228 protein-coding genes, 6 tRNA genes and 1 pseudogene (1 of these 235 running past the window's edge) are annotated in these 230,686 nt (G+C 49.0%); 77 read left to right on the plus strand and 158 right to left on the minus strand.

Annotation, left to right across the window (positions count from 1 at the left end):
- Positions 1 to 227: 227 nt before the first annotated feature.
- Entirely contained in the window at positions 228 to 2,510 is a 2,283-nt protein-coding gene (gene nrdA / locus AYJ59_RS10905; protein WP_127120105.1) for a class 1a ribonucleoside-diphosphate reductase subunit alpha, read from the plus strand.
- A gap of 266 nt (positions 2,511 to 2,776) precedes the next feature.
- Here the strand turns inward: nrdA and rpsI are convergent, their stop codons facing one another.
- The 3 genes from rpsI to AYJ59_RS10920 form a co-directional block, all read right to left on the minus strand.
- Positions 2,777 to 3,169, minus strand: a complete 393-nt coding sequence (gene rpsI, locus AYJ59_RS10910; RefSeq protein ID WP_029939745.1) for a 30S ribosomal protein S9 — start codon at positions 3,167 to 3,169, stop codon at positions 2,777 to 2,779.
- A 13-nt stretch (positions 3,170 to 3,182) separates the two neighbouring features.
- Positions 3,183 to 3,611 (minus strand): 50S ribosomal protein L13, encoded by a 429-nt coding sequence (gene rplM, locus AYJ59_RS10915; protein WP_029939744.1) that lies wholly within the window; start codon positions 3,609 to 3,611, stop codon positions 3,183 to 3,185.
- 230 nt (positions 3,612 to 3,841) lie between these two features.
- Complete coding sequence (locus AYJ59_RS10920; RefSeq protein ID WP_127120106.1) at positions 3,842 to 4,237, minus strand: winged helix-turn-helix domain-containing protein; 396 nt, start codon at positions 4,235 to 4,237, stop codon at positions 3,842 to 3,844.
- 111 nt (positions 4,238 to 4,348) lie between these two features.
- Here AYJ59_RS10920 and AYJ59_RS10925 point away from each other — a divergent pair, with 111 nt between their 5' ends.
- Positions 4,349 to 4,546 (plus strand): YgaP family membrane protein, encoded by a 198-nt coding sequence (locus AYJ59_RS10925; RefSeq protein WP_029939742.1) that lies wholly within the window; start codon positions 4,349 to 4,351, stop codon positions 4,544 to 4,546.
- 79 nt (positions 4,547 to 4,625) lie between these two features.
- On the opposite strand, the gene AYJ59_RS10930 is transcribed toward AYJ59_RS10925, so the two are convergent.
- On the minus strand, positions 4,626 to 5,183 hold the full coding sequence (locus AYJ59_RS10930) for a hypothetical protein (RefSeq protein ID WP_029939741.1): 558 nt from the start codon (positions 5,181 to 5,183) through the stop codon (positions 4,626 to 4,628).
- Between the two features lie 243 nt (positions 5,184 to 5,426).
- On the opposite strand from AYJ59_RS10930, the gene AYJ59_RS10935 reads away from it, so the two are divergent.
- Together AYJ59_RS10935 and AYJ59_RS10940 are read left to right on the plus strand one after the other, a co-directional pair.
- Positions 5,427 to 6,476 carry a GGDEF domain-containing protein gene (locus tag AYJ59_RS10935; protein ID WP_127120107.1) on the plus strand — a complete coding sequence of 350 codons (1,050 nt, stop codon included), beginning with the start codon at positions 5,427 to 5,429 and terminating at the stop codon, positions 6,474 to 6,476.
- Positions 6,477 to 6,484: 8 nt separating this feature from the next.
- A complete protein-coding gene (locus AYJ59_RS10940) occupies positions 6,485 to 7,552 on the plus strand; it encodes a CobW family GTP-binding protein (protein ID WP_127120108.1) in 1,068 nt (355 codons plus the stop codon).
- A 95-nt stretch (positions 7,553 to 7,647) separates the two neighbouring features.
- Here the strand turns inward: AYJ59_RS10940 and AYJ59_RS10945 are convergent, their stop codons facing one another.
- From AYJ59_RS10945 to AYJ59_RS10960, 4 genes are all read right to left on the minus strand, one after another.
- Positions 7,648 to 10,968, minus strand: coding sequence for an efflux RND transporter permease subunit (locus tag AYJ59_RS10945; protein ID WP_127120109.1), 3,321 nt, complete (start codon positions 10,966 to 10,968; stop codon positions 7,648 to 7,650).
- On the minus strand, positions 10,968 to 12,089 hold the full coding sequence (locus tag AYJ59_RS10950) for an efflux RND transporter periplasmic adaptor subunit (RefSeq protein WP_127120110.1): 1,122 nt from the start codon (positions 12,087 to 12,089) through the stop codon (positions 10,968 to 10,970). The genes AYJ59_RS10945 and AYJ59_RS10950 overlap by 1 nt, the downstream gene beginning before the upstream one ends.
- 54 nt (positions 12,090 to 12,143) lie before the next feature.
- Positions 12,144 to 13,535 (minus strand): TolC family protein, encoded by a 1,392-nt coding sequence (locus tag AYJ59_RS10955; protein ID WP_127120111.1) that lies wholly within the window; start codon positions 13,533 to 13,535, stop codon positions 12,144 to 12,146.
- A 338-nt stretch (positions 13,536 to 13,873) separates the two neighbouring features.
- Positions 13,874 to 14,506 carry an alpha/beta hydrolase gene (locus AYJ59_RS10960; RefSeq protein ID WP_127120112.1) on the minus strand — a complete coding sequence of 211 codons (633 nt, stop codon included), beginning with the start codon at positions 14,504 to 14,506 and terminating at the stop codon, positions 13,874 to 13,876.
- A gap of 182 nt (positions 14,507 to 14,688) precedes the next feature.
- On the opposite strand from AYJ59_RS10960, the gene AYJ59_RS10965 reads away from it, so the two are divergent.
- The 4 genes from AYJ59_RS10965 to AYJ59_RS10980 all read left to right on the plus strand — a co-directional run bounded on the left by AYJ59_RS10965 (position 14,689) and on the right by AYJ59_RS10980 (position 19,464).
- Positions 14,689 to 15,816 (plus strand): 4-phosphoerythronate dehydrogenase, encoded by a 1,128-nt coding sequence (locus AYJ59_RS10965; protein ID WP_127120113.1) that lies wholly within the window; start codon positions 14,689 to 14,691, stop codon positions 15,814 to 15,816.
- A gap of 253 nt (positions 15,817 to 16,069) precedes the next feature.
- A complete protein-coding gene (locus AYJ59_RS10970) occupies positions 16,070 to 16,639 on the plus strand; it encodes a DUF302 domain-containing protein (RefSeq protein WP_127120114.1) in 570 nt (189 codons plus the stop codon).
- A 613-nt stretch (positions 16,640 to 17,252) separates the two neighbouring features.
- Positions 17,253 to 18,476: an OmpP1/FadL family transporter gene (locus tag AYJ59_RS10975; protein WP_127120115.1), complete on the plus strand. Its 1,224-nt coding sequence runs from the start codon at positions 17,253 to 17,255 to the stop codon at positions 18,474 to 18,476.
- A gap of 157 nt (positions 18,477 to 18,633) precedes the next feature.
- A complete protein-coding gene (locus AYJ59_RS10980; RefSeq protein WP_127120116.1) occupies positions 18,634 to 19,464 on the plus strand; it encodes an SDR family oxidoreductase in 831 nt (276 codons plus the stop codon).
- Between the two features lie 88 nt (positions 19,465 to 19,552).
- Here AYJ59_RS10980 and AYJ59_RS10985 read toward each other — a convergent pair whose 3' ends face one another.
- Positions 19,553 to 20,083, minus strand: a complete 531-nt coding sequence (locus AYJ59_RS10985) for an FxsA family protein (RefSeq protein WP_127120117.1) — start codon at positions 20,081 to 20,083, stop codon at positions 19,553 to 19,555.
- Between the two features lie 169 nt (positions 20,084 to 20,252).
- Here AYJ59_RS10985 and dsbD point away from each other — a divergent pair, with 169 nt between their 5' ends.
- From dsbD to AYJ59_RS11035, 10 genes are all read left to right on the plus strand, one after another.
- The gene (gene dsbD / locus AYJ59_RS10990) at positions 20,253 to 22,457 is read left to right on the plus strand and encodes a protein-disulfide reductase DsbD (protein WP_127120118.1); all 2,205 of its coding nucleotides are present in this window, start codon (positions 20,253 to 20,255) and stop codon (positions 22,455 to 22,457) included.
- Positions 22,458 to 22,751: 294 nt separating this feature from the next.
- Complete coding sequence (gene aroQ / locus AYJ59_RS10995) at positions 22,752 to 23,186, plus strand: type II 3-dehydroquinate dehydratase (protein WP_029939728.1); 435 nt, start codon at positions 22,752 to 22,754, stop codon at positions 23,184 to 23,186.
- 206 nt (positions 23,187 to 23,392) lie between these two features.
- Positions 23,393 to 23,860 (plus strand): acetyl-CoA carboxylase biotin carboxyl carrier protein, encoded by a 468-nt coding sequence (gene accB, locus AYJ59_RS11000; RefSeq protein ID WP_127120119.1) that lies wholly within the window; start codon positions 23,393 to 23,395, stop codon positions 23,858 to 23,860.
- 12 nt (positions 23,861 to 23,872) lie between these two features.
- Positions 23,873 to 25,222, plus strand: a complete 1,350-nt coding sequence (gene accC / locus AYJ59_RS11005) for an acetyl-CoA carboxylase biotin carboxylase subunit (protein WP_029939726.1) — start codon at positions 23,873 to 23,875, stop codon at positions 25,220 to 25,222.
- A gap of 108 nt (positions 25,223 to 25,330) precedes the next feature.
- Positions 25,331 to 26,209, plus strand: coding sequence for a 50S ribosomal protein L11 methyltransferase (prmA, locus tag AYJ59_RS11010; protein WP_127120120.1), 879 nt, complete (start codon positions 25,331 to 25,333; stop codon positions 26,207 to 26,209).
- Between the two features lie 33 nt (positions 26,210 to 26,242).
- Positions 26,243 to 27,208, plus strand: coding sequence for a tRNA dihydrouridine synthase DusB (gene dusB / locus AYJ59_RS11015; protein ID WP_127120121.1), 966 nt, complete (start codon positions 26,243 to 26,245; stop codon positions 27,206 to 27,208).
- Between the two features lie 19 nt (positions 27,209 to 27,227).
- Positions 27,228 to 27,491: a helix-turn-helix domain-containing protein gene (locus tag AYJ59_RS13135; protein ID WP_029939723.1), complete on the plus strand. Its 264-nt coding sequence runs from the start codon at positions 27,228 to 27,230 to the stop codon at positions 27,489 to 27,491.
- Positions 27,492 to 27,577: 86 nt separating this feature from the next.
- Positions 27,578 to 29,140, plus strand: a complete 1,563-nt coding sequence (gene purH / locus AYJ59_RS11025; RefSeq protein WP_127120122.1) for a bifunctional phosphoribosylaminoimidazolecarboxamide formyltransferase/IMP cyclohydrolase — start codon at positions 27,578 to 27,580, stop codon at positions 29,138 to 29,140.
- A 216-nt stretch (positions 29,141 to 29,356) separates the two neighbouring features.
- A complete protein-coding gene (gene purD, locus AYJ59_RS11030; RefSeq protein ID WP_029939721.1) occupies positions 29,357 to 30,649 on the plus strand; it encodes a phosphoribosylamine--glycine ligase in 1,293 nt (430 codons plus the stop codon).
- A gap of 130 nt (positions 30,650 to 30,779) precedes the next feature.
- Positions 30,780 to 31,076, plus strand: a complete 297-nt coding sequence (locus AYJ59_RS11035; RefSeq protein ID WP_225972376.1) for a late competence development ComFB family protein — start codon at positions 30,780 to 30,782, stop codon at positions 31,074 to 31,076.
- Between the two features lie 6 nt (positions 31,077 to 31,082).
- On the opposite strand, the gene AYJ59_RS11040 is transcribed toward AYJ59_RS11035, so the two are convergent.
- From AYJ59_RS11040 to AYJ59_RS11060, 5 genes are all read right to left on the minus strand, one after another.
- Positions 31,083 to 31,613, minus strand: a complete 531-nt coding sequence (locus AYJ59_RS11040; protein ID WP_029939719.1) for a hypothetical protein — start codon at positions 31,611 to 31,613, stop codon at positions 31,083 to 31,085.
- A gap of 19 nt (positions 31,614 to 31,632) precedes the next feature.
- On the minus strand, positions 31,633 to 33,966 hold the full coding sequence (locus AYJ59_RS11045) for a nitric oxide reductase activation protein NorD (RefSeq protein ID WP_029939718.1): 2,334 nt from the start codon (positions 33,964 to 33,966) through the stop codon (positions 31,633 to 31,635).
- A 93-nt stretch (positions 33,967 to 34,059) separates the two neighbouring features.
- Positions 34,060 to 34,878: a CbbQ/NirQ/NorQ/GpvN family protein gene (locus AYJ59_RS11050; RefSeq protein ID WP_029939717.1), complete on the minus strand. Its 819-nt coding sequence runs from the start codon at positions 34,876 to 34,878 to the stop codon at positions 34,060 to 34,062.
- Between the two features lie 563 nt (positions 34,879 to 35,441).
- Entirely contained in the window at positions 35,442 to 35,795 is a 354-nt protein-coding gene (locus tag AYJ59_RS11055) for a ribulose bisphosphate carboxylase small subunit (protein ID WP_029939716.1), read from the minus strand.
- A 27-nt stretch (positions 35,796 to 35,822) separates the two neighbouring features.
- Positions 35,823 to 37,241, minus strand: coding sequence for a form I ribulose bisphosphate carboxylase large subunit (locus tag AYJ59_RS11060; protein ID WP_029939715.1), 1,419 nt, complete (start codon positions 37,239 to 37,241; stop codon positions 35,823 to 35,825).
- A 222-nt stretch (positions 37,242 to 37,463) separates the two neighbouring features.
- Here AYJ59_RS11060 and AYJ59_RS11065 point away from each other — a divergent pair, with 222 nt between their 5' ends.
- From AYJ59_RS11065 to AYJ59_RS11100, 8 genes are all read left to right on the plus strand, one after another.
- Entirely contained in the window at positions 37,464 to 38,390 is a 927-nt protein-coding gene (locus AYJ59_RS11065) for a LysR family transcriptional regulator (protein ID WP_029939714.1), read from the plus strand.
- Between the two features lie 54 nt (positions 38,391 to 38,444).
- Positions 38,445 to 39,389: a LysR substrate-binding domain-containing protein gene (locus AYJ59_RS11070; RefSeq protein WP_029939713.1), complete on the plus strand. Its 945-nt coding sequence runs from the start codon at positions 38,445 to 38,447 to the stop codon at positions 39,387 to 39,389.
- A gap of 252 nt (positions 39,390 to 39,641) precedes the next feature.
- Positions 39,642 to 41,042 (plus strand): ribulose-bisphosphate carboxylase, encoded by a 1,401-nt coding sequence (locus tag AYJ59_RS11075; protein ID WP_029939712.1) that lies wholly within the window; start codon positions 39,642 to 39,644, stop codon positions 41,040 to 41,042.
- A 273-nt stretch (positions 41,043 to 41,315) separates the two neighbouring features.
- Positions 41,316 to 42,116: a CbbQ/NirQ/NorQ/GpvN family protein gene (locus AYJ59_RS11080; protein WP_029939711.1), complete on the plus strand. Its 801-nt coding sequence runs from the start codon at positions 41,316 to 41,318 to the stop codon at positions 42,114 to 42,116.
- A gap of 167 nt (positions 42,117 to 42,283) precedes the next feature.
- On the plus strand, positions 42,284 to 44,548 hold the full coding sequence (locus AYJ59_RS11085; RefSeq protein ID WP_127120123.1) for a nitric oxide reductase activation protein NorD: 2,265 nt from the start codon (positions 42,284 to 42,286) through the stop codon (positions 44,546 to 44,548).
- An 18-nt stretch (positions 44,549 to 44,566) separates the two neighbouring features.
- On the plus strand, positions 44,567 to 44,998 hold the full coding sequence (locus tag AYJ59_RS11090) for a hypothetical protein (protein ID WP_127120124.1): 432 nt from the start codon (positions 44,567 to 44,569) through the stop codon (positions 44,996 to 44,998).
- Positions 44,999 to 45,125: 127 nt separating this feature from the next.
- The gene (locus tag AYJ59_RS11095; RefSeq protein ID WP_029939708.1) at positions 45,126 to 45,782 is read left to right on the plus strand and encodes a carbonic anhydrase; all 657 of its coding nucleotides are present in this window, start codon (positions 45,126 to 45,128) and stop codon (positions 45,780 to 45,782) included.
- 293 nt (positions 45,783 to 46,075) lie between these two features.
- Positions 46,076 to 47,233 carry a YeeE/YedE family protein gene (locus AYJ59_RS11100; RefSeq protein WP_127120125.1) on the plus strand — a complete coding sequence of 386 codons (1,158 nt, stop codon included), beginning with the start codon at positions 46,076 to 46,078 and terminating at the stop codon, positions 47,231 to 47,233.
- Here the strand turns inward: AYJ59_RS11100 and AYJ59_RS11105 are convergent.
- Complete coding sequence (locus AYJ59_RS11105) at positions 47,223 to 47,495, minus strand: hypothetical protein (RefSeq protein ID WP_127120126.1); 273 nt, start codon at positions 47,493 to 47,495, stop codon at positions 47,223 to 47,225. The genes AYJ59_RS11100 and AYJ59_RS11105 overlap by 11 nt on opposite strands.
- A 275-nt stretch (positions 47,496 to 47,770) precedes the next feature.
- The gene (gene clpB / locus AYJ59_RS11110) at positions 47,771 to 50,335 is read right to left on the minus strand and encodes an ATP-dependent chaperone ClpB (protein ID WP_127120127.1); all 2,565 of its coding nucleotides are present in this window, start codon (positions 50,333 to 50,335) and stop codon (positions 47,771 to 47,773) included.
- 273 nt (positions 50,336 to 50,608) lie between these two features.
- Here clpB and AYJ59_RS11115 point away from each other — a divergent pair, with 273 nt between their 5' ends.
- The 3 genes from AYJ59_RS11115 to AYJ59_RS11125 are packed head-to-tail and all read left to right on the plus strand — an operon-like array spanning position 50,609 to position 53,341.
- The gene (locus tag AYJ59_RS11115) at positions 50,609 to 51,895 is read left to right on the plus strand and encodes a sensor domain-containing diguanylate cyclase (protein ID WP_127120128.1); all 1,287 of its coding nucleotides are present in this window, start codon (positions 50,609 to 50,611) and stop codon (positions 51,893 to 51,895) included.
- A gap of 3 nt (positions 51,896 to 51,898) precedes the next feature.
- A complete protein-coding gene (locus AYJ59_RS11120) occupies positions 51,899 to 52,729 on the plus strand; it encodes a YdcF family protein (protein ID WP_127120129.1) in 831 nt (276 codons plus the stop codon).
- A 9-nt stretch (positions 52,730 to 52,738) separates the two neighbouring features.
- Positions 52,739 to 53,341, plus strand: coding sequence for a flavin reductase family protein (locus tag AYJ59_RS11125; protein WP_127120130.1), 603 nt, complete (start codon positions 52,739 to 52,741; stop codon positions 53,339 to 53,341).
- 100 nt (positions 53,342 to 53,441) lie between these two features.
- On the opposite strand, the gene AYJ59_RS11130 is transcribed toward AYJ59_RS11125, so the two are convergent.
- The 4 genes from AYJ59_RS11130 to AYJ59_RS11145 form a co-directional block, all read right to left on the minus strand.
- Positions 53,442 to 54,017 (minus strand): YqhA family protein, encoded by a 576-nt coding sequence (locus AYJ59_RS11130; RefSeq protein WP_082672032.1) that lies wholly within the window; start codon positions 54,015 to 54,017, stop codon positions 53,442 to 53,444.
- A gap of 3 nt (positions 54,018 to 54,020) precedes the next feature.
- A complete protein-coding gene (gene hslV / locus AYJ59_RS11135; protein ID WP_029939691.1) occupies positions 54,021 to 54,572 on the minus strand; it encodes an ATP-dependent protease subunit HslV in 552 nt (183 codons plus the stop codon).
- Between the two features lie 57 nt (positions 54,573 to 54,629).
- Positions 54,630 to 55,583, minus strand: a complete 954-nt coding sequence (locus tag AYJ59_RS11140) for a tyrosine recombinase XerC (protein WP_127120131.1) — start codon at positions 55,581 to 55,583, stop codon at positions 54,630 to 54,632.
- A gap of 70 nt (positions 55,584 to 55,653) precedes the next feature.
- Complete coding sequence (locus tag AYJ59_RS11145) at positions 55,654 to 56,466, minus strand: GGDEF domain-containing protein (RefSeq protein WP_051673543.1); 813 nt, start codon at positions 56,464 to 56,466, stop codon at positions 55,654 to 55,656.
- A 146-nt stretch (positions 56,467 to 56,612) separates the two neighbouring features.
- On the opposite strand from AYJ59_RS11145, the gene AYJ59_RS11150 reads away from it, so the two are divergent.
- Positions 56,613 to 56,876, plus strand: coding sequence for a helix-turn-helix domain-containing protein (locus AYJ59_RS11150; protein ID WP_081836889.1), 264 nt, complete (start codon positions 56,613 to 56,615; stop codon positions 56,874 to 56,876).
- A gap of 49 nt (positions 56,877 to 56,925) precedes the next feature.
- On the plus strand, positions 56,926 to 57,549 hold the full coding sequence (locus AYJ59_RS11155; RefSeq protein WP_029939687.1) for a MarC family protein: 624 nt from the start codon (positions 56,926 to 56,928) through the stop codon (positions 57,547 to 57,549).
- 21 nt (positions 57,550 to 57,570) lie between these two features.
- Here AYJ59_RS11155 and AYJ59_RS11160 read toward each other — a convergent pair whose 3' ends face one another.
- On the minus strand, positions 57,571 to 58,419 hold the full coding sequence (locus AYJ59_RS11160; protein ID WP_051673542.1) for a GGDEF domain-containing protein: 849 nt from the start codon (positions 58,417 to 58,419) through the stop codon (positions 57,571 to 57,573).
- Between the two features lie 290 nt (positions 58,420 to 58,709).
- On the opposite strand from AYJ59_RS11160, the gene AYJ59_RS11165 reads away from it, so the two are divergent.
- Positions 58,710 to 59,177, plus strand: a complete 468-nt coding sequence (locus tag AYJ59_RS11165) for a helix-turn-helix domain-containing protein (protein WP_164730770.1) — start codon at positions 58,710 to 58,712, stop codon at positions 59,175 to 59,177.
- 71 nt (positions 59,178 to 59,248) lie between these two features.
- On the opposite strand, the gene AYJ59_RS11170 is transcribed toward AYJ59_RS11165, so the two are convergent.
- Together AYJ59_RS11170 and dapF are read right to left on the minus strand one after the other, a co-directional pair.
- A complete protein-coding gene (locus AYJ59_RS11170; protein WP_127120133.1) occupies positions 59,249 to 59,920 on the minus strand; it encodes a DUF484 family protein in 672 nt (223 codons plus the stop codon).
- 258 nt (positions 59,921 to 60,178) lie between these two features.
- Positions 60,179 to 61,036, minus strand: a complete 858-nt coding sequence (gene dapF / locus AYJ59_RS11175; protein ID WP_127120134.1) for a diaminopimelate epimerase — start codon at positions 61,034 to 61,036, stop codon at positions 60,179 to 60,181.
- A 135-nt stretch (positions 61,037 to 61,171) separates the two neighbouring features.
- On the opposite strand from dapF, the gene hslU reads away from it, so the two are divergent.
- The 6 genes from hslU to AYJ59_RS11205 are packed head-to-tail and all read left to right on the plus strand — an operon-like array spanning position 61,172 to position 67,372.
- A complete protein-coding gene (gene hslU, locus AYJ59_RS11180; RefSeq protein WP_127120135.1) occupies positions 61,172 to 62,491 on the plus strand; it encodes an ATP-dependent protease ATPase subunit HslU in 1,320 nt (439 codons plus the stop codon).
- Positions 62,492 to 62,531: 40 nt separating this feature from the next.
- Complete coding sequence (locus tag AYJ59_RS11185; protein ID WP_029939681.1) at positions 62,532 to 62,915, plus strand: gamma-butyrobetaine hydroxylase-like domain-containing protein; 384 nt, start codon at positions 62,532 to 62,534, stop codon at positions 62,913 to 62,915.
- A 50-nt stretch (positions 62,916 to 62,965) separates the two neighbouring features.
- Complete coding sequence (gene ubiE, locus AYJ59_RS11190; RefSeq protein WP_443080235.1) at positions 62,966 to 63,724, plus strand: bifunctional demethylmenaquinone methyltransferase/2-methoxy-6-polyprenyl-1,4-benzoquinol methylase UbiE; 759 nt, start codon at positions 62,966 to 62,968, stop codon at positions 63,722 to 63,724.
- A 22-nt stretch (positions 63,725 to 63,746) separates the two neighbouring features.
- The gene (locus AYJ59_RS11195; RefSeq protein WP_127120137.1) at positions 63,747 to 64,388 is read left to right on the plus strand and encodes a ubiquinone biosynthesis accessory factor UbiJ; all 642 of its coding nucleotides are present in this window, start codon (positions 63,747 to 63,749) and stop codon (positions 64,386 to 64,388) included.
- Positions 64,385 to 66,034, plus strand: coding sequence for a ubiquinone biosynthesis regulatory protein kinase UbiB (gene ubiB, locus AYJ59_RS11200; protein WP_127120138.1), 1,650 nt, complete (start codon positions 64,385 to 64,387; stop codon positions 66,032 to 66,034). The genes AYJ59_RS11195 and ubiB overlap by 4 nt, the downstream gene beginning before the upstream one ends.
- A 51-nt stretch (positions 66,035 to 66,085) precedes the next feature.
- Positions 66,086 to 67,372, plus strand: a complete 1,287-nt coding sequence (locus tag AYJ59_RS11205) for an NCS2 family permease (protein WP_127120139.1) — start codon at positions 66,086 to 66,088, stop codon at positions 67,370 to 67,372.
- A 43-nt stretch (positions 67,373 to 67,415) separates the two neighbouring features.
- Here the strand turns inward: AYJ59_RS11205 and AYJ59_RS11210 are convergent, their stop codons facing one another.
- The 5 genes from AYJ59_RS11210 to AYJ59_RS11230 are packed head-to-tail and all read right to left on the minus strand — an operon-like array spanning position 67,416 to position 71,484.
- The gene (locus AYJ59_RS11210) at positions 67,416 to 68,015 is read right to left on the minus strand and encodes a hypothetical protein (RefSeq protein WP_127120140.1); all 600 of its coding nucleotides are present in this window, start codon (positions 68,013 to 68,015) and stop codon (positions 67,416 to 67,418) included.
- Positions 68,012 to 68,614, minus strand: a complete 603-nt coding sequence (locus AYJ59_RS11215) for a hypothetical protein (protein WP_127120141.1) — start codon at positions 68,612 to 68,614, stop codon at positions 68,012 to 68,014. Before AYJ59_RS11215 ends, AYJ59_RS11210 begins: the two co-directional genes overlap by 4 nt.
- The gene (locus AYJ59_RS11220; RefSeq protein ID WP_127120142.1) at positions 68,611 to 69,369 is read right to left on the minus strand and encodes an ABC transporter ATP-binding protein; all 759 of its coding nucleotides are present in this window, start codon (positions 69,367 to 69,369) and stop codon (positions 68,611 to 68,613) included. Before AYJ59_RS11220 ends, AYJ59_RS11215 begins: the two co-directional genes overlap by 4 nt.
- A complete protein-coding gene (locus tag AYJ59_RS11225) occupies positions 69,362 to 70,396 on the minus strand; it encodes a FecCD family ABC transporter permease (protein ID WP_127120143.1) in 1,035 nt (344 codons plus the stop codon). Before AYJ59_RS11225 ends, AYJ59_RS11220 begins: the two co-directional genes overlap by 8 nt.
- A complete protein-coding gene (locus AYJ59_RS11230) occupies positions 70,393 to 71,484 on the minus strand; it encodes an ABC transporter substrate-binding protein (RefSeq protein WP_127120144.1) in 1,092 nt (363 codons plus the stop codon). Before AYJ59_RS11230 ends, AYJ59_RS11225 begins: the two co-directional genes overlap by 4 nt.
- Positions 71,485 to 71,577: 93 nt before the next feature.
- Here AYJ59_RS11230 and AYJ59_RS11235 point away from each other — a divergent pair, with 93 nt between their 5' ends.
- Positions 71,578 to 73,716 (plus strand): TonB-dependent receptor plug domain-containing protein, encoded by a 2,139-nt coding sequence (locus AYJ59_RS11235; protein WP_127120145.1) that lies wholly within the window; start codon positions 71,578 to 71,580, stop codon positions 73,714 to 73,716.
- A gap of 52 nt (positions 73,717 to 73,768) precedes the next feature.
- Positions 73,769 to 74,287, plus strand: a complete 519-nt coding sequence (locus tag AYJ59_RS11240; RefSeq protein ID WP_127120146.1) for a hypothetical protein — start codon at positions 73,769 to 73,771, stop codon at positions 74,285 to 74,287.
- A gap of 37 nt (positions 74,288 to 74,324) precedes the next feature.
- Here the strand turns inward: AYJ59_RS11240 and AYJ59_RS11245 are convergent, their stop codons facing one another.
- The 23 genes from AYJ59_RS11245 to AYJ59_RS11355 form a co-directional block, all read right to left on the minus strand.
- Positions 74,325 to 74,864 carry a hypothetical protein gene (locus AYJ59_RS11245; protein WP_127120147.1) on the minus strand — a complete coding sequence of 180 codons (540 nt, stop codon included), beginning with the start codon at positions 74,862 to 74,864 and terminating at the stop codon, positions 74,325 to 74,327.
- A gap of 251 nt (positions 74,865 to 75,115) precedes the next feature.
- A complete protein-coding gene (locus tag AYJ59_RS11250) occupies positions 75,116 to 75,760 on the minus strand; it encodes a hypothetical protein (RefSeq protein WP_029939662.1) in 645 nt (214 codons plus the stop codon).
- On the minus strand, positions 75,760 to 77,046 hold the full coding sequence (locus tag AYJ59_RS11255) for a HipA domain-containing protein (RefSeq protein ID WP_127120148.1): 1,287 nt from the start codon (positions 77,044 to 77,046) through the stop codon (positions 75,760 to 75,762). The genes AYJ59_RS11250 and AYJ59_RS11255 overlap by 1 nt, the downstream gene beginning before the upstream one ends.
- 198 nt (positions 77,047 to 77,244) lie before the next feature.
- Positions 77,245 to 77,895 (minus strand): hypothetical protein, encoded by a 651-nt coding sequence (locus AYJ59_RS11260; protein ID WP_029939660.1) that lies wholly within the window; start codon positions 77,893 to 77,895, stop codon positions 77,245 to 77,247.
- 59 nt (positions 77,896 to 77,954) lie between these two features.
- The gene (locus AYJ59_RS11265) at positions 77,955 to 80,972 is read right to left on the minus strand and encodes a type I restriction endonuclease subunit R (protein ID WP_029939659.1); all 3,018 of its coding nucleotides are present in this window, start codon (positions 80,970 to 80,972) and stop codon (positions 77,955 to 77,957) included.
- Between the two features lie 12 nt (positions 80,973 to 80,984).
- On the minus strand, positions 80,985 to 81,992 hold the full coding sequence (locus AYJ59_RS11270) for an Abi family protein (RefSeq protein ID WP_029939658.1): 1,008 nt from the start codon (positions 81,990 to 81,992) through the stop codon (positions 80,985 to 80,987).
- Positions 81,993 to 82,191: 199 nt separating this feature from the next.
- A complete protein-coding gene (locus AYJ59_RS11275; protein WP_029939657.1) occupies positions 82,192 to 82,608 on the minus strand; it encodes a hypothetical protein in 417 nt (138 codons plus the stop codon).
- Complete coding sequence (locus tag AYJ59_RS11280) at positions 82,605 to 83,915, minus strand: restriction endonuclease subunit S (protein ID WP_029939656.1); 1,311 nt, start codon at positions 83,913 to 83,915, stop codon at positions 82,605 to 82,607. Before AYJ59_RS11280 ends, AYJ59_RS11275 begins: the two co-directional genes overlap by 4 nt.
- A complete protein-coding gene (locus AYJ59_RS11285) occupies positions 83,916 to 86,300 on the minus strand; it encodes a type I restriction-modification system subunit M (RefSeq protein WP_029939655.1) in 2,385 nt (794 codons plus the stop codon). It lies immediately after the preceding gene.
- 50 nt (positions 86,301 to 86,350) lie between these two features.
- The gene (locus AYJ59_RS11290; RefSeq protein ID WP_038151854.1) at positions 86,351 to 86,938 is read right to left on the minus strand and encodes a recombinase family protein; all 588 of its coding nucleotides are present in this window, start codon (positions 86,936 to 86,938) and stop codon (positions 86,351 to 86,353) included.
- A 193-nt stretch (positions 86,939 to 87,131) separates the two neighbouring features.
- Entirely contained in the window at positions 87,132 to 87,572 is a 441-nt protein-coding gene (gene mobI, locus AYJ59_RS11295; protein WP_029939653.1) for a conjugative transfer protein MobI(A/C), read from the minus strand.
- Positions 87,573 to 88,209: 637 nt separating this feature from the next.
- A complete protein-coding gene (locus AYJ59_RS11300; protein ID WP_029939652.1) occupies positions 88,210 to 88,440 on the minus strand; it encodes a hypothetical protein in 231 nt (76 codons plus the stop codon).
- A 49-nt stretch (positions 88,441 to 88,489) separates the two neighbouring features.
- A complete protein-coding gene (locus AYJ59_RS11305; RefSeq protein WP_029939651.1) occupies positions 88,490 to 88,927 on the minus strand; it encodes a hypothetical protein in 438 nt (145 codons plus the stop codon).
- A gap of 410 nt (positions 88,928 to 89,337) precedes the next feature.
- Entirely contained in the window at positions 89,338 to 89,751 is a 414-nt protein-coding gene (locus AYJ59_RS11310) for a hypothetical protein (RefSeq protein ID WP_051673537.1), read from the minus strand.
- A gap of 6 nt (positions 89,752 to 89,757) precedes the next feature.
- Complete coding sequence (locus AYJ59_RS11315; RefSeq protein WP_029939649.1) at positions 89,758 to 89,964, minus strand: helix-turn-helix transcriptional regulator; 207 nt, start codon at positions 89,962 to 89,964, stop codon at positions 89,758 to 89,760.
- Positions 89,965 to 90,174: 210 nt separating this feature from the next.
- The gene (locus tag AYJ59_RS11320) at positions 90,175 to 91,425 is read right to left on the minus strand and encodes a tyrosine-type recombinase/integrase (RefSeq protein WP_029939648.1); all 1,251 of its coding nucleotides are present in this window, start codon (positions 91,423 to 91,425) and stop codon (positions 90,175 to 90,177) included.
- A gap of 181 nt (positions 91,426 to 91,606) precedes the next feature.
- Positions 91,607 to 91,683 (minus strand) — tRNA-Met (locus tag AYJ59_RS11325).
- Between the two features lie 97 nt (positions 91,684 to 91,780).
- On the minus strand, positions 91,781 to 92,872 hold the full coding sequence (gene ychF / locus AYJ59_RS11330) for a redox-regulated ATPase YchF (RefSeq protein ID WP_029939647.1): 1,092 nt from the start codon (positions 92,870 to 92,872) through the stop codon (positions 91,781 to 91,783).
- A gap of 63 nt (positions 92,873 to 92,935) precedes the next feature.
- On the minus strand, positions 92,936 to 93,514 hold the full coding sequence (pth, locus tag AYJ59_RS11335) for an aminoacyl-tRNA hydrolase (protein WP_127120149.1): 579 nt from the start codon (positions 93,512 to 93,514) through the stop codon (positions 92,936 to 92,938).
- A 31-nt stretch (positions 93,515 to 93,545) separates the two neighbouring features.
- Positions 93,546 to 94,124: a 50S ribosomal protein L25/general stress protein Ctc gene (locus AYJ59_RS11340; protein ID WP_029939645.1), complete on the minus strand. Its 579-nt coding sequence runs from the start codon at positions 94,122 to 94,124 to the stop codon at positions 93,546 to 93,548.
- 185 nt (positions 94,125 to 94,309) lie between these two features.
- Positions 94,310 to 95,275 carry a ribose-phosphate pyrophosphokinase gene (locus tag AYJ59_RS11345; RefSeq protein ID WP_029939644.1) on the minus strand — a complete coding sequence of 322 codons (966 nt, stop codon included), beginning with the start codon at positions 95,273 to 95,275 and terminating at the stop codon, positions 94,310 to 94,312.
- 65 nt (positions 95,276 to 95,340) lie between these two features.
- Positions 95,341 to 95,415, minus strand: a tRNA-Gln gene (locus AYJ59_RS11350).
- 132 nt (positions 95,416 to 95,547) lie between these two features.
- Complete coding sequence (locus AYJ59_RS11355; RefSeq protein ID WP_127120150.1) at positions 95,548 to 97,383, minus strand: tetratricopeptide repeat protein; 1,836 nt, start codon at positions 97,381 to 97,383, stop codon at positions 95,548 to 95,550.
- Between the two features lie 211 nt (positions 97,384 to 97,594).
- Here AYJ59_RS11355 and hemA point away from each other — a divergent pair, with 211 nt between their 5' ends.
- Genes hemA through AYJ59_RS11375 form a run of 4 tightly spaced genes read left to right on the plus strand, consistent with a single transcriptional unit; the run spans position 97,595 to position 101,723 of the window.
- Positions 97,595 to 98,881 (plus strand): glutamyl-tRNA reductase, encoded by a 1,287-nt coding sequence (hemA, locus tag AYJ59_RS11360; protein WP_127120151.1) that lies wholly within the window; start codon positions 97,595 to 97,597, stop codon positions 98,879 to 98,881.
- Positions 98,882 to 98,937: 56 nt separating this feature from the next.
- A complete protein-coding gene (gene prfA, locus AYJ59_RS11365) occupies positions 98,938 to 100,026 on the plus strand; it encodes a peptide chain release factor 1 (protein ID WP_029939641.1) in 1,089 nt (362 codons plus the stop codon).
- An 18-nt stretch (positions 100,027 to 100,044) separates the two neighbouring features.
- Positions 100,045 to 100,929, plus strand: a complete 885-nt coding sequence (prmC, locus tag AYJ59_RS11370) for a peptide chain release factor N(5)-glutamine methyltransferase (protein WP_127120152.1) — start codon at positions 100,045 to 100,047, stop codon at positions 100,927 to 100,929.
- A gap of 32 nt (positions 100,930 to 100,961) precedes the next feature.
- A complete protein-coding gene (locus AYJ59_RS11375; protein ID WP_127120153.1) occupies positions 100,962 to 101,723 on the plus strand; it encodes a HesA/MoeB/ThiF family protein in 762 nt (253 codons plus the stop codon).
- A 7-nt stretch (positions 101,724 to 101,730) separates the two neighbouring features.
- Here AYJ59_RS11375 and AYJ59_RS11380 read toward each other — a convergent pair whose 3' ends face one another.
- The 4 genes from AYJ59_RS11380 to AYJ59_RS11395 form a co-directional block, all read right to left on the minus strand.
- Positions 101,731 to 102,465: an OmpA/MotB family protein gene (locus AYJ59_RS11380; RefSeq protein WP_029939638.1), complete on the minus strand. Its 735-nt coding sequence runs from the start codon at positions 102,463 to 102,465 to the stop codon at positions 101,731 to 101,733.
- A 5-nt stretch (positions 102,466 to 102,470) separates the two neighbouring features.
- Entirely contained in the window at positions 102,471 to 103,307 is an 837-nt protein-coding gene (locus tag AYJ59_RS11385; protein ID WP_029939637.1) for a motility-associated protein, read from the minus strand.
- A 74-nt stretch (positions 103,308 to 103,381) separates the two neighbouring features.
- Positions 103,382 to 105,610, minus strand: coding sequence for a DNA topoisomerase IV subunit A (gene parC / locus AYJ59_RS11390; RefSeq protein ID WP_127120154.1), 2,229 nt, complete (start codon positions 105,608 to 105,610; stop codon positions 103,382 to 103,384).
- A 64-nt stretch (positions 105,611 to 105,674) separates the two neighbouring features.
- Positions 105,675 to 105,956 carry a heavy-metal-associated domain-containing protein gene (locus tag AYJ59_RS11395; protein ID WP_029939635.1) on the minus strand — a complete coding sequence of 94 codons (282 nt, stop codon included), beginning with the start codon at positions 105,954 to 105,956 and terminating at the stop codon, positions 105,675 to 105,677.
- Between the two features lie 100 nt (positions 105,957 to 106,056).
- On the opposite strand from AYJ59_RS11395, the gene AYJ59_RS11400 reads away from it, so the two are divergent.
- Complete coding sequence (locus AYJ59_RS11400) at positions 106,057 to 106,398, plus strand: PilZ domain-containing protein (RefSeq protein ID WP_081836885.1); 342 nt, start codon at positions 106,057 to 106,059, stop codon at positions 106,396 to 106,398.
- 15 nt (positions 106,399 to 106,413) lie between these two features.
- Positions 106,414 to 106,776: a PilZ domain-containing protein gene (locus AYJ59_RS11405; protein ID WP_029939633.1), complete on the plus strand. Its 363-nt coding sequence runs from the start codon at positions 106,414 to 106,416 to the stop codon at positions 106,774 to 106,776.
- A gap of 3 nt (positions 106,777 to 106,779) precedes the next feature.
- Here the strand turns inward: AYJ59_RS11405 and AYJ59_RS11410 are convergent, their stop codons facing one another.
- From AYJ59_RS11410 to parE, 3 genes are all read right to left on the minus strand, one after another.
- The gene (locus tag AYJ59_RS11410; protein WP_029939632.1) at positions 106,780 to 107,352 is read right to left on the minus strand and encodes a mechanosensitive ion channel family protein; all 573 of its coding nucleotides are present in this window, start codon (positions 107,350 to 107,352) and stop codon (positions 106,780 to 106,782) included.
- Between the two features lie 64 nt (positions 107,353 to 107,416).
- Positions 107,417 to 109,036 carry a diguanylate cyclase gene (locus tag AYJ59_RS11415; RefSeq protein ID WP_127120155.1) on the minus strand — a complete coding sequence of 540 codons (1,620 nt, stop codon included), beginning with the start codon at positions 109,034 to 109,036 and terminating at the stop codon, positions 107,417 to 107,419.
- Between the two features lie 91 nt (positions 109,037 to 109,127).
- Entirely contained in the window at positions 109,128 to 111,014 is a 1,887-nt protein-coding gene (gene parE, locus AYJ59_RS11420; protein WP_127120156.1) for a DNA topoisomerase IV subunit B, read from the minus strand.
- A 97-nt stretch (positions 111,015 to 111,111) separates the two neighbouring features.
- Here parE and pdxH point away from each other — a divergent pair, with 97 nt between their 5' ends.
- Positions 111,112 to 111,762 (plus strand): pyridoxamine 5'-phosphate oxidase, encoded by a 651-nt coding sequence (gene pdxH, locus AYJ59_RS11425; protein WP_029939629.1) that lies wholly within the window; start codon positions 111,112 to 111,114, stop codon positions 111,760 to 111,762.
- 60 nt (positions 111,763 to 111,822) lie between these two features.
- Complete coding sequence (gene ung / locus AYJ59_RS11430; RefSeq protein WP_127120157.1) at positions 111,823 to 112,518, plus strand: uracil-DNA glycosylase; 696 nt, start codon at positions 111,823 to 111,825, stop codon at positions 112,516 to 112,518.
- Positions 112,519 to 112,531: 13 nt separating this feature from the next.
- On the opposite strand, the gene AYJ59_RS11435 is transcribed toward ung, so the two are convergent.
- The 7 genes from AYJ59_RS11435 to glyQ all read right to left on the minus strand — a co-directional run bounded on the left by AYJ59_RS11435 (position 112,532) and on the right by glyQ (position 119,224).
- Positions 112,532 to 113,215: an OmpA/MotB family protein gene (locus AYJ59_RS11435; protein ID WP_127120158.1), complete on the minus strand. Its 684-nt coding sequence runs from the start codon at positions 113,213 to 113,215 to the stop codon at positions 112,532 to 112,534.
- The gene (locus AYJ59_RS11440) at positions 113,212 to 113,937 is read right to left on the minus strand and encodes an OmpA/MotB family protein (RefSeq protein WP_127120159.1); all 726 of its coding nucleotides are present in this window, start codon (positions 113,935 to 113,937) and stop codon (positions 113,212 to 113,214) included. Before AYJ59_RS11440 ends, AYJ59_RS11435 begins: the two co-directional genes overlap by 4 nt.
- A 12-nt stretch (positions 113,938 to 113,949) precedes the next feature.
- On the minus strand, positions 113,950 to 114,777 hold the full coding sequence (locus AYJ59_RS11445) for a motility protein A (RefSeq protein ID WP_029939625.1): 828 nt from the start codon (positions 114,775 to 114,777) through the stop codon (positions 113,950 to 113,952).
- 13 nt (positions 114,778 to 114,790) lie between these two features.
- Positions 114,791 to 115,561 (minus strand): lysophospholipid acyltransferase family protein, encoded by a 771-nt coding sequence (locus AYJ59_RS11450; protein ID WP_127120160.1) that lies wholly within the window; start codon positions 115,559 to 115,561, stop codon positions 114,791 to 114,793.
- Entirely contained in the window at positions 115,558 to 116,091 is a 534-nt protein-coding gene (gene gmhB / locus AYJ59_RS11455; RefSeq protein ID WP_127120161.1) for a D-glycero-beta-D-manno-heptose 1,7-bisphosphate 7-phosphatase, read from the minus strand. Before gmhB ends, AYJ59_RS11450 begins: the two co-directional genes overlap by 4 nt.
- A 135-nt stretch (positions 116,092 to 116,226) precedes the next feature.
- Positions 116,227 to 118,299 (minus strand): glycine--tRNA ligase subunit beta, encoded by a 2,073-nt coding sequence (gene glyS / locus AYJ59_RS11460; RefSeq protein ID WP_127120440.1) that lies wholly within the window; start codon positions 118,297 to 118,299, stop codon positions 116,227 to 116,229.
- A gap of 7 nt (positions 118,300 to 118,306) precedes the next feature.
- Complete coding sequence (gene glyQ / locus AYJ59_RS11465) at positions 118,307 to 119,224, minus strand: glycine--tRNA ligase subunit alpha (protein WP_068650118.1); 918 nt, start codon at positions 119,222 to 119,224, stop codon at positions 118,307 to 118,309.
- 158 nt (positions 119,225 to 119,382) lie between these two features.
- Here glyQ and AYJ59_RS11470 point away from each other — a divergent pair, with 158 nt between their 5' ends.
- From AYJ59_RS11470 to AYJ59_RS11480, 3 genes are all read left to right on the plus strand, one after another.
- Positions 119,383 to 119,610, plus strand: coding sequence for a sulfurtransferase TusA family protein (locus tag AYJ59_RS11470; RefSeq protein ID WP_127120162.1), 228 nt, complete (start codon positions 119,383 to 119,385; stop codon positions 119,608 to 119,610).
- A 160-nt stretch (positions 119,611 to 119,770) separates the two neighbouring features.
- Complete coding sequence (locus AYJ59_RS11475; protein ID WP_237260330.1) at positions 119,771 to 121,045, plus strand: M23 family metallopeptidase; 1,275 nt, start codon at positions 119,771 to 119,773, stop codon at positions 121,043 to 121,045.
- A complete protein-coding gene (locus tag AYJ59_RS11480) occupies positions 121,038 to 122,156 on the plus strand; it encodes an anhydro-N-acetylmuramic acid kinase (protein ID WP_237260331.1) in 1,119 nt (372 codons plus the stop codon). Before AYJ59_RS11475 ends, AYJ59_RS11480 begins: the two co-directional genes overlap by 8 nt.
- 103 nt (positions 122,157 to 122,259) lie before the next feature.
- On the opposite strand, the gene AYJ59_RS11485 is transcribed toward AYJ59_RS11480, so the two are convergent.
- From AYJ59_RS11485 to rplU, 9 genes are all read right to left on the minus strand, one after another.
- Positions 122,260 to 123,444 carry a citrate synthase gene (locus AYJ59_RS11485; protein WP_038151844.1) on the minus strand — a complete coding sequence of 395 codons (1,185 nt, stop codon included), beginning with the start codon at positions 123,442 to 123,444 and terminating at the stop codon, positions 122,260 to 122,262.
- An 89-nt stretch (positions 123,445 to 123,533) separates the two neighbouring features.
- Positions 123,534 to 123,875 (minus strand): iron-sulfur cluster insertion protein ErpA, encoded by a 342-nt coding sequence (erpA, locus tag AYJ59_RS11490; RefSeq protein WP_029939616.1) that lies wholly within the window; start codon positions 123,873 to 123,875, stop codon positions 123,534 to 123,536.
- Positions 123,876 to 123,962: 87 nt separating this feature from the next.
- On the minus strand, positions 123,963 to 125,012 hold the full coding sequence (gene argC, locus AYJ59_RS11495) for an N-acetyl-gamma-glutamyl-phosphate reductase (protein ID WP_127120163.1): 1,050 nt from the start codon (positions 125,010 to 125,012) through the stop codon (positions 123,963 to 123,965).
- 431 nt (positions 125,013 to 125,443) lie between these two features.
- Positions 125,444 to 127,084, minus strand: coding sequence for a chaperonin GroEL (gene groL / locus AYJ59_RS11500; protein WP_127120164.1), 1,641 nt, complete (start codon positions 127,082 to 127,084; stop codon positions 125,444 to 125,446).
- A 41-nt stretch (positions 127,085 to 127,125) separates the two neighbouring features.
- Positions 127,126 to 127,416: a co-chaperone GroES gene (locus tag AYJ59_RS11505; protein WP_029939613.1), complete on the minus strand. Its 291-nt coding sequence runs from the start codon at positions 127,414 to 127,416 to the stop codon at positions 127,126 to 127,128.
- Between the two features lie 237 nt (positions 127,417 to 127,653).
- Positions 127,654 to 128,784 (minus strand): glutamate 5-kinase, encoded by a 1,131-nt coding sequence (proB, locus tag AYJ59_RS11510; protein ID WP_029939612.1) that lies wholly within the window; start codon positions 128,782 to 128,784, stop codon positions 127,654 to 127,656.
- A 3-nt stretch (positions 128,785 to 128,787) separates the two neighbouring features.
- A complete protein-coding gene (cgtA, locus tag AYJ59_RS11515; protein WP_029939611.1) occupies positions 128,788 to 129,831 on the minus strand; it encodes an Obg family GTPase CgtA in 1,044 nt (347 codons plus the stop codon).
- Positions 129,832 to 129,973: 142 nt separating this feature from the next.
- Entirely contained in the window at positions 129,974 to 130,231 is a 258-nt protein-coding gene (gene rpmA, locus AYJ59_RS11520) for a 50S ribosomal protein L27 (RefSeq protein ID WP_029939610.1), read from the minus strand.
- A gap of 91 nt (positions 130,232 to 130,322) precedes the next feature.
- Positions 130,323 to 130,637: a 50S ribosomal protein L21 gene (gene rplU / locus AYJ59_RS11525; RefSeq protein WP_029939609.1), complete on the minus strand. Its 315-nt coding sequence runs from the start codon at positions 130,635 to 130,637 to the stop codon at positions 130,323 to 130,325.
- 262 nt (positions 130,638 to 130,899) lie between these two features.
- On the opposite strand from rplU, the gene ispB reads away from it, so the two are divergent.
- The gene (gene ispB, locus AYJ59_RS11530; protein ID WP_127120165.1) at positions 130,900 to 131,865 is read left to right on the plus strand and encodes an octaprenyl diphosphate synthase; all 966 of its coding nucleotides are present in this window, start codon (positions 130,900 to 130,902) and stop codon (positions 131,863 to 131,865) included.
- Between the two features lies 1 nt (position 131,866).
- On the opposite strand, the gene AYJ59_RS11535 is transcribed toward ispB, so the two are convergent.
- The 4 genes from AYJ59_RS11535 to AYJ59_RS11550 form a co-directional block, all read right to left on the minus strand.
- Entirely contained in the window at positions 131,867 to 132,481 is a 615-nt protein-coding gene (locus AYJ59_RS11535; RefSeq protein WP_225972372.1) for a hypothetical protein, read from the minus strand.
- Positions 132,482 to 133,855: 1,374 nt separating this feature from the next.
- The gene (locus AYJ59_RS11540; RefSeq protein WP_127120166.1) at positions 133,856 to 135,010 is read right to left on the minus strand and encodes a phosphorylase family protein; all 1,155 of its coding nucleotides are present in this window, start codon (positions 135,008 to 135,010) and stop codon (positions 133,856 to 133,858) included.
- Position 135,011: 1 nt separating this feature from the next.
- Positions 135,012 to 135,458: a response regulator gene (locus tag AYJ59_RS11545; RefSeq protein ID WP_127120167.1), complete on the minus strand. Its 447-nt coding sequence runs from the start codon at positions 135,456 to 135,458 to the stop codon at positions 135,012 to 135,014.
- Positions 135,455 to 138,352 (minus strand): hypothetical protein, encoded by a 2,898-nt coding sequence (locus AYJ59_RS11550; protein ID WP_127120168.1) that lies wholly within the window; start codon positions 138,350 to 138,352, stop codon positions 135,455 to 135,457. Before AYJ59_RS11550 ends, AYJ59_RS11545 begins: the two co-directional genes overlap by 4 nt.
- A gap of 274 nt (positions 138,353 to 138,626) precedes the next feature.
- Here AYJ59_RS11550 and AYJ59_RS13095 point away from each other — a divergent pair.
- A pseudogene (locus tag AYJ59_RS13095) lies at positions 138,627 to 138,998 on the plus strand (IS3 family transposase); the annotation flags it as partial.
- A gap of 465 nt (positions 138,999 to 139,463) precedes the next feature.
- Here the strand turns inward: AYJ59_RS13095 and AYJ59_RS11555 are convergent.
- From AYJ59_RS11555 to AYJ59_RS11580, 6 genes are all read right to left on the minus strand, one after another.
- Entirely contained in the window at positions 139,464 to 139,877 is a 414-nt protein-coding gene (locus AYJ59_RS11555) for a hypothetical protein (protein ID WP_237260332.1), read from the minus strand.
- Complete coding sequence (locus AYJ59_RS11560; protein WP_127120170.1) at positions 139,864 to 141,894, minus strand: integrase; 2,031 nt, start codon at positions 141,892 to 141,894, stop codon at positions 139,864 to 139,866. The genes AYJ59_RS11555 and AYJ59_RS11560 overlap by 14 nt, the downstream gene beginning before the upstream one ends.
- Entirely contained in the window at positions 141,887 to 143,437 is a 1,551-nt protein-coding gene (locus AYJ59_RS11565; protein WP_127120171.1) for a site-specific integrase, read from the minus strand. The genes AYJ59_RS11560 and AYJ59_RS11565 overlap by 8 nt, the downstream gene beginning before the upstream one ends.
- Positions 143,438 to 144,643 (minus strand): tyrosine-type recombinase/integrase, encoded by a 1,206-nt coding sequence (locus AYJ59_RS11570; protein WP_206197879.1) that lies wholly within the window; start codon positions 144,641 to 144,643, stop codon positions 143,438 to 143,440. It abuts the gene before it with no gap.
- Between the two features lie 148 nt (positions 144,644 to 144,791).
- Entirely contained in the window at positions 144,792 to 145,391 is a 600-nt protein-coding gene (gene ssb, locus AYJ59_RS11575; protein WP_127120172.1) for a single-stranded DNA-binding protein, read from the minus strand.
- Positions 145,392 to 145,463: 72 nt separating this feature from the next.
- A complete protein-coding gene (locus tag AYJ59_RS11580) occupies positions 145,464 to 146,852 on the minus strand; it encodes an MFS transporter (RefSeq protein ID WP_029939605.1) in 1,389 nt (462 codons plus the stop codon).
- A 113-nt stretch (positions 146,853 to 146,965) separates the two neighbouring features.
- Between AYJ59_RS11580 and AYJ59_RS11585 the strand changes: the two genes are divergently transcribed.
- The 3 genes from AYJ59_RS11585 to AYJ59_RS11595 all read left to right on the plus strand — a co-directional run bounded on the left by AYJ59_RS11585 (position 146,966) and on the right by AYJ59_RS11595 (position 151,442).
- Positions 146,966 to 147,676, plus strand: coding sequence for an SIMPL domain-containing protein (locus AYJ59_RS11585; protein ID WP_164730771.1), 711 nt, complete (start codon positions 146,966 to 146,968; stop codon positions 147,674 to 147,676).
- A gap of 91 nt (positions 147,677 to 147,767) precedes the next feature.
- Positions 147,768 to 150,599 carry an excinuclease ABC subunit UvrA gene (gene uvrA / locus AYJ59_RS11590; RefSeq protein ID WP_127120174.1) on the plus strand — a complete coding sequence of 944 codons (2,832 nt, stop codon included), beginning with the start codon at positions 147,768 to 147,770 and terminating at the stop codon, positions 150,597 to 150,599.
- A 48-nt stretch (positions 150,600 to 150,647) separates the two neighbouring features.
- Positions 150,648 to 151,442, plus strand: coding sequence for a DUF2927 domain-containing protein (locus AYJ59_RS11595; protein WP_038151841.1), 795 nt, complete (start codon positions 150,648 to 150,650; stop codon positions 151,440 to 151,442).
- On the opposite strand, the gene AYJ59_RS11600 is transcribed toward AYJ59_RS11595, so the two are convergent.
- The 48 genes from AYJ59_RS11600 to AYJ59_RS11835 form a co-directional block, all read right to left on the minus strand.
- On the minus strand, positions 151,439 to 152,152 hold the full coding sequence (locus AYJ59_RS11600; protein WP_127120175.1) for a tRNA threonylcarbamoyladenosine dehydratase: 714 nt from the start codon (positions 152,150 to 152,152) through the stop codon (positions 151,439 to 151,441). The genes AYJ59_RS11595 and AYJ59_RS11600 overlap by 4 nt on opposite strands.
- On the minus strand, positions 152,136 to 152,927 hold the full coding sequence (locus AYJ59_RS11605) for a TatD family hydrolase (RefSeq protein WP_127120176.1): 792 nt from the start codon (positions 152,925 to 152,927) through the stop codon (positions 152,136 to 152,138). Before AYJ59_RS11605 ends, AYJ59_RS11600 begins: the two co-directional genes overlap by 17 nt.
- A gap of 29 nt (positions 152,928 to 152,956) precedes the next feature.
- On the minus strand, positions 152,957 to 153,346 hold the full coding sequence (rplQ, locus tag AYJ59_RS11610; RefSeq protein WP_029939599.1) for a 50S ribosomal protein L17: 390 nt from the start codon (positions 153,344 to 153,346) through the stop codon (positions 152,957 to 152,959).
- Positions 153,347 to 153,363: 17 nt separating this feature from the next.
- Positions 153,364 to 154,353, minus strand: a complete 990-nt coding sequence (locus AYJ59_RS11615; RefSeq protein WP_029939598.1) for a DNA-directed RNA polymerase subunit alpha — start codon at positions 154,351 to 154,353, stop codon at positions 153,364 to 153,366.
- 25 nt (positions 154,354 to 154,378) lie between these two features.
- Positions 154,379 to 154,999 carry a 30S ribosomal protein S4 gene (gene rpsD, locus AYJ59_RS11620; protein WP_029939597.1) on the minus strand — a complete coding sequence of 207 codons (621 nt, stop codon included), beginning with the start codon at positions 154,997 to 154,999 and terminating at the stop codon, positions 154,379 to 154,381.
- 16 nt (positions 155,000 to 155,015) lie between these two features.
- Positions 155,016 to 155,405, minus strand: a complete 390-nt coding sequence (gene rpsK, locus AYJ59_RS11625) for a 30S ribosomal protein S11 (RefSeq protein ID WP_011369738.1) — start codon at positions 155,403 to 155,405, stop codon at positions 155,016 to 155,018.
- Between the two features lie 21 nt (positions 155,406 to 155,426).
- The gene (gene rpsM, locus AYJ59_RS11630) at positions 155,427 to 155,783 is read right to left on the minus strand and encodes a 30S ribosomal protein S13 (RefSeq protein ID WP_029939596.1); all 357 of its coding nucleotides are present in this window, start codon (positions 155,781 to 155,783) and stop codon (positions 155,427 to 155,429) included.
- A 98-nt stretch (positions 155,784 to 155,881) separates the two neighbouring features.
- Complete coding sequence (gene secY, locus AYJ59_RS11635) at positions 155,882 to 157,195, minus strand: preprotein translocase subunit SecY (protein WP_029939595.1); 1,314 nt, start codon at positions 157,193 to 157,195, stop codon at positions 155,882 to 155,884.
- Positions 157,196 to 157,197: 2 nt separating this feature from the next.
- On the minus strand, positions 157,198 to 157,632 hold the full coding sequence (gene rplO / locus AYJ59_RS11640) for a 50S ribosomal protein L15 (protein WP_029939594.1): 435 nt from the start codon (positions 157,630 to 157,632) through the stop codon (positions 157,198 to 157,200).
- A gap of 1 nt (position 157,633) precedes the next feature.
- Positions 157,634 to 157,822 carry a 50S ribosomal protein L30 gene (gene rpmD / locus AYJ59_RS11645; protein ID WP_029939593.1) on the minus strand — a complete coding sequence of 63 codons (189 nt, stop codon included), beginning with the start codon at positions 157,820 to 157,822 and terminating at the stop codon, positions 157,634 to 157,636.
- 1 nt (position 157,823) lies between these two features.
- Positions 157,824 to 158,333, minus strand: coding sequence for a 30S ribosomal protein S5 (gene rpsE / locus AYJ59_RS11650; protein WP_029939592.1), 510 nt, complete (start codon positions 158,331 to 158,333; stop codon positions 157,824 to 157,826).
- A 14-nt stretch (positions 158,334 to 158,347) separates the two neighbouring features.
- Positions 158,348 to 158,701: a 50S ribosomal protein L18 gene (gene rplR, locus AYJ59_RS11655; RefSeq protein ID WP_029939591.1), complete on the minus strand. Its 354-nt coding sequence runs from the start codon at positions 158,699 to 158,701 to the stop codon at positions 158,348 to 158,350.
- A 15-nt stretch (positions 158,702 to 158,716) separates the two neighbouring features.
- Positions 158,717 to 159,250 carry a 50S ribosomal protein L6 gene (gene rplF / locus AYJ59_RS11660; protein WP_029939590.1) on the minus strand — a complete coding sequence of 178 codons (534 nt, stop codon included), beginning with the start codon at positions 159,248 to 159,250 and terminating at the stop codon, positions 158,717 to 158,719.
- Between the two features lie 12 nt (positions 159,251 to 159,262).
- The gene (rpsH, locus tag AYJ59_RS11665) at positions 159,263 to 159,658 is read right to left on the minus strand and encodes a 30S ribosomal protein S8 (protein ID WP_029939589.1); all 396 of its coding nucleotides are present in this window, start codon (positions 159,656 to 159,658) and stop codon (positions 159,263 to 159,265) included.
- Positions 159,659 to 159,670: 12 nt separating this feature from the next.
- On the minus strand, positions 159,671 to 159,976 hold the full coding sequence (rpsN, locus tag AYJ59_RS11670; RefSeq protein ID WP_029939588.1) for a 30S ribosomal protein S14: 306 nt from the start codon (positions 159,974 to 159,976) through the stop codon (positions 159,671 to 159,673).
- A 14-nt stretch (positions 159,977 to 159,990) separates the two neighbouring features.
- A complete protein-coding gene (rplE, locus tag AYJ59_RS11675; RefSeq protein ID WP_029939587.1) occupies positions 159,991 to 160,530 on the minus strand; it encodes a 50S ribosomal protein L5 in 540 nt (179 codons plus the stop codon).
- A 12-nt stretch (positions 160,531 to 160,542) separates the two neighbouring features.
- On the minus strand, positions 160,543 to 160,857 hold the full coding sequence (gene rplX / locus AYJ59_RS11680; protein ID WP_029939586.1) for a 50S ribosomal protein L24: 315 nt from the start codon (positions 160,855 to 160,857) through the stop codon (positions 160,543 to 160,545).
- Positions 160,858 to 160,867: 10 nt separating this feature from the next.
- The gene (gene rplN, locus AYJ59_RS11685) at positions 160,868 to 161,236 is read right to left on the minus strand and encodes a 50S ribosomal protein L14 (RefSeq protein ID WP_029939585.1); all 369 of its coding nucleotides are present in this window, start codon (positions 161,234 to 161,236) and stop codon (positions 160,868 to 160,870) included.
- A gap of 134 nt (positions 161,237 to 161,370) precedes the next feature.
- Positions 161,371 to 161,634 (minus strand): 30S ribosomal protein S17, encoded by a 264-nt coding sequence (rpsQ, locus tag AYJ59_RS11690; protein WP_081836882.1) that lies wholly within the window; start codon positions 161,632 to 161,634, stop codon positions 161,371 to 161,373.
- A 2-nt stretch (positions 161,635 to 161,636) separates the two neighbouring features.
- On the minus strand, positions 161,637 to 161,825 hold the full coding sequence (rpmC, locus tag AYJ59_RS11695; RefSeq protein WP_127120177.1) for a 50S ribosomal protein L29: 189 nt from the start codon (positions 161,823 to 161,825) through the stop codon (positions 161,637 to 161,639).
- Positions 161,826 to 161,827: 2 nt separating this feature from the next.
- Complete coding sequence (gene rplP / locus AYJ59_RS11700) at positions 161,828 to 162,241, minus strand: 50S ribosomal protein L16 (protein WP_029939582.1); 414 nt, start codon at positions 162,239 to 162,241, stop codon at positions 161,828 to 161,830.
- Positions 162,242 to 162,255: 14 nt separating this feature from the next.
- Positions 162,256 to 162,942, minus strand: a complete 687-nt coding sequence (rpsC, locus tag AYJ59_RS11705) for a 30S ribosomal protein S3 (RefSeq protein WP_029939581.1) — start codon at positions 162,940 to 162,942, stop codon at positions 162,256 to 162,258.
- Between the two features lie 11 nt (positions 162,943 to 162,953).
- Positions 162,954 to 163,286, minus strand: a complete 333-nt coding sequence (gene rplV, locus AYJ59_RS11710; protein WP_029939580.1) for a 50S ribosomal protein L22 — start codon at positions 163,284 to 163,286, stop codon at positions 162,954 to 162,956.
- 11 nt (positions 163,287 to 163,297) lie between these two features.
- Positions 163,298 to 163,570 (minus strand): 30S ribosomal protein S19, encoded by a 273-nt coding sequence (rpsS, locus tag AYJ59_RS11715; protein WP_029939579.1) that lies wholly within the window; start codon positions 163,568 to 163,570, stop codon positions 163,298 to 163,300.
- Between the two features lie 11 nt (positions 163,571 to 163,581).
- Positions 163,582 to 164,409 (minus strand): 50S ribosomal protein L2, encoded by an 828-nt coding sequence (gene rplB, locus AYJ59_RS11720; protein WP_029939578.1) that lies wholly within the window; start codon positions 164,407 to 164,409, stop codon positions 163,582 to 163,584.
- A gap of 11 nt (positions 164,410 to 164,420) precedes the next feature.
- Entirely contained in the window at positions 164,421 to 164,717 is a 297-nt protein-coding gene (gene rplW / locus AYJ59_RS11725; protein WP_029939577.1) for a 50S ribosomal protein L23, read from the minus strand.
- Positions 164,714 to 165,334 carry a 50S ribosomal protein L4 gene (gene rplD / locus AYJ59_RS11730; RefSeq protein WP_029939576.1) on the minus strand — a complete coding sequence of 207 codons (621 nt, stop codon included), beginning with the start codon at positions 165,332 to 165,334 and terminating at the stop codon, positions 164,714 to 164,716. Before rplD ends, rplW begins: the two co-directional genes overlap by 4 nt.
- Positions 165,335 to 165,344: 10 nt before the next feature.
- The gene (gene rplC / locus AYJ59_RS11735) at positions 165,345 to 165,983 is read right to left on the minus strand and encodes a 50S ribosomal protein L3 (protein ID WP_029939575.1); all 639 of its coding nucleotides are present in this window, start codon (positions 165,981 to 165,983) and stop codon (positions 165,345 to 165,347) included.
- Positions 165,984 to 166,052: 69 nt separating this feature from the next.
- Positions 166,053 to 166,364 (minus strand): 30S ribosomal protein S10, encoded by a 312-nt coding sequence (rpsJ, locus tag AYJ59_RS11740; RefSeq protein WP_029939574.1) that lies wholly within the window; start codon positions 166,362 to 166,364, stop codon positions 166,053 to 166,055.
- Positions 166,365 to 166,499: 135 nt separating this feature from the next.
- Positions 166,500 to 167,690 carry an elongation factor Tu gene (tuf, locus tag AYJ59_RS11745; RefSeq protein WP_029939562.1) on the minus strand — a complete coding sequence of 397 codons (1,191 nt, stop codon included), beginning with the start codon at positions 167,688 to 167,690 and terminating at the stop codon, positions 166,500 to 166,502.
- 32 nt (positions 167,691 to 167,722) lie between these two features.
- Complete coding sequence (gene fusA / locus AYJ59_RS11750; RefSeq protein WP_029939573.1) at positions 167,723 to 169,825, minus strand: elongation factor G; 2,103 nt, start codon at positions 169,823 to 169,825, stop codon at positions 167,723 to 167,725.
- Positions 169,826 to 169,885: 60 nt separating this feature from the next.
- Positions 169,886 to 170,359, minus strand: coding sequence for a 30S ribosomal protein S7 (gene rpsG / locus AYJ59_RS11755; protein WP_029939572.1), 474 nt, complete (start codon positions 170,357 to 170,359; stop codon positions 169,886 to 169,888).
- A gap of 57 nt (positions 170,360 to 170,416) precedes the next feature.
- Positions 170,417 to 170,791, minus strand: a complete 375-nt coding sequence (rpsL, locus tag AYJ59_RS11760; RefSeq protein ID WP_029939571.1) for a 30S ribosomal protein S12 — start codon at positions 170,789 to 170,791, stop codon at positions 170,417 to 170,419.
- Positions 170,792 to 170,944: 153 nt separating this feature from the next.
- Complete coding sequence (rpoC, locus tag AYJ59_RS11765; protein WP_029939570.1) at positions 170,945 to 175,159, minus strand: DNA-directed RNA polymerase subunit beta'; 4,215 nt, start codon at positions 175,157 to 175,159, stop codon at positions 170,945 to 170,947.
- Complete coding sequence (rpoB, locus tag AYJ59_RS11770; protein WP_029939569.1) at positions 175,159 to 179,217, minus strand: DNA-directed RNA polymerase subunit beta; 4,059 nt, start codon at positions 179,215 to 179,217, stop codon at positions 175,159 to 175,161. Before rpoB ends, rpoC begins: the two co-directional genes overlap by 1 nt.
- Positions 179,218 to 179,402: 185 nt before the next feature.
- Positions 179,403 to 179,774, minus strand: a complete 372-nt coding sequence (gene rplL, locus AYJ59_RS11775) for a 50S ribosomal protein L7/L12 (RefSeq protein ID WP_029939568.1) — start codon at positions 179,772 to 179,774, stop codon at positions 179,403 to 179,405.
- Between the two features lie 37 nt (positions 179,775 to 179,811).
- Positions 179,812 to 180,309, minus strand: coding sequence for a 50S ribosomal protein L10 (gene rplJ, locus AYJ59_RS11780; protein WP_029939567.1), 498 nt, complete (start codon positions 180,307 to 180,309; stop codon positions 179,812 to 179,814).
- Positions 180,310 to 180,464: 155 nt separating this feature from the next.
- Positions 180,465 to 181,154, minus strand: coding sequence for a 50S ribosomal protein L1 (gene rplA / locus AYJ59_RS11785; RefSeq protein ID WP_029939566.1), 690 nt, complete (start codon positions 181,152 to 181,154; stop codon positions 180,465 to 180,467).
- A gap of 6 nt (positions 181,155 to 181,160) precedes the next feature.
- A complete protein-coding gene (rplK, locus tag AYJ59_RS11790) occupies positions 181,161 to 181,589 on the minus strand; it encodes a 50S ribosomal protein L11 (RefSeq protein ID WP_029939565.1) in 429 nt (142 codons plus the stop codon).
- 74 nt (positions 181,590 to 181,663) lie between these two features.
- Positions 181,664 to 182,197 (minus strand): transcription termination/antitermination protein NusG, encoded by a 534-nt coding sequence (gene nusG / locus AYJ59_RS11795; RefSeq protein WP_029939564.1) that lies wholly within the window; start codon positions 182,195 to 182,197, stop codon positions 181,664 to 181,666.
- A 1-nt stretch (position 182,198) separates the two neighbouring features.
- Complete coding sequence (gene secE / locus AYJ59_RS11800) at positions 182,199 to 182,582, minus strand: preprotein translocase subunit SecE (RefSeq protein WP_029939563.1); 384 nt, start codon at positions 182,580 to 182,582, stop codon at positions 182,199 to 182,201.
- A gap of 60 nt (positions 182,583 to 182,642) precedes the next feature.
- Positions 182,643 to 182,719, minus strand: a tRNA-Trp gene (locus AYJ59_RS11805).
- An 84-nt stretch (positions 182,720 to 182,803) separates the two neighbouring features.
- On the minus strand, positions 182,804 to 183,994 hold the full coding sequence (gene tuf, locus AYJ59_RS11810; protein WP_029939562.1) for an elongation factor Tu: 1,191 nt from the start codon (positions 183,992 to 183,994) through the stop codon (positions 182,804 to 182,806).
- A gap of 66 nt (positions 183,995 to 184,060) precedes the next feature.
- Positions 184,061 to 184,136: transfer RNA gene (locus tag AYJ59_RS11815), tRNA-Thr, on the minus strand.
- A 64-nt stretch (positions 184,137 to 184,200) separates the two neighbouring features.
- Positions 184,201 to 184,275: transfer RNA gene (locus tag AYJ59_RS11820), tRNA-Gly, on the minus strand.
- A 23-nt stretch (positions 184,276 to 184,298) separates the two neighbouring features.
- Positions 184,299 to 184,383 (minus strand) — tRNA-Tyr (locus AYJ59_RS11825).
- Positions 184,384 to 184,610: 227 nt separating this feature from the next.
- The gene (locus AYJ59_RS11830; protein ID WP_127120178.1) at positions 184,611 to 185,027 is read right to left on the minus strand and encodes a DUF302 domain-containing protein; all 417 of its coding nucleotides are present in this window, start codon (positions 185,025 to 185,027) and stop codon (positions 184,611 to 184,613) included.
- A 52-nt stretch (positions 185,028 to 185,079) separates the two neighbouring features.
- A complete protein-coding gene (locus AYJ59_RS11835; protein ID WP_237260333.1) occupies positions 185,080 to 185,592 on the minus strand; it encodes a GlcG/HbpS family heme-binding protein in 513 nt (170 codons plus the stop codon).
- A 95-nt stretch (positions 185,593 to 185,687) separates the two neighbouring features.
- Here AYJ59_RS11835 and AYJ59_RS11840 point away from each other — a divergent pair, with 95 nt between their 5' ends.
- The 3 genes from AYJ59_RS11840 to AYJ59_RS11850 all read left to right on the plus strand — a co-directional run bounded on the left by AYJ59_RS11840 (position 185,688) and on the right by AYJ59_RS11850 (position 189,075).
- A complete protein-coding gene (locus tag AYJ59_RS11840; protein WP_237260334.1) occupies positions 185,688 to 186,467 on the plus strand; it encodes a pseudouridine synthase in 780 nt (259 codons plus the stop codon).
- Between the two features lie 119 nt (positions 186,468 to 186,586).
- Complete coding sequence (locus AYJ59_RS11845) at positions 186,587 to 187,894, plus strand: adenosylmethionine--8-amino-7-oxononanoate transaminase (protein WP_127120179.1); 1,308 nt, start codon at positions 186,587 to 186,589, stop codon at positions 187,892 to 187,894.
- Between the two features lie 125 nt (positions 187,895 to 188,019).
- Positions 188,020 to 189,075, plus strand: coding sequence for a peptidase M42 (locus AYJ59_RS11850; protein WP_127120180.1), 1,056 nt, complete (start codon positions 188,020 to 188,022; stop codon positions 189,073 to 189,075).
- Between the two features lie 98 nt (positions 189,076 to 189,173).
- Here the strand turns inward: AYJ59_RS11850 and AYJ59_RS11855 are convergent, their stop codons facing one another.
- The 10 genes from AYJ59_RS11855 to rpe all read right to left on the minus strand — a co-directional run bounded on the left by AYJ59_RS11855 (position 189,174) and on the right by rpe (position 198,328).
- A complete protein-coding gene (locus AYJ59_RS11855) occupies positions 189,174 to 189,590 on the minus strand; it encodes an OsmC family protein (RefSeq protein ID WP_127120181.1) in 417 nt (138 codons plus the stop codon).
- Positions 189,591 to 189,607: 17 nt separating this feature from the next.
- Complete coding sequence (locus tag AYJ59_RS11860) at positions 189,608 to 190,807, minus strand: type III PLP-dependent enzyme (RefSeq protein WP_081836881.1); 1,200 nt, start codon at positions 190,805 to 190,807, stop codon at positions 189,608 to 189,610.
- Between the two features lie 58 nt (positions 190,808 to 190,865).
- Positions 190,866 to 191,723 carry a polyamine aminopropyltransferase gene (speE, locus tag AYJ59_RS11865; protein ID WP_127120182.1) on the minus strand — a complete coding sequence of 286 codons (858 nt, stop codon included), beginning with the start codon at positions 191,721 to 191,723 and terminating at the stop codon, positions 190,866 to 190,868.
- Positions 191,716 to 192,210, minus strand: a complete 495-nt coding sequence (gene speD / locus AYJ59_RS11870) for an adenosylmethionine decarboxylase (RefSeq protein ID WP_127120183.1) — start codon at positions 192,208 to 192,210, stop codon at positions 191,716 to 191,718. Before speD ends, speE begins: the two co-directional genes overlap by 8 nt.
- A 304-nt stretch (positions 192,211 to 192,514) precedes the next feature.
- On the minus strand, positions 192,515 to 193,318 hold the full coding sequence (gene trpC, locus AYJ59_RS11875; RefSeq protein WP_068647216.1) for an indole-3-glycerol phosphate synthase TrpC: 804 nt from the start codon (positions 193,316 to 193,318) through the stop codon (positions 192,515 to 192,517).
- Between the two features lie 127 nt (positions 193,319 to 193,445).
- Positions 193,446 to 194,468, minus strand: coding sequence for an anthranilate phosphoribosyltransferase (trpD, locus tag AYJ59_RS11880; RefSeq protein ID WP_127120184.1), 1,023 nt, complete (start codon positions 194,466 to 194,468; stop codon positions 193,446 to 193,448).
- A 24-nt stretch (positions 194,469 to 194,492) separates the two neighbouring features.
- Positions 194,493 to 195,089, minus strand: a complete 597-nt coding sequence (locus tag AYJ59_RS11885) for an anthranilate synthase component II (protein WP_127120185.1) — start codon at positions 195,087 to 195,089, stop codon at positions 194,493 to 194,495.
- 20 nt (positions 195,090 to 195,109) lie between these two features.
- A complete protein-coding gene (gene trpE, locus AYJ59_RS11890) occupies positions 195,110 to 196,615 on the minus strand; it encodes an anthranilate synthase component I (protein ID WP_127120186.1) in 1,506 nt (501 codons plus the stop codon).
- 182 nt (positions 196,616 to 196,797) lie between these two features.
- On the minus strand, positions 196,798 to 197,481 hold the full coding sequence (locus AYJ59_RS11895) for a phosphoglycolate phosphatase (RefSeq protein ID WP_029939548.1): 684 nt from the start codon (positions 197,479 to 197,481) through the stop codon (positions 196,798 to 196,800).
- A gap of 142 nt (positions 197,482 to 197,623) precedes the next feature.
- The gene (gene rpe / locus AYJ59_RS11900; protein ID WP_029939547.1) at positions 197,624 to 198,328 is read right to left on the minus strand and encodes a ribulose-phosphate 3-epimerase; all 705 of its coding nucleotides are present in this window, start codon (positions 198,326 to 198,328) and stop codon (positions 197,624 to 197,626) included.
- Positions 198,329 to 198,588: 260 nt separating this feature from the next.
- On the opposite strand from rpe, the gene AYJ59_RS11905 reads away from it, so the two are divergent.
- From AYJ59_RS11905 to bioD, 3 genes are read left to right on the plus strand one after another with little or no spacing between them, the layout of a single operon-like run.
- Positions 198,589 to 199,011, plus strand: coding sequence for a phosphate-starvation-inducible PsiE family protein (locus AYJ59_RS11905; protein ID WP_127120187.1), 423 nt, complete (start codon positions 198,589 to 198,591; stop codon positions 199,009 to 199,011).
- Between the two features lie 15 nt (positions 199,012 to 199,026).
- Entirely contained in the window at positions 199,027 to 199,914 is an 888-nt protein-coding gene (locus AYJ59_RS11910; protein WP_127120188.1) for a phosphoribosylaminoimidazolesuccinocarboxamide synthase, read from the plus strand.
- A 16-nt stretch (positions 199,915 to 199,930) separates the two neighbouring features.
- Positions 199,931 to 200,623 (plus strand): dethiobiotin synthase, encoded by a 693-nt coding sequence (gene bioD, locus AYJ59_RS11915; protein WP_127120189.1) that lies wholly within the window; start codon positions 199,931 to 199,933, stop codon positions 200,621 to 200,623.
- Here bioD and AYJ59_RS11920 read toward each other — a convergent pair.
- From AYJ59_RS11920 to tkt, 6 genes are all read right to left on the minus strand, one after another.
- Positions 200,620 to 200,850, minus strand: a complete 231-nt coding sequence (locus AYJ59_RS11920; RefSeq protein ID WP_127120190.1) for a hypothetical protein — start codon at positions 200,848 to 200,850, stop codon at positions 200,620 to 200,622. The two genes, bioD and AYJ59_RS11920, sit on opposite strands and share 4 nt — an antisense overlap.
- An 84-nt stretch (positions 200,851 to 200,934) precedes the next feature.
- Positions 200,935 to 201,999 (minus strand): class II fructose-bisphosphate aldolase, encoded by a 1,065-nt coding sequence (gene fba, locus AYJ59_RS11925; protein WP_127120191.1) that lies wholly within the window; start codon positions 201,997 to 201,999, stop codon positions 200,935 to 200,937.
- A gap of 112 nt (positions 202,000 to 202,111) precedes the next feature.
- Positions 202,112 to 203,554 (minus strand): pyruvate kinase, encoded by a 1,443-nt coding sequence (gene pyk, locus AYJ59_RS11930; RefSeq protein ID WP_029939541.1) that lies wholly within the window; start codon positions 203,552 to 203,554, stop codon positions 202,112 to 202,114.
- Positions 203,555 to 203,767: 213 nt separating this feature from the next.
- The gene (locus AYJ59_RS11935) at positions 203,768 to 204,949 is read right to left on the minus strand and encodes a phosphoglycerate kinase (protein WP_029939540.1); all 1,182 of its coding nucleotides are present in this window, start codon (positions 204,947 to 204,949) and stop codon (positions 203,768 to 203,770) included.
- Between the two features lie 161 nt (positions 204,950 to 205,110).
- Positions 205,111 to 206,112 carry a type I glyceraldehyde-3-phosphate dehydrogenase gene (gene gap / locus AYJ59_RS11940; protein WP_029939539.1) on the minus strand — a complete coding sequence of 334 codons (1,002 nt, stop codon included), beginning with the start codon at positions 206,110 to 206,112 and terminating at the stop codon, positions 205,111 to 205,113.
- Between the two features lie 70 nt (positions 206,113 to 206,182).
- Positions 206,183 to 208,171, minus strand: coding sequence for a transketolase (gene tkt / locus AYJ59_RS11945; protein WP_127120192.1), 1,989 nt, complete (start codon positions 208,169 to 208,171; stop codon positions 206,183 to 206,185).
- 372 nt (positions 208,172 to 208,543) lie between these two features.
- Between tkt and AYJ59_RS11950 the strand changes: the two genes are divergently transcribed.
- On the plus strand, positions 208,544 to 208,984 hold the full coding sequence (locus AYJ59_RS11950) for a rhodanese-like domain-containing protein (RefSeq protein ID WP_127120193.1): 441 nt from the start codon (positions 208,544 to 208,546) through the stop codon (positions 208,982 to 208,984).
- 23 nt (positions 208,985 to 209,007) lie between these two features.
- Here the strand turns inward: AYJ59_RS11950 and AYJ59_RS11955 are convergent, their stop codons facing one another.
- Positions 209,008 to 212,178, minus strand: coding sequence for an efflux RND transporter permease subunit (locus tag AYJ59_RS11955; protein WP_127120194.1), 3,171 nt, complete (start codon positions 212,176 to 212,178; stop codon positions 209,008 to 209,010).
- On the minus strand, positions 212,179 to 213,423 hold the full coding sequence (locus tag AYJ59_RS11960) for an efflux RND transporter periplasmic adaptor subunit (protein ID WP_127120195.1): 1,245 nt from the start codon (positions 213,421 to 213,423) through the stop codon (positions 212,179 to 212,181).
- Positions 213,424 to 213,677: 254 nt separating this feature from the next.
- Between AYJ59_RS11960 and AYJ59_RS11965 the strand changes: the two genes are divergently transcribed.
- Complete coding sequence (locus AYJ59_RS11965) at positions 213,678 to 214,235, plus strand: Tll0287-like domain-containing protein (protein ID WP_127120196.1); 558 nt, start codon at positions 213,678 to 213,680, stop codon at positions 214,233 to 214,235.
- A gap of 54 nt (positions 214,236 to 214,289) precedes the next feature.
- Here the strand turns inward: AYJ59_RS11965 and AYJ59_RS11970 are convergent, their stop codons facing one another.
- The 3 genes from AYJ59_RS11970 to AYJ59_RS11980 form a co-directional block, all read right to left on the minus strand.
- Complete coding sequence (locus AYJ59_RS11970; RefSeq protein ID WP_127120197.1) at positions 214,290 to 215,192, minus strand: cation diffusion facilitator family transporter; 903 nt, start codon at positions 215,190 to 215,192, stop codon at positions 214,290 to 214,292.
- A gap of 115 nt (positions 215,193 to 215,307) precedes the next feature.
- Positions 215,308 to 216,561 (minus strand): multifunctional CCA addition/repair protein, encoded by a 1,254-nt coding sequence (locus tag AYJ59_RS11975; protein ID WP_127120198.1) that lies wholly within the window; start codon positions 216,559 to 216,561, stop codon positions 215,308 to 215,310.
- Positions 216,562 to 216,649: 88 nt separating this feature from the next.
- A complete protein-coding gene (locus AYJ59_RS11980) occupies positions 216,650 to 217,621 on the minus strand; it encodes an NAD(P)H-binding protein (RefSeq protein WP_127120199.1) in 972 nt (323 codons plus the stop codon).
- A 431-nt stretch (positions 217,622 to 218,052) separates the two neighbouring features.
- On the opposite strand from AYJ59_RS11980, the gene AYJ59_RS11985 reads away from it, so the two are divergent.
- Both AYJ59_RS11985 and AYJ59_RS11990 read left to right on the plus strand, forming a co-directional pair.
- Positions 218,053 to 218,346, plus strand: coding sequence for a YcgL domain-containing protein (locus AYJ59_RS11985; protein ID WP_127120200.1), 294 nt, complete (start codon positions 218,053 to 218,055; stop codon positions 218,344 to 218,346).
- Between the two features lie 208 nt (positions 218,347 to 218,554).
- Positions 218,555 to 219,166, plus strand: a complete 612-nt coding sequence (locus tag AYJ59_RS11990; protein ID WP_127120201.1) for a superoxide dismutase — start codon at positions 218,555 to 218,557, stop codon at positions 219,164 to 219,166.
- 93 nt (positions 219,167 to 219,259) lie between these two features.
- Here the strand turns inward: AYJ59_RS11990 and AYJ59_RS13140 are convergent, their stop codons facing one another.
- Positions 219,260 to 220,393: a methyl-accepting chemotaxis protein gene (locus tag AYJ59_RS13140; protein ID WP_127120202.1), complete on the minus strand. Its 1,134-nt coding sequence runs from the start codon at positions 220,391 to 220,393 to the stop codon at positions 219,260 to 219,262.
- 204 nt (positions 220,394 to 220,597) lie between these two features.
- Positions 220,598 to 221,026: a rhodanese-like domain-containing protein gene (locus tag AYJ59_RS12000; RefSeq protein WP_206197880.1), complete on the minus strand. Its 429-nt coding sequence runs from the start codon at positions 221,024 to 221,026 to the stop codon at positions 220,598 to 220,600.
- Positions 221,027 to 221,203: 177 nt separating this feature from the next.
- Between AYJ59_RS12000 and AYJ59_RS12005 the strand changes: the two genes are divergently transcribed.
- The 3 genes from AYJ59_RS12005 to AYJ59_RS12015 all read left to right on the plus strand — a co-directional run bounded on the left by AYJ59_RS12005 (position 221,204) and on the right by AYJ59_RS12015 (position 222,976).
- The gene (locus tag AYJ59_RS12005; RefSeq protein WP_127120203.1) at positions 221,204 to 221,761 is read left to right on the plus strand and encodes a thioredoxin family protein; all 558 of its coding nucleotides are present in this window, start codon (positions 221,204 to 221,206) and stop codon (positions 221,759 to 221,761) included.
- A gap of 27 nt (positions 221,762 to 221,788) precedes the next feature.
- Positions 221,789 to 222,502 carry a helix-turn-helix domain-containing protein gene (locus AYJ59_RS12010; RefSeq protein WP_127120204.1) on the plus strand — a complete coding sequence of 238 codons (714 nt, stop codon included), beginning with the start codon at positions 221,789 to 221,791 and terminating at the stop codon, positions 222,500 to 222,502.
- Between the two features lie 81 nt (positions 222,503 to 222,583).
- A complete protein-coding gene (locus AYJ59_RS12015; protein WP_127120205.1) occupies positions 222,584 to 222,976 on the plus strand; it encodes a VOC family protein in 393 nt (130 codons plus the stop codon).
- Positions 222,977 to 223,020: 44 nt separating this feature from the next.
- Here the strand turns inward: AYJ59_RS12015 and AYJ59_RS12020 are convergent, their stop codons facing one another.
- On the minus strand, positions 223,021 to 223,488 hold the full coding sequence (locus AYJ59_RS12020; RefSeq protein ID WP_127120206.1) for a methylated-DNA--[protein]-cysteine S-methyltransferase: 468 nt from the start codon (positions 223,486 to 223,488) through the stop codon (positions 223,021 to 223,023).
- A gap of 129 nt (positions 223,489 to 223,617) precedes the next feature.
- On the opposite strand from AYJ59_RS12020, the gene AYJ59_RS12025 reads away from it, so the two are divergent.
- From AYJ59_RS12025 to AYJ59_RS12050, 6 genes are all read left to right on the plus strand, one after another.
- Positions 223,618 to 224,223: a Crp/Fnr family transcriptional regulator gene (locus tag AYJ59_RS12025; RefSeq protein WP_206197881.1), complete on the plus strand. Its 606-nt coding sequence runs from the start codon at positions 223,618 to 223,620 to the stop codon at positions 224,221 to 224,223.
- Between the two features lie 60 nt (positions 224,224 to 224,283).
- Complete coding sequence (locus tag AYJ59_RS12030; RefSeq protein WP_029939520.1) at positions 224,284 to 224,727, plus strand: DMT family transporter; 444 nt, start codon at positions 224,284 to 224,286, stop codon at positions 224,725 to 224,727.
- 3 nt (positions 224,728 to 224,730) lie between these two features.
- Complete coding sequence (locus AYJ59_RS12035; RefSeq protein ID WP_127120207.1) at positions 224,731 to 225,474, plus strand: GNAT family N-acetyltransferase; 744 nt, start codon at positions 224,731 to 224,733, stop codon at positions 225,472 to 225,474.
- A gap of 1 nt (position 225,475) precedes the next feature.
- On the plus strand, positions 225,476 to 225,910 hold the full coding sequence (locus tag AYJ59_RS12040) for a methyltransferase (RefSeq protein WP_127120208.1): 435 nt from the start codon (positions 225,476 to 225,478) through the stop codon (positions 225,908 to 225,910).
- Between the two features lie 107 nt (positions 225,911 to 226,017).
- Positions 226,018 to 227,133 carry a PQQ-dependent sugar dehydrogenase gene (locus AYJ59_RS12045; RefSeq protein ID WP_127120209.1) on the plus strand — a complete coding sequence of 372 codons (1,116 nt, stop codon included), beginning with the start codon at positions 226,018 to 226,020 and terminating at the stop codon, positions 227,131 to 227,133.
- Positions 227,134 to 227,149: 16 nt separating this feature from the next.
- Entirely contained in the window at positions 227,150 to 227,581 is a 432-nt protein-coding gene (locus tag AYJ59_RS12050; protein ID WP_127120210.1) for a YqaA family protein, read from the plus strand.
- On the opposite strand, the gene AYJ59_RS12990 is transcribed toward AYJ59_RS12050, so the two are convergent.
- The gene (locus AYJ59_RS12990) at positions 227,536 to 227,712 is read right to left on the minus strand and encodes a hypothetical protein (protein ID WP_164730772.1); all 177 of its coding nucleotides are present in this window, start codon (positions 227,710 to 227,712) and stop codon (positions 227,536 to 227,538) included. The genes AYJ59_RS12050 and AYJ59_RS12990 overlap by 46 nt on opposite strands.
- 161 nt (positions 227,713 to 227,873) lie before the next feature.
- The gene (locus tag AYJ59_RS12055) at positions 227,874 to 228,980 is read right to left on the minus strand and encodes an MBL fold metallo-hydrolase (protein WP_127120211.1); all 1,107 of its coding nucleotides are present in this window, start codon (positions 228,978 to 228,980) and stop codon (positions 227,874 to 227,876) included.
- Positions 228,981 to 229,275: 295 nt separating this feature from the next.
- On the opposite strand from AYJ59_RS12055, the gene AYJ59_RS12060 reads away from it, so the two are divergent.
- Together AYJ59_RS12060 and AYJ59_RS12065 are read left to right on the plus strand one after the other, a co-directional pair.
- Positions 229,276 to 230,532 (plus strand): DUF3419 family protein, encoded by a 1,257-nt coding sequence (locus tag AYJ59_RS12060; protein WP_127120212.1) that lies wholly within the window; start codon positions 229,276 to 229,278, stop codon positions 230,530 to 230,532.
- Positions 230,532 to 230,686, plus strand: the 5' portion of a protein-coding gene (locus AYJ59_RS12065; protein WP_127120213.1) for a GNAT family N-acetyltransferase. 1,009 nt of this gene lie beyond the right edge of the window; only the first 155 of its 1,164 coding nucleotides appear in the window; it begins with the start codon at positions 230,532 to 230,534; its stop codon lies beyond the right edge, outside the window. The genes AYJ59_RS12060 and AYJ59_RS12065 overlap by 1 nt, the downstream gene beginning before the upstream one ends.

Genomic DNA, 230,686 nt, shown 5'->3' on the forward strand with positions numbered 1-230,686 from the left:
CTTTATCGAGTTTTATCAAAACCATCTAGCAGATTTTTTATCAAAATTGGTCATTTTTTGCGCTTGATTTCCAAAATTGTTTGCACTATATTTTGTTAAGGATTTAGATTGTTTAACTATATATAGTGTAAAACTCAAAATATAAGCACTAGGTTACTCTTCCCTTTTTAAGTCCCATTACACGATACTCATCTAAACAACTGAAAACATTAAAAAGATTGCGAGCTATGTCTAAAGAAACCATGAATGTCACCAAACGCAACGGCAAAACCGAGCCGATCGATTTAGAAAAAATCCACCGCGTCATCACCTGGGCGTCGGAAGGATTGGAAAACGTCTCCGTCTCCGAAGTGGAACTCCGGTCTCATATTCAATTTTACGACGGCATGAAAACCGCCGACATCCATGAAACCATTATCAAATCCGCTGCCGATTTGATTTCCGAATCCGCACCGGATTACCAACACCTGGCAGCACGCCTGGCAATTTTTCACCTTCGTAAAAAAGCGTTTGACCGCTTTACACCGCCAACGCTGTTTGAGCATGTCAATAAAATGGTTCGCAATCACCTATATGACACTCAGCTATTGGACGACTATACAAAAGCGGAATTCGACGAACTGGATAACTACATTAAGCACGAACGCGACATGAACTTCAGTTACGCCGCCGTGAAGCAGCTGGAAGGCAAATACCTGGTTCAAAACCGCGTCACCGGCAAAATTTACGAAAGCCCACAGTTTATTTACATGCTCATTCCAATGAGCCTATTCGCTCATTATCCAAATGAAGCGGAAGAAGGTAAAACACGCCTGGATTATATTAAACGCTTCTACGATGCAGCTTCGAACTTCAAACTCTCCTTGCCGACACCAATTATGTCCGGCGTCCGTACTCCGACGCGCCAATTCAGTTCCTGCGTCTTGATTGAATGCGGGGACTCGCTGGATTCCATCAATGCCACCTCGTCATCCATTGTGAAATACGTTTCGCAGCGTGCTGGCATCGGTATCAACGTCGGTCGCATTCGTGCCCTCGGCAGTGAAATTCGTCACGGAGAAGCCTATCACACTGGGATGATTCCATTTATCAAGCACTTCCAAACCGCGGTCAAATCCTGCTCACAAGGTGGCGTTCGCGGCGGAGCCGCCACACTGTTCTACCCGATCTGGCACTTGGAAGTCGAATCCCTAGTGGTTTTGAAAAACAACCGAGGCGTAGAAGAAAACCGCGCCCGCCACCTGGACTATGGCGTGCAAGTCAATAAACTGATGTATCAACGCATGATTGAAGGCGGCAACATCACATTATTCAGCCCATCGGACGTGCCCGGACTTTATGAAGCCTTCTTCGACGACCAGGATGAATTCGAACGCCTTTACAGCATTTACGAAGCGGATGACAGCATCCGCAAGAAAACCGTCAAAGCACTGGACCTTTTCACGCAAGTGGCGCAAGAACGTGCTCAAACCGGTCGTATTTACATTCAAAACGTCGACCACTCGAATACGCACAGCTCGTTTGATCCGAAAAAGGCACCGATTCATCAATCCAACTTATGTTTGGAAATCACGCTTCCGACTCACTCACTGGATTCAGTCGACGACCCTAACGGTGAAATTGCACTGTGTACACTTTCCGCATTTAATCTGGGCGCCTTGGAAAACCTGGACGAGTTGGCTGAATTGTCAGACTTGATCGTCCGCGCATTGGACAGCCTTCTGGATTATCAGGACTATCCCGTCGAGGCCGCACGTCGCGCCAGCATGGGTCGCCGCACCTTAGGGATTGGCGTGACCAACTTGGCCTATTACCTGGCCAAAAACCATGCGAAATATTCCGACGGTTCCGGCAATGGCTTGGTGCACCGCACTTTCGAAGCCATTCAGTATCACCTGCTGTCTGCCTCTTTGAATCTGGCGAAGGAAATGGGCAAATGCGAATGGTTTGAAGACACAAAATACGCGCAAGGCATCCTGCCGATTGACACCTACAAAGCCGACTTAAACGAAGTCTGCGACGAGCCATTGCATTTGGATTGGGAGACTCTACGCGAGGAAATCCAACAGCACGGCCTGCGCAACTCCACCATGACAGCATTGATGCCTTGCGAAACCTCTTCGCAAATCACCAACTCCACCAACGGCATTGAGCCGCCACGTGGCTACGTTTCGGTTAAAGCGTCTAAGGACGGCATTTTGAAACAAGTCGTTCCCGGCTTTAAAGAGCACAAGGACGATTATGAATTGCTCTGGCAAATTCCGAACAATAAAGGCTACTTGCAGCTGGTGGGGATTATGCAGAAATTTGTCGACCAGGCGATTTCCGCCAACACCAACTACGACCCGGCGACGTTTGACGAAGGGCGCGTTCCGATCAAACTGATTTTGCAAGATCTGTTATACGCTTACAAAATGGGCTTAAAAACTCTGTATTATCACAACACGCGTGATGGAGCCGACGACGCTCATGAAGACGATGGTTGTGCCGGTGGTGCCTGTAAGCTTTAAACCACAGCATAAAACACAACCCAATAAAAAAGGCGTTCTTAGGAACGCCTTTTTTATTTCGGGTGAAACACAATTCATATCTCATTAACGCATTACAAGCGTTAATCACATCCAACCCATCCCTCTCAACAATCCGTCAGCCCTTATAAAACCCTGTTAGCCATAAAACATACAGGCCCCATATTCACACAGCCCACATTTCTTTCAGACATAAAAAAACCGCCAGGCCTGGCGGTTTTTCGTGTTCCGTAAAACGGTAAAGCGAATTAACGTTTCGAGAACTGTGGACGACGACGTGCTTTGCGAAGCCCCACTTTTTTACGTTCAACCTGACGCGCATCACGAGTCAATAGACCACGCTGACGCAGAGCAGAACGGTTTTCATCGTTGAATGCCAACAATGCACGAGAGATACCGTGACGAACCGCACCGGCCTGACCGGTTGTTCCACCACCTTTTACCGTGACAGTGACATCAAACTTTTCAACATTTTCAGTCGCTTCCAGTGGCTGGTTAATCACCATCAAATCGGTTTCACGCGCGAAATATTCTTTCACGTCACGACCGTTGACAGTCATTTTGCCAGATCCCGCTTTCAAGAAAACGCGAGCCACTGAGTTTTTACGACGACCTGTTCCGTAATATTGTTCTGTTGCCATTCTCAATTCCCTCTTACAAGTCTAGTTCTTTAGGTTGTTGTGCAGTATGTGGGTGCTCGGCACCGGCATACACTTTCAGTTTTTTCAACATTGCACGGCCTAGAGGACCACGAGGCAACATTCCTTTAACGGCAAACTCAACCGGACGAGTCGGCTTGTTACCAACCAGAGTTTCAAAGTTTGTTGATTTCAAATTACCAACATACCCTGTTACGTGGTGATACATTTTGTCAGTACGCTTATTACCGGTAACGGCCACTTTATCCGCATTGATAACCACGATGTAGTCACCACAATCAACGTGCGGCGTGTATTCTGGCTTATGCTTACCGCGCAAACGGGCTGCGATTTCAGCCGCCATACGACCTAAAGTTTTACCGTCAGCGTCAACGATGTACCAGTCACGTTTTACTTCAGCTGGCTTTGCAACAAATGTTTTCATAACTTTGTCCTAAAAATAAATAGCTAATCCATTCCAACTATCCGGCGAACCGAATAATCACTTACTGTTTAACGGGCAATAAGAAGGGGTAAGGATTAAAGAGTGGGATTTTAGAGACTTTCTCTCTAAAGTCAAGCGTTTACCGGAATAAAATACAATATTCATTTTTTACCAGGCCTGGCGAAAAACGGAACCGAGAAAGACAGCGCCAAAAGCGCCCGAAAACGTCGTTAAAACCCTAAATTGTCGGATGCTTCCTGCAAAAAGGCTTTTAGCTTCTGTTCAACACGGCGAAACTCCTTCACCACTAAGTGCCCCTTATCGGTTAACTGGGTGCCACCACCGGCTTTGCCGCCGTGCTCTTTCAGCACCAAAGGCTCGTCGAACATCTGATTCAGTTCATCGATCAATTTCCAGGCCTTTTTGTAGGACATGCTCATTTCCTTGGCCGCCTGATTGATGGAACCGAGCTTGTCGATTTTTTCCAGCAACGTAATGCGCCCGATGCCGACATAGGCTTCGTCCTTGCCCATCAGCCAAAAACGCGCGCGGATGTTTTCGGCGTAAGCATCGCCCGGCAATTTGGTTTTCAATTTGCTTTTCGCCGTTTTTGTCTCGTCAGTCATAAAAGCCTATTGATTTTTGCTCAGAGAGCGTTAACAATTGAACGGTAAAGTCGGATTCAAACAATACAAGACCTGTATTTTACATACTTAACAGACTATGGGAGAAGATAAATGAACATTGGAACACTGGACAGATGGCTTCGAATCATTATCGGCGCAGTACTGATTGTTTTGGCGGCCACCGACGTTTTAGGGCTTTGGGCTTATATCGGCATCATTCCGCTGGCCACCGGCATCATCCGTTGGTGCCCGATCTACACCTTGCTGGGCATTCAAACCTGCCCATTGCATGATACGGTCAAACGCTAACAACAACGGCTGTCTGACAGCATAAAAAAAGCCCGGCATTGCCGGGCTTTTTACGTTTAAACGATTAACCGGAAATCGTTTATTTTTGGATGCCGTGGAAAGTGTTGAATTTCTTCATGGCTTCCACCGGCTTTTGCTTACTGGTTTTCTTAGTCAATACGTACACAACCGTTTCACCGTTTGGACCTGCACCGATGTCAGAATAACGGAAGTTATCCACGTGCAGCTTCACAAACTCGTCAAACGTCGCCCAAGAAGTGAAAACATAAATACGGTTATGTTCTTTTTCAACCACTTCAGCATAAAAATCTTCTGCCGGCGCCATTTTGCCAGACATCATTTCTTCCGCCGGGTTGGTGGTTTTCTTTTTGTCGTCTTTGGTCAAACCATACACAACCGTTTCACCGTTCGGACCCGCACCGATGAAGGTACGACGATAAGGTGTTTCACCATGTTCCATATACTTTTTGTAAAGATCGCCGTCATAGAAAACGTTCATACGCTCATCCATCACGATGTACAAATCATCGTTTACGGCTTGTGAGGCTTCTGTCGTGGTATCGGCTTTCTTCTCAGGGGCTGTCGAACAGGCCGATAGGAAACCGGCCGCCATCATCGCGATAAATAGTTTTTTCATGGTTTAACTCTCTTAAAGTTTATAAAAATTACCCGCTCATTCTAAAAGCGCTACATAACAGCCATGTGAATGAAAGATGACAAAAAAATGAAACCCGCTTCATCCCAGACCAAATCGCCGATAAGCAATCTTCACCTTCATTGGCCCCTCCGCCGATTTTCCCTAAAAAAACTCCGCCTTTAAATTGGAGACGCTTTCATAAAGGGTTTATAATATTAGAAAAATAACGAATGCACTTTTTTCATGGAACCCTCTAAGATACTGCAAAACGACTGCCGATACACCCTCCCGAACCCAGACGCTCAGGAAGTTTCCCTGCGGGTGCTCGATAAGCTAAAAGACCTGGACATCAACGCCAACCCGATTCACTTCACACTGTTCTATGAATTGTTGACCAAAATCAACCCGGACATTGCCGAACAAATCGAACATGCTTTACAGTTTAACGCTTACGACGAAAGTTCCGCCCGTGTTATTTTCAACACCCTCTGGTCGGAAGTCATTAGCCACAGCATGCACTCGGAAGAGTTCTCCACCATCATCAATGAACTCATTCTGTACATCGAAAGCTGGGTAAACGAAGCCAAAAGCAAGCATGACGAACTGGACAGCCACATGCAGGCCATTGACGGGCTCAAAAACCCCGATGAAATCGTCAGTCGCTTGAAAACACAGGTTCTGCCCACCATCAAACATTATCAAAGCGAAACCAATGCTCTGCAAACGCAAATTGCCGAAACCAGCGATGAAATCAAACGATTGAAAAAAGAACTCGACAAAGCCACCGCCATCGCCAAAACCGACGATTTGACGAACATTCCGAACCGTCGCGGTTTCAACGAAATCATAGAAGGCGTCATGCAAGAGGCCAACGACACACAAAACAGCTTTGCGTTACTGGTACTGGATCTCGATTTCTTCAAACAGATTAACGATAATTATGGCCACCTGGTCGGCGACAGCATTTTGCGTTATCTGGCGAAAAGCCTGCATAACGAAACCAAAGGCAAAGACTTCATCGCCCGCATCGGCGGTGAAGAGTTTGTGGCCATCCTGCCACATACCAGTTACGATTCGGCCCTAAAAGTCGCCAATACCATTCGTCAGAAAATCGCTTCCAGACCGTTACAAGTACGGGGCGACAAAAAGCCGATCAACCTCACGCTTTCCGTCGGCGTCGCCATGTACCAACTGAACGAAACCATTGAATCGCTTTTCGACCGTGCCGATAAAAGTCTTTACATAGCCAAGACCACCGGTCGCAATAAAGTGTGCGGCGAAGCCGATTTATAAAGACTGTCATGCGTAAACGCTGTGCGTTGAATATCATTTCCGGCCAGCTCGGCGCCGGAAAAACCACATTACTGAAACATTTGTTGCAGCAAAAACCGGATAACGAACACTGGATGTTGCTGGTCAATGAATTCGGCGCCGTCGGCATTGACGGTCCGATTCTGGAAAGCGCCTCCCAAACCAGCGTTACCCAAATTCCCGGCGGCTGCATTTGCTGCACCGCCAAGTCCGAACTCGAAACCACCGCCCTGCAATTGTTGGACGAGCAACAACCCGACCGCCTGCTCATCGAACCAACCGGACTCGGCGAGCCGGACAGTTTGGTGGACTTATTCACCTCCGGCCAACTCGCCGGACGTTTCGATGTCCAAACCCTGTTTTCCGTGTTCGATTTACAACAAGCCGACTTGGAAGAGTTTGATCGCCTGTCGATTTTACAAAGCCTCTTCAATATGGCGGACGTGATCGTACTGAATAAAAAAGATGCCGTATCGGAAGACTGTATCCGCCAAGTCCAAGCTTATTGCGAGCAACTTTACCCGCCCAAACAAGCCATTTACATAACCCAACAGGCGCAAGTGCCATTGAATGAAATCCGGCACCCTCACTTTCATCACGACACCTACCAGCCCACTGCGCAACCCTTCAGCCCGTTTGCGTCTTTACACACGGCACACAACCCCCATGCCGAGCACACCCAAAGCACACTGCCTTACACGCCCGTAGCCCTGCCCAACTTATTAGAACGCGTTTATCAAACACAATTGGACACTCAAGCCATTGGGTGGGTTTTCGATAACGACATCACCTTTGACTGGGCCAAGCTGTTCCAGTTATTGGAAAGCTTGGGGCAAAACCGTTTTCAAGATTCGCTGAGCTCGGTGAAACGCGCCAAAGGCATTTTCCGGGTCGGCTCAACACCGAGAATGTTGTTTCAGTGGGTCAACGGCCAAGCCACGCGTGAATTCATTGCCTACCGTAAAGACAGCCGTCTGGAACTTCTGCTCGACACCTCACCGTTTGACTTCCCGGCCTTTGAAAAAGCCTTACAGGGCTGCATCAAAACCGAGGCCTAACATCACCTTTCTAACGCCACCTTTTCAATTTAATTCTTCACAGACATAAAAAAACCGCCAGGCCTGGCGGTTTTTATATTGAACCTTCTCTGCGTTTACGCCGGTTTGGTCTGTCCACCCTCGGTGTATTTCACACCGGAATGCCATTGCCAGATAAAGTACAGCAATGGAATGACCAACAACGTCAAGACCGTCGACGACAAGGTTCCGAAAATCAAGGAAACTGCGAGACCACCGAATACCGGATCGGTAATCATGATCATCGAACCGAACATAATGGCCAGAGCCGTCAACAGAATCGGACGGAAACGCACCTTACCGGCTTCAATCACCGAGTCTTTCAGCGTCTTACCTTCGGCACGGTATTCCAGGATAAAGTCAATCAACAACAGCGAATTCCGCACCACAATACCGGCCAGAGCGATGACACCAATCATCGAGGTGGCGGTAAAGGCTTGCCCGGTCAACCAGTGACCTGGGAAAACCCCGATCATGGTCAATGGAATCGCACCCATGACAATAACCGGCATCATAAAGGAGCGATAGTAACCGACCAAAATCAGGTAGATGAAGACCAGCGCCACAATAAACGCGCTCCCCATATCACGGAACACATCCAGGGTCAGGCGCATTTCACCCCCCCACAACAGTGAGTAGTTCATGACATCATCCGGTTGCGCTTCCACAAATCCAAGGTTCGCCGTGTGGAAAGTCACGCCGGATTCCGGCAGTTTCACACCGTCCAACATTTTGTCCATCGACAACACCGCATACACCGGGCTGGAACGAAGCAATTCGCCCCCGACCATTACCATTTGATGCTGGTCACGCCCCATAATCGGTTTGGCTTGAACCACTTCCTTAATCGAAGCGAAGGCCGAAATCGGTACGGAAGTTCCAGAGCGGGATTGCACATTCAACGACAGCAATTGCTCCGGAACGGTTCGCTCAGAACGCGGCAAACGCACAATGATATTGACCGGTTCACGGACATTATCCAAGTGCATATAGCCCAGTTCATAACCGTTGATGTAATCACGCAACATCTTCGCCACTTCCGCCGGTACAATGCCCAGCAGGTTGGCTTGAGTACGGTCGATATTGATTTGGTAGCTTTCGGTATTCGCCGTCACCGTATCGTCGATATTGACCAGACCGTAAATGTCGTGCATCTTGGCATTGATTTCACGCGCCGCAGCACGCAATTTATCATAATCCGGCCCATACAGTTCCGCCATGATTTGCACCGTCACCGGTGGGCCAGGCGGGGTTTCATATAATTTAATATTGGCATTCGGGAAGACCTTACGCACCGACGCCAATTTATCGTTCAACATCTGCACGATTTCATGCGACGACAAATCCCGATCATGCTTATTGACGAGGTTGACGCGAATCTGCGCAAAGTTCGAACCTTCTTTAATCAGGTCCCCACGCACCAGAGCGGCGAAATCGATCGGCGCATGATCGCCCAGATACACACTGTAATCGGTCACAAACGGCGTATTGGCGATAATGTCATTGACTCGACGCACCACGATATCCGTCGCTTCCAGCGCAGTGCCTTCCGGCATATCCACCTGAACTAGGAAGGTACTGGTATTGTCATACGGTAACATTTTCACCTCCACCCCGGCGGCATGCAACGGGTTGTTCATACCGTCACCACGCAAAAACTGCAACGCCGGTTGCGTCATGGCCGCAAACAGGGAAATCAACACCGCAAACAAAAAGACGTTTCGCTTGGTGCGACTTTCCAATAACGGCACGATAGACTTTTCATACAAACGCTGCATCCAGTCCGGTTCATTGGCATGATGGGTTTCAGTACTGATACGATTTTGCATTTCCTGAATGGCTTTTTTCCCCAGGAAACGATAGGACGCATACGGTACCAGAATATAAGCAATGACCAACGATGCAATCATCGCCACAGGTACATTGAATGGAATCGGCGCCATAAACGGTCCCATCATGCCGGTGACGAATAGCATCGGAATAAACGCCAAGATAACCGCGAAGGTCGCGACATTGGTCGGATTACCGATTTCATTGGTCGCCTTGATCAACACTTCATCGAATTTCTCCGGATCGAAGCCTTCATGAATGTGCCGGTGAATATTCTCGATGACGACAATGGCGGCATCCACCAGCAAGCCCAATGACAGAATCAACGCAAACAACGTGATACGGTTAATGGTTTGCCCGGAAATATACCCCACAAACAACACCACAAACAAAATCAGCGGCACCGTCAAGGTAACGATACCGGCTTCACGCCACCCGAGGAACAGGATCAATACCACAATGACCGAGGCCACCGCGATGGCCAAATGTTCCATCAACAAATTCACCGCCGCATTGGCTTTTTCGCCATCGTTACGGGTCACGGTAATATCCACATTGGACGGCAAAACGCTCAGTTTCAATTCGTCCAATTTTTCCAGAACGGCATCCGCCACCGTGACCGCATTCGTACCCGGCTTTTTGGCCAATGAAATGGTGACGGCGGGCAATTCGCTACGCGAACTCTTCGTGCTGGACGGACCATAACCAATTCGGGTATCCGTGTCGGTTTCCATCGGCCCGTCTTCAATCCGCGCAATGTCTTTCAGGTAAATCGGGCGACCATTCTCGGTTCCGATAATGATTTCACCCACTTCCTCGGCATTGCCCAAAAAGCCGTTGACCCGAATTGGTTCCTGCTTGTTGTTGCTGACCAAAGCGCCAACCGGCAAAGAAACATTACTGCCTTTCAACATGTCACTGATTTGCCCGAGAGACATACCGGTCAAAGCGATTTTCTGCGCGTCCAACCACACATTGACGGCACGGCGCTTTCCACCCACCACTTCGGTGAAAGAAACCCCGGGAATGTTCCGTAGGTTTTCCACCAGTTTTAACGACACATCTCGCAAGTCGTAGCCGGACAATTCATCCGAGGTCACCGCCAACGTCATAATCGGGACATCGTCCACGTTAATCGGCTTAATGAGCGGTTGCTGAGTGTCTGGCGGCATCTTGTCCATATTCTGCATCAGCTGGTTATACAGCTTGACCAGACTATCGACTTGGTTTTCCCCCACATCAAACTGCACCGTGACAATACCGAAATCATTGGAGGCATACCCGAAAGTATGCTTCACGCCCGGTAAGGCTCCCATAATGGTTTCCAACGGTTTGACCACCATGTTTTGCACTTCGCTGGGCGTTGCCCCGCCTTTCGGAACAATGATATTCGCGGCCGGCACAACGATTTGTGGGTTGTATTCACGCGGCGTCACCAAATAGGCCAGAACACCCGCCAAGGTCACCGCGATCATAATCATCATGGTGATTTTGGAGTGGATGAAAATCTTGGCGAGCTTCCCCGCGATGTTTAAATCCGTTGATGATTTCTGTTCGGCCGTCGACATTATTCAGCCCCTTCCTTTTCCGCAGGTTCCAACACGGTATCCACATCAAGCACTTCGATGTTATCGCCATTCAACAGACTGATATTATTGTCCACCACGATGGTGTCGCCCAAGTTCAAACCGGCCTTAATTTCGACTTTATCGCCAATTTCTTCTCCCAAGCGCACCATATGGAAATTGGCTTTACCATCCTCCAAAACGAAAACGCCTTCTACACCGGAACGATTCAAAACAGCTGATTTCGGCACCATCATGGTTTGACGCTCACCGCGTTTAAAGCCGACACGAGCGAAAGTTCCGCTGTTGACGTTCACCAAAGACGGAAGACTGAGCTTAACCGTATGGGTACGTGTTTTCGGATCGGCGGCGCTGACCAGCGTATAAATAGTGCCGGTTAAGGGTTTCGACTGACCATCGATAATCACTTCCGCCTCATCCCCCGGGCGAAGCACTGCAAACAAATCTTCCGCTACCTGGGTTCTGACACTCAGCGACTTCAAGTTCTCCAACACCAAAACAGGATTACCCGGTGCCGCCAAATCACCGGCCACAGCCATTTTATCAACCACCACACCATCAAACGGTGCTTTTACATTAGCGTAATTCAACTGTGATTTCGCTTGATTCAAGGCCGTTTTAGCCGACACTAAATTCTCTTGTGCCACTTTATATTGCAAATTAATCTTGTCGAACTGCTGTTTGGACACCGAATCTTCTTTATAGAGTTTGGAAAATCGGTCATAGTCCAGCTTGGCATCTTTTAGAGCCGCTTCCGCTTGCTGGTAAGCCGACTTCGCCTGCAAAATCTGGCTATTGACATCACTGGAGTCGATGGAGAAAAGCAATTCACCTTTCTTCACTTGTTGGCCGACTTTCACATCCAGGTTTTTAATGTATCCCATCAGACGCGAGGCAATTTGCGCCTTTTGATCTGGCACCACAGCACCCGGCACAACCGCTTTCAGCGGAATGGTGCCCAAACTCACGGTTTCCACCGGTGCTTTGATGGTTTGAACGGCTTTATCGGTGTTATCGGTCTCTGTTGCCTCTTTGCCGCAACCGGAAAGGCCAATAGCCGCAACCAGGCTGCTTGACAGTATCAATTTTGCAATGGTTTTCATTCGTCTACCCTTTAAAAAACTTTAAAATTTTGAAATTCGATTCTATGGTTAAGGTTACAGTTGCTCGACACTCATGGTGCCGGTTTCAAGGCGCAACGTGGCTTTTTGTATATTTTTCTCGAAAACGGCATTGACCAAATTCGCTCGTGCCTTATCGAGCTGTGCTTGGCTTGCCAGAACCTCGGTCATGGTGGCAATACCACCTTTATAACGTTTCATAATCAAACGCTGAGCTTCTTCGGCTTGCTTGACCGCCAATTGATTCGATGTGACTTGTTTTTCCGCCACTTGCAACGTCCGCCAGGCTTTCAACACCGCCAGACGGGTTTGGTTTTCCTGAGAGCGAAGTGCCGCCTGTTTCTCACTGGCTAAAGCACGTGCGCGGTCCACTTTATTGGCCGTCACCCCAAAATCGGTGATTTTCCAGGAAACCACCCCCGCGACCGTATAGGATTGGCTGTCAAAACCAAGGTTTTCATCATAAGTATCGCCACGAACCATAATATTAAAATTGGGATACTGATCGGCTTTGCTGGCATCGATGGCAGCCCGCTTAGATAAAGACTCTTCTCGGGTAGCTTCCAATCTCGGGTTGGTGCTGGTCGCCATATTGGTCAACTCCGGCAGAGAATCGGACGGCAATGAAATATCGATACGCGGCCCGACATCCAATGGTGCATTTTGATCCAACGCCATCAGGGTTCTTAGGTTATCCAGAGCAATCTGTTCTTGTGTTTGCGCTTGTTCCAAAGCGGTTTTGGCTTCCGACAAGTGTACATTGGCACTCAACAACTCGGAGCGAACCACAACCCCCTGTTCCACCAGATTTTTCGTGGTTCGAACATAGGATTCCGAAGCTTTAACGGCTTGTTCTGCGACGGAGACGAAAGCGCGCGCGGTGTGCACGCCTTCATAGGCTTGATAGACATTGTAGGTCAAGTGCTGTTGCACGGCCTTGTCGCCGTGCTGTGCTGCTTTAATCATCGCCTTGGCTTGGTTTTGATAACTCGAAACCTTGCCGCCATTCCAGACTGGAATCATCACTTCCAGACGGGTATTGAAGTCCGTATAACTCCCCGGTTCATTCAAATCGCCAGGAACATAATCTACCCCTTTATTCATATCGGCAAAACCAAAATCACGGAAACTCGCATCCCGCTGGTTTAATTTCATACCAAACACATTCAGAGCGTTATTCGAGTTGGTGCCCGTCATGGAGGCGGTGATTTGCGGCATCCGGTTAGCATCGGCTTCCGCCAAAGCGTATTTGGCTTGTTGCAGACGATACTGACTGACTTCCATTTCCGGGTTTTGGCCCAAAGCGGTTTCCACGCAGGACTTGAAATCCAACTGTGCCGCCGCCGCGGAAGTCGCCAGGCCTGAAATCAAAATGGAGATTAAAGGTAAAGAGACGGGTTTGAATACCCTTAATACATTTGGCTTCATAAAATTAGTTCCCAACAGACTTAAAATTCGGTCTTTATTACCGCTAACATCAACAGGACTCAACAAGCTTTTAAAAGCTTCGGAATCAAGCACCTATCCGTCCGGCAAGCCGTTTTCGTCACTGAAAACAACATTACCGCTCCCAACGCGATAACTCAAACGCATTAGAATATTAGTAATTACTTATATTAAAGAAATTGAATTATATATAAGAATTTTCTTATATGCCAGTATTCAGCAAAAAAGATTCCCGACAAAGCCGTTAATGATTGAGAATGGCAAAACGCCTTAAACTTAAACAGAGACTTAACCGCTTTTAAAGACGTCTGTACAAAGACTCAATAGACCGCCGTCACGACATTTTTCAACCAAACCAACTGACGATGAAAAAAATGACTGGCTTGCGCACGCCAGAAGATATCCGGTACCGATTCTCTACTCATCGCCCACTGCAAGACTTCGTGGCTATCAATGACTTCATCCTGCCCACCTTGAATCAGCACCCAAGGCATCGTCGGGGACAAACCGGTAAAATCATACATCGACACCGGCGGAGCCACCGTACACAAAGCATCGGCTTGCAAGGCTTCCGCCTGTTGCAAAGCGATATAGCTGCCGAACGAAAACCCCGCCAACACCAGCTCATTGACGTCTTCCTGATCGCGCAACCAATTCACAACGGCCACCAGGTCCATTTGTTCACCTTCACCGCCATCGTATTCGCCCTCCGACGCCCCAACCCCACGGAAGTTATAGGCCAAAGTGCCATAGCCAAGACTTTGAAAGGCCTTTTCAAGCGTTGCTACCACCTTATTATCCATGGTGCCACCAAACTGCGGATGCGGATGACTTAAAACCACCCAGCGGCGCGCCGTATTTTCAGATGACGATAAATCACCAGGCCTGGTCAATCTGACCTCCAGCTCGCCAACTGCGCCCGAAATGCGATCGGTGAATTTTGATGATTTCATAATGTTTCTAACTCTTTATTTTTTATGGGCTGAATTGAAAGCCTTGCCCGATTGTATCGGATTCCACCCCGCCGTCCAATCTTGACGGAAGTACTTGGCTTCCGGCTATCTGGAAACCAAACCTCTTGCTACAATAGACAATCAGGAAACGAACCACTTTCACTCAATCGCGGAAGACACTTATGACACTCGACAAAACCCTCGTCATCGATGATGCCGTCCCCTATGCCCAGGAAATTTTTTCACATCTCGGTCACGTCATTACGCTACCGGGTAAGGAAATCACCCGTGACAGCTTAAAAAAAGCCGATGCATTAATCGTGCGCTCCCGAACTCAGGTCAATCAAGCCTTACTGGACACAACGCCAGTGGAATTTGTCGGCAGTACCGTCGTCGGTTTAGACCATATCGACCAAGCGTATCTGAAACAACGAGGGATCAAATTTTATTCCGCTCAAGGTTGCAATGCCAATTCCGTGGCCGAATACGTCATCACCAACATTATTAATCTGGCCGTTTCAAAAGGCTTCAAACTCGCCGACTCACGCCTCGCCATTATCGGTGTCGGCCATGTCGGCAAACGCGTAGCCGACAAAGCTGCGGCATTGGGCATGACACTCTTATTAAATGACCCACCGCGAGTGGAACAAGAAAACCTGACCGGCTTTGTGGACCTGGATACCGCCTTGTCGGCCGACATCATTACCGTTCATACACCACTGAACTATGATGGGCCACACCCGACCCATAACTTATTGTCAGCCGCCAAACTGAGTCGAATTCAGCCTCATCAAATCATCATTAACGCCGCGCGTGGCGGCATTATCGACGAGCAGGCCTGGGCAAAAACGCCAACCAAAGCCAACATCATCGACTGTTGGGAAAACGAACCGAATATCGACGAAACGCTTTATCAAACCGCGCTGATTGCCACGCCGCACATCGCGGGTCATGCCCTGGATGCCAAAATTGCCGGCAGCCAAATGGTTTTTTCTGCACTGTGCGACTACTGGGAAACACAACCAAAGATCGACTGGCCACACATTCTGCCCGCGCCACCAGCACTAATTACTCCCGAAGTCTCAGGAAATCTCGAAATCGACCTGAAAGCCTTGCTGGCACAGTGTTACCGGCCAGAAGAAGACGATTTAGCCATTAGAACAAAGAATATAATAGAGACCCATAAAAAATATGAATATTACCGTAGACATTACCCCGTACACCGCGAATGGCATCAGCACCCGGTCAAAAAAACCGGCCACCAAAAATTCGATAAGACACTGTATTCTTTAGGATTTCAGCTTATCTGATTTTTACGTATTTCATCATTTAATAAAAAAATTATATTAGGAACTGGTTATTTTCATAAAAGAAAATTATCTCTACACAAAAAAATTAATTTTTATTTTAAAAATAACAAGAGTAACCTTGGTTGCTGAAAATTGATTCAAATCAAGCAAATAAAAAATGCGTCAAAAATGCCGAACGACTTAAACGCTTAAGCCCAAGCACTTTTGACCACAATCAAGCCCCCTTGATTACAAAGCAACGGAGAAAGACTCAATGAAACTAGTAAACTTTTTTAAAGCCGCCTTTATCGCCGGTGCCATTGCAACACTAAGTGGTTGTGGAACCGTGAACGCCATCAACAACCTAAACGATGGTGCAGGCGAAACTTTCATGCAAATCTGGGATAAGTGGGTTGCCGCAGACGGTGATATCGCTGATGCCACCATGTGGGAAGTCAAGGTGGAAGACGGTGTTGAGTTGCAGGACGTGATCGATGCCATCAACAATGTCGGCATCAACCGCAACATCAAAAACGTCGGTGAACTACCACTATCTGAAGAATTGAAAGCACGTGGCATCGAGTCCAAAACCATTCACGTCATGTCTTTCTGTAACCCGGAAACGGCTCGTAAAATGGTTGACTTCTCACCTGCCATGGGCGGCTTCCTGCCTTGCCGCGTGAACATCATCGAAGAAGAAGATGGTTTACACATCTACACAATGAACATGGACATGGCCATTAAAATGGGTAAAAAAATGCCTCCTGAATTGCAGGAAGCGACCATGCAAGTACGTGACACCATGTGGGAAATGCTGCAAAAAGGTAAGTCCGGCGCTTTCTAAGCCACTTCGCTTAGCTCGTCAGAAACAAGCCCGCTTAATGCGGGTTTTTTTATGCCTGACCGCTTTTCAGCTGCGCCCTTCTCCCCAGCCCCACTTGACGATCACCCACCAATCTTTCAAACACCTCACCCACCTTTCACCCCATTCACTCGAATAACCACCACCATTCAAGTACCAAGCCCTTTGACACGATACCAGCTCTCTAGGCGTCACTTTCTGCGACCTTTTCCCTGGAAACAAAGCAATTAAAATCATTTTTTAATAATATTAGAAAGTCATAATAAAAAATTCATGCTCTCTCATAAAATTATTTTCATTTCAATACGTTAAGGCATAAACATAAGAAAATAATTATATTATTAAATACTTCTATTCTTTTATATCAACAACTTAGATTAAAAAAAAACTGAATCACGCCTCTAAAGATCAAAACCAAACTATACGAATTAATCCCACCTAATCCCAGATAAATTTTTTTGATTATTAAATGACTTTTCTCTTCGGCATATTAGTTTCTGACCAAAAACAGCGTGCCGTTCCTCCTTAGGTAAGCAACGAAACAATAGGAAGAGACACGCATCAACTTATTTGATAACGAAAAGAGAGAAACTCAATGAAAAAAACAAGACTCGCTTTAGCAATTGCCGCCACCGCAATGGCGTCTACTCCTGTTCTTGCTACCAACGGTGATAACCTAATCGGCCTCGGTGCCCAATCTCGTGCACTTGGTGGAACCGGGACAGCCGCATTCTTTGGTTCTGAAAACGCCCTAACCAACCCAGCGTTGTTGGGTAAGTCACAAGGGACTGAATTCGCCATCGGCGGCACTCTATTCAAGCCAGACGTTAAAGCAACTTCAAACGTTGCCAACCCGGCCGTTGAAGCGTCACAAACCAGTGATAACGACACAAACATTATTCCAGAGGTTTCACTCTCCACACGTATCAATGAAAATTGGACTTTTGGCCTAGGCATCTTTGGCTCAGCTGGCATGGGGGTGGATTATAGAGACAATGATGGTCTATTCAATGGTTACAGCAACCTTCAATTAATGAAGTTCGCACCTACATTATCCTATAACGATAAACGTTTTGGCATTGGTTTAGCACCGGTAATTCAATACGGTGCCCTAGACATCAATTACAAAAATGCATCGGGTACTATTGGCAACGGTATGTCATCCGATATTGCTTATGGCTATAATCTTGGCGGTTATTTTGATATTACTTCTGACTTGACCGTCGCTTTATCCTATCAATCCGCCATTGATATGAAATATAAAGACCAAATTACAACTGCCGCAGCGGGTTTTGGCCTAACAGGATTCACTGATCACCTAGAACAGCCTGCTGAAATCAAAGCAGGGGTTGCTTACACGATGGGTAGCTTTATGCTGACGGCGGACGCCAAACAAATCAAGTGGGGCGACGCCAAAGGTTATAAAGACTTTAACTGGAAAGACCAAAACGTTTTCGGCGTTGGAGCGAAATACACCGGAAACGGTTACTGGGCTGGCATTGGGTATAATTATGGTGAAGACCCAATTGATAAACTAGATGAATCCAACACAAACCCTAGTGCATATGCTAATCAAGCAACGAATATGTTTAACAACCATTTCTTCCCAGGAATCGTTGAATCTCACTTCACATTCGGTGGCGGTTATAGCTTAACCAAAAACCTTGCACTGGATGGTGCGATTGTTTATGCTCCAGAAGTAAGCAAAACCATAAATACCACAGCTGTTACAGCAGGGCTTGGTGGTTCAGGAGCTTCCGAACACGAAGTCAAACACTCTCAAATGGGTTACACCTTGTCTCTTCGCATGAACTTCTAATTCTGCGCCGAAACAAAACTGCTTAAAAGCCGCTCCCCGAGCGGCTTTTTTTATGCCTGCCAACTTAATTTTCGATGTCATACATTTGTTATATTCCCTTTTCGCTTTTTTGTGATACTATGCGACCAAAAGCGGTCATAAAGGAAAGGTAAAAGCGATGGCGCGAGTTCTTATTGCTGGGTGTGGTGATCTAGGGTGTCGCCTAGGTGTCAGTCTGTCGGAAAAAGGCCACGAAGTCTTCGGTATTCGACGCGATGCCTCACAGATTACACCGCCCATTCACCCGATTGAAGCCGACCTGTTCAGCCAGTTGCCGGAGCTACCAGAGAGACTGGACTATATCTTTTACATTGTCTCGGCTCCGAGCTATAACGATGTGTCCTATTACAAAGCTTATGTCATGGGTCTCAAGCATCTAATCGATGCCTTGAAAGGCCAATCGCCCAAACGTCTTTTCTTCATTTCCAGTTCCTCCGTCTTCGCACAATCCGAAGGGGAGAAAGTCACCGAAGACAGTCCAGCGGAAGGCAAAAACTTTTCCAGCCGTCGCTTACTGGAAGGTGAAGAATTGGCCTTAAACGCTCCCTTCCCCGGCACGGTGATCCGTTTCGGCGGTATTTACGGCCCGGGCCGCACTTATTTGATTGATATGGTGCTACAAGGCAAAGCCCACTGCATGGAAGACGTTTACAGCAACCGCATTCACTCGGAAGATTGCGTCGGGTTACTCGAACACTTGATGGAAAAACCGGACTTGGATCCTTTATACATTGGCGTTGACGATGAACCGACTCTGACGTGCGACGTCTATGAATGGCTGGCGGAACAACTGTCGGTATCGAACATTGAACATCGTGAACCGACCGAAAACAGCCGCGCACAGCGCAGTAACAAACGACTTTCCAACGCCAAAGTCAAAGCCACCGGCTATCAATTCAAATACCCAAGCTACCGCGAAGGCTATTCCGAATTACTGGAATCACTTTAAAAGGCGGTCTTCTAGGCCACTTCCAATACAAAAAACGCCCAGGCCTGGGCGTTTTCTTTATATCAGACAATCGAACAAAATTTGAGAGCTACTTTGCCCCCGGCTTTTTATCCGAACCGGAATCGTCATCCAACACTTCGCCCTCAATCACATCCGGCTCCGCTTTCGGCGAACCGGACTGAATCACGCGCACATGACGAATACCGTCTTCAGTCTGCTCGGTCCATTCGGCTTCATACACCTGACCTTTATAGCGTGCGTATTCCGCTTGGCGCTGTGCGATGATTTTATTCGCCAAGGCATGACGAATTGGCGGGATCAACAACAAAAAGCCCAAGGCGTCGGTAATCAAACCGGGAATCAACAGAAACAAACCGCCGAGGAAAATCAACATACCTTCCATCATCTCGGTCGCCGGCACCTGCCCTTGCGCCAAGCTGTTCTGAGCCTTTTGCAAAGTGGCGACGCCTTGATGGCGCATTAAGGCCGCACCGACAATCGCGGTCAATATCGTCAACAAAATGGTCGGCAGCGCACCGATTTCACTGCCCACTTCAATCAGCACATACAACTCGATCAAGGGCACCAACAAAAACAACAGGAAGAAAACTTTAAACATACGGGTCTCTTTAGACGTGGTTAAAAACAGGGTGTGCAAACTGGGGTTTACCCCTATTTACACAAAGTTTGCACAACATATAATGAGGATTCTACGTTAAAATCACAACTCACTTATACGCTTACAGTATACATAAGTCTTTAAATCGTTTTTTCAAGGTGACCGTAAAATGAAAAAAACAGCGCTGTTGACAAATTTTCTGGCCTTCTTCTTGTTTCTTTGGGGTCATCACACCTTAGCCTCGGATGAGCTGTTGGACGTCGACCAAGCTTTTGCCCTACAACCGGCCAAAGTGGAAAGTGGCGATATCCAATTGAAATGGAAAATCGCCGACGGCTATTATCTGTACCAAAAGCGCATTGCGGTTGAAACGTCTTCGAAAGACATCCAACTCGACCCGTTGGTTTTCCCAACCCCGATCACCAAAGACGATCCGCTTTTCGGCAAAACCCAAGTTTTCAAGCATGACTTAACGATTTCACAGCCCTATTCCGGCACCGCACAACAGGCCACCTTGACCGTCAAATACCAAGGCTGTGCTGAAGAACTGGGGGTATGTTATCCGCCCCAAAGCAAAACCGTCACCGTGGATTTGCCGTCTGCACAAACAAAAACCTCTGAAAATGCTCTAAGCGCCTTGAACGATTTGATTGTCGACAGCGCGGAAGTGGAACTGCTTCCGGCCGACGAAGCCTTCCAGTTCAGTGCCGAACCGGACGGGCAAGGCCACTTGGTTCTGAACTTTAAAGTCGCCGAAGGCTATCACCTCTATAAAGACAAGATCAAAACCCAGCTGACACAGGGCAAGGCCGACTTAGGCGCCCTGCAACTGCCACCCGCCACCCCGGCTAATGACCCGGTCTTTGGCGATGTGGAAGTCTACCATGGCGACTTCCAAGCCCTGCTGCCGGTGCAAAATTTGGCCGATACGGCCGAAGTGGAAATATCTTACCAAGGCTGTTCCGCCGAATCCGGTGTATGCTATCCACCGGCCCATCAAACCGCTATCTTGAAAGCGGCGGATTTCACTGTGGCCCCCGCAGCATCCGGCACAGCGTCCTCGGCCAACACTCAGGAAGCCCTGTCGGAAACCGACCAAATCACCAGCACCTTGCAAAACAGCTCCGTCTGGATCGTCATCGGCACCTTCTTCCTGTTCGGCCTATTGCTGTCCCTAACGCCGTGCGTTTTCCCGATGATTCCGATTCTGTCGAGCATCATCGTCGGTCAGGGCGACCAACTCACCACACGCAAAGCCTTCACCATGTCGCTGGTGTATGTGCTGGCCATGTCCATCACTTACACCCTGGCTGGCGTCTTGGCTGGCCTGTTTGGCGAAAACTTGCAAGCCATGTTCCAAAACCCATGGATTATCGGCACCTTTGCGCTGATTTTCGTGGCCCTGGCCTTCTCCATGTTCGGTTTCTATGAATTGCAACTACCGAGCAGCGTGCAATCCAAAATCACCAACCTGTCCAACAAACAGGAAGGCGGCACCTTAACCGGCGTGGCCGTCATGGGCTTCCTGTCGGCCTTGATTGTCGGGCCTTGTGTCGCCCCGCCACTGGCCGGAGCGTTAATTTACATCGGCCAAACCGGCGATGCGTTACTGGGCGGCACCGCGCTCTTTGCCATGAGTCTCGGCATGGGCGTTCCGTTATTATTATTGGGCACCTCGGCCGGCAAGCTGTTACCGAGAGCCGGCGCATGGATGGACAACGTCAAAGCCATCTTCGGTGTGCTGATGCTGGGGGTCGCCATCTGGATGGCCGAACGGATTCTGCCGGGCTGGATGATTCTGTTCGCCTGGGCGGCGTTGCTGATTGGCTCCGGCGTTTACCTTGGCGCCTTGGAAGCCATTGGCGATAAATCCGGCTGGCACAAACTGGCCAAAACCATCGGGGTGATTTTCCTGGTGTACGGTGTCATTATGCTCATCGGCTTAGCCGGCGGCAGCCAAAACGTCATGCAGCCGCTAAAAGGGCTCCAGAGCACTGGCGGTTCCATGTCGCAGCCTCAAGCCCATTTGAACTTCAAAAAAATCAGCACGCTGGATGAGTTGAATACCGAAATCGCGAAAGGCCAGCCCATTATGCTCGACTTTTACGCCGACTGGTGTGTCAGTTGCAAGGAAATGGAAGCCTACACCTTTTCCGATCCGGCCGTTCAGCAGGCCTTATCAAACGTCACCTTGCTGAAAGCCGACGTCACCGCCAACAATGCCAACGACAAAGAACTGATGAAAGCGTTCGGCATTATCGGCCCGCCGGCCATTCTGTTCTTTGACAAGGAGCAAGAGCAGAAAGCCCAACGCGTCGTCGGCTTTAAAAAGCCGGACACCTTTATGCAACACATCCACAATTCATTTCAATAACCTAACTCTTATTCAGTGAAATCACACTGCTTAAGCTTCAAAACCGGCCAGGCCTGGCCGGTTTCAACACTAGGTAACATTCGGTAAAACCCCACAAAACCCACACCATTTCACCCAAAACGTGACCAAACCTTACCATTTTTAAACTTCACCACCACTTCACAGCATTTCACGAACTTTCACGTCTTTTTTTGTGCTTTTGTATATCGTCAAACCGAACTTTCAGGTATAATTTTCAACAATTTAATCTTCAAACCCCGTTTGAGACGGCTGAAACAGCCTTAGGAAAGATGCATGGCGAACATACTGGTAATCAACGGTCCGAATCTCAATATGCTCGGTAAGCGCGAGCCGGAACACTACGGCCGCCAAACGCTCGGTGACATTATCGAAGAACTCGAAAACCTGGCGGACGATTACGAAGTACGACTTTACAATTTCCAAAGCAATGCCGAACACGAAATCGTGGAACGCATTCAAGCCGCTTTAAACGAAATCGATTTCATCATCATCAACCCCGCCGCTTTCACACACACCAGTGTGGCCATTCGGGATGCGCTCGCCACGGTAAAAATTCCGTTCATCGAAGTGCATTTATCCAACATCCATAAACGGGAAGCCTTCCGCACCCATTCCTACTTTTCCGACCTCGCTGAAGGCGTGATTGCCGGACTGGGTCCGATTGGCTACCAACTGGCTCTGGCGGCCGCGGTTGAAAAATTGAAATAAACCGATTAAATGAGAGCTTTGCATGAGATGAAAGCACGACTAAAAAAGGCTAAAATTTGCCCGATTTGCGTTGAAAAATTTGCCAATAGCTGGCTATTGGCTGCATTTTCCGTCTTAATCGAACAAATTTTTTCTCTTTTTTCCTTCGTGCCCCACTCGTGCAAAGCTCTCAAATCAAAAGACTATCTTTAAGAGGAATAGAGAACATGGATATTCGTTCAATTCGCAAATTGATTGAAATTGTTGAACAATCTGACATCGCCGAGATCGAAATCAAGGAAGGCGAGCACAACATCCGCATTACCCGCAGCAAAGAACCGGTCATGGTTTCCGCACCGGCCGCCACTTACCAAGCGGCGCCAATGGCCCCAGCGGCGGCTCCGGCTTCCGCTCCAGCGGCATCCGAATCGACTTCCGAAGCCCCTGCGGCGGAGGTCAGCGGTCACAACGTGACTTCACCAATGGTCGGCACCTTCTATTCCTCACCGTCCCCGGACGCCGACGCTTTCGTCAGCGTGGGTGACCAAGTCTCCGCCGGTGACACCCTTTGCATCATTGAAGCCATGAAAATCATGAACCCGATCGAAGCCGACGTTTCCGGAACCGTGAAAAAGATTCTGGTCCAAAACGCCGAGCCGGTTGAATTCGGTCAAGCCTTGTTCATCATCGAATAATAGGGAAGTTGCATGATTGAAAAAATCCTGATTGCCAACCGCGGAGAGATCGCCCTACGGGTATTAAGAGCCTGTAAAGAAATGGGCATCAAAACCGTTGCGGTTCATTCCACGGCGGATGCCAACCTTAAACACGTTTTGCTGGCGGACGAATCCGTTTGCATCGGCCCGGCACCGTCCTCTGAAAGTTATTTGAACATTCCGGCCATTATCGCCGCGGCGGAAATCACCGACGCGGAAGCCATCCACCCGGGTTATGGCTTTTTGTCCGAAAACGCCGACTTTGCCGAACGCGTCGAAGAAAGCGGTTTTGCTTTCATCGGTCCGAAAGCGGAAACCATTCGCATTATGGGCGACAAAGTCTCCGCCATCAAAGCCATGAAAGCCGCCGGCGTCCCGACGGTTCCCGGTTCCGGCGGCCCTTTGGGCGACAACGATGAAGAAAACAAGCGCCTTGCCAAAGAAATCGGCTACCCGATTATCATCAAGGCCTCCGGTGGCGGCGGCGGACGCGGCATGCGTGTGGTGCACACCGAATCCAACCTGGTGAAGTCCATCCAACTGACCAAATCCGAAGCCGGCAGCTTTTTCGGCAACCCGGAAGTCTATATGGAAAAATTCCTGGAAACGCCACGCCACATTGAAATCCAAGTCTTGGCCGACGGCCAAGGCAATGCCATCCACCTGGGCGAGCGTGATTGTTCCATGCAACGTCGCCACCAAAAAGTGGTGGAAGAAGCGCCGGCACCGGGCATTACCGAAGAACAACGTAATAAAATCGGCCAGGCCTGCGTCAACGCCTGTATCGAAATCGGTTACCGCGGAGCCGGGACCTTTGAGTTCCTGTATGAAAAAGGCGAGTTCTATTTCATTGAAATGAACACTCGTCTGCAAGTGGAGCACCCGGTCACCGAACAGGTCACCGGCATCGATTTGGTCAAAGCACAAATCGAAATCGCCATGGGCAACCCGCTTACCATCAAACAGGAAGACGTGGTACTGACGGGGCACGCCATCGAGTGTCGTATCAATGCCGAAAACCCATCGAAAAACTTCATTCCGTCACCGGGACGAATCGATCGTCTGCACTTGGCGGGCGGCATTGGAGTTCGCTGGGATTCACACATCTATACCGGCTATCCGGTGCCACCGAACTACGATTCCATGATCGGCAAATTGATTTGCTTCGGTCCGAACCGTGAATCGGCGATTGCACGCATGGATACGGCGTTGGATGAATTGATTATTCAAGGCATCGATACCAACATTCGCATGCAACGCGAGATCATGAATGATCTGGGCTTCTGCGAAGGCGAGCAAAACATTCACTATCTGGAACATCGTTTGGAACACTTGGTTTAACCCGTTTCCAACACGCGCATCCATCAAACCACGAAAGTACCGCTTTCGTGGTTTTTTGTTTCATGACAACCCCAAACAGCGAACACAACACGCTTAAAGGAACCCACCATGGCCTGGATTCAAATCAATGCCACTGTCGAAGAAGCTCTTGCGGAACCGCTTTCCGATGCCTTTATGGAAGTCGGCGCCTGTTCCGTCACCTTTGAAGACGCCAAAGACCAACCCATTTTTGAACCGGAACTCGGCACCACGCCGATTTGGCAACACACCCGCGCGGTGGGTCTATTCGATGCCGAAACCGATACGCAAGCCATTGTGTCCAGCCTGGAAAACCTCCTACCCGACATTGCGGCCAAGCAATACAAAATCGAAGCATTGGAAGACAAAGATTGGGTGCGCGCTTGGATGGACCAGTTCGAGCCGATGCGTTTCGGGCAACGATTGTGGATTGTACCGAGCTGGCACACACCACCGGAACCGGATGCCGTCAACCTGATGCTGGACCCCGGCATGGCATTCGGCACCGGTACTCACCCAACCACCTCTTTGTGCTTAACCTGGCTGGACCAGCACGCACCAACCGACCTGAACGTCATCGACTACGGTTGCGGTTCCGGCGTTCTGGCCTTGGCGGCGCAAAAATTGGGCGCGGCCGACGTCCGCGGCACCGACATCGACCCGCAAGCCATTATCGCCAGCGAACAAAATGCCGAACGCAACCAGGCCGACATCGACTTTAAACTGGTCAAGGATTTCCAAGCCGCCCCGGCGGATTTACTGGTGGCCAATATTCTCGCCGGCCCGCTCAAAGAACTGGCGCCGGAATTCATCCGTTTACTGAAACCGGGGGGCACCTTGGTGCTTTCAGGCCTGTTGACCAACCAAGCGCCGGAACTCATCGCCTTCTATGACCAGCAGGGCTTTGCCCTACTGGAACAGCAAGATCTGGACGACTGGTCCCTGCTGTGTTTCCAAAAGAACGCTTAATCCCGAACGGTTTGACTCAAACGGTTTAATCCAATGACGCTACCCTTTGAACACCCAACCCTTCCCAGCCTGGCCCTGGCACCGATGGCGGGTGTCACCGACCGGGTGTTTCGCGACATTTGCCGCGAAAACGGCGCGGACTATGCGGTGTCGGAAATGGTCGCGTCCAAAAAGCAACTGTGGCAATCCGCCAAGTCATCCACTCGCCATGCGGATCAAACGGAACAGGCACCGCGCATCGTTCAACTGCTCGGCACCGAACCGGATGAACTGGTGGAAGCCGCCTTATGGCAACAATCCCAAGGCGCCGACGTCATTGATTTGAATATGGGCTGCCCCGCCAAAAAAGTGTGTGACGTGGCCGCCGGTTCCGCCCTGTTGGGTCAACCGGACCGGGTTGAAGCGATTTTCCAAGCCATGACGGCGGCACTCGACATTCCCGTCACGGTCAAAATCCGTACCGGCGTCAACACCGACAACATCAATGCGGTGGACATCGCACAGATCGCCGAACACTATGGCTTAAAAGCCGTCACTATCCATGGCCGCACCCGGGCAGACAAATTTCAAGGGCAAGCCGAATACGACACCATTAAAGCCGTCAAACAACAGGTTGCGCTGCCCGTGATTGCCAACGGTGATATTTGTCACCCAAAAGACGCGCAATTTGTATTAAAATACACAGGCTCAAATGGCCTCATGGTGGGTCGAGGTGCACAGGGTTATCCTTGGATTTTCAGGGAGATACGTCATTTTCTCACCCACGGCACCTTGCTAGCACCGCCCACCATGAACGAATTCCATGAGGTGATGATTCGGCACCTTTCCGAACTGGAAACATTGTACGGAGCCGCGCTGGGTTACAAAATCGCCCGCAAGCATTTGGGCTGGTACAGTCAGTCCCTGCCGGCGGGTACGGCACTGCGAAAAGAATTTAACCGGCTTGAAAACACCCAAGCGCAACTCGACTTAATCAATCGTTATTTTGAGACTCTATGACCTAAGCTGACATAAGCACATGACATCAAAAAAAACACAAACACCCGCGGACCATGCTCTTTGCACCCACGTCACCAATACGTTGACGAATTACTTCGAGACATTACAGGACGAAGTGCCGAGTGATGTCTACCAAATGGTCATCAGCCAAGTCGAACGCCCGATGATCGAATTCGTCCTCCATAAGACCGAGTTCAACCAGACCCGCTCGGCGGAAATTTTAGGCATCAACCGCAATACCCTGAGAAAAAAGATACAACAATACAAAATCACCCAGGCCTGACGAAAAGCCAAAAGCACCAGGCCTGGGCAAAACAGTCATTAACCATTAAAAACATTTAAAACTAACTTTCTGGAGATTTCCATTTTATGAAACCTGTTCGTCGCGCCCTCATTAGCGTTTCAGACAAAACCGGCATTCTTGAGTTTGCCAAAGCCCTCACCGACATGAACGTCGCCATCCTGTCCACCGGTGGAACCTACAAAGCGCTGTCCGAAGCCGGTTTACCGGTGACGGAAGTCTCTCAATACACCGGGTTTCCGGAAATGATGGACGGCCGCGTCAAAACCCTGCACCCGAAAATCCATGGCGGGCTATTGGGGCGTCGCGGCACGGACGACGCGGTGATGGCTGAACACGGTATCGACCCGATCGATATGGTGGTGGTGAATCTCTATCCGTTTGAAGCCACCGTGGCCAAGCCGGATTGCAGCTTGGAAGATGCCATTGAAAACATCGACATCGGCGGCCCGACCATGTTGCGTTCCGCCGCGAAGAACCACAAAGACGTCGCCGTCGTCACCGACCCGGCCGACTACGACCGCATCTTGTCCGAAATGCAAGCCAACAACGGTCAACTGGCGCACGCCACCCGTTTCGATTTGGCCATCAAAACCTTCGAACAAACCGCGCGCTACGACGGTGCCATTTCAAATTACTTCGGCAAAATGTTCAGTGAAGACGAAGCCGATACCTTCCCACGTACTTACAACACCCAGTATGTGAAAAAACAATCCATGCGCTACGGCGAAAACCCGCACCAATCGGCGGCGTTCTACACCGAGCGCAACGCCAGCGAAGCGTCGGTTTCCACAGCGGAACAATTGCAAGGTAAGGCGTTGTCCTTCAACAACATCGCCGATACCGACGCGGCACTGGAATTGGTCAAAACCTTCGACGACACCGCTTGCGTCATCGTGAAACACGCCAATCCATGCGGTGTTTCCATCGGTAACAGCGTATTCGAAGCTTATGACCGCGCTTACAAAACCGACCCGACGTCCGCTTTCGGCGGCATCATCGCCTTTAACCGCGAATTGGACGCCGAGACGGCTCAAGCGATTGTCGACCGTCAATTCGTGGAAGTCATTATCGCGCCAAGCGTGTCCGACGAAGCCAAACAAGCGGTTTCCAGCAAACAAAACGTTCGCCTCCTGGTGTGTGGTGAATTAGGCGATCAGCAACCGGCTTACGATTACAAACGCGTCACCGGCGGCTTGCTGGTACAAGACCGCGATTTGGGCACGGTCGCCGAAAGCGATTTGAAAGTCGTCACCAAACGCGCGCCGACTGAAAAAGAAATGGCCGATTTGCAGTTCGCCTGGAAAGTCGCGAAATACGTGAAATCCAATGCCATCGTCTATGTAAAAGACGGCATGACCATTGGGGTGGGTGCGGGCCAAATGAGCCGTGTTTACTCCGCTAAAATCGCCGGCATCAAAGCCGCCGACGAAGGATTGGAAGTCCCGGGCTCCGTCATGGCCTCCGATGCGTTCTTCCCGTTCCGCGATGGCATCGACGCGGCCGCCGAAGCCGGTATCACCGCAGTGATTCACCCGGGCGGTTCCATGCGCGACCAAGAGGTCATTGATGCGGCGGACGAACACGGTATTGCGATGGTGTTCACCGGTATGCGCCACTTTAAACATTGATGTAAACCGTAATGGCTTATTTGCTCAATTTCGGCGTTGAGAAAATGCTTCCGATGCTCACCTACTTTATATAGGCTGCGCTTCGGGTCATTTTCCCGCCTTGAACTTGAGCAAAGCGCTCATTACTCTTACAGACTAAACTTAATTTTCCTTTAGGGTTAATCAAAAACTTCGTGACTTTATGTCTTCGTGGTTAAACAAAGAGAAACAAGACAAATGAATGTATTAGTGATTGGAAGCGGCGGTCGTGAGCATGCTTTGGCATGGAAAACGGCTCAGTCGGAAAACGTCGAAACCGTTTTCGTCGCGCCGGGCAATGCCGGAACCGCTCTGGAACCGAAACTGAAAAACGTTGCGATTGCAGTGGAAGATTTACCAGGCCTGGTCGATTTTGCCCAAAACAACCAAGTCGAACTCACCATCGTCGGCCCGGAAGTCCCGCTGGTGCTTGGCGTGGTCGATGCCTTTGAAGCCGCCGGCTTGAAGTGTTTTGGCCCATCCAAAGGTGCCGCTCAGTTGGAAGGTTCCAAAGCCTTCTCGAAAGACTTCCTGGCCAAGCACCAAATTCCGACCGCGGCTTATGAAGTCTTTACCGAAATACCGCCCGCCGTCGCCTACATTGAAAAAATGGGCGCACCGATTGTGGTGAAAGCCGACGGTTTGGCGGCCGGTAAAGGGGTCATCTTGGCCGACACCGAAGCCGAAGCAATCGCGGCGGTCGAAGACATGCTGGCCGGCAATAAATTCGGCGACGCCGGTGCCCGCGTGGTCATCGAAGAATTTCTGGAAGGCGAAGAAGCCAGCTTCATCGTCATGGCCGACGGCGAACACATCCTGCCGATGGCGACCTCTCAGGACCACAAGGCACGCGACAATGGCGACACCGGTCCGAACACCGGCGGCATGGGCGCTTACACACCGGCGCCGGTCGTGACCCGTAAAATCCATGACCGCATTATGGCCGACGTCATCCGCCCGACCATCGAAGGCATGGCGAAAGACGGTTTGCCTTACACCGGCTTCCTATATGCCGGCGTGATGGTCACCGCCGACGGTACTCCGAAAGTCCTGGAATTCAACTGCCGTTTCGGCGATCCGGAAACCCAACCGATTATGATGCGTTTGCAATCGAACTTGGAAGAACTGTGCCTGGCCGCCTTGGATAAAAAGCTGGACACCGTATCCGCCAAATGGGATTCTCGCGCGGCCTTAGGTGTGGTGTTAGCCGCCGGAGGCTACCCGGACAGCTACCGTAAAGGCGACGTCATTAAAGGCATCGACGAGGCCAACGGCGTTGACACCAAAGTGTTCCATGCCGGCACCGCCACCAACGACCAAGGCGAAGTGGTCACCTCCGGTGGGCGCGTGCTTTGCGTCACCGCATTGGGTGAAAACGTTACCGAAGCGCAGCAAAAAGCCTATGAAGCCGTGACCAAAATCAAATGGCAGGACGAATACCATCGTACCGACATCGGTCACCGTGCCATCAAACGCGAAGCGATTAGCTGATAGCCTCCTTTGCGAATTGAGGTGATGGGAAAGCACTCTGCGGAGTGCTTTTTTTATGCCTGGAATTTCGGTATAGTTAAAGCCGATGGCGGCAAAGTTCCGCTTTAAGATCCGCTCATGAAGGAGAGTGATGATGTCTGCTTTAGAAACCGTTCATAACTACTACGAAAGACCGGTGTTCAACTTTATTCAAGAAAACTACCGTAATTCCGGCCTGACGGATAACCAGCTGGCTGACATGGCCTGCATTGCCCTGAACCGTATCGCTCCCCGTTACATTCGTCACGATATCGATATGTCGTTTTACATGTCCGGACAGGAACACTTGGAAATTCAAGCCCGCATCGAAAAAGCGGTCAAAAAGGCCTTCAAAAAAGTGAAGAAATTGGACGGCATCGAAGATGATGCCGACCAGGATGTGGATTAACGAAACTTAAAATGCGCTGAAACGGCACACATTGACACTGATGTAGTCGCCGTAAGCGGAACCGGATTGCAACCAGTTTTTAACTTTGTTGCTCACGGCCACCGCCGGCATGGCTTCATCCAATCGTAAATACAAACCGTATTTGAAGCGTGGACTTTCCTGCCCTTCACATACCAGTTCGCCCTGTTCGACAAACACGGCTTTTTCCGGCAAGTTATTCGGTTGTGCCGCGAATGCCGCTTCGCCATGCTCAAGCATCAACTCGCGCAAGCGTGCCTGAAAGAACTCTTTGCTAATCGGGTTGAACTGATAATAATCCCGCAACAAATCTTCGACGTTATCGATCAGGTATTGTTTCAGCGACGCTACCGTATCGAACGGATCTTCACCCAATTCATAAATCACGAAGGCATCATCGGTTTTACCAAGACGCAACTCCCGATCCTGAACGACGACTAAAGTCGAGCCATTAAGAACTTTCTGAAATTCGTCATCCGACAACGCCGACACGGCGGTTAAAAATTGTTGAGCGTCCATGACAGCCCCTTTTCTTTTATTATGTGGTTAGGTTGGCGAACAGTGTCGGCAATTTTTCCGGCAAACGCAAGACGTTATCGACAATCGCATAGCGGTTCTGACCGAAAATCTGCTGCACATATTTGTCGGCAAACTGATCGATGGTCAAACAATAAGAGTACACCCCTTTGGTTTGCAACTCTTCAACCGCCTTTTTCGCGTCCTGCTTCAAATACTGACTGTCTTTTTCGTCGATGTCGGCCGGTTCACCGTCGGTAATCACCAACAACAATTTTTGTTTACTGGATTGTCTTTCCAGATACGCCCCGGCGTGACGCATCGCGGCGCCCATACGGGTTGACAAACCGCCTTGCATACCGGCCAGTTTGGCGTGTACATCGGCATCAAACGGCTCTTCGAACTGTTTGAAACGTGTGTACTGAACATCATGACGCCCGTCGGACGAGAAGCCGTGGACCGCAAACTGGTCACCGATACCATTAATGGCGTGGGACACCAAAATCGCGGCTTCCTGCGTCACTTCCAGTACCGTTTTGTCTTCACCGGTGACATATTCATTGGTGGATTCGGATAAATCCAGCAGAATCACCACCGACACTTCCCGGCTGCGAATCACGTTTTTCATGGTGATGCGCGGATCCGGTTCCTGTCCCATGCGCAAGGCAGTAATCGCTTCCACACAGGCGTTCAAATCCAGTTCATCCCCATCTTCGATTCGGCGGATACGCTGCAAACCAACGGCTTGCAATTTATCGACGATTTGCTTGATGCGATGTGCGATGCCTTTGTTCTGTTCCAGAATTCGGTCATACAATTCCGGATCGCCCTTCTTGGCACGGTGTTCGTACAAGGTGACCCAATTCGGGCGATTCAACTGCACCCGGTAATCCCATTCATGGTAATGAACCGGGTCGGACACCGGATCGACACCTTCCATATCGTTAAAGGAAACGCCGTTGTCTTCATACGGGAAGAATTCTGAATTCAACACCCAAACTTCATCATGGTCAACGTCTTGCAGTTCGGAATCGATTTCATTGACCATTTCCATGACCGACACGTGCTTGCGTACGGTTTCTTGGTGCCCTGCACCGGTGCCATCCATTTCGCCCCATTCGTCGGACGCCCACACCAAACGGTTGTCGTCACGATACGGGAAGCGCATCCGGCTGATGTCGGTCAAGGATTCCCATTTGCTCATGGCTTGGTTCAGGACGTTATACAAAGTCATCCCCAAATCCCAAGACCATTTTTCGTTTTCCAGGTTGTCTTCGACCTGATCGTGGAACTGGTCCACCACCATCGTCAACGGCTCATCGTCAAACGGGTATTCTTTATCCATCAACGCAAAAGCCAACTGTTCCAAGCGATACGCCGTGGTATTTTCCGGCAGTTCCGCCGCTTCCATTCCGGCTTTGGCCACTTTCATCCACAGTTTTTTCAAGCCCGGGAACTGTTTGATGGCATTGTATTCAACGCGCGCGTCCTCAATCAGTTCGATGAAGAACATCTGTTGCGGGTTTAACTGTTCCATCGAAATCGCGGCCGAGGTGTACATCAAATGCGACGCCATATGCGCGGCCATGGCACGATACAATTCCGCCCCTTTGATGTCGCCCAAATCGTTCAAGGCATCCGGCAAGTGCATGGCCATGTTTTCATAGAACGGTTTGAAATCATCGAAATCCGACGCCGCCGGGCGAATGAAGAAATCGCGCGCCCAAAACGCTCGCAAATAGAAGTTGATCGGACGATGAAAATCGATGAACAGCGAGCCTTTACGCTGCTGCTGGAACACCGCTTTGGAATCTTCCGATTGCAAACCGAAATAATCCATCTGCGCCTGGAAATTACGGGCGTGTGCTTGCGCCCCCCATTGCGCCCAGCGTCGCAAGCCGGAGACGGTCAGCTTCGACATCAAATCGTCGATGATGCCCAGCATCGGTCTCAAACCACGCGGGGTTTTGGAGCCCAATTGGTAAATCAGCGCCAAGTATTGTCTCAGCAGGTCGATATCGCCGGTTCTTTCCGCGACCAACGGCAACGAATCCAATGTCAAAGCCACCACTTCACCGGATGTCACCGACGACAATTTCATCACCGTTTCCAGAACGTCATCCAGGATTTCATCTTCGACCTGCGACACAACTTGCGGCACGGCTTCCAGATAACTGATGACAATCTGTTGCCCTTTACCGAGGTACGCAATCCCCTGGGCATTTTGCAACCAGGTCTGACGCGACGCCTCCGACATGTGGTGTGAAGCCTCTTGAATCAATGAATCCAGCATTTCCTCTAATTGAGGAACGCTTTCAATCAAGGATTCCTTGACTTCCTGCATATCAAAACTCATATCGATTCTCTCTTGTTATTCCGTCGTTTAGACCTTTCTCCCAGGCCTGGTCAAAACACCCAGGCCTGGCCACTTTTGATTTATTCAAAGGGTTTATTCAAAGAAAGTATCGACTGTGGTCAAGAGGGTATCCAAAATGTCATCGTCGTCGGTCAATGGCGTAATCAAAGCCATCGTACAGGCTTTCTTCGGATCAACACCCTTGTTAATTAACTGCGCGGCGTACACCAATAGACGGGTGGAAATCCCTTCATCCAGACCGTGCCCTTTCAGGTTACGGGAACGTTGCGCGATTTGAACCAGCTTCTCGGCCGTGGCTTGATCAATGCCCGCTTCTTTGGCAACGATGTCGGCTTCCACCGCTTCTTCCGGATAGTCGAACTTGAACCCACCGAAACGCTGCTTGGTGGATTGTTTCAAGTCTTTCATCATCGACTGATAACCCGGGTTATAGGAAATCACCAATTGGAAATCCGGGTGGGCTTCGACCAGCTCACCTTTTTTGTCCAATGGCAGCACACGACGATGGTCCGTCAAGGGGTGAATCACAACCGTGGTGTCCTGACGGGCTTCAACCACCTCATCCAGATAGCAGATGGCGCCGATACGTGCGGCGACAGTCAAAGGACCATCCTGCCATTTGGTCCCGTTGATATCGATCAGGTAACGCCCGACCAAATCGGAGGCGGTCATGTCTTCGTTACACGCCACCGTGATTAACGGCTTACCGAGCTTGTGCGCCATATATTCCACAAAACGCGACTTACCGCACCCCGTCGGACCTTTCAACATAATTGGCATTCGGGAGGCATATCCGGACTCGAACAATTCGATTTCATCCGATACCGGACGGTAAAACGGTTCGTCTTTAATCATGTATTGGCTAGGATCTAAGGCATTAATTTCCGACATGTTATTTCTCCGTTGGCAAGTCATCATTCAAAATGAGAGCTTTGCATGAGTGGGGCGCGATAGAAAAATGAGATAAAATTTTTCTGAATTAGGCGGAAAACGCAGCGAATAGCGAGCTATTCGCCAGTTTTTCAACGACATTCAGGGAAATTTTAGCCATTTTTATTCGTGCATCCATCTCGTGCAAAGCTCTCAAAATATTTAGGTGTGGTCACTTGTTGAAATGAGCACAACTAAATAAATTGAAAACCAGCTAGTTTCGGGGCTAGCTGGCCGTTACCCGAACAGTGAGGTATGAGACTGCCCGGGTAAACAAGGTTGGCGGCTGCAAAACGAAGCTTGCAACCACCGGAATTCGATAGCCGCCTCCCGTCGCTTTTGGCTAAGGGAAACGGACGCGATTCAAACAAAAATCTAAACCGCGATTTTATGGCAGTAAATTTACCGCTCAGATTGCCCCATAAAGTTTTCAGGTCAAGGCAGGAAATGTGAGCCTACGAACAGTAGGTGACCATTTCCCAACGCAGAGCTGGAAGCTTTAGGGAGCGAGCTGCGCGTATAAATTACATGTCACCACGCTTAACTAGCATGTTGGCACCTTGAGACTGCGCATAGTTGTCATAACCAATCAAACGAACGTGGTTGTTTGGGTTGGCTTTGATACACGCGTTTACTTCTTCCAAAACGGCATCCGCAGAGGTTTCACCGAACATTGGAAGCTTCCACATATACCAGAAGTAAGAGAAAGCGTTTTCTGGCTCAGTGTGCTCAACAGCCGGGTTCCAACCCTTGCTGATGATGTACTCTACTTGCGATCTGATTTGCTCATCAGACATCTTCGGCAGGTATGAAAAGGTTTCTGCCTTACGCGATGCTGGATCAGAAAGACGTGAAGGATAATCTTGTACTGTACTCATGTTTTTTCTCCTGAATTTAACAATCGATTACTTGTGAGAAACGTCTAGTTTGTCAACAGTATCGAATTCGAACTTAATTTCTTTCCATGTTTCCATCGCGATTTTAAGTTCTGGGCTGTGCTTAGCCGCTTCAGTAAGGATTTCCTTACCGACTTTCTCGACTTCCTTACCTTCGTTACGTGCTTGAACACACGCTTCAAGAGCCACACGGTTTGCGGCCGCACCCGCTGCGTTACCCCATGGGTGACCCAAAGTACCACCACCGAACTGAAGAACGGAGTCATCACCGAAGATGGAAACCAAGGCCGGCATGTGCCATACGTGGATACCACCGGAAGCAACCGGAAGAACACCAGGCATTGCACCGAAGTCCTGGTCGAACATGATGCCGCGTGAACGATCTTCTTCAATGTAGCTGTCACGCATAAGATCGATCCAACCAAGAGTCGCTTCACGGTCACCTTCCAATTTACCAACAACGGTACCGGAGTGAAGATGGTCACCACCGGATAGACGAAGTGCTTTCGCCAACACACGGAAGTGGATACCGTGGTGAGGGTTACGGTCGATTACACCGTGCATTGCGCGGTGAATGTGAAGCAATACGCCGTTATCACGACACCAGTTCGCCAAACCTGTGTTCGCTGTGAAACCACCGGTTAGGTAATCGTGCATGATGATCGGAGAACCGATTTCTTTTGCGAATTCCGCACGCTTATACATTTCTTCAGGTGTTGGAGCGGTAACGTTCAGGTAGTGACCTTTACGCTCACCGGTTTCCGCTTCTGACTTTTCAATCGCTTCTTGACAGAACAAGAAACGGTCACGCCAGCGCATGAACGGTTGAGAGTTGATGTTCTCGTCATCTTTCGTGAAGTCAAGACCACCACGCAAACATTCATATACGGCACGGCCATAGTTTTTCGCAGACAAACCAAGCTTAGGCTTGATGGTACAACCCAACATCGGGCGACCGTATTTATCCATCTTGTCACGCTCAACTTGGATACCGTGTGGTGGTCCACCACAAGTCATCACGTATGCAAGCGGAACACGAACGTCTTCCAAGCGCAAAGCACGCAGTGCTTTAAAGCCGAATACGTTACCAACCAAAGATGTGAATACGTTTACAACAGACCCTTCTTCGAACAAGTCGATTGGGTAAGCGATGAACGCGTAGAAAGCAGAATCGTCACCTGGGACGTCTTCAATTTTGTAAGCACGACCTTTGTAGTGATCCAAATCGGTCAACAAGTCAGTCCATACAGTGGTCCAAGTCCCTGTTGAAGATTCCGCGGCTACCGCAGCGGCCACTTCTTCACGTGGTACACCATCTTGTGGGACTACTTTAAAACATGCTAGAAAATCTGAGTCTTTCGGCTCATAATCAGGCATCCAATACGTTTCGCGGTATTCTTTTACACCGGCGTTATAAGTCTTAGCCATCTTTTACCTCTTTGTTATAAAAGTTAGTTGTGAAAAGAGTCTGAAAAAACGCTTCATGTTGCTACGTGGTTAGACGCTTGCGTTTCCAGTGGTTCGTATCTTATCCAAATTACTCTGGCCTAAAACTCAGTCTTTGTTATACAATCTATAAACAAAGGGTTATGATTGAACAAAAAATTCTTTTCTTTCAATAGCTTATTTTTTCACCTTCCGAGAAATAAAATGCATAATCTCCATATCACCGCCCAACAAATCCGAATTTTCGAAGCGGTTTCCCGGCATTTAAGCTATACCAAAGCGGCTGAAGAACTCAACTTGTCACAGCCGGCCGTTTCGGTACAGGTTAAACGTTTGGAAGAAAACAACGATGTCAAACTCATCGAGGTCATCGGCAAAAAACTTTACCTGACATCTGCCGGCGAACACATGTTCAAAACCTGCACCAACATACTCGGCGAACTGAAGGATCTCACGGCTTACATTCGTAATGAACAAGACAGCATAGAAGGTGAACTCAAGCTGGCGGTTGTCACCCCGGCCAAGTATTTCATCCCTTATGTGCTAAAAGCGTTTTTGAATAAATATCCGGACGTCACGCCATCCATCACCGTCGTCAATCGACGCCGGATTTTGGACGAACTGAAACAGAACCAATACCATTTAACGGTCATGGGGCGTGTTCCGGCGGAATTGAAAATGGAAGCCTTCCCGTTCTTCAAAAACGAACTGGTCATGGTGGCCCCGCCCAACCATCCGCTGGCAAAACACAAGCAAATTCCATTAAGCGAAATCGTCAACGAGAAATTCCTGATGCGCGAAAGCGGTTCCGGCATTCGCATTGCATTGGAAGAGCGCTTAGCACAGGAAAACTATGTGATCCAACCTTATATGGAGCTGGGCAGCACCGAATCGATCAAACAGGGCGTCATGGCAGGCCTGGGGATTTCTGTTATTCCCCGCCATGCGGTTCGCATTGAAGCCAAATACGGTCATTTAACAGTCTTAGATGTGCAAGGCTTCCCGCTCAGCCGGGATTGGTACATCGCCAAGATGCAAGATAAGGTTCTGATGCCACCGGCCGTGGCGTTTTTGGACTTCCTGAAATCCGTGGACATCAATAAACTACTGGTCATGTCCGACACCCGTTAAAGCAAATCATAACGAATTGTATATAACGGTATAGACTGAACATAAAGGAGTGTCATGCCTGAAAAAATTTCGCTGTTGGCGCGCAATGCCACGCTCCGTCAACTGCAGGTATTTGAAAGCATCGCGCGGCACAACAGCTTTTCCAAAGCGGCGGAAGAGTTGCACCTGACGCAGCCGACCGTTTCCATGCAGGTCAAAAAACTCTCCGACATCCTTGAAGCGCCATTATTCGAACAAATCGGGCGCAAAGTACACTTGACGGAAGCCGGCCAAGCCTTGTACGAAGCGGCGAACAACATCCTGCAACAACTTTCCATCGCCGAGCAGAAAATCAATCACCTGAAAGGTTTTTCCGGCGGCAGCGTCAAGCTGACGGTCATTTCCACTGCCCAGTATTTTGTACCGAAAGTCATTCACGAATTCACCCAAGCTTACCCGGACGTCACCGTCATTATGCGCGTGGGAAACAAAGAGAGTCTGCTGGAACGTATCAATCAGAACAAGGATGACTTTTACCTGCTCGGCCAACCGCCGGAGGACCTCAATGTCGAATCCTCGCAGCTGTCCGTCAACCCCTTGGCTTTCGTCGCGAACAGCAACCATCCTCTGGTCGGTAAACAGCTTTCCATTCAGGATCTGGTGGACGAACCGTTTTTAATGCGGGAAACCGGTTCCGGCATTCGCGCGCAAATCGAAAAAGTTTTCGAAGACTTCGACTTTCAACCCAATATCAAAATGGTACTGGGGGGCAATGAACCGATTCGCTTGGGCTTGTTGCAAAACCTCGGCATTACCGTCGCATCCGTGCCGACCCTGATGGAAGAAATCAACCAGGGCAAAATCGCCATCCTGAATGTCAAAGGGTTTCCGATCAACCGTCACTGGTATCTCGCTTACCCCAAAGGTAAGGTTCTGTCGATTGCGGCCGAAAAGCTGATTGAACTGCTGAAAAAAGAAGGCGAAAAACTCAGCGAACTGGCCTTTAATAAATTCCGCTAGCCGTTCACTCAATTAAAACCCATTGATTGCAAGCCGATCAAATAGCCAAACTATTGCTTTACGTCTTGGCAAAACATCATTTTGCATAGTCTTATATCTATACTTTTAATCAAAATTATTGATTTGAAGTTATCCATCCATTCTCTATAATGACCCTTCAAGTTTTCGGGGTTGGATTGTTTAACTAAATGATTCAACAAAAATTAAGGGGAGGCCGCCTTTGAGGTTCGCCCCAAAAAAGAGGTAAAAACAATGGATCAGTCGAATCGTTACGCTGACTTAACTCTATCTGAAGAAAAATTGATTGCTGACGGTAATCACCTTCTCGTTGCATACCGTCTAAAACCTGCCGCTGGTTATGGTTTCCTAGAAGTTGCTGCTCACGTTGCTGCTGAGTCTTCAACCGGTACTAACGTTGAAGTCTCTACTACTGATGACTTCACTCGTGGTGTTGATGCTTTAGTATATGAAGTTGACGAAGCGGCCTTTGGTGACAAAGGTGGTCTGATGAAGATCGCTTACCCAGTCGATCTATTCGATCCAAACCTAATCGATGGTCACTACAACGTATCTCACATGTGGTCTTTGATCCTAGGGAACAACCAAGGCATGGGTGACCACGAAGGTCTTCGTATGTTGGACTTCTTGGTGCCAGAGCAAATGGTTAAGAAATTCGACGGCCCGGCCACTGACATTTCCGACCTATGGAAAGTACTCGGTCGCCCAGAAGTTGACGGTGGTTACATCGCAGGTACCATCATCAAGCCTAAACTAGGTCTACGTCCTGAGCCATTCGCTAAGGCGTGTTATGACTTCTGGTTGGGTGGTGACTTCATCAAAAACGATGAACCACAAGCTAACCAACCTTTCTGCCCAATGGAAACGGTTATTCCGATGGTTGCGGAGACAATGGATCGTGCACAACAAGAAACAGGTGAAGCGAAGCTTTTCTCTGCAAACGTAACGGCTGACTTCCACGAAGAAATGATCAAGCGTGGTGAGTACATCCTAGGTGAATTCGCCAAGTACGGTAACGAAAAACACGTTGCTTTCCTGGTTGACGGTTTCGTAACCGGTCCAGCGGGTGTCACCACGGCTCGTCGTAACTTCCCAGATACATACCTACACTTCCACCGCGCTGGTCACGGTGCCTTGACTTCTTATAAGTCTCCTATGGGTATGGATCCACTATGCTACATGAAGTTAGCTCGCCTAATGGGTGCTTCTGGTATCCACACAGGCACGATGGGTTACGGTAAAATGGAAGGTCACGGTGATGAGCGCGTATTGGCTTACATGCTTGAGCGTGACGAGTGTCAAGGTCACTACTTCTATCAGAAGTGGTACGGCATGAAGCCGACTACACCAATCATCTCTGGTGGTATGAACGCACTACGTCTACCTGGTTTCTTCGAAAACCTAGGTCACGGTAACGTCATCAACACTTGTGGTGGTGGTTCCTTCGGTCACATCGATTCTCCTGCTGCTGGTGGTACGTCACTGGGTCAAGCATACGAGTGCTGGAAAACGGGTGCAGACCCAATCGAATACGCTAAAGAGCATCCAGAATTTGCTCGTGCATTCGAATCTTTCCCAAGCGATGCAGACAAAATCTTCCCAGGCTGGAGAGAAAAATTGGGTGTCCACAAGTAATTGATGTTAAAGCCGCTTGAGGTACTGTGTGTGCTTCAAGCAACTTTACCCATCAATTTGAATGGATACTTAAAAACCTCAGCTTTAGGCTGAGGTTTTTTTACCCAATCACTCAAATTCAAATCCTTTTCGTTTAGCGTTTTACTTTCATAGACATTAAACCAAAATGATTTTATCAACACTTAAATTCGCTTAAAAACCACCAGGCCTGGTGGTTTATCAAGCTCAAATAACTTCTTTTTTATTATCAATCAAAGTTTTCGGGGAACTCAGATGGATATTTCACAGTACAAAATCGACAACGAACCTTTTTACGATGCGCAGTCAAACGAGATTGAACTTTATGAAGCCGCTTATGCAGCGCGCTTGCCAGTCATGGTCAAAGGCCCAACCGGCTGTGGTAAATCTCGCTTTGTTGAACACATGGCTTGGAAACTGGGGAAACCCATCATTACCGTTTCCTGTAACGAAGACATTACTGCAGCGGACTTGGTTGGTCGTTACCTGTTAGACGCTGAAGGCACTCGCTGGGTCGATGGTCCACTCACCATGGCCGCACGCTACGGCGCCATCTGCTACCTGGATGAAATTGTCGAAGCCCGTCAAGATACCATGGTGGTCATCCACGCCTTGACTGACCATCGCCGTGAACTGTCTTTGGATAAAAAAGGCGAGCTGATTAAAGCCCACCCGGATTTCCAATTGGTCATTTCCTACAACCCGGGTTATCAATCGTTGATGAAAGACCTGAAACAATCGACCAAACAACGTTTCTGTGCCATGGACTTTGATTATGCCGCGCCAGACGTCGAAGCACACATTCTGCAAAAAGAAGGTGGCGTTGACGAGGCCACCGCGAAGAAGCTGGTTCAAATCGGTGAAACAGCGCGTAACCTGAAAGGTCATGGTCTGGACGAAGGGATTTCTACCCGTTTGATGGTCTATGCGGCCACCCTGATCAACCAAGGCATTACCCCTGTCGAAGCGTGTAAAATGGCGTTGGTACGTCCGATTACCGATGATACAGACATTCGCCAAACGCTGGATAACGCAATTGAAATGATTTTCGGCTAATCATAAATTGTTTCATCCGAATTTTCGCGCTGCGCTTCGTTAGAAACGGTCGTGTATGACTTATACACTCCCTTATTCTCGCCTTGCTCAGCACGAAAATTCGGCGAACCAAACTTATGATTTCTCTTTTTAGAAGAGATACTTTCAACTGAACGAGATGTTTATGTATGAATGAAGAATTATTTGCTGAATATCAGGACAAATTTACCTGTAAATTTCCGAAAGCGGTCGAGCTGTTCCCCGATTTATTAAACGATGCCGTGTCCAAATTATCGCCACAAGGGGTCGAGGCCTATTTAGAAGGAGCGAACTTCCTCTGTAAAATCGGCCAAGGCGTTGAACCGGTGTTGGTGTTTATGGAAGTGATGCCGGACATCGCCTCTCACTTTGGTCAGGGCACCAATAAAATGGTGGCCGATTACAGCTATCTGCTGGCACGAAGCCCCAATAAAAAGGCCTTGATTCCGTTTTTATCAACGCTTGGGCATGTTTGCCGACGCATCGACCGCATTGAAGACTTAGAGCTGTATCTACAAATCATTGACGAGTATGTCGAAAAAACTCAAACCGTGATTCATGGGCACCATTCACTTTATGAAAGTCCCGGCATGGTTCCGCTTTTAGAGTCCATGCCACAACTGATTTCCAAACTGTGTCTAAACGGTATCCGTAACTTCATCGATTACGGGGCGCGCAATTACCTGAATGCGCCGGAAGAACAGATTGCTTACTTTAAATTGGAGTCGCATGACGCCAAAAGCATTATTACCCGAGAACGCAAAGGCACCACGTTCAAAGACGTTGAACGTCATATGGACATGTTGAAAGAATGCATGTGGGACTGCGATTTGCCTTTCCAAACTTTTGCGACGGCTTTTGACCAATTACGTAAACCGGTACCTTATCTGGATGATGACATCATTGCGGTACCGGATGTTTATGACGAAGAAAATGGCGTGTCGGGTACCGACCGCTATCGAGCCACGGTGGCACATATGATGGCGCATAAAAAGTGGTCCGGACAACTGATGGCGGATAACTATGCCCCCCATATGCAATTATTTATCTCGGTGTTTGAAGACTGTCGCGTCGAACACTTGGCGATTCAGCGTTACCCAGGTCTGAAAAAATTGTTTTTATCCTTGCACCCTTACCCTGAAAAAGGTGCGTGCGACGACCAGAAAATGTCGTGTCTGCGCTATCGTGCAACGCGTATGTCTCGCGCCTTGTTGGATGAGAACTTTGACCCTCAGAATGAATTGTTGGAAAGTTTCCGTGAGCGTTTCCATACAATCATGGCTGAAAAAGGTGAAGAGTCGACCACTGCCGATATGGCCGATTTGGGTATCGACTTCTATGTCAAAACCCGTAAGCAGTCTTCGGACAGCCAACCAACGGTATTCTTTGACGATACCGAAGTGTCTTACCGTGACGATAACCGTTATATCTGGTTCTACTACGAAGAGTATGATGAGTCAGACGAAATCATGCCGAACGAGTATGAGAACGAAGAGCCGAAAATCGACAATGAAGGTGGGCTTCCACCGCGTCATTACGATGAATGGGATTATATCTCCGAAGGCTATCGCCCCGACTGGACCACCGTTTACGAGCGTCTGCATCCATCCGGGCAAGCCAGTAAAATCGATCGCTTAATGGAAAAACACAGCGACTTGGCCAATCGTCTGAAAAAAATGATTGAAATGCTTAAGCCGCAAAACAAAAAGCGTATTCGTTTTCAAGAAGAAGGCGAAGAGTTGGATCTGGACGTGGCGATTCGCTCCATCATCGATTTCAAAAGCGGGTCCGCTCCCGATCCACGCATCAACTACAGCCATACCACCGACAGTCGCAATATTGCGGTCATGCTTTTGGTGGATACCTCTCAATCGTTGAATGAACGTAATCCGGAAACGGGCCAGACGTTGTTGGAACTTTCCGAGGAAGCTTTGGCGATTACCGCCTGGACCGTTGAGCAGTTAGGCGATAAATTTGCAATTGCCGGTTTCTGTTCCGATACCCGTCATGAAGTCCGTTACCAACACATCAAAGGCTATTCGGAAGGCTATACCGATGACGTGAAAGCACGGATTGCCGGATTGGAAGCGTCCTTTTCGACCCGAATGGGCGCGGCCATGCGTCATGCCGCACATTATCTTGAAGCGCAAAAAGCGGAGAAAAAATTAATGCTGGTGTTAACCGATGGGGAACCGGCGGACATTGATTCAAAAGACCCGCAAACATTGATTCAGGATACCCATAAGGCGGTTGAAGAATTGCAGGGACAAGGCATTTATTCCTACTGCATCACGCTTGACCCGAATGCAGATGAATATGTCTCGGACATCTTCGGCAATCAATATACGGTGATTGACCATGTGGATAAACTACCGGAGCAATTACCGCAAGTCTTTATGAAGCTGACAAACTAAAAGCACTCGGAAATTTCTATGAAATCAACCATGAAAGTGCGTTCGACATTTGATTTTCGGGGCGAAACCTTCTGCTATGAATCAGATGTCGATTTACCCCCTTATATTGATGATATCGACCTGTTTTTACAACAGCTCCCCAGTCGAATCGCCCAACAGAATCAACTGGACGTCATCTCTTATAAATTTGAGATGCTGGAGTCGAGCGAGGTCGAAGTCATTCATTTCGACTCTCGTATTGATTCCGCTGAAATAGAGCTGCCCATGCCGGTTGAAACCTTTCTTGAACGCTACCAGCAAATCGGATCGGATGCGTATCTACAGGAAATCGCCCAAAAGCACCAGCTTGACTGGGATACCAACACCGCCAATGCACTGAAAGCCGCCTATTTACTCGGAAGATCACAAAGCTCGAAAGCGTCCCCACCAAGTAACCATCCTTGGTTTTGACGGTTCTCCCGCGATAAATTCACATCAGTTTTTATCCGTTACCGGATATTATCGGTATAATTCTATTTTTTGAAGAAGCTTGATATTGTCTTAACCACGACCAAAGACTTCTCCAAAAAGGATAATTATGTGCAATGAATGTCAATGTAACAGCCCGATTGAACAACTGTTACAAAACAACCTCGAATGGGTGGACGAAGTGAATGCCGAACGCCCTCATTTCTTCGAAACCCTCTCCCACCAACAAAAACCCGAATATTTGTGGATTGGCTGCTCCGATAGCCGCGTGCCCGCCAACCAACTGGTCAAAATGGACCCCGGCACGATTTTCGTACACCGCAACATCGCCAATCTGGTGAACTCCAGTGACATGAATGTGCTGTCGGTCATCCAATACGCCGTCGAAATCCTGAAGGTCAAACACATTATCGTCAATGGTCATTACGGCTGCGGCGGGGTCATCGCCTCGATGGAAGAAGGCAACCCCAGCTTGATTGACCATTGGGTGCGCCCGATTCGAAAATACTACCAACGCAAGCAAACCGAGCTGGATGCGTTGCCTTATGAAGAGCGTGTCAATCGTTTGTGTGAAATCAATGTCGCGGAGCAGGTGCGTAATATCTGCCATGTTCCGGCGGTACGGAAAGCCTGGAAAAAAGGTCATTCGCTAGCGGTGCACGGTTTTATCTACAACATCAAAGACGGGCGCTTGAAGAACCTGGACATCAGCGTCGACAATCTGGACGCGGCCGAACAAGCCGTTGTCCGCGCAACGGCCGGTTAAAACTTAAACGCCAGCCTCCTCTTTGCCGACAAGGAAGTCCTGCATCAACCCTTGATGCAGTTTCAACTCCATTCAATTCAATGTACCGAACGTTGCTTAAGCAATTTGGACAATTTGGTCAAGTCGCGCAAGGGACTGTGCGGCCAACCACTCCACAGCGCATATTAGCACATCAGCATATTAGCAATATTTTTCATAACCAAACGCAATGCCAACATATAAAAGAATGATTTTTTTACCGCCTCCTCCGCCTCTATAATGCCTTCTAAAATCACGATTTAGAAGACAAATACATGCTACGCACACTTGCCCTCACGCCATTACCCAAAGCTGCCGTCTGGTGGTTATTACTGCCTTTACTGGCGGTCAGCCTCTGGTTATCGGAAAACCACTTATCTTTATTCCTGGTTGGTGCCCTGCTGGGTGCCAGTTTGAACTATTTCCAATTCGGCTTCCGCACCTGTTCGCATCAACTGTTAACACAAGGGCGCACCCTCGGCGTTCGCGCGGTATTATGGATGCTGGCGTTCACCAGTGTGTTGTTTTTTCTGCTTTTGAGCCTGGGGGAATTTAACGGGCTAGCGTTACAAGGGTTCGTACAGCCATTAAGCCTTTCCGTAGTCGCCGGTGCCTTCCTATTCGGCATCGGCATGCAGCTGGCCAACGGCTGCACCTCCGGCACCTTCAACAAAATGGGGCAATTACAACCGTTATCGCTGACCAGTTTTTTCTTTCTGCTGGTCGGCGGTACGCTGGCCGCTTACCACAGTGAATTCTGGCGCGCCGTACCGGCACTGCAACCGGTTTCGATGCTGCAATCCTTCGGTTTAATACAAGGCTTGATATTGCAACTGGGCTTTATCGGTGTGCTGTACTGGCTGGCGATCTTAAAGGAAAAGAATCATTTTGATGAACTGTCACGTCTCAATACCTCGGCTTTTTGGAAAATCACCGATTGGCATCCTTGGCTGAAAGCCGGTTTGGTTTTGGCGCTGCTGAATGCGTTTTTACTCATCCTCAGCGGCCAACCTTGGTCGATTGCCAATGTCTTTCCTTATTGGGGGTTGAAAATCAGCGACGCACTGCAATTACCGCTGGACTGGTCGTTTTGGTCTTACGGCATCACCCATTTCAGCCGACAGGAAGCGCCGTTATTGGAAGACACCGTCAGTCTGACCACGCTGGGATTGATTAGTGGCGCATTGCTGGTCACCTTACTGGCGCGCTCGGCTCGTCAAGAAGCGACCCAGTTCACGCTCAAACCGCACCTGATGGCGATTATCGGCGGGTTTATTATGGGGTACGGTTCGGTCATCGCATTTGGCTGCAACATCGGCGCTTTTTTCAGCGGCATTGGTTCCGGCAGTTTACATGGCTGGTTATGGGCGCTGGCGGCTCTGGCCGGCAACAGCGCTGGCATTTATCTCAAGGCACGGTTGTTTAAAGATTGAACGGATGCGTGGTCACCACCTGTTTGCCCATCGACTGACCCGATGAGCAGGCTTCCACGCCACACAGATCACTCATGTCGCAACCGGTACAGACTTTCTGCACACAGCTTTTCAAACAGGCTTGCTGAATCAACGCCTTGGATTCCGGGTCGGACACATGAATGTCCGCACCGCACAAGGCACCACTCTGCATCAATTCCAATAATTTGTCCCAATCCAAGTCGATGGAGACCCGTGCATTCGGTTCAACGGTTCGGTTCATTGTCTCACTCCCCAAAAAAGTTAATGATAACAATTATCATTTTATTTATTGCGCGCTAAAAGTCAATTTAATCACACTCGCCATTCATATCAGCCGCCAAAGACCATGCAAACGCAGGGCTTCAAAATACTCAAAAACCGCCAGGCCTGGCGGTTTTCAAGGAAATTCGGACATAAAAAAACCGCCGGAAAAATTCTTTTCCGGCGGCCACATAAGGTGCCTTCCTCACCTCAACAAGGCACTCATCGGCTTACCCGTCACGGGTCGGGCTTCGATTAATGAAAATCGATTTCACCATCCGTCAATCCGACATGAACGGTGTCGCCCGCGGCGAACTCGCCTTTCAACAAACGTTGCGCCAACGGGTTTTCCACCAATTGTTGCACCGCTCGTTTCAAAGGTCGCGCGCCATAGACCGGATCGAAACCGGCTTCGCCGATTTTATCCAGTACACTGCCGGCGATTTCCAATTGCAACTCGTTGTCCGCCAAACGCGCACGCAAGTGGTTCAACTGAATATCGGCAATCGCACGAATTTGCGCCTGATCCAATGGGTGGAACACGACAATGTCATCGATCCGGTTAATGAATTCCGGACGGAAATGGCTGCCGACCACTTCCATGACATCCTGCTTCATTTCATCGTAGGTTGCGGTGGCGGCTTTTTCCTGAATGATGTGCGACCCCAAGTTGGACGTCATCACAATCACTGTGTTTTTGAAATCCACCGTACGCCCTTGTCCATCGGTCAAACGACCATCGTCCAACACTTGCAGCAGGATATTGAACACATCCGGGTGCGCTTTTTCCACCTCATCCAGCAAAATAACCGAATAAGGTTTGCGGCGCACCGCTTCGGTCAAATAACCGCCCTGTTCATAACCAACATACCCCGGAGGCGCCCCAATCAAGCGGGCCACGGAGTGCTTCTCCATAAACTCCGACATGTCCAAACGCACAATGGCGTCTTGGGTGTCGAACAGGAAATCGGCCAAGGCTTTGGTCAACTCGGTTTTCCCGACCCCGGTCGGCCCCAGGAACAGGAAAGAACCGTTCGGACGGTTCGGATCCGACAAACCGGCGCGGGAACGGCGAATAGCATCCGACACGGCCGACACGGCTTCCTGTTGCCCGATGACTTTCGCGCCCAGCGCTTCTTCCATACGCAGCAACTTATCACGCTCGCCTTCCAGCATTCTGGAAATCGGAATGCCGGTCCAACGCGCCACCACTTCGGCAATTTCTTCCTCAGAGACTTTATTGCGCAATAGATGCACCTGACCTTCCGCTTCGTTTTCCGCTTCTTCCGCCGCTTTGATTTTGGCTTCCAAATCCGGAATCACGCCGTATTGCAACTCGGACATGCGGCCCAGGTTCCCTTCACGGTGCGCGGCCTCCATTTCGATACGGGCTTTATCAAGTTCTTCTTTATACTGCTTGGCGCCTTGCAAGGCGGCCTTGTCTTTTTTCCAGATTTCTTCGAGATCAGCGTATTCTTTTTCCATCTCGTCGATGGATTCCTGCAAGACAGTCAAGCGTTTTTTAGACGCTTCGTCTTTTTCTTTTTTCAGGGCTTCACGTTCGATTTTCAACTGAATCAAGCGACGGTCGAGTTTATCCATCTCTTCCGGCTTAGAGTCGATTTCCATACGGATGCGCGACGCGGCTTCATCAATCAAGTCGATGGCCTTATCCGGCAATTGTCGGTCGGTGATGTAACGTTGCGACAAATGCGCCGCGGCGATAATCGCCGGGTCGGTAATCGCCACGCCGTGATGCACTTCGTAACGCTCTTTCAGACCACGTAAAATCGCAATGGTGTCTTCTTCGCTCGGTTCATCCACAATCACTTTTTGAAAACGACGTTCCAGCGCGGCGTCTTTTTCGATATTTTCACGGTATTCGTCCAGAGTGGTGGCGCCGATACAGTGTAATTCCCCACGGGCCAGCGCCGGTTTCAACATGTTTCCGGCGTCCATCGACCCTTCGGTTTTCCCGGCACCGACCATGGTATGGATTTCGTCGATAAACAGAATGACGGAGCCTTCCTGTTTTTCCAGATCCTTCAACAAAGCTTTCAGGCGTTCTTCGAACTCACCGCGATATTTGGCACCCGCCAGCAAACCGGCCAAGTCCAACGACAGCAGTTTTTTATTTTTCAGACCTTCCGGGACTTCACCGTTCACAATCCGTTGTGCCAAGCCTTCCACAATGGCGGTTTTACCAACCCCCGGCTCCCCGATTAACACCGGGTTGTTTTTGGTACGGCGTTGCAACACCTGAACGGCACGACGAATCTCGTCATCCCGACCGATTACCGGGTCCAGCTTACCGCTGCGCGCACGCTCGGTTAAATCCAAAGTGTATTTATCCAATGCTTGTCTGTTTTCTTCCGCATTCGGGTCCTGCACGGTTTCGCCTCCTCTTACTTGGTCAATGGCCGCTTCGATATTCTGTTCCGTGGCACCGGCCTGCTTCAGCAAATCCTTAATCGAGTCATTGGACTGCAAAGCGGCTAAATAAAATAATTCACTGGCAATGTAAGCATCACCACGCTTTTGCGCCAACTGATCCATCAAGTTCAACACACGTCCGCTGTTTTGCGACAATTGCACATCGCCACCGTGTCCGGACACTTTCGGCAGGCCTGGCAGTTTTTCATCCACCGAGGCTTTTAGCTTCGCCACATCCGCACCGGCCAGCTGCAACAATGACGTTTGCTCCGCCAGGAGCGCAGAGAGAATATGCACCGGTTCGATGAACTGGTTACCCAACCCCAGAGCAATGGATTGTGCTTGTCCCAGGATGGACTGAAATTGAGAAGTAAACTTATCCATCATTCTTAAAAATCTCCTTAAACTAACCTTGCCTAAGCCATTCACCTGCAAGGATTATTAAACTAATTTAAAGATATGGACAAAAAAAGTCTTTTCAAGAGAAAAGGGGAAATATTACGGTTCATGTTCGATTCATATCGTATATCATATTGATATATAAAAATAATAATCCTAAATAAAATTACGCAACCCTGACAACAAGGAACTTCTTCTGACGTTTATCGATGCGCACCGCATTCAAACGAACAAGGAGTGGACATTTATAGGCCACAATAAATGACAACCCTGAAGAACCAACCGGATCTCGACGTACTGTTCAACAACATGGCCGATGGCGTTTATCTGCTTGAGCCGGAAACGTCCAATATTCTCTGGTGCAATCGCGCCGCTTATGAAGACCTCGGTTTCGAAAAAGAGGAAGTGCTCAACCACTCGGTCCTTTCGTTACAAAAAGACGTCGTCGGCCAATCACAATGGGATGAAATCGCCCAGGTCATCCAAGCCCACAAAACCTATACCTTCGTCGGTCGCCATCTTCATAAAAACGGCGGCGAAATTGCGGTCGAAATCAACACCACCCACTTCGAACACCAAGGCCAAACCTATTTTCTATCCATCGCGCGCGACGTCAATAAACGCCTGGCGTTGGAAAAAGACCTGCAAACCAAAGAGAACAGCATCTGGTTTGCGCTCAATGAAGCGTCGGACGGCCTCTGGGAATGGGAAGTCGATACCGGCCATGTATTTTTCGGTCCTCAACTGAAAAAAATGCTCGGCTACGGCCCGAACGAAATGGACCCCGTGATTGAGACCTGGACCCGCAATGTCCACCCGGACGACCTGCAAATGGTCATGCAGGTCATGCAGGATTATCACCAAGGCTTGCGCGGTGTTTACGAAGTGGAATACCGCCTCCGCAACCGAAACGGTCACTATCTGTGGGTGCATGATCGCGGTAAAGTCTGCCAACGCGATGATGACGGCAAACCACTCCGCATGGTGGGCATGGTGCAGAACATCACCGAACGCAAACAACTTCAGTTCCAGCTGGAAGCGTTGGCGGCCAATGACTTCCTCACCCAGTTGCCGAACCGGCGAGAAGGCGAAAATCAGGCACAACGCCACTTGGCGCTGTCCAAACGCAACAAAACGCCAATGAGCCTCGCCGTTGTGGATTTCGACGACTTCAAAAACATCAATGACATGCACGGCCACCAAAAAGGCGACGAAGCCATCGTCTTCGGCAGCCAGCTTCTTCAGCAAGCCATTCGCAGCACCGATTACATCTATCGCTGGGGCGGCGAAGAGTTCGTCATCATTTTCCCCAACACCGAATTGGAAGGCACCGAAGTCATCGCCGAAAAACTGCACCAGGCATTTGAAACCGCGGATTGGTCCAGCATCGGCATTCTGCCCTTCACTTTGAGCATCGGCCTGGCCGGTTACCCGGACAACGGTGAGCGTTTCGAAGACATCATTGCCCAAGCCGACAAAGCGGTGTATGCCGCCAAAGAAAACGGGCGCAACCAAACCATTTTAGCCAACGAACTGCCGCAAGCTTAAACCATGGATCACATTTTTTTCGTTCTCTCCAAAATCGCCTGGGCACTTCTCAGTCCAAGCAACCTGATGATCATTTTGATGATTATCGGCACCCTTTTCCTGCTGTTCAATCAAATCCGAACCGCCAAAAAAATCCTATTGCCCACCGGCCTGATCGCATTGATTATTTTAGCCTTCCCAGTCGGCGACCTATTAATTCAGCCACTGGAAAAACGCTTCACCATCCCCAACCCCATGCCGGCCAAAATCGACGGCATTCTGGTCCTGGGCGGCGGCGAAGACTTAAAACGCAGTTTAAGCTGGCAAACCCCGGAACTCGGTTTGGGCGGCGATCGCTACATCGCCACCAAAAAACTCGCCACCCGTTATCCGGAAGCTCCCGTCATTTTCACCGGCGGCAGCGGTTCGCTCCAACTGCAAAACCAATCGGAAAAAGAAGGTGGGCTGGCTCGCCAGTTACTCACGGCGCTGGATATTGCGCCGGGTCGAATCATTATCGAATCCGACTCGCGCAACACCTATGAGAACTTTCGCAATGTCCACCCGTTGCTACCGAATCCAGACGGGCACTACCTGCTGATTACCTCCGCCTTTCACATGCCCCGCGCCGTCGGCATTGCCAACAAACAGGGCATCAACGTCATCGCTTATCCGGTCGATTTCCGCTCCAACAGCGACGAATACCGAAAAATCGACTTGGACTTCTTCGACCATTTGAAATCATTGGAACCGGCTTGGAAAGAATGGATTGGCCTGACGGCCTACTACTGGACAGGGAAAAGTTCGGACTGGTTCCCCAAACCCAAAGCGCCCGAACCCAACGCATCAGAATAAGGAACACACATGCATCACGACATCGCCCAACTGGAACCATTGCAAATCTATAAAATGCTGGTCGGCGGCATTATCCCGCGCCCAATCGCCTGGATTAGCACGCTCAGCGCGCAAGGCATCGATAACATCGCCCCTTATTCATTTTTCAGCGTCGCCAGCGTCAATCCGCCGGTGCTCACCATCACCCACGTGATGCCGCACACCCAACAAGAAAAAGACACGCTACGAAACCTGAAAGAAACCGGCGAAGCGGTGGTCAATATCGTCAGCGCTGAGATGGCCGACAAAATGAATGCCTCCTGCGCCGCCCTGCCACCGGAAACCAGTGAATTCACCGCCGCCGGCATTCCGGCTTGCAACAGCGAAAAAGTCCGCGCCAAAAGCGTCGCCAACGCGCCGGTGCGCTACGAATGCAAGCTGCGCGAACTGCTGCCGATTTCCGACAAACCCACCGGCGGCACGCTGATCCTGCTCGACGTGGTCAATATTTTCATCGACGACGCCATTGTTCAAGACGGCATGATACAAGCCGACCAACTCGATGCCATCGGCAAACTCGGCGGCGACCTCTACTCCACCACACGAGATAGGTTTGCATTAGCTCGCCCCTGAGCTCAAACCAGCCCTTTCAAATACAAAAAAACCGCCAGGCCTGGCGGTTTTTGAATTATGTTTTTTTGTTGATGCCAATTAAGGCTAATGCGGTCGTGATTTAATGCGCATAGGCTTTATGCGAGAGGTACAATGCCAAGGCCACCAACATAATCGCCAATGAGTAATACAGTAACTCCAGCGGGGCCGTCGGTTTTAAGAACAGAGCCTGTTCAAAGAACATGACAATCAGAATCAACAAAATGACTTTCGCCAGTTTGTCTTTCAAGTCGTCCAACGACTTGATCATCAAAATCTTGCTGGCACTTTTGGCGCCTTCGGCTTCGTCGATTTTGGAGATGAAGAGCTCATACAAGCCCAACGAGAAGATCAACATAATCGCTCCCAGCAGGAAGCCGTCCACCGAACCGACCACATGAGCGACGGTTTGCGATTTCAGCTCGGCGCGTTCCATATCGGTCAATTCATGATAATGCGTCAAATGCGCCAAGGTGTAGTAGACATCAATCGAGGTCATGTAAAAAATACCGAACGCCATCAACAAACTGGCGATGACCGCGAACAGCACCACAAACCGGCTATTCCATAGAAAACTTTCAAAGTATTTTTCGCTTTTTCCCTGCGTTTCCGGCGGGCAGGCCTGGGCGTTTTCCGATGTTTCAGGCGTAACACTCATGGTTCAATCCTCTTTTTCCAAGGTTTCAATCGTGAGATTGTGATTGGTGTAAATACATAAATCGGCCGCGATGTTGAGGGATTTCTCCACCACGTCACGCGCTGACAATTCGGTGTTTTGCATCAAGGCCTGAGCCGCGGAATGCGCATAGTTACCGCCGGAACCGATGGCGATGAAGTCGTGCGCTGGTTCGATGACATCACCGGTACCGGAAATCAACAGCATGTTATCGGCATCCGCCACCAGCATCATGGCTTCCAACTTGCGCAACGCGCGGTCGGTGCGCCAGTCTTTGGCCATTTCCACGGCAGCGCGCATCAACTGGCCGTTGTGCGTCTGCAACTTGCCTTCAAAGCGTTCGAACAAGGTGAACGCATCGGCCGTCGCGCCGGCAAAACCGGACAGGATTTTACCGTTGTACAGGCGGCGCACTTTGCGGGCATTGCCTTTCATCACAACGTGCCCCAGTGTCACTTGGCCGTCGCCGCCAATGACCATCTGGCCATCGCGTTTGGCGCATAAAATCGTGGTTCCGTGAAAAGTCTGTTCACTCATCGTCTTCTTTCCATTCGCTTGACTGAATTTGGCTGCTGTTCAGAGCGCCAAAACCGTTTAAGGTTTCTTTTTCGCTCTCGGATGCGCTTGGTCGTAAACCGTCGCCAGATGCTGCAAATCCAGTTTGGTGTAAATCTGTGTGGTGGATAAATTGGCATGGCCGAGCATTTCCTGCACCGCCCGTAAATCCCCGCTAGATTCTAACACATGCGTCGCACAGGCGTGCCGTAATCTATGCGGCGACATCTTGGTCGGCAGGCCCGCTTTCAAGGTGCGTTCGTCCAGTTGTTTTTGAATGGAGCGCACCCCCAAACGTTTGCCGAAACGGTTCACGAAAACCGCTTTTTCGTCGGGTTTGGCATAATCCGCTCGAATCGACAACCAGTGTTGAATGGCTTTTTGCGCTTGCGCGCCCACCGGAGCATCCCGTTCTTTTTGCCCTTTACCCAGCACGCGCACCCAACCGTCGTGCAAATTGTCCAGGCCTGGCGACAAATCCAGCTCCACCAGTTCGGAGACCCGCAAGCCGCCGGAATACAACAGTTCAAAAACGGCTTGATCGCGTACATCCTGCCAAGTCTCCAGCGGCTGCTCCAATAACTGACGGGTTAAATCCACATCTAAGCTTTTCGGCAGAGGCTTGGGTTGCTTCGGCGCTTTGACCCCCTTGGCCGGATTATGACCGACGCGACCTTCTTCCAGCAGGAAATCATAGAACGAGCGCACCGCCGACAACTGACGCGCCAACGTTCGGGCGGCAATGCCTTGCTCCATGCGAAACGCCACAAACGCCTGAATCGCTTCGGTCGAAATATCGCGCCAGTCGTTAAATGCTTCCAGAAACGCCCAGGCCTGGTCATTTTTCAAGGTGTGTTCATCCAACGGTTCCTGCAAAAAATCCCCGCGATAAAACACCAACAACCCCATCAAGTCGCGTTGATAATTGCTCACCGTGTGCGCGGATTTATTCAATCGCTGCAGATGTTTGATGAATTGCTTAAAATCACTCAAAATTTTTGGCTCTTTTAGAATAAATTGCCTTTATTTTAACGCTTTCCACACTCAACTCATCAACAAATATTCATAGGGATGAAAGTACCGCCACTCGGTTTCGACCTCCTTTTTTAGCCACATACAAAGCTTTATCCACGCCAGCAATCGTTTGCTCAAAAGAGTTGTTTTGCACCTCAGCCAAACCGAAAGAGCAGGTAATTGGAAACGCCGTTAAGGGCGATGAAACCGCTACCTCGTGACGCAGTTTTTCAAAAACAATTTCCGCATCGTCCAAGGTTATATCCGGCAAATAAAATAGAAATTCCTCCCCGCCATACCGAGCCACCACATCCCCTTTTCGCACCGCTTTTCGAAAAGTTTGGCCTAAAAAAGACAGGACATCATCCCCTGCCGGGTGACCGAACCCATCATTAATACGTTTAAACCGATCAATGTCCGCCATCGCCAGAACGCCGTTTAAACGACGTTTATCCATCATCATTTCAAAAAGTTTACGATTCGGTAGCTGGGTTAAATAATCACTTAAATTAAGCACCAAATGGATATTCGAATGAAAGCGCTGCAAAATGTCGTAAAACTCTTGATGCAGCGTCAGAAATCGTTCATGGGGAACCGTACACGGATGGGCAACAAACGTTTCGTTTGCAAGTAGGTCACGCAAACTCTCTAAACGCATGAATTCCTGATAATCGGAAAAACCATGTTGCCGTAAATCGTCCGCCCAGCATTCATAATCCCGGTTTAGGAAACATGCTTTTAAACGCTCGGTCGAAGCGATACTCTCACTTAAACAACCTACATGAAACGTCATGACTTGTTGTATAAGATCTGCCTGCTTTTGTAAATCTTCATATAGCAATTGCCCAATCCGATAAATCATTACCATACTCTTTATTCTTTTTATAAGTCTATTTACGAACCAACCCTATTAAACCATATTTTCGCCAATTGTGACTATAGTCTGTCGACTATTGTCATCATTTTTCCATACTAGTTCTCTATGACCCACAAACGAGACTTCACCACATGACCTTAATCGACGCTTTTGCCCACACGCTCAAGCAAATTCGCATGGAAAAGAACGTCTCTCAGCAAAAGTTGGCTTTGGATGCCAATCTGGACCGAACCTATATTTCACTCCTAGAACGAGGATTGAGACAACCAACCATTACCACGTTATTCCAACTGGCGGAAGCTCTTGAAATACCTGTTGAAGAGCTGATTCAAGGAACCCGTCAATGCTGTTCATTCTCAGCCGACTCACGAACCAATAACACTTCAAAACAGTAATGAAAATTCAGTACAATACAGAAAACTTTTAACCTACGGGACTGCGTTAATGGAACACTTAATCACCTTTGCCATCACCATGCTCACCGTGACGAACCCGGCAGGCAACCTGGCGATTTTCGCCGGACTGACCGCCAACCGCACCGAAGCCGAAAAACAAGCCATAGCACGACAAACCGCAATTGCCATTACCGTCATTATGCTGGTTGTCACCTGGGTCGGCAGTTTACTGTTAAAAGCCTTCGGCGTCACCCCGCCGGGACTGGAAGTGGCGGGCGGTGTCATCATCGCCCTGCTGGGGCTGTCGATGCTGCGCAGCAAAACCGACGCCATGACCCACTCGCCGGAAGAACATGAGGAAGCGCAAACAAAAGACTCTATTGCAGTGGTGCCAATGGCCATTCCGATTATCGCCGGTCCCGGAGCCATTACCACCCTGATTCTGGCGACGCAAAAATTCCCGACCTTCGAAGACCGTTTCATCATTTCTCTGGTCGCCGTGGGCATCGGCTTACTGTTCTGGCTGGTGCTTTACTTTGCCGGCCCCATCAGTCGAAAGTTGGGCGTGACAGGGATGAACATCGTGTCGAAAATCATGGGGATGGTGTTAACGGCGATTGCGTTCCAAATGCTGGCGAACGGCCTTAAAGAATTATTGCCAGGTCTGGCTTAAATTGGGATAGGAAAGGTAACGTTAAACCGGACGATTCCCCCACTCGACTTCATACACCACCGTGCGGTTGCGCCCGGTGTTTTTGGCGTGATACAAGGCCTTGTCGGCGCGACACAAAGCCTGCTTATAAGGCACGCACTCACCATCGACCTGGCTGATGCCGAATGAACAGGTTTGACGACAATCCCCGAAATCGAGTGTCTGAACCCCTTCCCGAATGCGTTCGATTTTATCCTGAGCGCAATCCGGCGCCATGGCCGGAAAGTAAAAAATGAATTCCTCGCCGCCATAGCGTGCAATGACTTCACCCGACTTCAATTCGTTCAAGAAAAAACGACTGATCTGTTCCAGCACCTGATCACCCATGTCATGACCGTGCTGATCATTAATACGTTTAAAGTGATCCACGTCCGCCATAACCAACGCGCCCTTCATATGTCCTTTATCAACCATCAGGTCAAACAATTTTCGGTTCGGCAAATGCGTCAGGTAATCGTACATATTGAACACCATATGAAAGTTCTGACAGAATTCGGTGAGCAAATCGAAAAAATGCTGGTGAAGCAAAAAGAAACGTTGGTGCCACTGCCCGTCCTGAACCGCACTTTCCAGCTCGGCATGGTGTCGCATCATACGGTCCCGCAACTCACCCAACTTGCGGTATTCTTCGGTTCGTGACAATCCCAGATGCGCCAACGAATCGTACCACTCGTCAAACGGTACATGGGTCGAATAGGTTCGCAATTCATCGGGGTTTAAACAGACCGAGCGTGACGCCAACCAATTGACATGCGACGCCACCACATTGCGCGCCGCTTCCACTTGCCCGGCTAGACTGTCATAGTGCAACCGGCTGATATGGTGAATCATAGCTTGCCCTTTTTTGAGACACGCACACACCTCCAGAAAACTGGTTTAAAAACAAAAACCTACGTTCATTAGGGTTAAGAAGCTTTATTTAATAAAGCTTCATGGTAAAATTCCTATACGGTGTTGTGTTATTTTAAAGCCTTGTTCGTAATTATTCTTATTCCAAAGTGTATATTACGCGCAAAAAAACGGATATGCAACTCAAAAAAACGCATTTGTTCTTTAAAACTGGACACGACGCCGAAAAACACTTTTCGACTCGATAGGTTACGCGACTAATGGATGGCCACGTGCAGACCATAGGCCATTATTCAGGCCTGAAAAACATAGCCAGGGATTTTGCTTTGCGTTTAAAAGAGTTGATTGCCTTCCAGAGCGTGCGTTCATTTGCACGCAGTTGTCAATTATCGGAAACGGCGTTGCGAAAATACCTCAATGGCGAATCCACTCCCAACTTGGAACGTTTGATTGCCATCGCCAATCAATCCGGTGTCACGGTGGAATGGCTCGCCACCGGAAAAGGCGAAAAATACCCGCCGCAAAATGTCGCTGAACCAGAGGGAGGCTATAAAACATCCCCGCAACTGCACGAAATCGAACGCATCGTCCTCAACAAGCTCATCGCCAACACCGAAAAACGCCTCAGCAACATTCAAGAACTCGCCTCCCACAGCCAAAGCCCGGCCATCTGGGAAGCCAGCATTCAAATGGAACAAAACACCCTTTCCGACCTCAAAGCCGAACTCGGGCGTCTTTAAACAGCAGGTTGAAACAAAAAACGCCCAGGCCTGGGCGTTTTGAAAAGAAAGCGAAGTGGCTCAAAAGCGTATTAAAACAAACGTTGCAAACGCGCCGTCACCATCTGCCCCATGACTTTCAGGAAATACGTTCCCAAATCCGGACTGAAACGGTCGGTGGTGGCTCCCAGCGCCAGCGCCCCCCAAACACGGTCCCGACCCAGCGGAATCACGCACACCGACTGCATCGGCTGGTCGGTATGAAACAAACCGCGTTGCCAGGTATCTTCCAATAATCCGCACACCGGCTTATTGGGCTGCAAAGTCTCTTTCAACGAATTCGACCAGGCCTGGGAGAACCCGAGTTGATGCAAGCCGTTGACGATTTGCTTGGGCACATCCCAGGAAATCATCGTGACTTCTTCCACCTCGAACAACTCGTGCATAACGCGATACACTTCGTCCACCGCCGCCTGCTCGGTTTCCGTCGCCATCAGCGCATAGGAAAAATCGTACACTTTATGCAGCAACACGCCGTTTTCACCGGCGATGTCCTTAAGAGTGTCCACCTCCACTTGCAACGAATCGCGCTGTTCCCGCAACTGAAATACCTGACGTTCCAACAGCGACACTTCCTGTCCGTTCTTGGGGTGCGGAATGCTCAACTCATTCAGCAGATTGGGAAAAACATGAAAGAACTCTCGGTTACGGTTCAGATAATTTGCAACATCTTCCGCATGAATGTCGTTTAACAGACTCGACACAAGTGTAATGTCCTAAATAAAATGATCATTTCAGAAGCTCCTCAAATTTTTCAAGTCAAGGCGCAGTTTGCAGGCAATGGCGTTCCCTTGTCAAGAACTGCAACGCAGAATTGGGAAATTTGAGGGCTTCCCTTCGGGCGAGCCAAGAAAACGCCCTCTGCGTTGTTACCTCCCTTGCAAAGGGCGGGCCATTTACAGCGGGATGTGCCTAGCAGACGACATTTTCTTGACTCGCTGATAGGCATTTTATTTAGGGCATTACACTCGCCCTGGCACCCCTCTTTCGATTTCACCTTCAAACACAAACACCGCCGGTCCGGTCATCCACACCGGACTCTCCGGGTTGCCATCCCATTCCACCAGCAAGTCGCCACCCGGTAATGAAATCGTCACCGCATCGCCGACTTCCTCCAGGCGGCGCAACACCACCATGGCCGCACAAGCGCCGGTGCCGCAGGCCAACGTTTCCGCCGCGCCGCGTTCGTACACCCGCAATTTGATGTGTGCATCGTCCACCCGCTCGGCAAAACCGACATTGACGCGTTCTGGAAACAAGGGATGCGATTCGATTTTCTCGCCCAACACCGCCACCGGCGCGGACACCACATCAGTCACTCGCAAGACGGCGTGCGGATTGCCCATCGACACCGCGCCGATTTCAAACCGTTCACCGTCCACTTCCAATTCATATTGTTCCGATTCCACCGGAATGTCGAACGGCAAGGTTTCCGGCAAGAAGCTCGGCGCGCCCATATTGACCCGCACCCCACCGTCGTCGGTGATGTACAACACGATTAGGCCGGATGCGGTTTCCACTTGAATTTCGGTTTTGTCCGTCAACCCTTTGTCGTACACAAAACGCGCGAAACAACGCGCGCCATTACCGCACTGCTGCACCTCCGAACCGTCGGCATTGAAAATACGGTAACGGAAATCCACCCCCGGCGTCGTGGCTGGTTCCACCATCAACAACTGGTCAAACCCCACGCCGAAATGCCGGTTGGCCCAAAAACGGATTTCGTCGGTCGTCAGCTCGATTTTGTCGCGTGTCGCATCAATGACCATAAAGTCATTGCCCAAACCGTGCATTTTGGAAAATCGTAAGGAATTAGTCATGGTGTTTGGTCGTGTCCGGCCTCATTCGTTTATCAATCGGTCCATCAATTCCTTTATAATAAACGAATTCCATGAACATCAGCAATTCGGAATCGCTTCCGAATGCAAAACAGAACCGAAGGAAACCCGCTAAAGATGATGACACCTAAGGAAATTGTCCACGCACTCGATCACCACATTGTCGGCCAATCCGAAGCCAAAAAATCGGTGGCCATCGCCCTGCGAAATCGCTGGCGCCGCGCGCAATTGCCCGAAGAATTGCGTCAGGAAGTCACGCCGAAAAACATTCTGATGATCGGACCGACCGGGGTGGGGAAAACCGAAATCGCCCGCCGCTTGGCCAAATTGGCGAATGCGCCCTTCATCAAAGTCGAAGCCACCAAATACACCGAAGTGGGTTACGTGGGGCGCGAAGTCGATTCCATCATCAAGGATCTGGCGGAAAACGCCATCAAGCTGCATCGTGAACAAGCGATGAAAGACGTGCAACGCAAAGCCGAAGACCTGGCCGAAGAACGCATCCTCGATATTTTGTTGCCACCGGCACGCGGTCACGAAGATGAAAGTTACGGCAATATGTCCGAAACGCGCCAGAAATTCCGCAAACGTCTGCGCGAAGGCGACTTAGATGACAAAGAAATTGAAATCGACCTGAACGCCGCGCCGGCGCATGTCGAAATCATGGGCGCGCCCGGCATGGAAGAAATGACCAATCAGCTTCAGGAAATGTTCCAGGGGCTGAACCAAGGCAAAAAACAAAAACGCAAACTGCCGATCAAACAAGCGATGAAGTTGCTGACCGAAGAAGAAGCCCAGCGTCTGATTGACCAGGACGACATGAAGGCCAAAGCCATCGAAAACGTGGAACAGAACGGTATCGTGTTCATCGACGAAATCGACAAGGTCGCCAAACGTCAGGAAGCTTCCGGCGGCGACGTATCTCGTGAAGGCGTGCAGCGTGACCTGCTTCCGTTGATTGAAGGTTCCACCGTTTCCACCAAATACGGCATGATTAAAACCGACCACATTCTGTTCATCGCCTCCGGTGCCTTCCACTTATCGAAGCCGTCGGATTTGATTCCGGAGCTGCAAGGCCGCTTGCCGATTCGCGTCGAGCTGAAATCCCTGAAAGTGGAGGATTTTATCCGCATTCTGACCGAACCGAAAGCTGCCCTGACCACCCAGGCCATCGCCCTATTGCAAACCGAAGGGGTCAATATCGAATTCACCGATGACGGCATCCAACGTCTGGCGGAAATCGCTTACCACGTCAACGAAAGCACCGAAAACATCGGCGCGCGTCGTCTGCACACGGTGATGGAACACCTGCTGGAAGAAGTGTCTTTCAGCGCACCGGACAACGATGGACAAAAAATCGTCATCGACCAGGCCTTCGTCAACGAACGCCTCGGCGATCTGTCACAAGACCAAGACTTGTCGCAATACATTTTGTAAGATTAAGGAATCTGACAACTCGAAACGACGAGAGAAGCCTATGGCCATCCCAACGGACATCAAACTGCAACAAAAATCACGGCAACTGGTGGTGACGTTCGACACCGGCGAGGTGTTCGAACTGCCCTGCGAATACCTGCGGGTCTATTCGCAGTCGGCCGAAGTCACTGGCCATGCCCCCGGGCAGGAAGTGTTGCAGGTCGGCAAACGCAACGTCAATATCGAAGGCATTACCCCCGTGGGCAACTATGGTGTTAAACTGCACTTCGACGACGGTCATGACACTGGCATCTACACCTGGGAACGCTTGTACGAACTCGGGCGCCATTACGACGACTACTGGCAGGATTACCTGCAACGTCTACAGAAAGCCGGCCACAAACATCCGGACATGCCACCGACCGATTTAAACCAATTACTGTAACGAAACCGGCAACGAACCAAACACCATCAAGACAGCACTAGGATAGGATGATGAGCACACACACCGAGAAAAAAACCATCGATTTCGGCTTCACTGAAGTGCCGTTGGACGAGAAGGTCAAAAAAGTCAAAGGCGTGTTCGATTCCGTCGCCGGTAACTACGACATCATGAACGACGTCATGTCGCTCGGCATCCACCGCCTGTGGAAACGCCACACCATCGAGCTCAGCGGCATCCGCCCGGGTCAAGCGGTGTTGGACCTGGCCGGCGGCACCGGCGATTTGACCAAAGCCTTTGCCAAGCGCGTCGGCAAAACCGGCCGCGTGGTGCTGGCCGACATCAACGAAAGCATGGTCCGTGTCGGGCGTGACCGCCTGACCAACGACGGCATTATCGGCAATGTCGATTACACCATCACCAATGCTGAGGCCTTGACCTACCCGGACAACACCTTCGACCTGGTCACCATCTCCTTCGGCCTACGCAACGTCACCAACAAGGACAAAGCCCTGGCGGAAATCTGCCGCGTGCTGAAACCCGGCGGCCAATTGATGGTGTTGGAATTCTCCAAGGTCACCCAACCGATGCTGGCGAAGGCCTATGATTTCTATTCCTTCAACATCCTGCCGAAAATGGGTAAATTCATCGCCGACGACGAAGCCAGCTATCAATACCTGGCCGAATCCATCCGCATGCATCCGGATCAGGAAACCCTCAAACAAATGATGCTGGACACCGGATTCGACAAGGTGGAATATCTGAACATGTCGAACGGCATTGTCGCCCTACACCGCGGCTGGAAATACTGAACGCGCCAGAACAGGAAAACGCATGGAAATGGACAACCGACACGACGAAGCAACCACTGAAAAATCGCCAGGCCTGGTCAAAACCGCGCTTTCCAAGCTGTTTGAAACCCTATTGAATCAAGCGGTTCAGCTCGATGACATGCAAGGCCAAGCCCTTGCGCCTTGCGATGAAAAGGTCGTTCAACTCACTTTCACCGACCTGGGCCAGACCTTTTTCCTGATTTACCAAATTGATGGCGATAACCTAGGCGCTTTCTCGGTGCAAAACCACCTGATGGGTGCGCCGGACGCGCACATTCAGCTCACCAGCCTCGACTGGATTGGCCGCCAACCGAACTACGAGGCCAGCGGTGACGAAGCCCTGGCCGCCGATTTCATCCGAGGCGTACAGTCGCTGAATATCGACTGGGAAGAACAACTCTCGAAAATCACCGGCGACCTGGTGGCGTTCAAAATCGGCAGCACCGTTCGAGAAGGCCGTAAAAGTGTTGAAAGCGCCAAACGCAAAGCCGGCGACACCCTGCGGGAGTATTTGCAATTCGAAATCGAACTCCTGCCGACCGCGCCGCAAATTCAACGCTTCAAACGCGATGTACAACACACAACCCAGGCCGTTGACGCCCTCGAAAAACGCCTTCAAGCTTTGAGTGACACCCTTTCATGAATTTCTTCCAACGCCCGTTGCGCCAAGTGGCGCGTTTGATTCGCATCAACCGAGTATTGACCCATTACCAAATCGACAAAATGGTGCTCAGCCACAGCAAATACGCTTGGCTATTGCTCCTGAATAAACTCCTGCCGTGGAACTGGCGACCTTCGTCGAAAGGCTCTCGCGGCGAGCGCATCCGTTTGGCGCTGGAGGAACTCGGTCCGATTTTCATCAAACTGGGGCAGGCTCTGTCCACTCGAAAGGATTTACTGCCGGAAGACATCGGTGCCGAACTGCGTAAATTGCAAGACGATTGCCCGCCTTTCGACGAACAGCACTCCATCGCCATCATCGAACGCGGCTTGAAACGCTCCATTGAAGACGCTTACGCCAGTTTCGATCCCAAACCCATGGCCTCGGCTTCCATCGCGCAGGTGCATGCAGCCAGCCTCTACGACGGTACCGAAGTGGTCGTCAAGGTCGTCCGTCCGGACATCAAACCCGTCATCGAACAAGACGTCGCCATTATGAAATCCCTCGCCGGTTTGCTGGAAGCGGCGGTCAAGGAAACCAAGCGTCTGCACCCGGTGGAAGTGGTGGAAGAGTTCGAGAAAACCATTCTCGACGAACTGGACATGATGCGCGAAGCCTCCAATGCCTCGCAACTGCGCCGTAACTTCGAAAATTCCGACCTCCTCTATGTCCCCGAGGTTTACTGGTCGCACACCAACGACAACGTCATGACCATGGAACGCATCCGCGGCATCCGCATTTCCGAAGTCGACCAGTTGATTGAAGCCGGAATCGACCTGACCGACTTATCCGCCAAAGGCGTCACCATCTTTTTCACCCAGGTGTTCAAGCACAACTTCTTCCACGCCGACATGCACCCCGGCAATATTTTCGTCTTGCCGGACGGCCGTTATGCCGCCATCGACTTCGGTATTATGGGCACCCTAAACCCGGAAGACCAGCGTTATCTGGCCGAAAACTTCCTCGCGTTCTTCAACCGCGATTACTTGCGGGTGTCGGAACTGCACATCGAGTCGGAATGGGTACCCGCAGACACCCGCGTCAACGAATTGGAGTCGGCGATTCGGTCGGTCTGCGAACCGATTTGGGACCGTCCCTTAAAAGAAATTTCTTTCGGCTTGTTCCTGATGCGCCTGTTCCAAACCGCGCGCCGTTTCGGCATGGAAGTGCAGCCGCAATTGGTGCTGTTACAGAAGACTCTATTGAACATTGAAGGCTTGGGGCGCCAACTCGACGACGAACTCGACTTGTGGGACACCGCCAAACCGTTTCTGGAAGATTGGATGCAAGAGCGCGTCGGTCTGAAAAGCCTGGTTAAAAACACCCAAGCCAACTTGCCTTACTGGATTGAACAAGCCCCGCATCTGCCCGGCCTGCTGCACAATAGCCTGCAAAAACTGTCGCAAGCCGACTTCAATCAGCAGTCCAAACAGATTGAACAGCTGGAACAACAAATGGCCAAACAAAGCAAAGCGCAACGCAACCGCTTTATCGGCGCCCTCTTGTTGATTCCTGCGGTTTTCCCGGCCGTCTTGGCGCAATTCGGTTGGTTGAATCCGGCCTGGTTGCCTTGGTTACAAGCCTTATTCGGCTTGACGGGACTCTACCTGATTTTGAAAAAGACCTGAACCATCAGTACACAATTTAGTTAAGGCGTTTTCGCTAACGGAGGGCACACGATGTTTCACCTGCAACAGCACAACACCACTGTCCGCACCGAGTTCATCGCCGGACTCACCACCTTTTTGACCATGCTCTACATCGTTCCGGTGAATGGCTACATTCTCAGTGCCGCCGGTTTGCCAATGGAAGCCGTCATCACCGCTACCGCGCTCATCACCATTCTCGCAACGCTGATGAATGGCCTTTGGTCGAATACGCCGATTGCCATGAGTGTCGGCATGGGACTGAATGCCTATTTCGCTTATGGTTTGGTACTGGGCATGCAAATTCCCTGGCAAACGGCCTTGGGCGTGGTGTTTCTGTCCGGCGTGCTGTTTATCATTCTGTCGTTCACGCCTTTCCGTGCCTGGATCATGTATTCGATTCCCATCGATTTACGGCGCGCCATCAGTGCGGGCATCGGTGGTTTCATTGCGTTTATTGGATTGGAGCAAATGGGCGTCATTACCAACAGCGATGCCACTCTGGTCACATTAGGCGACTTTTCCTCCCCGGCGGTGTTGCTGGGCATTTTCGGTTTTTTCGTGGCGTTGGTGTTGTACGCCTATAAAGTCACCGGTGCCTTTGTGTTTTCCATTGTCATCACGTCAATTGTCGGCTGGACTGTCGGCATTGCCGAAACTCCGACCACCCTATTCAGCTGGCCGGCCTCGATTGAACCCATCGCATTTGAGCTCGACATCGTCTCGGCGTTTTCACTGTCGTTACTGCCGGTGATACTGATTTTTCTCATCACCACCATGTTCGACACCCTCGGCAGCCTGACCGGCATCGGTACCCGAGCCCATCTGTTTCAGGAACAAACCAAAAACGATGCCTCGCTGGAGAAAACCTTGAAAACCGATGCGATTGCCACCGCAGGCAGCAGTTTGCTCGGCGTCACGCCGATTGCCGCCTTTATCGAATCCGCCGCCGGGGTGGAACAAGGCGGGCGCACCGGATTGACGGCCGTCGTCACCGCCGGGCTGTTTATTTTGACGCTCTTTATGTTGCCGTTGTTTCAGGCCTTACCGGCAAACGCCATCTATCCGATTCTGGTGATTGTGGGGATTCTGATGTTTGGCGAGTTGCGCAAAGTCGCATTCCAAGAAAGTGATCTGGCGACCAATGCGGCCATCTTTCTGATCGTCCTGCTGATGCCGCTGACCTATTCCATCACCACCGGGATTGCCGCCGGTTTTCTGGTGTATGTGGCACTTAAACTGGTGAAACGGGAGTTCGCCGACTTAAACCTCGGCATTTTCATTATCGCTTTGATCAGCGGCTTGACGTTCGTTCTGTAACCGCAAAGCCTTTCCAACCAAAACGCCCAGGCCTGGGCGTTTTTCAAGCTTTAAGCCACTGGAAAAAACCGTGCAGGAAACGCGTGGTGGCTGGCATAAAATGACTGCCGTGGTGAAAGAACGGGTCCAGTGAAGTGACCAACACGCGCCCGCCATGAAAATGGTCGTCCGTCCAAAGCACCGCTTGTCCGGTCTCTTTATGCACCAACAACGGCGTGGCGGTTTCCGGCGGGTTCAACAGGCCGTGGTAATGCCATGTCATATCCGCCAAAGACAAATATTGCCAAATCGAATGGTCGGGGGACGCCACTTCCAGATCGAATTCGCCGTCCGGCTCCAGCCACCACCAGTAATTCAGCGGTACCGCTTCCTGTTCGATGCCCGGCATCCAGGTCTGCGGTTCGGTTTCGCCCATAATCATCAAGGTCTTGCCTTGTGCCAGGAACGCTTGCAACTTGTCGGCATTGCGGCGTAATTGTTCCGGATGACTGCGACAGGTGACAATCACCACATCCAAGTCGTCCAAGTCGGCCTCGGCCAATTCGGGTAAATAAATGGTTCGATCAATATATTGATTGAACGGCGGTTGATGCAAAGCCACGTAATGGTATGAGGTGCCACCGTCGAGTGCGCCGATTTTCATTGTTCAACCTCCTGAATCCAATCCAATAATTGACGGAACAATTGGGTGTTTTCCGCCATCGACTCACGATTGGTCCACAAATCGTTTCCACCATGCATAAAAAGTTTGCCGTCCCCGTAAGTCCACTCCCAATCCACCGGATAAGCGCCTTGCCCCATGGTGCTCAGAATGCGGCTGCCGGGCGGCGCCGGATTAGCGCCCCGCCCCCAAAAACCGGCGACGCCTTTACGGCAATTGAAGGATGTCGCCTCAAACCCGGCGAACACCGGATGCGGTTCACACGACTGTACCGCAAAATCTTCCAGTGTCGGAGACGGCATCGGCGTAAAGCGTTGCAATTCCGGTAAAAACGGATAGGCGATATGGCCTTGGAACACGAAACAGCCGCCTTGTTTCATAAAATCGGCGATACGGTCCGACAAGGCCTGCAACCAGCGCTGGTCACTGTGCATGGAAACGATGACGCCACTGTAATTGTGCCACTCAATGTCCGCCAAACCGTACTGCTCCACGACCACCACGCGCTCTTTGAATTCGGGTTGCCCCCAAAATGCTTGCCCCTGATTGGGCAGGCTCATGACATATAAAATCGGTTTCATGCAGGTTTCTCCGCACCGAACACCGGCACCACGGTTTCGACACGGCCTTCTCCGTAGTCGAGCGTGGTGCGGTGAATCGGCATGTTATACAGTTCCGACAAGACGTGGTCTTGCATCAAGTCACTGACCGGGCCGAAGCGATAGGCTTCGGTATCGAACATCAACAGCACCTGATCCGCCAGATACAAGGCATGCTGTGGATAATGAGTGGTGAATAAAATCGTCAAGCGGCGTTCTTTGGCCATCCGTTTCAAGGTTTGTAACACCTTGTCCTGATTGTGAAAATCCAAGGCCGAAGCCGGTTCATCCAAGGCAATGATGTCGCACTCCGACACAATCGCTCGCGCAATCAAAACCAACTGACGCTCCCCGCCCGATAACTGGCTGAACGATCGCTCGGCGAAGTCGTCGATTTCCAGCTCCTGCAACACTTGATGCGCCATTTGGTAATCTTCCCGGCTGGGCGACGCGAAAAACCCGATATGACGGGCCCGGCCCATTACGACGACATCCAGCACGCGATACTCGAACATCATGTCGGTGCTTTGCGGCACGTAACCGATTTCACCGGATACCGACACCTGCCCTTCCGACAAGGATTGCAACCCGATAATGGATTTCAGAAGGCTCGTTTTGCCCCGTCCGTTCGGCCCGAGAATCGCTACGATTTCACCCGGTTCGATTTCGAAACTGTGGCGCCGGAACACCCAGTTTTTCTGACCGTAGTAAAAACCGGCGTTGTCCAACTTAAGCATTGCGCCAACCTCCCGCCTGCGTTTTTCGCAGCAGCCAAACAAAGAGCGGCGCCCCCACCAACGCGGTCAATACACCGAGCGGAATTTCTGAGGTAGTCGCGCTGCGTGCCAAGGTATCGATAATCACCAAATAGCCCGCACCGATGATGGCGGATGCCGGAATCAACAGACGGTGATCCGCCCCCACAAGCATCCGAGCGAAATGCGGCACCACCAGCCCGACCCAGCCGATGACACCCGCCACCGCCACCGTCGCCGAGGCAATCAAGGCCACCATAATCAAAATCAACCAACGGGCTTTTTCCACTTTTACGCCCAGCGCCTGCGCCTCTTCATTTCCGAGCGACAGGATATTGATGCGATAGCGCATGCCGAAAATCACCAGAGAACCGATCAAGGTCGGCACCAACACGATCCAAACCCGGTCATAATTGGCCGAAGCGAAACTGCCCAGCAGCCAATAGACAATGGCCGGCAATCGGTCCTCCGGATCGGCCAGATAGGTAATCAGCGACACCAAGGCGCTGAAAAACGCGCCCGTGACGACACCGGACAACACCAGCAATAACATCGGGCTTTGTCCACCGACCCGGCTGATGAGCGACACGATCACCATGGCCGCCAAACCAAACACGAAAGCCAATAAAACCGTCATCACACTGCTGTCGAACAACCAAATCGCTAAAGCGCCTCCGAAGGCCGCACCGGAAGACACCCCGATAATATCCGGGCCAACCAACGGGTTTCGAAACACGCCTTGCAAGCTGGCCCCGGCCACTGCCAGCCCGGCACCGACCACCACGGCCATCAAAATACGTGGGCCGCGTACCAGTTCCACGACACGCTCTTGAACCGCGCTCCAGGAACCGTCCATCGGCCAAAGGTTATCCAGTAAAATCGCCGGAATCTGATGAAACGGCACCGCTAACCGCCCCACGCCCAAGGAAACCACCATCAACACGAGGCACGCCAGCAACAACAGCCACATCAGCAGGGTTTGACGACGGTGCTTTTCCACCCAACTCATGGCGCTCTCCCGTCATAGCCCGCGCTGCCTGCATTGGCGTCGGCCTGCAGGATGTCGGCGATGTCGGCATCCGTCAATTCGTAATCGTATAACCGTCGATAGGCCTGTTTCATTTCCGTTTTCAAGTCATAATCGGCCACGTCCGGCTGCAAGATATTCGCCAGCCACATCCACATCAACGGCGATTCCTGGCCTGGCGGGTCCCAGCGCGCGCCGCCCATCGGCATTTTATACACCCGCTTATGAATGGCGGCCGAGGTGGCCGATAAAATCGGGTGCTGGTAAATGTCCTGCGGGGTTAAATCGGTTTCAAAATTATTGAGTAGAATCACTTCCGGGTCCCACACCAAGACCTGCTCGACATTGACTTCTTTGAAATTGCCGCCGGTCACGACATTTTGCCCACCGGCCAAGCCGATGGAAAAGTCGTTATAACTGGCCGGACCCGCTACCCGTTTCTGCGACTGAAACCGCAAAAAATACAGGGTTCTCGGCTTGGATTCCAACGGCACGGATGCCATTTTGGTCGCCACATCCTGACGCACATCCGCGCGCCATTTCAATAAAGACGCCACCCGTTCCTGCTGACCGAAAGCCTGCCCCATCATCTCAAACCAGCGAATGACATCGTTTTCTTTACCGTAATTCATCAGGGCCACATTCAAACCGGCATTTTCTAATGGTGCCACCACATCTTCACCCATGGTGCCCCACTGAAACACGAGGTCCGGCTGTTGCTGCAAAATCGTTTCCACATTCGGCATAAAGCCTTGCCCGACTGCATCGGTCGGAAGCGCTAAACTCTTCGGGAACATTTTTCCCATCAGACTTTCTTCAATCGCCGCTTTGGCCGACGGGTGAATCGCCGTCAACCGTTGCGCATTCCGGTCAACCGAAATCGCCATCCCCGCACCGGGAATCGGAATCATCACCACTTTTTGCGCCGGATGCTCCAAGGCAATGTCGCGTTGTTGCTGGTCGGTAAACACAACCGGTTCCGCCTGTACCGACAGGGCCAACACGACTAGCCACGCGCCCCATAAAAATCGCCAGACACCGGACGTGGCCGGAGATCCAAAATGAAACATTTTTAATTTCCCTACAAAAAATATAATTGATATTGGTTATCAATTGCAATACTATTATCAATTCTTTCGATAATATAACAAGGTTTTTCTATCATGGCAAAACAAAAATGGACAGCTGCCAGTGCAATTTTGGCGACTTCTGCCCTATTTTCACCAGGCCTGCTCGCCGCTGAGGACACAAAACAGACAACGGAAAAATCATCCACTGTGATTCCGAGCGTCAAGGTCTCGGCCAACCGAAGCGAGCAAACGCTGGAAAGCGTGACCAAGTCAGTTTCGGTGGTGGACAATGAAGCCATCCAGACGCGCCAAGCCACCAACTTGACCACTCTGATGAATGAATTGCCGGGCGTTTCCATGGCACCGGACGGTATGTTGTCCGGCCAAATCGTGATTCGCGGTTTCAGCACCCAGAATTTCCGTGCCCCACTGTTCATCAACGGTGACCGTTTCCGCGGCCGAAACACCTTGGAATACTTGTTATTGGACCCGAACCAAGTTGAGCGCGTCGAAGTCATTCGCGGCCCGGCGTCTTCCCTTTACGGAACCGACTCCTTCGGCGGTGTCATTAACGTCACCACCAAACGTGCGGAAGGCGACGTGATGGCGCCATTTAAATTGACCAACTCCTTGGTGGACATGGAATACCAAAGTGTCAATAACGGTTACGCCGGACGCTTGCAACTGGCCGGTGCCGGGGACGGTTTCGATGTATTGTTAGGACTGAATGCGCGCAACGCCGAGGATTACGAGTCGCCGGAAGGAACGATTCCGAACTCCGACTACAACGTACAAAACTACGATGCTCGTATCGGCTACACCTTCACAGAAGGCCAACGTGTTGAAGTGATTGCCAAGTCGGCAGACGTCACCCGTGGCCGTGCCGGCGGACAATTCGCCGCACCGGGCGCCGGTAACGAACCCGGACAACTGCAACGTGAAATGCGCGAAGATCCAATGCGCGAAGATTATGTCTCTTTGGGCTATAAAGGCGAATTCGATAACGCCTGGGTGGAATCGGTGGAAGCCTCTTTATACCGCCGCGAACTGTACACGCATGTGCACGTTGTTCCAAACACCAATAACCCATCGACCTATGTTGACAGCTACGTCAACGGTCCGGTGACCTATGGCGGACGTTTGATTGCCGTAGCACCTTGGTCATCGGCGCCTGTGGTGTCGACCTACGGTTTGGATTGGTATGACGAGTGCCGTGACTCATCGGAGCAACGCGTCAAAGGCGGTCCGAAAAAGAAAACCAGCCCGAAATCCTACCAACAGAACGTTGGGGTCTTCATGCTACAGGAGTGGGATACCACCGACCGTTTGACCTTATCGGGCAGTTTGCGTTATGACTATGTGAAAACCGGCCTGGACACCGACTACATCACCGACCCGACGACCAAAGCCTTGTTCGACGATGCCGGTGACACCGAAAACACCCAACCAACCGGCGGCATCGGCGCGATTTACATGCTGAACTCAAACTTTGACTTGGTCGGGAACGTCAACACCTCTTTCCGAGCGCCGTCGACAACCGAGGTGTCCGCCGTGGGCACAGGCGTGTACTCCGACTTCCGCATTCCAAACCCGGACATCAAACCGGAAACCGGTATCACCTATGAAATCGGGACACGTTTCCACAGCCGAACCGTCCGCGCCAACCTGACCGCATTCCGCAGTGACTTCGACAACCTGATTACCACAGCCGATACCACCTACAACGGCAACCCGGCCAAGCAAATCCAAAACGTCGGTAAAGCCACCATCAATGGGGTGGAGTTTGACATCACCTGGAAACCGACTCGCGAAGTCACCGCCATGACCAACATCAGCTGGATTGAAGGGCGTGACACCGTCAGCAACGAACCGTTACCGCAAATCATGCCGCTGAACGGTTTCGCCAGCTTGCGCTACGATGCGGCCAGTCAGTACCAATATTACTTTGAAGGCACCACCGAATGGGCAACCGACAACGACGTGGTCGACAAATCCATCGAACGCGAACGCGCCGGTTACATGGTGTTCAACTTCTACACGGGTGTGAATCCGGGGATTTTCTTCGGACAGTACTTCAAAGACACCGACTTGCGATTCGGCATCGAAAACATCTTTGATGTCAGCTACTCCATGCCGACCGTACCGGAAAACATCAACTATCCGAAAAGTAAGACCAATCCGCTGATTCAGCCGGGACGTAACTTCAAGGTCGGCTTGACCATCGGATTCTAATGCCATTTTCAGTGCCGGTTATCCGGCACTTTTCATTTCAAGCGAGACAACTATGTTAGACACGGTCATCATTCAAGATCGAAACGATGTGTTCCACATCACCTTTGACGACATTCGAAAATACCACGGACTGGCCAATATTGCCGGGGCCGCCATCGGCTTCAAGGCGATACAGGCCGCCGCATCGGTTCTCACGCCAGACGCGCCTTTGCCGCGAGAACCCCTTTCAATTCTCACCGGCCATCCCGGCCCCGGCGTTAAAGACGCCATTGAATTTTTAACGCGGGCACCGACACAAGGCGCTTACTTTGTCGACCGCAAGATTGCCGACGCACGCTGGAACCCTTACGCCAACCTGTCGTTCAGTTTTTTCATTACATTGGGAGAGCAAACCGCAGCGGTGTATTTGAAGGACAAGGTCTTGCCCAATCGATTTTTCGAATTAATGAAAGAAGCCTCACAGACGACCGCGCCGGAAGTGCATGCGGCGCTGGACGCCCTGAAACAAGAATTATCGGAAGAACTGGTCAGTCAAACCAGCGAACAATTGTTCGATATTCAGCTTCGATAAAAAACGCCCAGGCCTGGGCGGATTCGGTATTGTCCGTTTAACGCGGACGGTAATGCGGCTCACTCAACAACGGCACCGCAAACTCCACGTCGCGGTCGCGGTCCAAGGTTTCAATCAGCTTATCATAAGAGACTTGCGGCTTCACATCAAACACCGCCGTGAACCGGTTGGGCAGCGGCGTCACCATCTTGAAACCATAGAGTTCGGCGATTTGGCCAATATGCTCTTCGCGGTAGGTTTTAATCAGAAACACGCCGTTTACCACCGCATTCGAACCACTGCGACGATTCAGCAACACCGGCACAAACTCATAAGTCGTCGAGCCCACCGTTTGCGCTTTAGGGCCGCAATGGTCCACATCAAACCAATCTTTTGAGGCTTGATAAATAAACCAGCCCCCATTGCGCTCGATAAAAGACGCTTCAACCGACTTCGGCATATCTTCAGGCGCCGTCAGGGAACCGAAACGGTTCGGCTTGGCCTGATAATCCGGCCCCGCCATCTGCGCCACCAACTGACACGCCTCTGTAAAGGCTTGCACTGAAGAAGATACCACTAGGAAAACCCATACACTCAAAAACCGTTTCATACACACCATTACGTTAAAACTATCCAGTTCATGAATGGTAACTGAAAGTAACTTACAACAAGATAAAATTTATTTTATATAACGTGATACAACTAGAAATAAAAAAGCCCGCAAGAAAGCGGGCTTTTGGAATAAGTGGTGGCTACACCGGCCACAAACATAATTTAAATAACAAATAGATAAATAAGGGGGTATCAATTTTACTCACACCTTTACTCACATAAGTTTTTTACAAGACTTTACTTTGCCGGCTCAAACATCTCAACGATAGCTTTCGCGTTATAAGTTTCTGCTGTCCATATCGGGTTTGAAAGGCCAATAGATCCCGTAATTGAAATATTGCTTTCATACCCTGCTGACAAGATCGTAAAACTTGTACTTGTTGAGCAGCTTGACGTATCACACAGAACCGGGCCATTTGCTATCATCTCTTCAGACTTTTCTTTCTGGATAGAATTAGTAATTGCGCTTTCAGCCAAGGAAGCAGTGACCCCTTGAGCAATAGAACCCCCCAGCCCCAAAACCGTGCCGCCTGAAATACCTGTACCAACCCCGCTTCCAGGTCTCGGCCGGTTAATAGAGACAAAATCATTGAGGCGCAGAGTTACAGGTATACCTTCATCACTGACTTTGATACCTTTATTCTCAAGACCATCCTTCACATTCTTACCAACTACATCCCAGTCAAACAGCCCTTGCGGGTCACCATTAACCACTTCAAGCTTAAGATTCACATGACCCACCTTGATCCTCTCATAATTGGAAACTAGGATTGTCATGTCATAAAAACGGTCTTGTCCCTTTTTTATCATGGTTTCCGAGCAGCCAGACAGCATAAATGCTAAAGCGAACATCAATGTCACAAAGCGAAATGTAAACCTCATTACCCGCCCTCTTTTCTTATTAGACTTTCAAAAAATGGTTTAACCGCTTTCTTAAAATCACTTGAAATAAGATCATGCGCCATCACGTGATTCCAAAACTCAACCGCTATAGCAAATGCCCTATCCTTTGCATCATTCGACACCTCGATAAAACGCGGTGCCGTTAATTCCGGGGTTCGTAACTCGCCTTGCACAGGCATATACGCCATTGGCAGCATGTCATACACAGGTGTGGCACCCACCAACTCTAAACGTTCCATAAAAAACGAAAAGTTTCCGTTATGCATATCGGAATTAGCAATATAACGTCCAAAGGCATAAGCGACTTCCACATCATACACATCTTTCTCCGTCAGAATCTTCTGTCGCAATAAGGCTTGTGCAATCTGCGGCCAAGCACCATTAACCCCCGCATACTCGGCATCAATGACTTTCAATGAAGCTAACCCTTTGCGCCCATACAACCCGTTTCGGTCAAAACGTTTCACCTCTAGGTAAAGACGGTCATCTTGGTACAAGGCGGCTTCAGAAGCTTTCACGCCATTTGCGCGCAAGGTGTTCAATGCCAAGTGCTCACAAACCATAAGATCACGGTGCCGCATTGCGACAGGATTATCTTCCGAAAACCTTGGTGAATACTTAACGATTAAGTGATGATTTCCATCGTACACAGTGAACTTAGGTTGTTCGCCCGCGATAGAAGACCCCATGTTATCGGGAGAGCGGTTGATTGCCCCAGCGATTCCAGAATAATCCTCTCTTCCCACCACTGGATAAGTTTTCGTTGACGCCAATTGCGCCATTCGGCTTCCCAGGACCAAACTCCCCGTCAGGTCTTCACCATAATGCGTCATATAGTGCCAAATTTGTAAATCTGACCAGTCCTGGCTTTTCGTCGTCAGCCGTTGGTCCTTTTCAACGATCTGTTTCAGGTGAATCGCGCCTAAAAAGCCAGAGGGTACAGCATCATAAAAATAAAATGGTAAGCCGTCATAAGCGATGTGACTTTTTTCCCGAACCAGCAAGGTTCGATTCTCCGGCTGACGGTAGAGGTCACCCAAATGAAAAACGCTGCCGGTTTCATCGACTTCATATAAAGGTTCAGGCTCTTGCGCCTCAACCCAGGCAAACAAAGTTCCGCGCCCAGCACCTAACTTAACGACCGGCAGTTTTTTCAAAGCACGACTAACGGTAGGTTGGCTCAAACCGGTTGTTTTTGCAATGGCGGACGAACTCAGATTGTCATACCTAAGTGCCTGCTGGATGGCTTCTAAATGACTGGACATACTCAACGCCGGATAAAGTGTGAATAGATAAGTGAATAGTTTACTGAATAAAAAAAATTCTGTCAACAATCCTTTATTTACAGGCGCTTTAGAGTTTCTCTATCTATTTTTTGAATAATTAAAAACAAACCATGAATAGTTTTTAGCCTTAGTACAAAACGACTGTGAGACTAAGGCTACCTTAGTGTTAGCGACTTTTTACCGCTCTTTATTCGCTAATGGTTCAAACAAATCCGCAATCCCACGTGCTACCATTTTTTCCGTCATCGAAACATAATTGGCAAAGCCTTGTGAATGCATGAGATTTACATTGCTTTCATAACCTTCAGACAAAACAGAAAAACCGGCCTCAGGAACACAGTCCGAGTCACAAACTAGCTCTGCTTTTTTATTCTTATCCGCTTCATAAGTTACTTGTGATTCAATCAAAGAAGCGGCAACACCTTGTAATATACTGCCACCTGCGGCAAGAACAGAGCCTCCAGCGATTCCAGAACCAAAACTTTTCCTTGCAGGAAACTGGCTTCTATCCCACCCAACGAATCCGTCAAACACAACCGTAACCGGCTTTCCATCATCGGAAATCTTAATACCTTTCTCTTTGATTAAGTCAATTGCACTGCTCTGCACATCTTTCCAATCAAATTCACCAACGGGCGCATTTTGAGCCACTTCAAACTTCAGGTTTACATCATCAGCTTTAATTTTAGAGTAGTCTGATACAGTTACTTTATAACCATTTACCCTTTCATCAGGGTTATTTTCGTCAATCACCTGACTAACTGAACAACCGCTTAAAAAACCAATTACGGCAAATAAAAACAATACAGGCTTCAAGTTCGCTTTCATAAATACCTCAACAATTAAAGAAGTAATAATTCCTACCTAAAACATTAAGCTCTCTGACTTTACCTTGCGACGACCTGCTGCATACTAGAAGTCCAGGAAGCTTTAAAAGCCGGATCGCTGGCAAAAAGCTTGTAAAGCTCAAGTTCATCTTTCCGGCGCTGTAACATGACCTCCTTAAGCATTTTTTCGAACACCAACTCTCGATGATGAGGGTCAGGTTCATTTTGATATTTGTTTTCAAAATCTGGATGCGCCTTTATGCTGTCAGCAATGTTGATGAATTTTACGCGCTGCTCTTCCGGTGTTGCACTCCAGCCCTGGAACCAGCGTTCATTAAAATCACGAATAATCTCATCCAGCGGGTTTTCATCCCTTTCTCCATGGGCACCACGGGGGTTCGGGTTCTGCGGCTCTAATTCCGTGGCCTCAGCATCCAAACCAATCGACTGGTTCAGTTTGACGCGTTCAAGTCCGTAAGAGCTTAAATCAACCGAATCAAGGAGTGCATCGAGCTGATCCGCTTCCGGGTCAGCAATCTTCAATTTAGGAATTAAGAACTTCAAGAACCAGAACAGCTTTTCCCAAATGGCATTTTCGTACGGCATAATCGAAGCCATCTGTCCGTAAATTTTGACAAACTGTTTCGCTTTAATTTTAAAATCCGCCTGCTCTTCTTTTTCAAGCGCCAGTTCATGCTCAAAACGTTCCGCCGCAGTATCAATCAACGGACTTAAGGACTGCGCATCCTCGCCATCAAAATATCGGCGAACAAACTCTTCAACCTCTTGCCATTCATAGACACCGACATCTCCCATTTCATCTTTCAAATCATTCAGGACATTTACATCGGTCGCTTCACTCAGAGATGTGGCCGTATAGAAGGGATCAAACGCTTTCTTAATATCATCAGTGCCGTTAAAGAAATCCAGAACAAACAAGTCTTCGGTTTTCTTGCCATATTTGGGCGCAGAACGATTAAGCCGAGACAGTGCTTGCACAGCCAACACGCCCTGTAATTTTTTATCGACATACATAGCCGTCAGTTTTGGCTGGTCAAATCCAGTCAAATACTTATTTGCCACCACCAGAAGGCGATATTCATCGGTATCAAACTTATCCTTGGTATCGTTATCGGAAAAGCCATTCATTTCGGTTTCTGTGTACTCGATACCGTCCACTTCTTTGGTTCCAGAAAAGGCAATCATCGCTTTAAATGGATTGCCTCTGTGCTCCAGCATTCGTTGGATGGACTTAAAGTAGCGAATCGCCGCCTCAATGTTTTGAGTAATGACCATTCCTTTCGCTTTGCCTTTAAGCTTTTTGGTGTTCACAACCTGATTCACAAAATGATCCAGCATGATCTCTGCTTTGGTATCGATGGTCTGCTGGCTACGCTCAACATAAGCGCGCAGCTTCTTCTGCGCTTTCGCCGTATCAAATTTCGGGTTTTCGGCGATCGATTTTTGAATCTCGTAATAAGACTTATAGGTGGTGTAATTCGCTAACACATCCAGAATAAACCCCTCCTCAATGGCTTGCTTCATCGAATAAAGATGAAATGGTATAAACGAGCCATCAGGTTGTTTTTGCCCGAACTTCTCCAGGGTAGTGTTTTTGGGTGTTGCGGTAAAAGCTAGATAAGAAGCATTGCCACGCATTTTTCGATTTCGCATCGCCTGCAGAATCTTGTCTTGCGCGTCCTCTTCTTCATCAGAACCCATCGCCTGATTCATTTTGCTATGCGCTGTCCCACTTTGCGAGCTATGCGCCTCATCGATAATCACCGCAAATCTCTTCTCACTGAGATCACTGATGCCATCCACAATAAATGGGAACTTCTGAATCGTGGTGATAATAATCTTTTTACCGTTTTCCAAAGCGCTTTTTAAATCGGCAGACTTATTGGCATGAGCGACAATGTTTTTGACCTCTGAAAAGTCTTTGATATTATCCTTAAGCTGTTTATCCAGAATACGACGATCTGTAACCACAATCACCGAATCAAAAAGCGGTTGTTCAAGACCTTTAGCCCCAGGGACATCATTGCTTTCTGGATAAGCCTCAATAAGCTGATAAGCGGCCCAGGTAATCGAGTTGGACTTCCCCGAACCGGCTGAATGCTGAATCAAATAGGTTTGCCCCACGCCATTTTTTGAAACATCTTGAATTAAACGGCGCACCACATCCATTTGATGGTAGCGCGGGAAAAATAACGTGCGCTTATTCAGCGGCTCTTTACTTGAACCATCCAAACGGACAAAGTGCTGAATCAGGTTCGCCAGACTCTCCTTGGTAAAAACCTCTTTCCACAGATAATCGGTTTTATGCCCAGTAGGATTCGGCGGATTTCCCTGGCCTTGATTATGCCCCTTGTTAAACGGTAAGAAGAAGGTGCTTTTGCCACTTAACTTCGTGGTCATATAGACTTCATCAGTATCCACGGTCATATGCACCAAACAACGAGCAAACTGTAATAACGGCTGCGTAGTATCCCGATCCTTGCGATACTGTTTTTGCCCATGATAGCGCGCGGTTTGTCCGGTCCAAGCGTTCTTTAACTCTAGCGTAACGATAGGAATACCGTTAATAAACAGCACCATATCAATCTCTTGCAACGGATTTACCAAAGAATAACGAAGCTGACGAGTAACACTGAAAATATTAGACTGGAAGTCCAATTTTACTTTTTCACTACTGCTTGCCAGGGGCAGTGGATACATCAGGTTAAAGTGTGCATCATCAACACTTAACCCCTTTTTCAGCAAATGCAAAATGCCGTGTTTTTTAGCTAGGCGGTCAAAGCGCTCCAAAATTTTACGCTGCCAATCGTTCGGGTTATTTTTTTGAACTCTTTCCAGTTCTTCAGCCTGGCTGTTCTGTAAAAATTGCCAAAACCAATGCTCATCCAAAGCATATTGGGCATTAAAATCTGACGGCCGCCCTACTTTAAAGCCGTTATGCCCAATATATTCGCCAGGACTCTCAGCAACACCCGACTTAACTTCTTCCTGACATTGACCGGTTAGGGCCTTTTCAATTGAAGCTTCCAACGCTTGTTCATTGGTTTGGCTAACCATAATTAATCCTTATTACTCTGTATCCATACCCCAAAAGGGATCATTTTTCCAGTTCTCAGGAAATCCCATCATTTGTTGATCAATTTCTGGGAATTGTTCCAAAAGTTCAAACAATTGTTCAAGCCAACCATCATGCGGACTAATGTGCGTCATAAAATGCTGCAGAATACTCACAACAACTGCGGTTCTCATATGTTCTTTAGGCTGACGAAAATACGTTGGCCATTTAACCTCTGACCTTTTCGGTAATTCCGGTTTCATACCCAATTCTCTATTCCAAAGCCGACTATGATGGGCGCAAATATTTCGAACACTTGTCAGGGTTTTCAACCAAGACTCCAACAAAGGCATCGATAACCCCAAGGCTTTGGCTATTTCTTTTTTATCTCCATCCTTAGCCAACCCTGCATAGAGATGCGAAAGATCGCCCAAGGTCAACTCCTCTAACATGGCCCAGCCCGGCATTAGATCTGGTTCAAAATAAGTTAAAGGATAGTGCCGCGCATAATTCTCTCTGGCTCGGTTTGCTTTCAAAAGTAACTTTTGTTCAGGCGTTTTATCTCTCGCCTTATCAATTCGCCGACACTCTTTTTCGTAATCAGTTACGGCTTTACTTTGCTTGTGGTCTATCGTTTGAAGCAATCGGTAATAAGCGTAATATTTTTTAAATAAGGTCCGATCAAGGTACCAATGCGAACTGTCATATTTCGGCCCCATATAGTTACCAACCACAGCGCGAACGGATACTTCAACCCGTTCAATTGCCGCCATTACTAAAAGACGAAGTTTACGGTCAAATTCATAGGTTCGAGTAATTTGCCTAAAAGTTGAATTCGGCTTAAATAAATGATCAGGATTATTGGGAATTTGGTAAGGACGCATATAAGCGCTTAAACGAAAGAAGCCGACAGCTTGCAGAAACAGTTTTGCTTTTTCTTTATTTTGGATCTCTAACCCGCGCTCTTCTAATGTTTGGAGTTGTTGATCTACATTGATAGCAGGCTTGTCGAAAGCTCTCATAAAGCCCCCGAAAGAGATGAAGAATGACAAAAAGATACGTTTTTGAAAGGCCCAAAAACAAAAAACCCGCTCGATTTGTGCGTAACTTGCGAACAAGTCATAGGCATGGCGGGTGTGTTGAATGTAAGTTTAGTTACATTCATACATGCTGTCAAATATTTATGGGTAAGGCTTATTATCTCTAAATTGAAAACACCCACTACTTAGCCACCTCCAAAAACGTTATTGCAGAGTAAACCAGCAAACCAAACCCCAATACAAAAGAAACCAATGAAATAATACCTAATAACCAAATCACTCGATCCCAAGGAGCATGGTTTTCAGGCCGACCTTCAAGCTTTCCATCCAAATATAACCGCCACCGCTCACCAAATCGATAATCTCTAGCAATGATTAAAAATAACATGACTACCAAGCTTAAAATCGTAGTGGCCAATAACCCCCATGAAAACTGTAGGTAAAACACTAAATCTGCTGAAAGCTGAGACTTGCTACTCAAAAAAAGACCTATCGAAATCGAGAGCGCACCGCCGGATAAAACAAATATCGCTTTTGTAAAGGAGTCCGTTCGGGTTCTCACATCTTGCTGGTGCTTGTTAAATTCTTCTACACTCATGCTTCAACTTTGATTTTGCCGGTCACGGCGCTGTTAATCAGCGTGGTTTTGTATTCTTTGAGTTTATCGATTTGTTGCTGTTGCAAGGCTATCGCTTGATCGATTTTTTGGGATTGGGTTTCGATGTGTTCTACGATTTCTATTTGTTCATCTTCAGGAGGTACAACAGAATTCATGTCATAAAAGTCATTGGTGTATAAAGGCATCATTCCCTCAGTTACTCCATATACAATCGTTCTGAAAATATCTTGATAAACCGGTGTATGGTAAAGATGCTCAAAAAACTTGGTAACAACTCCTTTTTGAGGCGCAAAAACAGTGTAATTATTTGTGATTATACCTCTAGCTGGGGCTCTCCAAAAAACGCCTAAATGAGCTTTATATTTATTCAAAACCATGTCGTTTTCATGGCAAAGTTGAAAACTATCAAATGATACGGCCTGAGTAGAGTTTTCTAACATTTCTTCTGTTGGAACCAACCCTCTTAATTGGGTTACCGAATACTTAATTTCACTACCTTTTCGATCACGTCTATTAACTACTCTAAAGATATAACGTGACGGCTTAACTCCCCAATGCTGTGGGATTTGGCCGATCCAGTCAATGCCGCTGTCTTTCATTGGGGCATTGGGGTTGAGGCCTTGGGTGACGGCGTTTTGAATTAAGATTTGTTTGCGCTCTTTGAGCAGGGCGATTTGCTTTTCCTTAATCGCCACCGCTTGATCAATTTGCGCTGTTTTTTGATCAAGGAAATCTACGATTAGCCGTTGCTCACTCTGATCAACTTCAAGAATTGGTAATCTCTTAAAATCTAAAAAACTTAGATTTTGTCGCAGTCCGCTTCCTAATTTGTAAAGCGCCTTACTGGTGTCTAGAGAATGCAAATAGTAGTGAATAAAACGAGAATTGAATCCGTCTTTAACATTAAGATTCAAATAGGCACTAGTGATAATACCGGTATTATCCGAGTGACCAGTCCTCAAACTTGTCTGGTCATTCTGTAAATCTGTACAACGGATAATAATGTCTTCAGGATGAACAATCTGATATGTCTCAAATGACTCTGGAACCAAGCCGACTAATTTTTCTTTTGGTTTAATTATTATTTTTCCATAGCTAAGAGATAGAACGGTATCTTCTTTCATACCTTTATTACTTCGCTTATTTTCAGAAAGAGCAACCAACCCTGGCTTAATGCTCCATTCTTCAGGAATTTCTCCCAACCACTCAACACCCGAATCTTTATAGGATTCATATTTTGGATAAAGGCTTAAATCCCTCTGTGTCTTAGTGTCTCTGTGGTTCATTCACCCTCCCTGCACTTTTTTCACCGAAACACCGAGAATATCGGCTATCAGCCCTTCGGCTTGTTGTTCCAGCTCGATCATTTCTTGCGCAACCTCTTCCAGACTTCTGAGCGGTTTATGCTGATAGAAGTATTTGTTAAAGCTGATTTCATAACCGATTTTGACTGAATCGAGATGAATCCACGCTTCGTCCACATGGGGTTTCACTTCCGCCAAAAAGTAGTCGTGAATCGATTGACTGAGCGGGATGGACTCGCTGTCGCGTAAATCACTGCTGGATTCATAGGTGATAAATTCGCCTTTTTTTGCGGTCGGGTAATAGCCGTAATCCGGCAAATCGGCTTCAGAACACCCTAATCGCGCCAGTAGGGATTCCAGCTTGTCACCGCTGAGTTTTTCGAGCTTTTTAATCACTTTTTCAGCCGCGTCGTTGTACCAACTGACCGCATTAAGAATCGCTTTTTTCTCGGTGGCGCTGAGTTTGATGTTTTCCGCTTTAATGACTTGATTGACCTGCTCACTAAAGGCATTAAAGTCATCACTTTGTTCGGTGCCAATTTTGTTCATTAACACTTCTGCGGTTTGCAGTAGATCACGTTGCTTTAACCAGGCCTGGTGGTTAAGCAGGTTTTTGCGTTGTTTGGCATTGAGTTCGATTTGTTGCTCTTCGAGCGCTTTGATAATCTCGTCGGCCTTTTCGGTTAAAAAGTTGGGTTGATACACCGCGTCGCCATAGGTGGCGTACACCGATTGCATGGGTTCGAGCAGGCTTTTGTCAAAACGCAAGTCGGCAATGCGTTCGGCACTGAACTGGGCACTGCGACGATCCGGGCGCTCGATGGTGACTTTGTAATAACCAAAGTCGGTGTTATTAAAGACTTGGCTCGCCAATCCAGTCGGATCGTTATTGACGTCTTTTTGCCGTTCGACGCTGGTGCCATCGAGATAGGTTTGCACAATCTGCTGAATATGTTCCGGAGCAAATTCGCAGTTTTTATTGCCGAGGTTTTTGCGCAATTTACGATAGAGCAAACTGGCGTCAATGAGCTGCACTTGGCCTTTGCGGTTTTCGGGCTTGTTGTTATTGAGCAACCAAATGTAGGTGGTAATGCCGGTGTTGTAAAACAGGTTATTGGGCAGTTGCACAATCGCATCCAGCATATCGTTTTCGATAATATAACGGCGGATATTACTTTCGCCACTTCCCGCATCGCCGGTAAACAAGCTGGAACCATTGTGCACCGAGGCAATGCGTGACCCCAACGCACTATTGGCCGGGTCTTTCATTTTGCTGACCATTTCCATTAAAAACAATAACTGGCCATCGCTGGATCGGGGTGTGGCATCGGCGTCTTCCACTTCGCCCCAATAGTTGGCCAACTGAATTTTAAAACGCGAATCCACCACCTCTTTGCCGTCTTTAATCGATTTCTGATCCGACGCCCAGCTTTTGCCGTAAGGCGGATTGGAGAGCATAAAGTCAAACTTGTTGCCGGCAAATTCATCGGTGGACAGGGTGGAGCCGACTTTGATGTTTTCCGGGTTATTGCCCTTGATCATCATGTCGGATTTACAAATGGCGTAGGTTTCGTCGTTGATCTCTTTACCGTAGAGATAAATATCGCGGTTATCGCTTGGGTATTTCTGTTCGATAAAGTTTTGTGCTTCGGTCAACATGCCGCCGCTACCACAAGCGGGGTCATAGACCGTGAGCGTAAGTGGCAGATTGTTTTTAATCGGGTCAAACACCAAATGCGTCATCAGGTCAATCACTTCGCGCGGGGTAAAGTGTTCACCGGCTTCTTCATTGTTTTCTTCGTTGAACTTGCGAATCAGCTCTTCAAATACATAGCCCATGCCCAGATTGGTCAGCGCGGGCATTTTATTGCCGTCCGGGTCTTCCACTTCATTAGGGGTTAGGTTGATATAGGGCGAAACAAATTTTTCCAGTACATCGAGCAACACATCCTTGCTTGCCATATGGCGCACTTGGGATTTGAGCTTGAAGCGATCAACGATTTCTTTGACGTTGTCGCTAAAGCCCGCCAAATACTCTTCAAAATTCGCCAATAGAATCTGTTGGTTATTGGTGGCCGTGCTAAACAGGCTTTTAAGTGTCCATTTTGAGGTGTTGTAAAACACATAACCCGATGCCTCGCGCAAAGGCGCATTGTCTAGCTCCACCGCGTCCATTTCTTCTTTTTGGAATTGAACTTCGGCTAACACCGCCTGTTTGGTCGGTTCCAGCAAAGTGTCGAGACGGCGTAACACCACCATCGGCAATATCACATCGCGATATTTACCGCGCACATAGACATCGCGCAGGCAATCGTCGGCGATACTCCAGATAAATGAGACAAGTTTGTTGTGAACGCTGTGATCCATTTTGTTCCTTTAATCAGGTGAAGAGTGAATATTATCAAAAATACGCAGTGTTATATATGACTGTTTCTCACCGGGAGTCCATCATACCCCTCTCTATTAAGGGATTTATTTAATGTCAGCCGACTAACTCCGAAATGTTTTGCCACTTCGGTTTTGGTGATCAGAGGATCTTTAAGCATAGCGGCCGCCTTTTGGACATCAGAACGATTCATCGCTGGTTTCCTGCCACCTTTGCGCCCTCTAGCTCTTGCCGCTTTAAGCCCTTCAAGGGTTCTTTCTCTAATCAGACTATGCTCAAATTCTGACAAGGCACCAAAAATATGGAAAATTAATTTCCCACCAGGAGAGGTGGTGTCGATTGACTCGGTTAATGACTTAAACCCAATCTCTTTTGATTCAAGTTCAGAAATAATCTCAACGAGATCTTTGAGGGAACGAGCAAGCCGGTCTAACTTCCATACGACCAAAACATCCCCCGCTCTCAACGTCTTTAAACAAATATTGAGTTCAGGCCGGTCTTTATTCTTGCCGGTGATTTTTTCCTGGAAAGTTTGCTCACAACCTGCTTTCTCTAAAGCATCCAGTTGAAGCTCCAAGTTTTGATCCTGTGTACTGACGCGTGCATACCCTATAAACATAAAAGGTACCTTTTATTTACATAGATTTATTATCGTAATTTATTAACATTAAAACAAGCGTTTTGGAAGAAATTTTGATTGGCGAGAAGAGTGTTAATAAAACGGTCGTTTTATTAACACTAACAAATAAATCAATGTCTGCCTCTTATAGACTTACCCTTTGAACCTGAACCGCACCCATTATGAACCCCTTCTAATTAACCCGACCCAATGCCTTTTCGTACAGCGTTAAATTTCGTTTAATATTTTGAATAACCTTTAAGCGTTCGCGTAATTTCGCAAACTCTGTCTCAACGTGTTTAACCAAATCCTTCTCATTCGATAAACATTTTGCAAACAGCTTGTCGAGAGAATACATATTCGATTTTTGGCCTTTTTTAATATGTATATTTGTTCGCCGCGTCTTTTGTGAACTGTCTTTGTAAAACCGGTAATAGAACCAATTCATTCTTAACGCACCATTTGACTTATGAACACGACAGCCTAGCAAAGGGAGCTGTTCACTAACCTTATTTTCTACCATGTCACTTCGATGCTCCCAAAAAAGTTCACTCAACATATTTGCTCGGGTTTCAATATCTCCATATTCGGATTTCAAAGCTTCGCGCATAAGCTCGATATTTTTTAAATGCATAAAACCTCCTATTTTTTTCCACTTAATAACTGGGGACTCCAAACTCTTGCTGTCCCTACTGCAATCAAAAATTCACTAAAAACCCCAAAAATCGTATTTTCACAATAAGGACGACAAGACTCTGTTTTACAATGGTTTTACAATCAGGACGCCAAACCGCCATTTACAATAAGGACAACAAGATTCTGATTCTTATAATGGACAGCAAGGTGCCAATTCATAAAAAGGACAGCAAGAATCTTTTTTAACCTTCTCTAAAAGGAACTATATTTCAGATCAATAAATAAGATTGGCCGGTTTTTATTCAGTTTTTATTGGTAATCTTGCAAATTTTTTCTATCTAATTGAAATGCGACGCTGAAATACTTAACAAGCCTTTGTGATGAAATCGCTTCCATCTCCAAAAACCGTATTGCGCTTGAATTGCGTAGTGAAAATTAAGACTCTCTTTATTGCAAACCAGAAAGAAACACGTAGAATTATGATTACAACTCTCCCCTAGTGAAGATCATTAAACTGTGGTTCGCCTGGGGCGAAAAAACCGCCTAACGGCGGTTTTTTCATTTCTAGGGGGGTTACGAAAGAAAATTAAGGGCGATAGAAAACACCCTTCGACAGTAACAAACTATATATTTCTTTACTTCACTTCTTCCAGGTTCAAGGAACTTCCATCCCAACTATGCTCGGGATCACTAATAAAAGTTAACCCACCAGAACCGGATCCGGTAGCGGCATTTCCCGCGGAAAAAGTAACAAGCCAGCCACCAACTATTTTCGTTCTATACAAATCCATTTTAATTGCACCTAACCCTTCTACCCTTTCCCACTTAACCTTTCCTACTGGGTAAGCTCCCGAAAAAATTCCCATAAGATGATCTCCATATCCGTGTAAACGCTATGACTTCTAAACCCTCGGTTTAATTTCGGGGTCGCTCACTTAAACTAAGTTTATTCTCACTATCAAATATACGAGCTGTTGAAAGTCCTATTGAAATGATCCCAAAAAATAAAAAAATCATTCCAACATGGATCCTCTCTATTGCTGGGTTTTCTGTCATGGATTTAAAAGCATCGGAGGAACATTGTATATTGGGAGAAAATGCTGAATAAGAAGGCACTAAACCAATGGCTTTATAGTGCAAAATCCCTTGGTGACAAATCACACCATTAGAAGATTCCAGCGAAATCCCATACTCTTTAGAAATCAATAACGCTGAGCGTTGTACGTTTTGTTGATATTGATCCCACTGAATATTCAAGAAAAAAGCTGACATTAAAACCGTTAAAACGCCGTAAACAAGGCCTACGTAATTACCAACACCTGTTCCTTTGATTAAATCTTCAAGAGTTGTCACTTATCCCTCCTATATCATCCAATAGCTTTTTAATTATTCAAAAAATTAAATATGAAGTTGTTCCAGGCAGGCCTGAATCACAACCAACTTTCAACTTTTGAAAAGCTATTTTTAATAATAGAACCTCAAACTTAAACTGTAAAGAAAAAACAACATATCTTATTGTTTTTAAAAATAAAATTCTCAACGAGATTATATTTTTTCAATCTCATTAAGGTTTCATATTTAACTGAGCCTAACCACCCTGCATTTTCGTTCCGCCCCAATGGTATATATATCGTGTCCAGAAAGTGGACTTAGAAAATAAAAATACCGTTCAAACAAGTCCAATTATTGGACCTGGGGTGTAATTTTTTAACTTTATAAGTCCAGTTATTGGACTTATAGTGTTCAAAAACTGGACATAGGAATTATTTTTTAAAAACACTCAAACGCCTCCCAACTAAAGCCGAAATTTCTCCATCATAGACCCCATTCAAGTCATCATCCAAAACCTGCCATGTGATCGCATAGAGACTTAATGTTTTGGGGTATGAACCTTGACGCGTTTTAACGATAAACCCTGCATCAATCAGCTCCTGAATACATCTAGCTAAAGTGGTTTTTGACTTCCAACCTTTTTCCTTAAGCACAGCGAAGCTAGCAGTCAATTGGCCATTGTTTCTACCTTTGTACTGAGAGGCGAGCTGGACAAGGAGTTTTATCGAATTACCACTGAGGCTCTCGAAAGCTTCGCTCTGGATAACAGCATGAGGCAGCGCTAAAAAGCGACCGGTCTCTTTCCGCCCTGTCAACCTCTCCCTTTTGGAACGAAATCCTGCCATGAAAAATCATTCTTTTCCTAAATCGCTATGCACTTTATTACGCTCTTGAATCCGATTTTCAATCCATTGCTTCACCTCCTCCTCAACCCAAGCTGAAGAACGCTCCGTCAGCTTCACTGGTGCAGGAAATTCCCCTTTTTGCGCTAACACGTATACATAGGCGCGGCTAATGCCAGTTAAATTCATCACTTCCTTAATTCTGATAAGTCTCATTACATTTCCTTAAAACTTTGTATTTCATATTGAATTTTTGGTTTCAGGAGAATTATCTTGTTTTATGAGCAACATACTGCTGGGTTTACTAACAAAAAACATTGTGTATCTTGTTTTTTTTAAACATTGAATCTTAACGAGAATACAGATATAAAAAAGCCCCATAAAAATGGGGCTTAAAAAAGAGCCGACACGGTAAGGCCTTTTAATTCAAATTAACTTTTCAATATAATCTGACCAGACTTGCATCATATGACTTCTCTCGGAGAGCTTTTGAGCTTTATTATAAACACCCCTGACACCACCAATAACATGACTTAACTGTAACTCAATCGCATCTTGGTCAAACCCCATTTCATTCAGTATTGTTGAAGCGGTATGCCTAAAACCATGCGGATGAATTTGATCAATACCATTTCGCCTTAATGAGTTCGATAATGAATTTGTACTTACTGGCTTGCCAGTGCTGCCATAGGGAGAGTAAAAAACAAACTCTGTATGACCTGTTAATGGCCATATATCCTCTAAAATAGATTTTGCCTGTCGACTAAGCGGAATGACATGGTCACGATCTTTCTTCATTTCACTAGCGGGTTTAGAAATAACCCCTTCATCAAAATCAACATGAGCCCATTTCAACTGAGAAACTTCCGAAGGCCTGGCAAATATCAACAGCCCAAGCTTTATACATTGTTTTACCTCATATGAGGCCGACATTTTATCGATTGCGCGAACAACCCCCTTAAGCTCCAGTTCTGTCGTAACGTGCTTATAATGCGTCTCTTGATGCTTAACAAATAGAGAGTCTGAAATGTACTTGGCGATGTTTCGAGTTATATATTTTTTACCCTTTGCATAATCAAACATTCCATTAAAAACGGTTCGTATCTTATTTCGACTCACCAAAGCGCCATGCTCCTGAACAACTATCAAACACTGTTCAAGATCATCTTCGGTAAGATCGCTAACGATTCTGTCAGAAAGCATAGGAAGAACATACTTCTGAAACCGCTCATTATGCTTTTTCAGTGTTCCGTACTCCCAAGCAGGTTTACGACCCCCAAAGGAGGTCGTTTTAAATCGACAGTACTCATCATATAGATCTTCAAATGTTATTTTCTGAACCTTCGACACGCGTTCAGCTTTCTTCTTTTGATCAACAGCTTCAATAACATCGGAAGTTAAAAGCTCAGTTTTATATGGCTTAGGGTCAACCCCTCGTTCAATTAAAAGTTTGGCATTGTCTTTTGCCATGCGAGCTTTTTTAATAGTGAGCTGACCTGAACGCGCTCCATATTGGCCTAAGGTGAGCATATCTGCCTTATCATTAAATCGATAACGAAAGACCCAGGACTTCCGCCCTTTGGGGCTAACAGCAAGGTTCAACCCTTCTCCATCGGGTTTTAAATATCGTTTTTCCTGCGGCTTTAAAGCTTTAATTTGAACATCTGTTAAAGGCATCTGTGAGTAAAATCCGTTTGAATGAGTAAATAACAAGAATTTTACTCACAATTTTACTCACAATTTTTTTTGCTGCGAGTGAATAAATCAAACATAAAAGATTGTAAAAAGACGTAACTTATTGATTTTACGTTTCAGAGGACGAAAAAAAAGCCGTATAAAACGGCTTAATTCTTGAATATGGTGGCTACACCGGGATTTGAACCTGGGACCCCATCATTATGAGTGATGTGCTCTAACCAGCTGAGCTATGTAGCCAAAAAAGATTGGCGTATTATAGAATTTTTAGACGCCATGTCAACCGCCAGTTGACACTTTTATGAAGCTTTTGCCAAAATCGCCAGGCCTGGCGATTTTAGACGTTGAAACGGAAGTGCATGACATCGCCATCCTGGACGATGTACTCTTTTCCTTCCAAGCGTTGCTTGCCCGCCGCCTTGGCACCGGAATCACCTTTGTATTCGATAAAATCGTTGTAGGCGGTGACTTCGGCACGGATAAAACCTTTTTCAAAGTCGGTGTGGATAACGCCCGCGGCTTGCGGCGCGGTCGCGCCTTTTTTGACGGTCCAAGCGCGCACCTCTTTTACGCCGGCGGTGAAATAAGTTTGCAAGCCCAACAGTTCATAAGCCGCGCGAATCACGCGGTTCAACCCGGGTTCTTCCAAGCCCATTTCTTGCAGGAAGTCGGCTTTTTCATCATCGTCCAATTCGGCGATTTCGGCTTCGATTTCCGCACAGACCGGCACCACGATCGCACCTTGTTCCGCCGCCAAGGCACGAACGTCGTCCAGCATGGTATTGTTTTCAAAACCGTCTTCATTGACGTTGGCAATGTACATCATCGGCTTGATGGTCAACAGATGCAGGTCACGCAACATCACTTTTTCGTCGTCGGTCATCTCCACCAAACGCACCAATTTTCCGTCTTCGATTTCCGCCAATACACGTTCGAATAAAGCTTGTTTGGTTTGGGCTTCTTTATTGCCGCTTTTGCCGAGCTTTCGCTGTTTTTCGGCGGCTTTTTCCAACGACTCCATATCCGCCAAGGTCAATTCCATATTGATGATTTCGATATCGGCCAATGGATTGACTTTACCGGCCACATGGACGATGTCGTCGTTTTCGAAGCAACGTACCACTTGAACGATGGCGTCGGTTTCACGAATGTTGGCTAGGAACTTATTCCCCAAGCCTTCCCCTTTGGAAGCCCCTTCCACCAAACCGGCGATATCCATGAAATCGACCGTGGCGGACAATACGCGCTCCGGGTTGACGATTTCGGCCAGTGCCTGTTCACGCTCATCCGGCACCGGCACCACGCCGACATTGGGCTCAATCGTACAGAACGGATAGTTGGCCGATTCGATACCGGCGTTGGTCAGCGCATTAAATAAGGTTGATTTTCCGACATTCGGTAACCCCACAATTCCGCACTTAATTCCCATGTTTGTCTCCTGAACCCAAAGTTAACTGTAATTAATCTGATTTGAATGCTGTTGTCTGTTGAATCAGGTTGCGGTGTGCAACTGATTCATGGCTTTTTCCATCTCACCGCCCAACACTTCCGGCAAGACCCGCCCGGCTTCGTCAATGGCCGTTTCGATGGCGGCCTGCTCGGATTTCGACGGCGCCTTAAGCACGTAATCCACGACTTGTTTGCTGTCTCCGGGGTGGCCGATTCCCAAACGCAAGCGCTGAAATTCTTTTGTGCCCAGTGCGGCAATGGTGTCGCGCAAGCCGTTATGCCCACCGTGGCCGCCACCTTTTTTCAAGCGCGCCACGCCCGGTTCCAAATCCAACTCGTCATGCACCACCAGAATTTCTTCCGGAGCGATTTTGTAGAACTTGGCCAGGGCCTGAATGGATTGACCACTGCGATTCATGTAGGTCATCGGTTTCAACAACCAGACATCCAATCCGGACGATTGCACGCGAGCCGCTTCGCCTAAAAATTTGGTTTCTGGACGAAATTGCACACCGTATTGACGGGCAACGTCCTCCACAAACCAAAAACCCGCATTATGTCGGGTCTGTACGTACTGTTGTCCCGGATTACCAAGACCAACAATGAGCTTTACAGATGACATATGCGGGCTTTCGAACAAATAACGTTAAAAATTAACGTTTTACTTTACCGATACCAACAACCGCTTGGTCATAGTCCGTGTTACCGTGTGCCAAAGCGGTTAGCTTCACACCTTCAGGTAACGCCAATTGAGACAAACGCAAGTTTGTCCCGGCTTCCAAACCGGAAACGTCGACTTCGATAGCCGTAGGAAGATCTTTTGTCAAACAAGACACTTCAACGCTGGATTGCATGAATGACATCAAGCCACCCATTTTCACACCAGGTGCAGACGCTTGACCAACAAACTTCAATGGTACACGCTTAACGATGCGAGAAGAATCCGACGCACGTTGAAAGTCGATGTGAGAGACAAATCCAGTCGCAGGATGACGTTGCAGGTCTTTGATAACGCAACTTTCAGCGTCACCGGCACCTTCGATGGTCAAAACCGTGTTGTACAAATCAATGTCGTTCAAAGCGTGTTCAACAACACGGCTTTCCAATGCGATTGACTTCGCTTCCTGTTCCCCACCATAAATGATGGCAGGTACTTTCCCCGCATGACGAAGGCGGCGGCTCGCACCTTTCCCTTCTTCAGTACGAAGTTCTGCAGTCCATACTTGACTCATTTTCATTACTCCATTCAATCGGGCATTTAGCCCGTTATTTAAGAGGACAAACGCCTCAAACACTCCATGCTCGCGACCAAGCACAGAAACAAAGAGCGGTATTATACTGAATTTTGTTGAAACTTAAAGCGGAAACTGAGAAAAAACAAAGTATTAGATGGAAAAACCACCAGGCCTGGTGGTTTTTAGCGAATCGGCATCAATTCGGAAACAGATTCTTCCTGATGCACGCGTCGGATGGTTTCACCCAGCACCGGAGCGATGCTGACGCGGCGGACTTTTTCAGACGCCATGCCGGCGGCGGACAACGGAATGGTATCCGTCACCACCAACTCGGTCAGGCAGGAGTTATTGATGTTTTCAACCGCCGGGCCGGACAAAACCGCATGCACCACATAAGCGGTCACACTCTTGGCCCCGTGATCTTTCAAAGCCTGCGCGGCTTTACACAAGGTACCGGCGGTATCGACCATGTCGTCCACCAGAATACAGTCACGCCCTTCGACGTCACCGATGATGTTCATGATTTGCGCGACATTGGCTTTCGGGCGACGTTTATCGATAATCGCCATGTCGCAGCCCAACGCTTTCGCCACGGCACGGGCACGAACCACACCGCCCATGTCCGGAGACACCACCATCATATTGTCGGCGGCGATGTGTCCGGAAGCGCGCATATCGTCGACCAACGTCGGCGAACCGTAAATATTGTCCACTGGAATGTCGAAAAAGCCTTGAATCTGGTCGGCATGCAAGTCGACCGTAATCAAACGGTCGGCGCCCGCCACGGTAATCATGTCCGCCGCCAAACGCGCGGTAATCGGAACACGGGCCGAGTGCGGACGACGATCCTGACGCGCAAAACCGTAATACGGCACCACAGCGGTGATACGTTTGGCGGAGGCGCGTTTCAGGGCATCGATCATCACCAGCAGCTCCATCAGATTGACGGCAGGCTCCGGCGTACAGGTCGGTTGCAAGACATACACGTCTTTACCGCGTACGGATTCATTGATTTGAACCATGATCTCGCCGTCGCTGAAACGACCAACGTCTGCTTTTCCAAGGGGAATGTCGATAGAGGAGGAGATGTTCTCGGCTAGGCTAACATTTGCGTTTCCGGCAAATAATCGGACATTTTTGTAAGCCATTGAAAGGCGACTCCTATGGCGAAAAACCAGGAAAAAAATGATTTGAAGAATTCGGGATAGGATAATGGCTGGGCTAGCAGGATTCGAACCTGCGCATGACGGGATCAAAACCCGTTGCCTTACCGCTTGGCGATAGCCCAACTGTTTATCGCTGTCATAAAAGACAGGTGCGTATTATCCATGTTCCCTACCGCAAATCAAGCCCTTTTTCAGAAAAAGTTTCACAAAACCGTAAAACGACTTTTCCGAGCGAAGCGCGATTCGCGCCCCGTTTATTCGGAGGACAACTTCTGCAAAATCTGTTGCAGGGCTTCGTTCTCCGGAAACTTCTCATGATGTGCATTCCAAAGCTCGGCGGCGACATCTTTTTTGCCGAGCTTCCATTCGGTCTGAATCAGGTGTAATAGAACTTCGCCGTCCATCTGAATCGCCAACGCCTGCTTCAAATAGACTTCGGCGGTTTCATAATCGCCTTGCTGATAGGCAAGCCAGCCCCGGCTGTCGAGCACATAAAAACGATTTGGCGCCAGCGCCAAAGCCTTGTCCAGCAACTGCTGGGCGCGATCCAAATCACGCCCCTGCTCCACAAAGAAGTAACCCAGCGCATTCAAGGCATCAACATCATTCGGATTGATGGCCAGGGCTTTTTCCAAATTCTCTTCATAAGCATCGAACTGTTTGAGATCGTAATACAACATCGACTGCATCAAATAAAGGTCGGCTCTCTGATCGTCAATATCGATGGCTTGTTGATATTCGTCAATAGCTTTCTGCTTTTCACCGGCAATGTTGTAGAAAATCGCCTTGCCGCGCAGGATCTTCACCTGATCTTCCGGCTGGTCGGACTGAATCGCTTCCAGATTCTCGATGGTGCGCTCCAGACCGATTTTGGAAAACTCAATCTCGGCGATGTGCAGTTTGGCATCCACCAAGTAATCGGAGGTGTTGATGCGCTTATAATACGAAATGGCGTCTTCAAGTTGCCCTTGTTCCTGTGCCGACAACCCTAGGTAATAGTTGGCCGTTGAACGATATTGCGGGATTCCCTGCAAATCCTTCAACAGACTATCCGCACCGGCATAATCATCACGCTCCAAACGCAACAAAGCCACCGACAATTTCGAGGTATAGGCTTTCGGTTCGTTTTCGACAATGCGCAGATAGCGTTTTTCCGCCTCATCAAAATACCCGGCCTTCACTTCCAAGCGCGCAAAGCGTTCCTGCATCAGCCAGTCATCGGTGTTTTCGTTAATATACGGCGACAGACGTTTCAAGCCCAGCAAGGCTTGATTGGATTTCAAATAGGCATTGGCCAACAAATGGTTGGACTCGCGATACAATTTTTCCGCCGTGAAGTCGTCCTCGTTCTGTTTCCAACGCTTTTTATAACGTTCGCTGGCGTCTTCCAGATTGGAAATCGCCACATCGTAGACCCGATAGCCTTCCGCCGCCGACCCCAAGCCGAACACCGCGGCCGGTTCATCCGGGTACAAGTCTTTCAAACCGGATAGGAACTCCAGACCGTAGGTCGGTTGCGCCGCTTGGGTCACTCGAATCGCCGTTGCAATCAAGTCCTGCTCCAAACTCACGTCCGATAAGGCACGATAACGTTGCCAGAACTCCAGTGCCTCGCCCACTTTGCCTTCCCGCACCGAAATCAGATACGACGCCTTCCAGGCCATGACCTTGTCCGGCGAGACATCGCGCCACAGTTTCGCCGCTTCCTGAATGGCATTCAGGTCATAAGTTGCCATCGACAATTGAAAGACCCTTTCCGCCAGGCCTGGGTCACGGGTTTTCTTCGCCACCGGATACAAGACTCCGAAGGCGCTCGCCCGTTGCCCTTTCTGAACAAGCATTTCCCCTACCATGATCTTATACATGGTTTCCGGTTCCATCTCGGCGGACGGTACCTTGACCGGCGGGACTTCCGCCTCGGCCTCAGGTGTTTGGGCCGTCTCTTCCGTGGGTTGTTCAACCGGCGTACTCTCAGGCGCCGTCGCCTCTTCTTTCGGGAACTGACTGCAAGCCGTCAACTGGAAAACCCCAGCCAAACACACGCCCCACACCCAGCTTTTTCGTATTGTTTTATGAATCAAACTTGGCACCTGATCTCCGTTTGAAAAGAAAATTGAACCGCGTTTCTACGCATTGGAAGCTCTATTTATAACACAATCTCACCGTTTTAACGATGAAACGAGCCTGGCTTTTCGGCTTAATCGCGGAAAACGCTTTCAAAACTTGCAATTAGACCCATAATTTAGCAAAATTACGCCTCTTTGATTGCATTATTTTCCCTGTTGGCTAAATCGACTCCCTATGAAACTATTAGTCTTAGGCGTGAACCATGAAACGGCGCCTGTTGATATTCGTGAAAAAGTCTCTTTTTCACCCGACGAAGTGCAGGACGCACTGGCTAAGTTGAGAGCCGAGGGTCTTGCCAATGAAAGCGTGATTCTTTCGACCTGCAATCGCACCGAGATCTACACCACGTTAAAAGCCGACACGCCTCAATGCCTGCGAGACTGGTTACACAACTACTTCCAGCTCGAACCGCAAAGCATCGACGACTTCCTTTACGAATACGCCGACCTGGATGCCATCAAACACATGATGCGTGTTTCCAGCGGGCTGAATTCACTGGTTCTCGGCGAGCCGCAGATTCTCGGCCAAATCAAAGACGCCTATAATCTGGCGCACAAATCCGAAACCGTGCATCAGACACTCGACAGTCTGTTCCAGTATGTATTCAAAACCGCCAAACAAGTGCGCACCGACACCGCCATCGGTTCCAGCCCGGTTTCGGTCGCCTTTTCCGCGGTGGCACTGTCGAAACAATTCTTCGGCGACTTGTCGCAGCAAACCGCGTTATTGATCGGCGCCGGTGAAACCACCGAACTGGTGGCGCGCCACCTCAAGGAAAGCCGCATCGGCAAACTGATCATCGCCAACCGCACGCTTAGCAAAGCGCATCAGTTGACCGAAAGCCTAGGCGGTTACGCCATCAGCCTGTCGGAAATCACCGACCACTTGCATGAAGCCGACATGATCATCACCTCCACCGCCAGCCCGGAACCGATTTTGAAAAAGGACATGGTCGGTGCCGCGCTCAAACAGCGCCGCAACAAACCGATTTTCATGGTCGACATTGCCGTTCCACGCGACATCGAACCTTCCGTGGGCGACTTCAGCGACACCTATCTGTATACGGTCGACGATCTGCAAGAAATCATCGAAGAGAACAAACGTTCCCGTAAAGACGCCGCACTGGAAGCGGAAGAAATCGTCGAACTGCAAGCCGAAAGCTTCATGATGCAATATCAGGCCACCCAACAGGTCAGCCCGATTATCCAATCCTATCGCAACCATGCCCACGGTTTGAAAGACCAAGTCCTGTCCGAAGCCCTGCACCACTTGGAACACGGTGGCGACCCGAAAGAACTGATGACCAAATTGGCCAACCAATTGACCAACAAAATTCTGCACACGCCCACCAGCAACTTACACCAAGCCGGCCTGAACGGCCAAAAAGAAGTGGTGGACGCCGCGGCTCAAATCCTGTTGTCCGAACAATCCGACGATTCCAACTCCGGCTCCCGCGCTTAGCGTCGCCCGCTCGATTCGACAACCCTTTCCAAATTGCAAACGAGACACTCGAACCCATGAAAGATTCCATACGCAGCAAACTCGAAAACCTGGTTGAACGCCTCGACGAAGTCAACCACCTGTTGTCCGACCCGGAAATCATCGGCAACCAGGATAAGTTCCGCCAGCTGACCAAAGAACATTCCCAACTCACTCCCGTGGTCGAAACCTTCAATCGGTTCATCGAAAACGATGCCGACCTGCAAGAAGCCAAAGACATGATCAAGTCCGGCGATCCCGACCTGAAAGAAATGGGACAGGAAGAACTGCCAGGCCTGGAGAAAACTCAGGAAACCCTGGAAACCGAACTGCAAAAAATGCTGCTGCCGAAGGACCCGAACGATGACGCCAATATCTTTTTGGAAATCCGTGCCGGCACCGGCGGTGACGAAGCGGCGATTTTCGCCGGCGACCTCTTCCGCATGTACAGCCGTTATGCCGAAAACATGCGCTGGCAAGTGGAAATCATCAATGCCCAGGAAGGCGAGCACGGCGGTTATAAGGAAATCATCGCCCGCATCATCGGCGACGGCGCCTATTCGCGCCTGAAGTTCGAGTCCGGCGCGCACCGCGTGCAACGGGTACCCGCGACCGAAACCCAGGGGCGCGTTCACACCTCCGCCGCCACCGTGGTCATCATGGCCGAAGCGCCGGACGTGGAACAAATCGAACTGAACCCGGCCGACTTGAAAGTGGATACCTTCCGCGCTTCCGGCGCTGGTGGTCAGCACGTCAACAAAACCGACTCCGCCATCCGCATCACCCACTTGCCCACCGGCACGGTGGTGGAGTGCCAGGACGAACGCTCGCAACATAAAAACCGCGCCCGAGCCATGTCGTTACTGGCCGCGCGCATCATGGACGAACGTCAGCGCGCCCACGACAAGGAAATTGCCCAGGAACGTAAAAGCCTGGTCGGCAGCGGCGACCGTTCGGAGCGTATTCGCACCTACAACTATCCGCAAGGCCGGGTGACGGATCATCGCGTCAACCTCACGCTGTATAAACTGGACGAAGTCATGCAAGGCGGTTTGGAGCAAGTCATCGACCCGCTCATCAACGAATACCAGGCCGAGCAGCTGGCCGCGCTCAGCGACGACGCCTAACCGCGAAAAGGATTCGGAATGACGGCCCTGACCATTGCACAAGCCCTGTCAAACGCCAAACAAATGCTCAGCACCAGCGGTTCCGACTCCATCGACCTGGATGCGGAACTGCTGCTGGCGAATGCCATCGGCCGTAACCGCACCTATCTATACACCTGGCCGGAAGCGCTTCTGACCGAGACTCAAAGCCAACAATTTTTCGACGACGTGACCCAACGTCAAGCGGGCACGCCAGTCGCCCACATTCTGCAAACCCGCGAGTTCTGGGGACTGCCTTTCAAAGTCACCGAAGCGACCTTAATTCCCCGCCCCGACACCGAGATACTGGTCGAAACCGCGCTGGAAACCTTAGCGGCAGGAAACCCGGAAACCGACCAGGCCTGGTCGGTTTTGGATTTGGGCACCGGTTCCGGCGCAATTGCCTGTGCTCTGGCGGCCAGCGGCCCGAATTGTCGCGTCACCGCCGTTGACTTCAGCCCCCAGGCCTTGGCCGTCGCCAAAGAAAATGCTCAACGCCTCGACCTCGACATTCGTTTTTGCTCAGGCAGCTGGTTCGAACCTCTGGCCGGGGAACGCTTTGAGCTGATCGTTTCCAACCCGCCTTACATTCGTGAGGATGACCCGCATCTTTCCCAAGGCGATGTGCGCTTCGAACCCTTGACGGCGCTCACTTCCGGGGAGACCGGACTGGACGACATCACCCAGATTCTGCAACAGGCGGGCCGGCACCTGAAGCCAAACGGCTGGCTCATGTTTGAACACGGTTACGACCAGGCCGACGCGGTACAGGCCTTATTCCGCCAACATGGTTTTGAATCCATCGAAACCCGTCGCGACTACGGTGGCCAACCGCGCGTGACCTTCGGTCAATGGCCGAAAACAGCCGCCAACGAAACTTGTTAAAATAAACCGAAATCGAAACAGGAAGCACGACTATGACCTCCGATAAAACCGAACTCAACGATGCGGAATTGTCCCGCTACAGCCGTCAGATTTTGTTATCGGATGTCGATTACGACGGGCAACTGACCCTGACCCAATCGCATGCCGTCATTTTCGGCCTAGGCGGTTTAGGTTCGCCCGCGGCGCTTTACCTGGCTTCCGCCGGCGTCGGGAAACTGACACTCGTGGATTTCGATCAAGTCGATGACTCCAATCTGCAACGTCAGGTGATTCATCGTGAAGCCAATATCGGTCAGGACAAGGTGGCGTCAGCCAAAGCCAACCTTCAAGCCTTGAATCGCCACATTGAAATTTCGACCGTTGCCACCAAACTCACGGAAGCCGAATTGGCCGATTTGGTCGCAACGGCGGATGTAGTGCTCGATTGCACCGACAATTTTGAAAGCCGTTTCGCCTTGAATCGTCAATGCCGGCGCCACGGCGTGCCGTTGGTATCCGGCGCGGCCATCCGTTGGGAAGGTCAACTCACCACCTACGATTTCCGCCAGACGGAGACACCTTGTTATCAGTGTTTATATAAGGAAGAGCAAGGTCAGGAATTGACCTGCAGTCAGAACGGCGTTTTAGCGCCGGTGGTGGGAATGGTTGGCTCCATGCAAGCCATTGAAGCGATTAAGGTACTGCTGACGTTGCCCACCTTAATGGGCAAACTGATGATTATGGACGCGCACACCATGCAGTTCCGAACCCTTAATCTCCCTAAGGATCCGGACTGCAAAACCTGCCGCAATTAACCTGACATCACTGTCGATTACGTAAATCGAATGCCGGTTTATTGGTCGGCGTATCTTGTTTCTCCGCCTGCTTGTTCACCAGAATAATGACGCGACGATTCAAGGAACGGCCGTAAGGGGTTGAATTCGGCGCGACCGGATCGTTATCGGCTTTCCCTTCAATGGTAATCAAGGCCGGATCCACCCCCATATAGATGAAGGTCCTGGCAACCGTCGCCGCCCGAGCGGCAGAAAGTTCCCAGTTGGATGGGAATTGCAGGTTCTCAATCGGAATACTGTCGGTATAACCGGTAATGCTCAACTTCTGACCGCGACCCGCCAAGGTCTCCCCCAGCTTTTCCAACTGCTCGCGCGTTTTGTCATTGATGGTGGCACGCCCACTTTCAAAGAAGCTATCCGATCTCAAGGTGATTTTGGTGTATTCCGGCGTGTCTTCGACATCAATGTCTTTCGGGTCGACTTTGGACATCGCTTCTTCAATTTCCTGAGTACTGATTGGCGGTTTTAGGCTTTCGATCGGCGTCACGCTCTGCATATTGGTTTCTTCGGCGGAAATATTTTCCCCGCCGGCCCCTTCGCCAATCAAGGCATCGACAAATGCCTTTCGTTTGCTCGGGTCGACAATCGACGTCAGCCACATCACCAAGAAGAAAACCATCAAGGTGGTCATCAAATCGGCCAGGGCAATTTCCCAGGCCCCGCCCTCTTCCGGACACTCTTCGTGACGTTTGCGTTTAGACATCGAACTTACCCTTCACGCGGTACTTCAAATTCCGGCGGCACACGCTGACGACCGATTTCCATCGCCATACTCGGTGAGACGCCATGAGCAAAGGCCGTCAAATACGAGGCCACGACAATGAAAATCGCCTTATCTTGGCGAATCATCACCTCGACCGAATGCGTAAACGGTGCAATCGCGGCAAACGCCACGAAAATCCCTGTCAGGGTACCGACCAACGCCGCCCCAATGGAGTTACCGATGGCGGCTACATCCATGTCGCCCCCCAACAGGTTCATCGTCAAAATCACCCCCATAACGGCGGCGATAATCCCGAAACCGGGCATCAAATTGGCAATTTTGCCGGTGGCTTTCGGCACTTCCATCATCGACTGCATAATGTCTTCGATCTGGTCGTGCAGGTAATTTTCAAAATTCAACGATTGCGGTGGATTCAACAGCAGATAACTGAAATTGTCGACCACAAATTTTTTCAATTCCTTGTGCTTCAGCACCAATGGATACTTGGCGAAAATCGAGCTGTTTTCCGGCGAAACCACATGATTTTCCAAAGCCAGCAAGCCTTGGGAACGTGCCAAACGCGACAGTTCGTCCAATAGACCCAACACTTCAATATAGATTTTTTTATTGACGCGCCCACCACCAAAGTAGCGACCGATATAGGTAAACGTCTTCAACCAGACATACACCGGCGTAGAACCGAAAAAGACCCCCAAGCCCAAGCCGAGGATAATCACCAATTCCGCCGGGTGCCACAGCGAAATCAACGAGCCGCCCGCCATCAGGAAGCCCCCGATCATGCTACCCAGGATGACAAGTATTGAAAAAGGTTTTGAAATCATAATGGCTACTTTTTTGACAGTCTTAAATTAATCTAAACTCGTTTAAGCAACAAGGATACCAAAAACTGTCAAACTTATTCCGCTAAGCGAATCGCCGTTACCTTTTTCAGGGTGCGAGGCAGCGTCACGCCGCGCTTCGCACGATTTGAAAATGCTTCTTCAATCGCCGTCGGTCCGAACTCTTTCGCGTACTTACCGGCAACGATTTCAATTTTTTGACCGGACTGGAAGGCAAAAACCGCCTGTACCGACGTGCCTTTCGGCATCTGAATCAGTTTATTCCCCTTCCCTTTCGCCAATAACGGCAGCTCCGACATCTCAAACACCAGCATCCGCGGTTCATCGGTCACCACCACGACCCAATCAGACTCCGATACTTTCGCCGGTTTCAACAACTCACTTCCCTTCGGCAAACTGATGGCCGCTTTACCGGCTTTGTTTTTCGAATAAAGGTTCTCCAACTCCGTGATGAAACCGTAACCGGACGAACTGGCCAAAATATACTGTTCCTTCGGCTGACCGAGCAATACCTGTTTGAAACTGGCACCGGCGGAAGGGTTCAAGCGCCCCGTCAAAGGTTCACCATGACTTCTGGCCGACGGCAAACTGTGCGCCGCTAAGCTGTAAGCTCGGCCGGTACTGTCCATAAACACCGCCATTTGGCGGCTTTGGCCGCTGGCTTGCGAACAGAAGCTGTCCCCCGATTTATACCCTAAGGACTCACCTTCAATATCATGTCCTTTAGCAGCACGAACCCAACCGTTTTCCGACAACACCACGGTAATGGCCTCGGACGGCAGTAAATCCTGCTCGCTCATGGCTTGTGCCTGAGACGCTTCTTCCAGTGGTGAACGACGATCGTCGCCATAGGTTTCAGCATCGGCCAACAGTTCTTTTTTGACCAACGTTTTCATGCGTGCCGCACTGCCAAGAGTTTTTTCGATTTTTTGGCGTTCGGCTTCCAGCTCTTCCTGCTCGCCGCGAATTTTCATTTCTTCCAAACGCGCCAAATGCCGCAATTTCAATTCCAGCACCGCTTCGGCCTGCAAATCGGTCAAACCGAAACGTTCCATCAACACCGGCTTAGGCTTGTCTTCTTCACGGATAATGGCGATGACTTCGTCGATGTTCAGGAAAGCCACCAACAGACCTTCCAGAATGTGCAAGCGGGCCAAGACCTTATCAAGACGATACTGCAAACGTCGGCGAACCGTTTCCGTCCGGAACACCAACCATTCCGACAACATGTCTTTCAAACTTTTAACCTGCGGACGGCCATTCAAACCGATGACATTCAAGTTGACGCGATAACTTCTTTCCAAATCGGTCGTCGCGAACAAATGCAACATGGCCGCATCGACATCAATGCGCTTGGAGCGCAACTCGATGACCAGACGAATCGGATTTTCGTGGTCCGACTCGTCCCGTAAATCGACCACCATCGGTAATTTTTTGGCACGCATCTGCGAAGCGATTTGTTCCAGCACTTTGGCGCCGGAAACTTGGAACGGCAAGGCATCGACGACGACATTCACGCCGTCTTCAACGTAATAATGCGCGCGCTGACGAATCGAACCACTGCCGGTTTCATATAAGCGCAGTCGCTCCGCCTTCGGCGTGATGATCAACGCGCGGTTCGGATAATCCGGTCCCGGCAAAATTTCACACAAGGCCTCATGCGTGAGACTTTTATCTTCCAGCAAGGCCACACAGGCATTGACGACTTCACGCAGGTTATGCGGCGGGATGTCGGTCGCCATCCCCACAGCAATACCGGACGTCCCGTTCAACAACACATGCGGCACACGAGACGGCAGGACACTCGGCTCGTCCATACTCCCATCGAAGTTCGGAACCCAATCCACCGTGCCTTGCCCCGTCTCCTCCAGCAGCAACTGACTGAACTTCGACAATTTGGCTTCGGTATAACGCATGGCGGCAAAGGATTTCGGGTCGTCGACCGACCCCCAGTTCCCTTGACCGTCCACCAACGGGTAACGAAAGGAAAAATCTTGCGCCATCAGCACCATGGCTTCATAACAAGCGGAATCGCCATGCGGGTGGAATTTACCCAGCACGTCCCCGACCGTTCTCGCCGATTTTTTGTACTTGGCGGACGCTTTCAAACCCAATTCCGACATGGCGTAGATGATTCGTCGTTGCACCGGTTTCAAGCCGTCACCGATATGCGGCAAGGCTCTGTCCAGAATGACATACATGGCGTAATCCAAATACGCCTTTTCCGTAAACTGAGCAACCGACTGTTGCTCGATGCCTTCATAGTTAATCATCTGTTGGCTCATCCGTGCCTCTTTTATTGGTTTTATGGATTTGGGTTGAATTCATGCAGGGAGGGAAAGTGATGATTCACTCCTGAGACATTTTGCCGATGGCACAGGAAACATAGGATTTGGCTTTCGCACCCATCGCACCCACGCCTTCCATTGAGCCTTTTTCCGGGTAGCCCATACTCGATAACTTACCCTTGACGGCTTCCACGGGAGTGTCGTCTTCCGACTCGAAAGTGACCAGGCCTGCTTCAACCTCTACGGTTACCTGAGAAATACCGTCCATTTCAGACAGCTTCGATTCGATTGAGTGCGCACAACCGCCGCACTTGATATTATCCACTTCCACGGAAAAAAGCATATTCGCTCCACATTTTAAGTTTTCCATTCAATAGAAGTTAATTTATCATAGTTAATATAACGATAAAACTAAAACCAACCCGAAACCCTGATGGAACGCTATGCTGTATACTGCTGAACAACGAAGAGCCGAACGTATTTCGACGGAAAGGCCTGTAAAATTGACCACCGAGTCCGGAAGCTCGGACGCAAAAATGTTGGACTTATCGATTTTGGGTGTCGGCATCCTGTCCAATGAAGAACTAAACGAAGGCGATAAGGTTTCCGTTCAGTTCCAGCTGCCGAGTATCGGGCGCTCTGAAATCAAACTGGAAGGCGTCACCGCTCACAGCACGCACATTCGTGGACAGCAATATTTAATCGGTGTCGAATTCACCGATATTTCAGATTACATGCAATCGGTGATTACGGAATACATCAATTATCACCACCGTTTGGATTAGGGAGATACAAACCAAATGCTATTTAATTCGCTGTCTGCCTCGGCGGACCGCAACGCCACCATCAAAGGGCATACGGTAACCGTTCAAGGGCGCTTAAAAGAAATTTCCATCAAAGGCGTGGCGGTTGAATCTTCCAAAAATGCCTCCGTCGGTACACGTTTGGAAGTCATTTTTGAACTGCCGGCATTGGAACGCTTCAACCAAATGACGTTATTCGGGCACGTACGCAGCAGCCACAACACTGCTAACGGCTATTTTTTAACGATTGAATTTGAAGAATTGGCCAAACGGGATTTCGACATTATCGAAGACTTCCTTGCCTACAAGGAACGCCTGAAAGAACTCGGGCGACAACTGCACCGCAAAGCCAACAGTTAAACCTCAATCGGATTTCAAACGTTCTTTCATTCGCACCGGCTTGGCGCCGGGCGACACATCGTCCTTTTGAAGCTTGCGCACCGCTTTTTGCAGTAACAGATTATTAGGATAGGACACCATCTTGCCGTCATCGTCACGCAAAATGATTTGAAACAAATTAATCTCCACAATCTCACCGATAACGGTCGAAGCGCCATCGATAATTTCCATTTTATCGCCGATACGCACCGGAAAGCTGAAGAAAATCAACACACCCGCGGTGATGTTACTCAAAATCGACCATTGCGCGACCAACGCGACCGCCAGCATCGCCAGAATCGACGAGGCCACTACCACCAAACCACGATAATCAATCCCCCAGGCCAGCAACAGCATTACCGCCGTCAGGATAATCAACACCACCCGAAAATATTTATACACTTGTGCGTGGCGGGCGGGCGGTACGTTCTTTAAGTGCCCCAGCGACGTGATCACCCGTTTCAAAAACCAGTTCAGGACAAAGTAACTCAGCAGAATCAACCCCGTTAAAATCAACGGTGTTAATGAAATGGGAGAATAAGACAGTAAATCCGACATAAGCCCTACGACAACGAATCGATTACGAAAATTTTATTTTGGCGACTTCTGATGAAAAAGACAATCAGTTGTGCAAGATATTTTCCGCCACTTGGTTACGACCGTTGGTTTTGGCTTGATACAACAGTTTATCCGCCAAGGAAATCATTTCTTCCATGGAAGGAATTTCGTCACATTCCACCGCCACCAAACCGATGCTGACCGTAATTTGAATCTTAACGCCTTCTCCAATGTCCATTTCCGCCACTTCCACCGCTTGGCGGATCCGATTGGCGAATTCCATCGCACCTTTAGCGGGCTGGCTTTCCAGCAAAATCAAAAACTCTTCGCCACCGTAACGGCAAATCAAATCTTCCTTGCGACACTCATGTTCGAACAACTCCGCCAAGCCTTTCAACACACGATCACCGGAATTATGCCCATAGGTATCGTTGATTTCCTTGAATAAATCGATGTCCAGCATCAACATACACAAGGGTTCATGATTCCGCTTGGCCAAACTCCAAACTTTTTCGGCATGCTCGAAAAACGCTTTGCGATTCATCAGCCCCGTCAGGTAATCCTTGGTGGCTTCATTACGCAACTGTAGCAACACAGCACCCAACTGCTCCATCAACTTCATTCGGTCCGTGATGTCGTGAATGATGCCAACAAACTTCAACTGCCCGTTCACGCTGAGCGGCGTCACCGTAATTTCAACCGAGATTTCCGAACCGTCTTTCTTCTGCGCCTTCAACTCCCGCCCCTTGAACAACACTTTTTTACGCATGGAAGCCGACTTCATATAGTCGGCATGGTGCTGTTTATGCTCGCCTTCCGGAATCAGAATCTCAATTCGCTGCCCCATCAACTCATGGGACTCATACCCGAACGTTTGCAGCGTGATTTCATTGAAGTTCTCGATAATACCGGTCGCATCCGTGATAATGCAGGCGTCGACCATACTGTCCAAGGTACCCTCGTACAGATTTTCATAGCAGAGAATTTCTTTTTGCAGGGATTGCACTTTTTTGACCAGGCCTGCTTTACGCTTTAAGAACAACAGCAACAGCAAGCTCAGCAATAACAGCACCGTCAAGGAAAGCGTTTGGTAAAAACGGACATTGTCGATCAAGGCCTGATTCTTATCAAAGGAGGCATTAAACAACTGCTGATTCACCTTTACCAGCTCGTCCAGCGCCTGTAGTGCAGCTCGTTCACTGACCTTCACCAGACGATCGGTTTTCTCCGCCGACCAGTTTTCGCGCACCGCTTGTTCCAGAATCGGCAGCTTTTCCCAATACTCCTGAAACGTTTCTTCGATTTGACGAATTAAACGCTTTTCTTCCGGCGACGTCGCCATGTTTTGCAGTGCCGTCAGGTTTTGGGTAATCGCTTGATAATTATCGGAAAGGAGCTTGAGGGGAACCTCATCGTTTCTGAGAACGGTGTTTTTGAAGTGATGGATAAATCCGCCGTAACCCGACTCACGATAAAGGTCGAAATACAGCTTATCTTTGGCTTCGTACAGGCTGTATTCATCCGCCCATTCGGTTTGCAGCCACTTAATACTGACAAAACTGACCGCATTCATGGTGATGGTGAGCAAAATCACCAAAATCAGAATGATGCCATTCGACGAAAAGAGTGTTTCCAACTCTGCAAACAGACGATGAACGAGAGATGACTGGATAGGCGTTTTCACAGAATGCTTACCACCTTATTATTGTGTAAGCCCCATGATATTAAAAAGCTTTTCGAATGTAAAAGTAATTTACCTGTCGAATACAGGGAAATTACACCACTTCCGCCAAATCACCCTTTTCTTCCAGCCACGCCTTACGGTCCGAGGAGCGTTTTTTGGCCAACAACTTATCCATAACCAACACGGAAGTCTCTGCATCCAGGCTCAGCTGAATCAAACGACGTGTCTCCGGCATCATCGTGGTTTCCCGCAGCTGCTTCGGATTCATTTCGCCCAAGCCTTTGAAACGGGTCACCTGTACTTTGCCAGGGATTCTTTCCGATTCGACACGATCCAGAATGCCGGTTTTTTCGGCTTCGTCCAAAGCATAAAACACCTGTTTGCCGACATCGACCCGATACAACGGCGGCATGGCCACGTAGACATGGCCGTTCTCCACCAGTTTCGGGAAGTGTTTGACAAACAGCGCACAAATCAAGGTCGCAATATGAGCCCCATCCGAGTCGGCATCCGCCAGAATGCAAATTTTCCCGTAACGCAGACTGGTCAAGTCTTCCGCCCCCGGGTCCACACCGATCGCGACACTGATGTCATGAATTTCCGCCGAGGCCAACACCTGCTCCGAATCGACCTCCCAGGTATTCAAAATCTTGCCACGCAACGGCATAATGGCCTGGAAATTCTTATCACGCGCTTGCTTGGCGGAGCCGCCAGCAGAATCCCCCTCCACTAAAAACAATTCGGTGCGGTTCAAGTCCGACTCGGTACAATCAGCCAATTTACCGGGGAGCGCAGGGCCGGAGGTAATTTTCTTACGGGTGATTTTCTTGGCTTTCTTATTGCGGTTATTGGCATTATTGATGACAATTTCGGCAATCTTTTCCGCCACATCGGTGTGCTGGTTCAGCCATAAACTCAAGCTGTCTTTCACCACGCCGGAAATAAACGGCACGCATTCACGCGACGACAAACGCTCTTTGGTCTGTCCGGCAAACTGCGGTTCGCGCACTTTGGCTGACAGTACAAACGCCACATTCTGCCAAACATCTTCCGGTGTCAATTTCACCCCACGCGGTAGCAAATTTCGGAATTCGCAAAACTCGCGAATCGCATCCGTCGCACCGGCACGCAGCCCATTCACGTGCGTTCCGCCCTGCGGCGTGGGGATCAAGTTCACGTAACTTTCCAACAAGTTTTCGGACGGCTCCGCCAACCAGGTAATGGCCCAAGCCACCCCTTCATTCTCGTTATGCGATTCACCGACAAACCCTTCCAACGGCAGGCGTTCCACCCCCTCCAGCGCTTGATTCAAGTAATCTCGCAAACCGTCGTCGTATTGCCATTCGGTTTTTTCCTGACTCGGTTCATCGACGAAAGTCACTTTCAGCCCCGGACTGAGAACCGCTTTGGCACGCAGTAAATGCTTCAATTTGGTCAAGGCATACTTCGGCGTGTCGAAAAACGCCGCGTCCGGCCAAAAACGCAAAGCGGTGCCGGTGTTTTTCTTACCGACTTTACCGATGACTTCCAGCGGTTCAACCAACTCGCCGTTTTCAAACGCAATCTGGTGCTGCTGACCACCACGCTTGATTTGGATTTCCACCCGTTTCGACAGGGCGTTCACCACCGAAACCCCAACCCCGTGCAACCCGCCGGAAAATTGATAGGCCTTATTGGAAAATTTGCCGCCGGCATGCAGCTTGGTCAGAATCACTTCCACGCCCGGCACGCCCTCTTCGGGGTGAATATCCACCGGCATCCCCCGGCCGTTGTCTTCCACCATAATGGAACCGTCCGCGAAATGCGTCACCGTGATTTCCGAAGCATGGCCAGCCAAAGCCTCGTCCACACTGTTATCGATGACCTCCTGCGCCAAGTGGTTGGGGCGCGTGGTGTCGGTATACATCCCCGGTCGTTTCCGGACCGGATCCAGACCTGTTAAAACCTCGATTTCGGACGCATTGTAATTTTCGCTCACGTAAGGGAACTCCTAAGTGGTAAGTCATGTGGTAAGTATTTTTCAGTTGAGTTATATTAACCCTAATATTCTATGGATTCAAACGAGAACCGAACCAATGCCCAATCGAGACTATCACGACGAACGCCGTCAATATGAGTTTGCCACACTCAACCACGCCGATTTGCATCTCGACCCTTTCCAACAGTTTTCCGAGTGGATGGATTTCGCCTACGAACGCATGGCGCAAGACCCCACCGCCATGAGCCTGTCTACAGTGGATAAAACCGGCCAGCCGCATAGCCGCATCGTACTATTGAAAGCCTTTGGGAAAGACGGTTTGGTTTTTTACACTCATTATGAAAGCGACAAAGGCCAGCAAATCGCCGACAATCCGAAAGGCGCGCTGTTGTTTTTCTGGCCGGAACTCGATCGCCAGGTACGCATTGAAGGCCGCATGGAAAAAATTCCCCGTGAGGCGTCGGAAGCCTATTTCAAATCCCGCCCGCGAGACAGTCAACTGGCCGCGCTGATTTCTCAGCAGAGTACCGAAGTGCCGGGCCGCAAAACGTTGGAACAGAACATGGAAATCGCGGCCGAAGAACATTTAGGCGAAATTCCCTGCCCCGAGCACTGGGGCGGCTATCGTCTGACTCCGACCTATTTCGAGTTCTGGCAAGGCCGCCCAAGCCGTTTGCATGACCGTTTTCGTTTCGCGCACTCCGACGAAAACGACCAGGCCTGGCACATTGCCCGCTTATCACCTTAGCCGGTGCGATTCAGGCTGTTAAACTCATTCGCTTAACCCGTTTTAAACCAGAGAAGCTCAATGCCGCAGCAGAACATCCAACTCGACCCATCTTGGCTGGCCGTGGTCGGTCAGGAATTCGACCAACCCTATATGCAAGAGTTAAAGGCGTTTTTGACCGCCGAAAAAGCCCAAGGAAAACGCATTCTTCCAAAAGGCAGTCAGTGGTTCAACGCCTTGAACAGCACACCGTTTGACAAAGTCAAAGTCGTGATTCTCGGACAAGACCCTTACCCGACCATCGGCCACGCCCACGGTTTAAGTTTTTCGGTCTTGCCAGACGTCCAGCCCTTGCCAAAATCGCTGCTGAACATTAATAAAGAGTTGCAAGACGACCTCAATGTCGACAACCAGCATTGCGGCTATTTACAACCCTGGGCCGATCAGGGCGTCTTACTGCTCAACGCCGTCCTCACTGTGGAAGCCGGCCAACCCAATGCTCACCAAAATCGCGGCTGGGAGCAGTTTACCGATGCCATCATTCATGCTCTGGCGACGCAACGCGAACATTTGGTGTTTATCTTGTGGGGTGCTTACGCGCAAAAGAAAGGGCGCTTCATCGACCCGCAACGTCATTTGATTTTAAAAAGCCCGCACCCGTCACCGCTCTCCGCCTATCGCGGCTTTTTCGGCAGTCGGCCTTTTTCCCGTGCCAACCACTATTTAACGCAACACCAGCAAGCCCCGATTGATTGGCAATTGCCGCCAAAGGCATAAGCCTTCGTGGGCTTTATTCGTCCGTCCAATCATCCTTTTCAAAATTGGCGGCCACCAAAATCTGTACCCGACGATTCATGGCCTTGCCTGCCGGCGTGTCATTGGAAGCAATCGGGCGAAACTCTCCATAACCGGCGATGCCGAACAACCTCGGTGACAAATCGCTGTTTTCGTACAGCAAACGCATCACATTCTGCGCCCGCATGGTGCTCAAGAACCAGTTATTCCGCAGGGCGGAATTCGGGTCGATCTTGTCGTTATCGGAATGCCCTTCCACCGAAATTTCGGCTCGCCATTTCATGTGGTCCGCCTCGGCGTACTCCACCACCTTTTTCGGCATATCCGCGAGACTGAGCTTAAAAAGCGGCAAACCGCCCAACGCTTGACCTAAACGGGTCAGTTCATCTTTCAAAGACTCGGAAGGCTCAAAACCACCTTTGACATAAGCGCCGTTCTGATCGATATTGATCAAGATGCCGTTGGTTTTGCGCGCCAACGTAATGGCTTGCGCACCGGCCATCTGTTCCTTCAAGTCGGCATAAGCCAAATCCAACTGCATCTCGGTCCATTTTTGCACCCGCGTGATTTCGCCTTTATTCAGGACAATCATCATAATGAAGAAGGTGATTAACAAGGTAATCACATCCCCGAACGAAAACAGCCAGGAGCTGCGTGCTTTCAACGCCTGCGCACTCATGGTCCCTCCTCAACCGGAACCAATTGCGGCACCAGATAGATTTCCACCCGCCGGTTTGCCGGCTCCAACGGGTTGTTCGTCACTGGCCGAAAACTGCCATAACCGGCAATGGCGAAAAAATGGTCGGGCAGGCCGGTATACAGCCTCAACAAACTCATAATGGCATAAGCCCGAAACGTGCTCAGCTCGAAGTTACTGCGATACAAAGCGGTTTTCGCCAAGGGGCTGGCATCGGTATGCCCCTCTACTCGAATGGTGACTTGGAATTTTTCATCCGGTCGTAAAATGCTATTGACCAGTTTTTGATGACGTTGCCCATAGGTGGGTAAATCCAACTCATCTAAAAACAACACAAAACGATTAATGTAAGGGAGGTAACGCGGATTCACTCTGGCCCGTGCGGGCGCGAACAGGTCTTGCTTAGCCAAATCCGATTCGTCCAGGGTAAAGCGAACCCCTTTCGATAGGGTGTTTTCAACGTGCAGCCATTCCAGACCCAATTGTTTTTTCAAATGCACGGAATCCTGATAAAGATTATTGACCAGGCGTTGATAATCACGTTTGGGCTTGGAACCTTCCAATTCCACCATGGTAATAATCAAGACAAAAAACGCCAGCAGAGAGGTAAACAGAGCGATGAACACAATCTGCCAGGCCTGGTTGCGTTTCATGCGCTGAGTCGCGCGCACTTCCTCCGCTTGAACGATGGCTTCCGATTTCATGTCACGCCTCCGTTACCTGAGCGTCAGCTCCAACCGCTCTTTGTTTTTTTCATTGACGAAAGCGGTCAGGCTTTCACGCAATAACAACGGCGGCTGTTCGTTTTTCAGTCCCAACACCCCGTACATCAGAATTTCGTTTTTCAGCGCTTCCGCGTCTGACAACACCTTCAACTTACCGGCAATCGGAATAAACACGAAGTTGGCGAACAAAACGCCATAGAACGTCGTCACCAACGCCAAGCCCATGCCTTGCAACAAGTTATTCAACATATCGTCGGACTGCCCGGGCGTATAGGTGCCGGCATCTCCGCCCACTTGCGAGGTCATCATCATAATCAGCCCCATCACCGTTCCCATCATCCCGAAGGCGGGCGCGTAAGACGCCATATTGTTAAACACATCCTGGCAATTGAGGTGTCGCAACCGCATGGCGTTCAAGTGGTTTTCCAAACTGGTGGCGAGGTGTTCTTTATCCCGATAGACCATCATTTCCGACAGCGCAAAGCGCAGGAAGGAATCCGAAATCAACTCGATTTCCTTTTCCAGCGCCAACACGCCTTTGCTTTGCGCAATGTGACTGAGGTAAACGATTTGTTCGATGGCTTCGTTTTCCGATTCCGGTTCGGATGCGAACACCTTGCCGATGCCGCGGAAGAAGCACCCCATTTGAGAGAGCGGATAGTTGATGAGCGTGGCAGCGAAGGTGCCGCCCAGAACGACCAGCAACCCTTGAAAATTGAAGAAGGCAGACAGCAACTGGCCTTTTTCAAAATCGACCATGCTCAGAAGTACGATCAGACTTCCGAAAAAGACGCCAATGAAGGTTGCCAGTTTACTCATTTATCGTTTCGTTTCAGCGCACCTCACTCTTATCACTCTTCTTATCGGTTGAGTTGTCGTGCTGAATGTCAGAGTGCGCTAAAAACCATTCCTCTATTTTCTGGTTGATTTCGGCCACCGTCAGATCTGCAGTCTCCAACGGCGGGCTGATATGAATATCCACAATACCGGGATATTTGACAAAGCTGTTTTTGGGCCAAAAGCGCCCCGCATTATGCGCCACCAAATACACCGGCGCATCGGCCTTTTGCGCCAGCAAGGCGCCGCCCGGCTTGATCTTGCCGGGCTGGCCGGATGTCATACGGGTTCCTTCCGGAAAAATCACCACCCAAACATCATTGTGGAGGCGCGCCACACCATCGCTCACCACTTGTTTGATCGCCTGTCTTCCGGCATTCCGGTCAATCGAAATCGGGTCCAGCAAAGCCAGTCCCCACCCAAAGAATGGAATCCGCAACAGTTCTTTTTTCAATACGAATGTTTGTCGTGGGAAAATTTCCTGAAAAGCCAAGGTTTCCCATGTCGACTCATGTCTAGCAAGAACCAAACCAGTTTTTGAGAAGTCCAGATGCTCGCGACCGTGCAGTCGATAGGAGACACCACAAGTCACCTTCAACCACCAAATACAGAATCGAGCCCAGTAGTGGATAAACTGGTAACGGGCGCGGTTCGAGAAGGGCCGCAACAGCTGGCCCACTACTGAAAACAGGATGACCGACACCACTTGCCCGATTGCGAACAAAATCGACCGAAATCCGTAGAATCCCTTTTTCAGCGCGCTCATAGCAAAACCTCCACCACCGTCAATAAATTGTCGTAAACCGGAACACCCGACAACAAAGGGTCTTGTGTCGCCAAGGTTCGTGGACCTTTTCCGGTTTTCACCAGATAGGGCGTCATGCCTTTGGCCTTTGCCACGGCAATATCTGCCAAGGTATCGCCCACCATCGGTTGCCCCGCCAAGGACACGCCAAAACGATTTTCAATGGCCTGCAACATGCCCGTTCCCGGTTTACGGCACGGCGAGTCGTCTTCCGCGACATAAGGCGAATAGCTGATCCAGTCCACTTCCGCGTCCTGCTCTGCCAGCAACGCCACAAATTTCATATGCATGGCGTGAAGCGTCTCGCGTGAATAATAACCGCGCCGAACCCCGGACTGATTGGTGGCCACCGCCACCGTCCAACCCGCTTGCTTCAGTTTTGCAATGGCTTCCAAGCTGCCTGGCACCGGATGCCATTCATCCGGATGCTTGATGTAAGCATCCGAATCCTCATTCACCACGCCATCGCGATCCAATACAATCAATTTCATGCGATTTTCCTAACAAACGCCCAATCATAACAATGACCAGGCCTGGTTATTTTCATTCGTCTTTTCAGACGCCTTAAAACAAAACGGACCCGACAGCCAAAGACTGCGAGCCCGTTTTTCAATACACACAAGGGCTTACAGACGCGAGATATCCGCCACCTGTAAGAACAGTTGATAAATTTGATTCAACAGCGCCAAACGGTTCTGCTTAACCGCTTCCGAATCGGCCATCACCATGACCTGATCGAAGAAAGCGTCCACCGGTTGACGAATGGTCGCCAGTAAGGCCATGGCCGCCGCATAATCGCGTCCGGCAATCTGGCTGCTGACTGTTTCACGCAACGCATCCAACGCCTCGAACAGCGCCTTTTCAGCCGCTTCTTCAAACAGCGTGGTATCGACTTCCTCCGGCAAGTCGCCGTCGTATTTTTTGAGAATGTTGGAGATACGTTTGTTGGCCGCACTCAAACTCTCCGCACCCTCCATATCGCTGAACTGACAGACCGCATCAATACGCTTGCCGAAATCCAACGGATGGGCCGGCGCACAAACACGGACCGCTTCAAATTGTTCAGAGGACACTCCTTTGGCCGCGTAATAGGCTTTCAAACGGCTGACGATGAAATCGTAAATTTCATCCACCAATGTCTCGGAAGCGGTGATTTCAGAATGCAAATCCAAGCTGAATTGAATCAACAAACGCAAATCCAAATCGAGCTCTTTTTCGATAATGATGCGCATCAAGCCTAAAGCGGAACGACGCAAGGCGAACGGGTCCTTATCCCCGGTCGGCACCTGACCGATGCCGTAAATACCGGTAATCGTATCCAGCTTATCGGCAATCGCCAAGGCTTGAGACACCGCCGATTCCGGCAAAGCATCCCCGGCAAAGCGCGGCTGATACTGACCATCAATCGCTTCCGAAACCAAAGCGTTTTCATTTTGCGCCTGAGCGTAATAGCGTCCCATCACGCCTTGCAGATCCGGGAACTCACCCACCATTTCGCTCATCAAGTCGCATTTCGACAAACGCGCCGCGCGTTCCAGAATCTGCGACTCCTCACCCAACGGCTTGCCGATTTTCACCACCAGCGTTTCCAAACGCTCGACCTTGTCGTACAAGGTACCGAGCTTTTGTTGGAACACCACGGTTTTCAAACGCGGCAGGAAGTCGTCCAACGGCTGTTTACGGTCTTGATCCCAGAAGAATTTGGCATCCGACAAACGCGGACGAATCACGCGCTCATTCCCTTTCTTCACCGACTCCGGATTGGAACTTTCGATGTTCGACAAGGTAATGAATTTCGCCATCAAGCGACCGTTTGCATCGAGAATATGGAAATATTTCTGGTGCCCTTTCATCGCCGAAATCAAGGCTTCCGACGGTACATTCAGGAAACTTTCGTCAAAGTCGCCCACCACCGCGGTCGGCCATTCATTCAGGGCCGCGACTTCTTCCAACAGGCTTTCATCAATTTCCGCTACGCCATTGACCGACTCGGCCGCGGCGATGACTTGTTGACGAATGCGTTCCTGGCGCGCGTCGAAATCGGCTTCGACATAGCCTTGTTCACGCAACACGGTCAAGTAATCACCAGGCCTGGCGATTTCAATCGCTTGCGGCGCATGAAAACGGTGGCCGTGCGTCACGTTCGACGTTTTGTGCCCCAATACCGTGGCCGGCACCACCGCATCATCCAGCAACATCAACGCCCAGTGGACTGGACGGACGAATTCCACATCGGAGCTGCCCCAGCGCATGCGCTTCGGAATCGGCAATTTCGCCAAGGCTTGATTCACAATCTCCGGCAACAAATCGGCGGCCGCTTGGCCTTTCTGCTCCAGATAGTAGACCATCCAAATGCCTTTATCGGTTTCCAATTCCGACAGGTCGGCGACATCGGCACCGCAGCCTCGCGCAAAGCCTTGCAGCGCTTTGGTCGGATTTCCGTCCGCATCAAAGGCCGCTTTCTTGGCCGGCCCTTTGCGTTCGACGGTCTTATCTTCCTGACGGGCCTGCAAACCTTGCACCCGCACCGCCAAACGGCGCGGTGCCGCGTAGCCGAGCGCGGATTCATAACGCAGTTCCGCTTCATCCAAACCAGATTTGACACCGTCCACAAACGCTTTCGAAAGGGTTTTCAAGGCCTTCGGCGGCAGTTCTTCGGTTCCGATTTCAACTAAAAAATCCGTTGTCTTCATATCCATGGTCATCTTATTGCCCTCCCTCTTTGACCAGAGGGAAGCCAAGCGCTTCTCGTCCTTCATAATAGGCTTCGGCGATTTGCTTCGCCATGTTACGCACTCGCCCGATAAAGCGGGCACGCTCCGTCACACTGATGGCATGACGCGCATCCAATAGGTTAAAGGCATGCGACGCTTTCAATACCTGCTCGTAAGCCGGCAAAGGCAGCTTGTCCGCCACCAGTTTTCCGAACACGGTCTCGCATTCGTCAAAGGTACGGAACAAAATTTCGGTATCGGCTTTTTCGAAGTTATAGGTCGACATTTCCACTTCGTTTTGATGGAACACATCCCCATAAGTAACTTTGCCTTCCGGCCCGTTCACCCAAGTCAGGTCGTACACACTGTTGACGCCTTGCAGGTACATGGCGATGCGCTCCAGACCGTAAGTGATTTCACCGGTCACCGGACGGCATTCCAAGCCGCCGACTTGTTGGAAATAGGTGAACTGGGTCACTTCCATCCCGTTCATCCAAACTTCCCAGCCCAAGCCCCAAGCCCCCAAGGTTGGCGACTCCCAGTTGTCTTCCACAAAACGAATATCATGTTCCAACGGGTCGATGCCAAGGGTTTTCAACGATTCCAGATACAGTTCCTGAATATTATCCGGCGACGGCTTCAACATCACCTGAAACTGATAATAATGCTGCAAACGGTTCGGGTTTTCACCGTAGCGACCGTCGGTTGGACGGCGGCATGGCTGAACATAGGCCGCACGCCATGGCTCCGGGCCGACGGCTTTTAGAAAGGTGGATGGATGGAAGGTTCCCGCTCCCATTTCGTTGTCGTACGGTTGCATAATGACGCAACCTTGCTCTGCCCAGAAGGCTTGAAGGGTTTGGATCAACCCTTGAAAAGTTGAAATATCCGTTGCCGCGTTGTTAGACACTTTGTTTCCCTGTCTGTTTGATACTGTGTAATGGGTTTGAATCACCGAGGCCACGTCCGTGTTTTGATGGCACCTAGCCACCGCATCACAATTTACGCAAAACCCCGGCCTTTCTGACGTAAAATACCGCTAATTATAACAACTTATTGGATAAAAAAATGCCCGAAGCACAGCGGATTGACGCAAAAGGCCTCAAATGCCCAATGCCGGTGATTAAATTGCAGCAAAGCGTTCGCCAGTCATCATCCGGCGAACGCCTGATTATCGAATGCACCGATCCCGGCGCCGAAAAGGACATCCGCAGCTGGTGTAACGTGAACAAGCACTCGTTCATTAGCGCAAACCCAACGGATTACGGCTGCGACATTGAAGTCGAAGTCGGCTAAATCAAGCTTAAATGGTTTAAAAATACCTGAACTGGAAAGCTTTCTTCATGATTAAGGCTAGTATTTACGGTTTTTGTTCAGGTATAATCAGGCTTAACGCATTTTTAGAGCAGGTATTGAATCGGTTTTTCAACCGATTTACAAACACTTAGAAAGACTAGTGAACCAGTTAAAAGCAAGCTTACATTTTATACTGTTACTGACACTGATTTTCTTGTTTGTCGTGCAGTTCGCCACCGCCTCCCAACCGGCGGAGAAGCAGCGACTCCCTCTTCCGCCGCTCACGGATACCGCTAACCTCACCGACAAAACGCCCGATAACGGCTGGCATAAACACCATGTCACCATTCAGAAAAACGGCAGCCTGTCGCAAGCACTCGACGCCCTCGGCATTCCGGCCGGCACCAGTTTTAAAATCGCTACCACCCAACACGGTGAATGGTTGACGCAATTGCGCGTCGGCGATGCCTTGGATATCTGGACCGACCAGCAGAACCAGTTGCAGAAAATCCTCTACCCGAAACACGATGCCACCCACTACCAGTTAATCCGCCAGGACAACGATGATTTTTTAATTCAAAAAATCGAACATCCGGTGGAAACCAAAGTGGAAACAGCCGCCGGCACCATCCAACATTCGTTTTACCTGAGCGGCACCGAAGCCGGACTCAGCGCCAAAACCATTATGAATCTGGCCGATATCTTTTCGTGGGAAATCGACTTCATTCGCCAGCTACGCCCAGGCGACCCGTTCAAAGTCATCTACGAAAAACATTTCATCAATGGACAATACATCGGTGACGGCGACATTCTCGCCGCCGAAGTCACCACCGCCGGTAACGAACGCCATACCGCCTTTTTATTACGAGACGCCAACGATGAAAAAGTGGGCTATTACGATGAAAACCGCCGAAATCTACGCAAAGCCTTCTTGCGCAACCCCGTGGATTATGTACGCATCACCTCCCGCTACAAACCCAAACGCTACCACCCTGTTTTGAAAAAATGGCGTGCTCACCGCGGTGTGGATTACGGCGGACCGATCGGCACCCCGATTCACGTCACCGGTGACGGCCAAATCGTCAAACGGGCTTGGAGCCGCAGTTATGGCCGCGTGATTTTCGTCAAGCATGCCGGAAAATACACCACTGTTTATGCCCACATGTCCAAATTCGGCAAATACAAAAAAGGCGACTGGGTACGTCAAGGCGATACCATCGGCTACATCGGTCAAACCGGCTTGGCTTCGGGCCCGCATTTGCACTATGAATTCCGCAAAAGCGGCCGTCACGTGGATCCATTGAAAGTCAAATTCCCGGACGCCGGCCCAGTACCGAAACAGTACCGCGCCCGTTTCGATCAATACGCCGGTTTGATGACGGCCCAGATGGACCGCCTCAACCCGCACACCCAGTTGGTGTCCAATTTTGAATAACGCCGGTGACCGTCCGGTGGATGGTCTCTACATCGGACTGATGTCCGGCACCAGTCTCGATGGCATCGATGCGGCCTTGGTCGAATTCTCAGACGGCAACATCGCCCTAAAAGGCTTTCTGACCTATCCTTACCCGCAAGCCTTACAACAAGCCTTAAATCAACTCAACGAACAACCGCAAGCCAGTTTAAAAAGCCTGTGCCAACTGGAACACGATGTGGCCATGCAGTTCACCCAAGCCACCCAAGCGCTACTGGAACAAACCGGCACAGCATCGAAAACCGTAACCGCCATCGGCAGCCACGGCCAAACTGTTTTCCATGCACCGGACATTCCGATGAGCTTGCAAATCGGCCACCCGGCCTTTATTGCCAAACACACTGCTGTGACCACCGTGGCCGATTTTCGCATCGACGACCTCGCCAACGGCGGCCAAGGTGCGCCGCTGGCCCCAGCGTTCCATCGCACACTGTTTGCGCACGCTGAACGTCTGGCGGTCATCAATATCGGCGGCATCGCCAATATCAGCTACCTGTCGCCAAGTGACACCCTTGGTTTCGACACCGGGCCAGGTAATGGTTTAATGGATGACATCTGCCGCCAGCATTTTGGATGCGACTACGATGCCAATGGGCAATTGGCGGCACAAACCGAACCGGACAACCGATTACTGGCGCAGCTTTTGACGGACGACTACTTTGCCCAACCGGCTCCCAAAACCACCGGAAAGGACTATTTCAACCAGGCCTGGTTGAATCGGCAATTGGCCTCTTTCAGTTCCGAACAACCAACCCCGAAAGCCCTGTTATCGACACTCAACCAACTCACCGTCGAGACACTGATTCAAGGGCTGAAAACCTTGCCCGAGCCCCCGACAGAAGTGCTGATTTGCGGCGGCGGTGCCGAAAACCAAACCTTACTGAACCGCTTGCAAAACAGCCTGAGCTATCCGGTTAAAACCACCGCCGATTATGGCATTCACCCCCATGCTATGGAAGCGATGATGTGCGCCTGGCTCGCTCAACAGCGCTTATTGAACCGCGCCATTCCGCTGGTCAGCATTACCGGCGCCAAACGCGATTCGATATTGGGCGGTATCTGGCACGCTTAACATCACATGCGTTGTTAAGTATAAATATCACCAGGCCTGGTGATTTTGACCAATAAAAAAGCCGCTCAATGAGCGGCTTTTTTAAACGGAAACACGTTTCGAATTACTCAGCGGCTTCCCGCGCATGGGATTCGCCGCGTTTTTCCATCGGCAAATAGCAGGAATTGCCGGCACCGGTGTAAATCTGTGTCGGACGGAAGATTTTGTTATTCTGCAGCTGCTCACGCCAGTGCGCCATCCAGCCAGCAGAACGCGCCACTGCAAAAATCGGCGTGAACAAACCGGCGTCAAAGCCCATTTCCTTGTACAGAATGCCGGAATAAAAATCGACGTTCGGGTAAACACCTTTATGGCTCAACAACTCTTCACAGACCTTTTCCACCTCCATCGCCGTGGCAAACGCCTGGCTCAGGGAACCCGCATCGTTCTTCTTCTGCAACAATTCGGAAGACAATTTTTGCAGAATCGTAGCCCGCGGGTCCTTGGTTTTGTATTCACGGTGCCCCATGCCCCAAATCACTTTCTTTTCCGCCAGACGCTTTTCAATGTAAGGACGCGCGTTTTCCGGCGAACCGATTTCATCCAGCATTTCGATGACTTTTTGATTGGCACCACCGTGCAACGGACCGGACAAAGACGCAATCGCCGAGGAAATAACCGAGCACGGATTCGCCAAGGTCGAACCGGTTACCATGGTGGTAAAGGTCGACGCATTGATGGTGTGCTCGGCGTGCAGAATCAAACAGGCATCCAACAGCCGCGCCCAATCCTTATCCGGCTCTTCGCCCGTCACCATGTACAGGAAGTTTTCCGCGTAGGTCAAATCCTTACGCGGCTCAATTGGATCGTAACCGTTGCGCATGTGCTCCCACATCGCGACCAGGGTGCCCATGTGGGAAATGATGTTCACCGTCACTTCATTGATATAAGCCTGGTTTTCCGTCCCGCCCTTCATGTACTCAGTACTGGGGTAAAAGCTGGCCAAACTGGCCACCGCGACTTGCAGCATGTGCATCGGATGCGTCGTAGCCGGCAGATTCTTCATAATCTCGCGCAGATTGTATTTCACGCGGCGGGCATTACGGAGCTGATTTTCGAAATCCGCCAATTCACCGGCCGTCGGCAGATTGCCAAACAGCAACAAAAGCGTGGTTTCCTCGAAGGAAGAGTATTCCGCCAGTTCCATGATGTTGTAACCACGGTAGGTCAGAATGCCCTTTTGACCGTCGATATAAGAAATTTCAGACTCTGTTGCAGGCACGCCTGCCAGACCAGGAATGTATTCCATAATTTACCCTAGAAAATGATTTCGGACACGACCACAAGCCGGGATGACCGGAGAATAATCGTGCCGTTAAATAAAGTGTTTATCGAATTTTAAACACTGAACGATGAACCGCAGCCACAGGTTGTGGTGGCATTCGGGTTCTCGATGACAAATCGTGCGCCTTGAAGATCTTCAAGGTAATCGATTTTCGCGCCGACAAGGTACTGAAAACTCATCGGGTCAATCATTAATTTGACGCCCTCTTTCTCAACCACCGTGTCGTCTTCCGCTTGAGATTCGTCAAACGTAAAACCGTACTGGAAACCGGAGCAACCGCCGCCGGTGATGTAAACTCGTAATTTCAAATCCGGGTTGCCTTCATCCTCAATCAGGCCACTGACTTTTGACGCAGCCGCTTCGGTGAAGTTAACCGGGGTAGGCATTTCAGACATGATCGCCTCCTACTTTATCGCAAAGTTTAATTGTAACAAAAGCCCGCGGCATCGTCAGTAAATCATCGCCACCGCGAAGGGCCGGATTCAAGGCATCAATGCTACCTGTTGCAATCCGCTGGTTTCCGGTAAATGACACAGCACATTCATATTCTGAACCGCTTGCCCGGCCGCACCTTTCACCAGATTGTCGATCACGGAAGACACCACCACTTTATTACCGCCTTCCGGACGATACACCGCCAAACGGCACATATTGGAGCCTTTCACCATCCGTGTTTCCGGCAAACTCCCCGCCGGCATCACATCCACAAAAGGCTCATCGGCGTAAGCCGCTTCCAACACCGATTGCAGTTCGGCTTGAGACACGTCTTGCGTCAAGGTCATGTAAATACTGGACTCCATCCCGCGCACCATCGGCACCAGATGCGGTACAAAGGTCAAATCCACCGGGGCGCCGGCTTGCTGATGTAATTTTTCCAACATTTCCGGCAAGTGACGATGCCCGGCCGCGCCATAAGCCTTAAAGCTTTCGCTCATTTCCGCCCCCAGCATGGCGACGTTCGCTCCCCGCCCGGCACCACTGACGCCGGACTTACCATCGGCAATAATGCCGTCCAGCTTGACCAAACCGGCTTTCAAAAACGGAACGGCACCCAGCAAAATACTGGTCGGATAGCAACCTGGGTTGGCAATTACCTTGGCTTGCTGAATATCGGCCCGGAACAGCTCCGGCAAACCGTAGGCCACTTGCGGCATCACATCCGGACAGGCATGTTCCATGCCATACCATTTTGACCAGGCCTGCATGTCTTCAATCCGGAAGTCCGCCGCCAAATCGATGATTTTCACACCGGCCGCCATCAACTCCTTGGCCATACTCATTGCCACGCCGTGCGGGGTGGCGAAGAACACGACATCACAACCTTTCAAAACTTCCGGCGACGGCTCGGAAAACGCCAAATCATAGTGACCGCGCAGATTCGGAAACAACTCCGCTACCGGCATGCCCGCTTCGCTTCGCGAGGTGATCGCCACCACCTCCGCATTCGGGTGACTGGCCAGCAAGCGCAATAATTCCACCCCGGTATACCCGGTTCCACCAACGATTCCTATTTTGACTGTTGCGTTTTCCATGTTTCAACCATTCGGCACAGATGCCGGTTTATTTTGTTACAAAGTGATTAGATTAATATTTTAGCATTTTCGCTTTCAAAGCATAACGCCCTTTCAAACAAAACCCCAGGCCTGGCCAATTCTTCAAAAACCCAAGCCAAATGGCAGGCACAAAAAAGCCCGCACAAAGCGGGCTCTTAAATTTTTTTGGTGAAAACTCGGGGGATTCGACGCGCCTAAACGACTTATCGATGCGCCCCCAATAAAAAAGGCCAGCATAAGCTGACCTTTGAGAATGAGCTGAAATGATTTTTCAGCCTAGGCGGTACAAAATTTTAGATGAGAACAAGACGGATTTGAAACCAGCGCACCGTGGACATTTAAGTCCATGAGCACTGGAAGTTCAAACCCAACGCGGTTATCGCTGAAATTTGAACGCCCTAGGCGAAAAATTACATCATGCCGCCCATGCCTCCCATTCCGGCCGCTGCCGCCGCCGCATCGGCTGCACCACCGTCTTTCGCAGGCAGATCGGCAATCGCCGCACCGGTCGTCAAGACCAAACCAGCTACGGAAGCGGCGTTTTGCAAGGCCGAACGCGTGACTTTCGCCGGATCGATGATACCGGCTTCCAGCATATCGACATAGGTTTCAGAAGCGGCATCGAAGCCCATGTTTCCGTCGGATTCCATTACTTTATTGACGATAACGGAACCTTCCAGACCACAGTTGGCCGCGATTTGACGCATTGGTTCTTCCATAGCACGCAAAGCGATTTCGATACCGACTTGTTGCTCGTCGTTATCACCTTTCACTTTCACTTTAGAACGGGCGCGAACCAAGGCCACACCACCACCGGCTACGATCCCTTCTTGAACCGCGGCACGAGTCGCGTGAAGCGCATCGTCAACACGATCTTTCTTCTCTTTCATTTCGACTTCAGTCGCGGCACCTAGCTTGATCACCGCAACACCGCCGGACAATTTCGCCAAACGTTCTTGCAGCTTCTCTTTATCGTAATCGGATGTGGTGTTTTCCACTTGAGAGCGGATTTGCGCACAACGTGCATCGATGTCTTCTTTTGAACCGGCACCGTCGATCAACTTCGTGCTGTCTTTACCAACGACCGCAGACTTGGTTTCACCCAACATGTCCAAAGTCACGTTGTCTAAGGTCAAACCGACTTCTTCGGAAATCACGGTACCACCGGTCAAGACCGCCATATCCTGAAGCATGGCTTTACGACGCTCACCGAAGCCAGGCGCTTTGATGGCCGTGGCTTTCACGATACCGCGCATGTTGTTGATAACCAATGTCGCCAAGGCTTCACCATCAACGTCTTCCGCAATGATCAATAATGGACGACCGGCTTTGGAAACCGCTTCCAAGGTAGGCAACAAATCACGGATGTTGGAGATTTTTTTGTCGTGTAGCAGGATGTATGGGTTTTCCAGCTCCGCAACCATTTTTTCCTGATTGGTCACAAAGTAAGGTGATAGGTAACCGCGATCGAATTCCATCCCCTCAACCACAACCAGTTCGTCGTGCAATGAAGAACCTTCTTCAACGGTGATCACACCTTCGGTCGATACTTTTTCCATGGCATCGGCGATCATCTTACCAACCGACGCATCGGAGTTGGCCGAGATAGTTCCAACCTGTGCAATCGAATCGGTTGTCGTACACGGTACGGACATTTTTTGAATTTCTTCAACAACCGCTTCCACTGCTTTGTGGATACCACGGTTCAAATCCATCGGGTTCATACCGGCCGCAACCGATTTCATCCCTTCACGAACGATGGACTGTGCCAAAACGGTCGCCGTGGTGGTACCATCACCGGCCACGTCGTTGGTTTGAGAAGAAACTTCCTTCACCATTTGCGCACCCATGTTCATGAACTTGTCTTCCAATTCGATTTCACGTGCAACGGAGACACCATCTTTGGTGACGGTTGGGGCACCGAATGATTTTTCAAGAACCACGTTACGGCCTTTTGGCCCCAAGGTTACTTTAACCGCATCCGCCAGGACATTGATCCCTTCTACCATTTTTTCGCGGGCGTCTAGGCCCAATCTTACGTCTTTTGCCATCTTTCAAATCCTTCTATTAAAACGTTTCAATAATGCTTAAATTACTCAACGATTGCGATGATGTCGTCTTCACGCATCACTTTCAAAGCTTGCCCGTCTTCGTCTTTCACTTCCTGACCGGAATATTGACCGAACATCACTTTGTCGCCAACCTTGACCGTCATCGCGATAATGGAACCATTATCGGCGGCCTTACCAGGCCCAACAGCGACCACTTCGCCCATGTTTTCTTTTTCTTGAGCGGAACCAGGTAGCAGAATGCCACCGGCCGTTTCTTTTTGCTCTTCAACTTGACGAACGACCACACGGTCATGCAACGGTTTAATTTTCATAGGATTCTCCTAAACATTTGATAAATGAGGGTACTAGATTACTAAGTTTTCAATAATTAGCACTCTACCATATAGAGTGCTAATTATTTTATAAATCGGTTTGTCACTGTCAAGCCTTATGGGGGCAGTTATTTTTTTTTCAAGGAATGGAGCGGAAAATTTCCGTAAAAAACAAAAAACGCCCAGGCCTGGGCGTTTTTATGAGAAGAGATATTTCGACCGAATGTGAATGGCGGCTTAATCCACTAGGACCAGATTATCGCAATGAATTAAAAACTCGCCTTCCGAATAGCCAAGCAAATCGGTAATGTCCGATGATGGATGACCGATGATTTTCTCGGCCTCATGATAAGGATAATTGACCAACCCCCGCGCCACTTCCTGGTTTTTTTCATTGACGCAAATCACCATCTCACCGCGCTGAAATTCGCCGTCGATCGCTTTGACACCGATCGGCAACAAGCTTCGGCCGGAAGATTGCAACGCTTTTACCGCGCCGTCGTCCAACACCAACTGCCCTTTGGCCTGAAGATGCCCGGCCAACCAGCGCTTACGTGCGGTTAAAGGCTCCAAATCCGGAATCAACAAGGTGCCAAGATTCTCTCCGGCCTGCAACCGCGGCAAAATATTCTCTTCCCGACCCGACGCAATAAACGTCGCCGTCCCCGAACGCGCCGCGCGTTTCGCCGCCATCACTTTGGTGTACATACCACCTTTTCCGAGACTTCCGCCTTCCGGACTGGCCATGGCTTCGATATCTTTACGGCTGACTTCCGCTTCCGAAATCAGCGTAGCGTGTGGATTGGTGCGCGGATTATCGTTATACAATCCGTTTTGGTCGGTCAGAATCACCAACACATCTGCCGACACCAGGTTCGCGGTCAGAGCGGCCAAGGTATCGTTATCGCCAAAACGAATCTCATCGGTCACGACAGTATCGTTTTCGTTGATAATCGGCACCACATGGTGCTCCAACAGAGTTTGAATGGTATTGGAGGCATTGAGGTAACGGGCACGATTCGACAGGTCATCGTGCGTCATCAGAATCTGCGCGGTGCGGATACCATTTTTCGCAAACTCGGATTCATAAGCCTGCACCAACCCCATCTGCCCGACTGCGGCGGCGGCCTGCAACTCATTGATTTCGGACGGCCGCTTGGTCCAACCCAAACGCTGCATCCCTTCCGCAACCGCACCGGAAGACACAATCACCAGCTCGATACCCTGCTCTTTCAGCTGCACCATCTGCGACACCCAATTCGCCAACGCGGCCTGATTCAGGCCTTTACCGTCGTTGGTCAGCAAAGCGCTGCCGATTTTCACCACCCAGCGGCGCGATTTTGTGTGAATGTTTGAACGTGTGACCATTTTCTATGACTCTTCGTCGCCTTCTTCCAAGGCTTTCAAACGATTTTGCTCCAACCCGTAGGCAATCTCTTTCATCAACGCTTCGGTGCCGGTTCGATTCACGGCCGAAATCGCATACACCGGTCCTTGCCACCCCAGCTGCTCGATAATATCGTTGCACAGTTCGCTGGCGTCTTCTTCGGGTAGCAGATCGGTTTTATTCAGCACCAACCAACGCTCTTTTCCAGCCAAAGCCTCACTGTACTTTTCCAGCTCTTTTTCGATGACGCGCACCGATTCAACCGGATCGGAATCGTCAATCGGGGCGATATCGACCACATGCAACAACAAACCGGTTCGCGACAGATGCTTCAAGAACTGCACACCCAACCCCGCGCCTTCCGATGCGCCTTCAATCAGCCCCGGGATATCGGCAATGACAAAACTGGATTCCGGCGAGACCCGCACCACCCCCAAATTCGGGTAAAGCGTGGTAAACGGATAATTCGCGACCTTCGGACGTGCGGCGGAGACGGCGGTAATCAGACTGGACTTACCCGCATTCGGCAACCCCAGCAAACCGACATCCGCCAACACCGACAACTCCAGCCCAAGGTTACGCTCATCACCCGGTTCACCCGGGGTACATTGACGTGGCGTACGGTTGGTACTGCTTTTGAAATGCACATTCCCTAGACCGTGGCGGCCACCCTTGGCTACCAGCAACACCTGATCGTGCTCAACCAGGTCGCCAATCACTTCTTGCGTATCCAAGTCGCGCACGATGGTGCCGACCGGGACCGGAATAATCAGGTCTTCCCCGGCTCGACCGGTCTTTTGCTGCCCCATTCCGGCCTGGCCGTTCTGGGCTTTATAGTCCCGGGTATAACGGAAATCAATCAAGGTGTTGATGTTGCGATCGGCAATCAAGTAAATACTGCCGCCATCTCCGCCGTCACCACCGTTCGGCCCGCCGAACGGAATGTATTTTTCACGCCGAAAACTGGCCACGCCGTTTCCACCGCGACCGGCCACTACCCGAATATTGGCTTCATCAACAAATTGCATGATTTGAAATCCTAATGTGTCTGTCCTAAGGCGCACCGAGCGAGATAATGCTGTTTATTTTAGCCCAGCCAATCACCTTAACCTAGAAATAAAAAAGCCCCGACTCGCGGGGCTTTCTGTCAACAATTTTGGCAGACTGGAATCAGTCGGCTTTAATTGTTACGTAAGTACGTTGAGGCTTACCTTTGGTAACGAAAGCAACTTCACCCGTCGCTTTTGCAAACAAAGTGTCATCCTTGCCGCGACCAACATTATCACCGGCGTGGAACTTAGTACCACGTTGACGAACGATAATGCTTCCCGCTAGAACTTGCTCACCACCAAAACGCTTAACGCCTAGTCGCTGAGCATTAGAGTCGCGACCGTTTTTAGTACTACCTGCAGCCTTTTTATGAGCCATGGTGACATCTCCTGTTAATCTGTCTGCTCCCTACTCAGAAACAACTCAGATTGTATTAATCTAATTCAAAACTGACTGAATCAGTCCGAAATTACGCTGAAATTCCTGTGATTTCAACTTCCGTATAATTTTGACGATGGCCTTGCTTAGAACGTGATCTGTTCTTACGACGACGGAACTTGATGATTGTCACTTTCTTACCACGACCGTTTGCTGTAACGGTTGCCGCAACTTTGGCACCTTCAACAAGAGGCGCACCTACTTTAACGTCTGCACCTTCACCAACCATCATGACCTGATCGAATTCTACTTTATCCCCTTCGTTTGCATTTAGGGATTCAACACGTAGAACCTGACCTTCACGAACACGATATTGCTTACCACCGGTTTTAATTACCGCATACATTCTTGGAAACTCCCGGTTTCAAATATTCATTTATTCTGTTATTCACGCCGTCAGTAACGGCAAAGGCGGGATTATATAACCTTTTATATTAGAGGTCAAACCCCATATCGGAAATAATTTATAAAATAATTTCAAACACTTTTTAAATATCCCGGCTGACCTACGGATTACCGAAAAAACCGATTTATAACTTTGCTTCCCGTCCGTTTCATACTAAACTTTGCCTCTCTGAGACTAACAAGTAACACATACAACAAAATACATGACGCTTTCTGAAATCCGACAACTTATCCAGTCCGACATCCAGGCCACCGACCAATTGATTCTGTCTCGCCTGGCTTCCGATGTCGTGCTTATCAACCAAATTGGCCATTACATCGTCAACAGTGGCGGAAAGCGTTTAAGACCGTTATTGGTATTATTGTCCGCTCGCGCCTGCGACTACGACGGCCAAGATCACTTGACCTTGGCCGCCGTCATCGAATTCATTCACACTTCCACGCTACTGCACGACGACGTGGTGGACGAATCCGAAACCCGTCGCGGCAACAAGACCGCCAATGAAGTCTGGGGCAATGCCGCCAGCGTATTGGTGGGGGATTTTCTTTATTCACGCTCGTTCGAAATGATGGTGGAACCCGGTCTGATGCGTGTCATGGAAATCATGTCGGAAACCACCAACGTCATCGCCGAAGGTGAGGTATTGCAACTGCTGAACTGCCACGACGCCGACACCACCACTGAACGCTATATGGAAGTCATCCACCGCAAAACGGCCAAACTCTTTGAAGCCGCCACCCTGCTCGGGCCGGTTCTGGCGAACAAACCGAATCTGGAAGAAGGTTTTGCCGCTTACGGGCGCCACTTGGGAGCCGCTTTCCAATTAATCGATGATGCACTGGATTACATGGCGGATGCCGATGAACTGGGGAAGAACCTGGGGGACGATTTAGCCGAAGGCAAGCCGACCTTACCGTTGATTTACATTCTGGAAAACGGTTCCGAGGATGAAAAAGCGCTGGTTCGCCGCGCCATCGAAACCGACGGCATTGCGTTGCTTCAGGAAGTCACCGACATTATTCAAAATTCCGGCGCTTTAGCATTTACTCAAAGCGTAGCGCAATCCGAAGCGGACAAAGCCAAAGCGGCTTTGGAAGACTTGGCGGATTCACCGCTAAAAACCGCTTTATTGTCACTGGCCGACTTAGCCGTTAACCGCAACCACTGAATTACTGACGCAAACGCGACGGCATTTTATGCTTATTGTTGCTGCCAAAATGTTTGTCTAGGGTGCGCTGCAATTCGTGGTGCTCGCGCTCGGCTTCTTCCGCGGCTATCGCTTCTTCCAGTTCCTTGCGTTCAATATCCACAAAGCGTTTATACAAATCCAGATTATCGATTTTGGTTTTATCCCAATCGATTCGGCGTAACAGCCAGTTAACGAAAAATCGAATCACGTGACACTCGTCTTTACTAGCGTACAGCAATTCCGGCTTTGGCCGGAAGCCATGCAAACGCTCCACCAGAATCAACTGCTGATCGACATCCGGGCTCAACCGCAAGAACCCCTGCTGACTCTCATCAAAGCTGGTACTGTAATAGATACGCACCACTTTATTGATACTGAACATCGCCTTCGTCAAAATGGTCGATTCCCGCTTGCCATTCACACCGACGGTGTAAATGAAAATATTCTGAGTCATAATCGAGCGCGCAAACCGCTCCACCTCGTCGAACGGCACGGTTTTTTTCAAGTCTTTCTCCAGAAGGTGAACCTGGCGCAACTCTTCCGACTTACGCTCCAACTTCTTAAAGAAATATCTTAACGCTGGGCTAATTTCCATTTTATTCATCCTAGACACCTCTATAGAAGGTATCGGCCAATCCAGCAAAGCATTAAACAAAAAAACACCATCATTCTGCAGAAACAAAAAAGGGCCTAAAAAGGCCCTTTTATAACAACCGGTTAGACAAGCATCACCCCATTAAAATGGTTAAAAGTACCTAATTCATAATATGTTATTGATAAAAATAAATTTAATTATAGTTAGTTAATTATTTTGTAAAATTTTCTATATAAATTTTATGAAAATTAACTTTTTAGTGAGAGTCGTCACACATCAATTAATACTTATACTCAGATTAATCGTCATCAACCTGCTTGTAAAATACAAGTTCCCTAAAAGAAAGAAAACCGTCGCTTTCAATAAGCACGGATTGACTCTAGCTCAATTGCTAGAGTTTTCGATGCATTGTAAATTAAGAAAATTCTCAATATACATATGCAGCAAAATACAAATGCAATCTGTAACAAATTTCATCGATTTTTTGCCGAACATGAATGATCGAAAAAAGATAATACTTTGAAAAGGGAATCTATATACAGCCTGCTTCTAGTTATAGGTTACTCTAGAGCCCCGGCGCATTATAAGGAATAATTATTAGATGACCTAAGTTCGCCCCTTAAGCCTTGGTCCGTCAATTTCATTGAACAAGTTGCGTAGCTTGATCTTTACGAAATGATTCTCACGGATTGGAGTTGAATCAATTATTTACTAATCAATTTGAACTGTCAACTGTTTAAATAAACACAAACTAAAAACATGCATGATGAAATAAATTTAGACATTTTCATCACTGACGAATTTTTGAGAGTTCGACAAGATGCCTCACCTTAAAGAGGTTAATCGCTAAGCAAAAACAATCACAAGGAAGAGCTCTTCTCACAAGACACCATAAATGAAAAAACCGCCGATTGGCGGTTTTTCCGTCCCATGCGGAAGTCAATTTAATGACCCCACTAGGGGAGAGTTGTAGACACAATTTTACAGTTTTTTCTTAATCTTACAAGCCCACATAAATCATACCTTACCCAATCTGGAATCAAAGGCTATTCCGTAAACAATCTTAGTTTCTGATAAAAAGCACCTTTTTACGGTAATTAGCACCTTCTTTATCAAGAACAAGATTGTTTTTTAACTTATTTAGGTACCTTTCCTAGCTTTTAGCCATTCTATTTCACCAAAACTGCTCTACAAATTATGATATTCGCTGCAGTGGACATAACAGGGTAAATCAATAAAAAGCAGATACTAAGAAGATTTAAAATCAAACCTGAAGAATTTAAAATCTTGACAAAAGGCACTATAGAATTCTAATTTTATAGTTAATTTCTTGAAAGAAGGGTTTAAAAAGAAGGTCATTTTTAAACAAAATATCTACCTATCAAAAAAACCTCTTAAGATGTCAACAACGAACCTCGCCGATAACCTACAACCAACACCATGAAAGCTATCGTCCTTATTTTTATCTCCTAAATCAACTACAGATTTAGCCCCAAAGTACTTCGGCGAACACATGGACTGCTCCGCAGCTCTATAAAACGCGCTCATTTCCATTTCTATACCAGCCACTTTTCTATGAAACCCTTGTATTTCTTCAACTCTATCTTGATCAGCAAGAACATATGGGCCTGATGCAATAGGTGCTAACTTAGCTCCAGAGTTTTTAAGCTCTGTAACAAACAAATCTCTTTTCATACTTTTTAGCACTTGGCCTTTTTCAATTTCTTGGCGCAAAAACGTTACCAAGTCAGTTGCAATCATCGATTGATACGGCTCTGGCTTAAAAGAATCTTCTGTCATTTTACCAGCCGAATAGTCCCACACATAATTACCTACAACTACATCTAACATGTTAACTTCATCTTTTACTCCAGCGCAGATGCCACTCATTGCTACAATTTCAGGCTGAAAATAATCCATTGCCTTTGCCGCAACAATTCCCATTGAAACCAGTCCCATTTGCGGCGGAACTATACATAACCCATACTTACCATCGATAGTAACCTTTTGACAATCCAAGCCTTTTATTTGTGCTAAGCCCCCCAACTCACAATCAGCGTCTGCATAGGCATTCCTTTCCTCTTGGAGAGCACAAAATAATAAAAAATCATATTTAGTCTTATTAACAATTTTAGAAAACTTTTTTTCTAAAGCCCTTTTCCATTCGTCAGAATCTTCCGAGAAGTGAACAACGGAAACATCATGGCGTGAGAACTTAATCGTACTCTCAAGTTCTGATGTGTCATATTGAGTTATCGCTATTGCTTCAACAACATAATTCTTACTGTTTGAAAACTCTCCAACCAAATCGGATGAAACATCAATTGCCTCAGCACCATCACTGGCAGTATTAGGTAAATAAAAATCAAAAATAATCAAATCATATTGTGTTGAGTGTATGGCTCTTCTAGCTTCGACTAGATTACATTTTCGATCAATACATGGATTATCAATTGACTCATTTTGCTTAATAAAATCCGCTATCTTTTCTGCTTTCTTATCATCATCTTCTACCAACAGTATATTCATGTTATTTACTCAAAAACTCTTTTATAATTACTTCCCAGTCAGATGAATCATTATCGTAGAGCGCAACTGTTAGATTCTTAATACCATATCGCTCGACAATGATTTCTTTGGCATCCGCTACACTATAATATTCATCATTAATTTCTATATCTTCATATTGAGTCAAAATGGCTATGGGAATAGAATACTTTCCAATCCTACGTAAAGTAAGAATCACTTCCATTCCGCCTTTTGGCAAGGGCAAGCCACTACCTTCACCTTTCTTTTGAGGATGACTAGGTAAAGACATATCTAAAATAATTTTATCGGGGTTATTCTTTTTAATAAATAAAACAGCTTCTCGTGCATTACCAAAGAAATCAATAAAACTTGATGGTTTTTCGTTTCTTATTAATTTTTCAATGCGTGTATATTTGAAGCAATCGTCTTCCACCACTAGTATATTCATGAAACATAGCTCACATAAAAATCAAATGATGCCGAAATAGTCCTGTTTGACTGATCAAAACCATACTCCACGTTCCCAATATCACCTGCTTTTTCAAGCAACTTCAATTTTTTTATGCCCGAACCACTTTCAACTATATGAGCGTCTTGGAACTCCGAATCATCAGAGGAGGCCATTTTAGATTCAATTTCACCTTTGGCTTTAGCTAAGTCTGCATCACTATCAACTTCCGAGACAATAGTTATTTTTATACACTGCCCTTCCCTGTTTTCATCGGTAACAAGTTGGATGGTTCCACCCCTTTTTCCATTTTCTGCTGCATTACTAATCAATATAAATAAAGCATCATAAACCACAAAAGAATCCACACCATTTAAATAATATAGATTTCCTTTTAAAACTATAGTTGGATTAAAACCAACAACCGACTCCTTCACTTCCTCAATTACAGCATTAAACAGTAAGTCAGTTTTTACTGAAAGAGTTGCATAAGAAGGTTTATTAAACCACGATGAGATTGTTCTAAACTTGTCTGCGGTTATAGAGTTAACTTCTTGTTTAAAGTCATAAGAAAGCTTTCTAGTCTCCCCATTGAAGGACTTTAAGTCATAACAAAAATGTCCGTTTCTGGATTTTTGCTCATCTAAAAATGATTTAATTTTTGTTAGGTCTTCTTCAATAAAGCGCCAACAAAAATCCAAAATTAAATACGGAATATTCGTTACATTTTCATTGTTGTAGTATGCTGTGCAAACTTCTCTATACATATTATTTGCGCTCGTAAGCTTAGAGTGAGTATCTAGTCCAGGAAAGATTAATCCATTCTTATGAGCTTTATCATTTATATGCAAATATTCCTTTTTTAATCGGTTAAGCATACCTTCATATTCACCAAGCCAATCATAAAACTTTATTTCAAAATCTCTACATTTAAATAATTCCAAATATTTTGGATTATCAGCAATATCTTTAACTTCCTTCAGAGCTGTGCCTTTAAATGTACCATGTCGAATTCTTCGCCCCAAGTATGAAGAAACACCAAAAAGTTTGTTTTCACAAAATTCATTGTAACTTCTAAGCAGATGATACCCAATCTGCTCAACATGATTTAAAGAGGTACCTACAGCACTCCAATCAACTTTATTAAAACTTGCCAAAATTTTTGCACTATCAGCTTTTTCTAAAATCAGAATAATTTCATCTAAAACATTGTCTGTAACCCATTGAGTAAATTTAAACGGGTCCGCATAAATCCTTGAGTCATCGATGGTATCTCTGTGTTTGCTAATTTGTAATTCAACTCTTAAGTTACGAGCTCGTTCTATTGAAAGATCATCTCCAGTTTCATTTCCATACCACTCCAAAATATTTATTCTAGTCTCTGTCGCTTTAATCGGTTTTTCAGTTAGCTCAAATAAAGTACTGATAAAATTTTGATCACAAACTTGAATTAAATGCTCTGATACTGAAGGCGAAATAGCGTATAAACGCTGAATTAAACCTAACAGATCTTCACCTTTTGTCTCAGCAATCTCTTCAATTGTTGAGCGCAAATCGTGTTCGGATATATCATTTTTATCAGAGATTACAGAAAGGCAAGAAGACACTAATCTCAGCTCATCAGATATAGCATTACTAGTGATTTTAATAAGATATGATTGCGGACAAATCAACCCTATATTTTTTGTAAATGACATTAACCTGACAAACTCATACTCTTGACCAGTTATATCGCCATTCAACTTATTGAGCACATACACTAAAGCGGTTGAATTCTCCAAGAGGCAACAACCTTTAGAGTTAAACTTTTTAATGTTCGCTGTACTATTCTCAACGAAACTCAAATCTTTTAAATTTTCTATTTCTTTAAAATAACCATTAAGCAATGCAGACTCAAAAGAACCTATTTCAGAAAACTTATTCTGATTTTTATTATATAGAGCACAATGAACGGTTCTATACTCAAAACATTCATCCAATTCCATTAACAAAAACGACTCTTTGAAAAAGTTAGGAATCTCGTTATGCGTGCTTAGAATGGTGAAATCGCTAACCCTTATTCCTGAGAGCTTCAGATAAGCTTCAATTAAGCTTGAATCAAGCTGAACGGAATAATCATCAAACATCGTAGGAATTGATTGAAATACCCTCACCGCATAAAAAAAACTGTCCAACAATGACAGTTCATAGTAGCCACTGACCGTTTTTTCAAATATATTTCTAGTTTTTGGAACAGGATAAATAAAGCTTTTTGCAACCATACTCGTTGAATATTCACTTACATGGTCTGTAATTCGCTGATGAATATTTAAGTATTCTGTTCTAGGGTTTATTAACTCCCTTATGGCATTTTCAAGGTAGCTAATATTACCAATCTCTGTCTTAGTTAGAATCTCATCAACCTGGGAAGCTTTAGACTTATTCTCTTTATCATCAATATTGTTTTTGATAAAAAATAGTACTTTTACCAGCGTGAGAGATAAATATTTTTTTTCAATTAATGAGTCCACTAATTTAATCGCATTACTCATATCTTCTCGCTGTATTAATACAAACAAGGCTCGATATTCGTCTAATGCTTTCAACAGTTCTTTTTTATTGTGGTTAATACCTCTTAATATCATCTCTACAGGGAAATATACCCCTTTGTTTACAGCCTCGGTCTGCCTTAAAAATCGATTCGAAAAATCTCTATAAATCCCATTATCTTGGAACAAGTCACTGCTTCTCAAAACACTCACTGAACTAATGAAATCAGATGATGAAGAAAACTTTCTTAACTTCGATAAAGTTTTATTGACTTTATATTTATCATTTTCTCCAATCAATCCTCTTAATAGATTTCTTGTTTTACTTGATTTAATTTTAGAAAAAGAACTACCTAAAGTGATCACGAAATTATTTCCAGTTGAGATACTTAAAATTTAATAAATAAAATTTTTAGAATGTAATACCCAATTTTTAGAATGTTTTTCTGAAAATTTAATACTCAACTTTTTATTATTGAGTTTTTTATCTATCAATGATGGGCAAAGGTTCATTAAGACTTTGTGTTGTTAGTCCGTACTTATAAGTATTGTACTGCCAAACTACAAATTGCTCTAACAAAGCTGTATTTTTTTGCCTGACTACTACAATTTTAACTCAAAAGTGCTTAATCAATCCTAGGTTACGGATACTACTCATATCCGAACTCACGAAAATTGGTTGTACCTAGCGGTAGAAATTGACCTGTTTTCTTGACGAATCACTGGCTGGTCGATACAACCCAAAATAACCAAGGTAACCAAATACACCAGTCATAACTGGAGCCATTTTTTAAAGCCCCATAATTTAGAAGCCAGCATGGCCAGAGGCGGTTGTCACGACAATGCGGTGGTAGAAAATTCCTTCCCAACTATTGAATCGAGAACGTATCAAGCGAAAGATATACACAAACCAGAATGAAGCACGCCAAGACATTTTTGATTACATCGAAATGTTTTACGACATCATTCTTCTAACAATCAACTTTTACCGGTTGAATACGAGAAGCAGTAAAGAATGAGGTTAAAAAGTTTCTAGGCTTTTAGTGGCTATTCAAACCACCACTACGAATTTACTCATAAAAAATAACTAGACTGCAATTTCTGACAAAAACACTTATAATCATTAACTAAGTCAGATCACATACGGACTTTGGAACAGCAAAGGTGACTGCCCCACCATCACAGGATGGTCCTTGGACGAGCCGGGATATCTAAGAGGAAATGCGTGAAGAACAAAAGCCCTAAATACTAGGGCTTTTTTTCATTCAAATGTGTACATAAACAAACCTCAACATTAATAACGAAAGCAACTCTACAATATATACTCCGTAACGAAAACCCCGGGGGTATTTGCTCAATATATATTTTTTAACAGCTAAGGACATAGCTCTTTGCCAAAACATTCAGAGCTTCACTATCAGATAAGCCGTTTAAAATAGAGTCTTCGTTACCTTGGCTCACATTTATCTCCATCAACTCAATCAGTCCTTTCCCTATCAATTTCTGGCATAGGTTCATTCAGATTTTGCTCTGTTAAGCCGTACTTATACGCGTTGTATTGCCATCTAACAAACTGCTCCAACAATGCTGCATTTTTTTGCTTGAGCATGTCATTTTCTGCTCGAAGATGAGCAATACGTTCTGCAGCCACACTCAGATTGCTGGGCTTTGGCTTATCCTGACCACGCTGCCTAATTCCTGTTTTCCTGGACTTAAAAGCATCTCGAATATCTTGGTTTGCATAGAGTGTCTGACGTGTCGGTCTGAAGCCAATTAACGGCTCAATCGTATCCAGAACGGCATTCCAAGTGAGCTTATCATCACCCCAGCCAAGAATATGGTTAACAACCGCTTCAATATCCCTTTTTGATAAGTGCTTAGCCAAGGCCACCTCCTAGCCGTACTTTTGCTTGCTCAGCTAGTTTCTGCTGGTCTTGTTTTAACCTGTTTTCACCATGTTTGTTTCGCAACACTCGATTCGTTTGTGAAAAAGATTTGTCGTTAGCAAGCTTAATCAACGAGCCGTCAGATACGTTAGGGTCTTCAAGAATTTCAACCAATTGCCTCAAGTGGGTAAGGGTGTGAAGATGATACTCATACCAGCGATCTGCACCGGCTAAACCTTTTTGGATAGCCCTTTCAGAAGCTTTAAACTGCTCTTCAACTTCCGCCAGCTGAGCTTTTATTCGGCGCAGCTTCTCTTCCTCACCCTTAACGCATACCTGCTCGGCGCAGTTCAAGCAATCACGGTACTTATCACAAGGCGAGATAGTATAGTCATGGACGCAGAAACCATACTCGGTGACATGCGCTGTGCCTTTTTCCAGGGTATTGAACTCTTGAATTGTGACAGGGATATGCTTTTTAGCTTCACCAACAGGGCCAAATAATGATTTGGATGGGTCGAACTGCTCGGCACGTACAACCATTTCAAATTCACTCATTTGGTTATAAACACGGTTTTGTTTTGCGTCAGCACGCCCTGCCCATTTAGCTAACTCGTCCTGTGCCATACCACCGCGTTCGGCTATGGTAGATAAGAGGTGGCGCATTTGATGCGATGTCGCTTTTAACCTATTACCTTGAGCATCTTTATAGCCATAGCGATCAAAAATGCTTTTATGCACATCTTTGTTTAATGAGGCCCTTGGAGACAAGTCGTTATTGAACACATTGTTAGTCGGAGCCCAAAGAATAACCGGCGAATTTCCTCTTTGATCATGGAGTAGATTTCTCGTCATACAAAAAAGAGCATTGCTGTACTTAATGTCTTGTTCTTTCGACAGCCACGAAAAACCCTCCGGTTGTCGCAGCATCACATAATCATTCCAAAGCTCACTTAAGCTATAGCTGAAATCATATATTTTCAACTTCATTCCCGATAATGAGGTTTGGGCGGAATTCTTATCTCTAGCAACAAACCCTAAAGCCATTGCTGCTTCAATTGCTGTTAATTTTGTATTTGAATTAACTTTTGGGCATCCCCTGTGCGGATAGAAACTTCGAGGGTTACCTTCAATCCATTTAGCTAAATAACGTGCGGGTTCTGTTAATGATTTTATTCTTGCAATCGACTCTTTGGCTATCGGTACCATTACTTTTGGTATCCACTTAATATCACCACCAAAGCCCTTTCCAGAATAAAAACGCCACCCATACTGAATATCACCCTGGCCATCCTTTTCTTCCACTTCGCAGTCCACAGGTAAAAGCAAGATTTCTGCTATTCGTGATGGAGCACACATAAGCATCGCAAACACTGATGATGTAAAAATATCTCTAGGGTTATCAGGGTTGGATGCAAATATCTCCGCCATCGCTTCAAGCACATCCGAGGATGGAAGTTTCTTTTCTCGGTCTGATTTAGCTTTCTGGCCCGTGTTGACTCGATCATTGGCTCGCTTTATCGGGTTTTTCCATGAATCCAACTTTTCTGGAACTAGGTTTTTGTCACTGACAAACTTAGCTAGTCGTTCAATTTCCCGGCCAGCATGATAGGCGGCCGTTTTTTCATAAGACTGCCGAGCAACCACCGCAGCTTCACCTAACACTGAAATCGAAATCTTAGAAATATCTGCCGAACCATTGAGCTTTAAAAGTGCTTGTTCTATAGTTCTTAACGCTCGCATTTCATTTTTGGCTACTGTTGGTTTATGACCTTGTTGATAACGAAAGTAGGCTTTAGCAAACCCTATAAACTCTGGCGCCAACAAATCAGAATCAGGATTTACGCTCCTAGACTTAACCCCGACCTTGGTGAAATTAGCCGCTTTAGGCCATTTCCAATCATCCCAATGCAAATCCGCACCGAAAACAGTTAACTGATTCTTGCACAAGCTTATAAACTGCTTTAAATTCCGTGCCGCATCAAGTTCTTTTTTGGGCGTAAAGTGAAGTATTTCAGCCATGATTCATTGCCTCTCTGCGCTCATTACAGAGCGCGACTACTTCAGTTACTGCAATGATTGCTCTATCATTAGCAGCGGCAATGGCAAGGTCATTTGTTTGTTGATAAACTCTTTCACGCTCTTCAATTAACTCTTGCAAAACCTTTTCATGAGGGGCTTCCAACCAAGGCTGAAAGTGATTGCATGTATAGCAAGGTATTGGCACTCTGGAACCACAAAAATCATAACTACCACATGTTCCCACATTCTCATGCGGATTTAACCTTATACGACTAGAGGAGTCTTTTCCTCTTCGAGCTTCACCCTCGTCATCAACGATGATGCCCCTAAATGCATTAGCATAAGGGACAAGCAGGTGACCGACTTTATCATTTATTCTTCGTGCATATTCAGGGACATTTTCCACATAAACTTGAGCGTTCTGCGTGTCAGTATGGTCAAGCAGCTCAGCAATAATAAGTGTTCCATAACCTTCTCTAGCCGCACGGGTTCCCACCGAATATCTAAAGCGCTGTGCATTGATATTTATAAGCCTACCTGTTCTTTCTGACATAACCTCGGCTTTTTGAACAACGGCTTCCGCAGCTTTGGAAAACTCAGCTCGTTCACAATGCAAAACATCCAAGGCTAAATCATTAACGAGTTGATTGGCCTCACTGCATTTCTTTAAGGGTTTGTAATCCGGAAAAACAGGGAGTTCCAGAATCACTTTGTCACCCATCTTCCCAAACTTATCTTCAAACTTTGAAATAACATTTGAACGCTGCAAATCAAGAATGCGCCATAAATCTTCGGTAACTTGCATTTGCTTAAATGACTCTCTAAAACCAACGCCACGCTGTTTTGCTCTCGGGATATTTAATACATAAGCGAAGCCTTGGTTTTTGTTACTTCCATGCATAATATCTTTCAGTTTCATGTGAGAAAGCTGAATAGGGCGCCGACCGGTCGCACTTAGCAAACGAACCATTGCAAACTGATCAATTGTTATATTATTTTCTTCGTACAAACTTGCCGCTGCTTCATTAATGTTTTGCAGCTCTATATCTGTTAGTGGACCTTGCTCAGGGTCTAACCGTTTAACTACATCGCCTTTAACATTTCCTTTTAAACGCCATGAATCCAGCAAATCCACAACCTCATCAGAAACTCCTTCATACCCGAGTTCATGCCATTTTTTGAGGAAGCCTGCGAGAGAACCTAAAATATATTCTCTTTCACGCCCCAGCAGATGCCTAAAATTAATTAGTGCATTGGTATCAATATTATTTTGTGAACTCTCTTTTAGAAAAGATGTAAAGTGTGTATGCATATTGACACAATGAGAAGATGAATAGTTTTTCGCATAAAATTGCATTACACATTTAAAAGATTCAAAAACATCATTGCTGCCTAATAAAGATCTTATTTTTTCAAAACCTACCGAACGGTTCTTATCTAAATGCCACACAGTATCATCAAATAAAATCTTATAACCTGGTTTAGAAGTAAATTCATTTTCTCCAGAATCACTCGCTGAAAGCTTTCTCAACTTATTTTCCATCTACTTTTCAATTCCTGTTTGTAGTTTAAGAAATGCTTCGTTAGCTTTATTTTTGATGCAACGCTGATTGTAATGCGCCGCAGTACCTGAACCTTGCTTCCAGCCCATTAACCATGAACGAAGCTGCTCTTGCTGAACCTCATCAGGCGATTCATCCATAGAATCCATTAACTGTGAAAAGCGTTCATTCCATTTGTGGCGCAATGCATGACCAGTGAAATCAATGAGTTTAGGCGACAAAGCCTTAACAGTGGTCATCACCTTGTTATAGGTCGCTTTTGAAACAGGTTGCCCAGATGTTGGACCCGGCTTATGAACAACGAACAAGTATTCGTGTTTTCTTGCTGACATCTCTTTTCTACGATAATTCATCACGTAGTTATGAATCTCGGCTGCAAGACTCTCTTTAAGCGGAATTCTCCTGTCCATTGTCTTAACTAAAGGCTGATCGACCCTCGGATCTGATTTCTCATCCGCACGTCTTGCAATCACTATTTGGTTATTAGAGAAGTCAACGTCCTTAACCTTTATTGAAAGCAGCTCACCCATCCTTATTCCCAGATAATGCAACATCAAAAACATTAGTCGATTACGTACCTTCGTTGACTTACCCTCAAAAGGATTTAAATCCGATTCCGGACGAAAAACCTCAAACAACAAATCCACTTGCTCATCAGACAACCCTTTTTCAACCAATGACTGATTACGACCTTTTTTTACCGGTCGCCGTGAACGAATTTTTTTAACTAAAGCGCCCAGTTTTTTCTGATCCACAGCACCACTAACGCTCAACAAAGTCCCTAACCATTCTAAATACTTTGCTATCACCGAAAGCCTTCTGTAAACCGTTTCGTTAGCAACCCTTGGCTTTCTCGCCTTGGCTAGACTTGTTACTTTATTTGCAGCAACTTTGCTTGAAAGGTTGAACTGACAGTAATCGGCTAATGCATCAACCTCATTCAATTTTAAAAAAACGCCTGACCTAAGCCTTTCAACCAAATCAATCTCATGCTCATCACAAAATTTCAGCAAAACAGATATTGATGACAAAGCACTTTCCATGGAAGCGAAAGACAAGGAGGCGTTTCTCACTTGAGTTGTTACAAATAAATTTGGATAAAACAAGGGCACGCTTGAGTTAGCATCAACCAAAAGGCAATAACGCTCACCATTATCCATCACAAAGCTTTGAATTGAAATCTTCAAGCCACCACCATTAACATTTTTTAACGTAATACTTACAATAATAACTTAAAAAAATACCTAACATAATATTTGTTAGGCACTTTAACTTTAAATAATATTTAACAACAACTTAACCGGCTAAACTTTACAATAGCTTAACAGGTAAAGGTCAGAACGGCACATCATCATCGTCAAAGTCATTGGCGGTATAAGCCGGAACCTGTTGCGCCGGAGCCGGATTATTTGGCTGCTGACCACCACCAAAACCCTGTTGAGGCGTCTGTTGCCCGTAGCTCGGCTGTGCGGCTTGCTGTTGCGGTGCACCCCCCATTGGGTTACCGCCCATGGCATTCGGTTGTGTCATCTGTGGCGCGCCTTGTGCACCGAAGCCGTTATCGTAAGGGGCATCCGACTGACGGCTCCCGCCGCCCAACATCTGCATTTGCCCGTTAAAGTCGATGACAACTTCCGTGGAGTAACGATCTTGCCCGGTATTTTGGTCCTGCCATTTACGCGTTTGCAATTTGCCTTCCAAATACACTTGTGAGCCTTTGGTCAGATATTGCCCGGCAATTTCCGCCAATTTACCGAAAATCACCACACGGTGCCATTCGGTTTTTTCCTGTTTCTGACCGGACGCCTTATCCGTCCATTGCTCGGAAGTGGCGACATTCAGGTTGGCAATCGCATTACCGTTTGCAGCGTATTTCACCTCAGGGTCACGCCCCAGGGTACCAACCAAAATGACTTTATTTACTCCACGCGCCATACTTTACTCCAAAAAATTCTTTCATCCTTTAATCGGGAAATCATACCCTGTTTGACGTAAAAAAGATATAACTTACGCAAGGCCTTTTTCAAGGTAGTCAATCAGGCCCGCTTCATCAATTCGAGTGCGGTCCACCTTAAAGTAGACCCGCTGATCGTCCGGCATGAACACCACCTCATGCACACCATCGTAAGACAACAGCTTGGCGGTATAAGCGTCGCGATCCGCCTCACTCAACACACCGGTAAACGGAACCGACGCGATGCTCAACGGCAACGGCTTCACCATCGTCGCGGCGACGGCAAACCAAACCAGCCCCATTCCGGCGGTAAACAAAAACAGGCCATCCATACCATACAATTGGTAGAACCAGCCACCCAAGGCACCGCCACAGGCCGCGCCTAAAAACTGGCTGCTGGAATAGACACCACTGGCCGTGCCTTTCTTATCCGCCGGCGACAATTTCACCACCAAAGACGGAAGACTCGCTTCCAGTAAGTTAAACGCCGTGAAAAACACCAGCAGAATCACGAACATCGACCAGAAACCTTCCGCGCCATACAACAACGCCAATTGCATCAAGCTCACCGTCAGCACCGCACCGACGAAAATCGGCTTCATCCGGCCTTTCGACTCCGCCTGGATAATGAACGGCACCATCAAGGCAAATGACAGCAGCATCACCGGCAAATACAACTCCCAGTGGTGCAACGAATCCAAGCCGGCGGTATCGCGAATCAAGAACGGCACGGCGATAAACATCGCCGTCAAGATGGCATGCAGAACAAACACCCCGATGTCCAAACGCAATAATTGTGGGTTTTTAATCACATCTTTGAACTGGCTCGGGTCGGCTTCGGCTTCACGTTGAAAGGTTTGGTTGGAAATTTTCGGCACCATAAAAATGACCAACAGAACCCCCAAAACAGCCAGGCCTGCTATGGCCCAGAAAATTCCGCGCACACCAAACAGCTCGCCCAACATTGGGCCGGCGACCAACGAAACCGTAAACGACAAGCCGATGGTCATGCCGACAATCGACATAGCACGCAACCGGAATTGTTCCGACACCAAATCCGCCACCGTCGCCATCAGAACCGCGGCCACGGCGCCCATGCCTTGCAACGCCCGCCCGACGATCATCATTTCGATGGAATCGGCCAACGCACACACGATCGAACCGACCATAAACACCAACATGCCCAGAATGATCAGCGGCTTCCGGCCGAACCGGTCCGACAACATGCCGTACGGAATCTGCAAAAATGCCTGCGTTAAACCGTAAATCCCCATCGCAATCCCGATTTGGGTTGCGGTCACCCCTTCGAACTCTTCGTGCGCGAACAAGGCGAACACCGGGAAAATCATAAACAGACCCAGCATTCGGGTGGAGAAGATTCCGGCAACGGAAAAAGCGGCGCGCCTTTCCGTCGGGCTCATGCGACGGCTCATTTCAGACATTTATGGTATCCTGTCATTTATCGTTGTTGGCGGCCAGCCCGGCCGTTCCATGGTTTTTCAAAAATAGCACGCATTATAGCATTGTTCCGCTTGGCGGAAAAAGGAGCCTCAAGATGAACTCAATACTTTCGATCCTGCTTGCCGTGACCCTTTCCCTGTTCGCTTTCGGCCAGGCCTGGGCCGATGAAGATGCCAACCGCTTCAACCGCATCAGCTTTGCCGAAACCGTTTCGGAAACCGTCAGCAACGATCAAGTCACCGTGCAGTTCATCGCCCGCGCTCAAGACAGCGACCCGGAGACCGTCGCTCGCGAGGTCAACCAACAAATGCAACACGCCAAACGCCTGATTGACCGCACACAGGGCTTACGCGTACAGACCGGCGGTTACCGAATTCACCCGGTCTATGACAAAGACCAAAACATCCAAACCTGGCGCGGCCAACAAACGCTGAGCATCGAAACCCAAAATTCGCCAGGCCTGGCGAAAATCCTGACGGAGCTGCAAAGCCTGCTCAGCTACAACGGCATGCAGTTCTCGGTTTCCCGCCAGCAACAGAAACGCGTCATGGAACGCCTGCTGAAACAAGGCATTCAGGCTTATCGGGACAAAGCCAAACAAATCGCTCGCGCCTTTGGCAAAGAAGCGTTCAATATTACCGAAACCCACATCGACAATCCGATGCCGCCCACTATTTATCGCCAACCCCGTACCCTAGCCCTTTCCGCCATGAAAGCGGAATCGGCTCCGGTCATGGAAGCCGGACAAACCGATCTTCGACTGACCATTTCCGGCGTGGTCACGATTCGTAACGATACGTTTTAAAAGGTTTTTTCCAACCCCGCAAAGGGGTGCGGCCATGTGAAATTTGCTATAATAACGCTTTTGCTTTGATTCAACCGCAGGCGGATTTTACATGCTAGAAGAGATTATCGTTCGTGGCGCACGCACGCACAATTTGAAAAACATCGACATTGCGCTTCCCCGCGACAAGCTGATTGTCATCACCGGCCTGTCCGGTTCCGGAAAATCCTCTCTAGCCTTCGACACCATTTACGCCGAAGGGCAACGTCGTTATGTGGAATCGCTGTCCGCCTATGCCCGTCAATTTTTGTCGGTCATGGAAAAACCCGACATCGACCACATCGAAGGGCTATCGCCAGCGATTTCCATCGAGCAAAAATCCACCTCCCACAATCCCCGTTCCACCGTCGGCACCGTCACCGAAATCTATGACTATCTGCGTTTGTTGTATGCACGGGCCGGCACGCCGCGTTGCCCGACACACCATTGTGATTTGGTGGCGCAAACCGTCAGCCAGATGGTCGACCACACGTTGGAACTGCCGGAAGGCACGAAGTGTTTACTGGTCGCGCCGGTAGTGCGCGGCAAGAAAGGTTCCCACCAAAACCTGCTGGACGAGCTGCAAGCGCAGGGCTATGTGCGCGCCCGCATTGACGGTAAACTGCTGGAATTGGACGGCGGCATCGAGCTGGATAAAAAATTCAAACACGACATCGAAGTCGTCGTCGATCGCTTCAAAATCCGCTCGGACATCAAACAACGCCTGGCCGAATCTTTTGAAACCGCGCTGCACCTGGCCGATGGTATTGCCCAAGTACTGCCGATGGATGAAGACGATGATTTCCAATTGCTGTTTTCAGAACGCTTTTCCTGCCCGCACTGCGGCTACTCGGTGCCGGAATTGGAACCACGCATCTTCTCATTCAACAATCCACACGGCGCCTGCCCGACCTGTGACGGTCTCGGCGTTAAACAAACCTTCGATCCGGCACGCGTCATTATGCACCCGGATTTAAGCTTGGCGGGTGGCGCTATCCGGGGTTGGGATCGCCGCCATAAATACTACTATGACATTCTCAAAGCCGTGGCCGACCACTATGCATTCGATATGGAAACGCCTTGGACCGAACTGGATAAAAAACACCAAGACATCGTGCTTTACGGCTCCGGCAAAGAAAAACTGCCGTTGCCGCATGGCCGCTATTCCGACACCCGTCGCTTTGAAGGTGTCATTCCGAACATGGAGCGTCGCTATGCGGAGACCGACAGCAAAGCGGTGCGTGACGAACTGGAAAAATTCCGTGTGTCGCATTTGTGCAGCAGTTGCCACGGCACCCGGCTTAACGAGGCGGCGCGAAATGTATTCGTCACCGAAAAAACCCTGCCGGAATTGACTGAACAGCCGATTGGCGAACTCCACACCTTTTTCACAGACCTGAAGCTGGACGGCACCAAAGGCCAGATTGCCGAAAAAATCATCAAAGAAGTGCATGACCGCTTGTCCTTTTTGGTCAACGTCGGCCTCAACTACCTGACCCTGAACCGAAGTGCCGACACCTTATCCGGCGGCGAAGCGCAACGTATCCGCCTGGCCAGTCAGATCGGTGCCGGCCTGGTTGGCGTCATGTACGTGCTGGACGAGCCCTCCATCGGGCTGCACCAGCGCGACAACGACCGACTGTTGAATACCCTGAACCACCTCCGAGATTTGGGGAATACCGTCATCGTGGTCGAACACGACGAAGATGCCATCCGCGCCGCCGATTACGTATTGGACATCGGTCCGGGCGCCGGCGTCCACGGCGGGCGCATCATGGCGCAAGGTTCACCGGATGAAATCATGGCCACCAAAGCGTCGCTGACCGGTCAATACCTGACCGGTGAACGCGCCATTCACATTCCGGAACAACGCCTGCCGCGCACCAAAAACAAAACCTTGAAAATCCAAGGTGCCTCAGGCAACAACCTGAAAAACGTGGATTTGGAAATCCCGGCCGGTTTGCTGACCTGCATCACCGGTGTATCCGGTTCCGGCAAGTCGACACTGATTAACGAGACTCTCTATAAGATCACGGCCAACCAACTGAATAAAGCGGCATTGGAACCGGCCGCTTATGACAAGGTTTCCGGACTGGAGCATTTTGACAAGGTGGTCAACATCGACCAAAGCCCGATTGGCCGCACCCCACGTTCCAACCCGGCGACTTACACAGGGTTGTTTACACCGATCCGTGAATTGTTAGCCGCCACGCCGGAATCGAGAACCCGTGGCTACACGCCCGGCCGTTTCAGCTTCAACGTCAAGGGCGGTCGCTGTGAAGCCTGCCAGGGTGACGGCGTTTTGAAAGTGGAAATGCACTTCCTGCCGGATGTGTACGTGGCGTGCGACGTCTGTCACGGCGCGCGCTATAACCGTGAAACCCTGCAAGTGGATTACAAAGGCAAAAACATTCATGAAATTCTGGAAATGACGGTGGAAGATGCCCGGGCGTTTTTCGATGCCATTCCGGTGATTGCCCGTAAATTACAAATGCTGATGGAAGTCGGGCTCGGTTACATCAAACTCGGACAGAGCGCGACCACCCTCTCCGGCGGTGAAGCCCAGCGCGTCAAATTGGCAAAGGAACTGTCAAAACGCGATACCGGCAACACCCTTTACATTTTGGATGAACCGACAACCGGCTTGCATTTCCACGACATTGAGCTATTATTGAAAGTCATTCAAAATCTGCGCGACCAAGGCAATACCATTGTCATTATCGAACACAATTTGGACGTGATCAAAACAGCGGATTGGATTGTGGACCTCGGACCCGAAGGCGGGTCTGGAGGCGGTGAGATCATCGCCACCGGGACACCGGAAGACGTGGCGAAAAACAAACACTCCTACACCGGCCATTATTTGAAAAAAATTCTCGACGCCGGCCGGCGTAGAAGCGGCTAAAACCACCAGGCCTGGTGGTTTTTAACTTTGTCCAGGGAGGGCAACACCATGTTGAGTACACCGCTTCGATCCATCTGGCTCGTGATCACGCTAACGTCTATCACGGCCGCCACTTGGGCCAATAGCCTGACAAACGACTGGCAGTCCCCCGCTTACATTGAAAAAGCCTTTTCGGAAATCGCGCTGAAAAATGAATACCGTCAAACGGATGGCCGAGTCATCAAATGGCAACAGCCCATCTACTACCAATACCAGTATTACTTTCTTCCGAAAAACGACTTGGTCACTCGCCTGACCGACGCCCATCTCGCACAACTGAAGAACATCACGAAACATCCGATTCAAAACAGCAATACCGTCCACCCGGCAAACTTCAAAATCATTTTCACCAAGGACCGTTACTACCAAATGGCCATTGATACCTTCGCCCCTTCGGATGTGAAAAACTTGTCCCGGGAAAGTCACTGCATGGGAACTTACCACCTGAACAAACAACACGAAATCGTTCACGCCGCCATCATCATTCCGGTAGACCATGCCATGAGTCGAGGCCTACTACCTGCCTGCATCGTGGAGGAAATTACACAAGTCATGGGACTGCCGAATGATTCGGACTGGGTCAACCCCAGCATCGCCAACGATAAAAGTCGCATCGACCTACTGACCGGCTTGGATTACATCATGTTGAAGCTGCTATATTCACCCGACGTCAAAGCCGGAATGAATCAAAACGACATCCAACCGATTGTTCGCCGCGAACTGCAATTTTATCAGCGCAATGGCCTGATACGTAAGGCAGGACACCTCGTCAATAAAGCCGGGCTGTATCCGCTGCTGAATTAACCGGCCAAATCCTTGATCACCACCCCGGCCAGCATTAAACCGAAGAGGCCAGGCATGTAACTGGCTGTCCCATTCACCACTCGCCCGCGTGCGCCTTCAATTTCTTCCATCGGCCCCGGGTCTTTGGGAAGTTCGGTCGAAAAGACCACCGTGATTCCTTTATGAATGCGTTGTTTTTTCAAGCGCTGCCGCATATTACGCGCTAGACCGCATGTATGGGTCTTCGACACATCGGTAATCTGAATTTTTGACGGGTCAACCCGCCGCCCGGCCCCCATACTCGAAACCACTTTGAAACCTTTTTGGAAAGCCGTTGCCACCAACGCCACTTTACAATTCAGGCTATCGATGGCATCGACCACATAATCAAAATCACTCTGCAGTAATTCGTCCATATCGTCCGGCTTTAAAAAACGCTGAATCGTCACTACCTCACACTCCGGATTAATATCCTGAATACGCGCCTGCATGACCAGTGCCTTATTTTTCCCTAAGGTTGATTCCAGCGCGATGATCTGACGGTTCAAATTCGACGGTGAGACCTGGTCGTGATCGACAATCGTCAGCCGCCCAACCCCTGCTCTCGCTAAGGCTTCAATAACAAACCCACCAACACCGCCCACACCGGCCACCAGGACATGACTGCCTTTCAAGCGTTCAATCCCCTCATCGTCAAACACCAGACGGCTTCGTTCAAATAATGCTTCCATCTCTGCCCTTTAAAAATAATCGTTTGGCATTCTCGCAGCTGTGCTCCAACACTGTTTCTTCACTCACCTGCAATAATGCGGCTATTTTAACCGATAAAGCGCCCAGACCTGCCAGCGGGTTTGAAACCGGAAGATTCTGACCAAAAGGGGCATCCGACTCCAAGACCAACGCGTCCAACCCAATGGCCTGAACGAGCTCATGATACCGACGAGCATTTTCATTCAATAACACCGAATTGACACCTATCAGCATTCCGGCTTCAACAAATTGCTTGGCCATCACTGCACCGCCCGCAAATCCATGCATGACGCCCGCCACGTTTGAATCACGTAAACGCGTCAACATTGGATTAAACGCTTTGGTGCAATGAATTGAAACCGGTAAATCATAACGCTCCGCCAGTTGAATCTGATGCTCAAAAACCGCTTCTTGCCACACCATGGAAGGCCGACCGGCCCCTTTATCCAATCCGATTTCACCGATGGCAAAAATCGCATCACGGTGTACTGACAAAAAATCATCTAGGGCTGACAGTTGCTGAAGATAACCGTCCTGGACAAACCATGGATGCAATCCAATGGCTGGAAAAACGTGTGGATATTGACGGCCTAGTTCCACGGTTTTCAACCAGTCTTCAGATGAAGTGGAAACCGCGAGATAATAGTGTTTTTGAGCTGATGATGGGCGTGATTGAGATGCCAGACACTGGCTAAGGAAGTCGGACGAAAAATTAGCATCCGCTAAATGACAATGTGTATCAAAAAAGCAGGACATAAAAAAGCCAGCTTTCGCTGGCTTAGAACTTAGTCTTCAGAAGACTCGGCTGCTTCCGCTTGAGGGCGGTCAACCAATTCAACATAGGCCATCGGCGCATTGTCTCCCGGACGGAATCCGCATTTCAAAATGCGAATGTACCCACCCGGACGAGACTCATAACGAGGACCCAATTCTGAAAAAAGTTTACCGACTGCAGCTTTATCACGTAAACGTGAAAAAGCGACACGACGGTTGTGAACGCTGTCTTGCTTCGCTAATGTGATTAGCGGTTCGGCAACACCACGCAATTCTTTCGCTTTAGCCACAGTCGTTTTGATCACTTCATGTTCGATCAAAGACGCAGACATGTTTCTGAACATCGCTTTACGATGTGAGCTATTACGATTTAATTTACGACCACTTTTACGATGACGCATGGTAGCTTTCCTTTAAATTATGCTGACTCTTTACTCACCAGGCTTGATGGCGGCCAGTTTTCAAGTTTTGTACCCAAACCAAGACCTCTTTGCGCAAGAACGTCTTTGATTTCTTGTAACGATTTTTTACCTAAATTCGGTGTCTTCAACAAGCTGGACTCGGCACGCTGAACCAAATCACCAATGTAGTAGATTTGTTCGGCTTTCAAGCAGTTTGCAGAACGAACCGTTAACTCCAAATCGTCTACCGGCTGCAAGAAGATTGGATCGAATTCGTTCTCTTCTTCTTCCTGAACCACAATCTCTTTGTGCTTCAAATCCACAAACGCAATCAGTTGATAATGCAACACCGTTGCCGCTTGTTTGATCGCATCTTCCGGATCCAAAGTTCCATCAGTCACGACATTCAAAATCAGCTTATCCAAGTCCGTTCTTTGCTCAACACGAGCGTTTTGAACTTCATAGCTAACGGTTTTAACAGGGCTGAAACTGGCATCCAATTTCAGAACACCGATATTCGCTGATTCGGATTCATCCGTTTGAACCGCTGCACGGTACCCGATGCCTTTTTCCACTTTCAGTTTCATGGAAAGTTCGGCGCCTTCGCTCAAGTGAGCGATGATCAAGTCTGGGTTCATGATTTCAGTATCATGATTCAACTGAATGTCACCTGCTGTTACGACCGCTGGCCCTTTTTTCGACAAGGTCAATTCGGCTTCCGAGGTTTCATTCAATTTAATAGCAACCTCTTTCAAGTTCAGCAAGATTTCCAAAACATCTTCGCGAACCCCTTCGATTGCCGAATACTCGTGCAACACACCGTCAATCTGAGCTTCAACAATCGCCGCACCCGGCATTGAAGATAATAAGATTCTTCTTAAAGCATTCCCTAGAGTATGCCCAAAACCACGCTCTAGAGGCTCAAGAGTTACACGGCTATTAAAACCGCCAACCGTTTTAATATCTACTAAACGTGGAGTTAGTAGCTGCTCTAACATCTCTTGCATTAGAAGTTATCTCCGTTTCAAAGGGTTACTTAGAGTAAAGCTCGACAATTAGGTTTTCTGAAATATCCGCAGATAAGTCTGAACGATCCGGTACAGATTTGAATACACCTTCAAATTTAGAAGGATCAACTTCTACCCAGCTTACATTGCCAGCTTGATTACTCAACTCAAGTGCAGTTGCAATACGAGATTGGCTACGAGACTTCTCTCTAATGCTCACAACGTCACCAGCAGACACTTCGTAAGAAGGGATGTTTACTGATTGACCGTTAACATGAATCGCTTTATGCGAAACCAATTGTCTTGCTTCTGCACGAGTCGAGGCAAACCCCATACGGTAAACGACGTTATCCAATCTGCTTTCAAGCAATTGCAGAAGGTTTACACCGGTTGACCCTTTACGACGGTCGGCTTCTTTATAGTACAAACGGAATTTCTTCTCTAGAACTCCGTAAATACGACGTACTTTTTGTTTTTCTCTTAACTGTAAACCATATTCAGTCACACGTTTGCGGCCGGCTCCATGCTGACCTGGCAACTGATCAATTTTACATTTTGATTCGATGCTACGAACACCGCTCTTCAAAAATAGATCAGTTCCTTCACGACGTGATAGTTTACATTTTGGACCAATATATCTAGCCATCTTCTACCTCTGAATATTAAACGCGACGTTTTTTAGGCGGACGGCAACCGTTATGCGGGATTGGTGTCACATCGGAGATCGATGTAATTTTAAAACCAACACTGTTCAATCCTCTAACAGCTGAATCACGGCCGGGTCCAGGACCTTTAACCATAACATCCATATTTTTAACACCATATTCCGTAGCCATTTGGCCAGCGCGCTCTGCGGCGACCTGGGCTGCGAAAGGTGTACTCTTACGAGAACCGCGGAAACCACTTCCACCGGAAGTGGCCCAGCAAAGTGCATTACCTTGGCGATCCGTAATCGTCACGATGGTGTTATTAAAAGTAGCGTGAACATGCGCAACGGCGTCCGTTACGACTTGTTTTGCTTTCTTCTTAACACGTGAATTTGCTTTTGCCATATCTAATCTCTAAATTTATGCTTAACGCTTAATAGGCTTTTTAGGCCCTTTACGAGTGCGAGCATTATTTTTGGTACGTTGTCCTCGCAACGGAAGACTTCTACGGTGACGAATTCCTCTGTAGCAACCCATATCCATCAAACGTTTGATGTTCATGGTCACATCACGACGAAGATCACCTTCGATTTTGTACTTAGTCACTTCGGAACGAAGTGCTTCTAACTGTTCTTCAGTTAGTTCACGAACTTTCGTTGTTGGATCAATTTTTGTGCTCGCACAAATATTTTGCGCTGTTGTCTGTCCAACACCGTAGATCGATCTCAATCCAATAACGATATGTTTGTTAACTGGAATGTTTACGCCGGCAATACGAGCCATTTTGCGCTCCTTAACTATCCATCTACCGAAAAACGAGCGATTATACTCATTTCTAGGATTAATTACTAGTAGCAATCTTAATTTTTAGTCAATTAAAATTACCGCCCTTTTAAGTTAGCTTTTCTCATCATACTTTCGTATTGACCTGATTGCATATGGGCCTGGATGTTTGTCATAAAATCCATAACCACGATAACGATAATCAGCAATGATGTTCCACCAAAATAAAAAGGAACATTCCAATACAAAATTAAAAATTCAGGCAACAAACATACAAGCGTGATGTAAATCGCACCTGCCAAAGTTAGTCGACTCATAATCGTGTCAATGCGACGAGCCGTTTGTTGACCTGGTCTGATTCCTGGGATATAAGCCCCTGATTTTCTCAGGTTATCCGCCGTTTCGTTTGGATTAAAAACGATGGCTGTATAGAAGAAACAGAAGAAAATAATGGCCATTGCATAAAATAAAATATACAAAGGCTGGCCAGGCGACATTGTCGTTGCAATATCTTTCAACCACCCCATATTTTCAGCTGTTCCAAACCAACCGCCTAGGGTTGCAGGAAATAGAATAATGCTTGATGCAAAAATCGGTGGAATCACACCCGCCATGTTTAATTTCAATGGCAAATGCCCTTCTTGACCGCCATATAGCTTTCGACCTCTCATGCGCTGCGCATAATGAATCGGAATGCGTCTTTGGCCTCTCTCGACGAAGACAACGAATGCAATCACCAAAAACACCAGCCCCAAAAGGACAAATGCGGTAATCGCATGCATGGCACCGGTATTGACTTGTTCAAACGTTCCACCAAGTGCCGATGGCAATCCTGCAACGATACCTGCAAAAATGATCAAGGAAATACCGTTCCCGATACCTCGTTCAGTAATTTGCTCACCCAGCCACATCAAGAAAATGGTGCCGCTGACCAGCGTTGTGACTGCGATAACCTTAAACAAGAAACCTGGTTCTACCACGACGGACATCCCATTAATATTTTGGGACTCCAAGGCGATGGCAACACCCAATGCTTGGAAGGTAGCCAAAACCACCGTCCCGTAGCGAGTGTATTGAGTAATTTTGCGCCGACCAGCCTCACCGTCTTTCTTCAACTGCTCAAGCGTCGGAGAAACAACCGTCAGCAATTGCATAATGATCGAAGCCGAAATATAAGGCATGATTCCGAGAGCCAGAATGGACAGTCGCTCCAAAGCGCCACCTGAGAACATGTTGAACATGTCCAGGATTGTGCCCTTCTGCTGCTCAAACATCGCAGCCAGCGCAACTGGATCAATCAAAGGGACCGGAATATGAGTCCCTAGTCGATAAACGATTAGGGCTCCTAAGACAAAAAAGATTTTTTGACTCAGACCACTTGCACCTGAATTTTCAATTGACTGACTTTTCATAATCAAGCTTCTACGGATCCACCAGCAGCTTCAATAGCAGCCTTGGCGCCAGCTGTAACCTTCAAACCAGACAGTTTGACAGCTTTTGTCAATTCACCACTATTAATCACTTTAACGGTTTTGATTTTATCTGAAACCAAATCCGCGGCTTTCAATGCTTGCAGATCAATGACATCTGAATCCACTGAAGACAGTGTATCCAAACGGATTTCAGCTGTAAACGCAGCCTTGCGAGAGGTAAATCCAACCTTTGGCAAGCGACGTTGCAAAGGCATTTGACCACCTTCAAAACCGATTTTTGGCATACCGCCGGAACGTGATTTTTGACCTTTATGCCCGCGTCCAGCCATTTTACCGTTGCCGGAACCTTGACCGCGACCTTTACGTTTAGCAAGTTTCTTTGCGCCTTCAGCTGGCTTTAAAGTATTTAAATGCATATTATGCTTCCTCTACTTTAAGCAAATAGGAAACTTTATTGATCATCCCTCTGTTTTCAGGAGTATCAACAACCGCTACAGTTTGGTGCATTTTTCGTAACCCAAGTCCTGCAACACACGCTTTATGAGCAGGCAGTCGTCCGATTGTGCTTTTAACCAAAGTAACATTGACTAATTTCTTATCTGACATTTTATTCACCTAAAATTTCTTCGACGGACTTACCGCGCTTGGCCGCAATTGATTCCGGGCTACTCATTCCAGTCAAAGCATTAACAGTTGAACGAACCACGTTTACTGGACGTGTTGTTCCAACACACTTTGCCAAGACATCTTTAACGCCCGCAGCTTCCAGTACGGCACGCATCGCACCACCGGCGATGATTCCAGTACCGTCAGAAGCCGGTAGCAATACGATGTTGGCTGCACCTTGCTTGAAATTGATCGGATATTGCAATGTACCGCCATTCAGGTGGACATCTTTCATGTTACGGCGCGCTTTTTCCATTGCCTTCTTAATCGCAACTGGAACTTCGTTTGCCTTACCACTTCCGTAGCCAACACGACCCTCACCATCACCAACAACGGTTAGTGCTGAAAAACCGAAGACACGTCCACCTTTCACAACTTTTGCAACTCGGCGAACTGAAACCAATTTTTCAATAAGTCCGTCTTGACCTTCTTGTAATTCTTTTGAAGACATTGTTATCCCTTCTTTTAAAACTGAAGACCGTTTTCTCGAGCAGAATCTGCTAGAACTTGAACACGACCATGATATTTAAAACCAGAACGGTCAAATGCAACAGACTCAATGCCCGCAGCCTTAGCTTTTTCCGCTATTGACTTACCAACAAGCTTCGCTGCTTCTTTGTTTCCACCAAAGGCAACTTGCTTTTTAATTTCTGCTTGGACTGTAGAGCTTGAAGCAACAACAGATGAACCATCTGATGAGATAATCTGAGCATAAATGTGCTTAGGAGTTCTGTGCACACAAAGACGTGCTTTATCCTGTGAAGCCAATTTTGCTCGCGTTTTTTTCGCTCTACGTAGTCGGGTAGCTTTCTTATCCATGTATAATCCCAACCTTTATTTTTTCTTAGCTTCTTTGCGCAAGATATATTCATCCGCGTACTTAACACCTTTGCCTTTATAAGGCTCTGGCGGACGATAACCACGGATTTCAGCAGCAACTTGTCCAACAACTTGCTTATCTGCACCTTTCACTACGATTTCCGTTTGGCTTGGCGTCTCAACAGTAATGCCTTCTGGCAACTCATGATTGACCGGATGAGAAAAACCAAGCGTCAGGTTCAAAACTTTTCCTTGAGCTTGAGCACGGTAACCAACACCAACCAGTTGCAGTTTTTTCTCAAAACCTTCAGAAACACCGACAACCATGTTATTGATAATGGATCTTACCGTTCCAGCTTGAGCCCATGCATTTTTACTGTTGCTCTTAGGAGCAACGGTCACCACACCATCTTCCAGTGAGATTGCCACCATTGGGTTGAACGTGTTTGAAAGTGCACCTTTCGAACCCTTGACCGACACATCGGAACCCTGAACAGAGACTTCCACACCTGATGGTACCGTGATAGGAGACTTTGCAATTCTAGACATTGTGATCTCCCCTTACGCTACGTAACAAATAATCTCACCGCCGATACCAGCTGTGCGGGCATCACGATCAGACATAATTCCTTTAGAAGTCGACACAACGGCCACCCCTAAACCACCAATTACTTTCGGCAACTCATTTTTGTTTTTATAAACACGCAAACCTGGCCGGCTTACACGCTTCAACATTTCAATAACCGGCTTACCTTCGAAATACTTCAAATCGACCGACAATTCTGACTTACCGTTCTTATCACTTACGCTGTATGCGCTAACATACCCTTCACCAGCCAAAACTTTTGCAACTGCAACCTTAACTTTGGAAGAAGGCATAACAACATTTGCATGACCAGCAATTTGGCCATTGCGAATACGAGTTAGCATATCAGCTATTGGATCAGACATACTCATAAATATTTATCCTTACCAACTTGCTTTTCTTAAACCAGGTACATCACCTTGCATGGCTAATTCTCTTAGCATGTTACGTGACAATCCAAACTTTCTATAAACACCGTGCGGGCGCCCTGTCAAACGACAACGATTTTGCTGTCTTACAGGCGATGCATTTCGTGGTAGCTTCGCCAGTTTTTCCATTGCATCCATACGCTCTTCAAAGCTCAAAGACATATCAACCGAAGCTTTTTTCAACTCCGCTCTTTTGGCTGCATATTTAGCAACTGTCTTTGCTCTTTTCTTTTCTCTTTCAATCATTGATTGCTTTGCCATGGGAAACCTCTACCTTACTTCTTAAATGGGAAATTAAAGGCTTCTAAAAGAGCTTTCGCTTCATCATTCGTCGACGCAGTCGTCGTAAAGCTGATGTCCATACCTCGGATCTTATCAACCTTCTCAAACTCAATCTCTGGGAAAATGATCTGCTCTTTGATACCTAGATTGTAGTTACCACGACCGTCAAAAGCGTTCGCTTTCACACCTTGAAAGTCTCTGACTCGAGGTAAAGCAACATTAATCAGTCGATCCAAAAACTCATACATTCTGGCGCCACGCAACGTTACTTTACAGCCCAACGGATAACCGTCACGCACTTTAAAGCTTGCAACTGAACGACGAGCCAATGTACGAACTGCTTTTTGGCCGGTAATAGCTTCCATGTCTGACACAGCATTATCCAATACTTTTTTGTCAGCAATCGCTTCACCAACACCCATATTAATCGTAATCTTCGACAACTTAGGAGCCTGCATTACAGACTTATAACCAAATTTCTCCACCAGGGCAGGGACAACTTGGTCGTTATAAATTTTTTGTAATCTTGCCATATCTCAACCTACTTAAGCGTCTACCAAATTGCCGTTAGACTTGAAGAAACGTTTTTTAACACCGTCTTCTTCTCGAACACCGACTCGGTCTGCTTTCTTTGTTTCAGGATTGTATAAAGCAACATTAGAAGCATCAATTGGCATTTCTTTTGAAACGATACCACCTTGCTCTCCCGTCATAGGGTTAGGCTTAACGTGCTTCTTTGCCAAATTAATTCCATCTACTATTAGCTTACCATTTTGCATAACAAGGGAAACAGAGCCACGTTTACCCTTATCTTTACCAGCAATAACGATAACCTCATCACCTTTTTTTAGACGATTCATTATCCGTTCCTTATAAAACTTCTGGAGCCAACGAAACGATTTTCATAAATTTATCGTTACGAAGCTCACGTGTTACTGGGCCAAAAATACGCGTGCCAATCGGCTCAAGTTTCGAGTTCAGGATTACTGCCGCATTCCCGTCGAATTTGATCTTAGAACCATCTGGACGTCTTACACCTTGCGCCGTACGCACTACAACCGCATCAAAAACGTCACCTTTTTTGACCTTTCCACGCGGAGCCGCTTCTTTCACAGCTACTTTAATAACATCACCAACACTTGCGTAACGACGCTTGGAACCGCCCAACACTTTGATACATTGAACTTTACGCGCGCCACTGTTGTCAGCAACATCAAGCACAGTTTGCATTTGAATCATGATGGAACTCCATCCATAAAATTTAAATAACACAAAAACCGCCAAAACAACTAGTTCCCATCACAGGCTTGGTTGGTAAGACGGTAAAAAATTTGGGCAATTATATCAAATAATACTCAAAAGTCTACTGTTAATTACAGCTTCGCTTTTTCGTCTACTGATACCAAAGACCAAGACTTTCTTTTGGAAATTGGAGTGCACTCAGAAATAGTGACTCGATCCCCAACACCACAAGCATTATCTGCGTCATGCGCCATAACCTTTGTGGACTTTCTCACGAATTTTTTATACTTAGGGTGCTTGATATAACGATCCGTCAACACAACGATTGACTTGTCCATGCCATTGCTGACCACTACACCTTGCATTGTACGTGCTTTCTTTTCCATACCAGCCATTCTTATTTACTCACTTTTTCACGAATGATGGTTTTAACTCGAGCAACGGAACGACGCACAGTACGTAGTTGAGCAGTATTTGACAACTGGCCTGTTGCATGTTGCATTCTCAAGTTAAACTGTTCTTGCAGAAGATCCAACAAATCTTTTCTCAGTTCTTCTACAGACTTTTCTTTCAATTCTGCAGTCATAATCACATCACCGTTCTTGTAACAAATTGTGTTTTAAATGGTAGCTTTGCCGCAGCCAATTCGAAGGCTTCGCGCGCAACAGCTTCATCCACACCTTGCATTTCATAAAGGACACGTCCTGGTTGAACCTGAGCAACCCAGTATTCAACACTACCCTTACCTTTACCCATACGCACTTCAAGCGGCTTATTGGTAATTGGCTTATCCGGGAAAACGCGAATCCAAATTTTTGCACCACGCTTTACTTTACGCGTCATCACTCGACGAGCAGCCTCGATTTGACGTGAGGTCATACGCCCACGTTCCATCGCTTTCAGACCAAACTCACCAAAGCTGATTTTGTTACCGACATTTGCAAGACCGCGGTTACGTCCTTTATGTACTTTTCTGAATTTTGTACGTTTTGGCATTAACATAACAACTATTCCCCTTATTTACGGCCTTTCTTGCCTTTCGACTGCTTCTTGTCATCATTTACCATTGAGATTTTTTCCAGTTTTTCACCTTTAAAGATCCAAACTTTTACCCCAATTTTTCCGTAAGTGGTGTCCGCTTCGAAAGTGGCATAGTCGATGTCCGCACGCAATGTATGCAATGGCACACGACCTTCTCGGTACCATTCGGCACGTGCAATTTCAGCACCATTCAAACGTCCGGAAACGTTTACCTTGATACCTTCAGCACCCAAACGCATTGCATTGCTGACCGCACGTTTCATCGCGCGACGGAACTGAATACGTTTTTCAAGTTGCTGAGCAATACTCTCCGCAACCAATTTTGCATCCAATTCCGGCTTCTTGATTTCTTCGATATTGATATTGACCGGTAAGCCTGTTTTCGCAATCAATGCTTGCTTAAGCTTCTCAATATCTTCACCTTTCTTACCGATAACAACACCAGGTCTGGCCGTATGTACCGTAACACGCACACCGTTAGCCACACGTTCGATGTTGATTTGGCTAACTGAAGCGTGCTTCAATTTTTCATGCAATTCTTTACGAATTTCTACATCACTGATAAGAAAATCAGAATAGTTTTTGCTATCTGCGTACCAGCGTGCGTTCCAATCTCTTGTAATCCCTAGACGGATCCCAACCGGATGAACTTTTTGTCCCATTCTGACTCTCCTTACTTATCGCCAACAGTCACAGTGATATGACTGATGCGTTTTAAGATTCGATTTCCACGACCTTTTGCTCGTGCGCGCATACGCTTCATGATAGGACCTTCATTGACATAAGCTTCCGTCACCTTCAACTCGTCAATATCCGCACCTTCATTGTTTTCAGCATTTGCAATCGCCGAGTTCAAAACCTTCCCAATCAATTGAGAAGCTTTTTTGTCGCTGAAAGCCAAAATATTTACAGCGGTTTCAACATCTTTACCGCGAATCAGATCTGCAACCAGACGCGCTTTCTGAGGAGAAATGCGGGCAAATCTATGAGTAGCACTTACTTGCATAATATTTCTCCTTATCTAGATTTCTTGTCTGCTGCATGACCGCGATAAGTACGCGTCATCGAAAATTCACCAAGCTTATGACCGACCATGTTTTCTGAAACATAAACCGGGATATGCTCTTTACCGTTATGAACTGCAATCGTCAAACCAATCATATCAGGAAGAATCATTGATCTTCTTGACCATGTTTTTATTGGACGTTTATTACCAGATTCTTGTGCCTCGATCACTTTCTTCAACAAGTGATGATCTACAAAAGGTCCTTTTTTAACTGAACGTGGCATAGGGTCCTTCCTTATTTGTTTCTACGGCGTACGATCATTTTATCTGTACGCTTATTACTACGAGTTTTCTTACCTTTCGTCGGAACACCCCATGGCGTAACAGGGTTACGACCACCAGAAGTACGACCTTCACCACCACCATGAGGGTGATCTACTGGGTTCATGGCCACACCACGAACCGTCGGTCTAACACCTTTCCAACGTTTTGCACCCGCTTTACCAAGCTTTCTCAGGGAGTGCTCTTGGTTTCCAACCTCGCCGATTGTTGCGCGGCAGTCTGCCAGAATCTTACGCATCTCACCGGAACGAAGCTTAACCAAAACATAAGCACCATCTCGGCCTGCGATCTGTGCATAGGCACCCGCACTACGTGCAATTTGAGCACCTTTACCAGGTCTCATTTCTAGGGCATGCACAATGGTACCGACCGGAATATTTCTCAATGGTAGCGCATTACCCGCTTTAATTGAAACATGCTCACCAGATTCAATTGCATCACCCGCTTTAACATGTCTAGGCGCTAGAATATAACGTCTCTCACCATCCGCGTACTTCAACAAAGCTATGTGCGCTGTACGGTTTGGATCATATTCTAAACGTTCAACAACAGCTGCAACACCATCTTTGTTACGCTTAAAGTCTACTTGACGATAATGCTGCTTGTGACCACCACCTTGGTGTCTTACAGTAATTCGTCCATTCGAGTTTCTACCACCTGATTTCGATTTCTTTTCAAGCAGGGCTGCATGCGGCTTGCCTTTATGCAAGTCCGGCTCAACAACACTTACAACAAAACGACGGCCAGGCGAAGTAGGTTTTGATTTCTTAATAATTGCCATGACAACCTCTCTTATTCTGCGCCAACAAAGTCAATTTCTTGACCCGGCACCAAACGAACGATCGCTTTACGCAAACCATTACGTTTCCCTACCCGGCCTCTAAAGACTTTTGTCTTGCCTTTAATATTGATCACATTGACCGACTGAACCTTAACATCAAACAATTCTTCTACGGCTTGTTTAACTTCAGGCTTTGTCGCACCTGGCATGACTTTAAACACATATTGCTCAGAAGAATCCGCCATCAACGCAGATTTCTCTGAAACATGAGGAGCCACTAATACTTTCAGCAAACGTTCTTTACTCATCCTAACTTCTCCTCAAGCTGCTTAACGGCACCTTGCGTTACGACAATTGACTTAAATCCAACCAAGCTGACCGGGTCAATGGAAGCCACATCACAAACATCTGCATGATACAAATTACGTGCAGAAAGATATAGGTACTCATCAAAACCTTCCGTGATAACCAAAGCATCTTTCAAATCAAGCGTGGCCAACTTAGCAACAAATTCTTTTGTCTTTGGCGCTTCAACTTTAAAGTCATCCACAACAACCAATCGATCTGTGCGAACCAACTCAGAAAAAATTGATTTCATGGCACCGCGATACATTTTCTTGTTCACTTTTTGTGAAAAATCGCGATTGTGTCCCGGGAAGGCACGACCGCCACCAACCCACACTGGGCTGCGAGTTGTACCGGCACGAGCGCGACCGGAGCCTTTTTGAGCCCACGGCTTCGCACCACCACCACTTACGGCTGAACGGTTCTTCTGACCTTTTGTGCCTGAACGGGCACCAGCCATATAAGCATTTACAACCTGGTGAACAAGAGATTCATTAAATTCAACACCGAAAACGTCATCAGAAACCTTGACGGCCCCTGCTTCTTTTCCACTGGCTAACTCTATTAATTTCAAATCCATCGTGCCCACCTTACTTAATTGCCTTGCGAACAATTACTGTGCTGCCTTTTGCACCTGGCAAAGCACCTTTAATCATTAGCAATGAATTTTCAACATCAACCTTCACCAACTCTAAATTCTGAGTAGTTTGCTTGACATTACCCATGTGACCAGCCATTTTCTTACCTTTAAAGACTCGTCCAGGAGTCTGGTTTTGACCAATCGAACCAGGAGCGCGGTGAGAAATAGAGTTACCGTGAGTCGCGTCTTGCATTCTAAAGTTATGACGCTTTACACCACCTTGGAAACCTTTACCTTTTGTTGTGCCGGTAACGTCCACCAAAGAGACTTCTGAAAATTTCTCTACTGTGATTTCAGAACCAGGCTCAAGACCTTCCGCTTCTGAAACATCTTCCAATCTAAACTCCCACAGACCAACACCAGCTTCAACACCGGCTTTTGCAAAATGCCCTGCCGTTGGCTTATTCACACGACCTGCGTGCTTAGAACCAAATGTTACCTGAACAGCATCATAACCGTCAGACAAGTCATTTTTGATCTGTGTAACACGGTTTGGAGTTACCTCAACAACCGTCACTGGAGTCGATACACCATCCTCGTTAAAAATACGAGTCATACCAATTTTGGTACCTACAACACCAATACCCATATCGTTACCTCATTATTATTTACTCATTAACCATTACGATTGATGGCTAATGCCAACCAAGATAAAACCTTATCTTAGCTCCAGCTGAACGTCCACACCTGCTGCCAAATCCAACTTCATCAATGCGTCAACGGTTTTATCCGTTGGATCGACAATGTCTAGCAAACGCTTGTGCGTACGAATTTCATATTGATCCCTGGCATCTTTATTAACATGCGGAGAAATCAGTACTGTAAAACGCTCTTTTCGAGTAGGCATAGGGATTGGACCCTTAACTTGAGCACCGGTTCTTTTTGCAGTTTCCGTGATCTCACGGGCAGACTGATCAATCAAACGATGGTCAAATGCCTTCAAGCGAATTCGAATATTTTGAGTCGCCATAACATCTTTTTCTCATATTACAAAAAAAGAAAAGCAGTGGTGTAATAAACAGGCCACTGCTCACTAAGGATGCGGATTGTAACAATAATCCAATTTAATATCAAGCAATTATTCAACTGCCTGAATTAAATTTTATTATTCAATAATTTTAGCTACAACACCTGCACCAACTGTACGTCCACCTTCACGAATTGCGAAGCGCAGACCTTCGTTCATTGCGATTGGCGCAATCAACTCTACAGTCATTTGTACGTTATCACCAGGCATAACCATTTCAGTTCCGGCTGGTAATTCACACGCACCTGTTACGTCCGTTGTACGGAAGTAGAACTGTGGACGGTAACCTTGGAAGAATGGTGTGTGACGACCACCTTCGTCTTTGGATAGTACATAAACTTCGGCTTCGAACTTGGTATGCGGTGTAACCGTACCTTTGTGCGCCAATACTTGACCACGTTCGATGTCTTCACGCTTAGTACCACGCAATAGGATACCTACGTTGTCACCAGCTTCACCTTGATCCAGAAGCTTACGGAACATTTCAACACCAGTAACCGTTGTAGTAGTGGTTGGGCGAATACCGACGATTTCGATTTCTTCACCAACTTTTACAACACCTGTTTCAACACGACCGGTGGCAACCGTACCACGACCTTGGATGGAGAAGATGTCTTCTACTGGCATCAAGAATGGCTTGTCAGTGTCACGCTCTGGTGTTGGGATGTAAGTATCCAACGCCTCAACCAAGCGACCGATCGCTGGTTCACCGATTTCAGATTGGTCACCTTCGATGGCTTTAAGCGCAGAGCCCATGATAACTGGCGTGTCATCACCTGGGAAATCGTAGGTATCTAGAAGTTCACGCACTTCCATTTCAACCAATTCTAGAAGCTCTTCGTCGTCAACCATGTCGGCTTTGTTTAGGAATACTACGATGTACGGTACACCTACCTGACGAGATAGAAGGATGTGCTCACGTGTTTGTGGCATTGGGCCATCTGCGGCAGAACAAACTAGGATCGCACCGTCCATTTGAGCGGCACCGGTAATCATGTTTTTAACATAGTCGGCATGCCCTGGGCAGTCTACGTGCGCGTAGTGACGCGTTTCTGATTCGTATTCTACGTGAGCCGTAGAGATCGTGATACCACGCTCTCTTTCTTCCGGTGCGTTATCGATAGCGGAATAGTCTTTTGACTCCCCACCAAACTTCTTACCTTGTACGATTGTTAGAGCCGCTGTAAGAGTTGTCTTACCATGGTCAACGTGACCAATCGTACCAACGTTTACGTGCGGCTTACTACGTTCAAACTTTTCCTTTGCCATTTTTAAAGTCCTATTAAATTAAATACGTTAAATTATTCGCCTTTTTTGGCCTTAGCAATGATCTCTTCCTGAATATTGGCAGGCGCATCAGAGTACTTATCAAACACCATGCTATAAGAAGCACGCCCTTGCGTCAAAGAACGCAACTGAGTCGCATAACCAAACATTTCCGCCAAAGGCACTTCCGCCTTCAACTTTTTACCAGTTGGAATATCTTCCATGCTTTGAACCAAGCCACGGCGGCGGTTCAAATCACCCATAACATCGCCCATATACTCTTCAGGAGTAGTCACTTCAACCGCCATCATTGGCTCAAGAATCACAGGATTGGCTTTAACCACCCCGTTTTTAATCCCCATACTGGCTGCAACACGGAAGGCAGTTTCATTCGAGTCAACATCATGGTAAGAACCGTCAAACAGGCTAACCTTAACATCAACCATTGGGTAACCTGCAATAACACCGTTCTCAAGCTGTTCCTGACAACCTTTTTCAACCGCAGGAATGTATTCTCTTGGAACCACACCACCAACGATTTCGTTGACGAATTCGAAACCTTCGCCGGCTTCCTGAGGCTCGATTCTCAATACGACATGACCGTATTGACCACGACCACCAGACTGACGCACAAATTTACCTTCAGCTTCAACCGATGATTTAATCGTCTCACGATAAGAAACCTGCGGGGCACCAACATTCGCTTCTACATTAAACTCTCGTTTCATACGATCGACCAGGATATCCAAGTGCAACTCACCCATACCAGCCATAATTGTCTGACCAGTTTCCTCGTCTGTATGCACGCGGAAAGATGGATCTTCTGCCGCCAACTTCTGCAAGGCAATACCCATTTTCTCTTGGTCTGCTTTGGTTTTCGGCTCAACAGCGATCGAAATAACAGGCTCTGGAAACTCCATACGTTCAAGGATAATCTTATTATCCGGATCACACAGAGTGTCACCAGTCGTTGTATCTTTCAAACCTACGGCACAAGCGATATCGCCAGCACGCACTTCTTTGATTTCTTCACGAGAGTTCGCATGCATTTGCAAGATACGGCCCACACGTTCGCGCTTGGTCTTAACAGTATTGAAAACCGGACTACCAGCTGCCAAAACACCAGAATAAACACGGAAGAACGTCAAAGTCCCTACATAAGGGTCTGTCATAATTTTAAAGGCCAGAGCCGCGAACGGCTCATCATCGGAAGACTTACGAGTCGCTTTTTCGCCATTTTCCAATTCACCTTCAATCGCAGGCACGTCAGATGGCGCAGGCATATAATCGATAACCGCATCCAAAAGGGCTTGAACCCCTTTGTTTTTAAAGGCGGTTCCACAGAACATTGGAACGATTTCGACATCAATACAACGCTGACGAATACCGGCTTTAATTTCCTCTTCGGAAAGCTCACCTTCTTCCAAATACTTATCCATCAACTCTTCAGACGATTCGGCCGCCGCTTCAATCAAGGCTTCACGGTATTCTTCTGCCTGATCCTGCAACTCTGCTGGAATATCTTCATAGGTAAATTCCATCCCCATGTTTTCTTCTTTCCAGTAAATCGCTTTCATTTTGACCAGATCAATAACGCCGTTAAAGTCGTCTTCTGCACCGATTGGCAATTGCATCGGAACCGGCATGGCACCCAAGCGAGTCTTAACTTGCTCAACAACGTTGAAAAAGTTTGCCCCGGAACGGTCCATTTTATTGACAAAGCCCATACGTGGCACGCCATACTTATCCGCTTGACGCCAAACTGTTTCAGACTGAGGCTCAACCCCACCAACTGAACAGAAACAGGTGACCGCGCCATCCAACACTCGCAAAGAACGCTCTACTTCAATCGTGAAGTCAACGTGACCCGGAGTATCGATGATATTAATGCGGTGTTCAGGGTATTGTTGAGCCATACCACTCCAGAAAGTGGTCGTGGCAGCGGAAGTGATTGTAATCCCTCTTTCCTGCTCTTGTTCCATCCAGTCCATGGCTGCGCCACCGTCATGAGTTTCACCTATTTTATGAGAAACACCTGTGTAAAACAAAATACGCTCGGTCGTTGTTGTTTTACCAGCATCAATATGCGCCATAATACCAATGTTACGGTATCTATCTAAGGGAGTTTTACGTGCCACTTTAATAAACCTTTTGTCAGAATATAAATAATAAAGGCCCACTTACGGGCCCAATTTAGATTACCAGCGGAAATGCGAGAAAGCTTTGTTTGCTTCCGCCATTCGGTGGGTATCTTCTTTCTTCTTAATCGCTGAGCCGCGATTTTCCAAAGCGTCCGATAACTCACCCGCCAGACGCAACATCATGCCTTTTTCACTGCGCTTTCTGGCCGCTTCAACAACCCATCTCATTGCCAAAGCTGTTTTACGTTCCGGTCTTACTTCAACTGGAACTTGGTAGGTAGCACCACCTACTCGGCGAGACTTTACTTCAACCATTGGTCCAACATTTTCCAATGCTTCTCTTAAAAGCCCAGCATGCTCTCCGCCTTTTTTTCTTTCAACCACGATATCCAGTGCGTCATAAACAATCTTTTCAGCAACGGCTTTTTTACCGCTCACCATAATCATGTTTACAAATTTGGTTAAAGTGGTATCACCGAACTTAGGATCCGGTAATACTTGTCTTTTAGGTATTTCTCTTCTTCTTGCCATTCTTACTCTTCCGGTATAAATTTACACTAAACAATTGCAAAACGTATGTTTAAGGGCTTACCCCTTAGGACGCTTCGCACCGTACTTAGAACGACCTTGTTTACGACCATCAACGCCCGCGCAGTCCAGGGAACCACGAACGGTATGATAACGCACACCAGGTAAGTCTTTTACACGACCACCGCGAATTAGAATCACGGAGTGTTCTTGCAGATTGTGACCTTCACCACCGATATAACTAGAAACTTCATATCCGTTAGTCAAGCGCACACGTGCAACTTTACGTAGGGCAGAGTTAGGCTTTTTAGGGGTTGTTGTATAAACGCGCGTACAGACACCACGACGTTGAGGACAGGCCTCCAACGCAGGGACGTTTGATTTTTTCGCTTTATCCTTACGCGGCTTACGCACCAACTGGTTAATAGTAGCCATTACTTCTCACTCCATATTAAGACTTTTAAAACATCTTAAATTATCAAAAATTATCGCAGCATAAAAACGCCACGAATAAGGTTGTGGGATTTTAGAGATCCCACGTTACATTGTCAAGTATAAGTTCATGAATTTATTCAATGAATTTCAAACTTATTCCGACACTTCTGTTACAGACGATTCTTCGTCAACCATCTCTGGTTGCACCGCTTCATCATCCTGAGCATCCATGAAAGCCGTCAACTCTTGTTGCGTTTTTTCATTGGCCGCTCTTCGAGCCTGGTGATAGGCAAAGCCCGTACCCGCAGGAATCAATCGACCAACAATAACGTTTTCTTTCAAGCCGACCAGCTTATCTTCCTTACCGCTGACAGCGGCCTCGGTCAAAACGCGCGTCGTCTCTTGGAAAGAAGCGGCCGAAATAAAGGATTCCGTCGCCAAAGAAGCCTTCGTAATACCCAACAATACACGTTGGAAACTGGCTTCTACATTTCCTTCAGTCATCGCCGATTCATTCAACTCGAGCACTCTTGCAAACTCAGCCTGCTCACCTTTGATCAAACCGGTATCACCCGATGTTCTGATCTCAACTTTGCGCAGCATTTGACGAACAACCGTTTCGATATGCTTGTCATTGATGCGAACACCTTGCAGACGATAAACGTCCTGCACTTCATCAACGATATACTTCGTCAACTGTTCAACACCAAGCAATCGAAGAATGTCGTGAGGATTTGGATTACCGTCAACAATGACATCCCCTTTTTCAACACGCTCACCTTCAAATACATCGACTGAACGCCATTTCGGAATCAACGTTTCATGCTGCTCGCCACTGTCTTGCGTAATGACCAAGCGCTGCTTACCTTTAGTTTCCTTACCGAAACCAACTACACCGGAAACCTCCGCCATAATGGCCGGTTCTTTCGGCACACGCGCTTCGAACAAATCGGCAACGCGAGGCAAACCACCCGTGATGTCTTTTGTCTTGGAGGATTCCTGTGGAATTCTGGCCAAGATATCACCGGCACCCACTTTATCCGCTTGATTCACTACCACAATCGAGTTTTCTGGCAAATAATAGATAGCTGGGGTTTGCGTTCCCGGGAAAGGCACAACCTCACCGGCATCATCAACCAACTGAATATACGGTCTGACTTCTTTGCTGGCTGAAGATCTTTCCTTAGCACTCTTAACAACGTGCGTGGTCAAACCGGTCAACTCGTCGGTATGCTCTTCAACGGCACCTTCAAAGTTCCCAAATTGAATCACACCTTCTGCTTCCGTGATGACCGGATGCGTATGCGCATCCCAGGTCGCCAATACTTTTCCAGAAGACGCATCTGCACCATCTTCCACGTTCAGTACAGAACCGTATGGAATTTTATAGCGCTCTTTTTCACGCCCCATGGAATCCAAAATGGAGATTTCGCCGGAACGTGACGTGACCACCACTTGTTTCTCTGAGTTTTGCACGGTTTTCAGATTATCAAACTTCACCTTACCTTCGTGCTTGACTTCAACCTGGCTCTGAGCCGTAGACGCCGATGCGGTACCACCAATATGGAAAGTACGCATGGTCAACTGAGTGCCCGGTTCACCGATGGACTGTGCAGCCATAACACCAACCGCTTCACCCAAGTTCACCATATGCCCTCTGGCCAAATCACGTCCATAACATTTTTGACAGATACCAAACTTGGTTTCACAGGTAATTGGGGAACGGACTTTTACAGAATCCACACCTGACTCGTCAATCAACTTGACTAGGCGTTCATCCAACAAAGTACCATTCTCGACAATCACATTGCCATCCATGCCAACTACGTCTTCGGCGACCACACGTCCAAGGATACGTTCTTTCAATTCCTCAACGACTTCACCACCTTCAACATGCGGCGTCATGATGATACCCGCCTCGGTTCCACAGTCCGCTTCGGTCACTACCACATCCTGGGCAACATCCACCAAGCGTCGTGTCAAATAACCCGAGTTCGCGGTTTTCAGAGCGGTATCGGCCAAACCTTTACGTGCACCGTGTGTCGAAATAAAGTATTGCAGAACGTTCAGACCTTCGCGGAAGTTGGCCGTAATCGGTGTTTCGATGATCGAACCATCCGGCTTCGCCATCAAGCCACGCATACCACCCAACTGACGCATCTGAGCAACGGAACCACGCGCCCCGGAGTCCGCCATCATATAGACGGAGTTAAAGGAAGTTTGCTGAACGTCCTTACCTTCCGAATCTTTTACCGTTTCGAACTGCAACTCGTCCATCATCGACTTGGTGACCAACTCATTCGTATGCGACCAAATATCAACAACCTTGTTGTAACGTTCACCTTCGGTGACCAAACCTTGTGCGAACTGCTTTTGAATTTCCGCGACCTGATCGTCAGCGCGTTCGATAATCGAAGCCTTATCATCCGGAATCAACATATCATCCGAACAGAACGACAGACCCGCCAAAGTTGACCATTTGAAACCGGCATACATCAATTGGTCAGCGAAGATAACGGTTTCCTTCGGTCCCAACAAACGGTAGCAAGTATTCAATGCTTTCGAGATATTCTTTTTCGTCAGGTTCAAGTTCAACAAGTCAAAACTTAATCCCTTCGGTAGAATGCTGAGCAGCAACGCACGGCCCGCCGTAGTGTCAATCAAGCCTTTTTTCACCGACTCGACACCGGCATCATCAATGACGGTTTCTTCCACCTTCAGTTTGATTTTGGTATGCACGTGAACGGCATCCGCTTCAAGCGCTCTTTGAACTTCCATCCAGTTGGAGAAAGCTTTCCCTTCGCCAATCGCATTCACGCTTTCACGGGTAATGTAATACAAGCCCAATACAACGTCCTGTGATGGCACAATAATCGGGTCACCATTGGCAGGTGACAGCAAGTTATTCGTTGACATCATCAATGTACGCGCTTCCAACTGAGCTTCCAAAGACAATGGTACGTGCACGGCCATTTGGTCACCATCGAAGTCGGCATTAAAGGCCGAACACACCAATGGGTGCAAGTTAATCGCTTTACCTTCAATCAAAACCGGTTCGAAAGCCTGAATCCCCAATCTATGCAGCGTTGGAGCACGGTTGAGCAGAACCGGGTGTTCGCGAATGACTTCGTCCAGAACATCCCAAACTTCCGGCAAACCTTGTTCGACCATTTTCTTAGCCGCTTTGATAGTCGTTGCCAGACCACGTTTTTGCAATTTACTGAAAATAAATGGCTTGAACAGTTCCAACGCCATTTTCTTCGGTAGACCACACTGATGCAGACGCAAAGACGGCCCAACAACGATGACCGAACGACCGGAATAGTCAACACGCTTACCAAGCAGGTTTTGACGGAAACGCCCTTGTTTCCCTTTGATCATGTCGGCCAAAGACTTCAACTGGCGCTTATTCGTACCGGTTACCGCACGACCGCGACGACCGTTATCCAACATAGAATCAACCGATTCTTGAAGCATACGTTTTTCGTTACGAACGATAATGTCCGGCGCCATCAAATCCAACAGGCGCTTCAAACGGTTATTACGGTTAATCACACGACGGTACAAGTCATTCAAGTCGGAAGTCGCGAAACGACCACCGTCCAAAGGTACCAACGGTCTCAACTCTGGCGGCAATACAGGCAGCACGTCCAGAATCATCCACTCCGGCTTATTGCCGGATTGAATGAAGGAATCGATCAACTTCAAACGCTTCGAAATCTTTTTCTGTTTGGTTTCAGAGCTGGTGGCATCCATTTCTTCACGCAGGCGCGTCGCCTCGGCATCCAAATCGATGGACTGAAGCATTTTCTTAATGGCTTCAGCACCCATTTGCGCTTCAAACTCATCGCCATACTCATCCATAGCGTCCAGGTATTCTTCTTCGCTCAAAAGCTGCCATGGTTCCAATGGCGTCAAACCAGGATCCACAACCATGAATGCTTCAAAATACAACACCGCTTCAATTTCTTTCAATGTCATGTCCAACATCAAACCGATGCGGGATGGCAATGACTTCAAGAACCAGATATGAGCAACGGAAGTCGCCAAATCGATGTGCCCCATACGCTCACGACGTACTTTGGATTGTGTGACTTCAACACCACATTTCTCACAAATAACACCGCGATGCTTCAGGCGCTTATATTTACCACACAAGCATTCGTAATCACGGATCGGACCAAAAATCTTGGCACAGAAAAGCCCGTCTCTTTCCGGCTTGAATGTACGGTAGTTGATGGTTTCCGGCTTTTTGACTTCGCCATAAGACCAAGAACGAATCTTTTCCGGTGAAGCAAGTGTAACTTTAATCGTATCGAACTCGTTCGATACATTTTGTTTTTTCAGAAATCCTAACAAATCTTTCATTATTCTTGCTCCAACTCAATATCAATACCCAAAGCGCGAATTTCTTTGCGCAATACGCTAAACGACTCTGGAATACCAGGTTCCATATACTCGTTACCATCGACAATGTTCTTATACATTTTGGTACGGCCGTTCAAGTCATCCGATTTCACCGTCAACATTTCTTGCAAGGTAAAGGCGGCACCGTAGGCTTCCAGTGCCCATACTTCCATTTCACCGAAACGCTGCCCACCGAACTGAGCTTTACCACCCAATGGTTGCTGAGTTACCAGGCTATAAGGCCCGGTTGAACGCGCATGCATCTTATCGTCGACCAAGTGGTTCAGTTTCAAGTAATACATGTAACCAACCGTGACCGGGCGATCGAACTTCTGTCCGGAAATTCCGTCAAACAACGTCATCTGACCGGACTCCGGCAGATCGGCCAAGCGCAACAATGCTTTAATTTGATCTTCCGAAGCACCATCAAAGACTGGCGAAGCCATTGGCACACCTTTACGCAGGTTACCGGCCAACTCAATAATTTCAGCATCGCTCAAACTATCAAAGTCCACGCTTTGACCTTGTGTTTCGTTATAGACCTTATGCAAGAAACCTTTCAATTCCTTAATGTCGGCTTGCTGCTCCAACATGGCATTGATCTTTTCGCCCAGGCCTGCCGCAGCCAAACCGAGGTGAGTTTCCAGAATCTGACCCACGTTCATACGTGACGGAACCCCCAGAGGGTTCAAGCAGATGTCCACCGGACGACCGGTTTCATCGTAAGGCATATCTTCCACAGGACAGATTCGGGAGATAACACCCTTGTTTCCGTGACGACCGGCCATTTTATCCCCTGGCTGAATACGACGCTTAACCGCAACGTACACTTTCACCATTTTGGAAACACCCGGCTGCAAATCATCGCCTTGCGTCAGTTTTTTCTTTTTCTCTTCGAATGCATTGTTCAATTCTTCTTTTTTCAGCACCAGTTGCTTTTCAAGTGCTTCCAAATGGTTGACCAATTCTTCATCTTTCAAGTTCAGACCGAACCATTTCTGGCTTGGCAAGTCCGCCAACATTTCAGCAGTTACCGTTTTACCGTCAACCAGCTTTTGACCGACCAACATTTGCTCGATACGGTTCAAAGTGTCGACTTCAAGAATCTTATATTGCTCATCGATGTCTTTACGAACATGTTGCAACTCGTCCTCTTGGATCGCCATTGCACGGGCATCTTTCTTAACACCTTCACGTGTGAAGACTTGAACGTCGATAACCGTCCCTTCAACGCCTTTACCAACACGCAAAGAGGTATCTTTAACATCAGAGGCTTTTTCACCGAAAATCGCACGCAGAAGCTTTTCTTCCGGCGTCAACTGCGTCTCGCCTTTCGGCGTCACTTTACCGACCAGGATATCGCCTTGTTTGACTTCAGCACCGACATACACGATACCGGACTCATCCAGACGAGACAGTGCGGCTTCACCAACATTCGGAATATCCGACGTCACTTCTTCCGGCCCAAGCTTGGTGTCACGCGCTAAACAGGTCAACTCTTCGATGTGAATGGACGTATAACGATCTTCCTGAACCACTCGTTCGGAAACCAGAATAGAATCCTCGAAGTTATACCCATTCCAAGGCATGAATGCGATACGCATGTTTTGACCAATCGCCAACTCACCCAAATCGGTGGAAGGACCATCCGCCAATACATCACCGCGTGAAACCGTATCACCCGCTTTCACAATCGGCTTCTGATTGATACAGGTATTTTGGTTGGAGCGCTGATATTTAATCAGGTTATAGATATCCACACCGGTTTCACCCACGGCAATTTCGTCCTGATTCGCACGCACCACAATACGCGCCGCATCGGCAGAAACCACTTCACCGCCACGGTTTGCAATCACAGTCACACCGGAGTCAATCGCAACGGTTTTTTCAATCCCGGTTCCAACCAATGGCTTATCCGCACGCAAAGTCGGCACGGCCTGACGTTGCATGTTCGAGCCCATCAAAGCACGGTTCGCATCATCGTGCTCTAGGAATGGAATCAGTGAAGCCGCGACCGAAACGATTTGCTTCGGCGAAACGTCCATGTAATCCACGTCTTTTGATGACGCCAAAATGGTTTCGTTCTTATGTCTCGCCGTAACCAACTCATCCATCAAGTTGTTTTTATCATCGGTTGCGGCACTGGCCTGCGCGATGACAAATTGCGCTTCGTCGATGGCTGAAACGTATTCCACTTCATCGGTGACTTGACCGTCAACCACTTTGCGATATGGCGTTTCCAAGAAACCATACTTGTTGGTTTTCGCGTAAATCGCCAAGGTGTTGATCAAACCGATGTTTGGCCCTTCAGGCGTTTCAATTGGACACACACGACCATAGTGAGTAGGGTGAACGTCACGAACCTCAAAGCCGGCACGTTCACGCGTCAGACCACCAGGCCCCAATGCCGAAACACGACGCTTATGCGTGACTTCGGACAATGGGTTCACCTGATCCATAAACTGAGACAATTGGCTGGAACCGAAGAACTCTTTAATGGCCGCCGAAACAGGCTTGGCATTAATAAGATCTTGAGGCAACAAACCATCGGTTTCCGCTTGGTTCAAACGTTCTTTAACGGCACGCTCCACACGCACCAAACCAACACGGAAAGCATTTTCGGCCATTTCACCAACAGCACGAATACGACGATTACCCAACGTATCGATATCATCGATGGTGCTCAAACCGTTACGGATGTTCAACAACTCTTTAACCACATCGACAATGTCTTGATTCTCAAGCACCAGACTACCGTCGTTGTCTTTACGACCCAAACGACGGTTCAACTTCATACGCCCGACTGAAGACAAGTCATAACGTGAATCATCGAAGAACAGGCTGTTAAACAAGGCTTCAGAAGATTCTTTCGTAGGCGGTTCACCTGGACGCATCATACGATAGATTTCAATCTGCGCTTCCAACTGTGAGGTGGTTGTATCCAAGTTCAGCGTATCGGAAATATAGGCACCGTTTTCCAAGTCATCGATGAACAGAACCTTGAAGGACAAGCCTTTAATCGCTTTGATGTTTTCGACCAGGTCTGCCGTCATGACTTCATTCGCACGCGCAACCAATTCACCGGTTTCTTGGTTCATAATACCGGCGGACAATACCTTACCGACCAAGAACTCGTCCGGCACCACAATGGTTTTAACTTTCGCTTCTTGCAGCTGCTTGATGGTACGGGCCGTGATTTTCTTACCGGCCTTCACATACACTTCTTTACCGTCAGTAATGTCGAATGCGGCCGTTTGGCCTTTCAACTGCTCCGGTTCAAACTTCATCACATACTTGCCGGACTTATAAGAAATCTCAGAATGATCAAAGAAGGTATCCAACACTTCTTCGGTCGAGAAGCCCATTGCGCGGAAAATAACCGAAACCGGCAATTTACGACGACGGTCGATACGAACGAACACACAATCGTTGTGATCGAATTCAAAATCCAACCAGGAACCACGATACGGAATGATGCGCGCATTGAACAAGACTTTACCGGAGGAGTGAGACTTACCACGGTCACTGTCGAAAATTACGCCAGGCGAACGGTGCAATTGTGTCACGATAACACGTTCGGTACCGTTAATAACAAAAGTCCCGTTTTCCGTCATCAACGGAACGTCACCCAGATACACTTCTTGTTCTTTAACGTCTTTTACAGGGCGCTTACCGGCCGGTGCATCCTTATCAAACAGCACTAAACGCATCTTAACGCGTAGTGGCGAGGAATAAGTCACACCGCGCTGCTTACATTCTTTTACATCAAACTCAGGCTGACCCATGGTGTAACTGACGTATTCCAAGTCCGCCGTTCCGGCAACACCATTAATCGGAAAGACAGAAGAAAAGGCAGCATGCAAACCTACCGGATCTCTTTCAAGTGGCTTCTTATCAATCTGCAAAAACTCTTTGAAAGACTCTTTTTGCAAAGAAAGAAGATATGGAACTTCTAGAATAGAAGGTCGTGTCGCAAAATCTTTACGAATACGTTTCTTTTCAGTTAAAGAATAGGCCATCAATTACCCCAACATTCGACTAAATTAAAGGAAGAGAACTCTTCCCAAAAAATGCACAAAACTGTAATAACAGCCGACTGAAACAGCCATTCTATTGATTACACTTTTACACACTACTATAAACAACAAAAGGCCGACGCAATGCGCCAGCCATTTTTCATGCTACAAGAGCGGAATTGAAAGTCTTACTTAACTTCGACTTCAATTCCAGCTTCTTTAAGCTCGTTAGCCAGTGTTTCAGCTTCTTCTTTAGAAACACCTTCTTTAAGCGTGAACGGAGCGTTCTCAACAGCTTCTTTGGCTTCTTTAAGACCAAGACCTGTTGCGCCACGAACGGCTTTGATTGCTGCAACTTTGTTGTCGCCAGCGCCAGTAAGAACAACATCAAATTCTGTTTTCTCTTCTGCCGCACCACCAGCTTCACCTGCTGGACCAGCAACTGCAACCGCTGCTGCAGATACACCGAATTTTTCTTCCATTGCTTCAACAAGTTCAACAACTTCCATTACTGACATGTTAGCAACAGCTTCTAAAATATCTTCTTTTGTAATAGCCATTTTTATTTCCTTAAATTAATAATTTCGAATCAAGCGATTAGGCCGCTTCTTCTTTTTGCTCTTTAACAGCAACAAGACCGCGAGCCAATTTAGCCACAGGCTCTTTCATGACATACAACAATTTGCTCAAGGCTTCGTCGTAAGTCGGTAGCGCTGCGATAGCAGACAACTGACTGGCATCCAGAACACCATCACCAATAGATAGTGACTTAACAACCAAAGCTTCATTCGTCTTAGCAAAATCTTTGAAAACACGCGCTGCATTCCCTAGCTCTTCACCAGAGAAGGCAAAAATCAACGGGCCGGAAAAGGTTTCGGCCATGTCTTCAAATTTCGTACCGGCAACAGCACGGCGAATCAATGTATTTTTCACAACTCGGATCGATACATTGGCTTCGCGCGCTTTAGAACGAAGTTCGGTTAATTGCTCAACAGTCAATCCGCGATATTCAGCCGCAACCAATGAACCCGCTTCCGCAGCAATCGCGGAAACTTCTTCAACAACGGCTTTTTTATCTTCGATTTTGAGTGCCATATAACCTCCAAAACAGTTTGGTCAAAAACCAAACTCCTCCATCTACGTAGGCTTAAATCTATTAAGAATGTGCTTCACATTCGCCTACGGTCTGCGATGGGCACTCGCTTAACTTAAGGAGTCCCAATTCGCACTTCTGCATTACACAGAAATTCTTACAGTGTTGACTGATCAATAACCAAGCCTGGTCCCATTGTGCTGGAAACACTGACTTTTTTCATGTAAGTCCCTTTCGCAGCGGCTGGCTTAGCCTTGTTTAGATCTTCAATCAACGCATTCAAATTTTCTTTCAATTTTTCAGGCGCAAAATCCACTTTACCGATGGATGCATGAACGATACCGGCTTTGTCGGCACGGAAACGAACCTGACCGGACTTAGCGTTTTTGATTGCACTCACAACATCAGGCGTAACGGTTCCGGTTTTCGGGTTTGGCATCAAGCCTCTTGGCCCCAAAACCTGACCCAACATACCAACGACACGCATCGCATCAGGGGACGCAATAACCACGTCGAAATCCATCATACCGCCTTTGATTTCAGCCGCTAATTCATCCATACCAACGAAATCCGCACCAGCTTCTTTCGCCGCTTCGGCATTTCCCTCACCCGTAAAGACTGCGACACGCACATCTTTACCCGTTCCGTTTGGCATTACTGTCGCACCACGCACAACCTGATCGGATTTACGTGGATCGATACCCAACTTAATGGAAACATCTACCGACTCAACGAACTTAGACGTCGCCAACTCGGATACCAATGAGAAACCTTCCAAAGCATCATAAGCTTTTAGGGCATCAACTTTTTCAGCGTAAAGCTTTTGTTTTTTTGTCAACTTTGCCATGTTCGATTACCCCTCTACATTCAAGCCCATGCTACGAGCGGAACCGGCAATGATTTTCACTGCAGCATCCAAATCGTTCGCATTCAAATCGGCCATTTTAGCGTTCGCAATTTCTTCCAACTGCGCGCGCGTTACCGTCCCAACCTTATCCATGTTAGGCACACCGGAACCCTTAGCGACACCAGCGGCTTTCTTCAACAGAATAGACGCAGGAGGCGTTTTGGTAATGAACGTAAAGCTACGATCGTTATACACAGTGATAACAACCGGAACCGGCAAGTTTTTCTCAAGGGATTGAGTCTGTGCGTTAAACGCTTTACAGAACTCCATGATGTTCACACCATGCTGACCCAAAGCAGGACCAACCGGCGGACTTGGGTTTGCATTCCCGGCAGGGACCTGCAACTTGATATAGGCTTCAATCTTCTTAGCCATTTTCTTCTCCTTGTGGGTATAACGTCTTTCGACTTCCCAGGGTTAAAAACTCCAGCGCCTTCCAGCGCCGGACATTAATTCTTTTCGACCTGAGTAAACTCAAGCTCAACCGGCGTGGAACGCCCGAAAATAAGCACAGACACCTGTAGCTTGTTTTTATCGTAATCCACTTCTTCAACAACCGCTTCAAAGTCATTGAAAGGACCATCGATAACACGAACCATTTCGCCAGGTTCGTAAATCACTTTTGGCTTCGGCTTATCCACACCGTCTTCCACTTTCTGAAGAATACGGTCGACTTCTTTTTGTGTGATTGGTGCCGGACGGTCCGAGGTTCCGCCAATAAAGCCCATCACCTGAGGAACACTCTTAACCAAATGCCAGGTTTCCTCATTCATTTCCATTTGAACCAGAACATAGCCCGGGAAGAACTTGCGCTCAGACGTACGTTTCTTGCCTTCTCGAATTTCAACCACTTCTTCCGAAGGCACGAGAATCTGCCCAAAGCTATCTTCCAAGCCCGCACGTTCAACGTATTCCGCTAAGCTCTTCTTAACTTTGTTTTCATACCCTGAATACGCATGAACGACATACCATCTCTGAGCCATACTAACCACCTTGTCCTGTTAAGATTTGAACAGCCCACAAAAAGAACATATCCACCAGCCACAAGAAAATACTCATCAGAATCACCACCACAAAAACAATCAGGGTCATCTGAACCGTTTCCTGCCGCGTTGGCCAAATCACTTGCTTCACTTCTTTCTGCGCATGAGAAAGATAACTGAACCACGCCTTACCTTTCTCAGACTGATAAAAAACCAAACCGGCGACAACAAGACCACCAATCAACCCAAGCACTCTTACTACAGCATGGACATCCGAATAAATGTAATAACCGGCTAAACTCAACAAAAGCAATGCAAGCGAAACGAGCACCTTCATCGTTTCCATCGCCTTGGCACTTGAGTGATTTTCTGCTTTTTGACTCATATAATTAACTATATTCTGAAATAAAAACGACCTGTCCAACCGACAAGCCGCTATAAAATATGGCAGGGGTAGAGGGATTCGAACCCCCAACACCCGGATTTGGAATCCGGTGCTCTACCAATTGGAGCTATACCCCTGTAACCGAAAACATTTAATTTCGGCTTTCGAAAAAAAAGGGGATTATACATCCCCTTTTTTTGTTTAGCAAGTAGCCGCTATTATTATTCAATAATTTTAGCTACAACACCTGCACCAACTGTACGTCCACCTTCACGAATTGCGAAGCGCAGACCTTCGTTCATTGCGATTGGCGCAATCAACTCTACAGTCATTTGTACGTTATCACCAGGCATAACCATTTCAGTTCCGGCTGGTAATTCACACGCACCTGTTACGTCCGTTGTACGGAAGTAGAACTGTGGACGGTAACCTTGGAAGAATGGTGTGTGACGACCACCTTCGTCTTTGGATAGTACATAAACTTCGGCTTCGAACTTGGTATGCGGTGTAACCGTACCTTTGTGCGCCAATACTTGACCACGTTCGATGTCTTCACGCTTAGTACCACGCAATAGGATACCTACGTTGTCACCAGCTTCACCTTGATCCAGAAGCTTACGGAACATTTCAACACCAGTAACCGTTGTAGTAGTGGTTGGGCGAATACCGACGATTTCGATTTCTTCACCAACTTTTACAACACCTGTTTCAACACGACCGGTGGCAACCGTACCACGACCTTGGATGGAGAAGATGTCTTCTACTGGCATCAAGAATGGCTTGTCAGTGTCACGCTCTGGTGTTGGGATGTAAGTATCCAACGCCTCAACCAAGCGACCGATCGCTGGTTCACCGATTTCAGATTGGTCACCTTCGATGGCTTTAAGCGCAGAGCCCATGATAACTGGCGTGTCATCACCTGGGAAATCGTAGGTATCTAGAAGTTCACGCACTTCCATTTCAACCAATTCTAGAAGCTCTTCGTCGTCAACCATGTCGGCTTTGTTTAGGAATACTACGATGTACGGTACACCTACCTGACGAGATAGAAGGATGTGCTCACGTGTTTGTGGCATTGGGCCATCTGCGGCAGAACAAACTAGGATCGCACCGTCCATTTGAGCGGCACCGGTAATCATGTTTTTAACATAGTCGGCATGCCCTGGGCAGTCTACGTGCGCGTAGTGACGCGTTTCTGATTCGTATTCTACGTGAGCCGTAGAGATCGTGATACCACGCTCTCTTTCTTCCGGTGCGTTATCGATAGCGGAATAGTCTTTTGACTCCCCACCAAACTTCTTACCTTGTACGATTGTTAGAGCCGCTGTAAGAGTTGTCTTACCATGGTCAACGTGACCAATCGTACCAACGTTTACGTGCGGCTTACTACGTTCAAACTTTTCCTTTGCCATGATGCAAACTCCGTTAAAACAGCGACAAACCTCTAAAGGCACGCCCGCCTATAGTTAAATGAAAAATGGAGCTCTCAACCAGGATCGAACTGGTGACCTCATCCTTACCATGGATGCGCTCTACCTACTGAGCTATGAGAGCAAATATTAAAAAGGCCCTCGCCATTAATCCACCTTCGTGCAGACCAACAAAGAGAGCCTTGAATTGGAGCGGGTAGGGGGAATCGAACCCCCCTCATCGGCTTGGAAGGCCGAGGTAATAGCCAATATACGATACCCGCATAATGTAAAACTCAATTGAAAATGGTGGAGGGTAGTAGATTCGAACTACTGAAGGCATAGCCAGCAGATTTACAGTCTGCCCCCTTTGGCCGCTCGGGAAACCCTCCCAATCAAATTGATGGGCGTATTTTAAAGGAAAAATACTGGGTGTCAAGAAAAAAACCGGAATTTTTCTATTTTCTCCGGAAGGCCTTTTTTTGCCGATTTTGACTGTGTTTTTCAACGATGAACCGCGACAATTTCGGATTCAATTCACCCCTTACCCAACCGCATAAAAGCGAGGCTTCATTTAAAAACACCTGCCCTACCATTTCAAGTCCTTGTTACGAAAGATTTATTCCGATTTTCCGGCCACCGACGCCAAGGATTGCAACACATCCGCCACCTTACTTAAAGTTGACTGACATTTCGACAAGTCAAACCGCTTCGCCAAAGCCTCCGGATTTTCGTAAGTCACCCAAACCTTATGATTCAGGTCTTGCGTCACCAGCATTTTCAACGGCAACTCAATACCGACTTGCGCATCACACTGCATCAGCTTGGTACCGACTTTCGGATTACCGAACATCACCATGGTATTCGGCGCTAAAAACAAATCGACCTTTTGCGCACCCGCCGCATGATCAACGGTGGCGAAAATCGTCATCCCTTCCACTTCAATGGCGCTTTTCAGCTTCGTCACCGTCTGTTGAAAATCATTTTCGCTTTGCACCTCAATCAACTCGGCCTTCGCCGACATGGACAACGCCATCACCAACCCCCCCTATTAAACAAGCCAGCTTCCGCATAATGACTCCTGTGTTTTACTCCGCGAAATCCAACCGATCCTGAACCGATTCCAGTGCATTCATGGCACAGACCTCATCCTTGTCACCGCCCGGTGCACCGCTGACGCCAATCGCCCCGATTCGCGCACCGGCCGCCGTAATCGGCACACCACCTTCCATGACAATCAAACCATCAATGTGATTCAGCTCCGGACGAATATCCGCTCGCAGTTTTCGAAACTCGCCGGATTTCAATCCGGACATCACCACCATATTCGCTTTTTCCTGAGCGATTTGCAATGTAAATCGCGCGGCCAAATCATCGCGCATGGCCGAACGTAAATTGCCGTTGCGATCGACCACCACGGCGCTGACCTGATAACCGTCTTTACGGCAAGCCTCCACACTCGCCATGGCAATCTGGTTCGCCAATTCCAAACCAATGTTCTTGGTCGTCACCACATCCGCCGCTTGAACCGGCGCCATCCCGGCAAACAATCCCAACGCAACCCAACCACCTAAATCAGCTAATCGTTTGAATATCATCATGTTTTGCTCCTTTATATATGTGCACAAATACATCGCCTCTTATTTCAGCACAGGGTTTTGTTTACAATATGCAACCACTGTGAAACCGAAACTGGATGGCACCGCCACTTATTATTATGCATACCGACTGTCAGCTCGACCAATTCAAAATTATCTATCAGGATGACCATTTGGTCGCCATCCACAAACCGGCCGGGCTATTGGTACACCGCTCCCCCATCGATAAACACGAAACCCGTTTCGCCTTGCAAATGACGCGAGATGCCATCGGCCAACCTGTTCACACCCTGCATCGTTTGGATAAAGCCACCTCCGGTCTGTTACTGTTTGCACTGGACCGCGACACCGCCCAACGCATGGGCGAACAATTCGAAGCCCACCAGATTGCAAAACATTACCAAGCCATTTGCCGCGGCTGGGCACCTGAAAGCGGCGAAATCGATCATGCCCTGAAACATAAGCTCGATAAAATCGCCGACAAGCACGCTCGCCAGGACAAACCGCCTCAAGAAGCCGTCACCCGGTTTCAGCGCCTCGCCATCGCGGAAGTCACACACCGGATGGGCCGTTACGACCACCAGCGTTACTCACTCTTGAAACTCATACCGCAGACCGGCCGCAAGCATCAACTTCGCCGTCACCTCAACCACATCAGCCACCCAATCATCGGTGACGTGCAATACGGCGACCGTCACCATAACCATTTCTTTCACGATTGGCTGGGACAGCACCGACTTTACCTCGCCGCCACCGACCTCATCTTCACGCATCCGGTCACCGGCGAACACCTGCATTTGACGGCCGAACCGGAAACCTCTTTTCAAACGGCGCTCAACGCCTTGAATTGGCAAAACTCGCCAGGCCTGGACGATTAAGGTTTTGACCAGGCCTGGTCAATTTCGATATTCGAGCAGAGTTCGATTTCCAACGACGGGATTTGTATAATGCCCGTCTGACCGATTGCAATTTTCACCCACAACCGAACGGGGCACTTATGACGGACTGGCCAACACTCCTGGATTTCGACCAAAACCACATCTGGCATCCTTACGCCAAAATGCCCGCCGACATTCCGGCCATCGGCGTCGCCAAAACCCAGGGTTCAATCATCACCTTGGCGGACGGCACCGAGCTGGTCGACGGCATGAGCTCCTGGTGGGCCGCCATGCACGGTTACAACCACCCGAAAATCCAGCAAGCCATGCACGAGCAAATCGACACCATGCCGCACATCATGTTCGGCGGTTTCACCCACGAACCCGCCATCGAGCTCGCCAAACGCCTGGTCAAACTGACGCCGGAGGGATTGGAAAAAGTCTTTCTGGTCGATTCCGGTTCCGTCGCGATGGAAGTCGCCATCAAAATGGCCATGCAATACTGGATCAGCCGTGAGCAACCGAATAAAAACAAACTGCTCAGTTTCGAACACGGCTACCACGGCGACACCTTCGCCACCATGGCCATCTGCGACCCGGTCAACGGCATGCACAGTTTGTTTGCACAAGTGTTGCCACAACATTTCTTCGCCCCCGCCCCGCAAATGGGCTTCGATATCAATTCCGACGACAGCGACATTGCCGCCGTTCGCCAGCTTCTGGAACAGCACCATGACGACATCGCCGCCGTCACCATCGAACCGATTGTGCAAGGCGCCGGCGGCATGCGCTTTTACCGCCCGGACTTCCTACGCCAACTGCGCGGCTTGTGCGACGAATTCAATGTCCTGCTGATTGCCGACGAAATCGCCACCGGCTTCGGCCGAACCGGTAAGCTTTTCGCCTGCGAATGGGCCAACATCCGCCCGGACATCATGGCGCTCGGCAAAACCCTTACCGGCGGACACATCACGCTCGCCGCCACGCTCGCCACCACCGACATCAGCGACACCATCAGCCAAGGCCAGCCGGGCATCCTCGCCCACGGCCCGACCTTTATGGGCAACCCGCTGGCCTGCCGCGCTGCCATCGCCAACATCGATGTCCTGCTGGATTCACCTTGGCAAGACAACATTCAACGCATTGAAGACCACTTCAATGACACCTTGTTACCGCTGAAAACGCAAGACGGCATCGCCGATACCCGTGTGCTCGGCGCCATCGGCGTCATTGAACTGGAACGCGGCGACTTAGGCCCTCACATCCAAGCCGTCGGCATTGAAAACGGTATTTGGGTACGCCCTTTCGGCCAACTGATTTATACCATGCCCGCGTATAACATCCCGCAAGCGCAGCTGAACCAACTGACAAACGGGCTGACTCAGGCGGTCAAAACCGCCGTACAATCCGCCATCCAAAACGCCTAAACGCTGACTCAAACTCAACGGCGGCTGAACCCGTTTAAAAATCGTTCAAAAACGATGACGTTCGGGTAAAACTTCCCTTAAAATGGTTGGAAAAACCCTCTGATTTTCCATTTGAGACCCCGCCCATGGACAGCTTCAACGAGTTTATCGATCTACTCAAATCCCTGATTCGTCAACCCAGTGTGGTCGGCGCTGAACATTCTTTTTTCCGCGTTCTGCAACGCGAACTGGAAGAGCGCGGTGCACGAGTCACCTGGTATGAAGGCCTATTAGTCGCTCAGGGCGAACGGCCTGACAGCACCTTTTTGTCCAGCCACATCGATCGCCACGGATTGATTTGCACCGGCCCCAACGAATTCCAATTCGCCGCTTTTATCGCCGGACGCATGACCACTTTGCACGGCAACGATGTCAGTGACGAGCTGAAAATGACGCTGATGAACCGCTTCGAAAACACGCCGGTACTGGCGTATGAACCCTGGTCGGGCGCCTACCGCGGTTCCGGCACTATCGATAACGCTTATATCTGTGAATTCCGCAACAACCTGATTTTTGAAGTGAATGGCTTGGAACATTTGGTCGCCGGCACGCCAGTCGGCTTTCAGGACAAATTGAAAATTCAACAAGGCCTGCTGTCCGGTCAGCTCGATAACGTGCTCACCGCCGCCATGCTGGTGCACCTGTTCAGCCTGGGATACCAAGGTACGGCGTTTTTCACCGCGGAAGAAGAGTCCGGCGGGAGCTGGCGCTACCTACTGGAATGGTTTCGCCGTTTCGGCAACCCCACCAACCAGCTTTATGTGCTCGACACCAGTCCGTACAAAAACCGAACTGAAGCGGATAAACAGTTGGTGGTGTTGCGAAACCGTGACGAAAACGCCGAGTTCAATGCGGAAGCCACCCGGCAACTGGCGCAACTCTGTTACGAACTGGACATTCCTTACGGCTTCAAGGACGAATACATCGAGCAACTCAATCAACAGGCCAAGTTGAACGGTCAGCCGAAACAAAGCATCGGGCGCACAGAGCTGGGCCGCATCACGGCCAATGCCAACGGTCTGGTGCACGGCACCACCTTGCAGATTCCGACCACCGGTTATCACACCATGGACGAAACCGCTTCCATCGAAGCCTGCCAGGCGTTCTTGACCGTCTTGAAAAAAGTGGCGGAACTGGATTGATTTTGTCAGAGGGCTGAAACGAAAAAACGCCCAGGCCTGGGCGTTTTTAAAGAACGGTTATGCGTTTCGGGTGCGCGGCAGCCGCGCAACCCCCAACTTTACACCTCAATGATTTCGAAGTCGTGACTCATCTCAACGGAATGCTCGAGCATTTTCGACACCGAGCAGTATTTTTCCGCCGATAGGTTCACGGCCCGCTCGACCTTCTTCGGGTTCAAGCCATGTCCGCTCACCTTGAAGTGAACATGAATCTTGGTGAACACCTTGGGAATGGAATCGGAACGTTCGGAAGCGATTTCCACTTCGCAATCGGTGACGTCCTGCTGGCTTTTCTGCAACATCATCATCACATCGATGCTGGTACAACCGCCCAGCCCCAGCAGTACCATTTCCATCGGACGAGCGCCTTTGTTGTCACCACCGACTTCCGGCGCCGCGTCCATCAGGACGTCGTGCCCGCTTTCGGTTGTGCCTTTAAAGGCCATGCCGCCCTGCCATTTCACTACTGTGGCCATAAATCCTCCTGGAATGTTTACGATTCGTCTTCCGGGTGTTCGATCAAATCTTCGACCACCACCACTTTGGGTTTAGGATAATAGTTAAATTCCGAGGCGGACGCAATGGTGTAAGCCCCCATTTGTTTCGCCACCAGCACATCGCCCACCGCCAAATCCGGCAATTCAATGTCTTCGTCGATGACGTCCACACTGTCACACGTCGGTCCTGCCAACACGCTCGGGAAGAAATCGCCGGTCGGGTCGAACGGTTTTAACGGAGTAATCGGATATTGCGCATGGTCATACATCTGCCCACTCAAGGCACCGTAAACACCGTCATCCAGATAATACCAAGTCCGCGCACCGCGTTTGGCTTTACCGACAATGCGCAGGACTTCGATCATCGACGGCGCGGAAATAAACCGCCCCGGCTCGGCGAAGACTTCAATCCCCTCCGGCACGTCCAACAAAGCCTCGCGAATCGGTGCACAGAAATCGTCAATCGGCATCACCGGCCCTTGATAAGACACCGGGAAACTGCCGCCGATGTCCAACCACTTCCAGGACACATGCGCCATTTCCTTCATCGCCGCCAACGACGCCTGAATCGCATTGACTTGCGCAAACGGCGACAAAGATTGCGACCCCACGTGAAAAGACAAGCCGGACACGGTCATGCCATTACTCATCGCCAAATCCACCAGGCCTGGCAATTCTTCCAAGGCACAACCGAACTTGCGGGACAAGTCAACCGTGGCGTCCTGACTGCGGAAACTGACGCGAATGATCAATTCCACGTCGTCTTTATAAGGCACAAACTTAATCACTTCGGCCGGGTTATCCACCACAAACCGCCGGCAACCAAATTCCAGCGCGTGACGGATTTCCTTATCCTTTTTAATCGGATGGGTGTGAATGCACTGTTCGCCGGCCACGCCCAGACCTTTTACCAAATCCACTTCGCCCGCCGTGGCCAGGTCGAACTGGCCGCCGAGTTTTTTCAAACGGCGAATCACCGCCGGATGCGCCAGGGATTTAATGGCGTAAAAAAGCGACACGCCCGGCAAAGCGTTTTGCAAAGCGTGATACTGGTATTCGACTTCCTGCAAGTCCAGCACCAAAAATGGCGTCTCGTGTTCCTTCAACAACTGGCTCAGCGTCGAGCGGTCGAATTGTTCGAGTTCATCCGGGTGCGTTTGTTCCGCAAAATGTTGGACAAGTGCGTCTGTGTTCAAGGTCTGTTTTATCTCCTAATGGCCCGCGGGCCGAGTCATAAAATCGGTTTAACCAACGTTAAACCATGGCGTCCTGCACGTATTTCGGCAGGGCAAAAGCGCCGGCGTGTAACGCCGGTGTGTAAAAACAGGTATTCAAATTGGCGGCGTCGTAACGCTGCTGCAAAACGGCCACGCTTTGCGTGTTCAAATCGGTACGATCCGTCGCCCAAGCGAAGGTCATTATGCCGCCCACATAGGTCGGCACCGCTGCCGAATAAAACGTCGCTTCGGCAAACAGCGGCGACAAGCGTTTGTAAGTGGTGGTCACTTCATCGGTTTGCATAAAGCTCACGCCGTTCTGCGCCACAAACACCCCACCATCGTTTAGGCAGTTTTGGATGCCCTGGTAAAAACGCGAGGTGAACAACACTTCACCCGGCCCAATCGGGTCGGTGGAATCGGAAATGATGACATCGAATTTTTCAGTGCACTCGGTCACGAAATCCACGCCGTCGGCAATCACGATATTCGCTTTTGGGTTCGAAAAAGCGCCGGCCGAATGGTTCGGCAAATATTGCACACACATATCAATGACCTGTTGATCGATTTCCACCTGGGTGACCGACTCGACCGTGTCGTGTTTCAAGACTTCACGCAAGATGCCGCCGTCACCGCCACCGATGATCAGCACTTTTTTGGCGGCACCGTGCGCCAACATCGGCACGTGCGTCATCATTTCATGGTAAATAAACTCATCCTTCTCGGTGGTTTGAATCACGCCGTCCAATGCCATCACGGTACCCCATTGGGCGTTGTTGAAAATCACCAGATGCTGGTGACCGGTATCGACTTCAAACAACACTTCATCCATTACGAACTGTTGCCCCCAACTCGGATAAAGGGTTTCCAAATAGGTTTGAGCGTTTTTAGGCATCCGTCACTTCCCCCCTGAGAATATTTTCCAGCCCGACTCTTTCCGGCGTAAAGGCCGCTTTCAAAACTTCGATGGCTTTTTCCGGCTCGGAATCGCCACACATAAAGACGTCGAAAGCGGCATAGTTACGTTCCGGCCAGCTGTGTACACTGATGTGCGATTCGGCCAACACCGCCACACCGGAAATGCCGCCGTTCGGTGTAAAGTGATGCAAATGAATATGCAGCAACGTCGCTTTGGCTTTTTCAACCCCTTCACGCAGGGCTTTTTCCATCAATTCCAAATCGTCGAGGCGCGATGCCCCCCAAAAATCGGCAATCAAATGTGTGCCGGCAAAGGTCTTGCCGTCACGGCAAATAAAATGATCCAGCGTCTGATCTTCGATGGCCTGGTCATGTGTCGGCCAGGAGTCATTGATGACCGCAGTTTTTTCAATCACTTCAAAATGGTCGTTACTTGTGACCAGTACGTTTTCTGAATGAGGCATGTAAGGAGTACCTTATTAAAACACCCGGCCAAAGGAGGCATGCGGCCCGGATGAATGATTAAATATAATTTACTGAACAAAGGCTGAGTTCAGTAAATCCCAGCCACGTGCAACAGGCACGTGAGGCAATAACCATTTTTCTTTCTGTTGCCTAAAGATTCGCGCAGCGAACTGAAGGTTTCTGTGTGAAAAAGGAAGAGCGTATTATTCCGCTTTTTCAAAAAGTTGCAAGCTTTTTATCGGAAAATTCATAAATTTTTCATGACGTATTTGGCGGTCCCGGACGGCACCGCCTGAAAGGGGGTCAACGGAACAATTCCGCCAGTTTTTCGCCCGGATTTTCAGCGCGCATAAAGGCCTCGCCCACCAAGAAACTGTTGACCTGATGGTCGCGCATGGTTTGCACATCGTCCGGCCCCAAAATTCCGCTTTCGGTAATCACGATGCGATCATCCGGGATCATCTCCAACATGCGGATGGTGGTGTCCAGCGACACATCAAAGGTGTGCAGGTCGCGATTATTGATGCCGATCATCGGCAGCGGCAAACGCAACGCCCGTTCCATTTCCGCTTCATTGTGCACTTCCACCAGAACGTCCAACCCAAGTTGCAGCGCGGTTTCGGTCAGTTCATACATCTGGGCATCGCCGATGGCGGCGGCAATCAACAAGATACAGTCGGCGCCAATGACACGCGCTTCGTACACCTGATAATCGTCAACGATGAAATCTTTACGGATAATCGGCAAATCCACCGCTTCATGCACTTGCTGCAAATAGGCATTCGATCCCTGGAAAAAATCCTGGTCGGTCAACACCGACAAACAGGCTGCGCCGTGTTCGGCATAACTCTGGGCAATCTCCACCGGGTTGAACGGGTCGCGCAACACGCCTTTGCTCGGCGAAGCTTTTTTGATTTCGGCAATCACCGCCGACTGACCGGCATCCAACTTGGCTTGCATCGCATCGGCAAAGCCTCGTGTCGGCGAAGTGGTCATCATCAAGGCTTTTTGCTTCATTTCCCGAAGCGGAATGCGGTCGCAACCGGCTTGGATTTCTTCAAGCTTGCGTAAAATGATTTTTTTCAGGATGTCCGGTGTCTGGCTCATAGGTTCTATTCTTACTGTATTCTTTTTATCGGTTTCTCTGGCGCCTTCAATGCGATCCGAACCGCACATCGGCCGCGAACGGTCATCATAAAACCGGCCAGGCCTGGGCGTTTTCGTTTAAAGGCGCTTATAAGAAGCTTTGGGTTTTTTGAATGAATTCGTTCAGTTTCTGACGGGCTTTGCCTTCGGCAATCACCAGTTTCGCGCGCTCAACGCCTTCCTGGTAGGACGGCGCCATTCCGGCCACGTAAATGGCTGCGCCGGCGTTCAGACACACAATATCTTCCGCCGCGCTATGATCGTTGGCGAACACCGCATGAATGATGTTCAAACTGTCCTGTGCCGAATCCACCGCCAAGTCGGCCAAATCCGGATGATCCATATCATAATCGTAAGGGTCGATGGTCCATTCGGTGATTTCACCGTTTTTCAATTCGGCCACCTGAGTCAGGCTGGCGATGCTGATTTCATCCAAACCGTCATCGGCGTGCACCACCATTACGTGCTGCGCGCCCAATTTTTGCAACACTTCGGCAAAGGGTCTCAACAACGCTTTGTCGTACACGCCCAGCACTTGGGCCGGTGCTTCGGCCGGATTGGTCAACGGCCCTAGTAGATTGAACACCGTGCGCACCCCGATTTCCTTACGGACATTGACCATGTGCTTCATGGCACTGTGGTGCAGCGGCGCAAACATAAAGCCAACACCGACGGATTCGACGCATTCAGCGACTTGTTCGGCATTCAGATTCAGATTGGCTTCGGCGGCTTCCAACACGTCTGCACTGCCGGACTTACTGGAAATGGAACGGTTACCGTGCTTGGCGACCTTGCCGCCGGCGGCGGCCACCACAAAGGCGGAAGCGGTGGAGATATTGAAGGTATTGGCGCCGTCGCCGCCGGTGCCGCAGGTATCCACAAGGTGGGTTTTATCGGAAACATGCACCGGCGTTGCCAGTTCGCGCATCACTTGTGCGGCCGCGGCGATTTCATCAATGGATTCGCCTTTCATTCTCAGGGCCATTAAAAAGGCGCCGATTTGAGCGGGGCTGGCTTCGCCGGACATGATGTACCGCATCATGGAAATCATTTGCTCGGAAGACAGATCCTGACGATCCAATAAACGTTCTAATGCCTCTTTCAACTGCATAACTCACCCCCATCGTCCTGGTTTTCAGGCCGACTTCTGATCCTTTTGTTCGAGAAAATTTTTCAACATCGCATGACCCTGCTCCGTCAAAATCGATTCCGGATGAAACTGTACCCCTTCAATCGGTAACGTCCTGTGACGCACGCCCATGATTTCATCCATCTGGCCTTGTTCGTCCTGAGTCCAGGCGGTGATTTCCAGACAATCCGGCAAGGTGGCTTGATCAATCACCAGCGAATGGTAACGCGTGGTTTCCACCGGATTCGGTAACCCATTGAACACGCCGATATTGTGATGGTACACCGGCGAGGTCTTGCCGTGCATGACTTCCTTAGCGCGAACGATGTTCCCGCCAAAGGCCTGACCGATACTTTGGTGCCCGAGGCAAACGCCTAAAATCGGCACCTTACCGGCGAAGTGTTTAATTGCTTCCACCGAAATACCGGCTTCGTTCGGTGTACACGGGCCTGGAGAAATCACCAGATAATCCGGGTGCAATGTCTCGATCGTTTCCAAATTGATCTGGTCGTTGCGATGCACATCGACATGCTGGCCGAGTTCACCGAAGTATTGCACCAGGTTATAGGTAAACGAATCGTAATTATCAATCATCAACAACATAATTTATTCTGCCTTCGACACTATCGATGTCCGACATCGGGATTGTCGGTTTTCAGCCCTTTGGAAACGAATTCCACCGCCTTAAAGATGGCGCGGCCTTTATTCATGGTTTCGTCCCATTCGGATTGCGGCACCGAATCGGCGACGATACCGGCACCAGCCTGCACGAACAGACGTTGATCTTTAATCACCGCCGTACGAATTGCGATGGCGGTGTCCATATTGCCGTGCCAGCCCAGGTAACCGACCGCACCGGCATAAATGCCGCGCTTGACCGGTTCCAACTCATCGATGATTTCCATGGCGCGAATTTTCGGCGCGCCGGACACGGTGCCCGCCGGGAAGGTAGCGCGCAACACGTCGATGGGCGTCATCCCCGCTTTGGCGCGACCGTTGACATTGGAGACGATGTGCATGACGTGCGAATAGCGTTCCACCACCATTTTTTCGGTCAATTCCACCGAACCGATATCGGAAATCCGTCCGACATCGTTACGACCCAAATCGATCAGCATCAAATGTTCGGCCACCTCTTTCGGGTCGGACAGCAAATCGATTTCCAATTCTTTGTCTTTTTCCGGCGTCACACCACGACGGCGCGTACCGGCAATCGGCCGCACCGTGACGGTGTTGTCTTCCAAGCGTACCAGAATTTCCGGCGACGAACCGACCACTTGCAGATCACCGAAATCCAAAAAGAACATATACGGCGACGGATTCAGATAACGCAAGGCGCGGTACAAATCAATCGGTGCGGCGCCATAATCAATCGACATCTGCTGTGAAATGACAATCTGCATGGCGTCGCCGGATAAAATGTACTCTTTGATTTTCGCCACGGCGTCTTTGAAAGGCCCTTCGCCGAAGCTGGATTGGAAGTCGGCTTCTTCCGGAATGAAATCGCGCGGCACGTCGTTCGGCACCGGCATCGGCTGGTTGATCATGGCGACGATTTCTTCGATGCGAGCTTCCGCTTGGGAATAGGCGTTGTCCTGCGACAAATCGGCATGCACAATGACATGCACCTGACCGCTGAGGTTATCGAACACCACGATTTCTTCGGACACCAACAATTGAATATCCGGTGCCTGAATGTCATCCTGCGCCGGTTCGCTGTCACGCAAACGCTCTTCGACATAACGCACCGTATCGTAGCCGAAATACCCGACCAAGCCACCGGTGAACGCCGGCAAACCGGCCTGCGGGAACACCTGATAACGGGCTTGATAGGCTTCAATCCACGCCAGCGGATCATCGGACACCTGCTGCTCAACCGCATCATCGCCATCGAACAGGGTGATTTGATGACCACTGACTTCTAATCGCTTGCGGCACGGCAGCCCGATAATCGAGTAGCGGCCCCACTTATCTCCGCCCTGCACCGATTCCAGAAGGTAGGTTTGGGGCTGAGCGGCAACCTTATGATAGACACTCAAGGGTGTGTCGTAATCGGATAAGATCGTCCGCATCACCGGTGCGGTTTTATAGCCCTGCTGAGATAAGTTGCGGAAGTGGGCATCACTCATTGATAGCTGACTCTTTTTGATTTGAACGTTCGGCTCTTTCGAGCTTTTTAAATAAATAGGTTCGATACAATCCGGAAAACGAGCACCAGAACGGCTTGGTCAACACCAGGAAAAAGGCTTTCAGGTAGCGATACAGTTCAAGCAGTCGGTGCTTCATCGTTTCAAACGCGTGTCGGTTCAGATTATTTGGCTTCCAGATAGTTCGGCAATTCCATAAAGGAATCCATCACCGCATCCGGCTCGTAGTTTCGAATATCTTCCCCATGATTATAACCGTAAGTCATGCAGAAAATGTGAAAACCAGCGGCGCGTGCCGCTTTCACGTCGGACTTGGAATCACCGATCATCAAGGCGTTTTCCGGTGCCACACCCAATTGCTCCGCGGCGTGCAGCAACGGCATCGGATGCGGTTTTTTCTCTTCACAGGTATCACCTGACACCACGACTTCAAAGTAATCGTAAAGGCCTTTGTCTTTCAATAGCGGAACCGTAAAAGCTTCAGCCTTGTTGGTCACACAGGCCACACGATAACCTTGTGCTTTCATCCACTCGATGCCTTCCACAACGCCTTCATACACACAACTGCGCTTGGAAGTGTTGTCTTTATACAAATCCAGGAAAATCGGATAGGCTTTTTCCATCAATTCCGGTTCCGGCATGCCGTCCACCGAGTTAATCAGCGCGCGTTCGGTCAAACGCTGCACGCCATTTCCAACCCAGTCACGCACCGCGTCTTCACCGCGAACAGGCATGTCCAGTTGTTTCATCATTTCATCTACGCAGTAGGCCAGATCCGGCACACTGTCAATCAAAGTCCCATCCAAATCGATCAGGATGAAGCCCGGTTTAATTTTCTGTTGGCTCATTGAGGTTTCCAAATAATTCGAATTGTTATTGTTTTACAGCACGGTTTCACGCATCCCGAAAAATAAGGGGCGCTTAAAACGACAAAACGCCAGACAGGGCTGGCGTTCCGTACCGCGCTATCCGTGATGTTGGGCTAATAAATTACGCTTTAGCCAATTCATCACGCATCTGTTGGATGACCGTGTCATAACGGTTGGCATCGCCAGCGTTGGCTTTGCCGAAAATGCCGGAGCCGGATACGAAGGTATCACAACCGGCCGCCGCGACTTCCGCGATGTTTTCCACTTTTACACCACCGTCGATTTCCAAACGGATATCACGACCGGACTCGTCGATCAGTTTGCGTGCGGCTTTCAATTTTTCCAACGCCTCCGGAATAAACGCTTGCCCGCCGAAGCCAGGGTTCACCGACATGATCAAAATCATATCGATTTTGTCCATGACGTGCTCCAAGTAGCTCAAAGACGTGGCCGGGTTAAAAACCAAACCGGCTTTACAGCCTTCCCCTTTAATCAACTGCAAAGAGCGGTCGATGTGCTCGGACGCTTCCGGGTGGAAGGTGATGTAATCCGCACCGGCGCTGGCAAAATCTGGAATAATGCGATCCACCGGCTTCACCATCAAGTGCACGTCGATCGGCGCTTTCACGCCTTCGTTGTCCATGAATTTTTTCAAAGACTCGCACACCAGCGGCCCAATGGTCAGGTTTGGCACATAATGGTTATCCATTACATCGAAGTGCACCACATCCGCACCGGAGGCAATAACGTCTTTAACGTCCGTTCCAAGTTGGGCAAAATCAGCCGACAAAATCGATGGCGCAATCCAGTTTTCTTTCTTAGCCATGTCGTAATCCTTTTGAGAATGAAATTGAAATTGCGGGCATTTTACCAGACTCGCCGATTTTAAAAAAGAAAACATTATCTTACCAGGCCTGGCCAATCGTTTGATTTTACGAAAAATGTCGAACCGCTTGACAGCCAAAAAACCGCCATGCAAAACTCTCTGATAATTCCGTTGATTTGGGATAAAATCACCCACAAAAGACAACGGTTATCCCTTAACGGATAACCACGACACAACCACATGCGTCACGAGGAGATGTCATGGATCACTTCCCGGCTTTAAAATCACTAAAACGCAGCATTCGCATCACCGAAGTCATCGGGCTGATTATCATTGCGCTGGCCACCATCATCGCCGGCATTCAGGAAGTGATCGTCATGGTGCAGAACATGAAGGTCACCCTGGGCGATTTGCTGTTGCTTTTCCTTTATCTGGAAGTACTGGCGATGGTCGCCATTTATCTGGACTCCGGCAAACTGCCGATTCGGTTTCCGATGTACATCGCCATCATCGCCCTGGCGCGTTACCTGATTCTGGACATGAAAAACCTCACCGAGTGGCAGATGATTGCCGTGGCCGCGACCATGCTAATGATCGCCTTTGCCGTCATCATCATCCGCTACGGCCACTTGAAACTGCCGTACACCGACCGACAGCAGTTGGAAGAGAATTTGAAAAAATAAACTGGAAGAACGCTTATGCAACCACTTTACGAGTCAAACCTGACCAGCCTGCCCCTAATCAACAAAGGGAAAGTTCGTGACCTCTACGACGTGGACGACCGTCACCTGCTGATCGTCACCACCGACCGCATTTCCGCTTTCGACGTGGTGCTGCCAACGCCGATTCCAGGAAAAGGCCGAATCCTGACGGAAACCGCTCAGTTCTGGATGAACAAGGCCACCGACATTCTGCCGAACCAAATGGCGGACGACGTTCAATTGGCCGACATCCTCACACCCGAGGAACTGAAACAACTGGACGGCCGCGGCATGGTGGTGCGTAAATTGAAACCTCTACCGGTGGAAGCCATTGTGCGCGGTTACTTGGTCGGCTCCGGCTGGAAGGAATACAAGAAAAATCAAACCGTTTGCGGCATCGAATTACCGGCCGGTTTAAAAAAAGCCGAACAATTACCGGAACCGCTGTTCACGCCGTCCACTAAAGCGGAAATCGGTGAACACGATGAAAACATCTCTTACGAAGAAGTGGTGAAACTGATCGGAGAAGACAAAGCCCGCCAAGTCAAACAGTACAGTTTGGCGCTGTATCAAATGGCGGCGGAATTCGCTTTAGAGCGCGGCATCATCATCGCCGACACCAAATTCGAGTTCGGGGAAGACGAAAACGGCATCATTCATTTGATCGACGAAGCCCTGACGCCGGACAGCTCACGTTTCTGGCCGGCCAAAACCTATCAAGTCAGCAAAAATCCGGACAGCTTCGATAAGCAATACATTCGCGATTACTTGGAATCCCTGGATTGGAACAAAGCCGCACCAGGCCCGGAGTTACCACAAGAAGTCGTCGACATGACCCTGGAAAAATACCAAGAAGCTCAGGCACGCCTGATGGAAAACTCCTAACCGCAAAGGCTCATTTATGTTCGACGAACTGCTTCCCACTGTCGATACCTTTTTGAATGCAACCGACTCGGCCACGCCGAACGGTTTCTTCATCACCGGTACCGACACGGAAATCGGTAAGTCTTACTCCACCTGCCGCATCGCCGAATACCTATTGCAAAAACGACCAGGCCTGGTCATTTCGCCCAGAAAGCCGATTGCGTCCGGCTGCCTTCCGCAACCGGACGGTCGCCTGCTATCGGAAGACGCCGACTCGGTGCACAGTGCCAGCCAAACCCCCGACGACTTGGAAACAGTTTGCCCTTATCGTTTTGAACCCCCGATTTCACCGGCTCGCGCCATTGCGCAAGCGGGTGCTGATATTCGGCTAAACGAGCTGGTCGAAGCTTGCCAGGCACCACAAGACCGGTTTCGACTGGTGGAGGGTGCAGGAGGGCTTTATTCACCGCTCACGCCCGACGCTGACAATCTGGATTTGATTCAACGCCTAGGGTTACCGGTTGTTCTCGTCGTTGGCAATAAGCTTGGCTGCCTGAATCACGCCCTACTGACAATCCGAGCCTTGGAGGCAGCCAAACAGCCGATTGCCTTAATTGTACTCAACGACTTATCAGACAACGCCGACCCGGAAAACTTCACCGACCTGCAATCGCTGGTTCCTTATCCATGCGTCCACACACCTTATCATGGCTACCAAGGACAGCTTTAACGTCCTTCTACCAACCTTCTTCGAACCTTCAAGAACAGCAAGACCATTACCCCACCGAGCACCATAAACAGCAACGCCAGCGGCCACAGTGCCCAAACGATTCCCCAATGATCGGCCACGACAATAGACGTCGCACCAATCTGTTCCGTCAAACCGTATTCCGATAACAGCGCATCACTGTAGAACCACAGCAAAAACGCTAATGCCAACCCAATTCCGATACACATGGCTGACCTCCTTTCACTTTTTAACCGACATAAAAAAAGCCCGACCAAGGCCGGGCTTTCTCGGATTTGAATCCAGAGCGTCGATTACTTAACGCGCTGATCCAAAGAACCGCTTGCATAGCGAGCTTGCATTTCTTCCAGACCAAGAGACTTGATCTTATCGGCGTGACCGGCACAACCGAACGCTTCGAAACGCGCTTCACAGATACCCATCATGGCATCTTCAGCCGCTTTCAAGAACTTACGAGGGTCGAAGTTTGATTTGTTTTCTTCCAGGTGACGACGTACCGCACCGGTAGAAGCCATACGCAAATCCGTATCGATGTTTACTTTACGCACACCGTATTTGATGCCTTCAACGATTGCATCCACTGGTACACCGTAAGTTTGGCCCATGTCACCACCGTAGTTGTTGATGATTTCCAACCACTCTTCCGGTACAGAAGAAGAACCGTGCATAACGATATGCGTGTCAGGGATACGCTCGTGAATTTCTTTGATACGGTCGATACGTAGCACGTCATCGGAAGGCTTAGACGTAAACTTGTAAGCACCGTGAGACGTACCAACAGCAACGGCCAAACAGTCAACATTGGTTTCTTTAACGAACTGTGCCGCTTCTTCCGGATCGGTCAACAAAGCGTCTGCGTCAAGCTTCTCATCGGAACCGTGACCGTCTTCTTCACCCATCATACCGGTTTCAAGAGACCCTAGACACCCTAGCTCACCCTCAACGGTAACACCACCTGCGTGTGCCATTTTAACAACGGCCGCCGTGATGTCACGGTTATATTCATAAGACGCTGGAGTCTTCATGTCAGACATCAAAGAACCGTCCATCATAACGGAAGTGAAGCCAGACTGAATCGCGCGCAAACAAACACCTTCATCAGAACCGTGATCCTGGTGCATAACAACCGGAATATGCGGGAACATTTCAACCGCACCTTCGATTAGGTGGCGCAACATTGGCTCACCGGCATACTTACGCGCACCCGCAGAACCCTGCAGGATAACTGGCGAGTTACATTTATCCGCCGCACGCATGATTGCACGTACTTGTTCCATGTTGTTTACGTTAAACGCCGGCATACCGAAGTTGTTTTCTGCCGCGTAGTCCATTAGTTCACGAAGTGTAATCATCGCCATGTGCGAGACTCCTCTATTAGTTTAAAAAATCAATCGATGTATTCTAACAAGCTTTCTTTTCTTTAAAAAGCTTAATAAAGTTTTGGTTTTTAACGTTTTCTATTGTTTTATCTTATGGAATTTTAACGATTTCCATCTGGTTGGTGCCGCCCATCAATCCACGGGATTGACCACGGGTCACGATAATCAAGTCACCCGTTTTCGCCACACCTTTCTGCTTCAACTCATCCAAAATTTCGTTTTTGACTTCATCATCCGACAAGTCGCTGTAATCGACACTGGTCGGGTAAACGCCGCGGTAAAGCGTCACTTTACGGCGTGTTTCCAAGTGCGGCGTCAAGGCAATGATCGGAATCCCGGAACTAATGCGAGACATCAGCAACGGTGTATTACCGGATTCGGTCAAGGCCGCGATGCACTTCACGCCGAAATGGTTCGCCGCATACATCGCCGCCATGGCGATGGTCTCGTCAATCGCCGTAAAGGATTCATCGATACGGTGCGTTGACTCACGCGCACTGCGTGATTTCTCGGCTTCATGCGCGATGTCCGACATGGTTTTGATGACCAGACTTGGCGAATGCCCTGTCGCCGTCTCACCCGACAACATCACCGCATCGGTTCCGTCCATGACCGCGTTCGCGACGTCGAAGACTTCCGCACGCGTCGGAATCGCGTTTTCGATCATGGTTTCCATCATCTGCGTCGCGGTGATGGTAATACGGTTCAACTGACGCGCGCGCTTGATCATTTTCTTCTGCAGAGCCGGCAATTGAGCGTCACCGACTTCGACACCCAAGTCGCCACGAGCGATCATGATGACGTCGGAAGCCAGAATGATGCTGTCCAAGGTGAAGTCGTCATTGACGGCTTCGGCGCGCTCGACTTTCGAGACAATACTGCACACTAAACCGGCTTTTTCCGCCAGGGAACGGCAATACTCGACATCTTCAGCACTTCTCGGGAAGGACAGTGCCAAATAATCACATTGGATTTCAGCGGCCGTCAAAATATCTTCTTTATCTTTTTCGGTCAGGGCCGACGCAGACAAACCACCGCCCAATAGATTAATGCCTTTGTTGTTCGACAGCTTACCGCCCACAACAACAACACAATTAACACGTTCGCCTTCGACGCTTTCCACGTCCAGCACCACACGTCCGTCGTCCAGCAATAAGCGGTCGCCGGCTTTGACGTCGTATGGCAGGCTTTTGTATGTCAAGCCGACTTCTTTCTGGTTACCGGCCATTGGGTCCACATCATTATCCAATGCAAACTTGTCGCCCGGCTCCAGGTAAATACTGCCTTCGGAGAAACGTGCAATACGAATCTTCGGCCCTTGCAAATCCACCAAAACACCAACTTCTCGGTCCATTTTGGCGGACAATTCGCGGACTTTTTTAGCGCGCTGAATGTGATCTTCGGCGTTGCCGTGCGACATATTGATGCGCACAACATCCACGCCGCACTGGATCATACGCTCCAGTTCGCCTTCACGATCCGTAGCCGGCCCTAAGGTCGCAACGATTTTTGTTCTTCTTAAACTCGATGCCATAAACTTTTTCATCCCTCAAACGGTCTCATTGCGGTTCGACAGAAAGCAAGATGACTCGCGAAATAAACTTCCCTGATCGGGAATCGTTCCCGAATCGAAATTCATTTACCGAGGCATCCTCTCACCTTTCAATTACGAAACGTCAATGAATGGTTAATAGTTAAGTAACATAAAAAGGCCAAGCGGCTTTGCTTGGCCTAAAAGATTTTCGGCTTATTTTTGCGCCGCTTTTTCCAACATTTCAACAGCCGGTAGTTTTTTGCCTTCCAAGAACTCTAGGAAAGCACCGCCGCCGGTTGAGATATAAGAGACTTTATCCGCGATGTCATACTTGTCGATCGCCGCCAAGGTATCACCACCACCCGCGATGGAGAACGCTGACGATTCGGCAATCGCCATGGAAATCGCTTTGGTGCCTTCACCGAACTGATCGAATTCAAAGACACCAACCGGGCCGTTCCAAACAACCGTTCCGGCGTTTTTGATGATGTTCGCCAATTCAGCCGCTGAATCCGGACCGATATCGAAAATCATGTCATCGTCGGCGACATCCGCAACCGCTTTGGTTTCGGCCGCAGCCGATTCGGAGAATTCTTTCCCGCAAACCACGTCAGAAGCCAAAGGAATGGCCGCGCCACGCCCTTCCATGATTTCGTTCAATTTTTTACAGGTCGGGACCAAGTCGCTTTCAGACAAAGACTTACCAACATTGTAGCCAGCCGCTTCGATGAAGGTATTGGCAATACCGCCACCCACTACCAATTGGTCGACTTTTTCAGACAAAGATTCCAACACCGTCAACTTAGTGGATACTTTGGAACCACCCACAATCGCCACCATCGGACGCGCCGGGTTATTCAAAGCCTTACCAAGAGCGTCCAATTCGGCCGCCAACAAAGGACCAGCACATGCGGTACCGGCGAAAGCGCCCGCACCGTGTGTAGACGCTTGCGCACGGTGAGCCGTACCGAAAGCATCCATGACGTAAACGTCACACAAAGCCGCGTATTTTTGAGACAACGCTTCGTCGTTTTTCTTTTCTCCGACATTGAAACGCACGTTTTCCAACAATACGACTTCGCCTTCCGCAATGTCGAAACCACCGTCCAGGTAGTCTTTAACCAAACGCACTTCTTTGCCTAGCTTTGCAGACAAGTCGGCCGCGACCGGCGCCAACGAAAATTCTTCCGCGTACTCACCTTCGGTCGGACGCCCCAAGTGAGACATCAACATGACTTTCGCACCGGCTTCAGCCGCCATTTTAATGGTTGGCAAAGAGGCACGGATACGTGCATCGGAGGTCACTTTCCCATCCTTAACCGGAACGTTCAAATCTTCACGGATCAATACTCGCTTTCCAGCCAAGTCCAAGTCAGACATTTTAATTACAGACATACTCAGTCCTTTTTTTAAAGTTTAAAAACACTTTTCACAATGGAAAAGCGCATTCGATTGTTAAAAATTCATTTTTCTTTTCGGCACTGAGCCAATACCGACAAGAAAAATCAATCAAAGACCGGATCAAACAACCCGGCCTTTGCGATCACCGGAAACGCTTAGTGCGTTCCAACGTGCTCAACAACGCGCATCATGTTACAAGTGTAACCATACTCGTTATCATACCAAGCAACGATCTTAACGAAGGTCGGATCCAAAGCGATACCGGCTTTCGCGTCGAAGATGGATGGGTGAGAGTCACCACGGAAGTCAGTCGAAACATTCGCTTCTTCGGTGTAACCCAGAACGCCTGCCAACTCACCTTCAGACGCTTTTTTCATCGCCGCACAGATGTCGTCGTAAGACGCTTCTTTTTCCAACTCAACCGTCAAGTCAACAACGGAAACGTCAGATGTCGGTACACGGAAAGCCATACCCGTCAACTTGCCGTTCAACGCCGGCAATACTTTACCAACCGCTTTCGCCGCACCGGTTGAAGATGGGATGATGTTCTCAAGGATACCGCGACCACCGCGCCAGTCTTTCATGGAAGGACCGTCAACGGTTTTCTGAGTGGCGGTCGCCGCGTGAACAGTCGACATCAAACCACGTTTGATACCGAAGTTGTCGTTCAATACTTTTGCAACCGGCGCCAAACCGTTTGTGGTACAAGAAGCGGCAGAAACAATCGCTTGACCCGCGTATTCGTTGTGGTTAACACCGTAAACGAACATTGGCGTGTGATCTTTAGAAGGCGCAGACTGAACCACTTTCTTCGCACCGGCGTCGATGTGCGCTTGACACGTTTCTTCGGTCAGGAAGAAACCAGTACATTCGATGACCAGGTCGGCACCCACTTCGTCCCACTTAAGGTCAGCCGGGTTACGTTCAGCGGTGATGCGGATGGTTTTACCGTTCACAACCAAGTTACCGTCTTTCACTTCGACGTCACCGTCGAAACGACCGTGTACGGAATCGTACTTCAGCATGTATGCCAAATATTCAGGGTCCAACAAATCGTTGATGGCAACTACTTCAATGTTTTTGAAGTCTTTTGCAGCCGCACGAAACGCCATACGACCGATACGGCCAAAACCGTTAATACCAACTTTAACTGTCATTCTTATTTACTCCTAAAATACGCCAGACCCAACCGGTAAACCGGCCAGGCCTGGTAAAAAATGAAATGGGTTATTTACCAAGTACCTTGTTCGCCGTCGCCACCACGTTCTCAACAGTGAAGCCGAACTCTTTGAACAATTCACCGGCTGGTGCAGACTCACCGAAGGACTTCATGCAAACGCAATCACCGTCCAAGCCAACATACTTGTACCAAGACTCGGCCACACCGGCTTCGATCGCAACACGCTTAACGCCTGGGATCAACACGGAATCACGGTAGGCTTGATCCTGCTCGTCAAAGGCATCGGTAGACGGCATGGAAACCACACGGACTTTCGCGTCCATCGCTTCAGCGGACTCAACCGCCAAACCAACTTCAGAACCGGTCGCGATGAAGATGATGTCCGGCGTACCGTCACAATCTTTCAGGATGTAACCACCCTTCTCGATGTTCTTCACTTGCTCGGCCGTACGTTCCATCGGCGTCAAGTTTTGACGAGAGAAGACCAAAGCTGTCGGCGCGTCACCGCGCATAACCGCCAGTTTCCACGCAACCGCAGACTCAACCGCGTCGCACGCACGCCAAGTTTGGAAGTTTGGAATCACACGCATGGTCGCCATTTGCTCGACCGGTTGGTGTGTCGGACCATCTTCACCCAAACCGATGGAATCGTGCGTGAAGACATAAATCGTACCGATTTTCATCAAGGCGGACATACGCAAAGCATTACGCATGAATTCCATGAACATGAAGAAAGTACCGCCGTAGACTTTGAAGCCGCCGTGCAGAACCATCCCGTTCATCATGTGTGCCATACCGAATTCACGCACACCCCAAGACAGGTAGTTACCGTTTGGATTCGCATGATTCACTTTCACCGTACCGGACCAGTTGGTCAGGTTAGACCCGGTCAAGTCAGCCGACCCGCCGAACATTTCCGGCAACAATGGCCCCATGGCTTCGATTGCGTTTTGAGACGCTTTACGAGAGGCGATATTTGGCATTTCGTCTTGTGTTTTTGCGATGAACTTATCCATTTCCATTTCAAAGTTCGCCGGCAATTCACCCGCCATACGACGTTCGAATTCCGCCGCCAACTCTGGGTATTCAGCGCGGTAAGCTTCAAACTTAGCGTTCCACTCGGCTTCGTCTTTCGCACCTTGCTCTTTATGATCCCAACCTTCGTAAACTTCTTCCGGAATCACAAACGGCTCGTATTCCCAGCCCAGGTTTTCACGCGTCAATTTGATTTCTTCGTCACCCAATGGAGCGCCGTGACAATCGTGGGTACCGCACAGGTTCGGAGAACCGAAACCGATTGTCGTACGTGTACAAATCAAAGAAGGCTTGTCGTTAACGGACTTGGCTTCACGGATCGCTTTATCAATCGCGTCGGCATCATGACCGTCAACGTCGCGAATGACGTGCCAGTCATACGATTCGAAACGTCCGGCAACGTCACGTTCCATCCAGTCGGAGATGTGACCGTCGATGGAAATATCGTTGTCATCCCAGAAAGCAACCAGCTTACCGAGACCCAAAGTCCCAGCCATAGCCGCTGATTCATGAGACAGGCCTTCCATCAAACAACCGTCACCCATGAAGACATACGTGTAGTGGTTAACGATGTCGTGGTTTTGTTTGTTGAATTGCGCCGCCAAAGTACGCTCGGCAATCGCCATACCAACCGCGTTGGTGATCCCTTGCCCCAACGGCCCGGTCGTGGTTTCGATACCGTCGGCATAACCGTATTCCGGGTGACCTGCGGTTTTCGCATGCAATTGACGGAACTGCTTGATGTCTTCCATTCCTAGGTCGAACCCAGTCAAATGCAACAACGAATAAATCAGCATGGAGCCGTGACCGTTCGACAAAACAAAACGATCGCGATCGGCCCAGTTTGCATTAGTCGGGTTGAATTTCATGTGGTCATTCCACAGGACTTCGGCGATATCAGCCATCCCCATCGGCGCGCCTGGGTGACCAGACTTGGCTTTTTGGACGGCATCCATGCTCAACACACGGATCGCATTGGCTAGTTCTCTACGAGTTGACATTGGCAACTTCCCTCAAGTTATAAAAATTCGGTGTCTTATCCACTTTAATTTTTTGGCCTTTTTGACCCATTTTGAAAGCGACAAGTGCAAAATTGGACGAACATTTTCTCTCAAAATGACAAAATCATCAAGTTTTCTTATCTTTCTATCGTGAAATAACCACTGGGAAAAATTGGATTTTTTCGCGATTATCCTGATGAAAATCAAATCGAAAACAGCGGTTCAAGCCGCTCGGGGTATATGATGCTTTTCATTTTCACGCATTATTTGAAGGTTTTATGAAAGGCAACGGCAGGATGAAATAAATTCCTCAAAATCTATGCTAGAATCGGAATGGCTTGACGTTTTCCCTTTCCAGACAAGGAGTTCGCTATGCCACTTAGACTGAAAGACCTCGTAAAAACGGCCAAAGCCAATATTGATGAAATCACTTGCGACCAGGTTGAAGACTACCAGGCGCAAGGTTACAAAACCCTCGATGTCCGCGAAGCGGCGGAATACCTCGACGGCACCATCCCCATGTCACTTCATATCCCCAGAGGCATTCTGGAACCCAAATGCGACATGTGCTTTGAAGGGCACGAATCCGAACTGTCGGATCTGAACCAGCCTTGGATCATTTTCTGCCAGGCCGGTGGACGCGGCGCACTGGCCGCTTACACCATGAAGCAGATGGGCTATACGAATGTGATTAATCTCGCCGGCGGGTTCAATGCCTGGAAAGCCTTCGGCGGCCCGATTGAAACCCCGCCGATCGAAGACGGCCTGATCCGTTGCGACCACCCTTGGAACCCTGGGTTCCAAGGCGAGTAACCCTGACCTTAGAATAAGATTATTTAGGCCGCTTCAGCGGCCTGCTTCCTGGCCTGTAACCGGTCGTGGAAATTTTCATACAGCGACAAGGTCGCCGGAATCACCAACAGAATCAATAAGGTCGAGAACATCAACCCGAAGGCAATGGACGCTGCCATCGGAATCAGGAATTGCGCCTGCAAGGAGGTTTCAAACAGCAACGGCGTCAAACCGGCAATGGTGGTCAAAGAGGTTAAGAATACCGCGCGCACCCGTTGCACCACCGCTTCCTCCAACGCCTGATTAATCGCCATCCCCTCTTCACGAAGCCGTTTGTAGAAACTCACCAAGATAATAGAATCGTTGACCACGATGCCGGACAAACCGAAGAAACCGAACAACGACAGAATTGTCATATCGATGCCCAGCACCCAATGCCCCATAATCGCCCCGATCAAGCCGAACGGAATCGCCATCATCACCACCAACGGCCAGCCATAGGACGCAAACACCCAGGCCAGCACAATGTAAATGGTCGCCAAGCCGATCAGCAGCCCGATTTTCATATCGCCGATGGTTTCCGCCTGATTGGCGCTCTGACCTTCCAGTGAATAACTCAATCCGTATTGCGCCACCAACGCCTTCAAGGTCGTTTCCTGAAGCTGGGCTAAAATACGATTGGCGTTATTGACGCTCTTATCCACTTCCGCCTTGACGGTAATGGTCAAACGGCCGTCCACATGACGCACGGCATCAAAGCCTTGCTGGTTTTTCCATTTCGCCACCGAACTCAGCGGCACACTTTGCCCGTCCGGCGTCATCACCTGCATGCTGCCGAGCGTGGCCAGTTTGGCCTGTTCGTCGCGCGGATACTGCACCCGCACCTCCACTTCATCTTCGCCATCGGTGAAAATTTGCGCCAACCGCCCGGAAAACGCATCCGCAAGTTGCTGCCCAAGCGAGGCATAGGTAAAGCCCAACGCCTGACCTTGCGGCGTCAATTCATACACCAGCTGATCCCGCCCGTACGGCAAATCGTCCTTCACCCCCGATACACCGGGAATTTGCGACAACACCTGCTGTAAATCCAGAGACGCCTGTTTCAACACGCCCGGCTCCGCGCCCCACAAACGAATATCGATGTCGCTGCCAGGCGGTCCGTTACGTGGCGCTTCAATCGACAAAACGTCCAGGCCTGGGACTTTTCCGGCTTTTTCATGCCACATCTGGATGAACTCGGCATTTCGGGTTTCACGTTGGTCGGATTCCACCAGCTCGATATTAATGCCCCCGAAGTTGGCTCCAGTCTCGCCGTTATTGGTTTCGTTATGATGCACCACCGCCGTTTTGACAATGCCCGGCTCCAAGGTTTTTTCGGTTTCCAGCAAGGCTTGATAAAGCTGATCAACGTAACGCGTCGTCACTTCCGGCGGCGTGCCCGCGACAAAACGCACATCCGCCAGCAAACGGGTCGATTCCGGCGACGGGAAAAACACAAAGGCAATTCGCCCTCCGGCCAAAAGACCGATGGCAAAAATCATCAACGCCAATGTCGACGCCAAGGTAATGGCACGGTGCGACAATACCCAACGCGTCAAACGACGGAACTGCACTTCCCGGAAATGATCGATGGCGTTGTCCAGCCGATAACGAACCGACCCTTCTTCCGGCGGTTTGATGTTTTTGAATGCATGGCGCAAATGCCCCGGCAACACCGCGAAACTCTCCAGCAAAGACGCCATAATCACCGCGATAATGACCAGCGGAATCGCAAACAGAATGTTCCCGATTTCCGCCCCGATCAACATCAAAGGCACAAACGCCGCCACCGTGGTGATGGACGACGCCGTCACCGGCGCCAGCATCCGATGCGCGCCGCCTTCAGCCGCTTCCAGCGCCGGCTCGCCCATTTCATAATGGGCCAGCGCGTCTTCACCGACCACAATGGCATCATCGACAATAATCCCCAAGGCCATAATCAACGCGAACAGACTGATCATGTTGATGCTGCCGCCCAGCAGATACATGATCATCAGCGTCGCCATAAAGGAAATCGGAATCCCGACCGCCACCCAGAAGGCGACCCGGCCGTTCATAAACAAATACAGAATCAGGATTACCAGAATCAAACCGCCCACACCGTTGTTCAACAACAGCATGATCCGCTCGTTCACCAGCGCCCATATTTCATCGTAAACTTTCAACTGAATGCCGCTCGGCAAGGTCGGCTCGGTTTTCGCCAGCCAGTCCTGCATGATTTTCGATGATTTCAGCGTATCGCCGGATTCGGCGCGTTGCAGTTTCATCTCAATCGCCGGATGCCCCTCCACCATAATGATGGACGCATTCTTTTTCGGACGGCGCTCGATATTGGCGATGTCGCCCAACAGCACATTCTGGGTATCGGACACCACCAACGGCAACCGTTCGAAGTCCACTTCATTGCGTCCCTGTTTGATGGCCCGCAAATCGCGCACACTGTCGTCGTCCCCCACCGAACCGGCCGGAAAATCGCGACTCATGCCCGCCAACTGATTCGACACATCCTGCAACGTCAGACCGTAATTCTCCAACGCCTGTTGCGGCACTTCCACCGCCATTTCCTCTTCCGGCATGCCGACGTAATCGACCTTATCAATGCCTTGATCCAGCAACTGACGCTCAAACTGCCGTGCCAAGTGACGCAATTCTTTCAAATCGCCGTTATCGCTGATCAACAACAAACGCGCCACCATTTCATAACGAATCACCCGACTAATCATCGGGGTTTCGGAGTCCTGCGGCAGATTACGCAATTCATCGATCTTCTGCTTCACCTGATCGACCGCCTCGATCATATTGGTGCCTTCCTTGAACTTCAACGTAATCGACGAAATCCCCAGCGCCGAGGTGGACGTCATTTCATCCAAGTTGTCGATATTGCGAATGACGCGCTCGATCGGGTCGGTAATGGAAGTTTCCACATCCTCGGCATTCGCGCCCGGCCAAACCACCTTGACCGTGGCATAATCGAGTTCGAAATTCGGGAAAAATTGCACATTGAGCTTCATCAGTGCCACCAAGCCCAACAGAATCATGACCATCATCATCAGATTGGGGGCCACTTTATGGCGGGCGAAAAGCCCGATGAAACCATGAGATTTAAACGACGTTTTTTCGGGATGATATCCCTCGTAATCTTGCGGGTGCTGGTCCGGACGAACAATGTGAGACATCTATTCCACCACCGATACTTTCAGGCCATTGATGGCATTCGGTAAATGCGTGGTGGCGACCTGAGCACCATCCGGCAAATCGCCGCGCACCATCGCCCAAACCTGACCGTCCACCATGACTTCGCCGACGTTTTGAATCGTCACGCTTTTCAACTGCCCGTCAACGACGGTGTAGACACGGTCGGCACCGTACAACGCAGAATAAGGCACCGCCATCACATTCGGCACCGGCTGACCGTACAGATTCACTTGCCACAAATCACCAGGCCTGGCGGTTTTGGCCGTGGCCGGTACCGCAAAGAAGGCATCCAACCCGCTTGGCGTCGCTTCTCCCGCCAGACGCTTCAATGGCAGTTTATAAGCATGGCCATTGAGTTTCAGCTCCGCTGCCAACGTAATGCCGTCTTCGATGGCATCGTAGACTTTATCCAACTGGAACCCCGGAATCTTGGCCCGCAATTCCAGTGAATCCAAACCGTAGAAAGAGACCATTGCGGCATTGGCCGCGACTCGGTCGCCTTCCGCCACCGAGACTTTCGCTATCCGGCCATCGTAAGGCGCAATAACGTTACCGCGCTCACGGTTGATTTCGGCCTGCGCCAAATTGGCCTTGGCCTTTTCCAAGCGCGCTTCCAACTGTGCCACTTTGGCTTTATTTTCTTCCACCGCCAATTGCGCCCCCACAACGGTGTATTCCTGTCGCACCATCGCCTCTTTGGAAGCATCCAATGTCGATTTGGACACCAAATCTTTTTTAATCAGTTGCCCGTTGCGCTTCACATCATCTTGTTTGATTTTCAAAACGCGCTTTTCCTTATCCAACCGCTTGCGATTCGCTTCATACAACAACCCCTGAATGCGCAATTCGGCTTCGGTATCCGCCACATCCGCCTTAGCAATTTGATACGGCAATTCAATATCGGCTTGCGCCAACGCCACCAAGGGGTCACCTTTTTGAAACGCCTGCCCCTCTTTCACCGGCAAGCTGGCAACCACACCGGCCACCGGTGCCGCCGCCGTCACCAACGCATTGGATTCCACGGTACCGTACAACGAAATCACCGGCGCCAGCGTCTCGGCCTGCACCGTCATCGCCGTCACCGGCCAGACTTTCTGCTGCACCTGCACCGGCGGTTGGGCCGGCTTGGTCATTTTTAAAATCGCAAATAAGGCGATTGCGCCCAGCACAATCAATAACGGCACCAACCCTTTTCGCATTGTTTTCAGTTTCTGTAATACCGCCATGAAGTCCTCTTTCATCCTCGACATTCACGCCCACCACACAGGGCTTGCCGGATTTCTTAAGCAAACAAGAGTCCAGATTATAATGTATCCATTTTGAAATACGTAACCCATGCGACATCGTCTCAATAAAAAATACTAATCACTGGTCATTCAAAAAATCGCGACGCCAGGGCTTGCACCCACTCTATATATAAATAGAATTTATTAAGAGATTATTATTTTCAATAACCTTATTTTTTATAGGAGAGATAGGTATGAAAAAGTCAGTACTCAGCATTGCATTGCTCACGGGAGTGGCTTTGACCGCTCAAGCCAACCAGCCTAGCGAAGCCGAAGCGCGCGGCCTGGTCAAGGATTACATGAGCCAGTTGAAACCGGCCCTGATGAAAAGCATGAAAGAAGGCGGCCCGGTGAACTCGATTGACGTCTGCCACACCAAAGCGCCACAAATCGCACATGACCTAACTCAGAAAAGCGGCTGGAAAATCAACCGTGTCAGCTTGAAGCCACGTGCCGTGAACGCCAAACCGGACGCTTGGGAAAAAACTGTTCTGGAACGTTTTGACACCCAACTAGCGGAAGGGAAGCCGATTAAAGAAATGGAATTTTCACAAGTCATCATCATGAACGGTGAAAAACAATACCGTTACATGAAAGCCATCCCGACGGCGGCGGTCTGTTTGAACTGCCACGGCACGGACGTACAACCGGCCGTCAAAAAAGCCATCAGCGAATACTATCCGGACGATCAAGCGGTCGGCTACTCAAAAGGCCAAATCCGCGGTGCTTTCAGCTTCACCAAAGCACTGTAACCGGCATTGCAAAACCGGCCAGGCCTGGTCGGTTTTCACTTTCAACCCCGTTTTTTACGATTTCGACTCCACTTCCCATTGATGATGCCCCGGCTTGTTTCGGAAGCTGACCGGCTCCTGATGAATCATCACATCGGCATTATCGAAATTGCGGCGTAGCTTTTCCGTCACCTCTTCGGCGATTTGATGCCCCATCCATAACGAAAGATGGTCATCCAGCTCCAAATCCAACTGAATAAACACCGTCGGCCCGGAACGGAAAGTCCGTAAATCATTAAACCCGCGTACCTGCGGATGGCTCAACACAATATCGCGAATTTCGTCGCGCATGCTGTCCGGCAACTCGCGGTCCAACAACTGATTACCCGACGCCACCGCCAGCTTCACCGCTTGCCAACCGATCCAAAGCCCGATCAGCAACCCTAACGTCGCATCCACCCACAGCCAGGCCGACAGCAACAAGCCCACCATTACGGCGAAATTGGCCCCCAAATCGGACAGATAATGCAGCGAATCGGATTCAATGGCGGTGGAGTGGGTTTTGCGAATCACATAACGCTGAAACATCACCAACGCCAACGTGAGCGCCATGGAAAACAACATCACCCAAACCCCCAAATCGGCCTCGCGCACCGCTTCCGGAAAAAACAACCGGTCCAACGCGTGCAACACCAGGTACAAGGCCGAACCGGCAATGAACACACTTTGCGCCAGAGACGCCAAGGGTTCCGCCTTACCGTGCCCGAGCCGGTGTTCGTTGTCGGCCGGCATTTGCGCGACGTGCACCGCGAATAAAATCATCATCGAGGCCACCACATCCACGGCCGAATCCAGCATGGACGCCAAAACACCGACGGAACGAGTTTCCCACCAGGCAAACGCTTTTGTCACCAGCAATACCAACGCCACGAAAACCGACACATAGGTCGCGTAACGTGTGAGTCTCAATGCACTCAAGAAGTCATCCTCATATCGAAAAACCACCAGGCCTGGTGGTTTTGAAACAATTCAACCTAAACAGTAAAAACCAGTCAAAACGAACAATAAAAATGATTATCAATTCAGACAGGAATCAGCTTACCGCATCTTGCCCAGAAATAAAATCCTGAATTAAGTGGTGTCTTTCCGCATCAATCGCCCGGCCGATGTCGGCACCTTGCACGCCAGTCGCGAGTATGGCTTGATTGTCGACCCGGTTGGCGGCCTGCGCCAACGCCAACCAAAATGGTTTCTGAGGATACGGTTTCTGCTCAAATCCCAAGCGTCCTTTGGCATCGGCTTCGCAAGCGGTCAACAGCTTTTCAAAGGTCGCCAAATCCTTCAGCGCTCCGCAAGCGGTCAACGCTTTCAGATACGTTTTCGGCTTCAGTGCCGGGCGGCCGTCGCTGTCCAGCCCTTTATGAATCAAGCCGTGGAACTCGGTCACTTTTTCCGCAAACTGCTGCTGTTTTTTCGGCACACGATAGCGTTCGCAAAAGGCTTTTACCAACGGCACGCCTGCCTGCTCATGGCCGTGATGTTTCGGCCAAAACTCCGGCGGCGTCACGCCTTTGCCCAAATCGTGCAACAAGGCGCCGAGCCGTACCGACAAGTCGTCCGACAGTTGAGCCGAGGCATCCAGCACCATCATGGTATGAATCCACACATCGCCTTCCGGGTGATATTTTTCCGGCTGGGTCACGCCGTGCAAGGCGTTTAACTCCGGAAACAAAACCGCCAGCGCATCGACCAGTTCCAGCGTCTCAAAAAACACGCTCGGCGTGTCGGTATTCAAGGCTTTGACCACTTCTTGCCAGACCCGTTCCGGCGTCAAAGCCGACAATTCACCCGACGCTGACATGCGTTGCATCAGCTCCGCGGTTTCCGGCGCCAGTGTGAAATCGAAAGGTGCCAATTTGGCGGCAAAACGCGCCACACGCAACACCCGTAATGGATCTTCTTCAAAGGCATCCGACACATGACGCAACACCTTATCCTCTAAATCTTTCTGCCCGCCATAAGGATCGATAATCGTCCCGTCTGAATCCTGCGCCATCGCATTAATGGTCAAATCTCGACGGATCAAGTCCTCATCCAGCGTCACCGTCGGATCATACGACATCTCAAAACCGTGATACCCCTGCCCCACTTTGCGCTCCATTCGGGCCAGAGCATATTCTTCTTTGGTTTTGGGATGCAGAAACACCGGAAAATCCTTGCCGACCTGATCGAAACCTTGTGCCAGCATAGCCGACGGCGTCGCGCCCACCACCACCCAATCGTGGTCATAGACCGGAATACCGAGTAACGCATCTCGCACTGCTCCGCCGACTAGATAGGTTTCCATAGTGTCCTCATTACATTCAATCCTGCACTCATCATAAAACAAAAAAGCCGTCGAATGACGGCTTTTCTTGAAAGGGTTCAGAACCGGATCACACCAATTCGTCGGCGTCTCGACCCGCTTCCTGACGATAAAAGTGATAACGCTCGCGCAAGTTGCTCGGCGCGATATAAGGCGCCAGCGTATGGTCGACACTGGTCGGCATGAAGCCGAAACGCGTTTCAAAATCGTTTTCCGACGTTAAATCCGACTGCATCAGCTGCAACTGCACCTTGGACACGGAACGGAAAGGCGCCAAAGGCCCTAAGGTGCTCATAAAACGCGCATTCAAGGAACACATCGGCAAAACAATGGCATCTTCTTTCATCATCATGTCTCGCACCAGACCCGCCAAATCTTTCAGGGTCATGCGCTCTTCACCGACCAATTCGATTTTCGCACCGAACGCGGCTTTATCATCAATACACATGACCAACGCCTTGGCAAAATCCTTGACCGATAGCGGCTGCACCGCACGCCCGGCATTGGCGACCGGCAACACCGGCAACCATTCCAATTGCGCCTTGAAGCGGCTGGTAACTTCATCACCGTCGCCCAGCAATAGACCGGCACGCAAGATGGTCACTTTCGCCGATGCGATCGTATGCATAATCGCATCCGCTTCACCCAGCTTATACAACCAGTCATGACGGGCATTCCCTGCATCGGCGCCGATTTGGGAAAGCGACAGCACACGCTTCACGCCAGCGGACTCAACCGCTTTTTTGATTTGCTGATTGACCTGAACCAATTCCTTGTCGACCACGGCCTCGGTCTTAGCGGTCATGTCTGCGGTCAGATTGACCACAATATCCGCCCCTTTCAGAATGGCTTTTAAACCATCGGTCTGTAGCAAACTGTCCAGTTGCACCAAACGGGTCTTTGGAAAAAGCAAAAACTCACGGAAACGCTCCGGACGTCGAACCACGACGGAAATCTCATAGCCGTTTTTTGATAATTCGTTCACAACGGAACGCCCGACAAAACCGGTTCCGCCCAGTACAACTACTTTATTGCCCGTCATAACCTTTCCCATTTTTAATTGATCGGAAGTGAAAACAGCCGGTAAGAATAAAGAAATTCCCCCTTGAGGTCAAGAATTTAACAACGGAACCTCTGATTGAGTCCGTTTGAAATTCTGCGTGACTTAAAGCCCGCTTATTCTAGGCGTGGCTCGCCGAACCTAGTCATTCTAAGGCCAAGAGCACAACCACGAAGAAGAGGGCTTTAAGCCTCGCCCGAAGGGGCTTAGCCAAATTTCCGACTTCTGCGTTATCATTTTTCGAGGTATCCAGATGGCACTTCAAAATAATGCCTTGAAGGCGAAAAGTTGGCGTTGCCAGAATCCAAACGGACTCAACCAGAGGCTCCCTGAGAATCCAGCTCGCTTTAAAAGAAGATTTTGTTAAAATAGCGCGATTTTACAGTCACCCGTTTTCAATAAAGGACATGCCGATGTCATTAACCCTATCCGCTTTCAAAAGCCCGAAAAAAGAAGAACTTTATCTGTTCGTCCCCAAAGAAGACGGACTGGAAAAACTGCCGAACGAATTGCTGGTAATGTTTGGCGAACCCACCCATGTCATCGATTTTGAACTGACCGCCGAGCGTAAAATGGCTCGAGTGGATGCGGAAGAAGTGCGCCTGTCGATCGAAAGCAAAGGCTATTTCATGCAGATGCCACCGTCCGAAGTGGAAAAGATGGGTGACATGCCCGCGCCGCCGGAGCATCTCGACAATATTTTTTAAACCGGTTCACGACAACCAACCCCGCAATTCCCGACCATCCGTTTAAATACCCGATTGTTTCAGTCGGGTATTGATAATTCCGGTTTTCTCGTTAAAATAGAACGACACAACCTATTCGGTTTCTCTCGCGACATTTCTTCGCAGAGCGAACCGACATCACGTACGAATTTCAAACCGTTTCAACGATTAAACTTAAAGGAATGCAAATATGGCTTTCACTCTTCCAGATTTACCTTATGATTACGACGCTTTGGAAGTTTCCATCGATGCCCGTACCATGGAAATCCACCACACCAAACACCATAACACTTACATCACCAACCTGAACAACGCCATCGCCGGCACCGAAAACGAAGACAAGTCATTGGACGAATTGATCGCCAATGCCGGTTCGATTTCACCTGCGGTTCGTAACAACGGTGGTGGTCACTGGAACCACTCTTTCTTCTGGGAAGTAATGACCGGCGACAGCATGGGGGCGCCAAACGGCGCTTTGGCCGACGACATCAACGCCACTTTCGGTAGCTTGGACGCCATGAAAGAAAAATTCAACACCGCCGGTGCTACGCGCTTCGGCTCCGGTTGGGCTTGGTTGACGGTGTCCGCCGACGGCAAATTGGAAATCTCTTCCACACCAAACCAAGACAACCCGTTGATGGACGTTGCCGAAGTCAAAGGTACGCCAATCCTAGGTTTGGACGTTTGGGAACACGCTTACTACCTGCGTTACCAAAACCTGCGTCCGGCTTACATGCAAGCTTGGTGGGATGTGGTGAACTGGAATAAAGTTTCCGAGTTGTACACCGCCGCAAAAGGCTAATGCCTATCCGTCATCGGCTAGCCCTTTGACGGTCTCATAAAAAAACCCGCTTCGGCGGGTTTTTTATTTGTCTAAACGACTGCATCGCGCTGATTAGTGCAAACACAAAATATCCGGACGACTTTCTGCGTCCGTCACCATTCGCTCCAAACACTCCTGCACCAAGGTACTGGCCGCTTCCATTTTCTGCAACGCCAATTCCATTAATTCGAAATCGCCATTTTGATAGGCTTCCACCACATAGCAAGCTTGCAGATGCACCTCTTCATGCGGTGTCGCCAAATCCGCGTAGCCATCCAGTTGCGAGTAACACTGAACCCCTTCACCCTCGTAATACCATTGCCCCAAGGCACAATCAGTGTGCTCGGTCAATTGCAGAGATTCTTCCGGCAATGACCCCATCAAATACTGATACACCCGCATTTTATAAAGCAAATGATCCAGCTTGACCTTGTTAGTAAAGCTGCGCAAGGCACTGGAAGCAATCACCCCGCTCATGTCTTCATTGCGGCCAATCAATTCGGACAAAGCCTGGGTCGACTGTTCACTGAAGGTATTCAGTTGGGTCATTTCTTCCCGAGCATCGTTCATTTGCTCACGGGAATGGCCGATTTCTTTCTGAATCAGCGTCACCAAACGTGAAATGTCCCGCGTGGCGGTCGCGGTCTTTTGTGACAGGTTTCGTACCTCGTCCGCCACCACCGCAAACCCGCGCCCGGCTTCTCCCGCGCGCGCCGCTTCAATGGCCGCATTCAACGCCAACAGATTGGTTTGTTCGGAAATCTCGGTAATCATCGAAATGATGCCATCAATCTCCACCGCACGGTTGCCAAGTTCTTCCGACGCCGACGCTGCCTGATACATCAGCTCAGCCAGATTTGTCGATTTGGAGTGAATGTTATCCACCCGGTCGCGCGTCGTCGCCGATAATTGGGTGGACGCTTTAATGCTGTCACGTCCGTCCATCAACACTTGACCTTGCTGCAGCAAACCGCCCTGAAACCCTTGCAGGGAATCGGCAAAAAACCGCATCGAATAAAAGACTTTATTGCATAAATCCAGCTGGCGGGCTTGTTCGGGATCAAAAGCGGGCGCGTCGGTGACTTGAATCGATGATGTGTGCAACTGTTCCAATTGTTCCGTCAGCGCCAGGTTTTCATTCTTTAAGCGCTTCAGTTCCTCTTCTTGCTTTTGATAAAGCGTTTTATATTTATTATTGAAGAACATCCTAATGCATTCCTCCTGAATTACATGTTCTATTGAGTCGTCTATTGATAAGCAGAAATCACTAGCAATTCCCGTACCGGAAGTAGTTTACCTAAAACCCTGACCACGGGGGCAGGATTCTGCGTCAGGCCGAAAAAACCGGGGGGCAGATACAAAAAACCCACCAGGCCTGGTGGGTTTTCACTATCGACATTCAAGCGTCATTCAGTCGATACGGCAAGGCTCTTTCAAAACCACCGTCATATTTTCGTCCGACGGAACCGCCATCGGGAAACCGGCCGCTTGCCAGCCGTCCATGCCGCCAACCAGGTTGGTCACATTCTTAAAGCCCATTTCGGATAAGGTTTGAGTCGCCAATGCCGCACGTCCGCCGGATTTACACACCACCAACCAGGCGTCATCACGATGGTCGCGCAGTGCCGGATTCGCGCCCGGGTAATTCAAATCCGCCGCCGGTTCCAAAACGCCTCTCGGCACATTAATCGCGCCGTTAATCGCGCCCGCCAGGTATTCGCCCGGCTCACGCACGTCCAGGACCTTCACACCCTTTTCAACCAACGCACGACCGTCTTCCTGAGACACTTCTTGAATCACTTGCTTGGCCGCTTCGATATAATCCATCAAACTTTTCAATTGTTTTCTCCCAATGGTTCTTTAAGATTTAATTTTCTATGAGAGCTTTGCACGAGTGGGACACGAAGAAAAAATGAGATAAAATTTTTAGCCGTGTATCCATCTCGTGTAAATCTCTCCTATAATTATTCACAGGCCCCATTTTAACTTGCATCCGACAAAAAATAAGGAAATATTATGGTCAGTTTAACCACACCGGTGTGCGATTTCGGACAACCGGCAATTGATTTCAACCTGCCTGGCGTGGACGGTCAGAACTGGACGCTGGAAAAAGCCAAAGGGCCGAACGGCCTGTTGGTGATGTTCATCTGCAACCACTGTCCTTATGTCAAAGCCATCCAGACGCGCTTGGCGAATGACGCCCGCATTCTGCGCGACGACTACGGCCTCAACAGCATCGCCATTATGTCGAACGACCCGACGGAATACGCTGAGGATTCTTTCGACAATATGAAACGCATCGCCGAAACATTCAATTTTCCGTTTCCGTATGTCATGGACGAAACGCAAGAAGTGGCTAAAGCCTACGGCGCGGTCTGCACCCCGGACTTTTTCGGTTACAACGCCGATCTGGGCTTACAGTACCGCGGTCGCCTGGATGCCTCGCGCAAGGAAACCGCGCCGGAAGACGTTAAGCGCGACCTGTTGGACGCGATGATTCAAGTCGCCGAAACCGGACAAGGCCCCGCCGAACAAATTCCCAGCATGGGCTGCTCGATCAAGTGGAAAGATTGATTTTCCGTTGATTCGGAAGCGCCAAATATGTATCAAGAACAGCTACCACCGCTCGCCTTATCTCAAGTAGTGGATTGCTTCTGGCAAGCGGAAATGCACACTCAGGCCCAGTTGATTGTGCCGGATGGTTGCCAAGACTGGATTTTTGAACGTACGGAGCACACGACCGACGCCTTTCTCATCGGCAGCATGACCGAGGCTCAAAGTGTTCGAGTGATTGGAAGCAAAACCTTCTTCGGCGTCCGCTTCCGTCCCGGTGCTTTGAGTTTATTGACAGCCATGCCCATGCAGCCGCTCACCAACCAGCGTTGCGACTTAAATGAGCTGTTCCCATTTTCGAATTCTCTTAAAGCACAGCTTTCCACTCCGGAACTTGACTTACCCGCCTTTGCAGAGCGGCTTTCCACCGCGCTGTTAAACAGCACTTCTCGTTTAACCTCGGACAACCATCGTCGGCTGACCTATTTCGCCCAAGCCGCCGAAGGCAATATTCAACAGCTCGCCGACCATCTCCACATTTCGAGACGCCACTTCCACCGCCTGTTCACACATGCTTTCGGTTACCCACCACGCTTTTATGGCAAGGTGCAACGCTTCAATCGTTTGAATGAACGTTTACAACAGGGAGATGCTTTACTTGAAGCAACGCTGGAAGCCGGTTATTACGATCAAGCTCACATGAATCGAGACGTCAAGCATCTGACCGGACTCACACCAAGAGATTGGTTAAACCAGACGTGAAATGATGACATGTCCCAAACGTACAATCCTTTCTTTTCGGGATGGCGTACACTCCATTTGAACTCAGCACAGGAGAGACACATGAAATTAAGCTATAGCATTTTGTACGTCGAAGACGTCAAACGGTCGATGGATTTTTATCAAAAAGCTTTCGGTATCGAACCGCGCTTTTTACACGAAGGCGGCGATTATGCCGAAATGGAAACCGGAGATACCACACTGGCTTTTTGCGCCCATGAGCTTGCCGAACAAATTATCAGACAACCTTATCAGCACGCTCACCCAAACCAGCCCATTGCCAGTCAGATTACTCTGGAACCGGATTCGGTCAAATCCGCTTTCGAGGCGGCGGTGGCCGCAGGTGCCACCATTCGTGCCGAACCGGAGGTCAAGCCGTGGAATTTCGAAGTCGCCATTCTGCAAGACCCGGACGGCCACTTGATTGAACTGGCCAAAGAACTTGCAAAGGGTTAAAAATACCTGAATCCAGGTTCCAACCGGAACGCAATTCGAGCCTGTCAAATGCCTTCGAGTGCCAACAGCCGTTTTTTCAACGGCAACCCCGAGCTGAAACCGGTCAGGGAGCCATCGGCGCCGATGACGCGGTGGCACGGCACAATCACCGGAATCGGGTTTTTGCCGTTGGCACCACCGACGGCTCGAACCGCTTTCGGGTTACCGATGGCAACGGCGATGTCTTTATAAGAGCGTACTTCACCGAACGGAATCTCCGACAGAGCCTGCCAAACCCGCTTCTGAAAATCGGTTCCCTGCGGATTGAGCCGAACATCGAATCGTTGCAGTTTGCCTTCGGCATAAGCCTGTAATTGCTGCACAGCATCCGCTAGCCATTCATCGCTTTCGCGCCAATCTTCCAGTGGTGCAAACGGGGTTTCGTCCGCTTTCAAATGCAATTCTCGAATGCCTTGCGAATCACCAATCAAACGCATCCGTCCCACCGCGGTATCAAACGTAATATAGTTCATGTTCATCTCTCCAAATAAAGAGGCTTTTACAGAATAAACTCTACCACGAATGAAAAAACATTCTTTTACATTTGAGGTTCGTATAATAAATTCGACTGGCTTTTGGCGACAACGAGAAAAGGACCCATCGTGACCTCACATCACAATGACATCGAACCCAAACTGGCCGCTTTAAAAGCCCGGCTGGAAAGTTATGCGCCGATTTCAGAAGCGACCTGGCAGCGGTTGCGAGCGCTCTGCACGACACGAACGCTCGCCAAAGGCGAAACCCTCTATGCCACCGGCGAACGCCCGACTTCTTTTGCTTTCGTCTACAGAGGACTCTTTCGGGTCTATGCACTTGATACCGACGGCCGGGAATACAACAAACACTTTTTCGACGAAGGCATGTTCCCCGGTTCCATGGCGGCGTTACTGACCGAGACGCCGTCTCAATTCGCCTTCGAGGCTTTGGAAGCCTCCGAGGTGCTGTTGATTGATTTCGCCGCCTATCGCCAACTGTTGTTCCAATCCCAGGATTTGATGGTCTTCCAAATCGCTTATCTGGAAAAAAACTGGCTGCTGGCCAAAGACGCCCGCGAAGTGGAAATCATCCAGGAAAACGCCACTCAGCGTTATCAGCGCTTCCTGACCGATTTTGCCGACATGAGCGAACGCATTCCGCAATATCACATCGCCTCCCATTTGGGCATCACCCCCACTCAACTGAGCCGCATCCGCAAAAAACTGAATTAATTGCGTTTTCATCAACCTATGTAAATGAAACCGGTGGGCCAAGTCCTTTATGCTTGGCCCATGAACAGTTTATCGCTCATCGCATTTTTTTCCGGCGCCGCCATTGCCGCTCAAGCGGGCTTGAATGCCCAGCTGGGCGTCTGGCTGAAGAACCCGTTTCTGGCCACGGTGGTGGCGTTTGCCGCCAGCTTGATGGTGATTGGCCTGTCGGTGTTGGTGACCACACGGGAGTATCCGAGTTGGGAAGCCGTCCGCGCCGTACCGTGGTATTTGTGGTTTTCCGGTGGTGTGCTGAGCGCCTTTGCGATTTCGATGTTCTATTTTCTGATTCCGAAAATGGGCATCGGCCAGATGATGGCCTTCGCCTTGAGCGGCCAATTACTCATGGCGGTCATCGCCAGCCATTTCGGCTGGTTCGATATGCCGCAAAAACCGTTAACGCCCAGTCGATGGCTGGGCATCGTCGCCTTATTGGTTGGCGTCATTCTTATCAACAAGGAATAAACCATGTCCGACAGAGTGTTCGCTTCACAAATCAATTTGCAAAACCTGACCGAATTATGGCGGCGCATGGGTGCCAAATCCGACAATCGACCAGGCCTGGCGGATTTTCAGATTTGCAATCAATGGCCTTACCGCGCTTGGATGGAAGGCTCCATGGCCGAGTTTTCGCCGGATACCGCCGCCGAATCGCTGGCGGCGCTGAGCCCCAACCCGATCGTCCCGATTTGGGAAGCCGCGCATCAGGACACGCGGCCATTGGAAAGCGCGCTGATTGCAAATGGCTTTGACATGCGATTCCCGCAAACCGCCATGAATTTGGATCTCACCCAAACGACAGAAAAATCCTTGGACGAAACGCTTGTCATCCGGCAAGTCACTTCCGACCGGGATGCACAGAAATGGGTGGCGGTGGCGTCCGCGGCCTTTCAATACGAGATCGACCTTTCGGTCATCCAGCGCCTGCTATGGGATGACCAAATTGAACTCTGGCTGGCCTGGCAAGGTCGTCACGCTGCGGCCTCCGCTTTGACCTTGAGCACCGGCGCCACCGTCGGCGTGCATCAAATGGGCGTTCAACCCTGTTTTCGCGGACGCGGCTTGGCACGGGAAATGATGGCGTTTTTAATGCAACGTCATCGCCACAATCACCGTCATATGGTGTTGCAAGCGTCGTCCATGGGCGAACCGCTGTACCGCAAACTCGGCTTTCAAACCGTGTTTGCGATTCGAAATTACCAAAGGAACTGATATGCCCACCACGCTGTTAACCGCTTTCACAACCGTGGCCGGCTTAATCGCCGTGTCGCATGTTTATTTCTCCCCCGCCCTGTCTGCCTACGTCGGGTTCGGTTTCATCCCGCTGATCCTTGGTCTGGGGTTGCTGGGGTGCGGCGCGCGTTTTTACAAACAAAGCACCGGCCGCTCCTGGCTCAACCAATATGACGGCGAACTGGTGACGCTGGGCATATTCAAACATGTTCGCCATCCGTTTCACCTCGGCGCCACCTTGATTTTAGTCGGCGAAGCCTGGCTGACCGGAAACCACTGGAGCGCTTGGTTGCTGGTCGCCGCTTTTGTGCTGTGGCTGGATCGTTGTCACCTCCACGCCTTGGAAGAACGTTTTCAGGAACGCTTTGGCCAGCGTTATCGGCGTTACCAACAGCGTGTCCGACGCTGGGTTTAAAGCGCATTCAAACCGATTGCACAAAAAATGTTGAAACGGACTCGAATCGTTGCAAAGCCGTGACAAGGGTTCTAAACTGACCGGACGAAAACGGTTGGAGGCCGCGGATGAGGTTACGAAAAATACGGACACTATGGCTGAACGGCTTACTGGCGCTTTGCCTTGGATGGAGCAGTTTGCCCGCGCAGGCCGATTCAGCTGAATTTAACGTCACCGAAGTGGTCAAAGGCTTGGGCATTCCATGGGGCATGGCGTTTCTGGACGACAACCGATTGATTTTCACCCAACGCGCCGGCAAGGCAGGCATACTGGATGTCCGCAATGGTGACATCACCTGGTTGAAAGGCGTGCCGTTTGTGTATGACACCGGTCAAGGCGGCTTGCTGGACGTCAAACCGTCACCCGATTTCAAGCAAACCGGTTGGATCTATTTCACTTACAGCAAACCGCTGCCGACCACCGCCATCACCGCCTTGGCCCGTGCCAAAATCCAAGGCGACGAACTGGTGAACTGGGAAGACTTGATGGTCACCAAATCCGAATCATACCGCAACATCCATTTCGGCAGCCGCATTGCTTTTGACCATCGCGGCCATGTGTTTTTCAGCGTCGGCGACCGCGGGCGTCGTCATAAAGCGCAACAGCAGGACAATCACGCCGGTTCCATTCTGCGCCTGATGCTCGATGGCGACATTCCGAAGGACAACCCGTTTGTCGGCCAGGCCGGCACCTTGCCGGAAATCTGGAGTTACGGTCACCGCAACCCGCAAGGCTTGGCTTATGACGTCCAACATCAACGCCTTTGGGAAATCGAACACGGTCCACGTGGCGGCGACGAAATCAACCTCATCCAGAAGGGCCAGAATTACGGTTGGCCGATTGTCTCCCGCGGCAAGGAATACGGCAGCGGCGAACCGGTGGGCAAACCGCATCAAACCGGGATGATTGAGCCGGTGAAGGTCTACATTCCGTCCATCGCACCGAGCAGCCTGTTACTGTACGACGGCGATGCGTTTCCGCAATGGCGCGGCAACCTGTTTGCCGGTTCCTTGGTGCTGCGGCATTTGAACCAGGTGGTGCTGTCACCAGAAGGCAAAGCCATCGCGGAACACCGCTTATTGAAAGACTTGAACCAACGCATCCGCAGCCTGGCACAAGATACACAAGGCCACCTGTATGTGGCGACGGATTCGGGCAAAATCTATCGCCTGAGTCCGAAATAGCATTCCGTCGCCCAAGATGGACGCTTATTTATCACTCTTTGCTTTATCGTTTCTGGCCGCAACCTTGTTTCCGGCCGGGTCGGAAGTGCTGTTGGTGGGTTTGGCCGCCGCCGGAAAAGACCCGTTCATGCTTTGGGTGTGGGCCACCGCCGGTAACAGCTTGGGGTCCATGGTGAATTACGGCTTAGGGCGATACCTACTGCATTTTCAAGACCGCCGCTGGTTTCCGGTCAAACCCGAAGCCTTAGCCAAAACCCAGCACTGGTTTCAGCGCTATGGTACCTGGTCGCTGTTGCTGGCTTGGGCGCCGATTTTTGGCGATGCCTTGACCTTGGTGGCCGGGGTGATGCGGGTTAGATTCGTTTGGTTTGTGGTGTTGGTGGTGACGGGAAAAGGCGTGCGTTACGCCATTTTGTTGGGGCTGATGGGCTGGTTCGGCTGGGCGTAATTCGTCGCCACACTGTCGCCCATGCTTTCGGCGGCAATGGCCGGACGGGCCACCAGCAAACACGCAAAAAAAAGTAACCAATAACGTTTCAGGCCATAAGGCTTCAAGTGAGCCTGTGTTGCGGATTTCATCTTTCGCCTCCTCAGCGGTTTTGATGTCATGCTAAGGATTTTCGTTCTCAGGTAAAGTGCGGCCGACGCAAAAGTTGATGCCGGACAAGTTTTACGCCCTGAAAACACAAGAACCGCCAGGCCTGGCGGTTTGAATGCTTTTGAAACGTCGGTGAACCGACTCAGTTTTTCGATTTTTCCAACATCATCTCTTCATACATATGACGGGCATTGGGCTTGGCCAACTGTTCGAAGACCGGACGATCCTGATAGTGCGATTGGTCGATGGCATCCACCTCTTCCAGAGAACCGCCCGCGTCGACAATGGCCCGCACCTGTTCTTCCAGATACGCAAAATAATCGTAGGTTTGACGTTTTAACGTCGCCAGATCGGTCGGTGTGCCGTGACCGGGCACCACCACCACATCATCCGGCACCATCGAGACCATCTTATCAAACGACGCCATCCAGTCTTTGTAATGACTGTCGTGCAACAATCCCGGCAGGCGTTCGTTGAAGCCGAGGTCGCCGGTGAACAGCAGATTTTTCGACGGCACATACATGCCCGTCATGCTCGGCGTATGACCGCCGCCGAAATTAATCAGCTCCACAGTTTCACCGCCACCGACATCCACGGTTTTTTTGCCGTCAAAAGTGGTGAAATAGTCGGTGACATCGTAAGCCGGTTCGGTAATGGCCCGCCCGCGCCCGGCGGCATAGCGTTCTTTATTGCCGGCAAATTTGCGGTGCCACCGTTCATTGGCGGTTTTTTCCGAGTAGAGATTTTTCACGCCCACATCCCACCAATAACTGGCACCCAAATAGGCATGACCTTGGTCATTCTCCACCGCAAGCCATTTCACCGGCTTGTCGGTCAACCGTTTAATTTGTTGATGAAAGCTGTAAGCCACGGCCTCGTTCGGCCCGGCATTATAGACAAAGACACCATCCGGGAAGATGATTGCGCTGAGGTTGTTGTTCAAACCGAAGTTCTCGCGCGTGCCCCAGATAAAGCTGCCCACCACCGTATACACACCGTCCATGACTTTGGTGGCTTTCGGAATCGGCAGTTCATCGCCGATGTAACCGGCCCGTTTTTCAACGGCGGCCACTTCCTGGGCGTAAGTTTGAATGGCGTTATCGGCCGAATGGTCGCCTTGCAAGGCTTGCACTTCTTTAGCATAGGTTTCAAAACTGGCGACGTAAGCGTCCTGCGAGCCTGACGCGAAAGCGGTCGATGCAGCCATCGACAAAGCGGCCGTCAACCAGAGGGAAGGTTTGCGTTTCATAAAATTCCAACGACTCCTTAAGTTCGTTTGATTCGAGCGGATTCTACGGATCCGTTTAAGTAAATTTTAACAAAGCGGTTCAGCCACACTATGCAATAAAATAGGAGTTCCGCGCCTGTCTCAACCCCGCGCCAAAAACCACCAGGCCTGGTCATTTTTTCAACAAGCAACGCGGATTGAAACCCATTGAAAAACGGTCATATTTTCATCAAATAAGTTTTACATTACGGTCACTCTGGCGTCATTTTTTCGGGCTAGCATAGCCGGAATATTCAAAAAATGAGCACACGAGACCATGACCACACCTGCGACCACTCAACCGGCCACCAAGGATTTACTCAACTCCGCCGTCAACAACACCCATTTGTTCACCCGCAAAGGCTTTCTCGACCGCCTGTTCACCAAATGGTTCGACCGCCTGGTCTACCCGCAAATCTGGGAAGACCCGGAAGTCGATATTCGCGCCTTGGAACTGGACCAACACTCACGGGTGTTCACCATCTCGTCCGGGGGATGCAATGCACTCAATTACCTGACCGTGGAACCCAATTCAATTACGGTGGTGGACTTGAACGAAGCCCACATCGCGCTCATCAAGTTGAAAAAGGCCGCCCTGAAACACCTGCCGGATCATGAATCCTTTTTCGACTTTTTCGGCCGCGCCGACCGTTCCAAAAACCTGGATGCCTATGAAATCCACATCAAACCGCATCTGGACGAGAAGACCATCGACTACTGGGAAGGCCGCGAAACCTTCTGGGGACCACGTCGCATCGAATACTTCACCGACGGCTTTTACCGCCACGGGTTGCTGGGGCGCTTTATCGGGTCGATTCACTGGGTCAGCAAACGCCTCGGTTACGACATCCGTCAGGTCATGCTGGCCCGCACGCCCGAGGAACAGCAACGCTTGTTCGACGAACACGTTGCACCGGTGTTCGACACCCGTTTGATGAAATTTCTCTGCAACCGTGCCGTGGTGATGTACAGCTTGGGCATTCCCCCGGCGCAGTTCGACGAAATGGACAAGGAATCCAAACAGGCGCAGCATGGCATGCACGACCTGCTGAAAGAACGCGCCCGACGACTGGCTTGCGATTTCCCGTTGGAAGACAATTATTTCGCCTGGCAGGCCTTTAACCGCGAATACGACATCAAACACCGTCAAGCGGTGCCACGTTATCTCAAGCAGACCTATTTCGAGGATTTAAAGCAGAACATCGACCGCATTCAGGTGCACCATCAATCCATGACCGAACGTTTGAAAGCCATGCCGGCCAACAGTTTGAACGCTTATCTGTTTCTGGACGCTCAGGATTGGATGGATGAAACCCAGTTGGCCGAACTCTGGGAAGAAGTAAACCGTACCGCCATGCCGGGGGCCAAAGTGGTATTTCGCACCGCCGGCGAAACTTCGCCGCTGGAAGATAAATTGCCGGGAGCGCTTTTGGCTCATTGGAAAACCAACTCCCAAGCCAATCGCGACTGGACGCGCCAGGACCGTTCCGCCATTTACGGCGGGGTGCATGTGTACAGCCACCACGCCGAATAATGATTCAACAAGGAACGGATGCCTTGACGCATAACCCCGTATACGGTTCAACATACCCGACGGCCGCCAAAGCCTTTGGCCAGTCGGCCACGCACCGCTATCTCGAAGCCATTCAAGCCGCTGGCGGCGTGCATCAGGCGATTCGCAATGTCAC

This window comes from Thiomicrospira sp. S5 (assembly GCF_003991075.1).
GTDB lineage: Bacteria > Pseudomonadota > Gammaproteobacteria > Thiomicrospirales > Thiomicrospiraceae > Hydrogenovibrio > Hydrogenovibrio thermophilus.

What these genes read in the sequence shown, in the direction of transcription:
- nrdA (WP_127120105.1), top strand. Translation starts at nt 228, where the DNA reads ATGTCTAAAGAAACCATGAATGTCACCAAACGCAACGGCAAAACCGAG.
- rpsI (WP_029939745.1), bottom strand. Translation starts at nt 3,169, where the DNA reads ATGGCAACAGAACAATATTACGGAACAGGTCGTCGTAAAAACTCAGTG.
- rplM (WP_029939744.1), bottom strand. Translation starts at nt 3,611, where the DNA reads ATGAAAACATTTGTTGCAAAGCCAGCTGAAGTAAAACGTGACTGGTAC.
- AYJ59_RS10920 (WP_127120106.1), bottom strand. Translation starts at nt 4,237, where the DNA reads ATGACTGACGAGACAAAAACGGCGAAAAGCAAATTGAAAACCAAATTG.
- AYJ59_RS10925 (WP_029939742.1), top strand. Translation starts at nt 4,349, where the DNA reads ATGAACATTGGAACACTGGACAGATGGCTTCGAATCATTATCGGCGCA.
- AYJ59_RS10930 (WP_029939741.1), bottom strand. Translation starts at nt 5,183, where the DNA reads ATGAAAAAACTATTTATCGCGATGATGGCGGCCGGTTTCCTATCGGCC.
- AYJ59_RS10935 (WP_127120107.1), top strand. Translation starts at nt 5,427, where the DNA reads ATGGAACCCTCTAAGATACTGCAAAACGACTGCCGATACACCCTCCCG.
- AYJ59_RS10940 (WP_127120108.1), top strand. Translation starts at nt 6,485, where the DNA reads ATGCGTAAACGCTGTGCGTTGAATATCATTTCCGGCCAGCTCGGCGCC.
- AYJ59_RS10945 (WP_127120109.1), bottom strand. Translation starts at nt 10,968, where the DNA reads ATGTCGACGGCCGAACAGAAATCATCAACGGATTTAAACATCGCGGGG.
- AYJ59_RS10950 (WP_127120110.1), bottom strand. Translation starts at nt 12,089, where the DNA reads ATGAAAACCATTGCAAAATTGATACTGTCAAGCAGCCTGGTTGCGGCT.
- AYJ59_RS10955 (WP_127120111.1), bottom strand. Translation starts at nt 13,535, where the DNA reads ATGAAGCCAAATGTATTAAGGGTATTCAAACCCGTCTCTTTACCTTTA.
- AYJ59_RS10960 (WP_127120112.1), bottom strand. Translation starts at nt 14,506, where the DNA reads ATGAAATCATCAAAATTCACCGATCGCATTTCGGGCGCAGTTGGCGAG.
- AYJ59_RS10965 (WP_127120113.1), top strand. Translation starts at nt 14,689, where the DNA reads ATGACACTCGACAAAACCCTCGTCATCGATGATGCCGTCCCCTATGCC.
- AYJ59_RS10970 (WP_127120114.1), top strand. Translation starts at nt 16,070, where the DNA reads ATGAAACTAGTAAACTTTTTTAAAGCCGCCTTTATCGCCGGTGCCATT.
- AYJ59_RS10975 (WP_127120115.1), top strand. Translation starts at nt 17,253, where the DNA reads ATGAAAAAAACAAGACTCGCTTTAGCAATTGCCGCCACCGCAATGGCG.
- AYJ59_RS10980 (WP_127120116.1), top strand. Translation starts at nt 18,634, where the DNA reads ATGGCGCGAGTTCTTATTGCTGGGTGTGGTGATCTAGGGTGTCGCCTA.
- AYJ59_RS10985 (WP_127120117.1), bottom strand. Translation starts at nt 20,083, where the DNA reads ATGTTTAAAGTTTTCTTCCTGTTGTTTTTGTTGGTGCCCTTGATCGAG.
- dsbD (WP_127120118.1), top strand. Translation starts at nt 20,253, where the DNA reads ATGAAAAAAACAGCGCTGTTGACAAATTTTCTGGCCTTCTTCTTGTTT.
- aroQ (WP_029939728.1), top strand. Translation starts at nt 22,752, where the DNA reads ATGGCGAACATACTGGTAATCAACGGTCCGAATCTCAATATGCTCGGT.
- accB (WP_127120119.1), top strand. Translation starts at nt 23,393, where the DNA reads ATGGATATTCGTTCAATTCGCAAATTGATTGAAATTGTTGAACAATCT.
- accC (WP_029939726.1), top strand. Translation starts at nt 23,873, where the DNA reads ATGATTGAAAAAATCCTGATTGCCAACCGCGGAGAGATCGCCCTACGG.
- prmA (WP_127120120.1), top strand. Translation starts at nt 25,331, where the DNA reads ATGGCCTGGATTCAAATCAATGCCACTGTCGAAGAAGCTCTTGCGGAA.
- dusB (WP_127120121.1), top strand. Translation starts at nt 26,243, where the DNA reads ATGACGCTACCCTTTGAACACCCAACCCTTCCCAGCCTGGCCCTGGCA.
- AYJ59_RS13135 (WP_029939723.1), top strand. Translation starts at nt 27,228, where the DNA reads ATGACATCAAAAAAAACACAAACACCCGCGGACCATGCTCTTTGCACC.
- purH (WP_127120122.1), top strand. Translation starts at nt 27,578, where the DNA reads ATGAAACCTGTTCGTCGCGCCCTCATTAGCGTTTCAGACAAAACCGGC.
- purD (WP_029939721.1), top strand. Translation starts at nt 29,357, where the DNA reads ATGAATGTATTAGTGATTGGAAGCGGCGGTCGTGAGCATGCTTTGGCA.
- AYJ59_RS11035 (WP_225972376.1), top strand. Translation starts at nt 30,780, where the DNA reads ATGATGTCTGCTTTAGAAACCGTTCATAACTACTACGAAAGACCGGTG.
- AYJ59_RS11040 (WP_029939719.1), bottom strand. Translation starts at nt 31,613, where the DNA reads ATGGACGCTCAACAATTTTTAACCGCCGTGTCGGCGTTGTCGGATGAC.
- AYJ59_RS11045 (WP_029939718.1), bottom strand. Translation starts at nt 33,966, where the DNA reads ATGAGTTTTGATATGCAGGAAGTCAAGGAATCCTTGATTGAAAGCGTT.
- AYJ59_RS11050 (WP_029939717.1), bottom strand. Translation starts at nt 34,878, where the DNA reads ATGTCGGAAATTAATGCCTTAGATCCTAGCCAATACATGATTAAAGAC.
- AYJ59_RS11055 (WP_029939716.1), bottom strand. Translation starts at nt 35,795, where the DNA reads ATGAGTACAGTACAAGATTATCCTTCACGTCTTTCTGATCCAGCATCG.
- AYJ59_RS11060 (WP_029939715.1), bottom strand. Translation starts at nt 37,241, where the DNA reads ATGGCTAAGACTTATAACGCCGGTGTAAAAGAATACCGCGAAACGTAT.
- AYJ59_RS11065 (WP_029939714.1), top strand. Translation starts at nt 37,464, where the DNA reads ATGCATAATCTCCATATCACCGCCCAACAAATCCGAATTTTCGAAGCG.
- AYJ59_RS11070 (WP_029939713.1), top strand. Translation starts at nt 38,445, where the DNA reads ATGCCTGAAAAAATTTCGCTGTTGGCGCGCAATGCCACGCTCCGTCAA.
- AYJ59_RS11075 (WP_029939712.1), top strand. Translation starts at nt 39,642, where the DNA reads ATGGATCAGTCGAATCGTTACGCTGACTTAACTCTATCTGAAGAAAAA.
- AYJ59_RS11080 (WP_029939711.1), top strand. Translation starts at nt 41,316, where the DNA reads ATGGATATTTCACAGTACAAAATCGACAACGAACCTTTTTACGATGCG.
- AYJ59_RS11085 (WP_127120123.1), top strand. Translation starts at nt 42,284, where the DNA reads ATGAATGAAGAATTATTTGCTGAATATCAGGACAAATTTACCTGTAAA.
- AYJ59_RS11090 (WP_127120124.1), top strand. Translation starts at nt 44,567, where the DNA reads ATGAAATCAACCATGAAAGTGCGTTCGACATTTGATTTTCGGGGCGAA.
- AYJ59_RS11095 (WP_029939708.1), top strand. Translation starts at nt 45,126, where the DNA reads ATGTGCAATGAATGTCAATGTAACAGCCCGATTGAACAACTGTTACAA.
- AYJ59_RS11100 (WP_127120125.1), top strand. Translation starts at nt 46,076, where the DNA reads ATGCTACGCACACTTGCCCTCACGCCATTACCCAAAGCTGCCGTCTGG.
- AYJ59_RS11105 (WP_127120126.1), bottom strand. Translation starts at nt 47,495, where the DNA reads ATGAACCGAACCGTTGAACCGAATGCACGGGTCTCCATCGACTTGGAT.
- clpB (WP_127120127.1), bottom strand. Translation starts at nt 50,335, where the DNA reads ATGATGGATAAGTTTACTTCTCAATTTCAGTCCATCCTGGGACAAGCA.
- AYJ59_RS11115 (WP_127120128.1), top strand. Translation starts at nt 50,609, where the DNA reads ATGACAACCCTGAAGAACCAACCGGATCTCGACGTACTGTTCAACAAC.
- AYJ59_RS11120 (WP_127120129.1), top strand. Translation starts at nt 51,899, where the DNA reads ATGGATCACATTTTTTTCGTTCTCTCCAAAATCGCCTGGGCACTTCTC.
- AYJ59_RS11125 (WP_127120130.1), top strand. Translation starts at nt 52,739, where the DNA reads ATGCATCACGACATCGCCCAACTGGAACCATTGCAAATCTATAAAATG.
- AYJ59_RS11130 (WP_082672032.1), bottom strand. Translation starts at nt 54,017, where the DNA reads ATGAGTGTTACGCCTGAAACATCGGAAAACGCCCAGGCCTGCCCGCCG.
- hslV (WP_029939691.1), bottom strand. Translation starts at nt 54,572, where the DNA reads ATGAGTGAACAGACTTTTCACGGAACCACGATTTTATGCGCCAAACGC.
- AYJ59_RS11145 (WP_051673543.1), bottom strand. Translation starts at nt 56,466, where the DNA reads ATGATTTATCGGATTGGGCAATTGCTATATGAAGATTTACAAAAGCAG.
- AYJ59_RS11150 (WP_081836889.1), top strand. Translation starts at nt 56,613, where the DNA reads ATGACCTTAATCGACGCTTTTGCCCACACGCTCAAGCAAATTCGCATG.
- AYJ59_RS11155 (WP_029939687.1), top strand. Translation starts at nt 56,926, where the DNA reads ATGGAACACTTAATCACCTTTGCCATCACCATGCTCACCGTGACGAAC.
- AYJ59_RS11160 (WP_051673542.1), bottom strand. Translation starts at nt 58,419, where the DNA reads ATGATTCACCATATCAGCCGGTTGCACTATGACAGTCTAGCCGGGCAA.
- dapF (WP_127120134.1), bottom strand. Translation starts at nt 61,036, where the DNA reads ATGACTAATTCCTTACGATTTTCCAAAATGCACGGTTTGGGCAATGAC.
- hslU (WP_127120135.1), top strand. Translation starts at nt 61,172, where the DNA reads ATGATGACACCTAAGGAAATTGTCCACGCACTCGATCACCACATTGTC.
- AYJ59_RS11185 (WP_029939681.1), top strand. Translation starts at nt 62,532, where the DNA reads ATGGCCATCCCAACGGACATCAAACTGCAACAAAAATCACGGCAACTG.
- ubiE (WP_443080235.1), top strand. Translation starts at nt 62,966, where the DNA reads ATGAGCACACACACCGAGAAAAAAACCATCGATTTCGGCTTCACTGAA.
- AYJ59_RS11195 (WP_127120137.1), top strand. Translation starts at nt 63,747, where the DNA reads ATGGAAATGGACAACCGACACGACGAAGCAACCACTGAAAAATCGCCA.
- ubiB (WP_127120138.1), top strand. Translation starts at nt 64,385, where the DNA reads ATGAATTTCTTCCAACGCCCGTTGCGCCAAGTGGCGCGTTTGATTCGC.
- AYJ59_RS11205 (WP_127120139.1), top strand. Translation starts at nt 66,086, where the DNA reads ATGTTTCACCTGCAACAGCACAACACCACTGTCCGCACCGAGTTCATC.
- AYJ59_RS11210 (WP_127120140.1), bottom strand. Translation starts at nt 68,015, where the DNA reads ATGAAAATCGGCGCACTCGACGGTGGCACCTCATACCATTACGTGGCT.
- AYJ59_RS11215 (WP_127120141.1), bottom strand. Translation starts at nt 68,614, where the DNA reads ATGAAACCGATTTTATATGTCATGAGCCTGCCCAATCAGGGGCAAGCA.
- AYJ59_RS11220 (WP_127120142.1), bottom strand. Translation starts at nt 69,369, where the DNA reads ATGCTTAAGTTGGACAACGCCGGTTTTTACTACGGTCAGAAAAACTGG.
- AYJ59_RS11225 (WP_127120143.1), bottom strand. Translation starts at nt 70,396, where the DNA reads ATGAGTTGGGTGGAAAAGCACCGTCGTCAAACCCTGCTGATGTGGCTG.
- AYJ59_RS11230 (WP_127120144.1), bottom strand. Translation starts at nt 71,484, where the DNA reads ATGTTTCATTTTGGATCTCCGGCCACGTCCGGTGTCTGGCGATTTTTA.
- AYJ59_RS11235 (WP_127120145.1), top strand. Translation starts at nt 71,578, where the DNA reads ATGGCAAAACAAAAATGGACAGCTGCCAGTGCAATTTTGGCGACTTCT.
- AYJ59_RS11240 (WP_127120146.1), top strand. Translation starts at nt 73,769, where the DNA reads ATGTTAGACACGGTCATCATTCAAGATCGAAACGATGTGTTCCACATC.
- AYJ59_RS11250 (WP_029939662.1), bottom strand. Translation starts at nt 75,760, where the DNA reads ATGAGGTTTACATTTCGCTTTGTGACATTGATGTTCGCTTTAGCATTT.
- AYJ59_RS11255 (WP_127120148.1), bottom strand. Translation starts at nt 77,046, where the DNA reads ATGTCCAGTCATTTAGAAGCCATCCAGCAGGCACTTAGGTATGACAAT.
- AYJ59_RS11260 (WP_029939660.1), bottom strand. Translation starts at nt 77,895, where the DNA reads ATGAAAGCGAACTTGAAGCCTGTATTGTTTTTATTTGCCGTAATTGGT.
- AYJ59_RS11265 (WP_029939659.1), bottom strand. Translation starts at nt 80,972, where the DNA reads ATGGTTAGCCAAACCAATGAACAAGCGTTGGAAGCTTCAATTGAAAAG.
- AYJ59_RS11270 (WP_029939658.1), bottom strand. Translation starts at nt 81,992, where the DNA reads ATGAGAGCTTTCGACAAGCCTGCTATCAATGTAGATCAACAACTCCAA.
- AYJ59_RS11275 (WP_029939657.1), bottom strand. Translation starts at nt 82,608, where the DNA reads ATGAGTGTAGAAGAATTTAACAAGCACCAGCAAGATGTGAGAACCCGA.
- AYJ59_RS11280 (WP_029939656.1), bottom strand. Translation starts at nt 83,915, where the DNA reads ATGAACCACAGAGACACTAAGACACAGAGGGATTTAAGCCTTTATCCA.
- AYJ59_RS11285 (WP_029939655.1), bottom strand. Translation starts at nt 86,300, where the DNA reads ATGGATCACAGCGTTCACAACAAACTTGTCTCATTTATCTGGAGTATC.
- AYJ59_RS11290 (WP_038151854.1), bottom strand. Translation starts at nt 86,938, where the DNA reads ATGTTTATAGGGTATGCACGCGTCAGTACACAGGATCAAAACTTGGAG.
- mobI (WP_029939653.1), bottom strand. Translation starts at nt 87,572, where the DNA reads ATGCATTTAAAAAATATCGAGCTTATGCGCGAAGCTTTGAAATCCGAA.
- AYJ59_RS11300 (WP_029939652.1), bottom strand. Translation starts at nt 88,440, where the DNA reads ATGGGAATTTTTTCGGGAGCTTACCCAGTAGGAAAGGTTAAGTGGGAA.
- AYJ59_RS11310 (WP_051673537.1), bottom strand. Translation starts at nt 89,751, where the DNA reads ATGGCAGGATTTCGTTCCAAAAGGGAGAGGTTGACAGGGCGGAAAGAG.
- AYJ59_RS11315 (WP_029939649.1), bottom strand. Translation starts at nt 89,964, where the DNA reads ATGAGACTTATCAGAATTAAGGAAGTGATGAATTTAACTGGCATTAGC.
- AYJ59_RS11320 (WP_029939648.1), bottom strand. Translation starts at nt 91,425, where the DNA reads ATGCCTTTAACAGATGTTCAAATTAAAGCTTTAAAGCCGCAGGAAAAA.
- ychF (WP_029939647.1), bottom strand. Translation starts at nt 92,872, where the DNA reads ATGGGAATTAAGTGCGGAATTGTGGGGTTACCGAATGTCGGAAAATCA.
- pth (WP_127120149.1), bottom strand. Translation starts at nt 93,514, where the DNA reads ATGTCATCTGTAAAGCTCATTGTTGGTCTTGGTAATCCGGGACAACAG.
- AYJ59_RS11340 (WP_029939645.1), bottom strand. Translation starts at nt 94,124, where the DNA reads ATGAGTCAAGTATGGACTGCAGAACTTCGTACTGAAGAAGGGAAAGGT.
- AYJ59_RS11345 (WP_029939644.1), bottom strand. Translation starts at nt 95,275, where the DNA reads ATGGCTTACAAAAATGTCCGATTATTTGCCGGAAACGCAAATGTTAGC.
- hemA (WP_127120151.1), top strand. Translation starts at nt 97,595, where the DNA reads ATGAAACTATTAGTCTTAGGCGTGAACCATGAAACGGCGCCTGTTGAT.
- prfA (WP_029939641.1), top strand. Translation starts at nt 98,938, where the DNA reads ATGAAAGATTCCATACGCAGCAAACTCGAAAACCTGGTTGAACGCCTC.
- prmC (WP_127120152.1), top strand. Translation starts at nt 100,045, where the DNA reads ATGACGGCCCTGACCATTGCACAAGCCCTGTCAAACGCCAAACAAATG.
- AYJ59_RS11375 (WP_127120153.1), top strand. Translation starts at nt 100,962, where the DNA reads ATGACCTCCGATAAAACCGAACTCAACGATGCGGAATTGTCCCGCTAC.
- AYJ59_RS11380 (WP_029939638.1), bottom strand. Translation starts at nt 102,465, where the DNA reads ATGTCTAAACGCAAACGTCACGAAGAGTGTCCGGAAGAGGGCGGGGCC.
- AYJ59_RS11385 (WP_029939637.1), bottom strand. Translation starts at nt 103,307, where the DNA reads ATGATTTCAAAACCTTTTTCAATACTTGTCATCCTGGGTAGCATGATC.
- parC (WP_127120154.1), bottom strand. Translation starts at nt 105,610, where the DNA reads ATGAGCCAACAGATGATTAACTATGAAGGCATCGAGCAACAGTCGGTT.
- AYJ59_RS11395 (WP_029939635.1), bottom strand. Translation starts at nt 105,956, where the DNA reads ATGCTTTTTTCCGTGGAAGTGGATAATATCAAGTGCGGCGGTTGTGCG.
- AYJ59_RS11400 (WP_081836885.1), top strand. Translation starts at nt 106,057, where the DNA reads ATGCTGTATACTGCTGAACAACGAAGAGCCGAACGTATTTCGACGGAA.
- AYJ59_RS11405 (WP_029939633.1), top strand. Translation starts at nt 106,414, where the DNA reads ATGCTATTTAATTCGCTGTCTGCCTCGGCGGACCGCAACGCCACCATC.
- AYJ59_RS11410 (WP_029939632.1), bottom strand. Translation starts at nt 107,352, where the DNA reads ATGTCGGATTTACTGTCTTATTCTCCCATTTCATTAACACCGTTGATT.
- pdxH (WP_029939629.1), top strand. Translation starts at nt 111,112, where the DNA reads ATGCCCAATCGAGACTATCACGACGAACGCCGTCAATATGAGTTTGCC.
- ung (WP_127120157.1), top strand. Translation starts at nt 111,823, where the DNA reads ATGCCGCAGCAGAACATCCAACTCGACCCATCTTGGCTGGCCGTGGTC.
- AYJ59_RS11435 (WP_127120158.1), bottom strand. Translation starts at nt 113,215, where the DNA reads ATGAGTGCGCAGGCGTTGAAAGCACGCAGCTCCTGGCTGTTTTCGTTC.
- AYJ59_RS11440 (WP_127120159.1), bottom strand. Translation starts at nt 113,937, where the DNA reads ATGAAATCGGAAGCCATCGTTCAAGCGGAGGAAGTGCGCGCGACTCAG.
- AYJ59_RS11445 (WP_029939625.1), bottom strand. Translation starts at nt 114,777, where the DNA reads ATGAGTAAACTGGCAACCTTCATTGGCGTCTTTTTCGGAAGTCTGATC.
- AYJ59_RS11450 (WP_127120160.1), bottom strand. Translation starts at nt 115,561, where the DNA reads ATGAGCGCGCTGAAAAAGGGATTCTACGGATTTCGGTCGATTTTGTTC.
- gmhB (WP_127120161.1), bottom strand. Translation starts at nt 116,091, where the DNA reads ATGAAATTGATTGTATTGGATCGCGATGGCGTGGTGAATGAGGATTCG.
- glyS (WP_127120440.1), bottom strand. Translation starts at nt 118,299, where the DNA reads ATGGATATGAAGACAACGGATTTTTTAGTTGAAATCGGAACCGAAGAA.
- AYJ59_RS11470 (WP_127120162.1), top strand. Translation starts at nt 119,383, where the DNA reads ATGCCCGAAGCACAGCGGATTGACGCAAAAGGCCTCAAATGCCCAATG.
- AYJ59_RS11485 (WP_038151844.1), bottom strand. Translation starts at nt 123,444, where the DNA reads ATGGAATACATTCCTGGTCTGGCAGGCGTGCCTGCAACAGAGTCTGAA.
- erpA (WP_029939616.1), bottom strand. Translation starts at nt 123,875, where the DNA reads ATGTCTGAAATGCCTACCCCGGTTAACTTCACCGAAGCGGCTGCGTCA.
- argC (WP_127120163.1), bottom strand. Translation starts at nt 125,012, where the DNA reads ATGGAAAACGCAACAGTCAAAATAGGAATCGTTGGTGGAACCGGGTAT.
- groL (WP_127120164.1), bottom strand. Translation starts at nt 127,084, where the DNA reads ATGGCAAAAGACGTAAGATTGGGCCTAGACGCCCGCGAAAAAATGGTA.
- AYJ59_RS11505 (WP_029939613.1), bottom strand. Translation starts at nt 127,416, where the DNA reads ATGAAAATTAAACCGTTGCATGACCGTGTGGTCGTTCGTCAAGTTGAA.
- proB (WP_029939612.1), bottom strand. Translation starts at nt 128,784, where the DNA reads ATGGTCACACGTTCAAACATTCACACAAAATCGCGCCGCTGGGTGGTG.
- cgtA (WP_029939611.1), bottom strand. Translation starts at nt 129,831, where the DNA reads ATGCAATTTGTTGATGAAGCCAATATTCGGGTAGTGGCCGGTCGCGGT.
- rpmA (WP_029939610.1), bottom strand. Translation starts at nt 130,231, where the DNA reads ATGGCTCATAAAAAGGCTGCAGGTAGTACTAAAAACGGTCGCGACTCT.
- rplU (WP_029939609.1), bottom strand. Translation starts at nt 130,637, where the DNA reads ATGTATGCGGTAATTAAAACCGGTGGTAAGCAATATCGTGTTCGTGAA.
- ispB (WP_127120165.1), top strand. Translation starts at nt 130,900, where the DNA reads ATGACGCTTTCTGAAATCCGACAACTTATCCAGTCCGACATCCAGGCC.
- AYJ59_RS11535 (WP_225972372.1), bottom strand. Translation starts at nt 132,481, where the DNA reads ATGGAAATTAGCCCAGCGTTAAGATATTTCTTTAAGAAGTTGGAGCGT.
- AYJ59_RS11540 (WP_127120166.1), bottom strand. Translation starts at nt 135,010, where the DNA reads ATGAATATACTGTTGGTAGAAGATGATGATAAGAAAGCAGAAAAGATA.
- AYJ59_RS11545 (WP_127120167.1), bottom strand. Translation starts at nt 135,458, where the DNA reads ATGAATATACTAGTGGTGGAAGACGATTGCTTCAAATATACACGCATT.
- AYJ59_RS11560 (WP_127120170.1), bottom strand. Translation starts at nt 141,894, where the DNA reads ATGGCTGAAATACTTCACTTTACGCCCAAAAAAGAACTTGATGCGGCA.
- AYJ59_RS11565 (WP_127120171.1), bottom strand. Translation starts at nt 143,437, where the DNA reads ATGGAAAATAAGTTGAGAAAGCTTTCAGCGAGTGATTCTGGAGAAAAT.
- ssb (WP_127120172.1), bottom strand. Translation starts at nt 145,391, where the DNA reads ATGGCGCGTGGAGTAAATAAAGTCATTTTGGTTGGTACCCTGGGGCGT.
- AYJ59_RS11580 (WP_029939605.1), bottom strand. Translation starts at nt 146,852, where the DNA reads ATGTCTGAAATGAGCCGTCGCATGAGCCCGACGGAAAGGCGCGCCGCT.
- AYJ59_RS11585 (WP_164730771.1), top strand. Translation starts at nt 146,966, where the DNA reads ATGAACTCAATACTTTCGATCCTGCTTGCCGTGACCCTTTCCCTGTTC.
- uvrA (WP_127120174.1), top strand. Translation starts at nt 147,768, where the DNA reads ATGCTAGAAGAGATTATCGTTCGTGGCGCACGCACGCACAATTTGAAA.
- AYJ59_RS11595 (WP_038151841.1), top strand. Translation starts at nt 150,648, where the DNA reads ATGTTGAGTACACCGCTTCGATCCATCTGGCTCGTGATCACGCTAACG.
- AYJ59_RS11600 (WP_127120175.1), bottom strand. Translation starts at nt 152,152, where the DNA reads ATGGAAGCATTATTTGAACGAAGCCGTCTGGTGTTTGACGATGAGGGG.
- AYJ59_RS11605 (WP_127120176.1), bottom strand. Translation starts at nt 152,927, where the DNA reads ATGTCCTGCTTTTTTGATACACATTGTCATTTAGCGGATGCTAATTTT.
- rplQ (WP_029939599.1), bottom strand. Translation starts at nt 153,346, where the DNA reads ATGCGTCATCGTAAAAGTGGTCGTAAATTAAATCGTAATAGCTCACAT.
- AYJ59_RS11615 (WP_029939598.1), bottom strand. Translation starts at nt 154,353, where the DNA reads ATGCAAGAGATGTTAGAGCAGCTACTAACTCCACGTTTAGTAGATATT.
- rpsD (WP_029939597.1), bottom strand. Translation starts at nt 154,999, where the DNA reads ATGGCTAGATATATTGGTCCAAAATGTAAACTATCACGTCGTGAAGGA.
- rpsK (WP_011369738.1), bottom strand. Translation starts at nt 155,405, where the DNA reads ATGGCAAAAGCAAATTCACGTGTTAAGAAGAAAGCAAAACAAGTCGTA.
- rpsM (WP_029939596.1), bottom strand. Translation starts at nt 155,783, where the DNA reads ATGGCTCGTATTGCCGGCGTAAACATTCCAGTTAACAAACATATCGTT.
- secY (WP_029939595.1), bottom strand. Translation starts at nt 157,195, where the DNA reads ATGAAAAGTCAGTCAATTGAAAATTCAGGTGCAAGTGGTCTGAGTCAA.
- rplO (WP_029939594.1), bottom strand. Translation starts at nt 157,632, where the DNA reads ATGCATTTAAATACTTTAAAGCCAGCTGAAGGCGCAAAGAAACTTGCT.
- rpmD (WP_029939593.1), bottom strand. Translation starts at nt 157,822, where the DNA reads ATGTCAGATAAGAAATTAGTCAATGTTACTTTGGTTAAAAGCACAATC.
- rpsE (WP_029939592.1), bottom strand. Translation starts at nt 158,333, where the DNA reads ATGTCTTCAAAAGAATTACAAGAAGGTCAAGACGGACTTATTGAAAAA.
- rplR (WP_029939591.1), bottom strand. Translation starts at nt 158,701, where the DNA reads ATGGATAAGAAAGCTACCCGACTACGTAGAGCGAAAAAAACGCGAGCA.
- rplF (WP_029939590.1), bottom strand. Translation starts at nt 159,250, where the DNA reads ATGTCTAGAATTGCAAAGTCTCCTATCACGGTACCATCAGGTGTGGAA.
- rpsH (WP_029939589.1), bottom strand. Translation starts at nt 159,658, where the DNA reads ATGAGTATGTCTGATCCAATAGCTGATATGCTAACTCGTATTCGCAAT.
- rpsN (WP_029939588.1), bottom strand. Translation starts at nt 159,976, where the DNA reads ATGGCAAAGCAATCAATGATTGAAAGAGAAAAGAAAAGAGCAAAGACA.
- rplE (WP_029939587.1), bottom strand. Translation starts at nt 160,530, where the DNA reads ATGGCAAGATTACAAAAAATTTATAACGACCAAGTTGTCCCTGCCCTG.
- rplX (WP_029939586.1), bottom strand. Translation starts at nt 160,857, where the DNA reads ATGAATCGTCTAAAAAAAGGTGATGAGGTTATCGTTATTGCTGGTAAA.
- rplN (WP_029939585.1), bottom strand. Translation starts at nt 161,236, where the DNA reads ATGATTCAAATGCAAACTGTGCTTGATGTTGCTGACAACAGTGGCGCG.
- rpsQ (WP_081836882.1), bottom strand. Translation starts at nt 161,634, where the DNA reads ATGGCTGGTATGGAAAAGAAAGCACGTACAATGCAAGGTGTAGTGGTC.
- rpmC (WP_127120177.1), bottom strand. Translation starts at nt 161,825, where the DNA reads ATGACTGCAGAATTGAAAGAAAAGTCTGTAGAAGAACTGAGAAAAGAT.
- rplP (WP_029939582.1), bottom strand. Translation starts at nt 162,241, where the DNA reads ATGTTAATGCCAAAACGTACAAAATTCAGAAAAGTACATAAAGGACGT.
- rpsC (WP_029939581.1), bottom strand. Translation starts at nt 162,942, where the DNA reads ATGGGACAAAAAGTTCATCCGGTTGGGATCCGTCTAGGGATTACAAGA.
- rplV (WP_029939580.1), bottom strand. Translation starts at nt 163,286, where the DNA reads ATGCAAGTAAGTGCTACTCATAGATTTGCCCGCATTTCTCCTCAGAAA.
- rpsS (WP_029939579.1), bottom strand. Translation starts at nt 163,570, where the DNA reads ATGCCACGTTCAGTTAAAAAAGGACCTTTTGTAGATCATCACTTGTTG.
- rplB (WP_029939578.1), bottom strand. Translation starts at nt 164,409, where the DNA reads ATGGCAATTATTAAGAAATCAAAACCTACTTCGCCTGGCCGTCGTTTT.
- rplW (WP_029939577.1), bottom strand. Translation starts at nt 164,717, where the DNA reads ATGAGTAAAGAACGTTTGCTGAAAGTATTAGTGGCTCCTCATGTTTCA.
- rplD (WP_029939576.1), bottom strand. Translation starts at nt 165,334, where the DNA reads ATGGATTTGAAATTAATAGAGTTAGCCAGTGGAAAAGAAGCAGGGGCC.
- rplC (WP_029939575.1), bottom strand. Translation starts at nt 165,983, where the DNA reads ATGGGTATTGGTGTTGTAGGTACCAAAATTGGTATGACTCGTATTTTT.
- rpsJ (WP_029939574.1), bottom strand. Translation starts at nt 166,364, where the DNA reads ATGGCGACTCAAAATATTCGAATTCGCTTGAAGGCATTTGACCATCGT.
- tuf (WP_029939562.1), bottom strand. Translation starts at nt 167,690, where the DNA reads ATGGCAAAGGAAAAGTTTGAACGTAGTAAGCCGCACGTAAACGTTGGT.
- rpsG (WP_029939572.1), bottom strand. Translation starts at nt 170,359, where the DNA reads ATGGCAAGAAGAAGAGAAATACCTAAAAGACAAGTATTACCGGATCCT.
- rpsL (WP_029939571.1), bottom strand. Translation starts at nt 170,791, where the DNA reads ATGGCTACTATTAACCAGTTGGTGCGTAAGCCGCGTAAGGATAAAGCG.
- rpoC (WP_029939570.1), bottom strand. Translation starts at nt 175,159, where the DNA reads ATGAAAGATTTGTTAGGATTTCTGAAAAAACAAAATGTATCGAACGAG.
- rpoB (WP_029939569.1), bottom strand. Translation starts at nt 179,217, where the DNA reads ATGGCCTATTCTTTAACTGAAAAGAAACGTATTCGTAAAGATTTTGCG.
- rplL (WP_029939568.1), bottom strand. Translation starts at nt 179,774, where the DNA reads ATGGCTATTACAAAAGAAGATATTTTAGAAGCTGTTGCTAACATGTCA.
- rplJ (WP_029939567.1), bottom strand. Translation starts at nt 180,309, where the DNA reads ATGGCACTCAAAATCGAAGATAAAAAAGCCGTTGTTGAAGAAGTTTCC.
- rplA (WP_029939566.1), bottom strand. Translation starts at nt 181,154, where the DNA reads ATGGCAAAGTTGACAAAAAAACAAAAGCTTTACGCTGAAAAAGTTGAT.
- rplK (WP_029939565.1), bottom strand. Translation starts at nt 181,589, where the DNA reads ATGGCTAAGAAGATTGAAGCCTATATCAAGTTGCAGGTCCCTGCCGGG.
- nusG (WP_029939564.1), bottom strand. Translation starts at nt 182,197, where the DNA reads ATGGCTCAGAGATGGTATGTCGTTCATGCGTATTCAGGGTATGAAAAC.
- secE (WP_029939563.1), bottom strand. Translation starts at nt 182,582, where the DNA reads ATGAGTCAAAAAGCAGAAAATCACTCAAGTGCCAAGGCGATGGAAACG.
- tuf (WP_029939562.1), bottom strand. Translation starts at nt 183,994, where the DNA reads ATGGCAAAGGAAAAGTTTGAACGTAGTAAGCCGCACGTAAACGTTGGT.
- AYJ59_RS11830 (WP_127120178.1), bottom strand. Translation starts at nt 185,027, where the DNA reads ATGGCGTTGTCCATGTCGGCGAAGGCCGAGTTGATTGAGGTGCAAAGC.
- AYJ59_RS11835 (WP_237260333.1), bottom strand. Translation starts at nt 185,592, where the DNA reads ATGATGATATTCAAACGATTAGCTGATTTAGGTGGTTGGGTTGCGTTG.
- AYJ59_RS11840 (WP_237260334.1), top strand. Translation starts at nt 185,688, where the DNA reads ATGGCACCGCCACTTATTATTATGCATACCGACTGTCAGCTCGACCAA.
- AYJ59_RS11845 (WP_127120179.1), top strand. Translation starts at nt 186,587, where the DNA reads ATGACGGACTGGCCAACACTCCTGGATTTCGACCAAAACCACATCTGG.
- AYJ59_RS11850 (WP_127120180.1), top strand. Translation starts at nt 188,020, where the DNA reads ATGGACAGCTTCAACGAGTTTATCGATCTACTCAAATCCCTGATTCGT.
- AYJ59_RS11855 (WP_127120181.1), bottom strand. Translation starts at nt 189,590, where the DNA reads ATGGCCACAGTAGTGAAATGGCAGGGCGGCATGGCCTTTAAAGGCACA.
- speE (WP_127120182.1), bottom strand. Translation starts at nt 191,723, where the DNA reads ATGCCTAAAAACGCTCAAACCTATTTGGAAACCCTTTATCCGAGTTGG.
- speD (WP_127120183.1), bottom strand. Translation starts at nt 192,210, where the DNA reads ATGCCTCATTCAGAAAACGTACTGGTCACAAGTAACGACCATTTTGAA.
- trpC (WP_068647216.1), bottom strand. Translation starts at nt 193,318, where the DNA reads ATGAGCCAGACACCGGACATCCTGAAAAAAATCATTTTACGCAAGCTT.
- trpD (WP_127120184.1), bottom strand. Translation starts at nt 194,468, where the DNA reads ATGCAGTTGAAAGAGGCATTAGAACGTTTATTGGATCGTCAGGATCTG.
- AYJ59_RS11885 (WP_127120185.1), bottom strand. Translation starts at nt 195,089, where the DNA reads ATGTTGTTGATGATTGATAATTACGATTCGTTTACCTATAACCTGGTG.
- trpE (WP_127120186.1), bottom strand. Translation starts at nt 196,615, where the DNA reads ATGAGTGATGCCCACTTCCGCAACTTATCTCAGCAGGGCTATAAAACC.
- AYJ59_RS11895 (WP_029939548.1), bottom strand. Translation starts at nt 197,481, where the DNA reads ATGAGCCAACAGAAAATTAAACCGGGCTTCATCCTGATCGATTTGGAT.
- rpe (WP_029939547.1), bottom strand. Translation starts at nt 198,328, where the DNA reads ATGGCTAAGAAAGAAAACTGGATTGCGCCATCGATTTTGTCGGCTGAT.
- AYJ59_RS11905 (WP_127120187.1), top strand. Translation starts at nt 198,589, where the DNA reads ATGGATCACTTCCCGGCTTTAAAATCACTAAAACGCAGCATTCGCATC.
- AYJ59_RS11910 (WP_127120188.1), top strand. Translation starts at nt 199,027, where the DNA reads ATGCAACCACTTTACGAGTCAAACCTGACCAGCCTGCCCCTAATCAAC.
- bioD (WP_127120189.1), top strand. Translation starts at nt 199,931, where the DNA reads ATGTTCGACGAACTGCTTCCCACTGTCGATACCTTTTTGAATGCAACC.
- AYJ59_RS11920 (WP_127120190.1), bottom strand. Translation starts at nt 200,850, where the DNA reads ATGTGTATCGGAATTGGGTTGGCATTAGCGTTTTTGCTGTGGTTCTAC.
- fba (WP_127120191.1), bottom strand. Translation starts at nt 201,999, where the DNA reads ATGGCGATGATTACACTTCGTGAACTAATGGACTACGCGGCAGAAAAC.
- pyk (WP_029939541.1), bottom strand. Translation starts at nt 203,554, where the DNA reads ATGGCATCGAGTTTAAGAAGAACAAAAATCGTTGCGACCTTAGGGCCG.
- AYJ59_RS11935 (WP_029939540.1), bottom strand. Translation starts at nt 204,949, where the DNA reads ATGTCTGTAATTAAAATGTCTGACTTGGACTTGGCTGGAAAGCGAGTA.
- gap (WP_029939539.1), bottom strand. Translation starts at nt 206,112, where the DNA reads ATGACAGTTAAAGTTGGTATTAACGGTTTTGGCCGTATCGGTCGTATG.
- tkt (WP_127120192.1), bottom strand. Translation starts at nt 208,171, where the DNA reads ATGTCAACTCGTAGAGAACTAGCCAATGCGATCCGTGTGTTGAGCATG.
- AYJ59_RS11950 (WP_127120193.1), top strand. Translation starts at nt 208,544, where the DNA reads ATGCCACTTAGACTGAAAGACCTCGTAAAAACGGCCAAAGCCAATATT.
- AYJ59_RS11955 (WP_127120194.1), bottom strand. Translation starts at nt 212,178, where the DNA reads ATGTCTCACATTGTTCGTCCGGACCAGCACCCGCAAGATTACGAGGGA.
- AYJ59_RS11960 (WP_127120195.1), bottom strand. Translation starts at nt 213,423, where the DNA reads ATGGCGGTATTACAGAAACTGAAAACAATGCGAAAAGGGTTGGTGCCG.
- AYJ59_RS11965 (WP_127120196.1), top strand. Translation starts at nt 213,678, where the DNA reads ATGAAAAAGTCAGTACTCAGCATTGCATTGCTCACGGGAGTGGCTTTG.
- AYJ59_RS11975 (WP_127120198.1), bottom strand. Translation starts at nt 216,561, where the DNA reads ATGGAAACCTATCTAGTCGGCGGAGCAGTGCGAGATGCGTTACTCGGT.
- AYJ59_RS11980 (WP_127120199.1), bottom strand. Translation starts at nt 217,621, where the DNA reads ATGACGGGCAATAAAGTAGTTGTACTGGGCGGAACCGGTTTTGTCGGG.
- AYJ59_RS11985 (WP_127120200.1), top strand. Translation starts at nt 218,053, where the DNA reads ATGTCATTAACCCTATCCGCTTTCAAAAGCCCGAAAAAAGAAGAACTT.
- AYJ59_RS11990 (WP_127120201.1), top strand. Translation starts at nt 218,555, where the DNA reads ATGGCTTTCACTCTTCCAGATTTACCTTATGATTACGACGCTTTGGAA.
- AYJ59_RS13140 (WP_127120202.1), bottom strand. Translation starts at nt 220,393, where the DNA reads ATGTTCTTCAATAATAAATATAAAACGCTTTATCAAAAGCAAGAAGAG.
- AYJ59_RS12005 (WP_127120203.1), top strand. Translation starts at nt 221,204, where the DNA reads ATGGTCAGTTTAACCACACCGGTGTGCGATTTCGGACAACCGGCAATT.
- AYJ59_RS12010 (WP_127120204.1), top strand. Translation starts at nt 221,789, where the DNA reads ATGTATCAAGAACAGCTACCACCGCTCGCCTTATCTCAAGTAGTGGAT.
- AYJ59_RS12015 (WP_127120205.1), top strand. Translation starts at nt 222,584, where the DNA reads ATGAAATTAAGCTATAGCATTTTGTACGTCGAAGACGTCAAACGGTCG.
- AYJ59_RS12020 (WP_127120206.1), bottom strand. Translation starts at nt 223,488, where the DNA reads ATGAACTATATTACGTTTGATACCGCGGTGGGACGGATGCGTTTGATT.
- AYJ59_RS12030 (WP_029939520.1), top strand. Translation starts at nt 224,284, where the DNA reads ATGAACAGTTTATCGCTCATCGCATTTTTTTCCGGCGCCGCCATTGCC.
- AYJ59_RS12035 (WP_127120207.1), top strand. Translation starts at nt 224,731, where the DNA reads ATGTCCGACAGAGTGTTCGCTTCACAAATCAATTTGCAAAACCTGACC.
- AYJ59_RS12040 (WP_127120208.1), top strand. Translation starts at nt 225,476, where the DNA reads ATGCCCACCACGCTGTTAACCGCTTTCACAACCGTGGCCGGCTTAATC.
- AYJ59_RS12045 (WP_127120209.1), top strand. Translation starts at nt 226,018, where the DNA reads ATGAGGTTACGAAAAATACGGACACTATGGCTGAACGGCTTACTGGCG.
- AYJ59_RS12050 (WP_127120210.1), top strand. Translation starts at nt 227,150, where the DNA reads ATGGACGCTTATTTATCACTCTTTGCTTTATCGTTTCTGGCCGCAACC.
- AYJ59_RS12990 (WP_164730772.1), bottom strand. Translation starts at nt 227,712, where the DNA reads ATGAAATCCGCAACACAGGCTCACTTGAAGCCTTATGGCCTGAAACGT.
- AYJ59_RS12055 (WP_127120211.1), bottom strand. Translation starts at nt 228,980, where the DNA reads ATGAAACGCAAACCTTCCCTCTGGTTGACGGCCGCTTTGTCGATGGCT.
- AYJ59_RS12060 (WP_127120212.1), top strand. Translation starts at nt 229,276, where the DNA reads ATGACCACACCTGCGACCACTCAACCGGCCACCAAGGATTTACTCAAC.